The organism is Streptomyces sp. LUP47B (assembly GCF_001746295.1).
Lineage (GTDB): Bacteria > Actinomycetota > Actinomycetes > Streptomycetales > Streptomycetaceae > Streptomyces.
Genome location: NZ_MJAH01000007.1, coordinates 1 through 230,686, shown reverse-complemented (window position 1 = coordinate 230,686; position 230,686 = coordinate 1). Strand labels below are relative to the sequence as shown.

192 protein-coding genes, 1 tRNA gene and 18 pseudogenes (1 of these 211 cut by a window edge) are annotated in these 230,686 nt (G+C 69.7%); 140 read left to right on the top strand and 71 right to left on the bottom strand.

Annotated elements, in window-relative coordinates; genetic code table 11:
- The 4 genes from BFN33_RS23415 to BFN33_RS23400 form a co-directional block, all read right to left on the bottom strand.
- A protein-coding gene (locus tag BFN33_RS23415; protein ID WP_069762073.1) for a macrolide family glycosyltransferase crosses the window boundary here: on the bottom strand, positions 1 to 565 show its 5' portion. Its footprint begins 662 nt before the window's first position; 565 of the gene's 1,227 nt are visible here — the first part of the coding sequence; it begins with the start codon at positions 563 to 565; the stop codon falls past the left edge of the window.
- Positions 562 to 1,488 (bottom strand): patatin-like phospholipase family protein, encoded by a 927-nt coding sequence (locus BFN33_RS23410; RefSeq protein WP_069762072.1) that lies wholly within the window; start codon positions 1,486 to 1,488, stop codon positions 562 to 564. The genes BFN33_RS23415 and BFN33_RS23410 overlap by 4 nt, the downstream gene beginning before the upstream one ends.
- 114 nt (positions 1,489 to 1,602) lie before the next feature.
- Complete coding sequence (locus tag BFN33_RS23405) at positions 1,603 to 2,163, bottom strand: DUF5134 domain-containing protein (RefSeq protein WP_069762071.1); 561 nt, start codon at positions 2,161 to 2,163, stop codon at positions 1,603 to 1,605.
- A gap of 72 nt (positions 2,164 to 2,235) precedes the next feature.
- A complete protein-coding gene (locus tag BFN33_RS23400) occupies positions 2,236 to 2,679 on the bottom strand; it encodes a cupin domain-containing protein (RefSeq protein ID WP_069762070.1) in 444 nt (147 codons plus the stop codon).
- Between the two features lie 222 nt (positions 2,680 to 2,901).
- Here BFN33_RS23400 and BFN33_RS23395 point away from each other — a divergent pair, with 222 nt between their 5' ends.
- The 8 genes from BFN33_RS23395 to BFN33_RS53240 all read left to right on the top strand — a co-directional run bounded on the left by BFN33_RS23395 (position 2,902) and on the right by BFN33_RS53240 (position 11,692).
- Positions 2,902 to 3,642, top strand: coding sequence for an SDR family oxidoreductase (locus BFN33_RS23395; RefSeq protein ID WP_069762069.1), 741 nt, complete (start codon positions 2,902 to 2,904; stop codon positions 3,640 to 3,642).
- A 51-nt stretch (positions 3,643 to 3,693) separates the two neighbouring features.
- On the top strand, positions 3,694 to 6,345 hold the full coding sequence (gene aceE / locus BFN33_RS23390) for a pyruvate dehydrogenase (acetyl-transferring), homodimeric type (RefSeq protein ID WP_069762068.1): 2,652 nt from the start codon (positions 3,694 to 3,696) through the stop codon (positions 6,343 to 6,345).
- Positions 6,342 to 7,109 (top strand): methyltransferase, encoded by a 768-nt coding sequence (locus BFN33_RS23385; RefSeq protein WP_256122845.1) that lies wholly within the window; start codon positions 6,342 to 6,344, stop codon positions 7,107 to 7,109. The genes aceE and BFN33_RS23385 overlap by 4 nt, the downstream gene beginning before the upstream one ends.
- Before the next feature lie 86 nt (positions 7,110 to 7,195).
- Complete coding sequence (locus tag BFN33_RS23380; RefSeq protein ID WP_256122844.1) at positions 7,196 to 8,146, top strand: RNA polymerase sigma-70 factor; 951 nt, start codon at positions 7,196 to 7,198, stop codon at positions 8,144 to 8,146.
- Positions 8,147 to 8,297: 151 nt separating this feature from the next.
- Positions 8,298 to 8,795: an Ohr family peroxiredoxin gene (locus BFN33_RS23375; RefSeq protein WP_069762066.1), complete on the top strand. Its 498-nt coding sequence runs from the start codon at positions 8,298 to 8,300 to the stop codon at positions 8,793 to 8,795.
- Positions 8,796 to 8,901: 106 nt separating this feature from the next.
- Positions 8,902 to 10,602, top strand: a complete 1,701-nt coding sequence (locus BFN33_RS23370; protein WP_069762268.1) for an L-aspartate oxidase — start codon at positions 8,902 to 8,904, stop codon at positions 10,600 to 10,602.
- A gap of 73 nt (positions 10,603 to 10,675) precedes the next feature.
- A complete protein-coding gene (locus BFN33_RS23365; RefSeq protein ID WP_069762065.1) occupies positions 10,676 to 11,422 on the top strand; it encodes an SDR family oxidoreductase in 747 nt (248 codons plus the stop codon).
- Between the two features lie 96 nt (positions 11,423 to 11,518).
- Complete coding sequence (locus BFN33_RS53240; RefSeq protein WP_176742454.1) at positions 11,519 to 11,692, top strand: hypothetical protein; 174 nt, start codon at positions 11,519 to 11,521, stop codon at positions 11,690 to 11,692.
- Between the two features lie 135 nt (positions 11,693 to 11,827).
- Here BFN33_RS53240 and BFN33_RS23360 read toward each other — a convergent pair whose 3' ends face one another.
- Positions 11,828 to 12,496, bottom strand: a complete 669-nt coding sequence (locus BFN33_RS23360; protein ID WP_069762064.1) for a sigma-70 family RNA polymerase sigma factor — start codon at positions 12,494 to 12,496, stop codon at positions 11,828 to 11,830.
- Positions 12,497 to 12,807: 311 nt separating this feature from the next.
- Between BFN33_RS23360 and BFN33_RS23355 the strand changes: the two genes are divergently transcribed.
- The gene (locus tag BFN33_RS23355) at positions 12,808 to 15,579 is read left to right on the top strand and encodes a LuxR family transcriptional regulator (protein ID WP_069762063.1); all 2,772 of its coding nucleotides are present in this window, start codon (positions 12,808 to 12,810) and stop codon (positions 15,577 to 15,579) included.
- Here the strand turns inward: BFN33_RS23355 and BFN33_RS23350 are convergent.
- Positions 15,576 to 17,174 carry a cytochrome bc complex cytochrome b subunit gene (locus BFN33_RS23350; RefSeq protein WP_069762062.1) on the bottom strand — a complete coding sequence of 533 codons (1,599 nt, stop codon included), beginning with the start codon at positions 17,172 to 17,174 and terminating at the stop codon, positions 15,576 to 15,578. The genes BFN33_RS23355 and BFN33_RS23350 overlap by 4 nt on opposite strands.
- Positions 17,171 to 17,416 carry a WhiB family transcriptional regulator gene (locus tag BFN33_RS50105; RefSeq protein ID WP_079140972.1) on the bottom strand — a complete coding sequence of 82 codons (246 nt, stop codon included), beginning with the start codon at positions 17,414 to 17,416 and terminating at the stop codon, positions 17,171 to 17,173. The genes BFN33_RS23350 and BFN33_RS50105 overlap by 4 nt, the downstream gene beginning before the upstream one ends.
- Before the next feature lie 191 nt (positions 17,417 to 17,607).
- On the opposite strand from BFN33_RS50105, the gene BFN33_RS23345 reads away from it, so the two are divergent.
- Complete coding sequence (locus BFN33_RS23345; RefSeq protein WP_069762061.1) at positions 17,608 to 18,489, top strand: sigma factor; 882 nt, start codon at positions 17,608 to 17,610, stop codon at positions 18,487 to 18,489.
- A 28-nt stretch (positions 18,490 to 18,517) separates the two neighbouring features.
- Here BFN33_RS23345 and BFN33_RS23340 read toward each other — a convergent pair whose 3' ends face one another.
- Positions 18,518 to 19,453 (bottom strand): sigma-70 family RNA polymerase sigma factor, encoded by a 936-nt coding sequence (locus tag BFN33_RS23340; RefSeq protein WP_069762060.1) that lies wholly within the window; start codon positions 19,451 to 19,453, stop codon positions 18,518 to 18,520.
- Positions 19,454 to 19,637: 184 nt separating this feature from the next.
- Here BFN33_RS23340 and BFN33_RS23335 point away from each other — a divergent pair, with 184 nt between their 5' ends.
- On the top strand, positions 19,638 to 20,099 hold the full coding sequence (locus BFN33_RS23335; RefSeq protein ID WP_069762059.1) for a hypothetical protein: 462 nt from the start codon (positions 19,638 to 19,640) through the stop codon (positions 20,097 to 20,099).
- A 10-nt stretch (positions 20,100 to 20,109) separates the two neighbouring features.
- Here the strand turns inward: BFN33_RS23335 and BFN33_RS23330 are convergent, their stop codons facing one another.
- The 3 genes from BFN33_RS23330 to BFN33_RS23320 all read right to left on the bottom strand — a co-directional run bounded on the left by BFN33_RS23330 (position 20,110) and on the right by BFN33_RS23320 (position 22,528).
- The gene (locus BFN33_RS23330; protein ID WP_176742453.1) at positions 20,110 to 20,451 is read right to left on the bottom strand and encodes a hypothetical protein; all 342 of its coding nucleotides are present in this window, start codon (positions 20,449 to 20,451) and stop codon (positions 20,110 to 20,112) included.
- A 35-nt stretch (positions 20,452 to 20,486) separates the two neighbouring features.
- Entirely contained in the window at positions 20,487 to 21,842 is a 1,356-nt protein-coding gene (locus BFN33_RS23325) for an NAD(P)/FAD-dependent oxidoreductase (protein ID WP_069762057.1), read from the bottom strand.
- 287 nt (positions 21,843 to 22,129) lie between these two features.
- The gene (locus BFN33_RS23320) at positions 22,130 to 22,528 is read right to left on the bottom strand and encodes an SsgA family sporulation/cell division regulator (protein WP_256122843.1); all 399 of its coding nucleotides are present in this window, start codon (positions 22,526 to 22,528) and stop codon (positions 22,130 to 22,132) included.
- 295 nt (positions 22,529 to 22,823) lie between these two features.
- Between BFN33_RS23320 and BFN33_RS23315 the strand changes: the two genes are divergently transcribed.
- A complete protein-coding gene (locus BFN33_RS23315; RefSeq protein ID WP_069762056.1) occupies positions 22,824 to 25,580 on the top strand; it encodes an AAA family ATPase in 2,757 nt (918 codons plus the stop codon).
- On the opposite strand, the gene BFN33_RS23310 is transcribed toward BFN33_RS23315, so the two are convergent.
- Both BFN33_RS23310 and BFN33_RS23305 read right to left on the bottom strand, forming a co-directional pair.
- Positions 25,577 to 28,408 carry a LuxR family transcriptional regulator gene (locus BFN33_RS23310; RefSeq protein ID WP_069762055.1) on the bottom strand — a complete coding sequence of 944 codons (2,832 nt, stop codon included), beginning with the start codon at positions 28,406 to 28,408 and terminating at the stop codon, positions 25,577 to 25,579. The two genes, BFN33_RS23315 and BFN33_RS23310, sit on opposite strands and share 4 nt — an antisense overlap.
- A 52-nt stretch (positions 28,409 to 28,460) precedes the next feature.
- Positions 28,461 to 28,883, bottom strand: a complete 423-nt coding sequence (locus BFN33_RS23305) for a cupin domain-containing protein (protein WP_069762054.1) — start codon at positions 28,881 to 28,883, stop codon at positions 28,461 to 28,463.
- A gap of 371 nt (positions 28,884 to 29,254) precedes the next feature.
- Here BFN33_RS23305 and BFN33_RS23300 point away from each other — a divergent pair, with 371 nt between their 5' ends.
- From BFN33_RS23300 to BFN33_RS23275, 6 genes are all read left to right on the top strand, one after another.
- Positions 29,255 to 30,241, top strand: coding sequence for an ROK family glucokinase (locus tag BFN33_RS23300; protein WP_069762053.1), 987 nt, complete (start codon positions 29,255 to 29,257; stop codon positions 30,239 to 30,241).
- 79 nt (positions 30,242 to 30,320) lie between these two features.
- The gene (locus BFN33_RS23295) at positions 30,321 to 31,754 is read left to right on the top strand and encodes a sugar porter family MFS transporter (protein ID WP_079140971.1); all 1,434 of its coding nucleotides are present in this window, start codon (positions 30,321 to 30,323) and stop codon (positions 31,752 to 31,754) included.
- Between the two features lie 20 nt (positions 31,755 to 31,774).
- Positions 31,775 to 32,059, top strand: coding sequence for a WhiB family transcriptional regulator (locus BFN33_RS23290; RefSeq protein ID WP_079140997.1), 285 nt, complete (start codon positions 31,775 to 31,777; stop codon positions 32,057 to 32,059).
- Positions 32,060 to 32,171: 112 nt separating this feature from the next.
- A complete protein-coding gene (locus BFN33_RS55275; protein ID WP_305144231.1) occupies positions 32,172 to 34,991 on the top strand; it encodes an AAA family ATPase in 2,820 nt (939 codons plus the stop codon).
- 176 nt (positions 34,992 to 35,167) lie between these two features.
- The gene (locus BFN33_RS23280) at positions 35,168 to 37,942 is read left to right on the top strand and encodes a LuxR family transcriptional regulator (RefSeq protein ID WP_069762049.1); all 2,775 of its coding nucleotides are present in this window, start codon (positions 35,168 to 35,170) and stop codon (positions 37,940 to 37,942) included.
- A gap of 90 nt (positions 37,943 to 38,032) precedes the next feature.
- On the top strand, positions 38,033 to 38,230 hold the full coding sequence (locus tag BFN33_RS23275; protein WP_069762048.1) for a hypothetical protein: 198 nt from the start codon (positions 38,033 to 38,035) through the stop codon (positions 38,228 to 38,230).
- 136 nt (positions 38,231 to 38,366) lie between these two features.
- Here the strand turns inward: BFN33_RS23275 and BFN33_RS54485 are convergent.
- Positions 38,367 to 38,558 (bottom strand): annotated as a pseudogene (locus BFN33_RS54485) (3-hydroxyacyl-CoA dehydrogenase NAD-binding domain-containing protein); the annotation flags it as partial.
- A gap of 563 nt (positions 38,559 to 39,121) precedes the next feature.
- Here BFN33_RS54485 and BFN33_RS23265 point away from each other — a divergent pair.
- The 3 genes and pseudogenes from BFN33_RS23265 to BFN33_RS23255 form a co-directional block, all read left to right on the top strand.
- Positions 39,122 to 40,495 carry a chloride channel protein gene (locus BFN33_RS23265; RefSeq protein WP_069762046.1) on the top strand — a complete coding sequence of 458 codons (1,374 nt, stop codon included), beginning with the start codon at positions 39,122 to 39,124 and terminating at the stop codon, positions 40,493 to 40,495.
- Between the two features lie 196 nt (positions 40,496 to 40,691).
- A complete protein-coding gene (locus tag BFN33_RS23260; RefSeq protein WP_141757990.1) occupies positions 40,692 to 41,084 on the top strand; it encodes a hypothetical protein in 393 nt (130 codons plus the stop codon).
- Between the two features lie 120 nt (positions 41,085 to 41,204).
- A pseudogene (locus BFN33_RS23255) lies at positions 41,205 to 41,426 on the top strand (glycoside hydrolase family 15 protein); the annotation flags it as partial.
- A 16-nt stretch (positions 41,427 to 41,442) separates the two neighbouring features.
- Here the strand turns inward: BFN33_RS23255 and BFN33_RS23250 are convergent.
- The gene (locus BFN33_RS23250; protein WP_256122842.1) at positions 41,443 to 41,805 is read right to left on the bottom strand and encodes a hypothetical protein; all 363 of its coding nucleotides are present in this window, start codon (positions 41,803 to 41,805) and stop codon (positions 41,443 to 41,445) included.
- Between the two features lie 289 nt (positions 41,806 to 42,094).
- Here BFN33_RS23250 and BFN33_RS23245 point away from each other — a divergent pair, with 289 nt between their 5' ends.
- Entirely contained in the window at positions 42,095 to 42,937 is an 843-nt protein-coding gene (locus BFN33_RS23245) for a hypothetical protein (RefSeq protein ID WP_069762042.1), read from the top strand.
- Positions 42,938 to 42,986: 49 nt separating this feature from the next.
- On the opposite strand, the gene BFN33_RS23240 is transcribed toward BFN33_RS23245, so the two are convergent.
- Positions 42,987 to 43,184: a hypothetical protein gene (locus tag BFN33_RS23240; RefSeq protein ID WP_069762041.1), complete on the bottom strand. Its 198-nt coding sequence runs from the start codon at positions 43,182 to 43,184 to the stop codon at positions 42,987 to 42,989.
- An 89-nt stretch (positions 43,185 to 43,273) separates the two neighbouring features.
- Here BFN33_RS23240 and BFN33_RS53235 point away from each other — a divergent pair, with 89 nt between their 5' ends.
- The 19 genes from BFN33_RS53235 to BFN33_RS23150 all read left to right on the top strand — a co-directional run bounded on the left by BFN33_RS53235 (position 43,274) and on the right by BFN33_RS23150 (position 60,640).
- Positions 43,274 to 43,426 carry a hypothetical protein gene (locus tag BFN33_RS53235; RefSeq protein WP_176742452.1) on the top strand — a complete coding sequence of 51 codons (153 nt, stop codon included), beginning with the start codon at positions 43,274 to 43,276 and terminating at the stop codon, positions 43,424 to 43,426.
- A 274-nt stretch (positions 43,427 to 43,700) separates the two neighbouring features.
- Positions 43,701 to 44,756 (top strand): alcohol dehydrogenase catalytic domain-containing protein, encoded by a 1,056-nt coding sequence (locus tag BFN33_RS23235; protein WP_069762040.1) that lies wholly within the window; start codon positions 43,701 to 43,703, stop codon positions 44,754 to 44,756.
- 109 nt (positions 44,757 to 44,865) lie between these two features.
- Positions 44,866 to 45,654, top strand: coding sequence for an enoyl-CoA hydratase/isomerase family protein (locus BFN33_RS23230; RefSeq protein WP_069762039.1), 789 nt, complete (start codon positions 44,866 to 44,868; stop codon positions 45,652 to 45,654).
- A gap of 5 nt (positions 45,655 to 45,659) precedes the next feature.
- A complete protein-coding gene (locus BFN33_RS23225) occupies positions 45,660 to 46,040 on the top strand; it encodes a Zn-ribbon domain-containing OB-fold protein (protein WP_069762266.1) in 381 nt (126 codons plus the stop codon).
- Entirely contained in the window at positions 46,037 to 47,182 is a 1,146-nt protein-coding gene (locus tag BFN33_RS23220; RefSeq protein ID WP_069762038.1) for a thiolase family protein, read from the top strand. The genes BFN33_RS23225 and BFN33_RS23220 overlap by 4 nt, the downstream gene beginning before the upstream one ends.
- A gap of 55 nt (positions 47,183 to 47,237) precedes the next feature.
- Entirely contained in the window at positions 47,238 to 48,440 is a 1,203-nt protein-coding gene (locus BFN33_RS23215) for an acyl-CoA dehydrogenase family protein (protein ID WP_069762037.1), read from the top strand.
- Positions 48,437 to 49,411, top strand: a complete 975-nt coding sequence (locus tag BFN33_RS23210; protein ID WP_069762036.1) for a phosphotransferase family protein — start codon at positions 48,437 to 48,439, stop codon at positions 49,409 to 49,411. Before BFN33_RS23215 ends, BFN33_RS23210 begins: the two co-directional genes overlap by 4 nt.
- A 51-nt stretch (positions 49,412 to 49,462) precedes the next feature.
- Positions 49,463 to 50,719, top strand: coding sequence for an acyl-CoA dehydrogenase family protein (locus BFN33_RS23205; RefSeq protein WP_069762035.1), 1,257 nt, complete (start codon positions 49,463 to 49,465; stop codon positions 50,717 to 50,719).
- On the top strand, positions 50,716 to 51,492 hold the full coding sequence (locus BFN33_RS23200) for an SDR family oxidoreductase (protein WP_069762034.1): 777 nt from the start codon (positions 50,716 to 50,718) through the stop codon (positions 51,490 to 51,492). Before BFN33_RS23205 ends, BFN33_RS23200 begins: the two co-directional genes overlap by 4 nt.
- A complete protein-coding gene (locus BFN33_RS23195; protein ID WP_069762033.1) occupies positions 51,489 to 52,268 on the top strand; it encodes an SDR family NAD(P)-dependent oxidoreductase in 780 nt (259 codons plus the stop codon). Before BFN33_RS23200 ends, BFN33_RS23195 begins: the two co-directional genes overlap by 4 nt.
- The gene (locus BFN33_RS23190) at positions 52,265 to 53,347 is read left to right on the top strand and encodes an enoyl-CoA hydratase-related protein (protein ID WP_256122841.1); all 1,083 of its coding nucleotides are present in this window, start codon (positions 52,265 to 52,267) and stop codon (positions 53,345 to 53,347) included. Before BFN33_RS23195 ends, BFN33_RS23190 begins: the two co-directional genes overlap by 4 nt.
- Positions 53,348 to 53,397: 50 nt before the next feature.
- On the top strand, positions 53,398 to 54,546 hold the full coding sequence (locus BFN33_RS23185; RefSeq protein WP_069762032.1) for an acetyl-CoA C-acetyltransferase: 1,149 nt from the start codon (positions 53,398 to 53,400) through the stop codon (positions 54,544 to 54,546).
- Between the two features lie 105 nt (positions 54,547 to 54,651).
- Positions 54,652 to 55,272 (top strand): TetR/AcrR family transcriptional regulator, encoded by a 621-nt coding sequence (locus BFN33_RS23180; protein ID WP_057614572.1) that lies wholly within the window; start codon positions 54,652 to 54,654, stop codon positions 55,270 to 55,272.
- A 158-nt stretch (positions 55,273 to 55,430) separates the two neighbouring features.
- A complete protein-coding gene (locus BFN33_RS23175) occupies positions 55,431 to 56,618 on the top strand; it encodes an ABC transporter substrate-binding protein (protein WP_069762031.1) in 1,188 nt (395 codons plus the stop codon).
- Positions 56,619 to 56,684: 66 nt separating this feature from the next.
- Complete coding sequence (locus BFN33_RS23170; protein WP_218109030.1) at positions 56,685 to 57,044, top strand: nuclear transport factor 2 family protein; 360 nt, start codon at positions 56,685 to 56,687, stop codon at positions 57,042 to 57,044.
- Positions 57,045 to 57,089: 45 nt separating this feature from the next.
- The gene (locus tag BFN33_RS23165; protein WP_069762030.1) at positions 57,090 to 57,470 is read left to right on the top strand and encodes a hypothetical protein; all 381 of its coding nucleotides are present in this window, start codon (positions 57,090 to 57,092) and stop codon (positions 57,468 to 57,470) included.
- Between the two features lie 67 nt (positions 57,471 to 57,537).
- On the top strand, positions 57,538 to 57,858 hold the full coding sequence (locus BFN33_RS23160; RefSeq protein ID WP_069762029.1) for an EthD domain-containing protein: 321 nt from the start codon (positions 57,538 to 57,540) through the stop codon (positions 57,856 to 57,858).
- Between the two features lie 135 nt (positions 57,859 to 57,993).
- Positions 57,994 to 59,493, top strand: coding sequence for a class I adenylate-forming enzyme family protein (locus tag BFN33_RS23155; protein WP_069762028.1), 1,500 nt, complete (start codon positions 57,994 to 57,996; stop codon positions 59,491 to 59,493).
- 106 nt (positions 59,494 to 59,599) lie between these two features.
- Positions 59,600 to 60,640, top strand: a complete 1,041-nt coding sequence (locus BFN33_RS23150) for an MBL fold metallo-hydrolase (RefSeq protein ID WP_069762027.1) — start codon at positions 59,600 to 59,602, stop codon at positions 60,638 to 60,640.
- 65 nt (positions 60,641 to 60,705) lie between these two features.
- On the opposite strand, the gene BFN33_RS23145 is transcribed toward BFN33_RS23150, so the two are convergent.
- From BFN33_RS23145 to BFN33_RS23135, 3 genes are read right to left on the bottom strand one after another with little or no spacing between them, the layout of a single operon-like run.
- A complete protein-coding gene (locus BFN33_RS23145; RefSeq protein ID WP_069762026.1) occupies positions 60,706 to 61,464 on the bottom strand; it encodes an SDR family NAD(P)-dependent oxidoreductase in 759 nt (252 codons plus the stop codon).
- Positions 61,465 to 61,499: 35 nt separating this feature from the next.
- The gene (locus tag BFN33_RS23140; RefSeq protein ID WP_069762025.1) at positions 61,500 to 62,528 is read right to left on the bottom strand and encodes a phosphotransferase family protein; all 1,029 of its coding nucleotides are present in this window, start codon (positions 62,526 to 62,528) and stop codon (positions 61,500 to 61,502) included.
- Positions 62,525 to 63,727 (bottom strand): acyl-CoA dehydrogenase family protein, encoded by a 1,203-nt coding sequence (locus BFN33_RS23135; protein WP_069762024.1) that lies wholly within the window; start codon positions 63,725 to 63,727, stop codon positions 62,525 to 62,527. The genes BFN33_RS23140 and BFN33_RS23135 overlap by 4 nt, the downstream gene beginning before the upstream one ends.
- Positions 63,728 to 63,859: 132 nt before the next feature.
- Between BFN33_RS23135 and BFN33_RS23130 the strand changes: the two genes are divergently transcribed.
- Both BFN33_RS23130 and BFN33_RS23125 read left to right on the top strand, forming a co-directional pair.
- Positions 63,860 to 64,552: a TetR/AcrR family transcriptional regulator gene (locus BFN33_RS23130; protein ID WP_256122840.1), complete on the top strand. Its 693-nt coding sequence runs from the start codon at positions 63,860 to 63,862 to the stop codon at positions 64,550 to 64,552.
- A gap of 145 nt (positions 64,553 to 64,697) precedes the next feature.
- Positions 64,698 to 65,138, top strand: coding sequence for a VOC family protein (locus tag BFN33_RS23125; protein WP_069762023.1), 441 nt, complete (start codon positions 64,698 to 64,700; stop codon positions 65,136 to 65,138).
- A 90-nt stretch (positions 65,139 to 65,228) separates the two neighbouring features.
- Here the strand turns inward: BFN33_RS23125 and BFN33_RS23120 are convergent, their stop codons facing one another.
- A complete protein-coding gene (locus BFN33_RS23120; protein WP_079140969.1) occupies positions 65,229 to 67,904 on the bottom strand; it encodes a family 78 glycoside hydrolase catalytic domain in 2,676 nt (891 codons plus the stop codon).
- A 138-nt stretch (positions 67,905 to 68,042) separates the two neighbouring features.
- A complete protein-coding gene (locus BFN33_RS23115) occupies positions 68,043 to 69,116 on the bottom strand; it encodes a LacI family DNA-binding transcriptional regulator (RefSeq protein ID WP_069762022.1) in 1,074 nt (357 codons plus the stop codon).
- Positions 69,117 to 69,525: 409 nt separating this feature from the next.
- On the opposite strand from BFN33_RS23115, the gene BFN33_RS23110 reads away from it, so the two are divergent.
- From BFN33_RS23110 to BFN33_RS23095, 4 genes are all read left to right on the top strand, one after another.
- Positions 69,526 to 70,857: an ABC transporter substrate-binding protein gene (locus tag BFN33_RS23110; protein WP_069762021.1), complete on the top strand. Its 1,332-nt coding sequence runs from the start codon at positions 69,526 to 69,528 to the stop codon at positions 70,855 to 70,857.
- Entirely contained in the window at positions 70,857 to 71,762 is a 906-nt protein-coding gene (locus BFN33_RS23105; RefSeq protein WP_079140968.1) for a carbohydrate ABC transporter permease, read from the top strand. Before BFN33_RS23110 ends, BFN33_RS23105 begins: the two co-directional genes overlap by 1 nt.
- 2 nt (positions 71,763 to 71,764) lie before the next feature.
- On the top strand, positions 71,765 to 72,661 hold the full coding sequence (locus BFN33_RS23100; RefSeq protein WP_141757989.1) for a carbohydrate ABC transporter permease: 897 nt from the start codon (positions 71,765 to 71,767) through the stop codon (positions 72,659 to 72,661).
- 332 nt (positions 72,662 to 72,993) lie between these two features.
- Positions 72,994 to 75,144, top strand: a complete 2,151-nt coding sequence (locus tag BFN33_RS23095; RefSeq protein WP_069762020.1) for a beta-galactosidase — start codon at positions 72,994 to 72,996, stop codon at positions 75,142 to 75,144.
- Between the two features lie 256 nt (positions 75,145 to 75,400).
- Here the strand turns inward: BFN33_RS23095 and BFN33_RS23090 are convergent, their stop codons facing one another.
- A complete protein-coding gene (locus tag BFN33_RS23090) occupies positions 75,401 to 76,003 on the bottom strand; it encodes a hypothetical protein (protein WP_069762019.1) in 603 nt (200 codons plus the stop codon).
- 285 nt (positions 76,004 to 76,288) lie between these two features.
- A pseudogene (locus BFN33_RS52035) lies at positions 76,289 to 76,375 on the bottom strand (universal stress protein); the annotation flags it as partial.
- Positions 76,376 to 76,586: 211 nt separating this feature from the next.
- Here BFN33_RS52035 and BFN33_RS23085 point away from each other — a divergent pair.
- Positions 76,587 to 77,450, top strand: a complete 864-nt coding sequence (locus BFN33_RS23085) for a universal stress protein (protein WP_069762018.1) — start codon at positions 76,587 to 76,589, stop codon at positions 77,448 to 77,450.
- Positions 77,451 to 77,551: 101 nt separating this feature from the next.
- Here the strand turns inward: BFN33_RS23085 and BFN33_RS23080 are convergent, their stop codons facing one another.
- The gene (locus BFN33_RS23080) at positions 77,552 to 79,261 is read right to left on the bottom strand and encodes a CdaR family transcriptional regulator (protein ID WP_176742451.1); all 1,710 of its coding nucleotides are present in this window, start codon (positions 79,259 to 79,261) and stop codon (positions 77,552 to 77,554) included.
- A 300-nt stretch (positions 79,262 to 79,561) separates the two neighbouring features.
- On the opposite strand from BFN33_RS23080, the gene BFN33_RS23075 reads away from it, so the two are divergent.
- The 11 genes from BFN33_RS23075 (at position 79,562) to BFN33_RS23025 (ending at position 90,409) form a co-directional block, all read left to right on the top strand.
- The gene (locus BFN33_RS23075; RefSeq protein ID WP_069762017.1) at positions 79,562 to 80,092 is read left to right on the top strand and encodes a general stress protein; all 531 of its coding nucleotides are present in this window, start codon (positions 79,562 to 79,564) and stop codon (positions 80,090 to 80,092) included.
- Positions 80,093 to 80,158: 66 nt separating this feature from the next.
- Positions 80,159 to 82,078, top strand: coding sequence for a molecular chaperone DnaK (dnaK, locus tag BFN33_RS23070; protein ID WP_069762016.1), 1,920 nt, complete (start codon positions 80,159 to 80,161; stop codon positions 82,076 to 82,078).
- A 10-nt stretch (positions 82,079 to 82,088) separates the two neighbouring features.
- The gene (locus BFN33_RS23065; protein WP_069762015.1) at positions 82,089 to 82,673 is read left to right on the top strand and encodes a nucleotide exchange factor GrpE; all 585 of its coding nucleotides are present in this window, start codon (positions 82,089 to 82,091) and stop codon (positions 82,671 to 82,673) included.
- Between the two features lie 6 nt (positions 82,674 to 82,679).
- Positions 82,680 to 83,618 (top strand): DnaJ C-terminal domain-containing protein, encoded by a 939-nt coding sequence (locus BFN33_RS23060; RefSeq protein WP_069762014.1) that lies wholly within the window; start codon positions 82,680 to 82,682, stop codon positions 83,616 to 83,618.
- Entirely contained in the window at positions 83,618 to 83,986 is a 369-nt protein-coding gene (locus BFN33_RS23055; RefSeq protein ID WP_176742450.1) for a chaperone modulator CbpM, read from the top strand. The genes BFN33_RS23060 and BFN33_RS23055 overlap by 1 nt, the downstream gene beginning before the upstream one ends.
- Positions 83,977 to 86,616, top strand: a complete 2,640-nt coding sequence (gene clpB / locus BFN33_RS23050) for an ATP-dependent chaperone ClpB (RefSeq protein WP_069762013.1) — start codon at positions 83,977 to 83,979, stop codon at positions 86,614 to 86,616. The genes BFN33_RS23055 and clpB overlap by 10 nt, the downstream gene beginning before the upstream one ends.
- Entirely contained in the window at positions 86,613 to 87,059 is a 447-nt protein-coding gene (gene trxA / locus BFN33_RS23045) for a thioredoxin (protein WP_069762012.1), read from the top strand. Before clpB ends, trxA begins: the two co-directional genes overlap by 4 nt.
- A 5-nt stretch (positions 87,060 to 87,064) precedes the next feature.
- Entirely contained in the window at positions 87,065 to 87,328 is a 264-nt protein-coding gene (locus BFN33_RS23040) for a UBP-type zinc finger domain-containing protein (RefSeq protein WP_069762257.1), read from the top strand.
- On the top strand, positions 87,328 to 89,109 hold the full coding sequence (locus BFN33_RS23035) for an FAD-dependent oxidoreductase (protein ID WP_069762011.1): 1,782 nt from the start codon (positions 87,328 to 87,330) through the stop codon (positions 89,107 to 89,109). The genes BFN33_RS23040 and BFN33_RS23035 overlap by 1 nt, the downstream gene beginning before the upstream one ends.
- Before the next feature lie 83 nt (positions 89,110 to 89,192).
- On the top strand, positions 89,193 to 89,654 hold the full coding sequence (locus BFN33_RS23030; protein WP_256122839.1) for an Hsp20/alpha crystallin family protein: 462 nt from the start codon (positions 89,193 to 89,195) through the stop codon (positions 89,652 to 89,654).
- A gap of 362 nt (positions 89,655 to 90,016) precedes the next feature.
- On the top strand, positions 90,017 to 90,409 hold the full coding sequence (locus BFN33_RS23025; RefSeq protein WP_069762010.1) for a DUF2267 domain-containing protein: 393 nt from the start codon (positions 90,017 to 90,019) through the stop codon (positions 90,407 to 90,409).
- On the opposite strand, the gene BFN33_RS23020 is transcribed toward BFN33_RS23025, so the two are convergent.
- Positions 90,351 to 91,619 (bottom strand): PP2C family protein-serine/threonine phosphatase, encoded by a 1,269-nt coding sequence (locus BFN33_RS23020; protein ID WP_088245386.1) that lies wholly within the window; start codon positions 91,617 to 91,619, stop codon positions 90,351 to 90,353. The two genes, BFN33_RS23025 and BFN33_RS23020, sit on opposite strands and share 59 nt — an antisense overlap.
- A gap of 102 nt (positions 91,620 to 91,721) precedes the next feature.
- Entirely contained in the window at positions 91,722 to 92,171 is a 450-nt protein-coding gene (locus BFN33_RS23015) for a DUF1931 family protein (RefSeq protein WP_069762009.1), read from the bottom strand.
- A gap of 454 nt (positions 92,172 to 92,625) precedes the next feature.
- On the opposite strand from BFN33_RS23015, the gene BFN33_RS23010 reads away from it, so the two are divergent.
- The 3 genes from BFN33_RS23010 (at position 92,626) to BFN33_RS23000 (ending at position 97,548) form a co-directional block, all read left to right on the top strand.
- Positions 92,626 to 93,756: a hypothetical protein gene (locus BFN33_RS23010; RefSeq protein WP_176742449.1), complete on the top strand. Its 1,131-nt coding sequence runs from the start codon at positions 92,626 to 92,628 to the stop codon at positions 93,754 to 93,756.
- Between the two features lie 285 nt (positions 93,757 to 94,041).
- Complete coding sequence (locus BFN33_RS23005) at positions 94,042 to 96,213, top strand: FUSC family protein (RefSeq protein WP_069762008.1); 2,172 nt, start codon at positions 94,042 to 94,044, stop codon at positions 96,211 to 96,213.
- Positions 96,214 to 96,405: 192 nt separating this feature from the next.
- A complete protein-coding gene (locus BFN33_RS23000; protein WP_069762007.1) occupies positions 96,406 to 97,548 on the top strand; it encodes an acetate/propionate family kinase in 1,143 nt (380 codons plus the stop codon).
- Between the two features lie 580 nt (positions 97,549 to 98,128).
- Here the strand turns inward: BFN33_RS23000 and BFN33_RS22995 are convergent.
- Complete coding sequence (locus BFN33_RS22995) at positions 98,129 to 99,424, bottom strand: MFS transporter (protein WP_079140964.1); 1,296 nt, start codon at positions 99,422 to 99,424, stop codon at positions 98,129 to 98,131.
- Positions 99,421 to 99,960: a transcriptional regulator gene (locus BFN33_RS22990; RefSeq protein WP_069762006.1), complete on the bottom strand. Its 540-nt coding sequence runs from the start codon at positions 99,958 to 99,960 to the stop codon at positions 99,421 to 99,423. Before BFN33_RS22990 ends, BFN33_RS22995 begins: the two co-directional genes overlap by 4 nt.
- 422 nt (positions 99,961 to 100,382) lie before the next feature.
- Here BFN33_RS22990 and BFN33_RS22985 point away from each other — a divergent pair, with 422 nt between their 5' ends.
- Positions 100,383 to 101,678 carry a HEAT repeat domain-containing protein gene (locus BFN33_RS22985; RefSeq protein ID WP_069762005.1) on the top strand — a complete coding sequence of 432 codons (1,296 nt, stop codon included), beginning with the start codon at positions 100,383 to 100,385 and terminating at the stop codon, positions 101,676 to 101,678.
- A gap of 331 nt (positions 101,679 to 102,009) precedes the next feature.
- On the opposite strand, the gene BFN33_RS22980 is transcribed toward BFN33_RS22985, so the two are convergent.
- Positions 102,010 to 102,369: a DUF4190 domain-containing protein gene (locus tag BFN33_RS22980; RefSeq protein WP_079140963.1), complete on the bottom strand. Its 360-nt coding sequence runs from the start codon at positions 102,367 to 102,369 to the stop codon at positions 102,010 to 102,012.
- Positions 102,370 to 102,587: 218 nt separating this feature from the next.
- Between BFN33_RS22980 and BFN33_RS22975 the strand changes: the two genes are divergently transcribed.
- The 7 genes from BFN33_RS22975 to BFN33_RS22945 all read left to right on the top strand — a co-directional run bounded on the left by BFN33_RS22975 (position 102,588) and on the right by BFN33_RS22945 (position 108,894).
- Positions 102,588 to 103,112 carry a PadR family transcriptional regulator gene (locus tag BFN33_RS22975; protein WP_069762004.1) on the top strand — a complete coding sequence of 175 codons (525 nt, stop codon included), beginning with the start codon at positions 102,588 to 102,590 and terminating at the stop codon, positions 103,110 to 103,112.
- Positions 103,109 to 103,807 (top strand): ABC transporter ATP-binding protein, encoded by a 699-nt coding sequence (locus tag BFN33_RS22970; protein WP_069762003.1) that lies wholly within the window; start codon positions 103,109 to 103,111, stop codon positions 103,805 to 103,807. Before BFN33_RS22975 ends, BFN33_RS22970 begins: the two co-directional genes overlap by 4 nt.
- Entirely contained in the window at positions 103,804 to 106,092 is a 2,289-nt protein-coding gene (locus tag BFN33_RS22965) for an FtsX-like permease family protein (RefSeq protein ID WP_069762002.1), read from the top strand. Before BFN33_RS22970 ends, BFN33_RS22965 begins: the two co-directional genes overlap by 4 nt.
- Positions 106,093 to 106,683: 591 nt before the next feature.
- A complete protein-coding gene (locus BFN33_RS22960) occupies positions 106,684 to 107,301 on the top strand; it encodes an RNA polymerase sigma factor (RefSeq protein WP_069762001.1) in 618 nt (205 codons plus the stop codon).
- Positions 107,298 to 107,969: a hypothetical protein gene (locus BFN33_RS22955; protein WP_069762000.1), complete on the top strand. Its 672-nt coding sequence runs from the start codon at positions 107,298 to 107,300 to the stop codon at positions 107,967 to 107,969. Before BFN33_RS22960 ends, BFN33_RS22955 begins: the two co-directional genes overlap by 4 nt.
- A 113-nt stretch (positions 107,970 to 108,082) precedes the next feature.
- The gene (locus tag BFN33_RS22950; RefSeq protein ID WP_069761999.1) at positions 108,083 to 108,265 is read left to right on the top strand and encodes a hypothetical protein; all 183 of its coding nucleotides are present in this window, start codon (positions 108,083 to 108,085) and stop codon (positions 108,263 to 108,265) included.
- Positions 108,266 to 108,330: 65 nt separating this feature from the next.
- Positions 108,331 to 108,894: a DinB family protein gene (locus BFN33_RS22945; RefSeq protein WP_069761998.1), complete on the top strand. Its 564-nt coding sequence runs from the start codon at positions 108,331 to 108,333 to the stop codon at positions 108,892 to 108,894.
- A gap of 69 nt (positions 108,895 to 108,963) precedes the next feature.
- On the opposite strand, the gene BFN33_RS22940 is transcribed toward BFN33_RS22945, so the two are convergent.
- Positions 108,964 to 109,929, bottom strand: coding sequence for a DUF1152 domain-containing protein (locus BFN33_RS22940; RefSeq protein WP_069761997.1), 966 nt, complete (start codon positions 109,927 to 109,929; stop codon positions 108,964 to 108,966).
- A 136-nt stretch (positions 109,930 to 110,065) separates the two neighbouring features.
- Between BFN33_RS22940 and BFN33_RS22935 the strand changes: the two are divergent.
- The 3 genes and pseudogenes from BFN33_RS22935 to BFN33_RS22930 form a co-directional block, all read left to right on the top strand.
- A pseudogene (locus tag BFN33_RS22935) lies at positions 110,066 to 110,398 on the top strand (alpha/beta fold hydrolase); the annotation flags it as partial.
- A 635-nt stretch (positions 110,399 to 111,033) separates the two neighbouring features.
- A complete protein-coding gene (locus BFN33_RS55575; RefSeq protein WP_370743315.1) occupies positions 111,034 to 111,114 on the top strand; it encodes a hypothetical protein in 81 nt (26 codons plus the stop codon).
- A 256-nt stretch (positions 111,115 to 111,370) separates the two neighbouring features.
- Positions 111,371 to 112,552, top strand: a complete 1,182-nt coding sequence (locus BFN33_RS22930; protein ID WP_069762252.1) for a SpoIIE family protein phosphatase — start codon at positions 111,371 to 111,373, stop codon at positions 112,550 to 112,552.
- Between the two features lie 55 nt (positions 112,553 to 112,607).
- On the opposite strand, the gene BFN33_RS53230 is transcribed toward BFN33_RS22930, so the two are convergent.
- Positions 112,608 to 112,775, bottom strand: coding sequence for a hypothetical protein (locus BFN33_RS53230; RefSeq protein ID WP_218109028.1), 168 nt, complete (start codon positions 112,773 to 112,775; stop codon positions 112,608 to 112,610).
- Between the two features lie 433 nt (positions 112,776 to 113,208).
- Between BFN33_RS53230 and BFN33_RS22920 the strand changes: the two genes are divergently transcribed.
- Positions 113,209 to 114,798: an alkaline phosphatase family protein gene (locus tag BFN33_RS22920; protein WP_218109026.1), complete on the top strand. Its 1,590-nt coding sequence runs from the start codon at positions 113,209 to 113,211 to the stop codon at positions 114,796 to 114,798.
- A 756-nt stretch (positions 114,799 to 115,554) separates the two neighbouring features.
- Entirely contained in the window at positions 115,555 to 116,346 is a 792-nt protein-coding gene (locus BFN33_RS22915; protein WP_069761994.1) for a hypothetical protein, read from the top strand.
- 253 nt (positions 116,347 to 116,599) lie between these two features.
- Here the strand turns inward: BFN33_RS22915 and BFN33_RS52020 are convergent.
- The 3 genes and pseudogenes from BFN33_RS52020 to BFN33_RS22905 all read right to left on the bottom strand — a co-directional run.
- A pseudogene (locus BFN33_RS52020) lies at positions 116,600 to 116,753 on the bottom strand (iron transporter); the annotation flags it as partial.
- A gap of 62 nt (positions 116,754 to 116,815) precedes the next feature.
- Positions 116,816 to 117,751, bottom strand: coding sequence for a M48 family metalloprotease (locus BFN33_RS22910; protein WP_069761993.1), 936 nt, complete (start codon positions 117,749 to 117,751; stop codon positions 116,816 to 116,818).
- Positions 117,748 to 118,119, bottom strand: coding sequence for a BlaI/MecI/CopY family transcriptional regulator (locus BFN33_RS22905; protein ID WP_069761992.1), 372 nt, complete (start codon positions 118,117 to 118,119; stop codon positions 117,748 to 117,750). Before BFN33_RS22905 ends, BFN33_RS22910 begins: the two co-directional genes overlap by 4 nt.
- A 639-nt stretch (positions 118,120 to 118,758) precedes the next feature.
- Between BFN33_RS22905 and BFN33_RS22900 the strand changes: the two genes are divergently transcribed.
- A complete protein-coding gene (locus BFN33_RS22900) occupies positions 118,759 to 119,589 on the top strand; it encodes a hypothetical protein (protein ID WP_069761991.1) in 831 nt (276 codons plus the stop codon).
- Between the two features lie 140 nt (positions 119,590 to 119,729).
- Here the strand turns inward: BFN33_RS22900 and BFN33_RS22895 are convergent, their stop codons facing one another.
- Genes BFN33_RS22895 through BFN33_RS22875 form a run of 5 tightly spaced genes read right to left on the bottom strand, consistent with a single transcriptional unit; the run spans position 119,730 to position 123,699 of the window.
- On the bottom strand, positions 119,730 to 121,091 hold the full coding sequence (locus tag BFN33_RS22895; RefSeq protein ID WP_069761990.1) for an ATP-binding protein: 1,362 nt from the start codon (positions 121,089 to 121,091) through the stop codon (positions 119,730 to 119,732).
- Positions 121,088 to 121,750 (bottom strand): response regulator transcription factor, encoded by a 663-nt coding sequence (locus BFN33_RS22890; RefSeq protein ID WP_069761989.1) that lies wholly within the window; start codon positions 121,748 to 121,750, stop codon positions 121,088 to 121,090. The genes BFN33_RS22895 and BFN33_RS22890 overlap by 4 nt, the downstream gene beginning before the upstream one ends.
- Positions 121,704 to 122,432, bottom strand: a complete 729-nt coding sequence (locus BFN33_RS22885) for a phosphatase PAP2 family protein (protein ID WP_069761988.1) — start codon at positions 122,430 to 122,432, stop codon at positions 121,704 to 121,706. Before BFN33_RS22885 ends, BFN33_RS22890 begins: the two co-directional genes overlap by 47 nt.
- Positions 122,429 to 123,034 carry a phosphatase PAP2 family protein gene (locus BFN33_RS22880; protein WP_069761987.1) on the bottom strand — a complete coding sequence of 202 codons (606 nt, stop codon included), beginning with the start codon at positions 123,032 to 123,034 and terminating at the stop codon, positions 122,429 to 122,431. The genes BFN33_RS22885 and BFN33_RS22880 overlap by 4 nt, the downstream gene beginning before the upstream one ends.
- On the bottom strand, positions 123,031 to 123,699 hold the full coding sequence (locus BFN33_RS22875) for a DedA family protein (protein ID WP_069761986.1): 669 nt from the start codon (positions 123,697 to 123,699) through the stop codon (positions 123,031 to 123,033). Before BFN33_RS22875 ends, BFN33_RS22880 begins: the two co-directional genes overlap by 4 nt.
- Before the next feature lie 116 nt (positions 123,700 to 123,815).
- Between BFN33_RS22875 and BFN33_RS22870 the strand changes: the two genes are divergently transcribed.
- The 7 genes from BFN33_RS22870 (at position 123,816) to BFN33_RS22840 (ending at position 129,957) form a co-directional block, all read left to right on the top strand.
- Positions 123,816 to 124,193 carry a BlaI/MecI/CopY family transcriptional regulator gene (locus BFN33_RS22870; protein ID WP_069761985.1) on the top strand — a complete coding sequence of 126 codons (378 nt, stop codon included), beginning with the start codon at positions 123,816 to 123,818 and terminating at the stop codon, positions 124,191 to 124,193.
- Positions 124,190 to 125,122, top strand: coding sequence for a M56 family metallopeptidase (locus tag BFN33_RS22865; RefSeq protein WP_069761984.1), 933 nt, complete (start codon positions 124,190 to 124,192; stop codon positions 125,120 to 125,122). The genes BFN33_RS22870 and BFN33_RS22865 overlap by 4 nt, the downstream gene beginning before the upstream one ends.
- 266 nt (positions 125,123 to 125,388) lie before the next feature.
- Complete coding sequence (locus BFN33_RS22860) at positions 125,389 to 125,886, top strand: SRPBCC family protein (RefSeq protein ID WP_069761983.1); 498 nt, start codon at positions 125,389 to 125,391, stop codon at positions 125,884 to 125,886.
- The gene (locus BFN33_RS22855) at positions 125,879 to 127,498 is read left to right on the top strand and encodes an NAD(P)/FAD-dependent oxidoreductase (RefSeq protein WP_069761982.1); all 1,620 of its coding nucleotides are present in this window, start codon (positions 125,879 to 125,881) and stop codon (positions 127,496 to 127,498) included. The genes BFN33_RS22860 and BFN33_RS22855 overlap by 8 nt, the downstream gene beginning before the upstream one ends.
- Before the next feature lie 165 nt (positions 127,499 to 127,663).
- Positions 127,664 to 128,548, top strand: a complete 885-nt coding sequence (locus BFN33_RS22850) for an SDR family oxidoreductase (protein WP_069761981.1) — start codon at positions 127,664 to 127,666, stop codon at positions 128,546 to 128,548.
- An 11-nt stretch (positions 128,549 to 128,559) separates the two neighbouring features.
- Complete coding sequence (locus tag BFN33_RS22845; RefSeq protein ID WP_069761980.1) at positions 128,560 to 129,048, top strand: MSMEG_6728 family protein; 489 nt, start codon at positions 128,560 to 128,562, stop codon at positions 129,046 to 129,048.
- 54 nt (positions 129,049 to 129,102) lie between these two features.
- Positions 129,103 to 129,957, top strand: coding sequence for an oxygenase MpaB family protein (locus BFN33_RS22840; protein WP_069761979.1), 855 nt, complete (start codon positions 129,103 to 129,105; stop codon positions 129,955 to 129,957).
- 132 nt (positions 129,958 to 130,089) lie between these two features.
- Here BFN33_RS22840 and BFN33_RS22835 read toward each other — a convergent pair whose 3' ends face one another.
- The 5 genes and pseudogenes from BFN33_RS22835 to BFN33_RS22820 all read right to left on the bottom strand — a co-directional run bounded on the left by BFN33_RS22835 (position 130,090) and on the right by BFN33_RS22820 (position 134,283).
- Positions 130,090 to 130,992, bottom strand: coding sequence for an aminoglycoside phosphotransferase family protein (locus BFN33_RS22835; protein WP_069761978.1), 903 nt, complete (start codon positions 130,990 to 130,992; stop codon positions 130,090 to 130,092).
- 376 nt (positions 130,993 to 131,368) lie between these two features.
- Positions 131,369 to 132,031, bottom strand: coding sequence for a histidine phosphatase family protein (locus BFN33_RS22830; protein ID WP_069761977.1), 663 nt, complete (start codon positions 132,029 to 132,031; stop codon positions 131,369 to 131,371).
- A gap of 117 nt (positions 132,032 to 132,148) precedes the next feature.
- Positions 132,149 to 132,316, bottom strand: a pseudogene (locus tag BFN33_RS55570) (hypothetical protein); the annotation flags it as partial.
- Between the two features lie 130 nt (positions 132,317 to 132,446).
- Positions 132,447 to 132,842, bottom strand: a complete 396-nt coding sequence (locus BFN33_RS22825) for a luciferase family protein (RefSeq protein WP_069761976.1) — start codon at positions 132,840 to 132,842, stop codon at positions 132,447 to 132,449.
- Positions 132,843 to 133,317: 475 nt separating this feature from the next.
- Positions 133,318 to 134,283 (bottom strand): YafY family protein, encoded by a 966-nt coding sequence (locus tag BFN33_RS22820; protein WP_069761975.1) that lies wholly within the window; start codon positions 134,281 to 134,283, stop codon positions 133,318 to 133,320.
- Positions 134,284 to 134,376: 93 nt separating this feature from the next.
- On the opposite strand from BFN33_RS22820, the gene BFN33_RS22815 reads away from it, so the two are divergent.
- From BFN33_RS22815 to BFN33_RS22780, 9 genes are all read left to right on the top strand, one after another.
- Positions 134,377 to 134,745 carry a VOC family protein gene (locus tag BFN33_RS22815; protein ID WP_069761974.1) on the top strand — a complete coding sequence of 123 codons (369 nt, stop codon included), beginning with the start codon at positions 134,377 to 134,379 and terminating at the stop codon, positions 134,743 to 134,745.
- A gap of 116 nt (positions 134,746 to 134,861) precedes the next feature.
- Positions 134,862 to 135,188 carry a leucine zipper domain-containing protein gene (locus BFN33_RS55565; RefSeq protein WP_176742447.1) on the top strand — a complete coding sequence of 109 codons (327 nt, stop codon included), beginning with the start codon at positions 134,862 to 134,864 and terminating at the stop codon, positions 135,186 to 135,188.
- Between the two features lie 297 nt (positions 135,189 to 135,485).
- Positions 135,486 to 135,650 carry a 50S ribosomal protein L33 gene (gene rpmG / locus BFN33_RS22810; protein ID WP_069761973.1) on the top strand — a complete coding sequence of 55 codons (165 nt, stop codon included), beginning with the start codon at positions 135,486 to 135,488 and terminating at the stop codon, positions 135,648 to 135,650.
- Positions 135,651 to 135,696: 46 nt separating this feature from the next.
- Entirely contained in the window at positions 135,697 to 135,957 is a 261-nt protein-coding gene (locus tag BFN33_RS22805; RefSeq protein WP_069761972.1) for a type B 50S ribosomal protein L31, read from the top strand.
- A gap of 46 nt (positions 135,958 to 136,003) precedes the next feature.
- Positions 136,004 to 136,126, top strand: a complete 123-nt coding sequence (gene ykgO / locus BFN33_RS22800; RefSeq protein WP_006130958.1) for a type B 50S ribosomal protein L36 — start codon at positions 136,004 to 136,006, stop codon at positions 136,124 to 136,126.
- A gap of 121 nt (positions 136,127 to 136,247) precedes the next feature.
- Positions 136,248 to 136,595: a hypothetical protein gene (locus tag BFN33_RS22795; RefSeq protein ID WP_176742446.1), complete on the top strand. Its 348-nt coding sequence runs from the start codon at positions 136,248 to 136,250 to the stop codon at positions 136,593 to 136,595.
- Between the two features lie 73 nt (positions 136,596 to 136,668).
- Positions 136,669 to 137,427 (top strand): phosphotransferase enzyme family protein, encoded by a 759-nt coding sequence (locus BFN33_RS22790; protein WP_069761971.1) that lies wholly within the window; start codon positions 136,669 to 136,671, stop codon positions 137,425 to 137,427.
- Between the two features lie 337 nt (positions 137,428 to 137,764).
- Positions 137,765 to 138,571, top strand: a complete 807-nt coding sequence (locus BFN33_RS22785; RefSeq protein ID WP_256122838.1) for a S1 RNA-binding domain-containing protein — start codon at positions 137,765 to 137,767, stop codon at positions 138,569 to 138,571.
- 282 nt (positions 138,572 to 138,853) lie between these two features.
- Positions 138,854 to 139,768, top strand: coding sequence for an NADP-dependent oxidoreductase (locus BFN33_RS22780; RefSeq protein ID WP_069761970.1), 915 nt, complete (start codon positions 138,854 to 138,856; stop codon positions 139,766 to 139,768).
- 493 nt (positions 139,769 to 140,261) lie between these two features.
- Here BFN33_RS22780 and BFN33_RS22775 read toward each other — a convergent pair whose 3' ends face one another.
- Entirely contained in the window at positions 140,262 to 141,392 is a 1,131-nt protein-coding gene (locus BFN33_RS22775; RefSeq protein WP_069761969.1) for a ferritin-like protein, read from the bottom strand.
- 609 nt (positions 141,393 to 142,001) lie between these two features.
- Between BFN33_RS22775 and BFN33_RS55560 the strand changes: the two are divergent.
- The 5 genes and pseudogenes from BFN33_RS55560 to BFN33_RS22760 all read left to right on the top strand — a co-directional run.
- Positions 142,002 to 143,300, top strand: a pseudogene (locus BFN33_RS55560) (BTAD domain-containing putative transcriptional regulator); the annotation flags it as partial.
- A 110-nt stretch (positions 143,301 to 143,410) separates the two neighbouring features.
- Complete coding sequence (locus tag BFN33_RS55555; RefSeq protein WP_370743314.1) at positions 143,411 to 144,241, top strand: tetratricopeptide repeat protein; 831 nt, start codon at positions 143,411 to 143,413, stop codon at positions 144,239 to 144,241.
- Positions 144,168 to 144,362 (top strand): hypothetical protein, encoded by a 195-nt coding sequence (locus BFN33_RS55550; RefSeq protein ID WP_370743308.1) that lies wholly within the window; start codon positions 144,168 to 144,170, stop codon positions 144,360 to 144,362. Before BFN33_RS55555 ends, BFN33_RS55550 begins: the two co-directional genes overlap by 74 nt.
- A 14-nt stretch (positions 144,363 to 144,376) precedes the next feature.
- On the top strand, positions 144,377 to 144,745 hold the full coding sequence (locus tag BFN33_RS54470) for a winged helix-turn-helix domain-containing protein (protein ID WP_069761968.1): 369 nt from the start codon (positions 144,377 to 144,379) through the stop codon (positions 144,743 to 144,745).
- Positions 144,639 to 145,907 carry a BTAD domain-containing putative transcriptional regulator gene (locus BFN33_RS22760; RefSeq protein ID WP_370743313.1) on the top strand — a complete coding sequence of 423 codons (1,269 nt, stop codon included), beginning with the start codon at positions 144,639 to 144,641 and terminating at the stop codon, positions 145,905 to 145,907. The genes BFN33_RS54470 and BFN33_RS22760 overlap by 107 nt, the downstream gene beginning before the upstream one ends.
- A gap of 240 nt (positions 145,908 to 146,147) precedes the next feature.
- Here the strand turns inward: BFN33_RS22760 and BFN33_RS22755 are convergent, their stop codons facing one another.
- Complete coding sequence (locus BFN33_RS22755; protein WP_057613752.1) at positions 146,148 to 146,318, bottom strand: hypothetical protein; 171 nt, start codon at positions 146,316 to 146,318, stop codon at positions 146,148 to 146,150.
- Between the two features lie 440 nt (positions 146,319 to 146,758).
- Between BFN33_RS22755 and BFN33_RS22750 the strand changes: the two genes are divergently transcribed.
- On the top strand, positions 146,759 to 147,292 hold the full coding sequence (locus BFN33_RS22750) for a phosphoribosyltransferase family protein (RefSeq protein WP_069762250.1): 534 nt from the start codon (positions 146,759 to 146,761) through the stop codon (positions 147,290 to 147,292).
- Between the two features lie 882 nt (positions 147,293 to 148,174).
- On the opposite strand, the gene BFN33_RS22745 is transcribed toward BFN33_RS22750, so the two are convergent.
- Positions 148,175 to 149,494, bottom strand: a complete 1,320-nt coding sequence (locus tag BFN33_RS22745) for an MFS transporter (RefSeq protein ID WP_069761966.1) — start codon at positions 149,492 to 149,494, stop codon at positions 148,175 to 148,177.
- Positions 149,495 to 149,569: 75 nt separating this feature from the next.
- Between BFN33_RS22745 and BFN33_RS22740 the strand changes: the two genes are divergently transcribed.
- Entirely contained in the window at positions 149,570 to 150,067 is a 498-nt protein-coding gene (locus BFN33_RS22740) for a transcriptional regulator (protein ID WP_069761965.1), read from the top strand.
- Between the two features lie 473 nt (positions 150,068 to 150,540).
- Entirely contained in the window at positions 150,541 to 152,163 is a 1,623-nt protein-coding gene (locus BFN33_RS22735; protein ID WP_069761964.1) for an alpha/beta fold hydrolase, read from the top strand.
- Between the two features lie 159 nt (positions 152,164 to 152,322).
- Here BFN33_RS22735 and BFN33_RS54465 read toward each other — a convergent pair whose 3' ends face one another.
- On the bottom strand, positions 152,323 to 152,595 hold the full coding sequence (locus BFN33_RS54465) for a DUF6083 domain-containing protein (RefSeq protein WP_079140993.1): 273 nt from the start codon (positions 152,593 to 152,595) through the stop codon (positions 152,323 to 152,325).
- Between the two features lie 377 nt (positions 152,596 to 152,972).
- Here BFN33_RS54465 and BFN33_RS53225 point away from each other — a divergent pair.
- Both BFN33_RS53225 and BFN33_RS22730 read left to right on the top strand, forming a co-directional pair.
- A tRNA-OTHER gene (locus BFN33_RS53225) sits at positions 152,973 to 153,055 on the top strand.
- A gap of 223 nt (positions 153,056 to 153,278) precedes the next feature.
- Complete coding sequence (locus tag BFN33_RS22730; RefSeq protein ID WP_069761963.1) at positions 153,279 to 153,689, top strand: VOC family protein; 411 nt, start codon at positions 153,279 to 153,281, stop codon at positions 153,687 to 153,689.
- 292 nt (positions 153,690 to 153,981) lie between these two features.
- On the opposite strand, the gene BFN33_RS22725 is transcribed toward BFN33_RS22730, so the two are convergent.
- Entirely contained in the window at positions 153,982 to 155,133 is a 1,152-nt protein-coding gene (locus tag BFN33_RS22725; protein ID WP_256122837.1) for an ATP-binding protein, read from the bottom strand.
- A 247-nt stretch (positions 155,134 to 155,380) separates the two neighbouring features.
- Entirely contained in the window at positions 155,381 to 155,806 is a 426-nt protein-coding gene (locus tag BFN33_RS22720; protein WP_069761961.1) for a hypothetical protein, read from the bottom strand.
- Between the two features lie 243 nt (positions 155,807 to 156,049).
- Here BFN33_RS22720 and BFN33_RS22715 point away from each other — a divergent pair, with 243 nt between their 5' ends.
- Both BFN33_RS22715 and BFN33_RS22710 read left to right on the top strand, forming a co-directional pair.
- Positions 156,050 to 157,396 carry a hypothetical protein gene (locus tag BFN33_RS22715; RefSeq protein ID WP_069761960.1) on the top strand — a complete coding sequence of 449 codons (1,347 nt, stop codon included), beginning with the start codon at positions 156,050 to 156,052 and terminating at the stop codon, positions 157,394 to 157,396.
- A gap of 256 nt (positions 157,397 to 157,652) precedes the next feature.
- Complete coding sequence (locus BFN33_RS22710; protein WP_069761959.1) at positions 157,653 to 158,021, top strand: hypothetical protein; 369 nt, start codon at positions 157,653 to 157,655, stop codon at positions 158,019 to 158,021.
- A 316-nt stretch (positions 158,022 to 158,337) separates the two neighbouring features.
- Here BFN33_RS22710 and BFN33_RS54460 read toward each other — a convergent pair whose 3' ends face one another.
- Positions 158,338 to 158,667 (bottom strand): deoxyxylulose-5-phosphate synthase, encoded by a 330-nt coding sequence (locus BFN33_RS54460; protein ID WP_079140959.1) that lies wholly within the window; start codon positions 158,665 to 158,667, stop codon positions 158,338 to 158,340.
- A 378-nt stretch (positions 158,668 to 159,045) separates the two neighbouring features.
- On the opposite strand from BFN33_RS54460, the pseudogene BFN33_RS22705 reads away from it, so the two are divergent.
- The 4 genes and pseudogenes from BFN33_RS22705 to BFN33_RS22695 all read left to right on the top strand — a co-directional run.
- A pseudogene (locus BFN33_RS22705) lies at positions 159,046 to 159,450 on the top strand (SDR family NAD(P)-dependent oxidoreductase); the annotation flags it as partial.
- 2 nt (positions 159,451 to 159,452) lie between these two features.
- Positions 159,453 to 159,725 (top strand): annotated as a pseudogene (locus BFN33_RS50060) (MerR family transcriptional regulator); the annotation flags it as partial.
- Between the two features lie 64 nt (positions 159,726 to 159,789).
- Positions 159,790 to 161,466 carry a murein biosynthesis integral membrane protein MurJ gene (murJ, locus tag BFN33_RS22700; protein ID WP_069762249.1) on the top strand — a complete coding sequence of 559 codons (1,677 nt, stop codon included), beginning with the start codon at positions 159,790 to 159,792 and terminating at the stop codon, positions 161,464 to 161,466.
- Positions 161,467 to 161,582: 116 nt separating this feature from the next.
- Positions 161,583 to 161,951, top strand: a complete 369-nt coding sequence (locus BFN33_RS22695; RefSeq protein ID WP_069761958.1) for a hypothetical protein — start codon at positions 161,583 to 161,585, stop codon at positions 161,949 to 161,951.
- A 605-nt stretch (positions 161,952 to 162,556) separates the two neighbouring features.
- Here BFN33_RS22695 and BFN33_RS22690 read toward each other — a convergent pair.
- A complete protein-coding gene (locus BFN33_RS22690) occupies positions 162,557 to 163,279 on the bottom strand; it encodes a DUF4232 domain-containing protein (RefSeq protein ID WP_069761957.1) in 723 nt (240 codons plus the stop codon).
- 621 nt (positions 163,280 to 163,900) lie between these two features.
- On the opposite strand from BFN33_RS22690, the gene BFN33_RS22680 reads away from it, so the two are divergent.
- Together BFN33_RS22680 and BFN33_RS22675 are read left to right on the top strand one after the other, a co-directional pair.
- Positions 163,901 to 166,861 carry a GH59 galactosidase gene (locus BFN33_RS22680; protein ID WP_256122836.1) on the top strand — a complete coding sequence of 987 codons (2,961 nt, stop codon included), beginning with the start codon at positions 163,901 to 163,903 and terminating at the stop codon, positions 166,859 to 166,861.
- Positions 166,862 to 167,083: 222 nt separating this feature from the next.
- A complete protein-coding gene (locus tag BFN33_RS22675) occupies positions 167,084 to 168,847 on the top strand; it encodes an APC family permease (RefSeq protein ID WP_176742445.1) in 1,764 nt (587 codons plus the stop codon).
- Here BFN33_RS22675 and BFN33_RS22670 read toward each other — a convergent pair.
- The 5 genes from BFN33_RS22670 to BFN33_RS22650 form a co-directional block, all read right to left on the bottom strand.
- Positions 168,831 to 170,498, bottom strand: a complete 1,668-nt coding sequence (locus BFN33_RS22670) for a hypothetical protein (RefSeq protein WP_069761954.1) — start codon at positions 170,496 to 170,498, stop codon at positions 168,831 to 168,833. The genes BFN33_RS22675 and BFN33_RS22670 overlap by 17 nt on opposite strands.
- Entirely contained in the window at positions 170,495 to 171,523 is a 1,029-nt protein-coding gene (locus BFN33_RS22665; RefSeq protein ID WP_069761953.1) for a hypothetical protein, read from the bottom strand. The genes BFN33_RS22670 and BFN33_RS22665 overlap by 4 nt, the downstream gene beginning before the upstream one ends.
- Before the next feature lie 5 nt (positions 171,524 to 171,528).
- The gene (locus BFN33_RS51365) at positions 171,529 to 171,885 is read right to left on the bottom strand and encodes a hypothetical protein (RefSeq protein WP_069761952.1); all 357 of its coding nucleotides are present in this window, start codon (positions 171,883 to 171,885) and stop codon (positions 171,529 to 171,531) included.
- A gap of 433 nt (positions 171,886 to 172,318) precedes the next feature.
- Positions 172,319 to 172,657 (bottom strand): co-chaperone YbbN, encoded by a 339-nt coding sequence (locus tag BFN33_RS22655; RefSeq protein WP_069761951.1) that lies wholly within the window; start codon positions 172,655 to 172,657, stop codon positions 172,319 to 172,321.
- Between the two features lie 515 nt (positions 172,658 to 173,172).
- Positions 173,173 to 174,312, bottom strand: a complete 1,140-nt coding sequence (locus BFN33_RS22650; RefSeq protein ID WP_069761950.1) for a CdaR family transcriptional regulator — start codon at positions 174,310 to 174,312, stop codon at positions 173,173 to 173,175.
- A gap of 87 nt (positions 174,313 to 174,399) precedes the next feature.
- Between BFN33_RS22650 and BFN33_RS22645 the strand changes: the two genes are divergently transcribed.
- The 3 genes and pseudogenes from BFN33_RS22645 to BFN33_RS22635 all read left to right on the top strand — a co-directional run.
- Positions 174,400 to 175,455, top strand: a complete 1,056-nt coding sequence (locus BFN33_RS22645) for a ferredoxin reductase (RefSeq protein WP_069761949.1) — start codon at positions 174,400 to 174,402, stop codon at positions 175,453 to 175,455.
- A gap of 7 nt (positions 175,456 to 175,462) precedes the next feature.
- Complete coding sequence (locus tag BFN33_RS22640) at positions 175,463 to 176,581, top strand: acyl-CoA desaturase (protein WP_069761948.1); 1,119 nt, start codon at positions 175,463 to 175,465, stop codon at positions 176,579 to 176,581.
- A gap of 412 nt (positions 176,582 to 176,993) precedes the next feature.
- Positions 176,994 to 177,325 (top strand): annotated as a pseudogene (locus tag BFN33_RS22635) (transposase); the annotation flags it as partial.
- A 49-nt stretch (positions 177,326 to 177,374) separates the two neighbouring features.
- Here the strand turns inward: BFN33_RS22635 and BFN33_RS22630 are convergent.
- From BFN33_RS22630 to BFN33_RS22610, 3 genes and pseudogenes are all read right to left on the bottom strand, one after another.
- A complete protein-coding gene (locus tag BFN33_RS22630) occupies positions 177,375 to 178,136 on the bottom strand; it encodes a hypothetical protein (protein WP_079140957.1) in 762 nt (253 codons plus the stop codon).
- 714 nt (positions 178,137 to 178,850) lie between these two features.
- A pseudogene (locus tag BFN33_RS22615) lies at positions 178,851 to 179,267 on the bottom strand (transposase); the annotation flags it as partial.
- Positions 179,268 to 179,446: 179 nt separating this feature from the next.
- Entirely contained in the window at positions 179,447 to 181,516 is a 2,070-nt protein-coding gene (locus tag BFN33_RS22610; protein ID WP_069761944.1) for a PQQ-binding-like beta-propeller repeat protein, read from the bottom strand.
- A 368-nt stretch (positions 181,517 to 181,884) separates the two neighbouring features.
- Between BFN33_RS22610 and BFN33_RS22605 the strand changes: the two genes are divergently transcribed.
- A complete protein-coding gene (locus BFN33_RS22605; RefSeq protein ID WP_141757986.1) occupies positions 181,885 to 182,436 on the top strand; it encodes a hypothetical protein in 552 nt (183 codons plus the stop codon).
- An 84-nt stretch (positions 182,437 to 182,520) separates the two neighbouring features.
- Here BFN33_RS22605 and BFN33_RS50045 read toward each other — a convergent pair whose 3' ends face one another.
- Positions 182,521 to 182,769: a LuxR C-terminal-related transcriptional regulator gene (locus BFN33_RS50045; RefSeq protein WP_079140954.1), complete on the bottom strand. Its 249-nt coding sequence runs from the start codon at positions 182,767 to 182,769 to the stop codon at positions 182,521 to 182,523.
- A 302-nt stretch (positions 182,770 to 183,071) separates the two neighbouring features.
- On the opposite strand from BFN33_RS50045, the gene BFN33_RS22600 reads away from it, so the two are divergent.
- The 6 genes from BFN33_RS22600 to BFN33_RS22575 all read left to right on the top strand — a co-directional run bounded on the left by BFN33_RS22600 (position 183,072) and on the right by BFN33_RS22575 (position 189,813).
- On the top strand, positions 183,072 to 184,166 hold the full coding sequence (locus BFN33_RS22600) for a barstar family protein (RefSeq protein ID WP_069761942.1): 1,095 nt from the start codon (positions 183,072 to 183,074) through the stop codon (positions 184,164 to 184,166).
- 410 nt (positions 184,167 to 184,576) lie between these two features.
- Positions 184,577 to 184,939, top strand: a complete 363-nt coding sequence (locus BFN33_RS22595) for a MarR family transcriptional regulator (protein WP_069761941.1) — start codon at positions 184,577 to 184,579, stop codon at positions 184,937 to 184,939.
- Positions 184,936 to 186,369, top strand: coding sequence for an MFS transporter (locus tag BFN33_RS22590; protein WP_069761940.1), 1,434 nt, complete (start codon positions 184,936 to 184,938; stop codon positions 186,367 to 186,369). The genes BFN33_RS22595 and BFN33_RS22590 overlap by 4 nt, the downstream gene beginning before the upstream one ends.
- A 33-nt stretch (positions 186,370 to 186,402) precedes the next feature.
- Positions 186,403 to 186,696: a DUF1330 domain-containing protein gene (locus BFN33_RS22585; protein WP_069761939.1), complete on the top strand. Its 294-nt coding sequence runs from the start codon at positions 186,403 to 186,405 to the stop codon at positions 186,694 to 186,696.
- 628 nt (positions 186,697 to 187,324) lie between these two features.
- The gene (locus tag BFN33_RS22580; RefSeq protein ID WP_069761938.1) at positions 187,325 to 188,734 is read left to right on the top strand and encodes a cytochrome ubiquinol oxidase subunit I; all 1,410 of its coding nucleotides are present in this window, start codon (positions 187,325 to 187,327) and stop codon (positions 188,732 to 188,734) included.
- A gap of 68 nt (positions 188,735 to 188,802) precedes the next feature.
- Positions 188,803 to 189,813, top strand: a complete 1,011-nt coding sequence (locus BFN33_RS22575; protein WP_069762246.1) for a cytochrome d ubiquinol oxidase subunit II — start codon at positions 188,803 to 188,805, stop codon at positions 189,811 to 189,813.
- Positions 189,814 to 191,057: 1,244 nt separating this feature from the next.
- Here the strand turns inward: BFN33_RS22575 and BFN33_RS22565 are convergent.
- Entirely contained in the window at positions 191,058 to 191,573 is a 516-nt protein-coding gene (locus tag BFN33_RS22565) for a DUF2231 domain-containing protein (protein WP_069761936.1), read from the bottom strand.
- A 517-nt stretch (positions 191,574 to 192,090) separates the two neighbouring features.
- Entirely contained in the window at positions 192,091 to 193,008 is a 918-nt protein-coding gene (locus BFN33_RS22560; RefSeq protein ID WP_256122833.1) for a LysR family transcriptional regulator, read from the bottom strand.
- Between the two features lie 99 nt (positions 193,009 to 193,107).
- Here BFN33_RS22560 and BFN33_RS22555 point away from each other — a divergent pair, with 99 nt between their 5' ends.
- Positions 193,108 to 194,130 carry an NADP-dependent oxidoreductase gene (locus tag BFN33_RS22555; RefSeq protein ID WP_069761934.1) on the top strand — a complete coding sequence of 341 codons (1,023 nt, stop codon included), beginning with the start codon at positions 193,108 to 193,110 and terminating at the stop codon, positions 194,128 to 194,130.
- Between the two features lie 312 nt (positions 194,131 to 194,442).
- On the opposite strand, the gene BFN33_RS22550 is transcribed toward BFN33_RS22555, so the two are convergent.
- Positions 194,443 to 195,336 (bottom strand): Ig-like domain-containing protein, encoded by an 894-nt coding sequence (locus BFN33_RS22550; RefSeq protein WP_256122832.1) that lies wholly within the window; start codon positions 195,334 to 195,336, stop codon positions 194,443 to 194,445.
- On the opposite strand from BFN33_RS22550, the gene BFN33_RS54455 reads away from it, so the two are divergent.
- The 5 genes and pseudogenes from BFN33_RS54455 (at position 195,218) to BFN33_RS55270 (ending at position 198,954) form a co-directional block, all read left to right on the top strand.
- Positions 195,218 to 195,463: a hypothetical protein gene (locus BFN33_RS54455; protein WP_256122831.1), complete on the top strand. Its 246-nt coding sequence runs from the start codon at positions 195,218 to 195,220 to the stop codon at positions 195,461 to 195,463. The two genes, BFN33_RS22550 and BFN33_RS54455, sit on opposite strands and share 119 nt — an antisense overlap.
- A 173-nt stretch (positions 195,464 to 195,636) precedes the next feature.
- Positions 195,637 to 196,176 (top strand): annotated as a pseudogene (locus BFN33_RS22545) (IS607 family transposase); the annotation flags it as partial.
- Complete coding sequence (tnpB, locus tag BFN33_RS22540; RefSeq protein WP_069761931.1) at positions 196,173 to 197,627, top strand: IS607 family element RNA-guided endonuclease TnpB; 1,455 nt, start codon at positions 196,173 to 196,175, stop codon at positions 197,625 to 197,627. The pseudogene BFN33_RS22545 and the gene tnpB, both read left to right, overlap by 4 nt.
- Positions 197,628 to 197,779: 152 nt before the next feature.
- Positions 197,780 to 198,385 carry a TIGR03086 family metal-binding protein gene (locus BFN33_RS22535; protein ID WP_069761930.1) on the top strand — a complete coding sequence of 202 codons (606 nt, stop codon included), beginning with the start codon at positions 197,780 to 197,782 and terminating at the stop codon, positions 198,383 to 198,385.
- A gap of 272 nt (positions 198,386 to 198,657) precedes the next feature.
- A complete protein-coding gene (locus tag BFN33_RS55270; protein WP_079140951.1) occupies positions 198,658 to 198,954 on the top strand; it encodes an IclR family transcriptional regulator C-terminal domain-containing protein in 297 nt (98 codons plus the stop codon).
- 231 nt (positions 198,955 to 199,185) lie between these two features.
- On the opposite strand, the pseudogene BFN33_RS22530 reads toward BFN33_RS55270, so the two are convergent.
- Positions 199,186 to 199,727: pseudogene (locus BFN33_RS22530) on the bottom strand (YbhB/YbcL family Raf kinase inhibitor-like protein).
- 268 nt (positions 199,728 to 199,995) lie between these two features.
- Between BFN33_RS22530 and BFN33_RS22525 the strand changes: the two are divergent.
- Positions 199,996 to 200,196 (top strand): hypothetical protein, encoded by a 201-nt coding sequence (locus tag BFN33_RS22525; RefSeq protein WP_141757984.1) that lies wholly within the window; start codon positions 199,996 to 199,998, stop codon positions 200,194 to 200,196.
- Positions 200,197 to 200,298: 102 nt separating this feature from the next.
- Here BFN33_RS22525 and BFN33_RS22520 read toward each other — a convergent pair whose 3' ends face one another.
- The gene (locus tag BFN33_RS22520; RefSeq protein WP_141757983.1) at positions 200,299 to 204,210 is read right to left on the bottom strand and encodes a LamG domain-containing protein; all 3,912 of its coding nucleotides are present in this window, start codon (positions 204,208 to 204,210) and stop codon (positions 200,299 to 200,301) included.
- A gap of 329 nt (positions 204,211 to 204,539) precedes the next feature.
- On the opposite strand from BFN33_RS22520, the gene BFN33_RS55265 reads away from it, so the two are divergent.
- The 4 genes and pseudogenes from BFN33_RS55265 to BFN33_RS22500 all read left to right on the top strand — a co-directional run bounded on the left by BFN33_RS55265 (position 204,540) and on the right by BFN33_RS22500 (position 215,749).
- The gene (locus BFN33_RS55265; protein WP_141757982.1) at positions 204,540 to 213,299 is read left to right on the top strand and encodes a ricin-type beta-trefoil lectin domain protein; all 8,760 of its coding nucleotides are present in this window, start codon (positions 204,540 to 204,542) and stop codon (positions 213,297 to 213,299) included.
- 88 nt (positions 213,300 to 213,387) lie between these two features.
- Positions 213,388 to 214,230 (top strand): tetratricopeptide repeat protein, encoded by an 843-nt coding sequence (locus BFN33_RS52005; protein ID WP_176742444.1) that lies wholly within the window; start codon positions 213,388 to 213,390, stop codon positions 214,228 to 214,230.
- Positions 214,231 to 214,468: 238 nt separating this feature from the next.
- Positions 214,469 to 214,846: pseudogene (locus BFN33_RS22505) on the top strand (XRE family transcriptional regulator); the annotation flags it as partial.
- A gap of 216 nt (positions 214,847 to 215,062) precedes the next feature.
- On the top strand, positions 215,063 to 215,749 hold the full coding sequence (locus tag BFN33_RS22500; RefSeq protein WP_069761925.1) for a hypothetical protein: 687 nt from the start codon (positions 215,063 to 215,065) through the stop codon (positions 215,747 to 215,749).
- Between the two features lie 334 nt (positions 215,750 to 216,083).
- Here BFN33_RS22500 and BFN33_RS22495 read toward each other — a convergent pair whose 3' ends face one another.
- The 3 genes and pseudogenes from BFN33_RS22495 to BFN33_RS54430 all read right to left on the bottom strand — a co-directional run.
- Complete coding sequence (locus BFN33_RS22495) at positions 216,084 to 216,722, bottom strand: ATP-binding protein (protein ID WP_370743307.1); 639 nt, start codon at positions 216,720 to 216,722, stop codon at positions 216,084 to 216,086.
- A gap of 327 nt (positions 216,723 to 217,049) precedes the next feature.
- Entirely contained in the window at positions 217,050 to 218,054 is a 1,005-nt protein-coding gene (locus BFN33_RS53220; RefSeq protein ID WP_176742443.1) for a hypothetical protein, read from the bottom strand.
- A gap of 27 nt (positions 218,055 to 218,081) precedes the next feature.
- Positions 218,082 to 218,743, bottom strand: a pseudogene (locus BFN33_RS54430) (helicase associated domain-containing protein); the annotation flags it as partial.
- Positions 218,744 to 219,230: 487 nt separating this feature from the next.
- On the opposite strand from BFN33_RS54430, the gene BFN33_RS22480 reads away from it, so the two are divergent.
- The 4 genes from BFN33_RS22480 to BFN33_RS55545 all read left to right on the top strand — a co-directional run bounded on the left by BFN33_RS22480 (position 219,231) and on the right by BFN33_RS55545 (position 223,469).
- The gene (locus tag BFN33_RS22480; RefSeq protein WP_069761922.1) at positions 219,231 to 220,817 is read left to right on the top strand and encodes an ISL3 family transposase; all 1,587 of its coding nucleotides are present in this window, start codon (positions 219,231 to 219,233) and stop codon (positions 220,815 to 220,817) included.
- Between the two features lie 784 nt (positions 220,818 to 221,601).
- The gene (locus BFN33_RS22475) at positions 221,602 to 222,084 is read left to right on the top strand and encodes an ATP-binding protein (RefSeq protein WP_069761921.1); all 483 of its coding nucleotides are present in this window, start codon (positions 221,602 to 221,604) and stop codon (positions 222,082 to 222,084) included.
- A gap of 208 nt (positions 222,085 to 222,292) precedes the next feature.
- Positions 222,293 to 223,099 (top strand): alpha/beta fold hydrolase, encoded by an 807-nt coding sequence (locus BFN33_RS22470; RefSeq protein WP_069761920.1) that lies wholly within the window; start codon positions 222,293 to 222,295, stop codon positions 223,097 to 223,099.
- A gap of 181 nt (positions 223,100 to 223,280) precedes the next feature.
- Positions 223,281 to 223,469: a DUF5131 family protein gene (locus BFN33_RS55545; RefSeq protein WP_218109022.1), complete on the top strand. Its 189-nt coding sequence runs from the start codon at positions 223,281 to 223,283 to the stop codon at positions 223,467 to 223,469.
- On the opposite strand, the pseudogene BFN33_RS22465 reads toward BFN33_RS55545, so the two are convergent.
- Positions 223,451 to 224,375, bottom strand: a pseudogene (locus tag BFN33_RS22465) (alpha/beta hydrolase). The gene BFN33_RS55545 and the pseudogene BFN33_RS22465 sit on opposite strands and share 19 nt — an antisense overlap.
- A gap of 193 nt (positions 224,376 to 224,568) precedes the next feature.
- On the opposite strand from BFN33_RS22465, the gene BFN33_RS22460 reads away from it, so the two are divergent.
- Entirely contained in the window at positions 224,569 to 225,447 is an 879-nt protein-coding gene (locus tag BFN33_RS22460; RefSeq protein WP_069761919.1) for a helix-turn-helix domain-containing protein, read from the top strand.
- A 570-nt stretch (positions 225,448 to 226,017) separates the two neighbouring features.
- On the opposite strand, the gene BFN33_RS22455 is transcribed toward BFN33_RS22460, so the two are convergent.
- Complete coding sequence (locus BFN33_RS22455; RefSeq protein ID WP_069761918.1) at positions 226,018 to 227,136, bottom strand: NAD(P)/FAD-dependent oxidoreductase; 1,119 nt, start codon at positions 227,134 to 227,136, stop codon at positions 226,018 to 226,020.
- A 52-nt stretch (positions 227,137 to 227,188) separates the two neighbouring features.
- Here BFN33_RS22455 and BFN33_RS22450 point away from each other — a divergent pair, with 52 nt between their 5' ends.
- The 4 genes and pseudogenes from BFN33_RS22450 to BFN33_RS22440 form a co-directional block, all read left to right on the top strand.
- Complete coding sequence (locus BFN33_RS22450; RefSeq protein ID WP_069761917.1) at positions 227,189 to 227,869, top strand: TetR/AcrR family transcriptional regulator; 681 nt, start codon at positions 227,189 to 227,191, stop codon at positions 227,867 to 227,869.
- A gap of 35 nt (positions 227,870 to 227,904) precedes the next feature.
- Positions 227,905 to 228,407: pseudogene (locus BFN33_RS55540) on the top strand (hypothetical protein).
- 51 nt (positions 228,408 to 228,458) lie between these two features.
- Positions 228,459 to 228,863, top strand: a complete 405-nt coding sequence (locus BFN33_RS22445) for a hypothetical protein (RefSeq protein ID WP_069761916.1) — start codon at positions 228,459 to 228,461, stop codon at positions 228,861 to 228,863.
- 604 nt (positions 228,864 to 229,467) lie between these two features.
- Positions 229,468 to 230,686: pseudogene (locus BFN33_RS22440) on the top strand (ABC transporter permease); the annotation flags it as partial.

Below are 230,686 nucleotides of genomic sequence, written 5' to 3'. Positions count from 1 at the left end.
GTGAGGTGTAGACCAGGTTGAGCGGCTGGCGGACGTTCGCCACGTCGAGCAGGGGCAGCCCACGCGCGTCGAAGCGGCGGTGCAGTGCCCAGCGGGATCGCAGGTAGCCCCGGACACTGCGGGGTTGAGCCGTCGCCGCGGTCAGCAGGTCGAGGGAGCCGCGGGTGGGGCTGGGGACATGCCGGTTGAGGGCGAAGGTGGTGAACGAGGAGGCTGCCGGTACCCCGAGCTCACGGGCGGCCACAGCTCCCCACAGACAGGCGCTGTCGTGGACGATCAGATCGGGTCGCTCGCGGCGCAGGTCGGTGAGCACGGCGGGCAGCAAGTCGACGGCCGTGCTCGCGAGTGACTCCATCCACGAGACCGGTGTCGGCGGATCGGGGAGCGGCTGGTCGCCCCCGGGGTACAGGTACACGCTCGCGCCGGTCGCCTCGATCTCCTCACGGAACGCGGGCGAGGTGTGATACGTGACGGTGTGGCCGCGCCGGACCAGCTCGGCCACGATCGGCAGCGTCGGGTTGACGTGGCCGTGCATGCCGATACCGAGGAACGCGATGGTGCTCACAGGCCGACCTCCGCTGTCGAAGAAATTGTTGTTTCGTCCGGGCCGCGCGGTGCCGCCGAGGAGTCGTCGGCCCGATACAGCCCCGGCCCGCTGATGCGCAGCCCGTCCAAAAATTGCTCGGCTGTGCGGCACGCGGTGCTGATCAGCCGTTGGGACTGGCCGAAGTCCCACGGTGCGGGCCAGGCTTCGATGCCGGTCGGCAGCACGACGGTCGGGATGTACCGGGACACCTCGCGCAGGTCTCGCTCGATCTGATGGTGCAACAGCAGCAGCCCGGCCCTGGCGGCGATCGCACTGGCACGTCGGCGCGGAATGGTGGGGCGCAACGGCGAGCTCTCCGGCCCGGTCGCCACCACGACCACGCTGGCCGCCCCGGCCTGTAGGGCCGCCAGTACCGGGACATAGGCGATCAGCCCGCCGTCGACGAGGGTTCGCCCGGCACGATCCACCGGAGGCAGCATCCCGGGAATGGCTGCGCTGGCCAGCAGCGCGGACTCCAGGTCCCCCCGGTCGAGCAGCACCGGATCACCGCTGATCAGATCCGTGGCCACCGCGGCGAAGGGGACCTCCAGTTCCTCGATCCGCGAGGGCAGCCCGGCCCGGGCGATCAGCCGGCGCAGGCCGCGATCGGTGAAGACGCTGCTCCGTGAGGACAGGTAGCCGAGTGGATACACGTCGCGGCGTCGCAATTGGGTCCACACATGGTCCAGCCACGGTGCGGCCCGTTGGGGGTGGGCGGCCGCGATGGCCCCGTTGAGGGCACCCACCGAGGTCCCGATGATCATGTCCGGGGCGAATCCGTGGCGCTCCAGCGCGTAGCCGACACCGATGTGCGCCGCTCCGAGCACGCCACCGGCGCCCACCACCACGGCCACGGGACGGGGAAGGGTGTGCAGACCCACTGCGGTGGGGTTTCCCCTCATGGTTCACCTTTCTCGCCACGGACACCGAATCGGACTTCTCCCATCAGGACCGGGCTGCCACAAGATGTATGACACCGTTGGTCACCGACATCGCGCACATCCCGGAGCCCGGTGTCAGTGGTGGCTGAGCAGCATGACGGCCGTGCCCAGGGCCGTCGATCCCTGCCAGAAGCGGTCGCAGGGACCACCGAGGTCGGTGGACATGCCCGCGCTGCCCGGAGTTCCGAGCAGCGCCGGCATGTCCCGGGTCAGCGACCGCAGAGCGTAGGCCAGCAGACAGAGCGTCAGTACGCCGGTGACCATCTCGCCGGTGTGAGCGTCCGTGACGCCGCCGTGCCGCACCGGCATCCATGCCATGGCGAGCATGCCGACCGCGTGGGGCGACCTGTGTACGAGGCCGGACAATCTGGGGCCACGGAGGCCGAGGACCGCGGTCAACGGGAACCACAATGCCGCGGCGGCGAAGAAGAAGGCCGTCCGTCCCGGTGGCGGCCCATCGTCGATCAGGTGCCACGGCATCACAGCCATGGCCGACGCCATGACGGTGTGCAGGAGACTGTCGCCTCGGCCGCGCCATCCGGAGCCCCGTGTCAGCACGGCCTGCCGCAACGTGTAAACGGCCGCGGCCGCGAACAGCGCTGTCAGCATGCCGCGCACGGCATCAGCGGCGCCCATGCCTCACCAGGCCCTCCCACGGAGCGGACGGGTCCCTGCGTAACCGCCTTGTACGGGGCGGGCAGAGCACGGTCAGTCGGTGGGCCGTGGGGCGCGGAGGTGGGCCCGCTGGGCCAGTTCCTCCTTCTCGACCAGTTGCACCATGGGCTTGCCCGGCGCGCACAGCATGGTCACGACGAACCGGGTGCGCGCGTCGGACAGCGCGTTGCCGTCCTGGTAGTGGATCGCGTCGCCACCCGGTTCCCAGAACGTCCCGCCCGCCTCGATCACACGCTCCGGCTCACCCTCGAGTTCGAAGCGGACGGCGCCCTCGAGGACGTAGCCGAACGCCGGTCCCGGGTGGCGGTGCGGCGGGGTTCCCGGGTCCCCGGGCTCCCACTCGACGAAGATGGTCATCCCTGACGCGCCTTCCGCGACCGTGAGCGGATCGGTGTCCTGCAGCATCGTCGCCGCCGTCTTCCATCCTTCCGACTCGGTCCGCGCTCCGGTCTCCTGCGCTGAGTCCTTGTCCGACATGTGTCAGCCTCCCTTGGATCCGCCTGGGTTCACCGGGCCATGGCTGCCATGGCCTTCTCCAGTGATGACCGGGCTCCGGACGGATCTGTGACACTCACGGCCACACCGGTGTCACAACATTGGTTTGAGTCCTGTCCTAGATGTTGTGAGGGACCGACATCACCGCCGCCTCACGAAGGCATCAGCGGGGTCACCGACCCCTCGACGGAAAGGGGCCCGGGAATGCGAGTCGTTGTAGCAGGAGCCACCGGTCTGATCGGTTCCAGGACGGTCGCCAGGCTTCGGGACCACGGCGTGGAGGTCGTGCGCCTGTCTCGCGGTGAGGGCGTCGACGTCACGACCGGCAAGGGCCTCGACGAGGCCATGCGCGGCGCCGATGTGGTGGTGGACGTCACCGACACGCCCTCCCGCGGGGAGCTGGAGAGCCTGGAGTTCTTCGGCACGGCGACCCACAACCTGCTGGAGGCCGCGGCGAAGGCGGGCGCCGGACATCACGTGATCCTTTCCATCGTGGGGGCCGAACAGCTGCGGGCGGGTTACTTCCGAGCCAAGGCGCTGCAGGAGGAGCAGGTGCGGCGCTCGCCGATGCCCTACTCCATCGTGCGAGCCACGCCGTTCTTCGAGTCGGTGGAGTACATGTCGCGCGCGGCGACGTACGGAGACGTCGTCCATGTCGCGCCCGTCCTGATCCGTCCCGTGTCGACGGACGACGTCGCCGCCGCGGTCGCTGATGTCGCGGTGGGCGCACCGCTGTTCGGCGTCCTGGAGGTCGCCGGTCCGGAGGAGCACCGCCTCGACGACCTCACCGCGAAGCTGCTGGCCGCGCGCGGCTACCTGCGGAACGTGGTCTCCGACGCCCACACCCCGTTCTTCGGGGCGGTGCTCGGACAGCGGGCGCTGCTGCCCGGGACCGACGCCCACTTGGGGCACGAAACCTTCTCCGAGTGGATCGCGCGGCGATGACGTCGTCGGCACCCACCGTCTCCCCACACCACGCGCTGACAGGAAACTGCAATGAGTGAGCTCGACCAACTACCCGACCAGGACACCGAGGAGACCGCCGAATGGCAGGCCTCTCTCGACGCGGTCGTGCGGAACGCGGGGCCGGAGCGGGCCGAGTATCTGCTGCGACGGGTGCACGAGTTCGCGGACCGGTCCGGTGTGTCCCTGCCCGCCCTCCTGACCTCCGACTACATCAACACGATCCCGGCGTCGGCGCAGCCGGCCTTTCCCGGTGACCTCGCCATGGAGTCCAGGATCACCGCCCTGAACCGGTGGAACGCGGCGGCGATGGTGACCCGCGGCTCCCGCTTCGGGCTCGGCGGCCACATCTCCACCTACGCTTCGGCGGCCTGGCTGTACGAGGTCGGGTTCCACCACTTCTTCCAGGGCAAGGACGGGGCCGGGTCGGGCGATCAGCTGTACTTCCAGGGGCATGCCTCGCCCGGCATCTACGCCCGCGTGTTTCTCGAAGGGCGCCTGAGCGAGGCGCAGTTGGACGGTTTCCGGCGGGAGGTCGACGGCCATGGACTGCCGTCCTATCCGCACCCACGACGGCTGCCGTGGCTGTGGGAGTTCCCGACCGTGTCCATGGGCCTCGGTCCGCTCGCCGCCGTGTACCAGGCCCGGTTCAACCGCTACCTGCACGCCCGGGGCATCAAGGACACCTCCGCGTCGCGCGTGTGGGCCTTCATCGGGGACGGCGAGACGGACGAGCCGGAATCGACGGCTGCGCTGGCGCTCGCCGCCCGTGAACGTCTCGACAACCTCACCTTCGTCGTGAACTGCAACCTGCAGCGTCTGGACGGGCCCGTGCGGCCGAATTCCAAGATCGTGCAGGAGCTCGAGGCCAGGTTCCGCGGTGCGGGCTGGAACGTGGTCAAGTCCCTCTGGGGTGAGGCCTGGGACCCCGTCCTGAGACAGGACACCACAGGCGCTCTGGTCCACCGCCTCGGCGAGGTGCCCGACGCCCAGCTGCAGACGTACGCCGCCCGGGATGCCACGTACATCCGCGAACACTTCTTCACGGGCGAGGCGCTCTCCGGTCTCGCCGCCGGGCTGAGCGACAGCCGGCTGACCGAGCTGTTCGAGAACTCCCGTGGCGGGCACGAACCGCTCAAGGTCTACGCCGCCTACCGGGCCGCCGTCGAGCACCGGGGCGCGCCGACGGTCGTTCTGGCCCAGACGGTGAAGGGGCACACGCTCGGCTCGGCCTTCGAGTCGCGCAACGCCAACCACCAGATGAAGAAGCTGACCATGGCGCAGTTCCGCGAGATGCGTGACCTGCTCGAACTCCCCATTCCCGACAGCGCGTTGAGCGGCGATCTGGTGCCGTACTGGCACCCGGGGGAGAACTCGGAAGAGGTGCGGTACCTGCGTGAGCGGCGGGCGGCGCTGGGCGGCCCGGCCCCGGTGCGCAGGGTGGTGGCCAAGCCGCTGAAGCAGCCGCCGGCCCGCCCCTTCGAAGCCCTGGAGAAGGGTTTCGGCCATCAGGAGGTGGCCACCACCATGGCCCTGGTCCGTCTGGTCAAGGACCTGATGCGCGACCAGGAGACGGGACCGCGCTGGGTGCCGATCATCCCGGACGAGGCCCGCACGTTCGGCATGGAGTCCCTGTTCCCGACGGCCGGGATCTACTCGGCGGACGGCCAGACCTATGAACCGGTGGACGCGGACCAGCTGCTCTACTACCGGGAGGCCAGGAACGGCCAGTTGATCGACGAAGGCATCACCGAAGCCGGTTCCATGGCCGAGTTCACCGCCGCGGCGACCTCGTACGCCACCCACGGCGAGCCCATGATCCCGTTCTACATCTTCTACGCCATGTTCGGTTTCCAGCGCACCGGCGACCAGTTCTGGGCGCTCGCCGACCAGATGGGGCGCGGGTTCGTCATCGGCGCGACGGCGGGCCGTACGACCATGACGGGGGAGGGGCTCCAACACGCCGACGGGCACTCTCACTTGCTGGCCTCCACGAACCCCGCCGCCGTGTCCTACGACCCGGCGTTCGCGTACGAGATCGCGGTGATCGTGCGGGAGGGGCTGCGCCGTATGTACGGTGACCGGCCCGAGGACGTCTTCTACTACCTGACGGTCTACAACGAACCCAAGGAACAGCCGGCGATGCCCGCCGGGCCCGGCGTCGAAGAGGGCATCGTGCGGGGCATCTACCTGTTCCGGCAGGCCGAGCCCGCCGGAACAGCGCCACGGATCCAGTTGCTGGCCTCCGGTACGGCCATCCACTGGGCGCTGAACGCCCAGGAGTTGCTGCTGTCCCAGTGGGGCGTCCACGCCGACGTCTGGTCGGTGACCTCCTGGACGGAACTGCGCCGCGACGCGCTGGACGCCGACCGCGCGCTGCTGCGGGGCGAGGAGCGCGTCCCCTATGTGACGTCGGCGCTGGCGGACGCGCCCGGACCGGTGCTGGCGGTCAGCGACTGGATGCGGCAGGTGCCCGACCAGATCAGCCAGTGGGTCGGTCACGACTACTCGTCGCTGGGCACGGACGGGTTCGGGCTGTCGGACACCCGGGACGCCGTGCGGCGCTACTTCCGCGTGGACGCCGAGTCGATCGTCGTCGCCGCCCTGGACCGGCTGGCGCGCGCGGGCGCGGTCGGCTCGGAGGCGGTCGGGCAGGCACGCGAGCGGTACGGATGGCGCGGGTGACCGTCGTGAAGCCGTCGTCGGCCGGTGCTCCCGGACGGGAGCGGTGGGACGCCTATGCGGTCAGTGCGGAGTTCTACGACGTTCTGCAGGCGGAGCGGGACGAGGTCCGGGTGCGCTCGCTCTACCGGGACGACATCCGCAGGGCCCGGGTGGGTGTGCTGGACGTCGGCGCGGGCACCGGGCGTGTCACGCTGATGAGCCTCCTGGAGTCGCAGGTCCCCGTGCACGCGGTGGAGCCCGCCCGGTCCATGCGCACCCCGCTGATGACGCGTCTTGCGTCCCTGGGCGCGGAGCTCACGGCGCGGGTGACCGTGCACCCGCACGCGCTCGACGAGGCGGGGCTGCACGGGGTCGCGGACGTGGCCGTGTGCCACAACACCGTGGCCTGTCTGCACCCGGCGTCGCGCCGGGCACTGTGGCCGGCCGTCGCCGAGGCGCTCGTGCCCACCGGGGTGCTGCTCGTCCAGCTCCCACCGGCTCGCCTGCCCTCTCACCGGACCACCCATCTGCTGCCGGCCCGGACGGTCGGCCGGCATGAGTACGGGGGCCGCATGGTGACCTCGGCCGACGAGGACCGGATCCGGGCACGCTTCGACTACTGGGTGCGCGGGGACGGACGGGTGCTGCGCCGGCACGACGAGACGTTCTGGATGTGGCCGGCCTCCCGTGCGGAGATGATCGCGGAACTGAAGGAGGAAGGTTTCACCGCGCTACCCGAACGACCGGACCCGTCCGTACTGGCCGTACGACTGGCACGACCATGACCTGCTCCCGCCCGTCCTGACCCACCCGCCCCGCCGTACCATGGGCAAGCGCTTGCGCGAACGGGTCGGAACTGAAGGCGGGACGCATGGGTACGAGGGACGGCGCGGACTCCCTGGACGGCACATACCCCCTCGGCGGTATGGACTCCCTCGACGAGGCGACGAGGGTGTTCATGGCGGTGCGGCCCCAGCTCTTCGGCATCGCCTACCGGGTGCTCGGCAGCAGCGCGGAGGCCGAGGACATACTTCAGGAGGCGTGGCTGCGCTGGCAGCACACCGACCGTGGCGCGGTCCGCGAGCCGAAGGCGTTCCTCACCACCGTCACCGCCCGGCTGGCGATCAACCTCGCCCAGTCCGCCAGGGTGCGGCGTGAGTCGTACACCGGTCCCTGGCTGCCCGAGCCGATCGACACGCGCGCCGATCCGCAGTTGGGTGCCGAGCGGGCCGAGGCGCTCGACCTGGCGGTCCTCTTCCTCCTGGAGAAACTGAACCCCGTGGAACGGGCCGCCTATGTGCTGCGGGAAGCCTTCGACTACCCCTACCAGCAGATCGCGGACATGCTGGAGACCAGCGAGACCAACACGCGCCAACTGGTGAGCCGCGCGCGCAAGCGCATCTCCTCGGAGCGTCGCAAGCCGGTCGACGCCACCGAGCACCGACGGCTGATGGAGGTGTTCCTCACCGCGGCACAGACCGGCGACCTGGCCGTGCTGGAGGACATCCTCACCGAGGACGTGGTCAGCTACACCGACGGGAACGGGCTGCGCGGGGCAACCCGGATTCCGGTCGTCGGCGTGGAACACGTCTCCAGGTACCTCGCCGCCTTCGCCCCGCGCTTCTGGCCGGACAAGGAGATCGACTGGGTCGAGGCCAACGGCGGGCCGGCCGCCCTCGTCTCGACCGGCGGGACGCCCGTGGCACTGCTGACCCTCGACATCTCCGAGCGCGGCATCGAGCAGGCCATGTGGGTCATGAATCCGGAGAAACTGGCACGTTACGTGGCCTCTCAGGACGGCGACACCACGTTCTCCTCCTGAACGAGGCCGCGCGCGTCACAAGGGCGGGTGCTCGCCGGTCTTCCAGTCATCCGGCCGTCCGGTATCCGGGGACGCCACGACGCAAAGGTGCGTTGACGATGACTTGCAGCCCAGTTGGTTCGGCACGTCGCAGTACCGCGGGAGTGACGCGGTGACCGAGCCGATCCAGCCACCCGACCTGTCCACCGAGAAGGACTTCGACGGGGACTCCTTCGCTCCCCTCTACACCACGACGGTGACCGTGACCGGCGGGACGGCGGCCCACGGGAGAGCCTCGGGCAAGGCACGCTCGGACGACGGAATCCTCGACCTCGACCTGCGCCTGCCCGCCGAATTGGGCGGAGACGGCCGGGGAACCAATCCCGAGCAGTTGTTCGCCGCCGGTTTCGCGGCCTGCTTCCACGGCGCGCTGAGCCTGGTCGCACGACAGGCCGCGCTCGACCCCGCCCCGATATCCGTCGAGGCGACCGTGGCGTTCGGCCGCAGTCCGCAGGACGGCGGATACGTCCTGCACATCGACCTGGTCGTCAGCTGGCCGGGCGTCACCCCCGAGGTCGCCACCCCGCTCCTGCAGCGGGCCGACGCATTGTGCCCCTACGCGAGGATGGCCTGGCACGGCACGCCGACCACCATCACGCTGGCCTCCTGAAGCCGCAGCCGTGGTGTCACAGATCGCGGGACTGCCCGGTCGTACTGGGTGAAGACCCCAGCGAACGGAGTGGACCGTGGCTGTCACCGAACAACGTCTTGCCACCATGGTGCTGGTGATCGGCACCGGAGGTGCCGGCCTGCGCGCGGCGATCGAACTGGCCGAGGCCGGCATCGACGTCGTCGCCGTCGGCAAGCGCCCCAAGGACGACGCCCATACGGCACTCGCGGCCGGCGGCATCAACGCCGCGCTGGCCACCATGGACCCCGAGGACAGCTGGCAGCAGCACGCCGCCGACACCCTCAAGGAGAGCTACCTCCTCGCCGATCCCCGCACCGTGGAGATCGTCACCCAGGGCGCCGCCCGGGGCATCGAGGACCTGGAGCGCTACGGCATGGCCTTCGCCCGGGAGGAGGACGGCCGGATCTCGCAGCGCTTCTTCGGTGCGCACAAGTTCCGCAGGACCGCCTTCGCCGGCGACTACACCGGCCTGGAGATCCAGCGCACGCTGATCAGGCGCGCAGAGCAGCTCGACATCCCGGTGCTGGAAGGGGTGTACATCACCCGGTTGCTGGTGCACGAGGGGGCCGTGTTCGGGGCGTACGGCTTCGACCTCACCAGCGGCAGGCGCTACCTGATCCACGCCGACGCCGTGATCCTCGCGGCGGGCGGCCATACCCGTATCTGGCGGCGCACCTCCTCCCGGCGCGACGAGAACACGGGGGACTCGTTCCGCCTGGCCGTGGAGGCCGGGGCCAGGCTGCGCGACGCCGAGCTGGTGCAGTTCCACCCCTCTGGCATCATCGAACCGGAGAACGCCGCAGGCACCCTGGTCAGCGAGGCCGCACGCGGCGAGGGCGGCATCCTGCGCAATGCGCTCGGGGAACGCTTCATGGCCCGCTACGACCCCGAGCGCATGGAGCTGTCCACCCGCGACCGCGTGGCCCTGGCCGCGTACACGGAGATCAAGGAAGGCCGGGGCACGCCCAAGGGGGGTGTGTGGCTCGACGTCTCGCACCTGCCCCGGCAGACGATCATGACGCGGCTGCCCCGCGTGTACCAGACCCTGCTGGACCTGCAGATGCTCGACATCACCCGCGACCCCATCGAGATCGCGCCCACCGCGCACTACTCGATGGGCGGGGTGTGGGTACGCCCGGAGGACCACAGCACGGACGTACGAGGCCTGTACGCCATCGGCGAGGCGTCGAGCGGGCTGCACGGCGCCAACCGCCTGGGCGGCAACAGCCTCATCGAGCTGCTGGTGTTCGGCCGCCTCACCGGTCAGGCGGCCGCGGCGTACTCGAAGTCCCTGGCGGCGCAGCCGCGGTCGGCGTCGGCCGAGGCCGAGGCCCGCGCGGAGATCGACGAACTGCTCGCGGCGGACGGACCTGAGAACGTCCGCGCCCTGCAACGCGCCATCCGCGACACCATGACCGAGCACGCCGGAGTCGTACGCGACGAGGACGGCCTGCGCGCCGGGCTGGTGGACCTCGCGGTGATCGAGAAGAGGATGCAGGACGTCGGCATCCACCCGGACATCGCCGGCTACCAGGACCTCGCGCACGCCTTCGACCTCAAGTCCGCCGCACTGGCGGCCCGGGCCACCCTCGAATCGGCGCTGGAGCGCCGGGAGACGCGTGGCTGTCACAACCGCAGCGACTACCCCGGCCTGGATTCCGCCCTGCAGGTGAATCTCGTGTGGTCCCCGACGACGGGCGTCACCCGCGAGAGCATTCCTGCCCTCCCCGACGAGATTTCCGCCCTGATGGAGGACGTCTCGACCACGGGCAAACTCGTCGAATAGAAGGTGTCACAAACAGATCCGGTGCCCGGTCTCTACTGATAGAGGCATCAAAAAACTCGAAAGGAATTCCGTTATGAAGGTCGTAGTGATCGGTGGAACCGGGCTCATCGGCTCGAAGGTGGTCGCCGGGCTCAGCGAGCACGGGCACGAGGCGGTAGCGGCGTCGCCCAACACCGGCGTCAACACGCTGACAGGTGAGGGCCTTGCCGAGGTCCTGCAGGGTGCGTCGGTGGTGGTCGACGTGTCGAACTCACCCTCGTTCGAGGACGAGGCCGTCATGGAGTTCTTCCGCACGTCGACGACCAATCTGCTCAAGGCGGAGACCCAGGCCGGCGTGGCGCATCACGTGGCGCTGTCCGTGGTCGGCACCGACCGCCTCCAGGGCAGCGGGTACTTCCGGGCCAAGCTGGTCCAGGAAGACCTGATCAAGACGTCCGGCAACCCGTACTCCATCGTCCACGCCACCCAGTTCTTCGAGTTCGCCAAGGGACTCGCCGACGGGGTCACCGAGGGTGACACCGTGCACCTGCCCGACGCCAGGATCCAGCCCATCGTCTCCGACGACGTGGCCGCGGCCGTCGCCCGCACCGCGGTCGGCGCGCCGGTGGGCGGCGTGGTGGAGGTCGCCGGTCCCGAGGCGTTCCAGCTGGAGGAGTTCATCCGCATGGGACTGACCGCCCTGAACGACCCCCGCAAGATCGTCACGGATCCGCAGGCGACGTACTGGGGCGCCCCGCTGCTGGAGAACACGCTCCTGCCCGGCCCGGACGCGCACATCGCGGAGACCCGGTTCGCCGACTGGCTCGCACGGCAGAAGTGAATTCTCGCGGTGGCCCTCACCGAAAGGAGAGGGCCACCGTCTTCATTCCGCCAGGAAATGGCTCGCGCTGCGCAAACGCAAAGTCATGGAGACACGATGTCCCTGATCGATGAGGACCGCGTCGACCTCACTACCGCATTCGAGTCGCTGACCGCCGAAGCCGCCGCGCTTAGTAGCCGGGTCACGGAACTGCGCCAGGAACTCGCGGACCTCGGCGAGCGCATGAACGTCATTTCAACCGCACTGAACCGGCATGCACCCTGCAGCTGAGCCCCTCGGCCGGGCCGTGGCCGCCTTCTGAGTGCCGTTGCGGCAGGACGCTCCGACGCGCGGGGTACCGAGGACGACTCCGATGACCTCGGCGTGCGCCCGCCTGGCCAGACCCGCTGACAGCGGCCGCAGCGGTCACCGCCGACCGTCCGCATCGGTCGACAGCACCCTTTCCAGGTGCCCGAGGTCCCCGGTCTGGGCCGCCGCGAAGAACGCCTGAACAAGACGCCGGTGCGCCACGGAGTCGACCTGCTCCCTGCGGCGGTCCCCGTTGAGGCGCCGCTGGGCGCGTGCAACCTGCTGCCTCGTGTTGACGACGCTGAGATGCAGGATCTCGGCGATCCGGTCGTACGGGCAGCCGAAACCCTCCCGCAGCACGTATGCGGCGCGTTGCCTCGGAGTCAGGGTCTCCATCAGCAGGAGAACCGCTCGCTCGACGGCGTCCTGTCGCTCGGCCACCTCTTCGGGGCCCGCGTGGTGGTCCACCCGTTCCGGGAGCGAGGGGCTGTCACAGGACTCCCGGCGCTTCCAGGCGGACTGGACGACGTTGATGGCCAGCCGGACAGTGGTCGTCCTGAGCAGTGCCGGCGGATTGGAGACGGCTGTGCGGTCGGCGTCCTGCCACCGCAGCCAGGTCTCCTGGACGACGTCCTCGGCTTCGTGAGTGTTGCCGATGATGCGCCGGGCGAGGGTGAGCAGCCCCGGCCTGGCCTGCACGAACACCCAGGTCGCGTCGTCCAGTGCGATGACGGACGTACCCGTCGTCTTCCAGCTCTGTCCGGTCTCGGTCGGATGTGTGTCCATGTCCGGCTCCTGTGCTCCGTGGGTCAGCGGCTCGAAGAGCAACCGGCACCAATGTCGCGCCCGAGGGCAGCCCGGGGCGCCCATGGAAGGCCGTAGGGGAGTGCGTGGTCGTGCCGTGGGAGGTGCGTGGCCGGCCCCCCGGAACGTCGTTCCGTACGGCACTCGATGAACCACGTTCGCCCAAGCTCGGAAGTCTCCGCTTTCGCAGCCGTTTACGATGGATTCGGCTCGCCTCGGTCGCACCACGGCCGCAGTGATCCGGCTACCACCGGCCGATGCGCCGCGTGGGGGATCTGACGTGGGAGGCTGCCATGACGAGTCGCGGTTTCGGAGCCGGACTCCTCGGCAGGAGCAGCGAGCGTCAGGCCCTCGACGACCTGCTGGCGGGCGCCAGGGACGGACGCAGCGGCGTCCTGGTCCTTCGGGGTGAAGCGGGGATCGGGAAAACCGAGCTGCTGAAGTACCTACTGGGTCGCGCCACCGGATGTCGTACCGTCGGCGCTGCCGGCGTCCAGTCCGAGATGGAGCTCTCCTACGCCGGGCTGCACCAGCTCTGTGCACCGCTGCTCCCGGGCCTCGACAACCTCCCAGAGCCGCAGCGCGACGCACTGCGCACGGCGTTCGGGCTGCACGGCGGAGCCGCGCCCGACCGGTTCCTGGTGGGGCTGGCCACCCTGAGCCTCCTCTCCGACGCTGCCGGGGGCGAGCCGCTGATCTGCGTCATCGACGACGCGCAGTGGCTGGACCGCGTGTCGGCACAGACCCTGGAGTTCGTCTCCCGCAGGCTGCTCGCGGAATCGGTGGTACTCGCCGTCGCCGTGCGCGAGCCGACCACCGGTGAGATGTTCACCGGCCTCCCCGAGCTGCCCGTGACCGGGCTGTTCGAGGAGGACTCCCGAAAGCTTCTCGCCTCGGTTGTCACCGGCCCGCTGGATCGTAGGGTGCGTGATCGCATTGTCGCCGAGACCCGCGGCAACCCACTCGCCCTGCTCGAACTGCCGCACACGCTCACGGTGTTGGACCTGACCGAACCCTTCCGGCGCACCGGCACGGGGCCTGTGTCGAACCGGCTGGAGCAGGACTTCCTCCGCCGCGTCCAGGCGCTGCCGGCCGGGACGCAACGCCTGCTGTGCCTCGCCGCTGCCGAGCCGGTCGGCGACGTGACACTACTAAGGCGTGCGGCCGAGCGGCTGGGTATCGCCGTGGACGCGGCCGCGGCGGACGCCGAGGCGTCGGGACTGATCACCCTCGGTGCCTGGGCGCGCTTCCGTCACCCGCTGGTGCGTTCGGCGGCCTATCGCGCGGCAGGCCCGGACGACCTGCGGGAAGTGCACAGAGCCCTGGCGGACGTGACCGACGCCCAGGTGGATCCGGACCGTAGGGCGTGGCATCTGGCGCGTGCGACGGCGGGACCCGACGAGGCGGTGGCCGCCGAGCTGGAGCGATCGGCGGGCCGGGCGCAGGCGCGTGGCGGAGTCGCCGCGGCGGCCGCCTTCCTCGACCGGGCCGCCCAGCTGACGCCCGACCCCACGCGTCGTGGAGCCAGGGCGCTGGCGGCGGCACAGGCCAAGTACCAGGCCGGCGCCTTCGACGCCGCCCGGGAACTGGCGGGGGCGGCCGAGCTGGGTCCCCTCGACGACCTCGGAGCCGCACGGTCGACCCTGCTGCGCGGTCGGATCATGACCGCTTCCAACAGCGCCGGCGCCGGCCTGCCGCTGCTGCTGGAAGCGGCCCGGCGACTGGAGCCGCTCGACGCCGGGCTCGCCCGTGAGACGTACCGGGACGCGATCTACGCCGCCCTCACCGCCGGCCGGCTGCCGCGGGGCAAGGGGATCCTCGAAGTCGCCCAGGCCATTCTCGCGACGCCCACGCCGGCCGAACCGTCACGCGACGATCTCCTTCTGGACGGCCAGGCGCGGCTGACCACAGAGGGGTACGCCGCGGGCGCGCCGATGCTGCTCCAGGCGCTGGCCGCGTTCCGCGCCGATGGGATCTCACCGAGGGAAGGGCTGGGCTGGCTCCCCCTTGCATGCCGCCTGGCCCACAGCACATGGGACTTCGAGAGCTGGTCCGTGCTCTCGGCACGGCTGGTCGACCTCGCCCGCGAGACGGGAGCCCTGGCGGTGCTGCCGTCGGCACTGCTGCTCCGTCTGTCGAACCGGGTCTTCGCCGGCGATCTCACCGGTGCCGGCTCCCTGGTCGCGGAGGCGACGGCGATCGGTGAGGCGACCGGCAGCGGTATCTTCGCGCACTACAGCGCGCTGGTCGTCGAGCCCTGGAGGGGCAGGGAGGCCACGACCCAAAAGGCGATCGATGCGGTCACCCACGAACTCCTCCTGCGCGGGGAGGGCAAGGTGGAGACCGCCACGCAGTGGGCCGCGGCGGTGCTCTACAACGGCCTCGGCAGGTACGCGGAGGCGTATGCGGCCGCCCTGCGGGGCTGCGAGAATCCGCAGGAACTCGGTCTCTCCGTCCAGTCCACGGTGGAGCTGATCGAGGCTTCCGTACGGCTGGGCAGACCTGCGGACGCGGCCGCGGCGGTGCGCAGGATCAGCGACATGGCGCAGGCCGCCGGCACCGAGTGGGCTCTCGGCACCGCGTCCGGCGTCCGTGCTCTGGTGAGTGAAGGGCAACTCGCCGATGCCCTGTACCGTGAGGCGATCGAACGGCTCGGCGGCGCAGGGGTGCGGATGGACCTCGCCCGGACTCATCTGCTGTACGGGGAATGGCTGCGCCGCGAGAACCGCCGCGCCGACGCCCGTGCCCAACTGGGCATGGCGCACGACATGCTCAGCGACATCGGAGCCGGAGCTTTCGCCGAACGCGCGCGCCGCGAACTTCAGGCGACGGGAGCGAGGGTCCGCCCGCATTCCGCCGCGACGCAGGTGGTCCTTACCCCCCAGGAGGAGCAGATCGCCCGCCTGGTCCGGGACGGTCTCACGAATCCAGAGATCGGCGCCCAGTTGTTCATCAGTCCGCACACGGTGGAATGGCACCTGCGGAAGGTGTTCTCGAAGCTGGGCATCACCTCCCGCAAGGAGATCCGCACCATACGTCTCGCCGGCGAGGCGGCGTCGGCCTAGGCATGGTCCTCGGTGTGCTCCTTGTGCAGCGCCTGGTATTCCTGCGCGGTCGGCTTGGCGATCTGCGCACCTTCTCCGTAAAGGCTCTCGCTGAACCAGGAACGCAGTTGTCGGGCAAGGCGGAACGCGAACTTGACGTCATCGGTTCCACGCCCGACGCCTGGACCGATCGGCTTGTACTGCTCGTGCTGGGTGAGGATGTGGAGTTGTTCCTGGCCGAGCGGCTCGTGCACCTCGACGAATTCGCCGTTGAGCATGCGTTTGATGACGCCCGTCTCGCGTCCGTGCAGGACTTTGTCGCGGTCGCTGCGCTGCAGGCCGAGCGCCAGTCGTTTGGTCAGCGCATAGGTTGCGAAAGGAACGACGAAGACTCCGATGCGGACCGCCCAGGTCACCGACTCGACCGAGACGTGGAAACGGACGGCGATGATGTCGTTCGCGGCGCCGATCAAGGACACCAGGTAGAAACTGAGCCATGCGACGCCAAGTGCCGTTCGTACGGGACGGTTACGTGGTCGGTCCAGAAGGTTCTGTTCGCGTCTGTCACCGGTCGCCCAGGACTCGATGAACGGATACGCGCCCAGGGCGAGGAAGAGACCGACACCGACGGTCAGCGGAATCAGGTTGTCGAGCGCCAGGGTATGACCCCAGAAGTCGACTTCCCAGCCTGGCATCACCCGAAGCAGTCCGTCCGCCACACCCATGTACCAGTCGGGCTGCGACCCGGCCGAGACCTGGTCGGCGCGGTAAGGCCCGTACTGCCAGACGGGGTTGATCTGTGCCACCCCAGCCATGCCGAAGATGACACCGCTCACCAGCAGGAAATACCCGGAGGACTTGACGACGCGTACCTTGGCCGGCACTCCCACGACATTGCTGTTGGTACGTCCACGGCCCGGGTACTGGGCGTGCCTGTGGTAGAGCATCAGGGCCAGATGGGCGGTCAGCAGTCCCACCATGAGGCCGGGGAGGATCAGCACATGGATGGTGTTGAAGCGGGCTACCAGCTCGTCGCCGGGGAACTCGCCGCCGAAGAGGAACATCGACAGGTACGTTCCGACGATGGGAATGGACAGGATCGTTCCGTTCACCACGGCGAGGCCGGTCCCGGACAGCAAGTCGTCCGGGAGGTCGTATCCCGTCAGTCCGGCGAACATGGCCAGGATCAACAGCAGGAATCCGATCAGCCAGTTGATTTCGCGCGGCTTGCGGAAGGCGCCCGTGAAGAACACCCGCATCATGTGGGTGAGCAGGGCGGCGACGAAGACCAACGCCGCCCAGTGATGGGCCTGCCGGATCAGCAGACCGCCGCGGACGTCGAAGGATATGTGCAGGGTCGAGTCGAATGCCTCCGACACCGTCTGGCCGCGCAGCGGCGCGTAACTCCCGTTGTACTGCACCTCCTTCATCGACGGATGGAAGTAGAAGGTCAGATACACGCCGGTGACGACGAGAACGACGAAGCTGTAGAGGCAGATCTCTCCCAGCATGAAGGACCAGTGGTCCGGAAAGGCCCGTCGTGCCCTTTCCCTGAACTGTCGGCGAACGCCCAAGCGCCCGTCGGCCCAGTCGGCGACCCTTTCGCCCGTGTTCATCGCACTGCCACCTGGTTCCCGGCTCCACGCATCGCTCGGCGTTCGCTTTCCGTCGTTCCGCCCCAGATGCCGTCCACGTGTCCCGCCCGTACGGCCCAGTCGAGGCACTGCTCCGCGACGGGACAACGGCCGCAGACAGCCTTCGCCTCGTCGATCTGCCGAAGCGTGGGACCGATGGCGGATATGGGGAAGAAAAGCTCGGGATCTACGTGCAGGCAAGCTGCCCGTTCACGCCAATGCATGGCATGGTCACCTCGTTCAGTGTCAAGGGAAAGGAAGTGTGTCGCTGTCCTGTAGGACCGGACAGACCGCACATGTGTGACACACGCCCGCGACGAGCCCGTGTCACACGACCCGGGCGTTCCCGGTCTTACGGGTTGAGCCGACGCCCCTGCCGCGTGCGGGGCAGCGCGAGCGAGAGCGAGGATGGCCTATGGACCCGAGCGATGCGGTGCCGATCGACGAGCTGTGGGAGGAGCGTCGGTTCCTGCTCGATGTCGCCCACTGGATGCTGGGCGACCCGGGCGCGGCGGAAAGCGTCGTCGACGAGGCCTATCAGCGGTGGTACGGGCTGTCCGACGCGGCACGTCGGCAGGTCACCGCCCCCCGGTCCTGGCTGGCGAAGACCGTCGGCGGGATCTGCCTGGACCGCCTCGCACGGCCCGGCCGGGGTGTGGTCGGCCCGGAGGAGGGGCACGGGGCACGGCCGTCGGAGGTGGAGGAGGAGGCCGGGCGGGTCGTGCTGAACGCGCTGGAGTCGCTGTCGACTGCCGAGCGCGCCGCGTTCGTGTTCCGCGCCTTCGGGATGTCTCCGGGCACGGTCGCCGACATCGTGGGCCGCACCGAGCCGGAGCTCGCCGCACTCGCCGAACGGGCCAGGCAGTCGCTGCGGCTGCGGCGCACCCGGTCCACGACGCCGCGGCAGCAAGACGCCGTCGCCCGCGCCGTATGCAGGGCGTGCGTCACCGAGAACCGGGAGCTGCTCACATCGTTGCTGTGCTCGGACGCGACGGCGTTCTTCGATGGTGGCGGCAAGGTACGGGCGTTGACCGGACCGGTCCACGGCTGTCGGCCGGTCGCCGACAGCCTCTTGACGCTCCTGGCCCGAAGCGCGCACACCACCCTGACCACCCATTCCGTCAACGGCCGGACCGGCCTGGTCGCCAGCTATGGCCGCCGAGTCACCGCTGTCATCAGCCTCGACGTCTCGGACGACCGTGTCGCCCAGGTCTGGGTCATGCTCAACCCCGACAAACTGCGGTCCTGGAACCAGCCCCCTGCCGAGGGTGGCGCCGGCTCGGTCGAGAGCCCGTGACAGCGAAGAGCAGGTCACACCGTCGGCGTCACACACTGTCCGGCACGGCACCGGGGGACATCGTGAAACGGGAACGCGATGCGAGGAAGGCGGCGATCTTGCTCGGCGCGAACACCCACAGCACCTGGTGAATGCCGTGCTTCGAGGCGGCCGCGGTCATGAAGGCGACGGCCCGGCCGTCCCGGTGGAGCAGTACACCCGTAGCGCCGTTGGCATCGACCAGTTCGGGCACCGCCTCCCGCCACAACTGCCGATAGACCGCGAGCCTGGCCACCCGGGCACGGCCCCGCACAGGTACCCGGGCACAGCCCCGCATGCCGTTGCCGTCGGAGAGGCTGACGACATCGGGCGTGAGCAGGGCTTCCAGCGATGCCACGTCTCCCGTTCTGGCCGCTGAGACGAAGGCGCTGAGAAGGCGTCGGTGTTCGGCCGCGTCCACGGTCTCCCGCCGTTCCTCCAGCAGGTGCCGGCGAGCACGGCTGACTATCTTCCGCACATTGACGAGGCTGACTTCGAGCATGTCGGCGATCTCGGCGTAGGCGTAGTCGAACGCTTCGCGCAGTACGTAGGCGGCGCGCTCGACGGGAGTCAGTTTCTCCAGCATCAGCAGCAGCGCCATCTCCACTGCCTCCGCGCGCTCGGCACCGACCTCCGGGTCCGCGCCGGTGTCGACGGGTTCCGGCAGCCACGGTCCGATGTACGTCTCCCGACGCACGCGCGCCGACTGCGCGACGTTGATGGCCAGGCGGGTCGTGGCGCTCGACAGGAAGGCCGCAGGACTCAGGACCACCGAGCGGTCGGTCTTCTGCCAGCGCAGCCATACCTCCTGGACCACGTCCTCGGCCTCGACCGTACTGCCGAGTATGCGGTAGGCGATCCCGAAGAGCCGCTTGCGGTGGTGCACGAAGACGGCGACGGCGTCCTCAAGGTCGTCAGGTGTGGTCAGGGACGGTTCGACATACATCCACGGGCCTCCGTTGCGACGGTTCATCCGCTGTATGGACCGCGACCGACGGGCGCTTGTGACAGAAATGGACGATGCTTTTTCTCGGGCTCGCAAAATCCCACTGTTCGAGACACTGAGATGCCCTGTCTGACACTCGAGACCCTGCATATGATGTCGACAAGGGTTGAGGAGGGGAGAATCCATGGTCTCCGCGAGCCGTACGGCACACAGCATCGAGGTCACCGCCGAGGGGCTTCAGGAGGAACTGGACCGGCTGCAGTTCCAGAAGCAGGCTCTGGAAAGGGAGTTGGCGGCGGTCGTGGCACATCTCGGCTCCGTACAGCGGGCCCTCGGCGCTCTCGAGAGCGCGCTGGTCACTCCGCGCGCCGCTGCCCAGGTGGACGAGCACACCGTGCCCCGCGCCTCACAGACGGATGCCGACCCGGACGCGGACAAGCAGKACGGAAAACTCACCGAGCAGGTCATGGCCTACTTCGCCGAGGTCGGTGACACGGAGGTGCGAGCCCGCGAGGTCGCGGCGGCGCTCGGCCGTGACGCCGACAGCGGAAGCATCAACGCGGTCCGCAGCACACTCGATCGCCTCGTCGCCTCCTCCCGCATCCAGCGCGCCGGCAGAGGGCTGTATCGCACCGGGCGTTCCTAGCGCTCGGCGGTCACTGCGACGATCCGAGGATCACCACGACGCACGCGATCATCGCCAGGGTGATCAGCATCATCCCGGTGAGGGTTCCCCGCAGCCAGTGCCGGATCCTCACGTGGTGCTGCGCTTCCATGGCGTCCACCCGCTCGGCGATGTGGTCGGTCACCATGCCGGCCACGTACTTCTGCTCGTCGACGTACCACTCCTCGATGTCTCGCTTCTGCTCCGGCGTGAGCCCATCCAGCCGCGCGGTGAAGTCCGCCACGCGGCTGTGTGCCGCTCCCAGCTGGGCCTGCCGGTACAGATAGCCCTCGATGTCGGTCAGGCCGCGGGCGGCCTCTTCGCGTGCCACCACGGCGTACCCCCTATGGAAAGGAGAACTCCACATGGTCATGATGTGCTGCCTTCCTTCGCACGGACGGTGCTCGTGTTCCGCGCCTCGCCACTCGTGGTGAAGGCGTCCCGCGGGCGCTGGACGGAGGCGAGTGAGACGAGGTCCCGGCCGGTCAGGGCGGCGGTGAGCCAGACGGCCAGCACGCGGATCTTGCGCTCCCAGCTGGGCACAGCCAGGACGTGATAACCCCGGTGCATCAACCATGCCGGAAATCCCTTGATGACGATCCCCTTGTACTGGAAGATGCCCCGTCCCAGGCCCAGTGTCGCCACCACTCCCAGACTGCTGTGGCGGTAGTTCCGGACTCGTCGCCCGCGCAGGTCCGCCACCAGGTTCTTGGCCAGGCGCCTGCCCTGCCGCACGGCGTGCTGGGCGTTCGGTACCGTGCGCGCGCCCGGCACCGGCGAGGCCAGGTCCGGGATGGACGCGTCGTCGCCGGCGGCCCACACGTCGGGCACGGGTTCGTCGCCGGTGCCCACGCGCAGATCGGCGCGGGCCAGCAGCAGGCCGCGCTCGTCCAGGGGCAGGTCCGTGTGGTTGTGCACGACCGGGTTCGCGGCGTTGCCGGCAGCCCAGACGATCAGCTCGGAGTCGTACTCAACGCCGTCGGAGAGGACGACGTGGCCGTCCTCGGCGGACAGCAGCTGCGTGTCGAGATGGACATGTGCGCCGCGGCGTTCCAGATGGCGTACCACCCAGGCACCCGGCCTGTCGCTCACCTCGGGCAGGATGCGGCCCCGGGCCTCGACCAGGTGGAAGGACAGATCGTCGATGCTCAGCTCCGGATAGGACCTGAGCATCGCGGTCGCCAGGGACAGCAGTTCACCGAAGCCCTCGACGCCGGAGAACCCGCCTCCCACGAACGTGACGGTGAGCAGCTTTTGCCGCTCGGGGCCGGCCGGCAGGGATGCGGCCTGGTCGAACGCGGTCATCAGCCGGTCCCGGATCGCCACGGCCTCCTCCACGTGCTTGAGGCCGATGGCCTGCTGTGCGAGTCCGGGAATGGGGAAGGTGCGGGTCACCGCGCCGGCGGTGACCACGAGGATGTCGTAGCGCAGTTCGTAGGCTTCGCCGCGCACCGGGCGCACGGTCACCGTGCGGTCCGCGTGGCTGATCCCGGTCACGGTGCCGGAGACCAGCCGGGTGCCGCGCAGATGCCGCCTCAGGGACACGACGGCGTGACGGGCCTCCACCGAACCGGCCGCCACCTCGGGCAGGAAGGGCTGATAGGTCATGTACGGGCGCGGGTCGACGACCGTGACCCGTGCCTCGCCCGGACGCAGCTTCTTCTGGAGGCCCCAGGCGGTGTAGAAGCCCGCGTAGCCGCCGCCGACGATCAGAATCTCTCGCATGATTCCCTCTGCTTGTTGTCCGTCACCATGTAGACCGCACAGGCCGGGCCGGTGTGACACGCAACGGCGACTCAGGCCGTGGCGGTGGATACCTGCTCGGCGTTCTCGCCGGAGTCCGTTTCACCCGTGGCCGCGGCGTTCACCGCTTTGTGGATCTCGACGGTGAGCGTGTGGACGAGTTCCGTGAGGTGCGTGTTGTGACGCAGCTCGAGTTCCTGTGCCAGTCAAGTCCGCGACCTGGCACGGTGCCGGTCCGTCCGGTTCGAACGGCCCTCTGTCGAAGCGACTCACCGGGGGCCGCCCAGGAGTTGGCGGACGGCTCCGTCCGTGTCCAGGTGGCGCTCCTCGGTACCGGTGGGCACCACCGCGAGGGTTCGCCGCAGAAAGGCCCCGAGGGCTCGCGCCTGGGTGGTCACCACGACGGCCTCCTGCTTCGGACACGGGCACAGTGCGATGTGCACCCTGTCCGCCCCCGGGTCCCGGCAGGGCCAGACCTGGACGTCGCCGACGCCGGTGAGCTTCCCCAGCCCGTCCAGGAGGAGATCACGACCGATCACCCAGTGCACGGTCGTGTCCGTGCTCATGTGGAACGTCAGGGACACCGCGTAGGGATCGGCTCTGTCGTAGGACAGATCAAGCATCACCGGCCGGTCCACCCCTTCGGCGACGACAAGACGGACAAGCATCCGGCACACCACCGGTGTACAACTGTCGAGTTCTCTCATCTGCATCACCGCTCGGTAGATCTGTGGGATCAGGGAAAGTTCCGAGGGCACACGGTGTGATGCGTACTGCGACACTCGTGTGATTCAGGGACATCACGATTCTGTGCGGCCCCCGTGGGCTCGCACCATCAGTCAAATGACCCGCACATCGCCACACAGTCACGTGACTGATGTTTGTCCTCGCCGGCCGGTGCACCGTGAGGACAAGCCTTCCGGCCACGGAGCGGGGAGGACGGCGCAGACGGACGGAGTAGCCATGTCACTCGGCTCGCGCGTCGAACGGTTGCCCAAGCCCCCTGCCGGTCAGCACCCGGAGTTGGTGGGGCGTGCGCGGCAACTCCGGGAGATCACAGCGCTGCTCGGACAGGACCCGGCCGCGGGCCGTGCCCTGTTGCTGTCCGGGGAGCCGGGCGTGGGCAAGAGCGCACTCCTCGGAGAGGTCGCCAGGGTCATGTCCGGGGCTGGTGCCCGGGTGCTGTCGGCTGTCGGTGTCCGGTTCGAGTCCGAGCTCGCCTACGCCGGACTTCACCAGTTGCTGTTGCCGCTGAACGACCGGATCGAGCGCTTGGAGGACACCCATCGGAGGGTGCTGCGCAGTGCGCTGGGCTACGGGGGCGATACGGTGCCCGACGGTCGTCACGTCTCCGACTCGGTGCTCTTCCTGCTGCGCCAGGCGGCGACGGAGCGCCCTGTGTTCGTCGTCGTGGACGACCTCGGCTGCTTCGACCGGGCCAGTTCGGCGGTACTGGGCTTCGTCGCCCGTCGGTCGGCGGGGAGCCGTATCGGATTCCTCGCCGCCTGCAGATCGGGAGCCGAGACCTTCTTCGACCGAACCGGGCTCACCGAGTACGAGCTGCCGCCGCTGGATCGCGACGCGGCCGTGGAACTGCTCGGAGTCCGCTTTCCGGGGCTGGCCGGACCGGCGCGGGACCGCGTCCTGACGCAGGCGCAGGGCAACCCGCTGGCGCTCGTGGAGCTGCCCGCAGCGCTGAGTGGCCCGCAACGCGACGCGCCGGCCGATCTGCACGACGTGATGCCCCTCTCCCCACGTCTTCGCAACCGCCACGCTTCACGCGTGGCCCGTCTTCCGGCCGAATCGCGCCGGCTCCTGCTGCTGCTCGCCCTCGACGACACCGGAGATCAGGGAGTCCTCCGTGCCGGACTCCGTGCCGTATCGGACGACCCGAAGGCTCTTACGGCGTTGTCAGCGGTGGAATCGGACCGTCTGATCACCTTCGACGACACGAACCGACGGTTCGTCTTCCGGCATCCGCTGATGAGGGCCGCGGTCGTCGAGACCAGCACCCTGACCGAGCGCTGCCAGGCCCATCACACGCTGGCCGAGATCCGCGCTCAGGCGCCCGAGCGGCGGGCCTGGCACCTGGGCCTGGCAACGCTCGTTCCCGACGAGCGTGTCGCCGCCCTGCTGGAGGAGGCCGGGCATCGCGCGGCCCGGAGAGATGAGGCCACAACAGGGGTTGCCGCATTCACCAGGGCCGCCGAGCTGAGCCCTCGTCCCGGGGACCGAGGACGCCGACTGACCCGGGCCGCCCACCTCGCTGCCGACGCGACCGGTGAGCTGCGCGCGGCGTCGCAACTCCTCGACCGCGCCCGGCGCGCGGACCCGGACCTCACCGGTTCGCTGACCGCCGCCACGAGGGTTCTCCTCCTGCTCAACGGCGGTGACGGCGACATCGACATGGCCCACCGTCTCCTGGTGGAGGCCATCGAGACAGGCAGCCACGGATATGACGCCGGGGACGACGGTCTCGTCGAGACGCTGCACATGCTGCAGTTGGTGTGCTGGTCCGCCGGCCGCGACGCCCTGTGGAAACCCTTCCATGCGGCCCTCGACCGTCTCACGCCGGCTGCCCCGCCGCTGCTCTCCGGCTGCGGCAGGACATTGAGGGACCCGGCCGGCACCGGCTCCGTCGGCCGTCACGACATGGCCCCCGTCCGCCTCGACCGGCTCACGGAACCGCGGGACGTCTCTTGGGACGCGGTCCGTCGGGGACGTCGCGGCGGCCATGTGCGCCGACACATCGACGCGCTCATGCACCTGTGTCTGGAGGATTTCGCGGCCGGCCGGTGGGAGGAGGACGAAACGCTGGCCGCCGAGGGGCTGAGGATCTGCCGGGAGCGCCAATACCCGTTCTTCGCCTGGTATTTCGAGTACCACCAGGCTCTGCTCGCCGCCGTCCGCGGGCGCTTCGCAGAGAGCCGGAGTACGGCCGACCGCATCACGCAGTGGGCCGTGCCTCGTGGAGTTCTGACGGCGGCGGCCTTCGCCGACCATGCGCGGGTCCTCGCCGAACTCGGTGCCGGCGACGACGAATGCGCGTACCGCCACGCCGTGGCGATCAGCCCCGCGGGCCGACTCGAGCCCCACGCTCCGTACGCGCTGTCGGTCTGCATGGATCTGGTGGAAGCGGCGGTGCACACCCGGCGCATCGCTGAGGCGGAGGCACATGTGCGGGCGATGCGGGAGGCCGGTGTCGCGGCACTCTCCCCGCGGCTGGCACTGCTGGTGGCGGGCTCGGTCGCGCTGGTGGCACCCGATGAGAGCGCGGTCGGGAGCTTCGAGCAGGCGCTGGCCGTCCCAGGGGCGCGGGACTGGCCCTTCGATCTGGCGCGGATCCGGCTGGCCTACGGGGAGCGTCTGAGGCGCATGCGCTTCGTCACGGAGGCCCGAGTCCAACTGGCCGCGGCGGCCGAGGCGTTCGAGCACCTGGGGGCCCGGCCGTGGGCGGACCGGGCCACGGGCGAACTGCGCGCCACCCACCGGTCCCGCACCGGGGCGAAGCACGGTTCCGTGACCCTCACCGCACAGGAGCAGGAGATCGCCGCACTAGCCGCTTCCGGGTTGACCAACAAGCAGATCGGCGAACGCCTCCACCTCTCGCCCCGAACCGTTGGTTCGCACCTCTACCAGTTGTTCCCGAAACTCGGAATCGCCTCACGTGCGGCCCTGAGAGGCGCGCTCGCGTCCCGTACCGGAAGCAACGTCTTCTAGGTCTGCGAAGCGCTGGGAGACCGTTCTGCCCGGGACTGCTGAGGCGGCAGTGCGGCGAGGGCCTCGCCGAGGGTGACACGCGAGGTGACGCCCAGCTTCCGGAAGATCCGGTGCAGGTGGGCCCCCACGGTACGGTGGGAGAAGAACAGACGTTCGCCGATCTGCTTGTTGCTCAGCCCGGTCGCGGCGAGTGCGGCGATCTGGTGTTCCTGCTCCGTGAGCGGGCCGGCCCCCGGGGCCTGGTAGGCCCCCCAGGTGGCGTTACGGACGGTGGCCCGCAGCTCTTCCGCTGCCCGCGCGGCCCAGGGGACGGCCCCGAGACGGCGGAAGGTCTTGAGGGCGGCGGCGAGGTGCGTCCGGGCGTCGTCGGCGGCCCGTGCGCGACGCAGATGCTGTCCGTATGCGAGGCGGATCCGGGCGAGGTCGAAGGGCCAGCGCTCGGCACCGGGAACGGCGAGCGCTTCCTCGAAGGCCTCGGGGGCCCGGTCCTCGGGCGCGGCGATCGCGGCCGAACCGGCGGTGACCAGTGCCAGACGGCCGGAGACGCCGGGCAGGCCCGTCTGCCGCATCGCGGCGACATGGGCGAGTGCGTCGGCTCGGCGTCCGCTGCGCACTGCGGCTTCCACCAGGTCCATGGGAACCCACAGAGCCAGCGGGGCATGGGGGGCCAGCATGCCTGACGGGCTGATCGCCGAGGCGGCGAGGTAGGCGTCATCGTGGTCACCGCGTCCCAGGGCGGCCAGTGCCGTCATGTGCCGTGCGAAGTGCTCGACGGTACGAGCGCCGCGGGGCACCGCCCACTCCGTGATCCTCTGCGCGAGCTCCCGCACCGTGCCGTCGTCGCCCCGCGCCGCGGCCAGCAGGCCCTGGGCCCGGTGGAACTGCTGGGCCAGCATCTGATAGCCGTGAGCCTCGCACAGGGCCAGCCCCTCCTTCGCCAGGGAGCCGCACTCGTCCCATCGACCCGTCACGAAGTCGTCCAGACACAGCACCACCAGCGCCATGAGCGCCGACGTGACCGCGCCGCCTTCACGCCCGTCCTCGACGACGGGCCAGAGCGCCGCACGGCACCCGGCCGCCCGGTCCACGAACAGCGCCGCCATCGCGACCCGTTCGATCCGGCTCGGGTCGGTCTCCCGGTGCAGGTCGTGGATGACCGTGTCGAGCAGGCCGAGGGCTGCCGGGGAGGAACGTGCCGGGTCGGAGTAGACGTCACCCAGCAGTTCCTGGAGGGGAGGCATCGGCACGGTCAACTGCGACATGGCGGCCCGGTACGCGTCCCAGAACTCGGGTCGGCCCGCGCACAGACACACCCTTCGCAGGGTGCACAGCGCCTCGAAGAGCGCCTCGTCGTCGCCGTCGGACCTGCCGTCGCGGGTCGTGATCGCACCGACCAGCAACCTGTGCGCTGTATTGACATCACCGTCGCGGTTGAGCAGCACCTGGGAGGCCGCGGCCGCCGCCCGCAGTGATCCCCGCAGTTCCGGGTCGGCACGCCGGGCCTCCACGAGCAGTTCGGCCGCGGTGCGCAGCTCTCCGGCGACGTCCGCGCCCACGAAGGCGGCTTCGGCGAGCCGTCTGCCGCGGTCCGCGGGGCCCGGAGTGAGGTCGGCGGACCGTACCAGCGCGTTGAAGGCGCCGACGGCGTCGCCGCGTCGGCGGGCCCGGTGTGCGGTGTCCTCCAGGAGCGCAGCGACCTGCTCGTCAGGATCGGGTGTGGCCTCAGCCAGGTGCCAGGCCAGGCGATCGGGATCACTGGTCAGCGCTTTGGCCAGGGCCTGGTGGGCGTCCAGGCGCTGACCGCTGGTCGAGCCCGACACGACGGTCGCGCGGATCAGAGGATGGTGGAAGGACAGCCGCCCCAGTCCCCGGTGTTCGATCCGCAGCAGCTGCGCCCGCTCCGCGGGAGCGAGAAGGGCCAGTACGTCCTCGTCGGGGGCGGCGGCCCGCAGGACCGACAGGTCGCCGCCGCCCTCCAGCGCGGCCAGGAGCAGCAGCCGACGGGTGGGTGCAGGCATCGCCGCGACCCGGGAGCCGTACAGGTCTCGCAGTCGACGGCTGAGCGGGAGCACCTCGGACAGCAGCACTCCCGCGCTGCCTCGCGAGTCGTCGAGCGCGGCCGGGAGTTCCAGCAGTGCCAGCGGATTGCCCCGCGCCTGCGCGAGGACCCGACGCAGCTCCTGACCGGCGAGCAGCGGGAAGTGGGTGCCGACCAGGGCGGCTGCCGCCCTGTCGTCCAGCGGAGACACGGTGAGCTCGGGAAGCCCCGCGCGTTCGAAGAAGCTCTCGAACCCCGGCCGTGAGGCGGCGAGGAGGCCCACTCGGGTCCCGGCCAGCCGCCGGGCGACGAACGCGAGCGCCGCGGCGCTCGCCCGGTCGACCCATTGCAGATCGTCGATGACCAGCAGAACGGGACGGCTGCTCGACGCCCGGCGGAGCAGGGCCAGTACGGCTCCGTAGAGGACCAGCCGATCCACCGGCGCACCGTCACCCGCGCCCAGCGCCACGGTCAGGGCGTCGCGGTGCACCGGGTCGAGTCCGTCGGACTCGTGCAGCAGGGGTTCGAGTACGTGGTTCAGTCCGGCGAAGCTCAGATCCGCGAGGAACTCGACCCCGTCGGAGCGCAGGACCAGCGCGCCGGCCGCCGTCGCCGCGGTCGCCGCGGCCTCCAGAAGCGCGGACTTGCCGACGCCCGGCTCCCCGGACAGCACCAGCACTCCACCGTGCCCGAGCACCTGGTCGACGTACGACCGAAGCAGCTCCAGTTCGCTGTCGCGTCCTACCAGCCCCTCGATCGTGCTGGGCGGTGCCGACCCATGACCGGCCACAGCGGCCCCCTTCGAGATCTGACGTGGCGGACACTCGTTCCCGGGCCGTGGTTCAGCCGGCGGAAGGCCGCGGGGCTCGCAGGTGGGCCCGTTTCGACAGCTCTTCCTCTTCGACCAGCGTGAGCATCGGCCCGCCGGGCGCGCACAGCATGATGACGACGTACTTGGCCGGCGTATCCGACAGGGCGTTGCCGTTCTGGTAGTGGATCACGTCACCGCCCGGCTCCCAGAACGTCTCACCGGCCTTGATGACCCGCTCGGGCTCGCCCTCGAGTTCCCACCGGACGGCGCCTTCGGTGACGTAGCCGAAACAGGGGCCCGAGTGTCGGTGCGGGGGCGTCCCGGGGTGTCCCGGAGGCCACTCGACCACCACGGTCATCGCCGAAGCACCCTCCGGCACGAAGGGCGGCTTGACGTCCGCCAGCATCCTGGGCCCGGTCCCGTCCTGGCTCCCGTGCTCGTCCACGCCGCTCATTGATTCGTTGTCCAACACCGTGTCACACCTCCGGTCGATCCGACTTGGTTCGCTTAGAAGACAACGCACGGCCCGGATGTGTGACACAACGAGCGACTTACGCCGGACACAGTCGAATGACTCATGCAACTCGCCACCGGATTACGGAAGCTGAGCCGGTAGGCGGACCGGCGACGAACGCCGCCTCCGGGGTGCCGAAGCCGCCATGCCGGTTGTTCCGGCTCATGACGAGCAGGCTTCCCCCCCTTCTTCGCACGAAATGACAACGTCTGGAGCCACACCATGTCTCACTGTCCCGTCAGCCTGCACCGACCAGGCGGACACAGACGTCGGCACGCGCACCGTCGATTCAACGGCGTGGGCGGTGCCGCATGAACGAGCAGAACGGTGGTCTGACCGTCGGCGTCGATCTCGGCGGCACGAAGATCGCAGCCGGGACGGTCGACCCCGGAGGGGAGGTCGTCTCCCGGGTGCGCGTCCCCACCCCGCACGACCCGGACCGGATCGCCGGGGCGATCGCCGAGGCGGTCCAGCGGGTCCGCGAGGGCTGGGACGACGTCCGGGCGGTCGGCGTCGGAGCAGCCGGATACGTGGACGCGGACCGCTCGACGGTGCGCTTCGCACCCAACCTGGGCTGGCACGACAAGGAGATCCGGGAGATCGTCCAGGAGGCCACCGGGCTTCCGGTCGTCGTCGAGAACGACGCGAACGCCGCCGCCTGGGGCGAGTTCATCCATGGAGCCGGTGCCGGGCACGACGACATGGTGATGATCATGGCGGGCACCGGCCTGGGCGGCGGCATCATCAGCAGGGGCCGGCTCTTCCGCGGCCGCTTCGGCATGGCAGGCGAGATCGGCCACTACCGGGCGGTCCCCGACGGGCTGCCCTGCCCGTGCGGCCAGGACGGCTGCATGGAGCAGTACGCCAGCGGAGCGGCCCACACCCGCCGCGCCCGCGAGATGGCGGCGGCCGATCCGGCACGGGCCGCGATGGTGCTCGCGCTGGGCGACGGCACCCCCGACGGCCTTGACGGGCAGCATGTGACCAAGGCCGCCCTCAGCGGCGACCCCTTCTCCCTCGAGGTGTTCGCGCAGTCGGGCCGCTGGCTGGGCCAGGCTCTCGCCGACCTCGCCTCCATCCTCGACCCGTCCGTCCTCGTCATCGGCGGTGGCCTCGGCGACACCGGCGAGCTGATCAGGCGCCCGGCCGAGATCTCCTACCGTCGGGCCCTCGGCGGCGGCGAGCACCGTGTCCATGCCGAGGTCCGCACCGCCACCGTGGGCTCGGACGCCGGCCTCATCGGCGCGGCGAACCTCGCCCGCTTGCATGAACTGCTCTCCGCCCCGGCGGCCGTCTGAGCGGCGGCACGCTCGCCGACGGGCACGAAAACCGGTGCCCGGTCATCAGCGCAGTCCCTCTGTGAAGGAGTCCTTGTCCATGACCGCGAACGCCTCTTCCGCAGGGCGGGCCCACTCGAGGGCCGCGCTCCGCCCGACCAATCTACGGCGCGTCACCTACATCTCGGCGGCCGCGTCGACCGGCGGCTTCCTGTTCGGCTACGACAGTGCCGTCATCAACGGCGCCGTCACCGGAATCCAGCACCGATTCGACGTCACCTCCAGCGAGACGGGCACCATCGTCGCCTCCGCTCTGCTCGGTTCAGCGTTCGGAGCCGCCGTCGCCGGACGTCTGGCCGACCGCATCGGCCGTCGGCGCGTGATGCACCTCGCCGCGGTTCTCTTCGCGATCAGCGCGCTCGGCTCGTCCATGCCCTTCTCCGTCTGGGACCTGGGCGCCTGGCGCATCGTCGGAGGTATGGCGATCGGCCTCGCCTCGCTGATCGGGCCCACCTATATCGCCGAGGTCGCGCCGCCCGACCACCGCGGGCGGCTGGCCTCGTTCCAGCAGGCGGCCATCGTGCTCGGCATCACCGCGTCCCAACTCGTCAACTGGGGCATCGCCCGAGGCGCCGACGGCAGGAGCGAGAACATGCTGGGTGCCCTGCATGCCTGGCAGTGGATGCTCATGGCCGCGGTCGTACCCGCGCTCGCCTACCTGCTCCTCACCCTGCGCATCCCGGAGTCGCCGCACTTCCTCGTCGCGAGGGGCCGTGAGGTCCAGGCCCTCGCGGTGCTGCGCGACCTGCAGGGCACGTACGCGGGCTCGGAGGAGCGGATCGCCGAGATCCAGCATGCGCTCAAGACCGATCACAAGCCGCGGGTACGCGATCTGCTCGACGGCCGCTTCGGGCTGCTGCCGATCGTGTGGGTCGGCATCGGGCTGGCCGTCTTCCAGCAACTCGTCGGCATCAACGTCATCTTCTACTACTCGTCGCTGCTGTGGCAGTCGGTGGGTATCGACCAGGCCAACTCCCTTCTGATCAGCCTGTCCACATCGATCGTCAACATCGTCGGAACCGTCGTGGCGATGCTGCTGATCGACAGGGTCGGCCGCAAACCGCTCGCGCTGACCGGATCGGCCGGCATGGCCGTGTCGCTGGCCTTCGCGTCCTGGGCCTTTTCCTACAAGACGGGCAGCGGCGGCCATCTGTCCATCCCGGACGCCCAGGGCACCGTGGCGCTGGTCGCCGCCCACGCCTTCGTGTTCTTCTTCGCGGTCTCCTGGGGTGTGGTGCTCTGGGTGATGGTCGGCGAGATGTTCCCGCTGCGGATCCGCGCCGCCGCGATGTCGGTGGCGACCGCCGCGAACTGGATCGCCAACTGGGCCGTCACCGAGAGCTTCCCCCGCATGTCGGACTGGAACCTGTCGTCCACCTACGCCGTCTACGCGGGCTTCGCCGTGCTCTCCTTCCTCTTCGTCGCCGTCAGGGTGCGCGAGACCAATGGCAAGAAGCTGGAGGAGATGGGATGACCGCGCCTGGTACCCACCTGATGAACGACCGTGTCCTGCCCGTCCGCCCAGCAGCCGGAGGGTGGCAGTCCGCAGCGTGCCGAGGTGTCGACATGACGACCTTCTTCCCCGCTCCGGGCGACCTGGCGACCGTCCGACGGGCACTGATGATCTGCGATGAGTGCCCGGTGCGGATTCCGTGCCGCCGGTACGCGCTCGACAACCGGGAGCGGTACGGGATCTGGGGAGGCCTGACCGAGGAGACACGGGAGACGCTCATTCGCATCGGGCCGCCGCCGGGCGTGAGTTCGGGTTCCGTCGGGTGACCGCCTTCGGATCCGGGCCTCGGGGCCGTGGTGCAGTCGAGACATGAGTCGTCCTACCGATGGTGCGATCGCGCCGAGGGTGTAAGGGGCCACGGCTAGGATGTGGTGCGACGTGACTCCCCGCACGGAGGAAGCCGCACATGCACAGCACAGCAGCCGGGGCCCTCCTGAGGCCGGACCGAACCCCCGCGCGATGATCGGCCGGGACGCGGAGCTGCGCATCCTGCGGGGGCTTCTGGCGGACGCGGCGGACGGCCGCGGCGGTGCGCTGTTGATCCACGGCACCGCCGGCCTCGGCAAGTCGGCACTACTGCGCACAGTCGGCGCCGAGGGCACCGAGAGCGGTTTCAGGGTGCTGAGCGCAGCCGGTGTGGAGACCGAGCTGTGGCTGCCGTTCGCGGCTCTGCAACTGCTGCTGCAACCGACCGCCGACGGCATCGCAAAGCTGCCGTTTCCGCACCGCACCGCGCTTGTCGACGCCTTCAGCGCCACCCAGACCGAGCCAAATATTTTTCAGGTCGCGCTCGCTGTTCTCGAACTGCTCGCCGACGAGGCCGACCGGCAACCGCTCCTGCTGCTCGTCGACGATCTGCAGTGGATCGATTCGTCGAGCCGAGACGTCCTCAGATTCGTCGCTCGGCGCACCCGCGATCTTCCCGTACTGATCGTGGCGGCGTCCCGGGCTCTCGACTCCCACGTTCCGAGCGGCCAGCCGGACCTGCACCTGCAACCGCTCGGCCAGTCCGCCGCCGCCGAACTGCTCGACGCGGGCGCCCCCGACCTGTCGGCGCCGCTCCGGGCTCTCATCCTGGAGCGCGCCGCGGGCAACCCGCTGGCCCTGGTCGAGCTGCCCAAGACGGTGCAGGTCAGCGCGCCGCAGCTGGACGATCTGCCGCTGACCCAGCGACTGGAGGACGCGTTCGCCGCGCGTACGGACTCGGCGAGCCCGGAGTGCCGAACGCTCCTGCTGGCCCTTGCCACCGAGCCCAGCGCGCCACTGAACCGGCTGCTGGAGGTGTCGAGCCGTCTGGCAGGCTCGACGGTTTCCGTGGACGCGGTGCAGGAGGCGGTCGACGCGGGCCTCGTCGGTTTGGTCGGCCGTACCCTCGAGTTCCGGCATCCGCTGATGCGCTCGGCGATCTACACCCGCGCCACGGTCGCCGACCGGCTGGCCACCCACCGCGCCATCGCCGCGGCCATGGCCGACACCCCCGAGCGCCGGCTCCTCCATCTGGCGGCCGCGACGCTCGGCCCCGACGAGGAACTCGCCACCCGGCTGGAACGTTTCGCCGACACCGCGCTCGCCCGGGGCAAGGTGGCCTCCGCCGTGCCGGCCCTGCGCCAGGCGGCCGAGCTCGTCCAGGACCCGCGCCGCAGGACCGAAATCCTGGTCCGGGCGGTCGAGTGGGCCAGCGAGATCAACGACCGGGTTCACACCCAGCTATTGCTGGACCGGGCCGACATGAGCGAACTCGGCCCGCTGGAGCGGTCCCGCCTCATGGTCGTATCCGACAAGGAGGCGTTCGAACCCGACGAACCGCACCGCCGGATCGAGGACATGGTGACCACAGCGGCCGGCGCGTTCGACGCAGGGGGCGTGCAGGTCGCCGAGAACCTGCTGTGGCGGGCGGCCGCCCGGTGCTTCTTCCAGGACGGCGACGCACGGGTGCGCACGCTGGCCGCTGCCGAGCTGGACCGGTGGAACCCCGATCCGGACGCTCCCGTCGTGCTGACCGTACGGGCGTACACCGAACCGTTTCGGTACGGTGCCGAGGTGATCGCGCGGCTCGGCGACCTTCGGCCGGACCGCCTGGACGGCCGGATCATGCATTTCCTCGGCAGCGGCGCGATGGTCCTGGGCGACGCCACCCTCGCCGCCCGGTACCTGTCACTGGCGGCCACGGCGTGGCGGTCGCAGGGCAGGCTCGGGCTGCTCGCCCGGTCACTTGCGGGCAGTTGGCCGCGGGTGTACCTCGGTCAGCTCGATCGGGCCCGCGAGGAGTCCGGCGAGGGACTCGCGCTCGCCGAGGAGACGGGGGAGTGGATCGTCTGGCTGGGAGTGAAGGCGACAGGCAGCCTGGTGGCGGCGCTGCGCGGGGAGACCGAGGACGCGGCACGGATGCTCGGCGAACTGCGCGCCCACCGGCTGTTCCCCGGCATGCCTTTCGCCGCCGTCATGGCGCAGCAGATTGAGGGCCTGCTCGCGCTCTTCGACGGCCGCCCGGCCGAGGCGTACGCCGCACTCGCGCGCGCGTTCGATCCGACGGACCCGCATTACCACTCGGTCAGCCGCTGGCTGCTCGCACCGGACCTGGCGGACGCCGCAGTAGCCGCGGGCACCGTGCAGCAGGCCCGGGAACTACTGGACGGACTGCCCGAGTTGGCTGCCCGACTGCCCTCGGAAATGATGGTGGTGGCCCACGTCTACACCGAGGCGGTGCTGGCGCCGGACGACACGGCGGAGGAGCACTACACCGCGGCACTGACCGCGTTGCCCGCCGACTGGGCGCTGGCGCGGGCCCGGCTGCATCTGCACCACGGCCGCCGACTGCGTCGGCAACGGCACAACGTCGACGCCCGGAATCCGCTGCGCAGCGCCCGCGACGAGTTCGACCGGGTCGGCGCGCGGCCCTGGGCCGAGATGGCCCGCGAGCAGTTGCGTGCCGCCGGCGAGGCGAGCGGGCGACGGCACGCGAACACCAGCGACCGGCTGTCGGCCCAGGAAATGCAGATCGCGGTGCTCGCGTCGCGGGGACTGAGCAACCGGGAGATCGGCCAGCGCCTGTTCATCTCCCACCGCACCGTCGGAGCTCACCTGTACCGCATCTATCCCCGCCTCGGGATCACCAGCCGGGGCAAGCTCGCTGCCGCGCTCGCCGCACTCCAGGACGGACATCCGGCGAGCGACGCGTCGGGCGCCGACTCCGGTTGACCACCCGTAGTCACCCGCCTGCTCGACTCCCGCCGGACCAGCACCGACACAGGGCAGCAGGCCTGCTCACTCGTTTGCGGGCCCGCAGGCGAGCCGATTCGTTTCCGGTCGACCGTGGGTGCGGCGATCAGCAGACGGATAACATACCCAGCGAACGTCCTGACAAGGGAGCTGCCATGGCGAGGCGCGTTTCACGGGCCCGGCTCCTCGGCAGGGAGAACGAACGCAAGGCTCTCGACGATCTCGTGGCAGGCGCCAGAGCCGGGCGCAGCGGCGTCCTGGTCCTGCGCGGTGAGCCCGGGATCGGCAAGACCGAGCTGCTGAGACATCTCCTCGGTCGTGCCACCGGATGTCGCGTCATCGAAGCGGCCGGCGTCCAGTCCGAGATGGAACTCTCCTACGCCGGCCTCCACCAGCTCTGCGCTCCTCTGCTCACCGGGCTCGACCAGCTGCCCGAGCCCCAGCGCGATGCGCTCGGCACGGCCTTCGGTCTGCGCGCCGGCGCCGCGCCCGACCGGTTCCTCGTGGGTCTGGCCACACTCAGTCTCATCGCGGACGCCGGAGGTGACCAGCCGCTGGTCTGCGTCGTCGACGACGCGCAGTGGCTGGACGAGGCATCCGCGCTGACCTTGGCGTTCGTGGCCCGCCGACTGCTCGCAGAATCGATTGTGCTCGTCTTCGCCGTCCGTGAACCCAGCGCCGGCCACACTCTCGGCAGCCTTCCCGAGCTGTCCCTCACGGGATTGACCGAGCGCGACTCCCGGACATTGCTCGACGCAGTTGTCACGGGTCCGCTGGATGAACGGGTGCGCGAACGCATTGTCGCCGAGTCACGCGGCAACCCGCTGGCCCTGCTCGAGCTGCCGCGCGGGCTGACCGCGGCAGAGACGTCCGGAGGGTTCGAGCGCCCGGACGCATGGCCGTTGTCGAGCAAGATCGAGCAGGGTTTCCTCCGCCGCGTTCAGGCGCTTCCGTCCGAGACCCGCCGCCTGCTGTACATTGCCGCCGCGGAACCGCTGGGCGATGTGACGTTGCTGAGGCGTGCGGCCGGGCGCCTCGGGATCGACGCCGACACGGCCGTCTCGCGCGAAGGCGCGGCGGACCTGATATCCCTCGGCACCCGGGTGCGGTTCCGGCACCCGCTGGTGCGCTCGGCGGCCTACCGAGCGGCGGACCCGGGCGAACGTCGAGAAGTGCACCAGGCGCTGGCCGACGCCACCGACGCCCGGCTCGACCCCGACCGCCGGGCCTGGCACCTCGCAGAGGCCGCCTCGGGCCCCGACGAGACGGTGGCAGCCGAACTGGAGCGCTCCGCGGGCCGGGCCCACGCCCGCGGCGGTATCGCTGAGGCCGCCGCGTTCCTCCAGCGCGCGACCGCACTGACACAGAATCCCGCGCGACGCGCACAGCGCGCGGTGGACGCGGCACAGGCCAAACTCCACGCAGGGGCGTTCGAGCCGGCCGCCACCCTCCTCGCCACGGCGGCGGCCGGACCCCTCGACGAACTGGGCCGCGCGCGGATCGAGGTGCTGCGCGCCGGGATCGCGTTCGCCCAGAACCGCGGCGGCGAGGCCCCGCAGCTGCTGCTCGCCGCCGCTGACCGGTTCGGCCGGCTCGGCGATGTCGCACTCGCTCGTGGGACCTACCTGGACGCCATCGCGGCGGCGATATTCGCCGGCCGCCTGGCGCGCGGCCCAGGGCTGCTGGAGGTGGGCGAAGCCGCCCGTGAGGTACCGCCGGCACGGCAGCCACAGGTGTCCGACATGGTGCTGGACGCCCTCGCCGTGCGACTCGTCGACGGTTACCCGGCCTCGGCACGGATGATGGAGCAAGCACTCGAAGCACTCTGCGACGAGCGTCTCCCCGCGCAGGAGCAGCTGCGCCGGCTCTGGCTCGCATCCGTCATCGCCTCGGACCTGTGGGACGACGAGCACTGGCAGGCGGCCGCGACGCGTCATGTGACGATCACCCGCGAGGCCGGAGCGCTCAGCGCTCTCCCCGACGCACTCGACTCCCGCGCGTTCGTGCACCTCATCGCCGGGGAACTGGCGGCGGCCGAGTCGCTGATCGAGGAGACCGCGGCGGTGTGCGCGGCAACCGGCAACAGCACCCCAGGGCGTGTGGGCCCCCTCGGCCTGGCCGTCTGGCGCGGCCGCGAAGGCGAAGCGCGTACGTTGATCGACGCGGCCCTGGTCGCGGCGGTGCCGCGGGGCCAGGGGGCCACAGTCACCGTCACACGCTGGTACGAGGCGGTGCTCTGCAACGGGCTCGGTCAGTACACGCAGGCGCTGGCCGCGGCCCGGGAGGCAGCAGCCGAGCAGCGGGAGTTCTCCTCGCCGCGGTGGGCCCTGGCCGAGCTGATCGAGGCGGCCGTACGGAGCGGCTCACCCGCGGCGGCCACCGATGCGCTGGAGCAGCTCTCGGAGGCGACGCGAGCCAGCGGCACCGAATGGGCGCTGGGCGTGGAAGCGCGCTCGCGGGCGCTGCTCAGCGAGGGCGACTCCGCGGAGCGGCTCTACCGTGAGGCGATCGAGCGGCTCGCCCGGACACGGGTCCGCATGGAACTGGCCCGTGTGCATCTGCTCTACGGGGAGTGGTTGCGCCGCGAGAACCGCCGCGCCGACGCTCGTGCCCAACTGGACGTCGCACACGAGATGTTCAGCCGGTTCGGGGCGGAAGCGTTCGCCGAACGCGCGCGAGGCGAGTTGCAGGCCACGGGGGCGAAGGTTCGCAACCACACGGTCGCGACGCCCACGTCTCTCACCGCACAGGAGGCGCAGATCGCCCGACTCGCCGGGAAAGGGCTCACGAACCCCGAGATCGGCGCCCAACTGTTCCTCAGCCGCCACACGGTCGAGTGGCACCTGCGCAAGGTGTTCTCGAAGCTCAACATCTCTTCCCGTCGGGAGATCCGTGCCATCCAGTTCGAGGACGAGGCGACATCGGCCTGACCAGTCCTGTCACAGAAGCTCGGGGTGCGTGGTCATCCCTTCAAACGGTTGTGTGAGCCGCGCTCCCCACGAACTGGCATGGAGGCAACAATGTTCGAGCACCGGACAGAGGCTGAGATGAGGCTGTACTCCGAGAGGATGGCGAGGGAACTCGCCCTGAAGAGGAGGCAGAAGGAGAGCGACGTCGAGAAGGACACCACCGAGGACGATGACGTCGTCGATACGCCCTCCTGGGCCGGCGAGACGCCCGAGACCACGGGAACGACGGTCACCACGGACCCGGAGTGAGCGGACTGACCTCCGGTGCGGGCAGTGCGGGCGACCGCCTTGTCGCGTAAGAGCGGTGGGCCGAACGCGTCGGGCCAATGGTCCGGGTGGCTGCTGGGTGACGGCGCTCGTTCGCTGGTCAGGGTGAGCGTGCGCCGTAGGAGCGGGCGCGGGTCACGGTGTCGGTGGCGGTGGTGAGCGCGGGGACCACCTCGACCAGCTTCTGCACCGGTACCGGGTTGAAGAAGTGCAGGCCCACGACCTGGGCGGGGCGGCTGGTGGCGACGGCGAGGTCGACGACGGGGAGCCAGGAGGGGTTGGTGGGCAGGACGGCCTCCGGGTCGGTGACCAACAGGTGCGAGGAGACCGTCGAACCGGTCACGAAGGGCCACTGACCTGCGGTTCTGCGCGCGGGCACGATGTGCGGTGGGGGCTTGGGGGCGGCATCTTGACGCTGACGGCTTTGCCGTGATGCCGAATCGGACACTGGCCCGCATGATCGGTCTTGAGGGTGAGCGCGTGGGCGGTAGCCGAGTCCGCGCCGTGTGCCCTGATGCTTCCCTGTACCAGTCACCATCACAGGGCGATCACGATCAACGTTACGTCCGGGAGGGCCGTGAGATCGCAGGAGACAGCCGCTGCTCCAAACCGGCCTCGGCACGCCGCTCTGAAGGCTCGGGCGACATGGTGGCAGGGGTACTCAGGGCTGTGTTTTTCGGCCCCACCATGCACCAAACGAACCGTAGGAGGAGCGGCCCGCCCACCGGCTGATGGGACTCGCGCCGATCCCTTTCGGCCCAGTGAGACACCATTTCGTTCCTGCCAGGACACCACGGCGGTCACGGCCGGCTGCCCCAGCTGCGGAGTCTCGATGCGATCCCGCTGTGGCGCGTGCATGTCGGGAGCCTCGCCGTGACCTCTGAAAGCCGTCCCGTCGCGCCCGACGGCAAGCCCCCTGCGGCCGCCACGGATCCCCTCTCGCTCGTCAGGAGCCGTGGTTACCTGGTGCTCCTCCTGATCGCGGCGGTTCTCGGCGTCCCGATCTCGGCGGCGGCCTTCGGTTTTCTCGCGCTTGTCAACAAGCTCCAGTCGCTCACCTACACGGACCTGCCCCAGGCTCTGGGTTTTCATGGCACGCCCAGCTGGTGGCCGGTGCCGCTGCTGGCCGTGGCCGGGCTCCTTGTCGGCCCGATCGTCCGGTACCTCCCGGGCAACGGTGGTCACGAGCCGGCGCGCGGGTTCGTGGCCTCGGGCCCGACCCCGACAGTCAATTTGCCCGGCGTGGCGCTCGCCGCGCTGGCGTCACTCGGCCTCGGGGCGGTCATCGGGCCGGAGGCCCCACTCATCGCCCTGGGCAGCGGTCTCGCCGTGGCGGCGCTGCGCCTGACGCGGAAGTCGTTCCCGAAGCAGGCGACCGCCGTCGTGGGAGCCTCCGGGAGTTTCGCCGCGATCAGCACCCTGCTCGGTTCGCCGCTGCTCGGAGCGTTCCTGCTCATGGAAATGTCCGGCTTTGGTGGAGCCATGCTCGGCGTCGTCCTGGTGCCCGGGTTGCTCGCCTCCGGCATTGGCGCGCTCATCTTCACCGGCCTGGGCTCGTGGACCGGCCTGGGCACCTACTCGCTGACGCTGCCGAACGTCCCCCATGCCGCCACACCGGATGCCGCCGGGTTCGGCTGGGCGCTCCTGATCGGAGTAGCGGCGGCTCTGCTCGGCGTCGGGATCCGGTGGCTCGCCCTCCATTTGCTGAAACTGGTCGAACCGCGACGGCTGACCGCCACCGTGCTTGCGGGTGTCATCGTCGGTGTGATCGCCCTGGTCTACGCGGAGTGGACCGGCCACCCGGCTTCGGGAATCCTGTACTCCGGACAGAGCGGCCTCGGTCCCCTTCTCACCGCCAACGCGCAGTATTCGGCAGGCGCGCTCACGGTGCTCGTCGCCTGCAAGGCAGTGGCCTACTGCGTGTCCATGGCAGCTTTCCGTGGTGGCCCGGTGTTCCCCGCCATGTTCGTCGGCGCAGCCGGAGGCATCGCACTTTCCCACCTGCCCGGACTGGGGGTGACCGCTGGACTCGCGATGGGCGTGGGCGCGATGTCGGCGGCGATGCTCAAGTTGCCCATGACCTCCCTGTTGCTTGCCACCCTTCTTCTGGGCCGAGAGGGGCTTACCGTCATGCCGTTGGTGATTGTGGCGGTCGTGGTCTCCTACGTCCTCACCCTCAGGTCGACCCCACCGCCGACCGCCGCACCCGCCACCGAGCAGGACACAGCCGGGCCGCCGAGCAGCTGAGCCAGGTGGTACGGCGCTCCGCAGCTCGACCTTCGGGCCCACCACAGCGCGGCCCACTCGCTCATGCGCCCGATGCGGAGGTGACCGTCGCTTGCACCCCCCCACGGGCCCCTACCGTTTGCGGCTCGCGATGTTGGTGCGTCTCATGGATCCCATGCAGCAACAGACTTCCTCACCAGATGGTGCCGTGCCACCGATGGAGCGATCGCACTGGGTGGCCTTCGCCGGAATCCTGCTCCTGGTCAGTGCCCTCTTCAACCTGCTCAACGGATTTGTGGCGATCTTCAATCACGGCTACTACTCGACCGTCTACTCCCAGGGCAATCGGTTGCTCATCCTCAACTACACGGCCTGGGGCTGGATCTGGGTCGCCATCGGCATCGTGATGGCCCTGGCCGGTCTCGGCGTTCTCGTGGGTTCCAGAGCGGCGCGACTGACGGGCGTCTGTCTGGCAGTGTTCTGTCTAGTCGGTCAGATGATCTTCCTTCCGGTCTACCCGTTCTGGTCTCTGAGCACGATGGTCGTGTCCGTTCTGGTCATCTTCGGTCTGCTGGCCGAGCCGCGGCACGTGCACGGCGTGCGCGTGTAGGGCAGAGCAGGACCGGAGGACTGCCGCCACAGGGGGGCATGGGTCGAGGCGGTTCCGCTTGTGGTGGCACCCGTACCGGCGCGATGCCCGCTCGTATCGGCGGCGCGCCCCGAGATCGCGTACGTCGACGCCCTGGCACGGGCCGGTCGGATCGATCAAGCCAGGCTGGTACTGGAGAAGATGCTCACGTACGCCAACCATCTGGGCCTGTACTCCGAAGAGATCGACCTGACAGGCCGGCAGCTGGGGAATTTCCCGCAGGCTTTCACACACCTTGCGCTGATCGATGCGGCCATCACACTGGACACGGCTCTTCAACAGGCACGTGAGGGCGGGAGATAGCCCGAGGGCGGCCGGCTCACTGCGAAGGTGGGGTGGAGCCGAGCAGTACGAGGCTGCCGCCTTCCTGCGGAGTGACCGGCTCGTCGCCGGTGACCGGTTCGAGTCGCCGGTCGGCCCGCACGACGAAGAGCGTGTCGTGGTCGGCGGGCACAGGGGCGGAGGCGGATTGGACGAGGAAGCGGGCTCCCGCCTCGTAACGCGCTGCCAGGGCGCGCCGGACAAGCGAACTGCCGAAGAGGATGGCGCCGCCAGTGTAGGGAGCGACCACGCCGTGGCTTTGATGGGGCGGGCCGACCCGGTAGACGGGGCCCTCGACATTGTCCTGCATCACGACCGAGGCGAGTGCGTTGAAGTCATCGTCGTCCGTGGCCAGGAACACGGCCGTCACCCCTTCCAGCCGTGCCCCGGGGTTGGTGGCCGTGGCCAGCAGATCGCCCCTGGCCAGTTACGCACCTGGCGTTCGACGGGCGACCGCTCATCAACGGGTCGACACACAGGTGAGCCGTACGTATCGGTCCGGCCGGCGGACTCCCCACATGCCGCCCTCGAACCGTCGCGGCCGGACGGGCCCGGGACGGCCAGGCTCCATGCCGCACCCTCGCGGGCTGTCGCTCGACACGACGGCGTTTCGCCCGTCTTCCGGTCCCGCCGATTCCTAAGCTCGGCCCGTGGGACAACCTGAGCAGCGCGCCGAGGGCGCAGGACCGTTCACCACCCGGTTCACCTGGCATCCTCCCGGCGGCGGCACTGCTGTGTGGGAGTCCCGGCTCGCGCGCCGACGTGGAGTACTCGCCGTCCGTCCCCGCGGTGCGGCGGCAACTCGGCACATCCGTGCGGACGACGTTGCCATCGCCCGCCTGCACAGACTCAACGCCATTGCGGCGATCGCCTTCGTCATCGGTGGGGGGCTCTTCGCCGCCGGCGCGGCCGTCGCCCAGTTCGGCTCCGGCGACGCCACCGAGTGCGCCTCGGTCTACTTCGCAGGCGGCCTGTTCTTCAGCACCGGCGGATACGTCTCACTGCTCCAGGTGATCAACGCGCCCCGCCGCGAAGGCGCCGGCGAAGGCCGGCTGGTAACCGGCCGCTGGCGGTGGTGGAGTTACGAGCCGATGCGGGTGGACTGGCTGAGCACGTTCGTCCTGTTCGCGGGCACACTCGTCTTCGCCGTCGACTTGCTTGATTCCTTCTTGCAGGGCTTGAACGTCCAACAGGTCAACAGGCTGATCTGGGTGCCCGATGTGATCGGCTGCGCCCTCTTCCTGATCTCCGGCCACCTGGGCTTCGTCGAGATCTGCCACGGCCGGCCCTGTCTCCGCCCGCACGACCTCGGGTGGCGGATCGTGGCCGTGAACCAGCTCGGCTCCGTCCTCTTCATGGTCTCCGCGCTGGCTGCCTATACCCGACCCGCCACCGACAGTCTCGTCAATACCGACATCGCCAACTGGGGCACCCTCACCGGCGCCTTGTGCTTCTCCCTCGCCGGCCTCCTCCAACTCGGCGAACACCCATAAGAGTCGCAGGCAAGGTGACGGAGTCGGGGCCGCTCGGTACCGGTGGCCCTCAGCTCGTCCCGGGCGACCTTCCGGCGACGCGGATCCGGTGTGCCGGGCCACCGTCCAGTCCGTGCCCCAGCTCTTCCAGGCAGGCATGCACGGTGGTCCGGACGAGGGCACGTGCCGTGCTGATGACACCGGCAGGCAGCAGCCGGTCCGCGCCCTGGTCCGCGTCGGGGGTACCGTCCCTGGTCCCTTCCGCCACCAGCGCATAGTGACGGTGCTCGTCCGGGCGGTGGTGTCGTCCAGGGCGCGGTCGCGCAGGACGCTCAGCAGGGCACTCAGCACGGTTCCGTGCGCTTCACCGAATACGGCGAGGTGATCGACGGGCTGCTCCGCCGCTCGCGACGCGCCCACGATGCCGGGCGTCGGCTCGCTTCGCATGTTCTCGGCGACGGTCTCAATGACGATCTGTCGGTCGGCCAAGACGCCCAGATCATGGGGTGAACGACGGCCGGGCGAGGGCCTGGTCGCGGTCTGCCTCGCCGAACTTACCGTTTCCGCAGACCGCGGTCCGGAAACGCCGCGACGCGTTCGCGGTCGGCCGCGGCCAGCTCGGGTGTCGGCTGGGCGAGGGTGCCGTCGAGGCCGCGCAGGGCGGCCGAATGAGCCTTTTCATGCTGAACCGAAGTAGGTGAGGGCTGGAAGCATTCTATTGAAGTCAGTTCAGTTCAGTGGCAACCTCAACGGTGTCGTACGGGACCGACACCGAGGAGGAAGCATGCTCGCCGCCAGGCTGTACGGAGCCAAGGATCTGCGGATCGAGGAGATGCCCGAGCCCGAGCCCGGACCGGGCGAGGTGAAGATCCGCGTGGCGTACGCGGGGATCTGCGGCACCGATGTGCACGAGTACTTCGAGGCGCCGCGGGCCACGCACGTCCCCAACCCGCTCACCGGCGCCACCCTCCCGCAGACCCTGGGGCACGAGTTCGCCGGGACCGTGGTGACCTGCGGGGGAGGGGTGGACCGGGTCACGCCGGGCGCCCGCGTCTGCGTACGGCCGATCCGCACCTGCGGAGTGTGTCCGCGCTGCACGTCGGGGCTGTCCCACCTGTGCACGGACCTGGCGGCGATCGGTGTGACCGCCCCGGGCGGCGGCCTCGCCCAGTACGTGGTCGTGCCGGCCGACTCTGTGCATCAACTCCCGGACGGGGTCCCGCTGGAGCAGGGCGCCCTGGTCGAGCCGATGGCGGTGGCCCTGAACGCGGTGGAGCGGGCCCGCGTGCCTCGTGGCGGCAGCGCACTGGTGACGGGCGCCGGCGCGGTCGGGATGGGCGCGTTGTTTGCGTTCAAGGCGCACGGCGTCGAGGACGTGCTGATGGTGGAGCCCTCGCCGTCACGCCGTGCGGCAGCCGAACGGCACGGGGCCCGGGTGCTCGACCCCGGCGCGGTCGACGTGGCCGCGGAGGCGATGGCCTTCACCGGGGGCCGTGGCGTGGACGCCGCCGTCGAATGCTCGGGCCGGGCCGACGCGCTGAACGCCGCGATCCGCTCGCTTGCCGCCCAGGCGCCGGTGGTGATGGTCGCCCTGTACTCCGGCCCCGTGACCATCGACGCGTCCGTCGTGCGCCTGGCCGAACTCGCCCTGCTCGGCTGTGAGGCCTACCCGGAGGGCGTCTTCGAGAGGGTCGTCGCACACATGGCGAGCGGTCACTACCCGACGGACGGCTGGCTCGACCACATCCCCCTGCACGACACCCTCGCCGGGCTGCACGACGTCCGGGACGCGCGACGGCTCAAGGTCCTCGTGGACATTCCGGACGGCAGCGGGAGCTGAGCCGGGCGGACGGCGGATGTCCGCCGGGGCAATCTCGACCAGGGGGTTGACAGTCGATCAACCCCTCCGCAGACTCGTAGTGAATTCAGTTCAGTTTGGAGGATCTGAGATGGCAGTGGAAGACGAAATCCAGTTCGAGCGTGACGGCCATGTCGCCCGCGTCTGGCTGAACCGACCGTGGAAGAAGAACTGCGTCACGGTGCCGATCCTGGACCGGCTCGACGAGATCATCACCGAGGTCGACGAGGACCCCGAGCTGCGGGTCCTGGTGTTCCGCGGCCGTGGGGGCACGTTCTGCTCGGGGTTCGACCTCGACAGCCTCAAGGCCGACTTCGTCGGCAAGTCGAACGCCATCGACGTCGCGGTGAAGTCCGCGAAGGTCTGCGACCGGCTCTACTCGATGAAGACCCCCTCGGTCGCGGTCCTGGAGGGCTACGTCACCGCGGGCGGCTTCGAGATCATGATCTCCTGCGACTTCGCCATCTCCGCGGACGACGCCAAGATCGGCGACTTCCACATCCGCCGCTCGCTGTTCGGCGGAGCCGGTCCGATCTACCGCGTGCCGCGCATGATCGGCATCCGCAAGACGAAGGAGCTGATGCTCACCGGCAAGCTCCTGTCCGGCATCGAGGCCGCCGACTTCGGCCTCATCAACAAGTCCGCGCCGGCCGACAAGCTGGACGAGACGGTCGAGGACTTCATCGGTGACCTCATCGACAAGAGCCCGTTCACGATGTGGCTCACCAAGATGACCATCGACCGCAGCCTGGACGCCGACACCCAGTCGCTGATGGTCATGGAGCACCTCGCCGTGGGCGTGGCGCTCAACTCCGAGGACGCCGCCGAGGGTGTCTCGGCGTTCCTGGAGAAGCGCGAGCCCAAGTGGCAGGGGCGCTGATCCGCATGACCACCCATCCGCGCAGTCCGGCGACCGCACTCCAGGGCTCACGCTGCTCCGGCTGCTCGGTGTCGGTCTACCCCGCGGACGACGCGTGTCCGCGCTGCGGAGGGCCGGCCGAAGCGGCGGCCCTGTCCGGCGCGGGCACCCTGTGGACCTGGACGGTGCAGCGCTACGCACCCAAGTCACCCCCCTACCAGGCCCCACCCGGCGGCTTCGTGCCCTTCGCGCTCGGCTACGTCGAACTGCCGGACGGCGTACGTGTGGCCGCCGTCCTCGACGTCGACGACTTCGAGGAGGTCCGCATCGGCATGCCCCTCACGGTGACCGCGGGTGACGGGGTACCGCGGGCCCGCCCCACCACCGGCCACAAGGGGAGCTCATGAGCGCCGACGTCCTGATCTGCGGTGCCGGTCGCACTCCGTTCGGCCGCACGGAGGCCAGCGGTCGCCAACTGGCCGTCGGCGCGGTGAACGCCGCTCTCGCGGATGCCGGAATCGAGTGGTCGCGGGTGGGCGCGGCGTTCGGCGGCAGCGACAGCGCCGGGCTCGCCGACACCCTGGTGGCCCAACTCGGCCTCACCGGGCTGCCGTTCGTCAACGTCAAGAACGGCTGCGCGACCGGCGGCAGCGCCCTGGTCTCCGCCGTGAACGCGATCCGCTCCGGCATGGCGGACGTCGTCCTCGCCGTCGGTTTCGACAAACACCCGCGCGGCGCCTTCGACCCCCGCCCCGAGGACTGGGGACTGGGCGAGGAGTACGGCAGCGACGGACTGATGGTCACCACCCAGTTCTTCGGCATGAAGATCCAGCGCTACATGCACGACCACGGAATCACGCCGCAGACGCTCGCGCTGGTCGCCGAGAAGGCTTACCGCAACGGAGGACTGACCCCCGAGGCATGGCGGCGCAAACCGGTGTCCGCCGAGGAGATCCTCGACTCCGGCATGGTCAGCGATCCCCTGACCCGCTTCATGTTCTGCTCGCCGGGTGCGGGCGCCGCCGCGCTCGTCCTGTGCTCGCCCGAGGTCGCCCGCACCCTGGACGGGCCCTCGGTCACCCTGCGCTCGGCGGCCGTACGCACCCGCCGCTTCGGCTCGTTCGAGGTGTTCAGCCCCTGGATCCCCGGGGGCGAGCTCACCAGCGTCAGCCGCGACGCCTCCTCCGCCGCCTTCGAGAAGGCGGGTCTCGGTCCCGGGGACGTGGACGTGTGCCAGCTCCAGGACACCGAGAGCGGCGCCGAGGTCATGCACATGGCCGAGTGCGGGTTCTGCGAGGACGGCGAACAGGAGCGGCTGATCGCCTCGGGCGCCACCGAGATCGGCGGCACCCTGCCCGTCAACACCGACGGCGGCTGCATCGCCAACGGCGAGCCCATCGGCGCGTCGGGACTCCGCCAGGTCTACGAGGTCGTCCAGCAACTGCGCGGCCGGGCCGGCGAACGCCAGGTCCAGGGCGAGCCGAGGATCGGCTTCACCCATGTGTACGGCGCCCCGGGCGTGAGCGCCTGCACGGTGCTGTCCCGCTGATCCGGCTGATCCGGCTGATCCGGCTGGTCCGCGACGGAGGAAGGAGAGGAAGGTCATGAGCGGTATCCCGGACCCCGACGAGTTCCGTGCACAGGCCCGGCAGTGGCTCGCCACGGTCGCCCGCCCGCGCACCGCCGACGGGGCGTGGGGCAGCGGCTCCGACTCCGTCGCCGTGTTCGAGAACTGGACGGAACAGCAGGAACGCGAGCACACCGCCCGCACTCAGGCATGGGAACGCACCCGGTACGACCAGGGGTGGGGCGCCCTCAACTGGCAGGCGGCGTACGGAGGTCGTGAGCTGCCCGCGTACTACGAGCAGCTCTACCGCACCGAGGAAGCGGCCTTCGACGTGCCGCACCGCACCGAGATCTTCCCCGTCACTCAGCAGCTCGTCGCCCCCGCGATCGGCATCTGGGGCACCGACGAGCAGAAGGGGCGCTGGCTGCGGCCCATGCTGCGCACGGACGAGCTGGCCTGCCAGCTGTTCTCCGAGACCGAGGCGGGATCCGACCTCGCCGCGGTACGCACGAAGGCGGTGCGTGAAGGCGACCACTGGGTGCTGCGGGGCCACAAGGTGTGGACCTCCGGGGCCGGGGTCGCGACCTGGGGGGTCGCGGTGTGCCGCACCGACCCGGACGTTCGCAAGCACGCCGGCATCACCGTCTTCCTGGTGCGCATGGACGCGCCGGGCGTGACCGTACGGCCCATCCAGCAGATGACCGGCGGTGCCAGCTTCAACGAGGTCTACCTTGACGACGTCATCGTGCCCGACACCGACCGGTTGGGACCGGTCGGCGAGGGCTGGCGGGTCACGCTGAGTGTGCTGGCCGCCGAACGGCTCGACTCCGGAAACCTGGGCCTCGACAACGCCGACCGAGCCCTGGAGCTGGCCAGGAACCTGCCCCGCCCGCTCACCGGCGGCGAACAGCGTCAAGCCGCCGACCTCTACCTGCGCGCCCTCGTGCAGCGGCTCATCGGGCTGCGGGTGACCGGCGCCCTCGTCGCCGGACGCGAACCCGGAGCCGAGGCCTCGGTCGGCAAGCTGTACGCCACCGAGACCATGCGGCGCACCAGCGACCTGGTGTCCGAGCTGCTCGGGCCGCGTCTTGTCGCCGACACGGGGGAGTGGGGCACGTACGCCTGGACGGAGCATCTGCTCGGTGCGCCCGGTTACAGCATCGCGGGCGGTACCGACGAGATCCAGCACAACATCCTCGCCGAGCGCGTGCTCGGCCTGCCCAAGGAGCCGGTCCGATGAGCACGGCCACGCAGGTGTCGGAGCTGGCCGCGCGGGTCCGTGACGCTCTCGCACGCCGACATCCGGGGGTGCCCGTGGGCGAGTTGAGGACCCTGCCCGGTGGCCACTCCGGGCTGACGTACTCGGTGACCGCGGGCGAGGCGGCGTACGTCATCAAGGCCGTGCCTCCCGGACAACGTCCCGTCGGGCGAAACGACGTGCTACGCCAGGCGCGGGTGCTGGGCGCCCTCGCCGCAACCGCGGTGCCGGTGCCCGGCGTCGCCGCCGTCGACGAGAGCCAACCGGCTTGGTTCGCCATGGACTTCGCCGCCGGTGAGGCCGTCGAACCCGTCCTCGACGAGCCCGAGGTACCCGCCGCCACGGCCCGGGCACGCATGCTGCAGATCGCCTCAGTACTGCGGCGGCTGCACGAGACAGACATCGACACACCCGGTCTCGACGCGCCCGAACCACTCGACGCCGCTGGCGAACTGGAACGCTGGAGCCGCACCCTGCACGCCGTCCCGCCCGAACTGCGGCCGGGAGGCGAGGAGTTGCTCCAGCGCCTCGCCGACGACGTGCCCGACGGCCTGCCGCCGGTACTGCTGCACGGCGACTTCCGGCTCGGGAACGTGCTCTGCGTCGGCGAGCGCGCGACGGCGGTCGTCGACTGGGAGATCTGGAGCGTCGGCGACCCACGCATCGACCTGGGCTGGTTCCTGCTCTTCGCCGACCATCGCAACTTCCCGCAGCTGGGCAGCGCCGTACCCGGCCTGCCCACCGAGGCCGAACTCCTCGACGCCTACGGCGGTGGCGGCCCCGCGCTGCCCTCGATGGACTGGTTCCGTGCCCTGGGCCGCATGAAGATGGCCGCGATCATGGGCCACAACCTGCGCCGGCACCGCGAGGGCAAGCACCACGACCCCGACCAGGAGCGACTGCCGCCCACCATCGCCGCGATGATCCGCACCGCGCGCGACATCCTCGGCTGACCCGCACCCGCCAGGCAGACCCCAGGCATACCCCAGCATGAGGAGCACCTCGTGGATTTCGGATTCTCGCCCCGGGCGAGTGAACTCCAGGACCGTATGCGGTCGTTCATGGAACAGCACGTCTTCCCCGCGGAGGCCGTCTACGACCGGCAGCTGGCCGACGCGGACGACCCGCACGCGCTGCCGCCGGTGATGACCGAGCTGAAGGAGAAGGCACGCGCCGAGGGCCTGTGGAACCTCTTCATGGCGCACGGCGACTGGGGCGCGGGGCTCACCAACCTCGAATACGCGCCCCTCATGGAACTGGCGGGCCGCTCCATCATCGGCCCCGAGGTGTTCAACTGCTCGGCGCCCGACACCGGCAACATGGAACTGCTCGCGCTGTACGGCACCCCCGCGCAGCAGGAACGCTGGCTGCGCCCCCTGCTGGAGGCCGAGATCCGGTCCTGCTTCGCGATGACCGAGCCCGAGGTCGCCAGCTCCGACGCCCGCAACATCCGCACCCGCATCACCCGCGACGGCGACAGCTACATCGTCAACGGCCGCAAGTGGTACACCTCCGGGATCCTCGACCCCGACTGCAAGCTGATCATCCTGATGGGCAAGACCGACCCGGACGCGCCCACCTACCGCCAGCAGAGCATGCTGCTCATTCCCCGCGACACACCGGGCGTCACCATCCTGCGCGACCTGCCGATGTTCGGCTACACCGACCGGTGCGGCCACGGCGAGGTGCTCTTCGAGAACGTCCGCGTACCCGTGGACAACATCCTCGGCGGTGAGGGGGAGGGCTTCGCGCTCGCCCAGGGGCGGCTCGGCCCCGGACGCATGCACTACGCGATGCGCGCCGTGGGTTTCGCGGAGCGCGCCCTGCAGCTGATGTGCGAACGCGCCACCGAGCGCGTCGCCTTCGGCGGGCCCCTGGCCGATCGCGGTGTGGTGCGCGAGTGGATCGCCCGCAGCCGTATCGAGATCGAGCAACTACGGCTGCTGGTACTGAAGTCGGCCTGGCTGATGGACACCGTCGGCAACGCCGCCGCCCGGATGGAGGTCGCCGCGATCAAGGTGGCTGCACTGGAGGTCGCCCACAAGGTGGTCGACCGCGCGGTCCAGGCACACGGCGCGGCGGGCGTCAGCGACGACACCGTACTGGCCCGGCTGTTCTCCATCACCCGGGCACTGAAGATCGCCGACGGACCCGACGAGGTGCACCTGCGCACCGTGGCCCGCCAGGAACTCGCCCGGTACAAGAAAACCGATCCCACGGCCGGACGGCAGACGGCCGACACGAAGGCAGGGGCAGCGTGAGCGCCAACACCCTCGACGGCAAGGTGGCCGTCATCACCGGCGGATCCCGCGGCATCGGCCTCGGCATCGCCACGGCCTTCCGGGCGGCCGGCGCGCACGTGGTCATAGCGGCGCGCAAGGCGGCCGGACTGGCCGAGGCGCGCGAGGAGTTGCTGCGCGTCAAGGGCGACGGCGACATCCACACCGTGGTCGCCAACGCCGGCGAACCCGACCATGCCGAGGCCTGCGTCGACGAGACCATGGCCCGCTTCGGCCGCGTCGACATCCTCGTCAACAATGCGGCGACCAACCCGTACCACGGCGATCTGCTCGACCTGGACCTGCCGCGAGCGGAGAAGACCGTACGGGTCAACCAGTACGGGATGATCGCCTGGACCCGCTGTGCATGGCGCGCCTGGATGGCCGAGCACGGGGGAGCGGTCGTCAACATCGCCTCAGTCGGCGGACTGATCGTCGACCCGCACATCGGCTACTACAACGCCACCAAGGCGGCCATGCTCCACATGACCCGGCAGCTCGCCTACGAACTCGGGCCGCGGGCACGGGTGAACGCCATCGCCCCAGGCCTGATCAAGACCGAACTGGCGCGTGCGGTGTGGGAGGTCCGTGAGCCCATCCTCACGGCCAAGCTGCCGATGCGGCGCCTGGGCACGGTGGAGGACGTGGCGAGCGCGGCACTGTTCCTGGCCTCCGACGCGTCTTCCTGGATGACCGGCCAGACCCTGGTGCTCGACGGGGGCGCGACCGCCCTGCCGATCGGGGTGGACGAGTGAGCGCGCCTCGATCCGCCGGTGATCTCTTCTCACTGGAGGGCAGGACGGCAATCGTCACCGGCGCGTCCTCCGGCCTCGGTGCCCGGTTCGCGACTGTCCTCGCGCAGGCCGGCGCCACCGTGTTCGCCGCCGCCCGTCGCATCGACCGGCTGAAGGAACTTGCCGACTCCGACGCGCGCATCCACCCGGTCGCCTGCGATGTCGCGCTGGAGGCCGACCGTACGAGGCTCACCGAGACGGCACTGAGCACCACCGGCCGCATCGACATCCTCGTCAACAACGCCGCGAGCTCGGGCGAGACCCGTGCCGAGGACGAGTCCCCGGACGCCTTCACCGACGTCCTCGGCGTCAACCTCACCGCGCCTTTCCACTTGGCCCGGCTGGCAGCGGAGGCTCCGTCGTCGGTCTCGCCGGGCGGCAGGAGCATCATCAACGTCTCCTCCATCCTCGGACTGGTCTCGGCCGCACCACTCGGCGGCGCGAGCTACTCCGCGTCCAAGGCCGGCCTCATCGGCCTGACCCGTGAGCTGGCCGGACAGTGGGGCCGTAGCGGGACACGCGTCAACGCGCTCGCCCCGGGCTGGTTCCGCACCGAGATGACCGCGGACCTCTTCGGCGACGAGCGCTCGAGCCGCTGGGTCGAACGCAACACCCTGCTGCACCGCGGCGGCGACTCCCACGAACTCGACGGCGCGCTGCTATTCCTGGCCTCGGACGCGTCCTCGTACTGCACCGGACAGGTCCTGACCGTCGACGGCGGATGGACCGCGCGGTGAGGGGCGTCGGACCGGGTGCCGCGGATCGTGCGGCGGCGGATGTCGGCTCGGGTGCCGCGGATCGCGGTACGACGGGCGGCAGTCGACGTGCCGCGGATCGTGCGGCGGCGGATGTCGGTTCGGGTGCCGCGGATCGTGCGGGGGCGGATGTCGGTTCGGGTGCGGCGGATCGCGGTACGACGGGCGGCAGTCGGCGTGCTGCGGATCGTGCGGGGGCGGATGTCGGTTCGGGTGCCGCGAATCGCCCTGCGACCGGCCTCAGCTCGCGTGCAGCCGATCCCGCGGCGAGTGTCGGCGTAGAGATCCAGGCCGACGGCCTCGCCCGCGTCACCCTGCGCCGGGCCCAGGCGGGCAACGCCATCGACCTGGCCACGGCGCGTGGCCTCCTCGACGCGGCACGGGCCTGCGAACATTCGGCCGTACGGGCCGTGCTGCTCACCGGTGAGGGGAAGTCCTTCTGCGTCGGCGGCGACCTCAGGGAGTTCTCCCGGCTCACCGGTGAGGCCCTGGAGAAACACCTCGTCGCGGTGACCGACGCGCTCCACGACGCCCTGCGCACGTTCGCCTCGATCGACGCGCCCATGGTGGCCGCCGTCCAGGGAGCCGTCGCCGGCGCGGGCATCGGCCTTGCCGCGGCCGCCGACGTGACACTCGCGGCCGACGACGTCACCTTCACCGCCGCGTACACCGGTATCGGCTACTCGCCGGACGCCGGTGTGAGCTGGCAGCTGCCCCGCCTCGTCGGGCCCAAGCGGGCCATGGAGCTGCTGCTGACGAACCGCCGTGTGCCGGCGGCGGAAGCGGCCGTGATCGGTCTGGTGAACCGTGTCGTCCCGTCCGGCGAACTGGCCGTCGAGGCCGAGCGGACCGTCGAGGCGCTGCGCCGAGGCCCCACCGCCGCTTTCGGCGTCACCCGCCGCCTCGTCGCGTCCGGTCAGACCGCGGGTCTCACCCGGCATCTCGACGACGAGGCCGGCGCGCTCGCCGCCGCGGCCGCCTCGGACGAGGGCCGTGAGGGCGTCGCCGCGTTCCTCGACAAGAGGGCGCCCGATTTCACGCGCATCCCGTCCAGGCCCTGATCACTCAAACGATCACTCAACTCGTCCCCCGCAACCAAGGGAGCCCCACCGTGTCGGAAGCATTCATCGTCGGGGCCGTCCGTACCCCGGTCGGCCGCCGCAAGGGCACGCTCAGCGGCGTGCACCCGGCCGATCTCGGCGCCCATGTGCTGCGGGCCCTGCTGGAACGTACGGGAGCCGACCCGGACGCGGTCGACGACGTGTATTTCGGCTGTGTCAGTCAGATCGGGGCCCAGACCGGCAACATCGCCCGTACGGCCTGGCTGTCGGCGGGGCTGCCGCAGCACGTGCCCGGCACGACCATCGACCGTCAGTGCGGCTCCTCCCAGCAGGCCGTGCACTTCGCCGCGCAGGCCGTCGGCTCAGGCGCCGCCGACCTGGTGGTCGCGGGCGGGGTGGAGGTGATGAGCCTGGTGCCGATAGCCAGCCCCATGTTCGTCGGCGAACAGGCGGGGATGGGCAGTCCCTTCGCGGGGGACGGCTGGCGCGAACACTTCGGGGACCAGGAGGTGTCGCAGTTCCGGGGCGCCGAGCTGATCGCCGAGAAGTGGGGCGTCTCCCGCGAGGACATGGAACGGTTCGCGCTCACCAGCCACCGGCGAGCGCTCGCCGCGCAGGCCGGCGGAGCCTTCGACGAGGAGATCATCCCGGCCTTCGGACTGGCCGCCGACGAGGGCCCGCGCGCCGACACCACGCTCGAGAAGATGGCGGGACTGAAGACCCTCACCGAGGACGGGCGGCTGACGGCCGCCGTCGCCAGCCAGATCTCCGACGGTGCCGCCGCCCTGCTCATCGCCTCCGAGGACGCAGTCCGCCGCCACGGTCTGACCCCGCTGGCCAGCGTGCACACCATGGCGGTGGTCGGCTCCGATCCGATCCACATGCTGACCGGCCCGATCCCGGCCACGGAGAAGGTCCTGGACAGGGCGGGTCTGTCCATCGACGACATCGACCTGGTCGAGATCAACGAGGCCTTCGCCTCAGTCGTCCTCGCCTGGCAGAAGGAGATCGGCGCCGACCCGGAGCGGGTCAACGCCTTCGGCGGGGCGATCGCGCTCGGCCATCCGCTCGGCGCCACGGGCGCCCGTCTGATGACCACGCTCGTCCACCAGCTGCGCAGGACCGGCGGGCGCTACGGTCTGCAGACGATGTGCGAGGGCGGCGGGATGGCCAACGCGACCGTGCTCGAACGTCTCTGACCGGCCATGCTCGAACGTCTCTGACCGGATCCGATTGGCAACTGAGTTCAACTTGGGTCTACTCTCGGGTACGGACACGGTGGGTGACGGCCATGGAGAGGGAGCATGACGAGGATCGTTGAACCGGAGGCGGGACCGCGGTCCAAGCGCGCGGCCATTCTCACGGCCGCGGTGGACTGCTTCGGTGAGACCGGCTTCGAGGCCACCAAGTGGTCGACCGTGGCGGAGCGCGTCGGCATCGGGCAGACGGCTCTCTACCACTACTTCGAGTCGAAGACCCACTGCCTGCTGACCATCATGCGGGTTGAACTGCAGCGCTCCCACGACCGGTTCGTGGAGGCCACGAAGGACGCCGCGGACCCCGTCGAGGCGCTGCGGGCCGCGGTCCGTGCGGCCTACGACGTGTCCCCGCAGGAGGTCCTGCAGATGCGTATTCTGCAGAACCACATGGATCTGTTGTCCGGTTCGCGCAGGTCCAAGCGCGAGGAGGACGAACGGGTCGCGGCCCGTCAGCTGGTCCAGGTCGTCGAACGGGACTGGACGAACCTGCTCGTCAAAGGCATGTCCCAAGGCTCCTTCCCGCTGCGCGACGCGCAGCTGCTCGGTGCGAGTGTGCTCGGGCTGATCGTCAGTGTGTGGCGGTGGTACCGGCCGTCAGGACCGACCCCGCTCTCCGAGGTCAGCGAGCTGATCGAGGGCGCCTGCGTCCGGATGGTCGCCTCCTGACGCGCTGAGCGGTCACCGCACCTCGCGGCCCGGCCCTCCGACGGACACCCCGTCGGAGGGCCGGGCTGTTTCACGTAACGAGCCATTGCCAGGGCTGTTTCCCCGGGATTAAAATCAAACTGAACTGAACTGAACTCAGGTTGATCTGAGGAGGGGTCTTGCGACGACGCACGACACGCTCGCTCATCGCCGCAGCCACCGCCCTGCTCGCCCTGGCGGCGAGTGCCTGCGGCACCCAGGGCCCCGCGGCACGGGACGACGTCATCAGGATCGGCGCGTGGTACCCGCTCACGGGAGCCGTCGCCTCGTTCGGCATCCCCGAGAGAGCCGGCGCCGACGCGTACTTCAAGTCGGTCAACGCCCGTGGCGGGATCAACGGACGCAAGATCGACTGGGTCGTCAAGGACAACGCCTTCGATCCGCAGCAGACCGTGCAGATCGCCCGCCGGCTCGTCGACCAGGACGGAGTGGTGGCGATCGTCGCCACCAACGGCACCGCCCAGTCCCAGGCCACCTTCCCCTTCGTACTCGAGCAGTCGAAGGTCCCCGTCCTCAACACCCTGGGCGGAGACGCGTCCTGGTACCGGCCGGCCCGCGACGGCCTGTTCGGCATGCAGACCCTCTACGAGGACCAGGCATCGGCGCTCGGGCAGTGGGCGGCGCAGGACGGGGCGAAGAAGGTGCTCGTCGTGCACAGCGACCCCGCGGCGTTCGTGAACGTCGCCAAGGAGATCGGCCCGGCCGCCCGCAAGACCGATCCGTCGGTCCGGGTCAAACGCCTGTCGGTCAAGTTCCAGACCACCGACTACAGCCCGGTGATCAGCAAGGTCAAGCGTGAGAAACCCGACGCCGTCGTGGTGATCCTCGCCGCCGCCGAGGCCGCGTCCTACCTGAAGGAAGCCAAGCTGCAGGGGGTCGCGACACCCGTGTACGGCTACGCTCCGGTCGCGGCTCAGTCCACCCTCACCCTCGCGGGCAAGGCGGCCGAAGGTGTCAAGGCGGTGCAACTGGTGAAGTCACCCAACGACGACGACCCGGCCATCAAGGAGTTCCGCTCGGCGATGGCGAAGTACGAGCGCGGGCAGCCGGCCGACTTCATCACCCTGTGGGGCTGGGCGGCGGCCAAGGCGTTCGTCGAGATCGCCCGGAGCATCGACGGTCCGATCACGTCCGAGGCGCTGACCGCCGCGTACAAGAAGGCCCGCTCTGTCGACACCGGCGTCGCGCCGGTCCTGAACTTCTCCACTGAGCACCACCTCGGCACCCGCGACGTACAGAAGGTCGTCGTCAGGGACGGCCGCTGGGAGTCACAGGGTGACTTTTTCACCCCGCCCGCCCGTGACTGACATTCCCGATCACGACCGATCCCGCCGCGACTCAAACCAGCCATTCCCCGCATGGAGAGGACTCCCATGGCCGCCGTAATCCCCGACTACATGGCCCGTATGGACAGTGACGATCCCCGTCAGGCCCTCGAACTGCTCGTACCGGACTTCCGATTCCTGATCGCCCTGCCCGGCCGCGAGGCCACGGGAACCTCCAGGGACGACTTCGCCGCCTACATCGCCGGCCGCAACGCCGTCGACAGGGGACACAAAATCCTCCGGCACAGTTCCGACGGCGATCTGGAGACCGTGTACGGAGTGGTCACCGAGTCCGGGAAGACCGTCGGCTCCTTCCTCTCGGCCGCCGTCGTCACACCCGACGGGCGCATGGCCCGCTACCAGTCGTACTTCAGCACCACCTACGACCTCATCGACCGGCCGGACTAGCCGCGCCGCACCCCGTCAGCCACCCACCCCTTCCCGGGAGCCGACATGACCGATACCTCCACCGCCGCCGCCCCCTTCCTCACGGCCTGGTTCGACATCCTCGACAGTGACGAACCGACCCGGATCCTCGACCTGATCAGCGACGACTTCACCCTCTCCATCCTGTTCTCCACCGGTGACGGCAACGCGACCGACTTCGCCGGGGACCGTGCCGCCCTCGTCGGCTACCTCGAACAGCGCGAGAAGGGCACCCGCACCCACCACCTCCTGTCCGCGACCACCCTCGGCCAGGACGAGCTCTTCCTCGGCGAGGTGCGGCGCGCGGGAGTGCCCGAGGCGAGCTTCGTCGCCGCCGGCCGGGTGGACGACCACGGACGTCTGCAGCGCCTGCTGATCGGCCGGTCGTCCGAGATCCGCTTCACCTGAACCCACCAGACCGGATGCGGCAGGGCCTGCAAGCTCCGCTTCGACCGGACACCCACGGAGGACCGTCATGTACAACCTCGTCCTGCTGGCCGCCAGGCCCCCGGAGTGGACGCACGAGCAGTTCATCGACTGGTGGCGCGGCGACCACGCGGAACTGACCTACCGCCTGCCCGGTCTTCGTACCTGGCGGCACACCGAGATCGACCAGGCGCTGGAGACCCGCTCCGAGGGCTGGGACGGGATCTCCGTGCTCAGTTTCGACTCCCCGCAGGACCTGAAGAAGGCCCTCGCGAGCCAGGAGTGGGCGGACGCGATCGCACAGGTCGGGGACATGAAGGGCCGCCGCATCGCGGTGATGGGGCACGAGGCGCAGTTGTTCGGCGGATGAGACCGGACCGGGCGTCCTCCGGTCCCATCGGCGCGGTGCGCGTCAAGCATGCACCACAGCGCTCATCACAGAGTTCACGACCGCGTTCATCACACAGTTCTTCACGGAGTTCGGCCGGCGTAGCGAGGAAGCGGGATGCGACAGGTAGTTCGGGAGTTCCAACGAAGGGCCGAGCAGGCGGACTTCGTCGCCGTCGTCGACGACGAGGGCAGTCATACGGCGCGCGAGCTGCTCGCCGAGGCCGGCCGGCTCGCCGAAGCGATGTTCCCCGGCGGCCCGGGCGGCACCGTCATGCTCCAGGCCGACAACTCATGGCGTACCGTCGCCGGCTCGCTGGCCGTGGGACTGCGCGGCGGGGTCCTCGCGGTCGTCAACCGGCACACCACCCATGCAGAGTTCGCCGCCGCCTACGAGGACATCCGCCCCGACGCGGTCGTCGCCGAGACTTCGGCGAGCGACGAATGGGGCCTGCCCGAGCTGCTGCCGGGACCGGTGGACACGGTGCTCGACGGCTGGACCTGCCGTGCCACGCCCGGTCCGCGTGAGGTGTCACGGTGGTCGGGAGGCGTCCTCATCGGACTGACCTCCGGCTCCACCGGACGGCCCAAGGGCGTGGTGCAGTCCGAGGAGGCCCTGCGCTACGCCTGCGCCAGCACGATCGACATCAACGGCCTGGCCCCCGGTGACGCGGTGGCCGCGATCGTGCCGCTGTCGTCGACGGCCGCCTACTGCTTCGGCGTGTACCTCTCCCTTCTGCTGGGCGGCCCGCTCGTCCTGACGTCGAAGTGGGACCGGGCCCTCGCGCTGCGGCGGATGGCCGAGACCGAGGTCCGCTGGACCATGTGCGTACCGACGATGGCGCTGCAGATGGGGGCCGAGGCGGCCGGCTCCGGTGTGCTCTCGGGAGTCCGCGGCATCACCGTGGGCGGCGGCCCCATGGACCGTGGCGCCCTGGCGCGTGCCGAACGGTCACTGGGCACGAAGATCCTGCGCGTGTTCGGCATGTCGGAGTGCCTGGGCCACACCTCGCCCCGCCCCGACGACCCCGAGGAGATCAGGCTGGGCAGGGACGGCCGCCCCTTCGCGGGTACGGACCTGCGCGCGCTGACCCCCGACGGTGTCGTGGCCGGACCGGGTGTCACCGGCCGGGCGCAGGTCCGCGGCCCTTCACTGTTCGTCGGCTACGCCCGTGACGGCCGGGTCGAGCGGCCGGCGCTGACCCAGGACGGCTTCTTCCCGACCGGCGACCTGCTGCTCACGCACGAGGACGGCACCGTCAGCATCATGGGCCGCGAGAAGGACATCATCATCCGCGGCGGCCGGAACATCGACATCACCGAGATCGAACGGGCGGTCGCCGGGTACCCGCGGGTGGCCAGGGCCTGTGTCGCCGCGGTCCCGGACGAGGTGCTCGGCGAGCGCGTCGCGCTGCTGGTCGTCACCGAGGACGGACACGGCATCGACCTGGCCGAGGTGACCGGACACCTGGAGAGCGTCGGACTGTCCAAGGCCAAGTGGCCCGAGTTCGTTTACGGCGTCGAGGAGTTGCCCCAGACCAAGGTCGGCAAACTCGACCGGAGCGGAGCCCGCGAACTCGCCCACCGGCTACGGACGGGCACACCCGACTTGGCCTGATCAAAGGCGATCCGGCCTGATCAGAGGACAGACCCGGCGGAGTCGCACCCCCCACACCCCCCGCCGGGTCCGATCCCCGGCGAAACAGAAGCAGCATTGGAGAATCATGACAGCGCGGTTCGACCAGGGCCCATGGGCCGCAGCCGGAGTCCAGACCGTCCAGCCCGGAGTGCACCGCGTTCCCCTGCCGCTGCCCAACGACGGCCTGCACGCCGTAAACGTCTATCTGCTGGAGAACCTCGCGGAGGACAACGGCATCGTCATGATCGACGGAGGCTGGGCGATCCCCGAGGCGCGCAAGGCACTCGAGGAGGCCCTGGCCGCCATCGGGCGCGACCTCGGCGACATCAGCCACATCCTGGTCACCCACATCCACCGTGACCACTACACCAACGCCGTGGAGCTGCGCCGGCTGCTGGGCTCGCGCGTCTACCTGGGCGCGGGGGAGCGGCCGGGCCTGGAGATGCTCGACCGGCTGCGCAGCGACGAACCGGCCGGCTCGCTGGAGACGCTGCGCAGGGGAGGAGCGGCCGAACTCGCCGAGCAGATCCGGGCAATGGACCACGGCGGCTACGACCCCAGCGTGTGGGAGGCCCCCGACCAGTGGCTCGGCGCGGAAACGCTCCGCTTCGGCGACCACGAGCTGCGCGTCGTACCGACTCCCGGGCACACCAAGGGACATGTGGTCTTCCTGGACGAACAGCGCGGACTGCTGTTCGCCGGCGACCACGTCCTTCCGCACATCACCCCGTCCATCGGCTTCGAGCTGACCGAGGCCGACGGGCGCCCCCTCGCCGACTACCTGGACTCGCTACGACTGATGACGCGGTACGCCGACACCCGTCTGCTGCCCGCGCACGGGCCCGTCACCGACAGCGCCCACACCCGCGTCGCCGAACTGCTCACCCACCACGACGACCGGCTGGCCAAGAGCCTGACAGCGCTGGGCGAGGACACTCTCGACGCGCACGCCGTGGCGCGCAAACTGGGCTGGACGCGCCGCGAGGTGCCGTTCGGAGACCTCAACGCCTTCAACCAGATGCTCGCCGTGAACGAGACGGCCGCGCACCTGGACGTCCTGGTGCTGCGCGGCCGCGCCACGGTGGCGTTCACGGGCGGGGTGAACCAGTACACACGTGTGAGCTGACACGACACGTGTGGGGGAGGGGCTCGGTCGTCGCCGGGCCCCTCCTTCCTTGTCGGCGAAGTTCGTCAACGGGCCGTCCAACCACCGTCCACGTACAGCTCGGACCCCGTGATGAAGGTGGCGTCCTGGGAGGCCAGGAACGCCACCGCGCCCGCGACCTCGTCGGGTCGGCCCAGCCGCCCCATCGGGGTGCCCTCGACCATGGCGGTGTGCCGGGGCGTACCCCGCCACAGTTCCCGGGAGAGGGGCGTCTCGATGAAACCGGGGTGGATCGAGTTGACGCGGACGCCGCGCGTGGCCCAGTGCAGTGCCGCGTTCTTCGTCATCAGGCGGACCGCGCCTTTCGCCGCGTGGTACGAGAACTGGCTGCCGAAGCCGCCGACCGTACCGAAGATGGACGCGATGTTGACGATGGAGCCGCCGCCGGAGCGTTCGATCGCGGGACCGCCGTACTTCATACCGAGCCACACACCGCCCTGGGTGACCGCGATGACCTTGTCCCAGGACTCCTGGGTCTCCGTCTCGACCGTCCGCATCTCGGCGATGCCCGCGTTGTTGACCAGAACCGACAGCCCACCCAGCTCGTCGACCACCCGGTCAACCGCCCCGCGCCACGCCTCCTCGTCGCTGACGTCCAGCGCGAGGCCGAGTGCCCGCGCCCCGTCACCGGTCAGCTCCTTCGCCAGGTCCTCGCAGCGACCGGCGTCCACGTCCGTCACCACCACCGTCGCGCCCTCCGCGGCGAGCCGGTGCGAGACGGCGTGGCCGATGCCGCCGGTCGCGCCGGTGACCAGGGCGATCTGTCCGGACAGTCGGTCTCCCACGGGCTCTCCTCGGTTCGGTGTGTGCAGGGTCGCTGTCACGACAGCAGGTCCAGCCCCGAGCGCAGCAGCGCGGGGACCGCGGACCCGACCCGCTCGAATCCGGTGCCCACGGTCCGTCCCGCGAGGTATCGGGCGTGGATGCCCTCCGCGATGACGGCGAGCTTGAAACAGCCCAGGGCCTCGTAGTAGGGCAGGGCGTCGGTATCGCGGCCGGACTTCTCGGCGTACCGCGCGGCCAGTTCGGGGCCGGTGGGAAAGCCGGGGTTGGCCGTCGGGACATGGCGTGCGCCGAGGACCGGTTCGCAGGTCGGGTCCCAGTACATGAGGAGCATCCCGAGATCGGCGAGGGGATCACCGAGCGTGGCCATCTCCCAGTCGATGATCGCGGCGATCCGGCCGAAGCCGTCGGGCGCCAGGATGGTGTTGTCCAGGCGGTAGTCGCCGTGCACGATCGCGGGAGCGCCACTCACGGGTACGGCGCGGGCGAGCCTGCCGTGCAGTTCGTCGACGTCGGGCAGCGAACGCGTGGCGACCTTCTCCCACTGCCCGCGCCAGCGCCGCACCTGACGCTCCAGATAGCCGTCCGGCCGGCCGAAATCGTCGAGCCCGACGTCGGAGGCGTCGACGGAGTGGAGTGCCACGAGCGCGTCCACGAGCGCGTCGGCCGCCTGTCGTGCCTCGTCAGGCGGGAGTACGGCAGCGTCGTCGCCGTCACGCAGCACCGTCCCCTCCACGAAGTCGACGACGCAGAACGGCGCCCCGATCACTTCCGGGTCCCGGCACGACAGCACGGCGCGCGCGACGGGCACCCCGGTACCGCCGAGGGCGGCGACGACGCGGTATTCACGGTCCATGTCGTGTGCCGTGGGGGTCAGCACCCCCAGCGGGGGCCGGCGCAGCACCCACCGGTGCGTCCCGTCGGTCACCTCGTACGTCAGATTGGAGCGCCCGCCCTGGAGCAGCCCGATCCTCAACGGGCCGGCGCAGTCGGGGACATGGTGGTCGAAGTACCGCTGCAGCGCGGGCACGTCGACGCCGACCACGGTTGCCTCGGACGCGGTCACTGTGCGGCCACCCGCTCCCGTGCCGCCCGTACCGCACGCTTGGCGATGGCCCACCGGTGGGTCTCGGAAGGACCGTCGTAGATCCGGAACGGGCGCACCTCGCGGTACAGCCGGGACAGCGGGGCGTCCCCCGAGATGCCGAGCGCGCCGCACACCTGCACGGACCGGTCGACCACCCGGTTGACCGCCTCGGAGACGTACGTCTTGGCGATCGAGGTGTGCTGGGCGGCCGAGCGTCCTTGGTCCAGTTCCCAGCAGGCCCGCCACAGCACCGCGCGGCTGGTCTCGATGTCGATCTCGGAGTCGGCCAACAGCTGCTGCACCATGCCGAGTTCGGCCAGCGGCTTACCGAAGGCCGAACGGTCCGACGCGCGCTCAAGGGCGATGTCCTGCGCCCGCCGCGCCACGCCGAGCCAGCGCATGCAGTGCGTCATCCGGGCCGGTCCGAGACGCACCTGCGCGTACGCGAACCCCTGGTCCACCTCTCCCAGGACGGCGCTGTCGGCGACTTCGCAGCCCTCGAAGACGATCTCGCTGTGCCCGCCGAACAGCCCCTGGTCCAGCGTGTCGATATTGCGGACGATCTTCATTCCCGGGTTGTCGGCATCGACGAGGAACATCGTGGCGCCGCCCGCGTCGCCTGGTCCGCCACTGGTGCGGGCCATGCAGATGGCGAAGGCGGCCCCGTCGGCGCCGCTGATGAACCACTTGCGTCCGTCGATCCGCCAGCCGCCGTCGACCCTGGTCGCGGTGGTGGCGAGGGCGCGCGGATCGGAACCGGCGCCGGGCGCGGGCTCGGTCATCGCAAAACAGGACCGGACCGCACCCGCGGCCAGCGGCCGCAGGTAGCGCTCCTTCTGTTCCTCGGTGGCGACCACTTCGAGCAGATGCGTGTTGCCCTCGTCGGGTGCCGCGCAGTTCAGCGCCAGCGGCCCGAGCAACGAGTACCCGGCCGCCTCGAACACCACGGCCTGGCCGCACAGGTCGAGCCCGAGCCCGCCCCACTCCGTGCCGACGTGGGGGGCGAACACCCCCGCGTCGCGGGCTCCCTGCTGAAGCCGGCGGCGCAGTGGCTCCGGACCGGCGTGGACGTTCCCGTCGCATGCCCGCTCCTCGGGTATCACCACGTCCTGTACGAACGCGGTGGTGCGCCGAGCGACGGCGGCCACCCTCTCGTCGATCTCGAACCCGATCGGCATGTTCACTCCCGAGCTTGGCTACTGACCATTAGCCATCTCAGGCGTGACCAGGGCGGCCTGTCAAGGGTTCGGTCTATACTGGCTGCTCCAGTAGACGAAGTCGGCTAACAGTCGGTAGCTTCAGGAGTTCGCGTGAGCTCAGCCCAGAGTGAGGGGCACGGCAAGTCGCTCCACGGAGTGCACGGCGGATCGCGCAACGGGTCCTACGAGCGGCCGCACCGGCCGGCCCGTGCGGAGGGCACGCCCGTCACCGACCGCCGGTCGGCGATCCGGCAGGCCGCGCTGCGGCTCTTCGCCGCACAGGGCTACCGGTCCACCACCATGGCCGACATCGGAGCCGCCGTGGGCATCCGAGGCCCGAGCCTCTACAAGCACGTGGCCTCCAAGCACGAACTGCTGGCCGAGATCATGATCGGCACGATGGAACAGCTCATCGCCGACAACATCGTGGCCGTCTCCGGCACCGACGACGTCCGCGAACAGCTGCGCCGCTCCGTGGAGGCGCACATCCGATACCACGCCCGCCACCGCCTGGAGGCCTTCGTCGGCAACCGCGAGATCGGCAGCCTCGACCAGCCCGACCAGGACCGCGTGCTCGGCCGCCGCAGCGACTACGAGCGCCGCTTCCGCGAACTCATCGAACAGGGCGCCGCCGAGGGTGCCTTCCACGTGCAGTCGGCCCGCATCGCCTCGTACTCGATCCTCGACATGGGCATCGGCGTCGCCAGCTGGTTCCACGAGGGCGGCGAGTTCTCCGTCGACGAACTCGCCTACCAGTACGGCGACATCGCCCTGCGCGTCGCGGGGGCGCGCCGACAGCCATGACGGCCTCAAGCACGGTAGCGAGGCTGAGGAGGGATCCAGCTTTTCGGAGTTCTGCGGTGTGAGGATGTCGAGAACGTGCCACCGGTTCCGTCCCAGGGACATCAGTGGCCACCACCGGCTGCACGAGGACAAAGGAGAAACCAGCATGGCGATTCAGCGGATGGACAACGTCGGCATTGTCGTCGAGGACATGGATGCCGCCATCGCGTTCTTCGTGGAACTGGGGCTGGAGCTGGAGGGCAGGGGGGAGGTCGAGGGTGCCTTTGCCGACCAGTGCACCGGACTCGACGGCGTCCGCTGTGACATCGCCATGGTCCGGACCCCGGACGGTCACAGTCGGCTCGAGCTGGCGAAGTACCGCAGTCCCGCGGTGATCAGCGCCGGGCCGCGCAACCGGCCGCACAACATTCTGGGCACGCACCGCGTCATGTTCGCCGTCGACGACATCGAGGACACCGTTGCCCGCCTGCGCCCGCACGGCGCCGAACTACTCGGCGAGATCGCCCGGTTCGAGGACATCTATCTGCTCTGCTACCTCCGCGGCCCCGAGGACATCATCGTCGGACTGGCCGAGCAACTGCGCTGAGAAGAAGAAACAATCCTCGCGGTTGGCCGCCCGGATCGACGACGAACCTCACCCATCAGCCGTCCGGTGCTCACCCCGATCCGCCCGCTTTCACCGCGCTTCCACGCTGCGTTGCGCCGTGAACCGGCCCGGGCCCGCTGTCAGCTCCTCACCCCCGGGGAAGACGACGGTGGCGGTGGAGGCGGGAGGTACGTCGACGGTGATGTGCAGTTCGTCGCCCTCGGTAGCCCATTCGACCGCGATGGTCCCCCGCGGGCCCTCGAAGGTCCCGCGCGCCCAGCCGACCGACGCGTGGGGCACGGGCGCGACGACGAACGACGCCCAGGCGACGGAGCCCTCAGCCTGCCGTAGTCCGAGGGTGTGGGTGTGCAGGAAGTTGACGACGGCGCCCTTGCTGTAGTGGTTGAGCGAGTCGTGAGCGTCGCCGTTCTCGTCGATGCCCTCCCAGTCCTCCCACATGGTGGTGGCACCGCGGTCGAGCATGGCGAGCCAGGACGGCGCGGTGCGCTGGAGCAGTACCTCGTAGGCGAGGTCGGCGTGGCCGGTGTCGGCGAGGACGGGCAGCAGGTCGGCGGTGGAGAGGAATCCGGTGCCCAGGTGCGTTCCGGCCGCGCGGATGAGGGCCACCAGACGTTCGACGGCCGCGTCACGCAGTTTCTCAGGCACCAGTCCGAAGGTGAGGGCGCGGACATAGCCGGCCTGGCTGTCGGTCATGGTCCGGCCGGTGTCTTCGAGGAACTCGGTCCGCCAGGCGTCCTTGATCTGCTGCGCCAACTCCGTGTAGCGGGCGGCCTCGGCGTCGCGACCCAGGAGGGCGGCTACCTCGGCGAGGAGCGAGGTGGAGCGGTACAGGAAGGCGGTGCCCACCTCGCCCTTGTCGGTGCTCATCCAGCCGTCCGGGCCGTCCTCCACCGGCTCGATCAGCGAGCCGTCCTCGGCACGGGCTTTCGGCTCGGCCCACTCGCCCCAGTGGAAGGAGCCGTCCCAGACGAACTCCTCATGCGGCAGGGGCTGGGCCGAGCGGGCCACTCGGGAGGGGTGGCGGGCGGTGCGGGCGGTGGTCAGTGCCCATTCGACCCAGCGGACCATCGCGTCCCAGTTCTCGGCGAGCACCCGGCTGTCGCCGTATGTCTCGTACAGCACCCAGGGCACCAGCACGATCGCGTCGCCCCAGCCGGCGGAGCCCGTCATCATGTCGAGCCGCTGGTCGGTGCGGAGCTTGGCGCGCCGTCCGTCGGGGGAGAAGTTGGCGATGCGGCCGTCGTCGAGTTGGTCGTCGCGGACCGAGCGGAGCCACTTGCGGCTGAAGCCGGACACGTCGTAGAGGCGCGCCGCGCTGGGCGCGAAGACCTGGTAGTCGCCGGTCCAGCCGATGCACTCGCGGGTCGGGCAGTCGGTGGGCACGTCGACGGCGTTGCCGCGGAAGCTCCAGCGGACGACCTCGTGCAGACGGTTGAGGTCCTCGTTGCCGCAGGCGAAGGTGCCTGCGGGGCGCAGGTCGGTGTGGACCACCCGCATGGTGAGGCCGGCGGCGTCCAGCGGGACGTCGCCGCGCTCCAGCCGGGCGTACCGGAATCCGTGCACCGTGTGGCGGGGCTCGAAGACCTCGCCGGTGGCCCCGGAGGAGACGACCTCGTCGCGCTGGACGAAGACGGTCACCGGATCACCGGGGCGCTGGATGTCGAGGTGGGCGGTGGTCAGGTCCCCGGTGGCGGGGTCGAGATGCTCGCCGTGGTCGATCACGGTTCGGGTGCCGGCCGGGCCGAGGTCGGTGAGGAGGAGCCGGCCGGAGGCGTTCTGGCCGAAGTCCGCGATCCAGGCGCCGTCCGGCAGCCGGATGAGCGAGACGACGGGGCGGTCCTCGACGCGGCGCACGGGCGGGGCCGGGGACCAGTCGATCGCGGGCGCGGCGACGGCGTCGACGAGGACGGGACGCTCAGGGCCGCGGGGGGCGAGGAAGTCGGTGATCTGGCCGTCCCTGAGGTCGGCGCGGGTCACCGGGCCCCGGGCGGAGGTCCAGTGCTCGTCGGTGCGTATGACCCGGCGCGTCCCGTCGGCGTACTCCAGATGCAACTCCAGCCGGGCCGCGAGGAGTTCCCCCCAGCCTGCCGGTTTGCGGAAGGCGCCCACCTGGCCGCGGTACCAGCCGTCGGACAGCACGATCTCGACGGCGTTGACGCCGGGGCGAACGGACGGGGTGACGTCGGCGGCCTGGGCGTACAGCGTGCGGTCGTACGAGGTCGAGCCGGGCGCGAGCTCGACGGTGCCCGCGCGCTCGCCGTTGACGAACGCCTCGTACACGCCCAGGGCTGTGGAGTACAGGCGGGCGCGGACCACGTCGGTGGTGGTGAAGGCGGAGCGTAGGACGTGCGTGGGGCGGGTACCGGGCTCGCGGCGCGCGTCCTGCGGATCGTCCGCGGGCGTGATCCAGTGTGCTGTCCAGTCCTCGTCGAGGAGCCCGGCCTCGAAGCCGTGCCAGGCGCTCCACTGGGAGGTCTCCGCGTCCGCGTGCGTTCGGACGCGCCACCGCACGCGCTCACCACTGCTCAGCGGAGCGGCCGGCCATTCGACGAACAGGTGGTCGCCGATGTGCTCCGTCTGCGGCGAGCGCCCGTCGACGTGGATCTCCAGCTCGTGGCCGGCACGCGCGGGTATGCCCCCTGGAGGCTTCCACGACAGTCGAGGGCGGCTTCCGGAGACCGGGAACTGGTCGCCACCGAAGTCGATCGTGAGGTCGTACGGAGCGGGCATGGCCATCGACGCCATCGCCTCCCCTTCCATGTGGGTCAGTCGGTTGTTCACTGCCGGTGCAGGGCGAGCGTGCTCGGGGCTCGCGAGGGCGTGCGGGAGCCGGGAGGGACTGCCGCCGCGTCCCGGACGTTCAGGCGTGTGTGACGAGTGGGTTCAGGAGACGACACCGGTTCCGGTCTGCCCGGCGGAGTCGGGGGCGGTGTCGGCGAGGACCGGTCCGGTCGAGTCCCGGACCACCAGCCTCGTGGCCAACTCGACGTGGTGGGAATCGATCTCCGCGGCGGAGGCCAGACGAAGAGCGGTCCGCAGGGCAACGGCACCCATCTCGTTGATGGGTTGGTGGACGGTGCTCAGGGGCGGCGAGGTGACCCGGGCCAGCGGCGTGTCGTCGAAGCCGACGACGCTGAGGTCCTCCGGGACGCGCAGGCCCCGCCGCCGGGCGGCCTCGATGACACCGGCGGCCAGTTCGTCGCAGGCGGCGAACACCGCGGTGGGCGCGGGGTCCGCAGCCAGCAGCCGCTTGCCGTGCTCGATGCCCTCCGCGGTGTGGAAACTGCCGGCGTGCCGGACCAGTTCGCCCAGTACGGGTACGCCGGCGGCCTCCATGCCGCTGCGGAATCCGTGCAGTCGGGCCTGGTTGGAGCTGGCGTCCTCCTTGCCGCCGAGGTAGGCGATGCGGCGGTGGCCGAGGGAGAGCAGATGCGTGGTGGCGGCACGGCCACCGGAGAAGTAGGTCGAACCGACGCTGACGATCGAAGGGTCGGGCACCTCCGGGTCGAGCAGCACGAGAGGGAGGCGAACCCGGTTCAGGGCTTCGACCATCGGAGGGGACAAGGTGTTGGCGGTGACGGCGATGACCGCGCGCCGGCCGGCGGCGGCCAGGTTGTGTGCCCAACCGGCGGGGTCGGCGGCCGGATCACGATCGCTCCGTCTGCTGACCACCACGCCGACGCCCTCCCGGGCCCCCGCGTCCACCACGGCCTGGACCATGGCGGTGCAGTAGATGCTCAACTCCTCGAAGCCGAAGAACAGCTCGACGGTGGGGTGTGAGCGCAGGTCGTCCCGGTTCCCGCCGTAGTTGTGCTGGCGCATCAGCTCCAGCACCACGTCCCGCGTCTGTTGGGCGACATCAGGGCGCCCGTTGACGACCTTGGAGACGGTGGCGACCGAGACGCCGGCGTACTCGGCGATCTGCGCCAATGTCACGCGGTTGGAAACGGATGCCATGAGTCCCCTTTGGCGACAGTACCGGTCTGAGTGATCCTCGTCCTGAACACACTAGCACCGAAATATTTTTCGTAGATCTTTCGATGTCTTCAGGCAGGAAAATCCAGTCAGAACAAGGTCGACACAAGGGGTTGACGAAGGTCATCGACATGCTTAGCGTTCACGGTCAGCAGGATTTAGGGAAAGCAATTTCGAAGTACTGGGTCACAAACTTTCGTAGCACTACCGACTGGCGCGACCCATTCGAACCTGGGCGGCACGGTGAGCACCTGGCACCCGCCCCGGTCTTCCTCTGCAGCAGCAGCCCGCCTTCCGGCCAGGTCGCCCTGCTCAAGAACCCGCATCCCGCCGGCCTCGATCGTCCGGCGCCCCGACATCTTCGTCACCGACCCATGGAGGAGGACTCGCGATGAGGCGAGACCACACCGCGGAGGCTGTTTCGCCGACCGCCGCCACATTCCTGTCCCGGCGCGGTTTCCTCGGCGCCGTTGGCGGCGGACTGGCCGTCACCACGCTGGCCGCCTGCGGGTCGGGCGGGGGCAGTACGGGAAGCAGCTCCGAGATCGTGTTCATGAACCAGTCCCGCGGACAGGCGGCAGCGCTCGGACAGCTGGCGCAGAAGTACACGCAGCAGACCGGCGTGAAGATCAAGGTCGACAACGTCGGACCGGCCGACTTCCTGACCAAGCTCCAGTCCAGCTCCCAGTCCCGCGACATGCCGGACATCTACTCGGCGATGGACTCGTTCTCCATGGCGCCGTACTACAAGGCCGGTTGGGCCATGGACCTGAGCGACCGGATGAAGGGCAGCTGGGGGGAGACCTTCCGGCCCGCCACGATCAAGGCGTCGACGTTCGCGCCGGACAATTCGCAGGGCGTGAAGCCGGGCATCTACAGCGCCCACTGGGAGGCCCCGGCCCTGGGGATCTTCATCAACGCCGCGATGTTCAAGGCCGCCGGTCTCGACCCGGACAAGCCGGCCGCCACCATGAGCGAGTTCATCGACCAACTGGTGAAGGTCAAGAGGTCCGGGAAGGACCCCTTCTGGTTCGCGGCCAGCAATTCCAACCAGCTGGTCCAGTCCTACGCCTCCAACTACTTCACCGACGAGGAGCTGAACGCCACGTTCCTCGGCAAGTCCAGCTGGAAGAGCGAGGGCTGGCGCAAGAGCCTGCAGATCCTGGTCGACCTGCGGGACGCCGGGGTGATCTCCACGGGCTCGATCCCCTCGGGCAACAGCGACAACCCGAACGTGGAGAAGGCCTTCTTCAACACCCAGGGCGTCGCGGCCATCTTCGACGGCACCTCCGCCGTCGGTGTGGCCCGCGCGACCGCGCCGGACTTCACGGACTTCCGCTCCCTCGCGGTCCCCAAGGCCGACGACGGCACGCAGACGCCGCGCCTGGTGGGCGGTACGGCCAAGGGAGCCGCGATCAACCCCAGGAGCAAGAACGCGGCCAAGGCCCTCAAGTTCGTCCAGTGGCTGACCGAGCCGGGCCAGCAGCAGGTCTTCGCCGAGAAGGTTCCGCTCATCCCCTCCGCGCGCACGGTGGCCGAGAAGAACATTCCGCAGCAGCTGGTGGGCATCGCCGCGAAGATCTCCGACGTCCAACTCGTCCAGAACCAGATGAAGGTGCAGGTCATCACCGCCCTGCAGAAGGGCGCCCAGGCCATCGTGCTCAAGGAGCGCACGGTCGACCAGGTCCTCGGCGACCTCGACGCGGCACAGCGGAACGCGTAGTGAGGCAGCGCACCCGGATGCTGGCCGCCGGTGTCTTCCTGGCGCCGGCGCTGGCCATGATCGCCATGTTCACGGTCGTCCCTTTCGTTCAGGGCATCCTGTTGAGCTTCCAGTCCTGGGACGGGGTGAGTCTGGACGCGCCCTACGTGGGGCTCGCCAACTACCGCTTCGTCCTGCACGACACCGAGTTCTGGGGCTCGATGAAGAACGCCGTCGTCTTCGGCGTCGTCGGTCTGTTCGTCGCCAACGCGGTGTCGATGGTCATGGCCCTGGCCGTGCACCGCGCCCGCCGCGGGGCGGCGTTCTTCCGCACCGTCTACTACCTGCCCGGGGTGTTCTCCACGGTGGTGGTGGGCGTGATGTTCGCCTGGTTCCTCGACCCGAAGATCGGGGTCGTCAATCAGGCACTGAAGGCGGCCGGACTCGACGGTCTCCAGCACAACTGGCTGGGTGACCCCAAGACGGCCCTGATCGCGGTCGCCGTCGTGTTCGTCTGGTACCACTGGGGCTTCGGCTTCATCCTCTTCCTCGCCGGCCGGCAGGACGTGCCCCAGGAGCTGTACGAGGCCGCGTCGCTCGACGGTGCCGGCGGCTGGGCCCAGTTCCGCCATGTCACCTGGCCCGGGATGTCCCATGTCACCGGCATCGTCAGCGTGCTGACCCTGCTGAGCGGCCTGCAGATCTTCGGCACCGTCCAGGTGCTGACCAACGGGGGCCCCGCCGGCCATACCGAGGTCCCCACTCTCGACATCTACCAACAGGCCTTCCAGTACAGCGAGTACGGTCGCGCGGCCGCGATGTCGGTCATCTTCGGGGTGTGCCTGATCGTCCTCGCCTGCGTCCAGCTGTGGGTCTCCCGCAGGCTCGGTGGAAGCACGGGCTCGCGGGCGGAGAAGGGAAGTTGACGGTGAACACGCTTGTCGACACGGCACGGGGAGCGAAGACGCCGCCGGTGCCGACGCCCAGCACACGACGCCGTGGCGCCCGCCTGCGCGGACCACGCGTGGCCCTGTACGCCTTGTTGATCGCCGGAGCCCTGGAAGCCCTGGTGCCGGTGCTGTGGATACTGAGCGGATCCCTGCAGAGCGCCGAGCAGCTTTACAAGGGAACCGATCCCATCCCTCACCCCTTCGAATGGGGCAACTTCGCCACCGCGTGGAACGAGGGCGGCTTCAGCCAGTACCTGCCCAACAGCCTCCTCTACACCGCGGCCTCGGTCCTCGGGATCCTGGTCATCGCGAGCATGGCCGGGTACGCCCTGGCCCGCATCGAGTTCCCCGGACGAGGTGTCGTGGTGGGCGCCATCCTCGTCATCATGATCATTCCGCTGCCGGCGTCGTTCATCGCCCAGTACAAGCTGCTGATCACGCTCGGGCTCGCCAACACCCGCATCGGCTACATCCTCGTACTCATCGCCGGCGGGCTGCCGATCTCCATCCTGATCATGCGCGGGTTCTTCGCCAGCCAGCCCAAGGAACTGGAGGAAGCCGCCGCCATCGACGGTGCCTCCCTGCTCGGCACCTTCTGGCGGATCATCCTCCCGCTGGCGCGGCCCGGCCTGGTCGCGGTGGCCGTCATCCAGGCCATGGGGGTCTGGAACGAGTACCTCATGGGACTGGTGCTGTTCAACGACAGCTCGTTGATGCCCGTACAACGCGGGCTCACCAACTTCGTCTCGGCGGAGTCCCCGCAGCAACAGATCCTGCTCGCCGCCTCGCTCATCGCGGTGCTGCCGATCGTCGTCTTCTACGCGATCGCACAGCGCCACATCATCAGCGGTCTTTCGGCGGGAGCGCTCAAGTGACCAGGCAGCGACCACCGGTCGCCGCCCGGACGCCCACGGTCGCCGACACCCCGCAGGCGAACCGAGCGCGGGTCGATATCAAGGAACTGCCCGCGCCCCAGACCGCCCCACAGGACGGGGTCCGCACCCGTCCCGCCGACTGCGTCTCGGCCAACTGGGGCGGCCTGGGATCACCCGGCCCCACCAAAGGCGCGAAGTACATGTTCCCCGGCATCACCTACGCCCGGGCACCGGCCTCCCCCTCATGTTGGGGAACGACTCCCAGGCCGCCGACACGCTGACAAACTCCCGCCGCCCCGCACACCCAACTCTTTCTTCAGGAGGCCCACTTCATGGCGGACCTGCCCGCCCGCGTTCTCTTCGGCGCCGCGTACTACCACGAGTACCGGCCGCCCTACGGCACCGAACAGGCCGAGGAGCAGCTCAAGACCGATCTCGACCTGATGGCCGAGGCGCACTTCACCGTCATCCGGGTCGGCGAGTCGGTCTGGTCGACCTGGGAGCCGGAGAACGGAACGTTCGACCTCGACTGGCTTCAGCCCGTCCTCGACGGCGCCCGGGAACGCGGGATCTCCGTCATCCTGGGCACACCGACCTACGCGGTCCCGCCGTGGCTGGCCCGGCAGTACCCGGAGATCTGCGGCGAACGGGCCACCGGTCAGCGCATCGGCTGGGGAGCCCGTCAGGAGGTCGACTACACCCACCCCGCCTTCCTCTTCCATGCCGAACGCGTCATTCGCCGCATCCTCGACCGTTACGCCCGCCACCCCGCGGTCATCGGCTTCCAGGTGGACAACGAGCCCGGCCTGGAGCTCTTCCACAACCATGGTGTCTTCCAGCGCTTCACCGACCACCTGCGCCACAAGTACGGCGACGTCGAGACCCTCAACCGGGAGTGGGGTCTGGTCTACTGGTCGCACCGCCTGACCACCTGGGCCGACCTGTGGGCGCCGGACGGCAACACCCAGCCGCAGTACGACGTCGCCTGGCGGGAGTTCCAGGCCAGGCAGACCACCGAGTTCATCGCCTGGCAGGCGGGCATCACCCGCGAGTACGCCCTCCCCGAGCAGTTCGTCACCACCTGCGTCTCCTATCCCCGCCCGGGGGTGGAGGACCACGAACTCAACGCGGTCCTGGACATCGCCGCGGGCAACCCGTACTACGCCATGCAGGACGCCCTGCTGCTGCCCGACGAGCGCGAGACCGAGCACAACAAGACCACCGGCCCCTGGTCGATCTCCCAGATCGCGGACCGGATGTACTCCTCCCGCCAGGCCCCGTTCCTGGTCACCGAGACCAACGCGGCCACCATCAGCGGCCCCTGGGACAACCGCCCCGCCTACGACGGCCAGTGGCGGCAGGCCGCATGGATGCTGGTGGCACGCGGGGCCCGGATGATCGAGTACTGGCACTGGCACACCCTGCACTTCGGGACCGAGACCTACGTGGGCGGCATCCTCCCGCACAGCGGCAGGCCGGGCCGCGTCTACGACGAACTGGCCCGACTGGGAGGCGAGTTCGAAACCGCGGGCCCACTGGTCGCCGGCATCGAGCCGGATGCCGACATCACCATGGTGTACTCGACGCCGAGCAAGTGGCTCATGCAGAAGTACCCACCCCTGGCGAACCGGAACGGCGAACCGGATCCGGCCGCCTACCACGGCATCTTCGATCCCTTCTACCGCGGCGCCTTCGAGGCGGGCCGCCAGATCCGCGTCGCGCACGCCCGCCAGCTGCACGACCCGCGCGGCGAAGTCCCCGGTCCGAGCCCCGAGGAGGCCGTGCGCCACCATCCCGTCCTCGTCGTCCCGGCGCTGTACGTGACCGACGACGACACACTGGACTGGCTCGCGGCCTACGCCCACGCGGGCGGCCACCTGGTCCTCGGACCGCGGACCGGCTACGCCGACCACGAGGCACGGGCCCGCCAGGAGCCGGCACCGGGACGGCTCACCACGGCCGCCGGGGTCCAGTACGAGGAGTTCAGCAACCTGATGCGGGACGTCCCGCTGCGCGCGGTGCCCGGCAGCCCACTGGAGCTGCCGGAGCAGGCGACAGCCACGCGCTGGGTCGACGGACTCACCGTCCTGGACGCCGACGTGCTCGCAGCGTACGACCACCCGCACTTCGGCCGTTGGCCGGCCGTCACCACCCGCCGCCACGGCACGGGCCGGGTCACCTGCGTCGGCACGGTTCCCGGCCGCGACCTCGCCAGGGCGCTCGCCGCCTGGCTGGCGCCCGCCCCGAGCAGCGACTGGCAGAACCTGCCGCCGTCGGTCACGGCCACCACCGGGAACTCCCCCGACGGCCGCCGCGTGCACGTCGTCCACAACTGGAGCTGGGACCCCACACAGGTCACGGCACCGACAGCACTCTCCGACGTGCTCGACGGCACCTCAGTACGCGCCGGAACAGCACTGCGCCTGGGCGCCTGGGACGTAAGAATCTTCGTCACCGCCGACGACGGGACGCCCTCGCCCTGAGGTAGCTGCCTCTCGGGCGGGGCTCAGCCCTTCGGCGGGGCCGTGCTCTCGCGGACCACGAGATGGGTGGCGTGGAACGTCGGCAGCGCAAGGCCTTCGCAGCGATCGTCGTCTGATGGCTGAGTTGGTTGATTACATATGTCTCTGCCAACCGCGCCCGCCGAAGCGGTACGGACACCTCCAGCAGTGCCGACGCGAGCCCCGACGCCACCTGGACGCCCCGGTAGGACATGGCCATCGACTTCGTACAGACCCGTCAAGGACGGAAACGCGCAGACCACCGGGGTTCCACCAGACCCCATTCGGCGTCCCATTGCGCGTACCTTCTCCGGTCGAGGAGTAGGCGCACGCCCGCCCCGACCGCGTAGGATCCGGCGCCCACACCGAACGCCGCCATGCCGCCCACCAGCCAGCCACTGGTCTTCGCGTTGAACGTGGTCGCCGGCGGACGGGCGACCTTACCGTCGCGGGTCACCCACACACGTACGGTGGAGCCCTTGGGCGTTCCCGGCTTCACCAAGGCTGTTCCCGTCCGCACGACACCGTCGATGTCGGTCCAGCGAACCGGCGCCGGTCGCTTTGCCCAGTCGCCACCCCCGGCGGTCGACGTCAACCGGGCGGTGACCTGGTGCCGTTCCGCTGTCTGGGTCCGCACCGTGTGCATCGACGCTTCGTACGCTGTCAGTCCCGCGCTGACGGCGGCTGCCGGCAGCCCGAGGACGAGAATGACCATCAGGACACGGCGCATCCAGCACTCGAACGTGTCGGACGTACGCCTCAGGGAGTTCCCGCGCTTGGCCGCGTGATCGCCGCGCCTCGGCGGCGGACCGGGTGTGTACGGCGAACCTTGTGTGCTCATGACCCGCCTTCCGACAATTCGCCGGCCGTCGCCCGCCACCTGTTCCACCTCGAACGGCAGCGGGATCGGGGCACAGGGCCGAAGATCCCTGTCGGGCCGGCTTTCGGTCCCCGTCCACCGGTAGCCAAGGGGATCCAGCCCCGCAGGCTGCGGCCCCGCCGGTCCGGGTGCCCCTGTCTCCTGCGTGCGCCGACGACCAGCAGGTCAGCCGACGCCGCGTCCAGCAACGCTCGGCGCGCCGGGCACCTGGGGACTCGCCCGGGCATCGCGATACCTTCGCTTCTCGTGCCGGGCCGGCTCGACGGCGGCCAAGTCCACCGCCTCCAAGCTCGATTCGGATCCGTCGATGCCGACCACCAAGGGAATCGCCACCGCACCCGTCTCCTCTCGTGGCGGGTGCAACGTGCCTGCCCTCCCTCCCCTCTACGGCCCCACATGCGCCGGGGAGGATATTGGGGTACTCCTCGTAGTAGAGAAGCATCGCGCTCGGCATGTCGGCGACGTCCGGAGCATGTACGCCATCGGACTCGTTCACCGTCACCCACCGTCGTATCCAGTTTCGTACGAGACGGAGGCCGCCGCCATGCAGCCAGTCATCACCGTGGGCCTTGACGGCTCACCCGAGAGCCTCGCCGCCGCCCGCTGGGCCGCCGACGAGGCCGACAAACGCAAACTCGCGCTGCGCCTCCTGCACGCGTGGCCACTGCTGGCGCCGGAACCGGCCCGCGTCCCCGCGGAAGTCGATCAGAACTACTGGGCGAAGCGCTTCGTCCACACCGCGCGCGCGGAACTGGAATCCAGTCACCCGGGTCTGACCATCATCGGGAGCCTGGTGGCCGACGACGCACGGAAGGCTCTGCTCCAGGCGGGGTCGGAATCCGAGCTGATCGTGCTCGGCTCACGGGGGCTGGACTCCGTGGGAAGCTACTTCCTGGGTGACGTCAGCATGCCGGTCGTGGCCCGGACGGAGCGGCCGGTGGTTCTCGTCCGCACCGGATACGGGACCCTGGAGCCGACGCCGGCGAGCCGTGTGGTCGTGGCATTGAAACTCCACGGATCCAGCGACGAACTGCTCGACTTCGCCTTCCACACCGCCGCGGTCAGAGAGGTTCCGCTGCTGGCCGTGCACGGCCGGAGCGTGCCGCTGCACGCGCGCGTGCCCTGGGGCGTGGACCACGCCGTCACCGAAGAGATGACACGGGACGCACAGCAGGAGCTGAGCAAGGCCATCCACCGCTGGCGCGAGAAGTACCCGCAGGTGGACGCGGCCCACGCCATCCGGCTCGAGACTCCCGCGAAGGCCGTCGTACACGCTGCCGAGGGCGCCGCGCTGCTCGTCGTCGGCCGGCGCACACACCGGCATGACATGACACCCCATCTGGGCCACGTGACCCACGCTGCCATCCATCACGGGCGCTGCCCGGTCGCCGTCGTCCCTCATGGCTGAGCCCGGCCACAACAGGCCGCCGCACCGGCCCTGTTCAGGATCGCCCTGATGGTCCCTGTCTGCCGCCGCAGACGCTGGGCACCAACAGTGTGGGCACCAATTCAGCGCCGCCCACTCAGGATGATCTTCCAGACCCGCGTAGCCACTTGCAGATTGAGCCGGGTGTCCACATCCGCCAGGTCGCGGTCGCTGATCTCACGGATGCGCTGCAGCCGGTAGCGCAGGGTGCTGCGGTGCACCATCAGCGCGGCGGCCGCATCGTCGTAGTTGCCTCCGCAGTCGAAGTAGCGCGAGAGCGTCTCCACCAGCTCCGTGTCGTGCCGTGCGTCGTAGTCGATCAGGGGGCCGAGCCACTCTCGCACGAAGCCCTCAAGTTCCCGGAGATCGTTGCCGGGCCCCAGGATCCGGTACAGCCCGAGGTCTTCGAAGAAGGTGGTTCCGCTGCGCTGGCGGGAGTTCTGCCGCACCTTCAGGGCTCTCAGTGCCTCCTGGTAGCAGCGCGGAACGCTGTCCGGGGAGTCGCAGCGGGTGCTCACCCCGATCGCTCCCTCGGGCGTCCCCAGCTCATGGGCCAGCGCCGCGTGCACGGCGTCGTCGTCGGGCCTCGCTTCGGTCAGCAGGACCACCCGGTCGCCGCGACGGGTGATCAGCGGACGGGTCGCCGTGGTGGCTGTCGCCTGTTCGACGGCACGGGTGAAGGAGTCGTCGGCGCCGTTGCCCGGCCAGTGCACCACCACCACGTAATGGGTACGTTGCAGGTCGTGGCCGACGGCTTCGGCCCGGGCGTAGGCGCTTGTCTCGTCGGTGCCCTCCAGCAGGTCGTCGATCAACTGGCGGCGCAGCCGCAGCTCGACCTCGGTGAGCTCGCGCATGTGCATGAGCTCCTGGGCGAGCGAGCGCTGGGCGTGATCCAAGGCGAACATGGTGTGCTCGTCGGCCGTCGCCCCGGGGTCCTGGAGGGCTAGTACGCCAAGGAGGTCACCGCGCGGCCGGGCCAGGGCGATCAGCCGGTCCTTGAACCTGACCGGGCCCGCCTCGCGCGTGACCTGCCGCAGCATCTCCTCCTGATGGGTCGAGGACCGCACCGGATAGGGCTCGGGCCGGTTGGGACCGGCCCAGCACCTCAGATTGCCGAACCGGTCCTCGACGAGCGCCGACAACCCCGTGAGCTCGTACAGCGCTTGGGTGATGGCGTGCTCGCCCCCACCTCGGGAGGCGACACGGGCGAGAGTCTCGTGCACGGTCCTCTGCAAGCGCAGCTTGGAGCGCATGGTGTCCAGGCGCCGCAGTGCGGTGTCCCGTTCGGTGCGGAGCCGGCTCAGTTCGCCGGCGCTCTCGTGTTGCGAGGCGCCCGTGGCCGCCAGTGACAGGGCCGCCGATGTGAGTCCCACGAGGCTCGAGAGGAGGAAGTGTCCCTGCTCATCGGGCCCGCAGTGGGAGGAGACGACGATGTAGCCCAGCAGACCGCCGGCCCCGCGCAGGCCGAACGCCCAGGTCCAGGGCCGCTCCGGAAGGGATACGGAGCCGTCGGCCTCGCCCAGCTCCGTCATCTGTGCGTCGTCGATCGTTGACGCTTCCGCGTCGTGGCCTGCAACGCGGGACAAGCCGTCATCCGTTGCGAGGTATCCGACCTCGGCGCGGTAGGGGCCAAGGACACTGACCTGCCGCATGGCCAACCGCACGATCTCCCTCTGTTCCGCGCAGGTGAACAGGGCGTGGGACAGCACCAGCAGCCCGTGGGGGTCCAGCGCCGCGAGCGGACGGGCGTCGTGCCGTTCGGTGCCCGCGGTGTCGCCCGGGTGGCGGGTCACGTCCTGGTCGGGGACATGAGGAGACAGCCTCTGTGACGGACGGCAGGCCATAGATCACTCCGTTCTCTGGTCATCGGAGGCGATCAAGCGAATCGTGGGATCCATGCCTGGGCGAACCCTGAGTACCCGGCCTCGGCGATGCCATCCGGCTTGTCTGGATATTTGCCTTGTTCTCATGGACCGACCGAGTACGCCGATTTCTGACCTGCCGGGTGCAGGCGGAGCGCGCTGCTGTGTTGCCACGCTGGGCTCGTCAGGGATCGCCGACGCATCGGCGACCGTGGCGGAAAGGACTGGCTGATGAACGAGCAGGCTCGTAGGACCATCGCCTCGTACCCGACCTACCAGGAAGCGGAACGCGGCGTCGATCACCTGTCCGATCGGGGTTTTCCCGTCGAGAGGGTGGCCATCGTCGGGCAGGACGTGCGCCTGGTCGAGCAGGTGACCGGCCGCATGGGACTTGGCGGGGCCGCCCTGCACGGCGCGGCGAGCGGCGCCCTGCCCGGCGCACTGATCGGATGGATCTTCGGGCTGCTGAACTGGCTGGACCCGGTCGTGTCGGGGCTGCTCCTCGCCTTGTACGGGCTGGTTTTCGGAGCACTCGTCGGCGCGCTGCTCGGCCTGCTGGTGCACGCGGCCCAGCGTGGCCGCCGGGACTTCGCCTCGGTGAGCTTCATGCAGCCCGGCCGGTACGACGTCGTCGCCGACGACGCGGTCGCCGACGAGGCGGTGCGGCTGCTGGCCGAGCTGCCCAGCGGGACATCCGGTACCGGTACCAGCAGCGGGGCATGGAAGGCCAGCCGCCCGCGGAGCGGCCCCGCCGTCACTTGAGCGATTGCGGACGACGGGCGCGGCTCCGAGCGGAAACGGGGGCGCCCGTCGCGGAAGGAGTTCCTCATGGCCAAAGCAGTAGGCATCGACCTGGGCACCACGAACTCGGTGATCGCCGTCTGGGAGGGCGGCGAGCCGACGGTCATACCCAACAGCGAGGGCAACCGCACGACGCCGTCCGTGGTGGCCTTCACCGACACCGGCGAGCGCCTGGTGGGCCAGCTGGCCCGACGGCAGGCGATCCTCAACCCCAAGGGCACCATCTACTCGGCCAAGCGCTTCATCGGCCGGCACTTCGACGAGATCTCCGAAGAGGCCAGGGCCGTCGCGTACGACGTGGTCGAAGGAGACGGCGGGGCAGCCCGCTTCAAGGTGCGCGACAAGCTCTACGCGCCGGAGGAGATCAGCGCGCAGGTGCTGCGCAAGCTCGCCGACGACGCCTCCAAGCAGCTGGGAGAGCGGGTCACGGAGGCGGTCATCACCGTACCCGCCTACTTCAACGACGCCCAGCGCACCGCCACCAAGGACGCCGGACGCATCGCCGGCCTGGAGGTGCTGCGGATCATCAACGAGCCGACCGCGGCCGCCCTCGCCTACGGCATGGACAAGAAGGAGCACGAGACGGTGCTCGTGTTCGACCTGGGCGGCGGAACCTTCGACGTCAGCATCCTCGACGTCGGCGACGGCGTGGTGGAGGTACGGTCCACGGCGGGTGACAGCCATCTGGGCGGTGACGACTTCGACCGCCGGCTGGTCGACCAGCTGGCCGACGGCTTCCAGAAGGAGAACGGTATCGACCTGCGCCAGGACCCGCAGGCGCTGCAACGTCTGTTCGAGGCGGCCGAGAAGGCCAAGACTGAGCTCAGTTCGGTGACCCAGACGCAGGTCAGCCTGCCGTTCATCACCGCCGACGCCTCCGGGCCCAAGCATCTGACCACGACGATCATGCGATCCACGTTCGAGCAGATCACCAGCGACCTGGTGGAGCGCTGTCTGGGCCCGGTGCGGCAGGCCATGGGCGATGCCAAGGTCAGTGACAACGACATCGACGAGGTCATCCTCGTCGGCGGCTCCACCCGCATCCCCGCCGTCCAGGCCCTGGTGCGGAGGCTGACCGGCGGCAAGGAACCCAACATGAGCGTCAACCCCGACGAGGTCGTGGCGATGGGCGCCGCGATCCAGGCCGGGGTCCTCAAGGGCGAGGTCAAGGACGTCCTGCTCCTCGATGTCACCCCGCTGTCGCTGGGCGTGGAGACACGCGGCGGTGTGATGACGAAGATCATCGAGCGGAACACCACGATCCCGGTGCGCCGCTCCGAGACCTTCTCCACCGCCGAGGACAACCAGCCCGCCGTCGACGTCGTCGTCCTGCAGGGCGAGCGGGAGAGGGCCGCCGACAACCGGGTCCTGGGTCGCTTCCAGCTCACCGACATCCGCCCCGCGCCGCGCGGTGAGCCGCAGATCGAGGTCATCTTCGACATCGACGCCAACGGCATCCTGAATGTCACCGCGCGGGACAAGGACACCGGCAAGGAGCAGGGCATCACCATCAGCGAGAGCTCCAACCTCGACCGCACCGAGGTCGAGCGGATGGTCCAGGAGGCCGAGCGCAACCGCGGCGAGGACCAGGCCCTGCGCGAGGCGGTCGACGCCCGCAACGAACTGGACGCCATCGCCTACCAGGTCGAAAAGCGCCTCGGTGAGCTCGGCGACGCCGCGCCCGCGCACGAGAAGGCCCGCGCCGAGATGCTGGTGGCGGAGGCCCGGGACGCGGTCAAGAACGAGGTCGGGGCGGACAAGGCCCGACCGCTGACGTCCGAACTCCAGCAGGTCTTCGCGGCGCTCGCGGCCCACCAGGCGGGAGCTGCCGCGGGCGGTCCGGCGGGCGCCGGCTCACCGGACGGATCCGGTCCCGGCGGAGGAGCCGCGCCGGGCGGCGCCGGGGGCGACGACGATGTGATCGACGCCGAGTTCGACAAGGGCTGAGGTGCCCGCAATGTCCATTCCACCCCGGGGCCCAGAGCCCGACCCGCCGCCGGAAGGCGCCGTACAGCCGCCGCGCGGGGACCTTGCCCAGCCCGGACAGCCGACCGAACAGGCCGAGCCGGGGCCCGACGCCGCAACCGGCACCGCCGCAGCCGACGACGAGTCCTCGGCGGCGTTGCGCGAGGCCGAGGACCGCTGGCGCCGCGCCCTGGCCGACCTCGACAACCTGCGCAAACGCCATGCCAGGGAGCTGAACGGACAGGCCGCGGCCGAACGTGCCCGTACGGCCGCGGCCTTCCTGCCCGTCATCGACAACCTGGAACTCGCCCTGAACCACGCGGCCGCCGACCCCGGTGCGATCGTCGAAGGTGTCCGGGCCGTGCGTGACCAGGCCGTGAACGTCCTGGAGCGGCTCGGCTACCCGCGTCAGGCGGAGAGCGGCGTGCCGTTCGACCCGGCCCGGCACGAGGTCGTCGGCGTGGTCCAGGAACCCGGCGCCGATCCGAACACCGTGGTCCAGGTGCTGCGACCCGGTTACGGGGAGGCCGAGCGGCAGCTGCGGCCTGCCGCCGTGACCGTCGCCAAGCGGGAGTGAGCGGCCATGGCACGCGACTTCTACGAGGTGCTCGGCGTTCCGCGCACCGCCGACCGGGACGAGATCCAGAGGGCTTATCGCTCCCTGGCCCGCAAGTACCACCCCGACGTCAACAAGGACCCGCAGGCGGAGGAGCGGTTCAAGGAGATCAACGAGGCCTTCAGCGTCCTGTCGGATCCCGAGCAGCGGACCCGCTACGACCGCTTCGGCGAGGACTTCCGGAAAGTCCCGGAGGACTGGGAGGAACGGGTCGGCGCCGGCGCCGGCGCGGGAGCCGGCAGCGGCTTCCGGTGGTCCACCGGGGGCGGACCCCGGGCCCGGTACGCCACCAGCGGCTTCGGCGCCGAGGGCGTCGACGTCGAGGACCTGTTCGGCTCGTTCTTCGGGGGCGCCGGACGGATGCGCGTCCCCGGAGCCGACCAGGAGGCCGAACTGCCGCTCACCGTCGAGGAGGCCTACCGCGGAGGCCGCCGCACCGTCACCCTCGCCGGGCCCGACGGTCAGCGGCGCTACGAGGTGGACGTACCGCCCGGCGTCACCGACGGCCGACGCATCCGGCTGGCGGGCGAGGGCGGCCGCGGCAGCGGCGACGGTCCCGCGGGGGATCTGTATCTCCGGGTGCGGATCCAGCCGCACCCCCAGTTCCGCCTCGAGGGCCGGGACGTGTACGTGCAGCTTCCGGTCACCCCCTGGGAGGCCGCGCTGGGCGCGACCGTGCCGGTGCCCACGCCGAGCGGTGCCACGGCGAAGGTGACCGTGCCCGCCGGGTCCTCCAGCGGACGGCGTCTGCGGCTGCGCGGCGAGGGCATGCCGGGCCCGCGCGACGCGAACGGAGACCTGTACGCGGAGCTGCGGATCATGGTGCCGCCCCGGCTGAGCGACCGGGAGCGCGAGCTGATGGAGGAACTTGCCGCTGTCTCCTCGTTCGACCCCAGGAGGACGTGATGAGCGACCGACCGGCCGAGGCCCGCCCTTCCCACGCACGCACGCACGAGGTGGGCGCGCGGTACGCGATCGTGCCCGTGCCCTTGCTCTCGCTGGAGACCGTGGCCCGCCGCTCGGGCCTCCATCCCGATCTGATCCGTCGGTTCGTCGCCCTCGGACTGGTGGACGCCGGCCCTGACGCCTCCGGGCGGCTGGTGTTCGACCCCACGGCCCCGGCCGCCCTGGCCCGCGTCCAGCGGTTGCGCACCGGGCTGTGCCTGAACTACGCATCCCTCGGTCTGGTGCTCGACCTGCTCGACCGCATCAGTCTGCTCGAAGCCGCGCTGCGGCGTGCAGGCATGAGGAGTGATCTACCACCATGGACATGAACCGCCTGACCCAGAAGTCACAGGAAGCCCTGCAGGAGGCGCAGAGCGCCGCCGGCAGCCTGGGCCACACCGAGGTCGACGGCGAGCATCTGCTGCTCGCCCTCCTCGACCAGGACGAGGGCCTGATCCCTCGGCTGCTGCAGCAGGCGGGCACCGAGCCCGAGGAGTTGCGTACGGCCGTACGCGAGGAACTCTCCCGTCGGCCCAAGGTGACCGGCCCGGGCGCGGCGCCGGGCCAGGTCTTCGTCACCCAGCGCCTGGCCCGGCTGCTGGACGCGGCCGAGCGGGAGGCCAAACGCCTCAAGGACGAGTACGTGTCCGTGGAGCACCTGCTGCTGGCCCTGGCGGAGGAGGGCTCGGCGACCGCCGCCGGGCGCCTGCTGAAGGAGCACGGCGTGACCCGGGATTCGTTCCTGAGCGCGCTCACCAGGATCCGCGGCAATCAGAGGGTGACCTCCGCCAACCCCGAGGTGGCCTACGAGGCCCTGGAGAAGTACGGCCGCGACCTGGTCCTCGAGGCCCGGTCCGGGCGGCTGGACCCGGTCATCGGCCGGGACGCCGAGATCCGCCGTGTCACCCAGATCCTCAGCCGCAAGTCCAAGAACAACCCCGTCCTGATCGGCGATCCCGGCGTCGGCAAGACCGCCATCGTCGAGGGACTCGCCCAGCGCATCGTCCGCGGCGACGTGCCCGAGGGCCTGCGCGACAAGGTGGTGTTCGCCCTCGACATGGGCTCCCTGGTCGCCGGCGCCAAGTACCGCGGCGAGTTCGAAGAGCGCCTCAAGGCCGTGCTGTCCGAGGTCAAGGCCGCCCAGGGGGGCATCCTGCTCTTCGTCGACGAACTGCACACCGTCGTCGGTGCGGGCGCCGCCGAAGGGGCCATGGACGCGGGCAACATGCTCAAGCCGATGCTCGCCCGCGGCGAACTGCACATGATCGGCGCGACCACCCTCGACGAGTACCGCAAGCACATCGAGAAGGACGCCGCCCTCGAACGCCGCTTCCAGCAGGTCGTGGTCGACGAACCCAGCGTGGAGGACACCATCTCCATCCTGCGTGGCCTGCGCGAACGCCTCGAGGTCTTCCACGGCGTCAAGATCCAGGACACCTCGCTGGTCGCGGCGGCGACGCTCTCCCACCGCTACATCACCGACCGGTTCCTGCCCGACAAGGCCATCGACCTCGTCGACGAGGCCTGCGCCCGGCTGCGTACCGAGATCGACTCCATGCCCGCCGAACTCGACGAGATCACCCGCCGCGTCACCCGCCTGGAGATCGAGGAAGCGGCCCTGTCCAAGGAGAACGACCCGGCCAGCAAGTCCCGTCTGGAAGAGCTGCGCAAGGAACTTGCCGACCTGCGCGGCGAGGCCGACGCCAAACACGCCCAGTGGGAGGCCGAACGGCAGGCCATCCGCCGCGTGCAGGAACTGCGCCAGGAACTGGAGCAGGTCCGCCACGAGGCGGAGGAGGCCGAACGTGCCTACGACCTCAACCGCGCCGCCGAACTCCGCTACGGCCGCCTGCAGGACCTGGAGCGCCGGCTGAAGGCCGAGGAGGAGCAACTGGCCGCCAAACAAGGGCAGAACCGGCTGCTGCGCGAGGTCGTCACCGAGGAGGAGATCGCCGAGATCGTCGCCGCCTGGACCGGCATCCCCGTCGCCCGCCTCCAGGAGGGCGAACGCGAGAAGCTGCTGCGCCTCGACGAGATCCTGCGCGAGCGCGTCATCGGCCAGGACGAGGCCGTCAAGCTCGTCGCCGACGCCATCATCCGCGCCCGCTCCGGCATCCGCGACCCGCGCCGCCCCATCGGCTCGTTCATCTTCCTCGGCCCCACCGGCGTCGGGAAGACCGAGCTGGCCAAGACCCTCGCCCGGGCCCTGTTCGACTCCGAGGAGAACATGGTCCGCCTCGACATGAGTGAGTACCAGGAGCGGCACACCGTCAGCCGGCTCATGGGCGCACCGCCCGGATACGTCGGCTACGAGGAAGGTGGCCAACTCACCGAGGCCGTACGCCGCAAGCCGTACTCGGTCGTCCTGTTCGACGAGATCGAGAAGGCACACACCGATGTCTTCAACACCCTGCTGCAGGTCCTCGACGACGGCCGCATCACCGACTCCCAGGGCCGCACCGTCGACTTCCGCAACACCGTGATCATCATGACGTCCAACATCGGCTCCCAGTACCTGCTCGACGGCGCCACCGCCGACGGCGAGATCAAGCCGGACGCCCGCGCCCTGGTGATGGGCGAGCTGCGCGGGCACTTCCGCCCGGAGTTCCTCAACCGCGTCGACGACATCGTGCTGTTCAAGCCGCTCGGTGAGCGGCAGATCGAGCGGATCGTGGAGCTGCAGTTCGACGAACTGCGCCGCCGCCTCGCCGAACGCCGCATCGGCGTCGAACTCACCGACGCGGCCCGTGAGTTGATCGCCCACCAGGGCTACGACCCGGTGTACGGGGCCCGGCCGCTGCGGCGTTACATCTCCCACGAGGTCGAGACACTCGTCGGGCGTGCCCTGCTGCGCGGCGACGTCCAGGACGGCGCGAAGGTCCGCGTCGACGCCGAGCACGGAGAACTGGTGGTCACCTACGACCAGCCCGAGGACGCGAAGGGAGCAATGGCGGCATGAATACCGTGCAAGGCACCAACGTCACCTGCCCGCACTGCGGGCGCACCAACCGCGTCCCGGTGGCCGCCGAGGGCCGCCCCACGTGCGGCAACTGCAAGCAGCCGCTGCCGTGGATGGCCGACGCGGGCGACGACGACTTCACCGAGGTCGTCGAGCAGGCCACCGTGCCAGTCGTCGTCGACCTGTGGGCCACCTGGTGCGGCCCCTGCCGCATGGTCAGCCCCGCGCTGGAGCAGGTCGCCACCGATCTGGCAGGGACGATCAAGCTGGTCAAGGTGGACATCGACAAGAACCCGCGCCTGGCGCAGCGGTTCGAGGTCCAGGCGGTACCGACGCTGCTGGTCCTCGACAAAGGACAGACCATCGCCCGGCAGGCGGGTGCCGCACCCGCCCCTGCCTTGCGGCGGTGGGTGGAACAGTCGATCGCGGCCCGGGAAGGGTGATCCACATGACCCTGCACGCAGACCCCCACCTCGCGCTTGTCCGGCCGGTCCAGCCGCTGACCCCAGAAGGGTGTCAGGAGTGTCTGCGGCTCGGCTCCCCATGGGTCCACCTCAGGCTCTGCCTGACCTGCGGCCACGTCGGCTGCTGCGACTCCTCACCGAACAAGCACGCGCGTAAGCACGCAGCTGCCGACGCCCATCCGATCGTGCAGTCGTTCCAGCCCGGCGAGGACTGGCGGTGGTGCTACGTCCACGAGGCGTTCGTGTGATGCCCGGCGACGAGACGCAGCCCGGCGCGGCGCCGGAGCAGGACGAGACGCAGGAGAGCGTCCCCTTCGAGACTCCTGACCTCCACGGCGCCTATCCCCGCCTGACGGACGATCAGGTCGACCGCCTGGAGCAGCACGGTCGGCGGCGCGCGGTCGACGCCGGTGACGTGCTGATCCGGGAGGGTGAGCGGTGCGAGGTGTTCTACGTCGTCCTCAGCGGTTCGATCGCCATCGTCGAGGACTACGGCACGCCCGACGAACGCCTGCTGCGTGTGCACGGCCCTGGCCGCTTCATCGGCGAACTCGGCCTCCTGAACGGACAGGTGGCCTTCTACACCGCCGTGGTCAGGGACCCCGGCGAGATCCTCGCCCTGTCCATGGACCAGTTGCGTGACCTGGTGACCCGGGACTCCACCCTCGGTGATGTGGTGCTGCGCGCCTGCCTGGGCCGCCGTGCCCTGCTCGTCGGGCAGGGCGCAGGGTTCCGCATCATCGGCTCGCGCTACTCGCCCGACACCCGGCGGCTGCGCGAGTTCGCAGCCCGCAACCGGCTGCCGCACCGCTGGATCGATCTGGAGACGGACCAGGAGGCGGAGGCACTGCTGCGTCGCTTCGGTGTCGGTCCGGAGCAGACGCCGCTGGTGATCTGGCGGGACACGACCCTGCTGCGCAATCCGAGCAACGCCGAACTGGCCCGGCTCATCGGCCTGCCGGCCCTGGAGTCGGGCAACGGCCGCGGCGATCTCCTGATCGTCGGCTCCGGTCCGGCCGGTCTCGCCGCTGCGGTGAACGCTGCCTCGGAGGGCCTCGGTACGACCGTGGTCGAGTCGCTGGCCACCGGCGGCCAGGCCGGGACGTCCTCCCGCATTGACAACTGCTTCGGCTTCCCTTCCGGTATCTCCGGCGCCGAACTCACCGAGCGCGCCGTGCTCCAGGCGGAAAAGTTCGGCGCCCGGATCAGCGTCCCTGTGGAGGCGGCCCGGCTCGAACGGCGGGACGACCACTACGCGGTCGGGTTCGCCGACGGCAGTGAGGTCACCGCCCGTGCTGTCGTCCTGGCCACCGGCGCCCGCTACCGCCGCCTCCGTGTGCCCGGCATCGAGCCGTTGGAGGGCTCGAGCGTCCACTACTCGGCGACCGTCTACGAGGCCCAGCAGTGCCGTACCGACCCGGTGGCGGTGGTCGGCGGCGGCAACTCCGCGGGCCAGGCGGTGCTCTTCCTGGCCGGGTACGCACCGCAGGTGAATCTGCTCGTCCGCGGGCCGAGCCTCGAGGCGCACATGTCCCGCTACCTGATCGACCAGATCGAGCGCCACCCCCGAGTGCGCGTGCAGCTGCGCACCGAGGTGACCGAGGCACTCGGCGACAAAACGCTCGAGGCGGTCACCGTGGTCGACCACCGTACGGGGGAGCACCGCCACCTCGAGGTGCGGGCCCTGTTCGTCTTCACCGGCGCCGACCCGCACACCGACTGGCTGTCCGGCGTGCTCGCCCTCGACGCGCGTGGCTTCGTGCTCACCGGCGCGGAGGCACAGGCCTGTTCCGTTCCCGAACTGTGGCAGAGCCAGGGCCGCGACTGCCTCACGTTGGAGACCAGCCTGCCCGGCGTCTTCGCCGCAGGCGACCTCCGCAGCGGCTCGGTGAAGCGCGTGGCCTCCGCGGTCGGCGAAGGCGCGATGAGCGTCCACTTCGTGCACCGCTACCTGGGCCACACGGCCGTGCCCGGCAACACCGACACCTCCCCGCACGCACGTCCGAAACAGTCCGCTTGGCTCGCATGACGCCCAGCGGGCGACGAGATCACGAGAAGGAGAAGGAGGCGATGGCCATGGCCACGCCCGTACGGCGCCACCGAGGTGGCCCAATGCAGGACAGGCCCGTTGGCTGGGCCCGCAATCCGCTGACGGAGTTCGACCAACTGCTCGCCGAGATGAGCGGGCTGATGGAATCCACGGTGGGAGGCGCGGCGCCCGCAGTCGCGTGGACACCCCTGGCGGATGTCACGGAGTCCGACGACGCCTTCCACGTCGAGATCGAACTCCCCGGCGTCAAGAAAAAGGACATCAACGTCGAAGCGAACGGCCAGGAGCTGGTGGTCACCGGAGATATCAAGGAGAAGGAACGCAAGGGCGTCCTGCGCCGGAGCACCCGCCGCACCGGATCCTTCGAGTACCGGCTGCGACTGCCCGGAGAGGTCGACACCGAAAGGGTCAATGCGCGGATCTCGGACGGGGTGCTGAACATCACCGTCCCCAAGGCCGAGGTCGCAAAGCCCCGGCACATCGAGATCAGCGAGAAGAGCGAAAGCACCGACAGCGAGGGCTGAGCCCGGAACGCCGTGGTCCCGGACACACGTCCGGAACCGCGGCCGGGCCGGCTCCGTACCGGCTTCGACCGAACAACAGTCCCTGGAGGCACACCGCCCGGCCGGCTCACTGCTGAGGAGGCGGGCACCGCGGGCACGGCAAGCCGTACGTCCGCCATGGCCCGACAACGCCTCGAACAGGCTGCGGGCGGGCGATTCCTGGGGCCCCGGGCCCTTCCGCGGCCCTGCGTGAGTCCGTGCGGGGGTCCGGTCCAAGGGTCTGGTGAGCGGCAGCTACGCGGCGGCGAACAGAGCCGGCCGACCCGATGGCGCACTGGGCGAGCCTCATGACCAGCAGTGACCGGAGCAGAAGGAAGGCAGCGATGAAATACGACGGATTCCTCGCCCGTGTACGCGAGCTGGGTGAATACAACGACCAGGACGAGGCCGCGCACGTCACCAACGCCGTGCTGGAAGTGCTGGCCCAACGGATCAGCCCGGGAGAGGTCAAAGACCTCGCTTCCCAGATGCCCGGCCCGCTGGGACAAGTTCTGGAGCAGGCCACGCCGCAGCGGGCGCAGAGCTTCGGGATCGAAGAGTTCTACCGCCGGGTCGCCGAGCGCACCGACGCCCGGCCGCGTACGGCGCAGTGGGACGCCAGCGCGGTCCTGACCACCGTCGCCGACGCTGTCACCGGCGGAGAACTGAACCAGATCATCAGCCAACTCCCCTCCAGTTACGCGGTCCTGTTCGGCAAGGCCGACCTCGCGGACTGAGCCACGGATGGTGCGGTAACGGATCCGGGGGCTGCCACTCGAACATCAAAATCGTGGCGTCGTTGCTGAGTGTGTCGTGCCGATGCTCGCGGATGGCATGGATGAGCAGGCGCAGCACTTCCGGGGCGCTCTGCCCCGCTGCGGTCGACCGGATGATGTAGTCGGTGAAGCGCTCCAGTCCGAACTCTTCACCTGCCTCGTCGCGTGACTCCACGACACCGTCCGAGTAGAGCAGTATGCGGTCACCGGGTTCGAGGCTGACGTCGTGCACCTGACGGGCGGTCCCGGCGAGACTGGCGGGCAGCCCCAAAGGAGGCTCAGGTGGCCGCTCCAAGGCCTTGTGGAGCAGGCGGTGGCGACGGATGAGCAACGGAGGCGGGTGGCCGCAGTTGCACCAGCGCGGCACACCGGTGGGCATGCGCAACTGAGTGAGGACACCTGTGCAGAACTGCTCCGGAAGCCACTTGGCCAGCGCCTCGTCCACGGTGCCCGCGAGTTCGTTCAGGTCAGCCCCGCTGCGCCGGGCGTTGCGGCAGCCTGCCATGGCGACGGAGGTGGCAAGTCCGGACGCCAGATCGTGCCCCATGCCGTCAAGGATGGTGGCGTGCAGCACGTCCTCGGTGAGCACATGGTCGAAAGCATCGCCGCCCAGTTCGTACGCGGGCTGCAGAACCGCCGTCGAAACGACCCGCCCGGTGCCGATCGAGCGGGGAGGGAGGAAGGCCCTCACCATCTCCGTGGGCAGGTGCATCGGCCTGGTACGCATGCGCTGCGCGATGGTGTCGCTGTAGCTGCGCTTGGACGTGATGATCAGCGCGAGGAGCAGTGCGGTTGTTCGACAGCGCCGCAGCTTGAGCCCGTCCAGAGTGCTCATGTTCAGCTCCACGACGCCCAGCCGCTCCGCTCCGTCGGCCAGGGGCAGCCATACGTTCACTCCGCCGGAGCGGCCTCCTTCCACCCGGAGAGAGCCGGTGCGGTAAGCCCATCCGGCCGGCGAAGCGTCGAGCTCCAGTTCCGGCTCACCGTCGACAAACTGCACCAGCACTCTTTGCTGTATGTCGACCAGATAGATGGCGGCCCTACCCAGACCCATGGCCTCGGTGTACCGGTTCAGGACCACGGGCAGTTCCGCAGGCGACGCCAACTGGGCTGCTCCGACCAGTTCCTCCAGCGCCCGCTCCCCGGACTCGACGGACATGTTCCTGTCCATGTCTTCGATGATCCCCGCCAGGTCGACAGTCCGAGCCACCTGACACCGAGATGTGGGCTGATCAGCGTGGGTGCTATGGCCGCGTCCTGGTCCGGTCGCCACTCACAGCAGGAGGTCGAAGACGGCTCGGGCCTCATCCCAGTGCTGGGTCTGGGGGTTCTTCAGGTCGGGGTGGAGGATCTTGAAACTCTGGGCAAGGGCCAGGCTGAGCCCGCCGATGATGTCCGGATAGGTCGCCTCGGTCTCCTCGTCGGGTGTGCGGTCCAGAGCGGGGTGGGTGGCGAGCTGTTCCAGGATCGGCTTGAGTTCTACTTCCTGGTCGATCTTCCGGAAGCGGTGGATGCTCTCCTGCAGGCCCTTGGTGATCGGTAGATCAGAGGTTTGGATGACGTCGCGCCCATTGGCTTTGGCGGTGGCCTGGGCGACGGTCAGCAGATCGTAGAGCTTGGCGTCGACGAAGTCGTTGTAGCGCTTGAGATCGTTCTTGTGGACGTCCAGGCCCGCGGCCGCGCGGAAGAACCTTTCGAACCTGGCGATGGACATCACGGGCATGGCGGTAACCTCCGGCTGCGGGCGCCGGGTGGTCCCGGCCCCCTGGGCTTCCTCACCAGCCTGGGCGACGGGGGCGCGCGAACGCATGCGCATGCCGGGCCCAATTGGCTTCCCCGTATTGCTCTGCCAGGCCCAGTCGTCCGACTGCCCGGGGAGTCTGACGGGCGTGCGGAGGGACAGCGGGGTGAACACCGACTCCCGCTCCCGGGCCTCACACCGGAGCGGCGTGGCCGGTGGCGGCGTGCGGTGCGTGCCGAGGCGGAGCGGGTGTTCGCGGTGACTCACGCGATCGTGGCCCGGTGGTGGGAGCGGGCCTGTGCTGGGAAGCCGAGGAGACCTGCCGTACCGCCTGCACCTGCCGGCGGAGGCCAGCGTGTCACGCGGCGCCGACGTTACCTCGGGGGCATCCTGGGCACTTGCGATCGCGTGGGCAGGCGGCGAGGAGGGTCCAGTCATGCGGGAGTCGTCTCAGGGGGTTACGGTCGTGGCTCTCCTGGCGGATCCGGACACGCCGACGGAAATCGCGCAGCACATGGCCCGGACACTTCCTGATCGGCTCGCCGAAAAGGCCGGAGAGGGGCGACGGTTCGACGTCGAGGTGATCAGTGAGCCCTTCACCTCAGGGACGGAGGACCTGCCCACCTTGATGCGCCGGATGAGGGACCGCGCAAGTGCGGAGAACTGGGACATCATCGTGGCCCTCACCGACCTTCCGCTGCACTCACACGGGCGCAAGCTCGTGGTGGATCTCAGTCACGAACACGGCTTGGCGCTGCTGTCCCTTCCGTCGCTGGGAGGCTTGCGCCTGCGGACGAGGGCCCGGCGGGCCGTGGAAGAAACCGTGCTCAGCTTGGCAGGCCCGCGGGCCAGTGGGGCTGAGGGAGTTCCGGGAAGCCAGCCGCTGAGGCCCTTCGTCGGTCGTCTCGCGCCTATCCATCGGGGCCGGGTCGATGAGGAGGAGACCACCGATCTTCGGTACGTCGCCACCGGGCCGCGCGGTTACCTGAGGGTGCTCGTCGGGATGGTTCGCGCCAACCGGCCGTGGCGGTTGGTACCGGGCCTGTCGAAAGCCCTGGCGGCCGCGCTCGCCACGGGAGCAGTCGCCACTGTGAACTCCACGGTCTGGAGCCTGGCCGCGTCCCTGAGTACGCCACGTCTTGTGATCGCCATGGTCGGGTCTGTCGCGATCATGATCGGCTGGCTGATCGTGGACGCGGAGCTGTGGCATCGGTCAGCGGAGCGCTCGCCGGAGGCGAGGAAGAGGACGGCTCTCTACAACGCCTCGACGGTCATGACCGTGGGTATCGGGGTGCTCGTCTGCTACGTGGGCTTGTTGGTCATCAACTTGGTGTGGGCGCTGTTCATCCTCAACGACCGAGTGTTCGCTTCCATGACACGAACCCCGCTGCACGCCGACGAGTACTGGACGTTGGCCTGGTTCGTCGCTTCGGTCGCCACCGTCGGCGGCGCGCTGGGATCAGGTTTGGAAAGCGATGAGGCGATCCGGGCAGCCGCCTACTCCAAGCGCGAACAGGAACGTCGTCGCACGCTCCAGGACGACCACGGTGACCAGCTCTCGAAGTGAGCCCTATCAGCGCACATGGCCCCGGACGCGCGTGCGGCATCGCCGCTCACCACGGGCGGGCGATGTGCTCCGGCGGCCATCCCGGATCGGCCCCGAGGCCGACGTAGAGCCCCAGCAGCTGAGCTGACCGGGCGGCGCTGAGGTGCGGTCATCGATCGCCCTGCGCGACGGTGCCGGCTCGCGGGTGAAGGTCCGCCCGGGGCGCGTCCGCCGAGCGCGGCGCCGTCAGGAGGCGGCGTCGCGCTCGACGCGACCTGGCAGGGCGTTCCGGCTAGGCTCACATCCGTGAGGTGGCTGCGGGCCTTCGGGGAGGTCGTGCGATCAGGGCTCACGATCGAGGAGACGCGGCTGGAGCCCCTGCTCGCGCTGCGCACGGCTGCTGGGGTGGCGATCGTCGTCGGCTCGGCGCTGTGGCTGGCCTCCCCCGCGTACGCCGCTTCCGCCGCCCTCGGTGCCTACTCCGCGGGTGGGGCCACCTTCCAGCGCACCTGGCGTCCGCGCAAGGTGATCGCGCTCGCCGCGGGCGCGGGCCTCGCACTCAGCACCTTCGTGGGCTACCTGGCGGCGGGGCGACTCGTGACGTTCCTCCCACTGCTGGCCGTATGGGCCTTTGCCGCAGGGATGGCGTGGGCCCTCGGATCGACCGCAGGGATCGTCGCGACGACGACGGTCGGCAGCATGCTGGTGACCATCACCCTGCCCACCAGCGTCGGGCGAGCCCTGGAACACGCCGGGGTCATCGCGCTCGGAGGCGTGGCGCAGGCCGTGCTGATCCTGCTGTTCCCGGTCCGCCGGTGGGGGGCGCATCGTGACGCGCTCGCCGACGCCCTGGCCGCCGTCGCGGACTACGCCCGCCGGCTACGGCACGACCCCACCGCCCCGTTCGAACCGGAGCCGTTGATGACAGCCCGGGACGCGGCTGCCGTGACGCCCTCACAGGCCCGCACCCGTCCCCCCGTCCTTCACGGTCCCCGGGGCCTCGCCGAGCGCATCGCGCCGGTCGTCGCCGCGCTCGCCGACCCCGACGTCGGCGCCCCGGCGGAGGGACCCGGGAGGGACCGCGCACGGGAGTTGCTCGCCGCGCCCGCCGACGTCCTGGACGCGGCCGCCCGTACGGTCCGACGCGGTACCCCCACCGAGGTGTCGGCCAGGACCGCGGAAGTCCTGCACGTCGACGAGGAGCACGAGGTGCTGGAGGGGCCCGCGCGGCAGGCCGCCGAGCGGCTCGTGGAACTGCTCTGCGAGGCGTTGGAGATCGCCGGGTGCGGCGGGGCGCGCGACAAGGCGCCTACGCCGCCCGGACCCCCAAGCGCCCAGTTCCTGGTGCGCCCGACCATGTTCCGTCTGCTCCCGGTCGTCGTCCGGGCGGTCCGCCCTGAACTCCGCCAGGACTCGCCCGTGTTCCGGCATGCCGTCCGCCTGGCGGCGGTGGCCACGCTCGGCTATCTGATCGCTTCCCGGCTACCGGTGGACCACGGCTACTGGGCGCCCATCGCCTCGGTGATGGTGATGAGGCCGGACTTCCACCGCACCTACGCGCGTGCGGTGGCCCGTCTCGCCGGGACCCTGGCGGGGGTCGCCGTCGCCACCGGCATGGTGCGAGCCCTGGGCCCGGACGCCCATGTGTTCGGCGCGCTGGCCGTGGTCTCGGCGGGCCTGTCGTACACACTGATCCGTACCGGCTACGCCTACTCCCAGTGCTTCACCGCCGCGTACGTCGTCTTCCTGCTCGGCATGGGCGGCCAGGCATGGGACCAGACGGTCCCGGAGCGGGTGGTGCTCACCCTGCTCGGCGGGGCTCTGGCGATGCTGGCGTACGTGGTGTTCCCGGCATGGGAGACCCCCCGGCTGCCGAGCCGGCTGGCGGACTGGCTCGCCGCCAACGGCCGCTACGGGGCCGCAGTGCTCCGCAGCTACGCCGAACCGACCCGGGAACGTCGCGCCGACATGCGCAGGGCCCTGCTGGCGAGCAGGGAGGCACGTGCCGCCTGGCAGGAGGCCTATGACCAGGCAAGGCAGGAACCGGTCCGCCCCAGGGGCCTGACGTCGCGTGAGGCGGAGGAGGCGGAGGAGGCGCTCAAGGGGTTCGACCGGGCGGCGATGGTCATGGAGAGCCACGTCCCGCACGGCGACAGCCGTTTCGCCCCCGATGCGGAGCGGCTCGCGGAGGCCCTCGAGGCAGACACCGCGCAGGCGGCAGTCGACGTACGCGAGCACAGGAATCCGGATTGGGGGCGCGTGGAGGAGGCGCTCCACGCGTGGGAGGGCGCCGCCGAGGACCGGAGCCCGGTGCTACGGCGCGGGGCGGAACTGCAGAAGCGGGCCCTGGAGGACCTCGCGACGGCCGTGAGCCGCACACCCCTGGAACGGGATGTCGGATCCACTCGCGAGGAGCAACGGATGCGGGCGGCGGTTGCGGAAGGTGATGGATCAGGACCCGCGCACCGGGGCGCCTGACGGCTCCGGCGACGGGAAGCACCGTGCCTCCCGGGGGCGGGAAGCAGTCTGTGTGGCCGCGTCATGCGCCGCCAGACAAAGACAGCTGTCGCCATCACGGGGATCAGCCGCGATGGCGGGGAACCCGTACGGGGCCCGTTGCTGCGTGGCGGGCGCACCGTGCCGGAGGACCGAGTGCAATGGAGGTGTGTGATGAGCGCTGGCCGCTCCCACCAGAGCCGTGATGGTCACGTACTGGTCCTCGATGCCGGCTCTTCGAGCCTTCACATCGCTCTGTTCGCGGCGGACGGTGAACGGGTGGCGGAACGAGACGCCTCGGAGCCCCCGGGGCCCGCGGCGGCGGCGGAACTGCGGAACTTCCTCAGCGAGGTGCCCGCTCCTGCGGCGGTTGGCCACCGCATCGTCCACAGCGGTCCGCACCTGACCGGACATACCCTGATCGACGCACGCGTACGCGCTCTGCTGACGGACGTCGCCGACCTCGCGCCGCTGCACGTGGCCCCCGCCCTGCCTGTTGTCGACGCGGCACGAGAACTCCTGCCCGACGTTCCCCATGTCGCCTGCTTCGACACCGTCTTTCACAAGGATCTGCCGGCACCGGCGCGCACGTACGCCGTGCCCGAGCGATGGCGAACCGAGTACGGGCTGCGCCGGTACGGATTCCACGGGCTTTCCTACTCGTGGGCACTGCAGAGGACGGCGCTGGCCCTGGGCCGACCCGTCGACGACCTCCAGGTCGTGCTCGTGCACCTGGGCGGCGGCTGCTCGGCCTGCGCCGTGCGGAACGGACGCAGCGTGGACACCACCATGGGCCTCACTCCGCTGGAAGGCCTGGTGATGAGCCGGCGCAGCGGCAGCCTCGACCCCGGCGCACTGCTGTGGTTGCAGCGGCGGCACGCTCTGAGTACGGACGAGTTGGACGACGCACTCCACCGGCAGTCCGGTCTGCTCGGCCTCTCCGGTACCTCGGGAGACACCCGGGACCTGGTGCGCGCCCGCGCGGAGGGTGACGCCGCGGCCGAGCTGGCGCTGGCGACGTTCACCCTCAGCTGCCGCAGGGGCATCGCCTCGATGGCCGCCTCGCTGGACCGGCTGGACGCGCTGGTCTTCACCGGGGAGATCGGCGAGGACCAACCCGAGGTACGCGAGGAGATCTGCTCGGCCCTGACTGTTCTGGGTGTACGAGGCGGACTGCTCGTCCCCGAACTGGAGGATCTGATGCGGGAAGGCCTCCGACGCATCGATCAGGCGGAGAGTGGTGTCCCGGTCCTCGTGGTCGCAACCGGCGAGACACAGCAGATCGCCGTCGAGACCCGACGGGTGCTCGGCATGTGACTGGCCAGGGCAACGCCGGTGCGTCCACACCCGGCCGGCCCGCGCGAAGAACCGGCCTCCTGTACCAGGACAGCACGGGGGAGTGGCGACGACTGGTCCTGAACGCCTGTTGTCCCCGGTCCTGGCGGTACCGGATGGCCGCGTAGGGAAGCCTGTCGGCCGACAGGCAGGGCCGCGCAATGCGGCTGCCGAACTCCGGTGCCCGGTGGGCCAGGTGGTAACTCGAGGCGGGAAGGCCCGGTGAGTTGTACGGGGTGGTGATCCGCTGGGTGACCGCCTGCTGGTCTTCGCGCAGAGCTGCGGCGATGCCGATGATTGGCGCCGTCCTGGATGCGAGCTGGTCGAGCCAGTGGGGGTCGTCTGCCTGGATCTGCTTGATCCGGAAGCAAGAACACCGTCCATGCGATGAGGGACACGTCGAGCCGGGTGAGGGCCCGTGGGCGGCCGTCCGCGAATGCCGTAAGGAACTGGATGAGGCCGTGGCGTCGCCGATAACCGCCCCGGAAGCCGACGTGCAGCAGGCCCACCTCCACTGCAGCGGCCTGGCACACAACTTGGCGTCCTGCCTTGGCGGCAGGTGTCACGAAACCTCGGGTGCACTCTCCTGGGCCAGATCCTTGTATGCCGGATGATCGGGACCGCCTGCCGGGGCAGCGGCCCACAGCGCCGCTTCGACCCGACGATTGCTGGTCATGGATGCCGTGATGGCCGTCATCGTCAGGAGGAGGACGGCGGCGGCGTAGAGCGGGGTGCGGATGTCGTACGTGGTTGCCAGCCAGCCACCGAGGAAGGCCCCGATGGGGGCGGCGCACATGGCCAGCATGCGGGATGTGGACGCGACCCGACCCATGAGGTGGGCCGGGACGATCGCCTGCCGGAGGGAGGGCCCGAGCACCATCGTGGCGCCCATGCCGGCCCCGCAGACGGCGAGCGCCAGCCCGGCCACGTACGGGTTCGGGGCAGCGGCCAGGCCCAGGATGGCAAGTCCCTCTACGGCGGCCGTGCAGGTCAGTGCGGTGCCGGTGCCGAGCCGTCGGCCAAGGTAGGAGGCGATGCCCGCACCGAGCAGTCCGCCGGTGGCCTCCGCCGTCAGGAGCAGGCCGAAGCCGTAGGTGTCGATGCCGAGGCGGTCGTGCGCGAAGAGGGCGAGGACGGTCTCCACAGCGAGGAAGGCGACGTTCCCGACCGCCGGGCGGAGCGCGAGCCCGAGCAGCAGCCGGTTCCGGAAGACGTACGAGGCCCCGGCCCGCGCCTGCAGAAGCAGCGACTCGCGCACCTCGGGCACGGGCCGGGGCGTGGCGGGCAGCGTACGTACGAGAAGTGCGGAGAGCATGAACGACACCGCGTCGGCGAGCAACGGAACCGCCCGCCCGAGCGCGAGCAGCGCACTGCCCGCAGGTGGCCCCGCGAAGCCGGACATGGCGGTCTGGGCGCCGCGCAAGCGGGAGTTGGCTCGCTCCAGGAGTGCGGGGTCGCGGCCGAGCAGATCCGGCAGATAGGCCGTGGCGGCCGTATCGAAGAAGAGTCCGCCGAGGCCGAGCAGGAAGGCGACGGCGGCGAGCAGCGGAATGCTCAGCAGGTCGAGCGCAGCCGCTGCCGCCGGTATCGCGAGGAGCACCGCACGCGCCGCGTCCGTGACCCACATCGTGCGCCGGCGGTCCCAGCGGTCCACCAGCGCACCGCCGAGCACCCCGAAGAGCAGCCATGGCAGCGTACCGGCAGCCGTGACGACGGCGAGCGCCATCGGATCCCGCGTCAACGTCAACGCGATCAGCGGCAGCGCGGCATGCGACACCCCGTCACCGAACGAGGACACCGTCTGCGCGGTCCACAGGCGCCCGAACCCGGTCGGCAACTTCCGTACCTCTGAGGTCACTTGGCGTTCCCCCCGGCCTGCGCGCGCGGTGCCGGGTGGAACAGAGCGAAGACGAGTGACGCGTCCGGCAGGGACGGATCGGACAGCTCCCGGTACTCGTCCGCCAGAGCCTGCAACCGTGCCCCCAAATCCGCGAACTGCTCCTCCGTGAGCCGCAGATGCGCCATCCGGACGTGCCGCTCGCCGTCCACCGGCGACGCCTCCAGGTCCGCCACCGCATGCCGCATCAGCACATCCGGGCCTCCCTCGCCCGGGTCCGGCAGCTCGATCGACCGTGCGGCCATCGCGTAGTACCGCTCGGTGACACCCCGCACCTTCCGCGTCCGCACCACCTTCACCAGGCCGGCCCGCTCCAACAGCCGCACGTGATAGCTGGAACTCCCCTTCGCAAGGCCGACCCGCTCGGCGATCTGCGTAATCGTCGCCGGCTCGAAGCGGAGCACGGCCATGATCCGGTGGCGCGTGAGATTGGAGACGGCGCGCAGTTGCTCGTCCGTGGTGACGTGAAACGTCTCGGGGAGATCGTCGGTAGGCATGCGAGCAATGGTCAATGACTCTTGACCATTGGGCAAGGGGATATCGCGCGGAACTTCAGAAACTGCCGCCCGGCGCGCGAGACCTTCCGTCAAAGACCGTCGTGGGGAGGGCTGTTGGGCGGGGCGCAGGCGCTTCGCATCCGCAGAAGCCGGTCCGGCCGCTGTCCGCCCAACGGCGAACGGAACATCAGCAGCAGTCGGCCCAGGTCGTGCAGAGTGGCGCGAGCCAGTCTCGGCATCGACGAGACCGCTCATGCGTACCACGGGTTCTGGGAGACGTTCTACGACGACGTGGCGTCAGGGACCATGCGGACGGGGATGCGTGATTCCTGGGACCGGTCCCCGACTTCGGCGAGGCTTCCGGGCAGCGATGCAGCCAGTTCAAGGCCCCCTTTGTCAGTGGGGCGTGCGAGGCTCTGGTCGTGATCAAGGAACAGAACGAAGACCTGCTGGCCGGGCTGGATGACCTCGACTGGGCCGGCCTTCACCACGCCTACGGGAGTGCCGAAGACGTACCCGGCCAGCTGCGCCAGGTGTGCGGGGCCGACGAGGAAGCCCGAAAGGATGCCTGGCGCCGACTCTTTTCGAACATCTTCCACCAGGGCACCCGCGACACCGCTTCTCCCCATGCCGTGCCCTTCCTCGCCCGCATCGCGATAGCCGGGCCCCTGCCTGCACGCTCCACCGCACTGCTCATGCTGACCCGGCTGGCGATCGACTGGCACGACGAGTACGACCTGCCCGACGGTATCGACACCGTCGCCTGGCGCGCGGTGGCTGCGGACTTCACACCGGAGAAGATGGTGGCCTGGTACGACGGCGAGCTCGCCGCCGCCGAAGACCCCGAAAGACGCCGATCCCTCCAGGAGGCACGAGCCTACTGCGCGGCGGGAGGGGCCCCCGACAGCCGGGCAAGCGCTCTGGTCTCATACGACGCCGTCCGGGCCGAACTGCCCGCGCTGCGCTGCCTCCTGGAGGATCCGGACCCCGAGGTCCGTACCCGGACCGCCTACCTACTGGCCTGGTTCCCCGAGGAAGGAGCTCGCACCGTCCTCGCGCTCCTGGCGTGTCTGGAGCGCGAGGCCGACTCCCGTGCCGCGGCCACTGTCCTGGTCGCGGCCGGGCTCGTGGGCGACCAGGCCTTGGTGGGCCGCCTCCGGCCGTGGCTCACCGCCCCGGATCCGCTCGTGTGCTGGGGTGCCGCCACCGCGCTGGCCCGCCTGGTCACCACCGGCCCGGACACCGGCCCCGTCGACGAAGACCTCGTTTCCCAGATCCTCCGGCAACTGACGCGGACCGCCGCGGCTCCGATGTCCGTCCCGGGGGTCGACTTCAACGGCGGCAACCTCCAGGGGTACGCCGCTCGCTCACTCGCCCCGCTCGCCGTTCACGCGCCGGGTGACGTCCTGCCTGCGATCGTCAACGCCCTCGGCCCCACCGGCGCCCTCGTCGCAGAGGCCCTCACAGCCGCGCTCACGGGCGCGTTCCCCAGTCCAGAAGGGCATACGGGCGTCCCCTTCATCAGCCTCAGTAAATGCCGCCAGGACATCCTGCGGTTCGTCGTGGAGCACGGGCCGTGGGGCCAGTACGGCGCACCGATCGAACAGTGCCTCCGCGAGCTGAACCTGCCGGACAGCCGGCCGGCGCTGTCCGCGTACACCCAGTCCACGACCGACGATCCTTCGTCGTGCAGCCCGCGAACCGACCGCCGGTCGTGATGTTCACTGGCACAGAGCCGGGGGCACCTGGAGCCGATACTCCGCCGGACCCGCGGAGAACTGACGACACGAGATCGGCGGCACGGGTGTCCGTGCCGCCGCCCTCCCGCGGTATGTCCGGCGTCAGTTGGTGAAGTAGAAGTACTGTCAGGCGCCGTAGATCGTGGTGTTCACGCGCGCCCGAGGCGGGATTCACGTATGCGCGTCACCTTCGGACCGAGATTGCGATATGTCGGTCGGATTCGACGTCACCCGCAGGCGGTCCAACACCTCGGCCAAGGTGAGCAGGAGGGGCGGTTCCGCGGGCAAGCGCGGCAGCCCCGGCCCCTGCTCATGAAGTGAAGTCGGCGAGGTACGCCAGCCCTGCCAGTAGTCCCGCGTAGGCCAGGACCAGCAGCAGACTGAAGACGATCAGGACCCAACCGGTCACGATGCCGAGCAGCGCGACGCCGCGGTCGCGTCCGCCCAGGCGCTTTGCCCGCCGGCGGCCGAGGTGTCCGGCGGGGATCGCGACAACGCCGAACACGAACACCAGGAACGTGTACCACCCGCCGTACAGCAGCCACAACATCGGCGTCACGAAGACGCCCACGATCAGACCGGCACCCAGAAAGGCGGCCCAGATGCTGACCCGAGCAGGTGTGTTGCGCGTCGCGCCCGCCGCATCCGTGTCCTTGACGGCTTCGGTCACGTCGATTCCCCCTGGCTGGTACTTGCGAGCCACCCTACGAGAGCGGCCTGCCTGAGCGGCATGGGGCATATGCATGCGCGCCGCTCCACTCGGTGGTCCTGTGTTGCCAAGGGCCCGCACCTGCCGGCCGACCGTCGCTGACGTCAGTGAACCAAGCCTGGCCTCAGGGTCGTTCCTTCCGTTGACGCCGACTAGATACTGAGTGTAGATACTGAGGTATGACTGTCCCTCTGGCACTCCTCGGACTCCTTGAACGGGAGTCGAGCCACGGCTACGACCTCAAGCGCGACTACGACACCTATTTCGGCCGGGGCAAACCGCTGCCCGCCGGGCAGGTCTACTCGACCCTGGGACGCCTCGCCCGCGACGGGAAGGTCGAGATCGGCGAGACCGGGCCGGGTTCGGGGCCTGACCGCAAGCGTTACGTGATCACCGAACTGGGGGTCACGCAGGTCGAGAGCTGGCTGACCGAGCCGGTCGCGGGTGAACCACACCTGCAGACGGTGCTGTTCACCAAGGTCGTACTGGCGGTGCTGCTTGAGCGCGACCCCCGCGTGTACCTCGACATCCAGCGCGCCGCCCACATGGAGCGAATGAGGGAGCTGACCGAACTGCGCCGGACCGGCAGCACGATCGACTCGCTGCTGGCCGATCACGGCGTATTCCACCTGGAGGCCGATCTGCGGTGGATGGACCAGACCGTGGCACGGCTCGCCGCTCTGACAGCGGAGGTGCGCTCATGAGTTCGGACGACGGTTTCCTCGTGGAAGCGCGGGATGCTGTCCTGTCGTTCGGGAAGACGCCCGCGCTGCAGGGTGCGAACCTTTGCGCCCGTGCCGGGGAGATCCTCGCCGTCACCGGCCCGAGCGGCTCCGGCAAGTCCACGCTGCTGCACTGCCTGGCCGGGATCCTCGTACCCGACTCCGGCGAGATCTGGTTCGACGGCCGCCGCATCGACACCCTGGACGAGCCCGAACGCAGCACACTGCGCCGGGACCGGTTCGGCTTCGTCTTCCAGTTCGGTCAGCTCGTCCCCGAGCTGACCGCCGAGGAGAACGTCGCCCTGCCGCTGCTGCTCGCCAAGTCCCGCAGGGCGAGCGCGCTGGCCGAGGCTCGATCGTGGTTCGGGCGGCTCGGCCTGGACGGCCTCGAGGGGCGCCGGTCCGGCGAACTCTCCGGCGGACAGGCGCAGCGTGTCGCGCTGGCCCGCGCCCTGGTCTCCCGGCCCGAGGTGCTGTTCGCCGACGAGCCGACCGGATCGCTCGACTCGCTCACCGGCGAGCACGTGATGGACCTGCTGGTCGCCTCTGTAAAGGAGGAGGGCACCACCGTCGTCCTTGTCACCCACGAGCCGCGGGTGGCCGCCTACGCGAAGCGCGAAGTCATCGTCCGCGACGGCAAGGTGACGCCGCTGTTCGTCGAACGGCTCACCTCGTGATCCGCCTCGGCCTGCGCCTCACCGTGAGCGGCGGCAGGGAGGCCGCCGCCCGACTGGCCGTCATCGTGGCCGCCGTCGCCCTCGGCGTCGGATTGCTGCTGAGCATCCTCGCGGCCATCAACGCCACGGCCACCCAAAACAGCCGCAACGCCTGGCTCAACACCGGCTCCGGCACGAGCACCTCGAGCCGGTCGGCGGCGAAGGCGAACGCCGACCCGCTGTGGTGGTTGCTCAGGGCGGACCACTTCGACGGTAAAACCATCGGCCGCGTCGATGTCGCCGCCACCGGCCCGAACTCCCCGGTCCCACCGGGCCTTTCACGCCTCCCCGGACCGGGCGAGTTCTACGCCTCACCGGCCCTCAGCAGGCTCCTGCACTCCACCCCGGCCGCCGAACTCGCCGACCGCTATCTCGGCCGCCAGATCGGCACGGTCGGCAACGCGGCGCTCCCCGGCCCCGACTCCCTGCTCGTCGTCGTCGGCCACCGCCCCGAACAGCTCGCGAAGCAGCACGACGCCACCCGGGTCACGTCGATCACCACCGTCGCCCCCAGCAGCTGCAACGGCACGAACTGCACGGTCAGAGCGGGCATCGACGACAGAGGCATCAAGCTCATCCTCTCCGTCGCGGGCACCGCCCTGATCTTCCCCGTCCTCATCCTCATCGGCACGGCCACCCGGCTGGCAGCCGCCCGCCGCGAGCAGCGCTTCGCCGCCATGCGCCTGGTGGGCGCCACTCCGCGGCAGATCTCCATGATTTCGGCCGTCGAATCCACGGTCGCCGCGGTCATCGGCACGGCCGTCGGCTACGGCCTCTTCTACTTATTGCGTACGCAGTTGGCGGCGGTCGACCTCACGAGTACGCCGTACTTCGCCGACGACCTCACGCTGCGGACCGGCGACATCCTGCTCGTCGCCGTCGCCGTCCCGGTGGGAGCCGCCATCGCCGCCCGGATCGCCCTGCGCCGCGTGCAGGTCTCCCCGCTCGGCGTAACCCGGCGCATCACGCCACGCCCGCCGCGGGCCTATCGGCTGATTCCCCTGGCCGCCGGCATCGCCGAACTCTCGTACACCATCGGCCGGGTGCCCAGGAACACCAACGGCCAGATCTTGGTTTTCGTCCCGGGAATCCTGCTGGTCCTGACCGGACTCGTCATCGCCGGCCCCTGGCTGACCATGGCCGGCGCCCGCTTCCTGGCCCGGCAGACCAGCCGCCCCGCGCTGCTCGTCGCGGGCCGACGGCTCGCGGACGACCCGAAGGCCGGCTTCCGCGCGGTCAGCGGACTGGTCCTCGCCCTGTGCGTCACCAGCGCCGCCGTCGGCATCATCGGCTCGTTGAACGCCGAGCGCAGCATCCCGCAGGCCGACCGGACGGTCGCCGGCGCCTTGGACGCCAACTACGCCCAAGGCTTCGACTCCGCCACCGGGCGTCGGATCGGCAGCGTGGCCCCGCTCTCGAAGGCCGCGCTCGGCGACCTGAACTCCGTACCGGGCGTCACAGGTGTACTGATGATCCACACGAACCCGCTCGGCACCACGGACCCGGCCTATCAAGGCCCCGTGACCCCGCCGGTGGCCGGCCTGGCCTCGTGCACCGAGCTCGCGAAGATGCCCGCCCACGCCGCATGCGCCGCCGGGGCCCGGGCGGCGTCGGTCACCCAGAACTACGGCAGCTTCGGCACGTACTCCTGGCAGCACTGGCCCGCGGCATGGCCCGCCGCAAACATCTCCGGGGAGCGCCTCGCGCGCCTCCCGGTCCAGGAGATCGTCGTGGCCACCAACGGCTCGACCTCGGCGATCGAACGCGCGCGCACCATCCTCACGAACACCTATCCCGACCGCGACATCCCTTTGACCGTCCGCGAGGACCATGCCCAAAGCGGCGCACAGCTCGCCGGATACCAGCAACTGGCCAACGTCGTCATCCTGGTCAGCTTCCCCATCGCCGGCTGCAGCCTGGCGGTGAGCGTGGCCGGTGGGCTGCGCGACCGCAAGCGCCCTTTCAGCCTGCTGCGGCTGACGGGCACACAGCTAGGCGTGCTGCGCCGGGTGGTGCTTCTGGAAAGCGCGGTCCCGCTCCTTGTGGTCGCCGTGGTGGCCATCGGAATGGGCTTCCTGGCTGCTCAACTGTTCGTACAGGCACAGTTCAGCTACTCGATCCGAGCACCGGGAATCCAGTACTACGCCACCGTGCTCACCGGGCTCGTCGCCTCACTCGGCGTCATCGCATCCACGATGCCGCTGCTCAGGCGGATCACGGGACCGGAAACGGCACGCAACGAATAGCAGGGACGACGACGGCTCGGACCGGCCGACCGCAGCCGGCTCGAGCCGTTCGTCGTTCAGGGCTGGCTGGATCGTGGTGCGGGCGGCCCGTCTCGGACGCCGTCCGCCTGTCGACGTGGCCGACCACGGCTTCTCGAGCCCGCCCGGGCTCCTGCGGTGCGGGCAGGAACACTACTGCGCTCCGTGGGAGTTGACCGCTCCACTCCGGTGCGGCGTCGGTCTCCATTGACCTTGAAGTGCTCTCCCAGCGTCCGATGGCTGCGTACGCGAGAACGGGGCTCTGGTGGCGCAGTGGGATGTGATGCAGAACACCGTATGTGTGCGCAAGCGTGTTCGGTGCGTACTTCGGGTGGGTTACGCCTGGTCAGATGGCTGCGGAGGGTGACTAGCGGCGCTTGTTGAGCGTTGCACAGTGCCTGTACGTGGGCACGCCGGGCGTCTTTTTCAAACGGGCGTGAGTGTTCCGCCGGGCAAATCACTTAGCTAGGTCACAGGCCAACGGCCTTTCGGCGCGTGTGAGTTGGCGCCGGGTCCCTGATTGCCTCCATGGAGAGGAACTTTGCTCATGTCCCCTGCCGACAGGAGCCGGTCGTGAGGTACGACGACGCCCAGGAGGGCGCCTCGCCGGCGGAGCACGGCGCCGCGCTCTCGCAGTCCATGTTCGTCCCTCTGGACCTGGAAGTGGACTTCGAGGCCTTCTACCTCGGCCACCACGAGGTCTTCCACGCGTACGCGGAAGTCCACTTCGGTAACCGGGAGACCGCGGAAGAGGTCATCCACGAGGTCTTCCTGGAGATCCACGCCGGCTGGTCGCAGCTGCTGAGCGCGGGCAACCTCGAACAGGGCGCGTGGGCGATCGTGCGGCGGATCGTCCACAACCGCCTCGACGCCGAGGGGCGGGGGCCGGCGTTCGTCATCAACGGCCCCATCGCCCAGGCCCTCGACACGGCGCTCGTCACGGCCCGCGAGAAGCTCCGGAAGATGGAGTCCTCCAGCGGCCTGTACGAGGCGATCGCCGAACTCCCGGACCGCCAGTTCGAGGTGATCGTGCTGCGCTACGTGCTCGGCTACCCGACGGCCAAGGTCGCCTGGTACATCGGCATCGACGACCGCACCGTGGGCCACCACCTGCGCCGCGCCAAGGAACGCCTGCGCCTCAAGCTCGGTCTGCCCGAGACCCCGAAGAAGCACAAGGGAGTGGGAGCGTGAGCACCACCATCAACGACCTCCTGGAAGGCGCCCGCCTTCCCGTCGCCCCGCGAAGCGGCGCCGACGTCGCCGCGGGGCTGCGCCGGCTGGCCGCCGAGGCCTCCCGCCGCACCCCCACCACCGAGGTCACCCGCGCCGCCCAGGCCGGACAGCGCCTGGCCGTGGTGTGCCGGTGGGTCCTCAATGAACCCGACGCGGCCGCCCACGTCGCGAAGATCGCCGAAGGCCCCGACCGCGGCCCGCTGACCGAAGACGAACTCGACGTCGACGGCGCCCTCGTCTACGCCTGCCTGCTGTCCCTGACCGGGCACCCCGAGTCCGCCCAGTTCTGGTGGCAACTCGCCGCCGGCGCCGGCAGCCGCGCCGCCGCGTACTGTCTGCACCTGCACCACCTGTGCCTGGGCGAATCGCGGCGGGCCCGGCACTGGTTCCACCAACTCACCCACTCCATGGCCGACACCGCCCCGCCGGACGCGGCCTTCCTCGACGGCCTGGAGATCTTCGCCCGGTACGTGCGCGCCAACGGATCCGGCGCCCACGCGCCCACCGGCCGCCTGGAGAGCGAGGTCGACCGGCTCGCCGCCCGCACCCCGCACTCCTCCGTGATCGTGGCCCGGCCCGACCGCCAGCTCGTGGCCCGGCTCCAGGAGTTCGCCGAAGGCCGCTGATCCGCAAGCGGGCTACGACACAGCGAAGGGGAGTCCTGGCCCCGGCCACCGGTTCCGAGGCCACCGGCCGGGCGGACTCCCCATCAGGACGCCATCCAGAAGGGACGCCTGCCATGACCCATTGTCCCCGCACGCCCTGCAAGCCCCGGACGGGCCGGGAGCGGCTGATCGCCGCCGGAAAGTGGATCGCGCGACGGCGGCGTACCGCCCTCTCGCACCTGCTGCGCGGCGCCTGCTACGGCGCCGGAACCGGAGCCGTCGGCCTGATCTTCGTGTGGGTGGAACACCAGATGTGAGCGGTGTGGATCAGACCGCGCATTTGGGGCCGCAGCCAGGTCTGCGTTGTATGTAGTGTGCGGAAATGACAAGAAGTGAGCGGCTCGCGGACCAGCTGGACTGGTACTGGCACAAGAACCTGCGGCCGCGGCTGGACGGTCTTGCCGATGAGGAGTACTTCTGGGAGCCGGTGCGAGGCTGCTGGAGCATCCGCCCACATGGCATGTCGGCCGCACCGATGTCGGTTGGTTCGGGGGAGTGGACGATGGATTCCGCGTCCCCTGACCCGGTGCCGGCGCCGGTGACCACGATTGCCTGGCGGCTGGCTCACGTCATCGTCTCCTGCCTGGGGTATCGGGTCGGATGGTATTTCGGCGGCCAGGACGTGGACTCCCAGACATTCGCCTACGCGGGGACCGCTGACGAGGCGCTGAAACAGCTCGATGAGATGTACGGGAAATGGAACGCGGGGGTCCGCGAGCTCTCGGACGCCGACCTGGAGAATCCGCCCACGGTGGGTCCCGAGCGCTTCCCCCTGGAGAACAGGGTCCTGCACGTCAACAGGGAGCTGATCCATCACGGCGCCGAGATCTCCCTGCTGCGCGACCTCTACCGCCGACAGGACGGAGCCGTACCGCGCCGAACATGACTTTCCGGCAACCGGCAACCGGCAATCGAGCTTCGAAAACCTGAGGCGGTGCTGCCGGACGTGGTGTGCTCAGTGCGGGAAAGCCCGCGGTGGGCGCTGGCGGGGGAGTGTGGTGCGGAACTCCTCGATCACTGAACTCACCTGCCGCATCAGCGAAGTCCGTTCCAGCAGACCGAGGTAGAGGTTGCGGCGAGCCAGTCCGGGCAGGTCCACACAGAAGTACAGGGCCATCAGCGGGTTGACGAACAACTCGCCGCCTTTGGTTCTTTCCGTGAACCGGACATCGCCGAAGTCACCGCGCACGGCGGCGGCGACGGATCCGTTCACGATGCTCGGGTGGCTCGCGGTGTGGCGCTGGGCGTGGGCCACCGCGTCGAGATAGAGCGCGCCCTCCCGCGCAGCCCCGAGCAGCGAGAACGCTCCGAGGTAGGCGCCGTCCCGGTCCAGGGCGGCCAGATTCTCCAGTACCAGGGAGTGGTTGACGCCGTGATACGCGTCCACTCCGAAGCCGAGGCACGCCACCAGCCGGTGCGGGATCTCGTCGAGCCTGCTCACGGCGGCCAGGCTTGCCATGTCCTCCTCGGGGGTGCCGAGGCCGTGTTCGTCGCCGCGCATCAGGATGTCGGTCCCGCCGTCCACCAGCACGACCGCGTCGACACCGCCTAGATGCGCGATCAGCGTCCGGTAGGCCGCTCGCAGCGGACCGACTCCGATGCTCGGGAACGCGTACACGGTCGACGGCAGATCCTGCGTCGCGAGCCACTGGGCGAGCGTCCGTTCGGGGAAGTAGTCGCCGCGTAGAGGGGTTTCGGGTCCGACGGCCGCGACGTCCTGATCCACCCACACATCGAGGTCCAGGCCGTAGAGATCGGCGAAGGACAGGTTGGCTAGGTGCACCTCCTTGCCCGCGGACCGCAGCGCGAGTGCGAGCGGCAGCCCGGCATACACGTCGAAGCCGCCGCCCGCGCCGGCGATGAGTACCCGTCGGGCGTCGCGCAGGCGGGTGAAGAACGCAGGTTCCCCCAGAGAGATCACCGCAGGAAGCTACTGCACTTGATCGTGTGATGCCGGGTGATCGCCTGAAAGGCGGGGGTTGGTTCCGGTAGATCTGCGCGCGTGCATGACTCCACGCCCGAGGATGACGCGCCCACCTCCTTCGTCGAGAACTCGAAGAAAGCGGCTGGCGGCCTGGCTGGAACAGCCGGTCCTCGTCATGCCGGGACTGCGCACGATGATCAGAACGGCCGCTCGCGCCTACCGCATACGCCGCCCGGCCCCGCTTCCCCTGTCCGAGGAGGAGCTGTCCACCATCCGGACTCCGCTCTACCTGGTGCTCGGGAAGCGAAGCGTCCTCGTGCACCCGCAGCGACAGGTGGAGCGGGTGCCGCGCCTGGTCCCCGGTGCCCGAGCCGAGATCATCGCTGACACGGGCCACGGGCCGCAGATCGACCACGCGGAGGAGATCAACCGCCGGATGCTGAACTTCGTGGCCTCCGTCGACTGACAACCGCCCGCGCCGACGGGCCGGGACGGCGCTCTGGGACGGCTCGGACGGGTGGCCAGTTCCGCAGCGCCGCGTCGGCCACCTGCTGGAGTTCCGCCCGCGAGCTGTCCGGCGTTGCGCCGGACCGGGTGGTGGCCGGACCTCTCATCAGCGTCTCCGACGGCACCTACCGGGTCCGGTGACACCACACCACCGCCCAGGTCATCCGTTCGACAGGGGGCAACAGTCATGCCGGGCCTGGAGGCCAGCGGCCCTCTTGCAGGGCTGCGAAGAACATAACGGGGCAGATCACCCTCGTCGACGGCGCGCTGGAACCGGTGCCGGAGGCGAGCGCGGCCGTCGTCTCGCCAGGCGATCAGGGCGTCCTGGGCCGGCCGTCCGGAGTGGCCTGAAGCCAGCGAGCCCTGCACACCCAGCATCCAGCGGGGTGGCCGGGGTGGGTGGTCGTGCTGACCGAGCCGGCGAGGAACGCCGTGGCCACCTCCCGGGCGCTCGGCTTGTCCAGCGCGCGGGCCGTATAGGAGGCGGGGCCGTCGGTGTAGCGCTCCAGGACCTTGCGGAACAGCTCTCAAGGCCGAACTCGCGGCGGGCGTGCCGATCGGCCGCGGGGGCGCCCGGAGGAGGTCGCCGCCGCCGTGGCCCTCCTCGCCTCCGCGGACAGCAGCTTCATGCTCGGTACCACCCTGCACGTCAACGGCGGCGAGAATCAGCTCTGACCCACCGCGCGGGGTCCCGACCGCCCAGTACTGCGCCACCCGCGCGGATACCTGACCGCGCGTGTACGCCTTCTTCGCCCACTGGCGACATACGGGCCGGACGGTCGACCTGCGCCCAGGTGCCGAGGGCGCCCACGAACGGTAGAACGTAAGTGTGAAGGACGAGACCAGCCCTGCTGAGGGTGCCCGGCCACAACGTGTGGCGAGGCCGGGGATCGACTACCAGGCGCTGTTCTCGGTCACCCCCAGCCCCTGCATGGTGCTGGGCCCGGACCTGGTGCTCGTCGACGTCAATGAGGCGGCCTGCCGGGGGACCGGCCGCACTCGGGAGGATCTGATCGGGCGGTACCTCTTCGACGCCTTCCCTGACAATCCGGCGGACCCGGATGCCGACGGGGTGCGGAATCTGCACGCTTCCCTGCACTGGGTCCTGCGCTCGAAGAAGCGGGACACGATGGCGCCGATGAAGTACGACATTCCCGTGGCCGACCAGCCCGGCGTGTTCGAGGAGCGGTGGTGGTCCGCCATCAACACACCGGTGCTCGGGCCGGACGGGCAGGTGCAGTGGATCCTGCACCGGGGGGAGGACGTGACCTCGTTCATCCTCTCCCACCCTCGTCGGCGAGGAGGCGGGGCGCTGAGCGACGTGGAGGCGATGGAGGTCGAGCTGTACGCCCGGGCGCGCGAGCTCCATCGAGTGAACGAGGAACTGCGCCAAGCCCACGCCCGGGAACGCCAGGTCGCCGTCACCTTGCAGGAAGCCATGCTCCACTCGCCCCATCTGGCCAGGCACCGGGACACCGCGGTGCGCTACTTGCCCGCCGCCGGGTCGCTGAACGTGTGCGGCGACTGGTACGAGGTGGTCGACCTGCCCGAGAACCGATTCGCCGTCGCGGTCGGCGACGTCGTCGGCCATGGCCTGGAGGCCGCCGCCGTCATGGGCATGCTGCGCAGCGCGCTGTCCGCCGTCGTCCGGGCCGTCGAAGGACCCGCGAGAGCTCTGGACATCCTGGGCCGGTACGCACGCTACGTGGAGGGCGCGCTGGCCACCACCGTCATCCAAGCCGTCATCGACACCCGCGCTCACCGCATTCTGTACAGCAGCGCCGGCCACCCACCCCCCGTCCTGCTCCACCCGGACGGCACCTGCGATCTCCTGGACCAGGCCACCGACCCTCCGCTGGGAGCCCGCCCCGAACCCGTCCCCCGCCCCCAGGCCGACCTGGCCTACACCCCCGGCGACACCTTCGTGCTCTACACCGACGGTCTGATCGAACGCCGCGGCGAGGACATCGATGCCGGGCTGGAACGCCTCACCGACGCGCTCGCCCGCCATGCCCGCCACAGCCCCGAACGTCTCGCCGACGCTCTGCTCGCGCACCTCGGCGTCAGCAGCGGCGCCAGCGACGACATCGCCCTGATCGTCCTGCGCCTTTGATCCGCGCCGCTACCTGTACGCCGACGATGTCGACGCGGCCAGCCCGCGCCAAGGCTCACGCGTACCAGCGAAGTGCCTTGTGGGCGCCGTAAGTCTCGATGAAGCCCTGGGTCGCCTCCAGGTTGTTCGCCAAGCCGGCGGACCGCCACTTCTTCTTGCTGTCGGATGGGTAGCGCAGGTCGACCCACGTGGAGACGGCCACCGACGAATCGGAACTGGCCACTCGCAGCTTCATGCCCGCCAGATCATGGAAGACAACGAGATGGATGCAGCCGTCACCACCCCTTCCGTTCGGTTGGCAGTCCGCTCGGTTGGTCGTCGACAGGCGACGTCCTCGTCCAGATGGAGCTCATCGAGCAGAGCAGCGAGCTCTTCCGAAGTGGTCCGCGCTCGGCGTCCACCCGGGTGGTGAACGTATCGGGCTGACCGCCGGTGCGGCGGACGTCGCCCCTCCTTGGCGAAAACCAGACGTGCTTGATGAAGAACCGACCGCTACTTCGGTGTGCGTTCACGCCTGCGCCGTCCCCGGTACGCAAGGCGCGACTCTGATTGGCCCGGCACTCGCAGCTCGCCCCAAACGCCCGGGAGAAACCCAGATGTCGAGAAGTTACGTCAGGCCCGCAACCGTCCTCGCCGCCGCGGGAGTACTTACCGGCTTGACTGCCACCCAGCCCTCCGCCTTTGCCGCCTCCCACCACGGAGCCCCCACCAGGCACGTTCTGCTGATCTCGGTCGACGGCCTGCACCAGTCGGACCTGGCCTGGTACGTCTCCCGGCACCCGAACTCCGCGCTGGCCCGGCTGGTCGGCGGCGGTGTGGAGTACACCCACGCCAAGACCACCACGCCGTCCGACTCCTTCCCGGGCATGGTCGCCCAGGCGACCGGTGGCGGTCCAGGCACCACCGGTGTCTACTACGACGACACCTACAACGCGTCGCTCCTGCCCGCCGGGACCACCAGCTGCAAGGACGTCAAGCCCGGTGTCGAGGTGGACCTCACGGAGGACCTGGACAAGAACCAGGCATCCATCGACGCCGGTCAGGGACTCGCCGGCCTGCCGGACAGCATCCTGTCGATGACGGGCAACCCGGCGAGCCTGATCAACGCCTCCAAGCTGCCGGTCGACCCCAAGACCTGCAAGCCGGTCTACCCGCACTCCTACCTCAAGGTGAACACCGTCTTCGAGGTGGCCCGCAGCGCGGGTCTGCGCACCGCGTGGTCGGACAAGCACGCAGCCTACGAAATCCTCAACGGGCCCTCGGGCACCGGCATCCAGGACCTGTTCACGCCGGAGATCAACAGCGACGCCCTCGGCTACCCGGCCGGCAACGACTGGACCAAGGACAACCAGGCCACGGAACAGTACGACGGCTACAAGGTAAAGGCCGTCCTCAACGAGATCGACGGCTACGACCACAGCCGTACCCACAAGGTCGGCACCCCGGCGATCTTCGGCCTCAACTTCCAGTCGGTCTCCACCGCGCAGAAGCTGCCCGCCTCCGACGGCCTCAAGGGCGGCTACACCGCCAAGAACGTGCCCGGACCGCTGCTGACGAAGAACCTGGACTTCGTCAACGCCCAGATCGACGCCCTGACTTCTGAGATCACCAGGCGACACCTGGCCGACAGCACCACGATCATCCTGTCCGCCAAGCACGGCCAGTCGCCCACCGACCCCACCGCGCTCACCCGGATCGACGACGGCCCGCTCCTGGACGGCCTCAACGCCGCCTGGAAGAAGCTCCATCCCGCCGCCGGCGACCTGGTCGCGCACTCCGTGGACGACGACGCGATGCTGCTCTGGCTGACCGACCGCTCGCAGGCCGCCACCGACTTCGCCAAGACGTACCTGCTCGCGCAGAGCGGCAGCGGCACCGACATCAACGCCGCACCCAAGGCCTTCACGCGCAGCGGGCTCAGCAAGGTCTACGCCGGGAACGCCGCGGCCCGCTACTTCCACGTCGAAGCCGGCGACGCGCGTGTCCCGGACATCTTCGGCCTCGCACAGTACGGCGTCGTCTACACCGGCGGCACCAAGAAGATCGCCGAGCACGGCGGCGCCCACTCCGACGACCTCGACGTCCCGTTGGTCGTCTCGGGCGCCTCAGTTCCGGACGGCGTACGCGACTCCGCGAGCGTGCAGACCAAGCAGATCGCACCGACGATCCTGAGCCTGCTCGGCCTGAACCCCCGCTCCCTGCAAGCCGTGCGCGAGGAACACACCACCGCGCTGCCGGTCCGCTGACCAGTGCCCGGTGCGCCAGAAGCGCTTCCCCCCGGGCGTGAACGCCCGGGGCTCCGCGCCAAATCATGCTGATAGGAACCGACGGACATGGCGATGCTCGGCCGCGATGCGGGAAGACGCGGCGTCATCCGTGGTCGCACAACCGGCCGACCTCGTAGCCGTGTTGCTCGCAGGTGCCGAGGATGAAGGGCGCCCAGAGCTGACCGCCACGCACCCGGGGCCGACGTGCAGTCGGAGTCGTGGAGCAGGATGGTGCCGCCTCCGTCCAGGTCGGTCGTCACCGTGCGGTGGACGGACGCCGGTGTGGCACGGGATGTCCAGTCCTCGCCCAGCAGGCCCACGGCACCGGGGTGAGAGAGACCGAGCCGGTGGGCGCTGGATGAGCGGCGGCCGACATCACGCCGTACGGGGGCCGGAGGAGTGTGGGCCGGGCTCCTGTGATGTCGGCACGGTGTCGCGGGCGCGAGCGAGGTCGTCGTAGGTCGCGCGCGGGCCGCGCAGGAGCGGTGGGCGATGCAGCCGGCCGTGGATGCCGATCCCGTGTCCGGCTGCGGCGATCTCGCCGACCAGGCCGGGTGAGACACGCCGTAACGCCCCCGATACCACTGCTCCCGCAGCGCTGACCAGCTCATAGGCATCGGCGTTCAGGTTGTGGTCAGGTCCGGACGGGCCTTGGGAAACTCACGCACCAGAAGCGCAAAAGCTCTGGCAAAGGGGTCTGGGGCAAAGGCCGGGCGCCATGTCATCGTGCCTGCCATGTCGACTGATCACCTCACTCACAACCGGCCCGCGGGCCACATGCGTCACGCGGCCAACAAGGTGCCGGAGGTGACCGTCTACTTCTGGATCATCAAAGTGCAGACCACCGGGATGGGCGAGACGGCCTCCGACTTCCTGGCCCACCTGCTAGGCCCGATCCCCGCCGTCGGCCTCGGCGGCATCGCCCTGGTGGCCGCCCTGGCGGTGCAGTTCACGGTCCGCAGGTACGTGGCCTGGATCTACTGGACGGCGATCGTCGTGGTCAGCGTCTTCGGCACCATGGCCGCCGACGTGCTGCATGTCGGCCTCGGCGTGCCGTACATGATCTCGACCCCGTTCTTCATGGCCGCGCTGGCCGCCGTCTTCGTCCTCTGGTACCGCAGCGAACGCACCCTGTCCATCCACAGCATCCACACCCGCCGCCGCGAGACCTTCTACTGGGCCGCCGTACTGGCCACGTTTGCGCTGGGCACCGCCGCCGGGGATCTCACGGCCACGATCGGACTCGGCTACCTGGGCTCCGCCGTCCTGTACGCCGCCGCGATCGCCGTCCCGGCCGTCGCCCACCGTTGGGGCAGCCTGAACGCGGTGACGGCCTTCTGGGCCGCGTACGTCATCACCCGTCCCCTCGGTGCCTCGATCGCCGACTGGATGGCCGTCGGCCACAGCCGGGGCGGACTGAACCTCGGCCTCGGACCGGTCACCCTGTCCTGGACCGTGGCCATCCTCGGGCTCGTCGGCTACCTGGCCGTCTCCCAAAGGGATGTCCAGGGCACTTCGGTGTCCTAGCTGTACTGCCCAGGGACGTTGGTCAACCTGGTGACGGGCGGTTTGCCGCCGGTTGCGGTGTGGGGGCGGCGCAGGCGGCCATGGTGATGTCGAGGGTCTTGGTGGAGCCGAACCCAGTTCTCGTCCCAGACCTCGCCCAGCCATCAGGGACTCCTGGGACTCGAGGACGACGTCGGCCCGGACGGGTTCCGTGGGCGGTGTGTCGACGATCCGGCGCCTCACGTGGGCGCGGAGACGGGCGAGCAGGTCACTAGGTGGCCCGGCCGACCGCGACGATCGACAGGGAGCCGCCGAGCGCCTCCTGCGCCTCCAACGTGAGCTCCTGGGAGCCGAATTCGAGGATGCAGACCCGGGAGGGGGCCGGCTTCCAGGCCCTCGCGCAGACCGATCAGGTAGTTGGAGAACAGCGCGCTGCCCCACGAGTCGTGACTCGGTGGGCTGAGGGCAACACGGCGGTGTCCCGCAGGAGTCAGGGGCGGGGGAGCTCGCCCTGGGCGATCTCCACACCTCGGTGCACCGAGGCGGCCCCGGCCAGGGCGGAGCCACCGGCCAGGCCGATCAGGACCACAAATGCCAGCAGCACAGGGGCCAGGCGCTGAGCCGGTGCGTGGGCGAGGAGGGCCTTCACGCGTGCCGGGACTGGTCCTGTGACGGCACTGGGAGCGATGGAGGGCAGAACAGTGCGCGTGCGGGTGGTGGCCAGCGCCGCGTGGCCGACGGCGGTCGCTGTCAGCGTCCGGTCGCCGGCAGCGAGCGCTGCGGCCTCGTCCGCGGCGCGCTCGGCGGCGAACGACACCTGCGGTGCGACGGCTGCGAGCGCCGGGTGGCACCAGCCGGCCAGTTGGGCGGCGGCCAGGAACAAGTGGTGTCGCGCGGCGAGGTGGGCGCGCTCGTGAGCGAGGAGGACCTCGCGCTCGTCGGCGGTCAGGGCGCGCAGCATGCCGGTCGTCACCACGACCCGGCTCGGGCTGTGGCGACCGCCGGGCAGCGCATAGGCGTCGGGACGGGCGTCGTCGACGACACAGAGCCCGCCGGCGTCCGGGAGGCCGGCGACGTCGACGTGGGCCGCGCGCAGCCGCCGCACTTCCGACTGCGTTCGGCGTACGGCAGTGATGCACGTGACTGCCAGGGCCCCACCGGCGAAGACGGAGACAGCCATGACCAGGGTTGTGGGTCCGGCCTCCAGGGGTTGGATGAGGTGGGCGAGGCCGGCGATCACCGGAACGGAGAGCGCGACGGGGAGCAGAAGGACGCCCAGGCACGCTACGACACCCACCGCCAGGGCCACCGAGGCCGAGGTGAGCACCCACAGCGCTGCGTCGGGCCGCCCCCGGTCGACCACTCGCCGGGCCAGCGGGGGCAGTGCGAAGGGCAGCACCAGCGGAACGAGCAGCAGTGCGATCACTGTCGGCCCCCCTCCAGCAGACGCCGAAGCTCCGCTTCGTCGTCCGGGCCGAGACCCTCGACGAACCGGGCCAGCACCGTGCTGCGGTCGTGGTCCTGGTCGAGCTCTTGGTGCATCCGCCGTGCGGTCAGGCCGTGAGAGTCCGCCACGGGAAAGTAGAGGAAACCGCGTGCGGCAGGGCTGCGATCCACCACGCCCTTCTCATGAAGGCGGATCAGCAGCGTCGCCACCGTTGTCCGGGCCAGCGGCTGCGGAATCGCCGCTCTCACCTGCGCCGCGGACATCGGTTTCCCCGCAGCCCACAGAGCCGCCAGCACACTGGCCTCCAGTTCGCCCGCCGGCCTGCGCTCGCCGTCGGAGTCCGTCATGGAACCTGCCTTTCCCCGAGATCGCCCACAGCGGCATGAGGCGACCGCTGGGATCGTAGACGCTCACCCCAGCACCCATTATCGAACAGAAGCGAGCCCCGCAGGTCTTCGACGACCTCCCCGAAAGGGCTCGCCGGTCAGGACACCCGGCACGGTGGTCGCCGAGGGCGAGTCATCCGTACCACCCTGTTGCCGCCGTCTTCTGCAACAGCCCGCACGCGAGAACCGGCAGCAGCAGGTGCGGCTTGTCGGGCAGAAGCGGCCGGGGCGTCCAGACGCAGGACGCGCGCCGCGAGCCGGCCCACGGCGAAGGACAGGGCGCAGACGGCCGCTGCCACCACCGGAGCCGCGATCAGCAGCAGAGCAGCAGCGCCGCAAGACAGGCGAGCGCCACGGCTCGTCCGAGGCGTCGCCGCAGCCGCTCGGTCACTCTGTCGGCACGGACTGAGGAATGGGGGCCGGGCGGGATGATCATGGCCGCGCGCTTCCGTTGTTGGGTCTGGGCCGGGACGGAGCGCCGGTATCACCGACTGGGCCATGGCGCATGGCAGTCATGTTCCACGCGCGGCCCGGCAGCGGCGGGTGGTGCCGCGCAGCAGTCAGGATGCGTTCAGGTTTCCGGTGGCACGGTCGGGCCTCATGACATCTGAGACTTCTGAGACGGCGGCGGCCGGCAATCCCGCCGCGACCGCCCGCGGTCATCGCCTTCGCTGGAACAAGGTGCCCGAAGTCACCGTGTACTTCTGGGTGATCAAGGTGCTGTGCACGACGGTCGGTGAGACCGCGGCCGACCTGCTGAACGAGAAGGCCGGACTGGGCCTGACCGGTGTGTCATTGCTGATGAGCGCGCTGCTCGCGGTGGTGCTCGTCGTCCAGTTCCGCACGACCGCCTACCGCGCCGGCGTGTACTGGCTCGCCGTCGCCCTGATCAGCGTGGTCGGCACCCTGATCAGCGACAACCTCACCGACAACATGGGCGTACCGCTCACGACGAGCACCACGGTGTTCGCCGTCGTCCTCGCGATCGTGTTCGCCGCCTGGTACCGCAGCGAGCGGACGCTCTCCGTCCACAGCATCGACACCCTGCGCCGCGAGTCGTTCTACTGGCTGGCGGTGCTGTTCACCTTCGCGCTGGGCACCGCGGCCGGTGACCTGGTCGCCGAGCGGATGGCGCTGGGCTACTGGGTCTCCGCGGTTCTGTTCGCCCTCGCCATCGCCGCGGTGGCGGTGGCGCGCTTCGCGCTCGGGGCGAACGCGGTGTGGAGCTTCTGGATCGCCTACGTCCTCACCCGCCCGCTCGGCGCATCGATGGGCGACTATCTCTCCCAGCCGACCGGTGACGGCGGCATGGGCCTGGGCACCGTGGTGACCAGCGTGCTGTTCCTCGCGGTCATCCTCGGTCTGGTGGTGTTCCTCGTGGTGACGCGCAAGGACGTCACCGAGCCTGAGCAGACCGCGCGTACGGCGTAGGTGGCCGGGCGGCCCCGAATTCGGTACGGCGGGTGCGTCGGCGGTACGGCCGACGCCCGTGGTGGGTCTGATGGCGGATGCCCAGGCGCAGGAGCGCCGGACCGCTGCCTCCCGGCAGGGGGCGATCGGGCGGAGGGTGGTCAGCCGGTGGGCAGTCTGACCGTGAACCGGGCCCCGGGCGTGTGCCCGGGGTCGTACGTCACCTCGCCCTCGGCGGAGCGGGCCAGGCGTCGCGCGAGCGGCAGCCCGAGGCCCGCTCCGCCGTGTCCGTCGCCGGGGTCGGCCCGCCGGCCGGGCTGGAAGAGCTGCGCCGCGAACGACTCGGGTACGCCGGGGCCGTCGTCGACGATGTCGATGCGGACGCCGTCCGACTCCCGGCGCACGGTGACGGTGACGCGTGAGGTGGCGTACCGGACGGCGTTGGTGAGCAGCGGGCTGACGATGCGTTCGAGGAGGGTGGCCTGGACTCCGGCCTCCGGCGGGGAGCCCTCGTCGTGTACGTCGAGCGTCACGTGGACCGGTGCGTCCAGGTGTGCGGCGAGTCGGTGCAGTACGGGCAGGATCTCGGCCGTGCCGGGAGTGGTGGGTGTGCCCTCGCGGGCGTTGTTCAGCAGGGTGTCGCAGATGGCACGCATGGACCGGGCGGCGTCGGCTATCACCTCGTGCGTGGCTTCGGTTTCGGCGGCCGAGCGTGGGCGGGCCTGCCACCAGTCGAGTTCGGCGACGATCCGGCTGAGCGGGGTGCGCAGCTCGTGCGACAACTCGCCGGTCAGCTGCTGCTCATGACGCAGGACGGCTCGGATGCGGTCCAGCAGCGCGTCCAACGACGCGCCCAGACGGGCGAGTTCGGCCGGACGCCGGGCCGCGCTGAAGCGTTCCTCGGAGACGACGGCGCTCCACTGGGTGGCCTGGTCGGTCATGGTCCCCACGGGACGCAACGCGCGTCCGACCGCGAGGCGCGTCAGGAGGTAGGTGCAGGCGAGCATCACCGCGTCGAGCACCAGCGACGCCAGGAGCAGGGTGTCGGCCGAACTCCGGTAGGGAGTGAGGTCCAGCGCGGTGACGACGGTCGCCGTGCTCCGGCCGCCGGACACGGACTGGCTGCACAGCCGGGCGGGGTCCGGTCCGCCGGCGGTGAGGCAGTGACTCCCGCCCTCTCGCACGAGCCTGTCGGCGGCGCGGGCGAGGGCGCTGTGGGTTGTGGTGGTCGGTGGCTGTTCGAGCAGCCGTGTGCCCGTGTAGATCCACACGTTCGTGTCGAGGAGCCGGTCGTTGGAGGTCTCCAGGACACGCACCGTACGGCCGTTCGTGTCGATGGTGGTGGCGACGGCGGCGGCCCGGGTGTGCAACTCGTCGTCGGCCTGGTGCTGCAGGCGGTGGCGGATGACGGTGTTGAAGGCGACGGTGAGGATCACCATCAGAAGTGTGGCGGTGGTCAGGGCCACCAGGGAGAGGCGGCCGCGCAGGGTGCGCGGCATCAGCCGGAAGAACGCAGAGCTCATGACAGGCGGTGGCCGATCCCGCGGGCCGTGGTGATGGTCAGATCGCTGTCCGCCTCCCGCAGCTTGCGGCGCAGCCGGGTCAGGTACTGGTCGAGGGTGTTGTCGCTGACCTGGGCACCTTCGGGCCACCCTGCTCTGAGCAGCTCTCGCCGGCGTACGACACCCCCGGCGCCGGTCATGAGCGCCGCCAGCAGGCGGAACTCCGTCGGCGTGAGGTCGACCTGGGTGCCGCGCACGTTGACGCTGTGCCGGACGGCGTCCAGGAGCAGATCGCCGGCCGTGGCCGCGGGGAGCGTTGCGGCGCGTTTGACCGCCGCCCGTAGTCTGGCGGCGAGTTCGGCCAGGTGGAACGGCTTGGGCAGATAGTCGTCGCCCCCGGCGGAGAACCCGGACAGCCGGTCGGTGAGCCGGTGGTGGGCGGTCAGGAAGATGACGGGGGAGCGGAATCCGTTCGCCCGCAGCGCCTGGCACACGTCTCGGCCGTCCGCGTCGGGCAGTCCGACGTCCAGCACGGCCGCGGCGATGTCGTCACCGGCCAGCCGCAGGGCGGATGCTCCGTCCGGGGCGGGCACGGTGTCGAAGTCCTCGTCGCGCAGGCCGCGCAGCAGGACGTCACGCAGGGCGTGATCGTCCTCGACGACCAGGATCTTGTGGCGCATGGCCCTCCGTAGGCTTTTGGTCGGTGTCCGGCGTACCTGTGATGAACCTCTCGGGCAGCCGCCAGACGGCGGCGCACAGGCACAGTCCCAGCCAGCCGATGGCGAACAGCCAGCCGCCGAGGACGTCGGTGAACCAGTGCACCCCGAGGTAGACGCGGCTCAGGCCGACCAGGGCGCCCCAGCAGCCGATGACCAGGGCGAGCAGGGTCCTGCCGCGTGGGGCGCGTACGCACACGGCGATGACGAGCAGTCCGGCGGTGAGGGCTGCGGTCGTGGTGTGGCCGGACGGGAAGGCCCAACCCGAGGCGTGTGTCGCCCAGTCCGTCCGGTCGGGGCGGGGCCGGGCGACGAGGGTCATCACGCCGTACCGTGCCGCCTGTCCCGCTCCGAGGCAGATGAGGCAGAGCGCGGCGGCGACGGCGCGTCGGCGCAGGGTGCGCCCCGCGATGATTCCCGCCAGTGCGGCGAGGGCGTACGGTATGACGCCGGTTCCGGTGGCGGTCAGACCGCGGGCCAGCGCCTCGGCCACGGCCGGGCGGTGAGCGACGGACCAGGACGACAGGTCCTCGTCGCCGTACAGCGGCTTCCCGTCGCCGATCACCATCATGGTCAGTACGCCGAATGCCGTCCACGCGCCGAGGCCGACGCTGCCTGCGGTGTCGCAGACGTCAGCGCGCTTCATGACGCCGCCAGCAGCGGGCGCAGTCGCGTGCCGGTGATCCACCCGGCCGGCGAGTCGGGGTGACGGCGCAGCACCGCCATCGGGCCCACAGCGACGAGGGCTCCCACGACCACTCCTGCCGCGACATCGTGCGGATAGTGCGCACCGACCCAGACCCGGGAGACCGCCATCGCGCAGGCGGCCACGACCGCGACGGCACCGAGCCGACGGGAGACGAACCAGAGGGCGACCGCGGCCGCTGCGGCGATGGCCGCGTGGTTGCTGGGGAAGGACCAGTCGCCCGGCGCCGGACATGCCTCCAGGGTGGCCACCTGCAGGCTCTGACAGGGCCGGGCCTCGCGCACGACCAGTTTCAGGGCGGCATCCACCCCGTACCCCGCGACCACGACCAGCGGAACGGCCACTGCGATCACCGCCGCTGTGGCGCTCACTCGTCGCGCCTGCCACCAGGCGACGGCCATCAGCACGGCGAACACCGCCAGTCCGTACGTCGACCAGGCCGACACCATGTCGTCCAGCCAGCCGGGCGAGCGGTCAGCAAGATCCACCACGTCCGTGTAGGCGGATCCGTCGACCGACGAGCCGTTGAACGCGAGGATCATCCGCGCACCTCCTTCGCCTTCGCGGCCCGGCGGGAGCGGTACCACTCAGCAGCGAGCGGAAGCAGCGACACGGCCACGATCACGCCGACCATGGGCAGCAGGTAGCGGTCCACATTGGGGATGGAGGAGCCCAGGGCGTATCCGCCCAGGGTCAGTCCCAGGCTCCACACGAGCCCGCCGGCCATCTGCCAGACGGTGAACGTCCGCGCCGGAACACCGAGCGCGCCCGCCATCGGATTCAGGACCGTCCGCACCACTGGCACGAACCGGGCCAGCACGATTGCCTTCGCGTACCCGTACCGCTCCAACAACTCCTCGGCCCGGTGCGCCCCTTCCCGCAGGCGGACCGAGCCGCTGCGCGCCAGGACGGCGCCGCCCGCCTTGCGGCCGAGCAGATAGCCGCACTGCGCCCCGGCGAGCGCGCCTATGGCCGCGGCGAGCAGCAGCGGGGCGAGGGACAGCTTCACACCGTGCTGGCCGCTCCCCGTGCACAGCAGGCCTGCGGTGAACAGCAGGGAGTCGCCCGGCAGGAAGAAGCCGATCAGCAGACCCGTCTCGGCGAACATCACCACGCCGACACCCAGCACGCCGAAAGCGGCCAGCAGGGACTGGGCGCTCAGGACATTCACAGCGAGCTGTGAGGCCGTGAACAAAGGTGGGGTCATGGATGCGGGCCCTCTCGTCAGGCAACGGGCGGGCACGCGAAGGCGACAACCCGATGGACTACAATTCTGTAGACGGTCTACTCGACTGTAGTCGACGACGGGGTGAGGTTCGTTCCATGAGCAACGCGAAGGACGAAAGACGGCCTGCGGGTGAGCTCGAAGCGGCCGTCATGGCTGCTCTCTGGGCCGCTGACGTCCCGCTCACACCGGGCCGGGTCCAGACGGAAATCGCCTCCGGACTGGCCCGTACGACCGTGTCGACGATCCTGTCCCGTCTGTACGACAAGGGCATCGTCAGCCGTCGTCCGCAGGGACGCGGATACGCCTATTACCCCGTTCAGGACGCAGCAGGGCTCACCGCCCGACGCATGCACACCGAACTCGACCGCGACCGCAACAGTGACCGCGAGACCGTCCTCTCCCGCTTCGTCGCCCAGCTCAAGCGGGACGACGAACAGCTTCTGCGCCACCTGCTGGAGGCCGACGGGCGATGACCACCGTGCTGCTGATTCCGCTCCTGCTGCCCTTCGTGGTGCCGCTGCTCGCCCCCCGGGCCCTCGCCCGGCTGACCCCCGTCACCGCACTGTGGGCGCTCACCGTTGCTGCCCTGGTGCTGGCCGGTGCCGTCGTGGCGGCCCTCGGTTGCCTCGTGCTGACCGGGCTGCTCAGGGTTCCCGCCTTCGCGGCCCTCGGCGAACTCGTCCATCCCCTGCGCACGCCGTCGGACTATGCGGTCCTCCCGGCGGCCGTGATCGCCACCGGCCTGCTCACCATCGGCGCCTGGACCCTCGGCCGCTCGGCCCTGCGCCAGACGCGGGCCTTCCGCACGGCCCGAGCCGAGGCCGACCTGCGACCCACCGCGGGCGACCTGTGCGTCATCGACGCGCCGCACCCGGACGCGTATGCCCTGCCCGGGCGCCCCAACCGCATCGTCGTCACCACCGCCATGCTGCGCAGCCTCGGCCCGGACGAGCGCGACGCCCTGTTCGCCCACGAACGCGCCCACAACAGGGGCGGCCACCACTACTTCCTGGCCGCCGCCGAACTCGCCGCCCACTGCCACCCCGCACTGCGCTCCGCCCGCGCCGTGATCCGACTGGCCGCCGAACGAGCCGCCGACGAATCCGCGGCCGCAGTGGTGGGAGATCGCCGCCTGCTGGCCCGTGCCATCGCCCGCGCCGCGCTCGCCGGGCACGCCACGTCCTCCACCCGTCCGGACCTCGCTCCTGCAGCGACCGCCGGTCCCGTCCCCCAGCGCGTCGCGGCCCTCCTCGCCACTCCCGCGCCGCGCACTCGCCGGTCGATGTGCTGGGCAGCCCTCCTCCTTGCCGCCTCGCCGGCCCTGTCCGCCACCGCCGTGGCCACCGGCGCCATCACCTTCCACCATCAGGTCGAGATCGCACAGGGCGAGGTGCCCCGCTGACGGCTTGCAGTCCCGTACGCCCCGAGGTGTGCTGAAGCACCGCCCAGGAGCCCTGGCACGGTGCACTGCGCCACGGCCGTCGCCTGTCGGCTCAGCGAGCGGGTATTTGGGGTAATCCACCCAGGAAGCCACGGGCGGGCTACTTGTCACTCGGTTCACCGCTCGTCGGAAGCATGGTCCCGGGGGCGCCGGTTGGACCGGTCAGGCTCGGGCACTCGGGGCACGGCCGACGGGCAACCCGGTCCAGGCAGCCCCTTGGAGGTATCGTGGCCGTTCGCCACCGTCTGATCAATGCCAGCCCCAGCGCCGTGTGGGACGTCCTCGCCGACGGCCACCGGTACGCGGAGTGGGTGGTGGGAACCTCCCATTCCGAGCCGGTTCGCGGGCAGTGGCCGCACAAGGACGCGGCGATCCGCTTCCAGGTCCCGCTCGGCCCGTTCAAACTGGCCAACGAGACGGTCGTACGCCGCTGCGACGAAGGCGTGGACCTGGAGCTGGAAGCCCATGCCGGACCGCTGGGCACCGCACGCATCGCGATCGAACTGCGGCCGTGGGGCGAGCACTGCCTGGTGATCGTGGACGAGCACCCCCTCCAGGGCGCGGGCGGCCGACTGCACAACGTCGGCTTCGAAGCGGTGATCCAGATGCGCCACCGCACCATGCTGTCCCGCCTGGCCCGGCTGTGCGAGAACGGGGTGCGAGAGGCCGGCGAGGCTCCGCGGCAGGCGTCGGTGCAGGGGGTGGCGGGAGCCGGGCATGCCTGACGCCGTGGTGATCGGAGCGGGCCCCAACGGGCTGGTCGCCGCCAACCTGCTCGCGGACGCCGGGTGGAGCGTCGAGGTGCTGGAGGAGCAGCCGGAGCCGGGCGGCGCCGTCCGCCACGACCACGGCGTCGACCCCGCCTACGTCAGCGACGTCTTCAGCGCCTTCTACCCGCTCGCGGCCGCCTCCCCGGTCCTGACCGCGCTGGGCCTGGACCGCTACGGGCTGCGCTGGAGCCACGCGCCCAGCGTGCTCGCCCACCCGCTCACCGACGGCAGCTGCGCCCTCCTGGACCGTGACATCGACACCACCGCCGCGTCCCTCGACGTCTTCGCACCGGGCGACGGGGCCGCCTGGCGGCGACTGCACGACGTATGGGAGTCCCTGCACCCCGACATCCTGGACGCACTGTTCACCCCCTTCCCGCCCGTGCGTGCGACGGCACGGCTGGCACGCCGGCTGCGGGCCGCGGGCGGACTGCGCGTGGCACGCACCCTGGTCCTGCCGGTACGCCGCATGGGCGAGGAGGAGTTCCGCGGCCAGGGCGGCCGGCTGCTGCTGGCCGGCAACGCCCTGCACGCCGATCTCGCCCCCGAGTCGGCGGGCAGCGGCGGCTTCGGCTGGCTGATGGCCATGCTGGGACAGACGTACGGCTTCCCCGTCCCCGTCGGCGGCTCCGGCGCCCTGACCGAGGCCCTGGCCCGACGCCTGGAGGCTCAGGGCGGGCGGATCCGCTGCGGGCAGCGCGTCGAGCGGATCGTCGTGCGCGGCGGGCGGGCCGTCGGTGTGCGGACGGCGGCCGGTGACGCGGTGGTGGCGCGCCGCGCGGTGCTGGCGGACGTGTCGGTGCCCGCCCTGTACGGCGATCTCCTCGACCCCGAGCACCTGCCCGCGCAGCTTCAGGAGGACCTGCGCCGGTTCCAGTGGGACTTCGCCACCTTCAAGGTGGACTGGGCGCTGGACGGCCCGGTGCCCTGGCAGGCCGAGCAGGCGTCCCGGGCGGGCACCGTGCACCTCGCCGACGGCCTGGACGAGCTCACTCGGTTCGCCGCGCAGATCGCCATGCGGGAGGTACCGGACCGGCCCTTCCTGCTGTTCGGCCAGATGACCACCGCCGACGCCACCCGCTCCCCGCAGGGCACCGAATCGGCCTGGGCCTACACCCACATCCCCCACGAGATCGGTGCCGACGCCGGCGACGAGGGCATCACCGGCCGCTGGGACACCAAGGACCAGGAACTCATGGCCGACCGGGTCGAACGCCAGGTGGAACGCTTCGCGCCCGGCTTCCGCTCCCTGATCCGCGCCCGCCGAATCCTGGCGCCCCCGACTCTCCAGTCCCTCGACGCCAATCTGCACGGCGGCGCCATCAACGGAGGCACGACCGCGATCCACCAGCAGCTCGTCTTCCGCCCGGCCCCCGGCACCGGGCGCCCCGAGACCGCCGTCCCCGGCCTCTTCCTGGCCTCCTCCGGGGCCCACCCGGGCGGCGGCGTCCACGGCGCACCGGGCGCCAACGCCGCCCGGGCCGCGCTGCACCGCCACCGGCCACCCGGTCTGGCCCGCGCCCAACGGCTGCTGACCCGCCGCGACCGCACCGGAACAAGGCGCTGACGCCAAGGAGAACCCGTGAACCACGTCCAGCAAGCCCCAGCCCCGGAAGGCCCCGGCTACGCCGCGCGCCCACCGGGCCCGGGGACCTGAGGCGCATCCGGGCACCCCGTCGGCACGGAAGTCTCCGACAGGGACGCACAGTCCGACGGAAAGGAAGGTCAGCCCGTGCGCAGCAGCCCGCTCGCCGGCCGGACGGTCGTCGTCACCGGAGCAGCCCGCGGCCTGGGCGCCGCCATGGCCCGCGAGATCGCCCGCCGCGGCGCGCGGGTCGCGCTGCTCGGCCACGAGAAGGCCGCCCTTGACACCGTGGCCGCGTCCCTGCCGGGCCCGGCGCTGGCCATCGAGGTCGACGTCACGGACCCGGCCGCGCTCGCGGCGGCGGCCGCCGCCGTGCGGGCCGCTCTCGGCCCGCCCTCGGCCGTCGTGGCGAACGCGGGCATCGCGGAAGGAGGCCCGTTCCTCGCCTCGGATCCGGCTGACTGGAGTCGCGTCATCGACGTCAACCTCACCGACAGCGCCCACACCGCCCGGGCGTTCCTGCCGGACCTCCTCGACACGGCAGGCTACTTCCTCCAGATCGCCTCGACGGCAGCGCTCGGCGCCGCTCCGCTGATGAGCGCCTACTGCGCATCCAAGGCCGGCGTAGAAGCCTTCGCGCATGCCCTACGGGCGGAGGTGGCGCACCGGGGCGTCGCCGTGGGCATCGGCTATCCCAACTGGACCGACACCGACATGACCCGTGACGCCGACCGGTATGCCGTGCTGCGCGAACTGCGCGCCCACATGCCCCCGCCGGCCGGCCGCGTACACCCGGTGGAAACCGTCGCCGCACGCCTGGTGACGGGTCTGGAGCGGCGCCGTACGACCGTGTACGCGCCGGCCTGGCTGCGGCTGGTCCAACCGGTGCGCGCGGCCCTGCCGCCCGTGGTGCTGCGGGTGTCACGCCGCGCGCTGCCCCGTCTGGAAGCCGAGGAGCCCGTCGCAGACACCGGTCCCCTCGGCGCAGGAGGCCTCGCCGACCGCGCGGCCCGCGCGCCGCACAAAATGTGAGCAGGTGAGCCATGCAGACCTTCCTGCCCCACCCCGACTTCCGGGAGACGGCCCTGCTGCTGGACCGGCGACGGCTGGGCAAACAGCGGGTCGAGGCCCTGCAGGTGCTCCGCGGCCTGACCGTCCCCGGATACGGCTGGCGCAGACACCCGGCCGTACGGATGTGGACGGGGTACGAGGAGGCACTCGTACGGTACGGCCTGGAGATCTGCCGGGTCTGGCGCGCTCAGGGACACCAGGACAGCTGTGCCGCCTCGCTCGTCGCCGGCCTGGCCGCGCGCCGGCCCGGCACCGCGGTGCGCGAGCAGTCGCAACTGGCCGCCGCCGGCGAACTGCCGCCCTGGCTCGGCGACGAGGCGTTCCACGAGAGCCACCGCTCGGCACTCGTCCGCAAGGACCCAGAGGTGTACGCCGCTCTCTTCCCCGACGCACCAGCTGATCTGCCCTATGCGTGGCCGGCGTCGGACCGTGAGCCGCAGCAGGCGCCCGCCGGCCGGTGACCCCGTTCACGGGCAGGTGGACACTGGAAAGCAGCAGGAGAGGGGAGGCCGATCATGCTGACGGCAGTCCGTGAACAACTGGGCCAAGCCCTGTTCCGCCGCGTCGCGGGCCCCGACGGCCCGGCGAACCGCGCCCGCATCCACGACACCCCGGGCCCACGCTGGTTCGCACCCGACAGCCCGATCCGCACGGTCCACGGCGATGCCTCGATGTTCATCGGCGGGCTCGGCGCACTTCTCCTGCAGTCCCTGCACCCGCTCGCCATGGCTGCGGTGGCCGGGCACTCCGGTTACCGCGGCGACCCATGGGGCCGCCTCCAGCGCACCAGCACCTTCCTGGCCGTGACGACCTACGGCACCGCACAGGACGCCCAGCGGGCCGTCGACCACGTCCGCGCCATCCACGACCGCATCCGCGGGACGACCACCGACGGAACGCCGTACCACGCGGCCGACCCGCACCTGCTCGCCTGGGTCCACGCCGCCGAGACGTTCAGCTTCCTGCACGCCCACGAACGCTACGGAGCCCGCCCGCTGGACCCTTCCGACTACGACGCCTACGTCGCCGACACCGCACGCGTCGCCGAAGCGCTGGGCGTCATCGCACCACCCCGCGACCGCCGCGAACTGTCGGAGCGCCTGACCGCCTACCGCCCCGAACTGCACGCCACCCCGGAAGCCCGATCCGCCGCCCGCTTCCTCCTCCTCCGGCCCCCACTGCCCCTCGCGGTGCGCCCCTTCTACGGCGGCCTCGCCGCGAACGCCGTAGCTCTCCTCCCTGACTGGGCCCGCGACATGCTGTGGCTGCCGCGCCTGCCACTGGTGGACGACCTCGCCGTACGGCCCACCGGCCAGGCCCTGACCCGCACCATCCGCTGGGCCATGACCCAGCCACGGATCCGCGGCTAGACGGGGTGCTTGGCTGCCGTGGCCGTCAGGGGCCGGGGGGACACCAAAGCGGTTCGGTGAGCCGGCGGCTTTTCGCTCTGGCTGTCATCACCTTCGGTCGTCGGGCTGGATCGACTGTGCGGCGTTCCGTGCCTACATGACACCGGCTGTCAGCACGCGATCCAGCGCTGCCCGGCCGATGGGCCCCCACGTCGGCTTACCGCCAGGAAGGCCCTGATCTCCGTTCTGGCCCATGAGCATCAGGAACAGGCATTTCATAGCAGCCAGCCCGCGGGCACGCCGGATCGTCGCCTCGTTCGCATCCGCGTACACCTCGAAGAACCGTGAGACGGCGTCCGAGGGAAGGAGCACCCATGCAGCCGCGAGGTCCCACGCCGGATCGCCAGCGAACATGGCGTCGAAATCGATCACACCCGAAAGGTTTCCGTCCGAGACGACGACATTCGCGGGATGGAGGTCGCCGTGCAGCCATACCGGTGGGCCCTCCCACTCGGAGGCCGCTACGGCATCGTCCCAGACGGCCCGGACGTCGGCGGCGATGTCACCGAGATCGACGGCTCGCAAGAACCTCTCGAAGCCGTCCGTGCACTCCTTGGGGTGACCGCCGCGGTCCGAACTGGCTGGTGCCTCGGCGGGCGCCTCCACATGAAGCGCCCTGAGGAAGCCCGCCAGAGTGTCGGCCGCGTGCTCACCGCGGCTGATCGAGGCGCAGTCCAGCGGCTCGCCGGGAACCCACGTCATCACGGTCCAGTGCTTGGGGAATCGCGCGGACGGTTCACCGATCCGCACCGGGGTCGGCACGGGAAGCGGCAGGCGCGGGGCCAGGACGGGCAGCCATCGGCGCTCGTTGAACTGGAGCTCCGGCGTGGGGGCCATACGCTGCATACGCACGGCCAACTCGTCCCCGAGCCGCCACATTTGATTGCCCCAACCACCCGCCACCTCACGGATGGCCAGCCCAGCAAGGTCCGGATGCTGCTCCTGCAACAACTCGCGGACCAGGTCTGCGGTGATCTCGATCGCGGAGTCGGTCATGAGGAGCCACAGTACTGGGGCAGGCGAAGCGGCTCTCCCTCTCCGGAAGATCCAGCCATGACTGGCCCGGGGGCACCGGATGGTGCCGTACTGGACGCCACGTCCCTGTCGTTGCGCCATGACGGACGAACGGCTGCCCCCTCAGGTCTTCCCCAACCACTTTCCCGAGGCGGTGGACGGCCGGCCGGGCATGCCGTGCCGCACGACTGCTGCCACTGCTCCACCCAGGTGCGGGCACGTCCGCCGGGCGTGGCGACGTCCTCGAACATCGGCGACCGCCAGGCAGACGTCCGGCACCGCCACGAACTCCACCCCAACGGTCGGCTCCCGACCACACACCGGACACCGGAGATCGAGGAGAAGAGGAGGCGACCCTTCAGCGAGTAGGAGCGGCCGCGCCGGCCGGGCCACTGTCCTCGGGGAAGCTCCCTTCGGGGCCGAGCGGGTGTTCCTCCCACAGGAGCGCCTGCCAGCCCCGGTCGGGCGAGCCGGAGAGGACGACGACGCCGGTGTTGCCCAGCGGGTGGCTGGACGCGTACGCCACATCGACGTTCGCCGCTCGGGCGGCCACCCACGTCCGGATCATCGCGCCGTGACTGACCATGCCCACCGTCTCCGCACCTGTTCCCGCCGCCTCGGCGACGACAGCGTCGAAACGGCCCAGGGCCTCCACGCCGTTCTCGCCGCCGGACATCCTGCGGCCGGTGTCCCCTTCGGCCCAGGCGAAGGCGGTGGTGAGGTAGATGGCGGCAGCCTCGTGGTCGCCACGCATCTCCAGGTCTCCTGCGGCCAGTTCCTTAATCCCGTCCCGGACCTGGACCTCCAGCCCCTTCGCGGCAGCCAGTGGAGCTGCCGTCAGCTGGGCGCGCACCAGTGTCGAGGCGTACAGGGCATCGATCTGTTCAGCCGCCAGGGCCTGCGGCAGCGCGGCAGCCTGCTCCTGCCCGAGCGGCGTCAGCGTCGGCCCCGGCGCCGCGGTGTCCAACAGGTGCTTGAGGTTGGACGGAGTCTGGCCGTGACGTATGAGCAGCAGACGCATACGGGATTACCTCCACACGGTGGAACAGGTTGCTCCACTGTGCCACCAAAGTCTTTTGCCCCAGCGCGCGGGGACCAGCACCGCTCATCTCATGCCGCCTTGGACGACCTGCAAGGGCTACACGGTGCCGGCACTGCTGTCGGAGTCGCGTGGTCCCGCTCCGGTCGGCCGGCCGCGGCTCGCCGACTCCGATGATTCGATCAGCAGGGGGCGCGCCTGGCGCTCGATGAATACGGATATGAATTCGCGCACCGGCCAGTCTGCAAAGGATGGATGAGCCTTGGCTACGGCAGCTGCGCCCCGGCCGGGCTGCGTGCCGCACTGAACGCGTCCGTCAGGCGCTCTACGATCCCGCGGACGGCCTCGTCTTCACGTGCCTTGTCAGCCACGGCTCACTCTCCCCGAAGGGTGTCTTTCAGCCTCCGCTGAGATGCTCGCCCGAAGGCGCCGCCGCGTCATGATCATTGCACTCCGCACCCGGCGCGTCGTCCGGAACCGGCCATGTCTGATGCGCCCGGAGGGCGAGGCTGACGAGCGTCATGAGCAAGTGGACGTCTCCAGAGACGTCGAGACGCAGCGTCACCCACTGCGAGCCGGGCACCAGCCGGACGGCAGTCGATGCCATGAGGTGCTCCTGGAACTTCCTGATGGCTCTGGCCGTGAGGTACACGTCGACGTCGTTGCCGGAGTGGAAGTGGACGATCTCGCCGTGGGGCGAACGAAGGGCCCGGCCCATGCCGCAGCTCGGCTCTGCCTCGGTGAGATCGGGCCAGGTCGCCAATTGTGTGAGGGCATCTGCGGCCAAGGTCATGCTCCCATCATGCCCAGCTCACCCCCACGCCACCGGAAGATGAGAGATCCGTAACCAAGCCGCAGCGGGCGAATGGCTCGTTTTACACCCGGGGCTCACGACAGGCCGATGTCGAGTGCTGTCCAACGACAGCGAAGCTCCGGCTTCCCCCTGTGGCCCACTGCGCCCAACGCCTCCGCAGTCTTGCGAGACCGGAGGCCTGCGCAACGAACTCGACGCCCTCGCCCGGGCCCCGGCGGAGACGGGCACCTCACCCCAGGTGACGTTGCCGTCCTGCTCGCGACGGACACCGCGAACGGACTGACCGCCGTCGACGAACAGGGCAGACGGTGGCGCGCTCAGCGATAAAACGCTCGTCGGCGACGACTCCCGGGCTGGTGGCACCCCCGGTAACGACCACCGTGCGACGACCTGAACCCTTCGAACCGCTGCATCCCGGCAACAAAAGCTGTCCACAGGATGCCGTTGACGTGGGTCAGGACGTTGCTGGCGGCGCATAGTGGTGGGCAAGACTGGTGGCGAGGTCGCGGAGGTGAGCTCTGGCTTCGGTGGGGCCGTGCACAGTGATGGCGCTCCCGAACGGCAGTAGTGCTCGCACGTCCTCCAGATGCAGGAAGCGGATTGTTACCTTGTGGCCGGTGGCGGATTCTTCATGGTCGTCCCGGACGAGTCGTAGGCCAAAGATCCGTTGCGCTCGCTCGATCTGGGTCTGGTCGATGGTGGCGCTGACCTCTATCGCGTGGTTGTGTTCCCACTGAATAATGAGCGCTGCAGCGACGGTGGCCAGGGTCTGGCTCTCGCGGATCCGTCGTAGCTGGTCGACTTCTGCCCACGTCGTGATGCGTTCGAGTCGGTACATGCGTGGCACTCGGGCACAGTTGGCGACGAGGTACCAGATGCCGGCCTTGGCGAACAGCCCGTAGGGATCCACGACCAGGTCGCGTGGGCATGACTCGCGTGGGCTGTCGTACTGGATCCGTAGCCGGCGGCCTCGCCGCACTGCGTCGATCAGCGAAGCCGGAGTCGTGCCGAAAGCTCGTGCCTGACGCCAGGGACGGCTGTCCACGTGTACTACGTCGGTGAGCGGCAGGAGCTCACGAACTCGACGCGGCTGTGCAGCGGCGATCTTGGAGAGCGCGCGCCGACCTTCGACCGATGCGTTGAGCTCCGCACGTTGCTTCTCATCCAGCCCGGTGAGCGACAGATGATCACGCTCGCCCGGTGTGAGTCGCGTGAGGTCGAGTCCGGATCCGGGCAGCATGGTCACGCCTCCGAGGCGGCCCCGGTGTGCGGTCACCGGCAGACCGGCGTCGCGGAGCCAGTTCAGATCTCGGGTGATGGTTCGAAGGGACACCCCGAGCGCTGAGGCGAGTTCCTGTGTGGTGACGGCTTCCCTCGATTCGAGGAGCAGCATCAGGGCGAAGAAGCGGTCTGGGGTCACACTCCAATGTTTTCAGGAATTTGCGACACGATGCGGCGCATATCCCGGTCAGGCTGGTGGAGGCGTACCGACCACCTGTGAGAAGGAACAACCATGACCACCTCCGTCGTGTCCATCGTCTACGTGAACGACGCTCCCACCGCAGCGCGTTTCTACGGCGACCTCCTCGGCATGAGCCCCTCGTTCGAGACTCCGGGATACATCACCTTCGACCTCGGGCCAGGCGCTGACCTCGGTCTGTGGTCTGGCCAGTTCGAGGATCTGTCACCGGACGTCCCGCGCACCAGTGAGGTGTGCCTGGCCATTGAAGGTGGACGACCCGACGAGCTCAACGCGATCTTTGAGCAGTGGAAGTCCCAGGGGGTCACGATCCTGCGCGAGCCTCATGATGCGGGGTTCGGGCTGACCTTCCTCGCAGCCGATCCTGACGGGAACCGTATCCGCGTCGCACCGAAGGGCTGAAAGGCCGCAGTGCGGCAGGCGCGCACGATAGGTGTCGCGCCTGCCGTCGTCTGACTTCGAGAGGACGACGAGCGCCCACGCGGTGCGCGCTGAGCGTCGAGGGTGGTAGGCGGCTGGTGAAGCGGTGCCAGCCACGTCCTATCGCCCACGTCGTCGCTGAGATGCGTATCTCTCGCGCATGCGCCGGCACGTGGGTGCAACGCTGGCGGCTACCCGGTGATGCAGGACTGCAAGACCGGCCGTCGAGTCCGCGCCGGAGTCCGAACGCGACTCCAGCATGGGTCATCGAGCAGATCGAGTCGTGGCGCCGCGAGCACAAGTGGTCCGCGCAACGGAATCACCGACGAACTTGTCAGTATCGGGTTTGTGATCGACCGGCAACCGTCAGCCGGCACCTGACCCGGCTCGGCGATCAGGCCAAGGTCGCTAGCCGGGCGAAGTAGGCCGGGGCAAAAATCGTGGCTACGTCTACCTGCACTCCGTCATCGATGGATTCTCAGGGCTCGCCTATGCGAAACCGCTGATCGACCACATCTCCTCGACGACCGCCGCGCGGCTGACCTGCGGCGGATGCGGGACGCGAGCTTCGGATCGGTGGTGGGGGGACTATCGGGCCGATCGCCCTGGCGTGGTGGTCGATCGCCTGGAGTGATCGGGAATGACGAGCCGGACGGCTTTGTTGCAACGACTGCATGACATGACCGAGTCAAAGCACTCGGTGGTGGTGGAAGGAGTACCTCATGGCACGCAGCACCACGCGGCCCGTCGTCACCCTCAGGTCGACGGCCGGCACCGGAGTCACCTACGTGACGCGCAAGAACCGTCTGACCCACCCCGACCGGCTGGTCGTGCGCAAGTACGACCCGGTGGCCGACAAGCACGTTCCGTTCCGCGAAGAACGATGACACCCGCCTCGGTCGTCTACCGAGGTTTCTCAAGGAGGCACAACCCATGAGGTCCGGCATTCACCCCGTCTCCCGCCCCGTTGTCTTCCGCGACCGCGCGGCAGGCTTCCAGCTGCTCACCCGGTCCATCGTCGACACACAGCGCACGGTGGAGTGGGAGGACGGCACAACGTACCCGGTCGTCGACGTGGACATCTCGTCCGCGAGTCACCCGTTCTACACCGGCACCTCGCGGGTCGTGGACACTGCGGGCCGAGTGGAGCGCTTCGAGCGACGCTACGGCCGTACCGCTCCCGTCCGTCCCTGACGGCCTGGGCCGTCTCACCCCTGCAAGGCCCTGCAAGGAGGCCGCTATGAAGGTTCGAAAGTCCCTGCGCTCGCTGAAGGCCAAACCCGGCGCTCAGGTGGTGCGCCGGCGGGGCGTGACCTTTGTGATCAACAAGAAGGACCCCCGCTTCAAGGCCCGCCAAGGCTGACGCCACTGCGCAGCAACGCAGCACTCAGCGGCCCGGCATCGCACCCGCGGTGCCGGGCCGCCGCCCGTGACGGCGGCGGATCGGAGTACGCGCTGACCATGGGCTGATCGAGGTGGCCTACTTGGAAGCGATCGCCGCCTTCGCGCAGGAATCGGGCATTAACCGGCTGGAGATCCGTGAACCCGAGGTCACGGGCTTCGTTGACTTCGGTCTGGAGGCGCCGGTTGACGCACACAGTCTCGCTGGGCTGATCCCGCCCGACCTCACCGGCCACTACGGCGGTGCCGAGGTCTCAGTGCCGGTCGCGCTGCAGCTGGTCCGAGCCATGCTCCGCAACCAGGGCGCCTGGAGCCGGTTGGAGCAGCAGGGCACGTTCACCGTGCACGTCGGGTGGCATCCGCGATGTCGCCGACAGGACCGGGCTTGCGGGCCTGGGTGGTTCCCGTCGCCCAGCGGCGCCCTGCGGTGATCCCTATAAATGGGGTGAACGCGGCGGGCTGATCGCACATGCTGGCTCGGTGCAGCATGATGAGGAACAGCCGTTGTCCGGCGGGAACGTCAGCACTGGTGTCGTCCGGGTCGGAGATACCGTCCGCCGCCCGAGCGGACCGTGGACCCCCACTGTGCACGCTTTGCTGACCCACCTGTACGAAGTGGGGTACCGGGCGGCGCCCCGCCCGCTGGGCATCGACGATCAGGGGCGCGAAGTCCTGACCTTCGTGCCGGGAAACGTGGTCTGGCCCGACCGGTTCTCCCTGCTGGACGACGAGCGGCACCTGGCCGACGTGGCGCGACTGATCCGGGACTTCCACGAGGCCGTGCAGGGCTTCACGCCACCGCCCGACGCGCACTGGCAGGTGCTGATCCCCGCCGAGGGCAGCGACATCATCGCCCATCAGGACCTGGCACCGTGGAACCTCGTGGCCGGCGACGAGGGGCAGTGGGCTTTCATCGACTGGGACACCGCCGGCCCCGGCTCCCGCCTGTGGGACGTCGCCTACGCCATGCACGGGTTCATTCCGCTGTCCGCGCATCCCGACTGGCAACGCCCCGACGCCGCAGCCCGGCTGCGGGTCTTCGCCGACGCCTACGGCCTCGACGAGGCCGAACGCCGCCACACGGTCCCTCTGCTGGGGCGCCGAACGCGATCCATGCACGACTTCCTGCGCGACCAGGCCGCCCGGGGCGTCCAGCCCTGGGCGACACTGTGGGCCGAAGGCCACGGAAACGCCTGGCGCAGCGACGCCGAGTACATCGAGCAGCGCGAGGACCAGTGGATGCATGCCCTGCTCGCCGACTGATTACGGTCTCGGCTTACGGCCCGTCTAGTGATCTCTCGCCTGGTGCCGCTGGGCGACCGGATCTGACCCAGCTCGCAGGCGGTTCTCGGTTGACGACATCACGCGCGGAAGCGCAGTAACTGCGCGCCGCCAACCTGCCCCCGGCATGGTTCTCTCGTGCGATCGCCCCCAGACAACGATGCTCTGTCACAGCTGTTGTGACGGAGCACGACAGATCGCGAGTGGGGTACGCCCCAACCTGCGAGTAGTACGGCCATCACATTCTGTGGTGCCGGGCCGCGGGATGGCCGCCGGAAAACCCGTCATGGGAGGTCCACGCGGACGTTAGGCTCCGCCCATGTCCGAGTCCCTCCCCGATCCTCGTATGCAGTCTCTGATCAACAAGCTCCGGCCGGGTCCCGTGAGGAGCGTGACGGTTGCAGGGTTCGACGGAGCGGACGTCCTTGTTCTCCTCGGGGAGTCGGGCAAGGAGGACAGCGAGGTCGGCCTCATTCCCCGACACGAGGCGTCGGCCCGCCGCACCGACCACCCGTCCGAGGTCTTCAATGTGGGTCAGCAGATCGAAGCCGAGGAGATCGGACGCTGGCGAGGGCAGCTGAACCTCTCGGCCCGTGCCTGCGAGAACCCGGAACTGCGCGCCTTTCTCGTGGCCATTCAGCCTGGGCAGATCGTCTCCGGGACCGTGTCTGCCGTTCACAACTTCGGGGTCTTCGTCCATCTTGACGGCGAGCCTCGAGGGCTCTGCACGGGGTTCATTCGCGTGCCCGACCTGACGTGGTCCTGGATCGATCACCCCTCGGACGCAGTCGATGCAGGCCAGCGGGTCACCGGTGAGGTGATCATGTCTGAGACGCGTAGTGGCCAGGTCACGATCTCCTTGAAGGCTCTCCTGGAAGATCCTCTCGTGCGGTTCGCTGATCAGACGGGTCATGTCATCGACGGGGCTGTCACGAAGATCGTCCCCTTCGGCGTGTTCGTGCGCCTCGCTCCCGGCATCGAGGGACTTCTGCATGTTTCCGAGATGACCGACTCGTCCGTCGTAAGCCCAGGCCGACTCGTGAGTGAGGGCGACCAGATCACGGTGCGGGTTGCCGAAGTCGACCTTCAGCGACACCGCGTCACGCTCTCCGCCCACGACTCCTGAGTCCGGGGCGCCGAGTGGCTCTGGTCGGTATCCGGGGCTAGGTTCGGGCCAGAATCGGTCGGAGTAGGCGTAATCGACCGGTCGGGTTCGCATTGATTGGCCCAGCCAGACACGCTTCAAATGGCCCACATGTCCGGGCCACAAGCGGCATAGCCTCGACACCAATGCGGCCGAACCCACGAGCGACCTGTGCAGGGATCCCAAGGTCGAGACTGCTGCTTGCTTGGGGTTCGGTCCGTGCCTCCCGGTGGGCCGGACTGAGTGAGAGGACACAGATCTGCTGTGAAGGCGTGCGGAGTATCCGGGGCCGAGAAGGAAGTCGCCCTGCTGGAGTTGCCCGAACCGTCATCTCCCGGACCCGGTCAGATCCTGGTCGCGGTCGAGGCGGCCGGGGTCGGCCCGTGGGACGAACTGCTCAACGGCGGTAGCTGGGACGTGGGGCTGCGCCCGCCGGCGGCGCTGGGAGTGGAGGGCGCGGGCAAGGTGCTGGCCATCGGCGCGGGTGTCACCCGGTTTGTCGTGGGCGACCGGATGCTCGCGCATGAGGCCCCGCTGCCCGGGGGAAGCGGCTTCTGGGCCGAACGCGTCCTGCTCAACGCGGATCACGCGGCAGCCTGCCCACCCGGCCTGGACGCCGTGCACGCGGCGGCGCTGCCGGTAAACGGACTCACCGCGTGGCAGGCCCTGGAGAAGCTGGACCTCAGCCGAGGCCAGCGGCTCCTGATCACCAATGGGGGCGGGGCCACCGGAGCCCTGGCCATCCAGCTCGCCGCGGCCAAGGGCATCGAGGTGACCGCGACCGCGTCTGCTGCCGCCGAAGAGCGCCTGCTCGGTCTGGGAGCGATGGAAGTCGTCGACTACCACGACCCGAACTGGTCCGCCACGGTACGCGGCGGGTTCGACGCCGCCCTGATCATCGCCACCGGCACGGCGGCCGCCGCCCTGCCTTTGGTGCGGGACGGTGGCCGGCTGTGCTCCCTGACTTCGGACGCGCCTGCGGAGGAACGGGGCATCACGAGTCGGGACCTCTACGTCGAGCCCAACGCCACGCAACTCGGCCAGATGGCGGGACAGGTCGCCGACGGAACTTTGAAACTTGCGCCGGAACCCCTGTCGCTGAGCGAGGGACCGGCGGCGTTCGCCCAGGTGGTCAGCGGACGGGCCGGCGGGAAGAAAATCGTGCTCACCCCAGCATGACCCGACCGGCCATGGTCTTCATCCAGGGTGGCCTGACAGGGGCCGGTTGCTCGCCACTCTGTCGCGAGCCGAGCACGCGACACTGCGCCTCGCGGCCGCCGGGTGGGTGTCAGCTGCGGTCCCGCGGCGAAGGCGCACCGAACTCGGCGAACACCTCGTCACGGAACAGGCGGCACGTGTGCTCCAGATCGAAGTGGCGGAGGAACGACCGCCACGAGCCGTTCACTCCATTCGCTGTGGCGGCGGTCCCGACCAGCACAGCCAGACCGGCTTGCTCACCCGCCACTGGGCAGCTTCTCCGCGGTCAGGCGGATGACGGTGCCCTCGATGATGGGCAGCTGTCCTCGTCGTCGACCCCGGCCACCCGCCTCGTCAGCCTCGGGTGCAGCCGGGGCCCACGCCTGCGCGTTCGCCGTGCTCTCGACAAGGCAGGCGTGAACCTAAGGCACAGCGAGGTTCTCGACGTCTCACCGCTTACTGGGCACGAGCTTCGCTAGGGGAGTGCGTGGAACTGGGGGCCGTATGTGCTGCGCGTGCCGGGGATCTCGGTCTCCATCAGCTGTACGGCGGGCTCCTCCAGGGCGCGCATGGCGTGAATGGCCGCATTCAGGGAGCGGGGACCGCCGTCGCCCCAGGCGGCGTCGAGGGAGTCGAGCAAGGTGGTGTAGATCGTGTCGAACCTGTCCAGGACCTGTTGTACGGGCGTCGGCGGGCTGGGCCAGCCGCCTGCCGGGACCTGGGCCATGGGGCGTGCATCGGGGAAGGGGACGGGTGCCCCGGTGAACGTCCAGCCCGTGTCGGTCTGTTGCAGTTGCCGGCCGTGGTAGATCTCGCCGAAGGCGTAGTAGTGGGCAGGGTGGTCGTCGGCGAAGGAGTCGGCCGGGGAGCTGCTCGTGCCCTCGCCCTGTTCCCTGATGATGTCGATGGAGCGCTCTGCGTCCAGGAGGGTCTCGACCGGCCGCAGTTCGTCGGATCCGATGTGGGCGCTCAGCTGTCCGCGAGCCGACAACTGGGGGGCCTCGGTCCTGAAGCTCTGCAGCATGGCACCGTAGAAGGCGCCGATGGTGGGCGCGGCGCTGTCGTTGAGGGCGAGTGGTTCCTCGGGGGCTTCGATGGCCATCATCACGTCGTGCACGAACGTCCTGGTCAAACCCGACAGGTACACGGTCACGCCGGGTCGTACGCCGCCGGGCAGCGGGCCGGGGTAGGTGGGGGCGGCCGCCCTGATCCGGGGCCTGTCACCCACGGCTACGAGAAGGTTGCACACCACGCCCAGGTGGTACATCTCGTCGTCGATGATGCGCCGGATCAGTCGCGCGGCTTCCGCGCCGCGGTCCCTGATGGACCACCAGCCGCACAGGTACGGCGGGATGGTGGACAGTTCCAGCTCCACGGCGACCTGTAGGGCCGACCTGAGCCAGTCGATACCGCGGCCGGCCTCGGGCATGGCCAGCAGGCGCACCACGGAGTCGAGAGGTGGGTCGACTGGTCCGTGGTGGGGACCCGCGGCCGACGCCGATGCGGCTGTCGCGGTGGCTGACGCGCCGGCCGTCACGGCGGCCGTGGCCAGGAAGGTCCTGCGCTTGAGTGGAGCCAGCGCCGGACTCTTAGCGTCTTCCCTCATACCGGTCTTCCTCGCCTCGCAGTCGTGGCCCTGCCTCCGCTTCAGGCGTACGGGACCATAGATCAGCTGGCGAAGCTAGCAGGCATCACCGCAGATGAGAGGCTTGACGTGTAGATGTGGTGCTACGGCCACTCTGTCAGGCCAATCCGGTGGAATGCTGGGGAGGCAGCCCCCTCCCGAGCCGGTCGCCCGGTCTGCCGGGCTGCCCGAGGGCTCGCGCAGGAAGCGAAGGGCGCCCAGCTATGCCTGCCGCCCGTTCATGGTCTCCCTCACCGTCGTCGGACACCGGAGCAGCGGAGGGACCGCAGCAGCGCGGTGTCGCTATTTGTGGAGCACGGGGCCCGACCGGTACAGGTGGGCGCCCCGTGCCGTGACTACCGGCGTCAGCTCAGCCGCGAATGCCCGCACCTGCCATGCGTTGGTCCAGGCGCCGACGTTCCGCCCAGGGAGGACCTCCGGCGCGCGGAGGGCGACGCCCGGCTGCGGGAGGAGGCGAAGGTGATGCTGCGCGGGTACCTCGTGCCTGTCGCCGCCCACTGTCGGCCCCAGAGGTTTGTGCGGCCCTCTCCGCGCTACCCGGGGTAACAAAAAACGCCACGCAAAGTGAGGATGGGGTGGAAGATCAGCAAGGGGGGAGGACCGGTGGAGCCGGTGGAGTTCTCGGTTCTGGGGCCGGTCCGGGTGCAGCGGCCCGGGGAGGAGGTTGCTCTCGGCAGTCCGCAGGAACGGGCCCTGCTGGCACTGCTGTTGGTGCGTGCCGGGCAACCGGTGGCCGTGAGCGAGATCGTGACCGTGATGTGGGGTGCACGTCCGCCGCACAGTGCTGTGAACGTGGTCCGGCGTCATGTCGGCTCCCTGCGCCGCCTGATGGAGCCAGGCCTGCCCGTCCGGGCCGTAGGACGATGGCTGGCCCGGGACGCGGGCGGTTACCCGTGGACGGCCGACGCCGACTCGCTGGATCTGCTGCGGTTCCGCCGACTGCGGGACGAGGCCCGGCGGGCGGAGCCCGGACAGGCGGTCGGCCTTCTCGTCGACGCCCTTTCGTCTTGGCGGGGACCGGTCGCCGGGGACATCGCCGCCGAGGTGCGTGAGCGCGCCGGTTTCGGTGCCGTCGACCGAGAACGTCAGGCGGCGGTGCGGGAGGCCGCCGACGCCGCGCTGCGCGCCGGTGTGCCGGTCGTGGTGCTGCCCCTGCTGCGGCAGGCCGCAGCCGACGACCCGCTGGACGAACCGGTGCTGGCCCGGCTGATCCTCGTGCTGGCGGCGATGGGGCACCATTGCGAGGCCGTCGACACCTACCGCACGGCCGCCACCCGCCTCGCCCACGAGCTGGGCATCGACCCCGGGGCCGAACTGCGCGAAGCACACCGCGCGTCGCTGCCGGACGCCACGCCGCCGGCCTCCTTGCCGAGGCCCGCCCAACTCCCGCACGACCTGCCGACTTTCACCGGCCGCGAGAGCGAACTGGACGACGTACTGGCCGGGTCGGACCCGACCGGGGGAGTGGTCATTACGGCGATCGGCGGGATGGCCGGCATCGGGAAGACCACTCTGGCCGTGCACCTGGCGCATCGGGTCGCCGAGCGGTTCCCCGACGGGCAGCTCTACGTCAATCTGCGCGGCTTCGACCCGTCCGGTGCCGTGATGAGCGCGGGCGAGGCGGTCCGGCTCTTCCTGGACGCGCTCGGGGTGCCGCCCGAGCGGGTGCCGCACGAGGTGGAGGCCCAGGCGGCCCTCTATCGCGGCCTGTTGGCCGGGCGGCGGTTCCTGGTCCCGCTGGACAACGCGCGCGACACCGATCAGGTACGCCCGCTGCTGCCGGGCACCCCCGGCTGTCTGACGATTTTCACGAGCCGCAGCAGGCTGTCCGGGCTGGTCGCCGCGCACGGAGCGCACGCGCTGACCCTGCGCCCGCTCCACGCCGGGCAGGCCAGGGCGTTCCTGGAGCGCCGGCTCGGCGCGGCTCGGCTGGCCGGCGAGTCCCGGGCGGTCAGTGAGATCACCGCCCTCGCGCTGGCCTGTGTGGCGGCGCGCGCGGCGACCCATCCGCACTTCCCGCTGTCGCCGGTGGCAGCCGAACTGCGGGCGGCGCACGGCAGCCTCGACGCCTTCAACAGGACCGACCCGGCTGTGAACGTCGGCGCGGTGTTCTCCTGGTCGCTGGGCGCCGTCTCACCCGGCGCGGCCCGCCTCTTCCGGCTGCTCGCCTGGTATCTGAGCCGTTCTTCGACCGCCGGGGCCACTGGCACGAGGGGGCGGCCGCCCAGCGCACGGAGCTCGCATGCGCGCTCAGGCTGTCGGATCCCGCCTGGGAGGCGCGCGGGCTGCGCGGGCTGGCCCGGGCGGAGGGGCGGCTGGGCCAGCACGACAGCTCCCTCGTGCGGTTGCGGCGCGCCCTGGAACTCTTCACCGAACTGGGCGACACGACCGGGCAGGCCCACACCCACCGCAGCCTCGGGTGGGTGTGCGAACAGCAAGGCGACCTCCCCGGCGCCCTCCGGCACAACGAGCGGGCCCTGGAACTGTTCCGGCAGAGCGGACCGCGGGTCGCGCAGGCCAGCGTGCTCAACTCGGTCGGCTGGTATCAGGCGTTGATGGGCCGGTACCGGCAGGCCCTGAGTCACTGCTTCGAGGCCCTCGCCATGCTCCAGGACCTGGGCGACCGCTACGGCCAGGCGGGTCACCTGGGACAGCATCGCCTACGCCCAGCACGGACTGGGCCGCCACCCACAGGCCCTGCTCGGTTACCACAACGCGCTGACGCTGTAACGGGAGTTGGGCGTCCCGTACATGGAGGCCTGCACCCTTGCCCACATCGGCGACACCCACCTCGCCATGGGTGCCCCTGAGGAGGCGGAGACCTCCTGGCGCCAGGCTCTCGCCCTCTTCGCCTCACTGGGCCACCCGGACGCGGAACAGGTCCGTGAGCAGCTGCTCGCCGCCCGGGGCGGCAGACGCGATCTCGCCTGAGGGGGCGACCGAGCTTGGAACACGAGGAGTCGCTGCGTTTCGAGATACTGGGCCCGTTGCGGGCGACGCTCGGCCCGAGCGAACTCGACCTCGGCTTTCCCCAGCAACGCGCCCTGCTGGCATTGCTGTTGGTGCGGGCGGGGCGGCCCGTACCCGCGGGCGAGATCGTCGCCGTTCTGTCGTCGGAGGGTGCCGCCCCCAGCGCCATGAACGTGGTCCGCCGCTACGTCGGTTCCCTGCGTCGCCTGCTGGAGCCGGGCCTGCCGCCGCGCGCTCCTGGCCGCCGACTGTCGCGGGGCGCCGACGGATACCGGCTGGAGGCGGCCGAGGACGAGGTCGATTCTGCTCAGATTCAGGGGTCTGACCAGGCGGGCCAAGCGTGAGGCGGCCACCGGACGGCCCGAACCGGCGCTGCGGCATTTCGTCGAGGCGCTGCACGAGTGGCGGGCCACAGTGGCGGCCGGCATCCCCTCGCCCGTGCGGGATCACGTCGTGTTCGCCGAGATCGAACGCGAACTCGTCCGTACGACGGTGATGGCCGCCGACGCGGCTCTGCTGTGCGGCATGCCCGAACCCGTCCTGCCCCACCTCGGGCGCGCGGCCCGGCTCGACCGCCTCAACCAGTCCCTGCACGCGAGGAACGTCCTGGCACTCGCCGCCTGCGGTCGGCAGGCCGAGGCGCTGGCAGCCTACGAGTCCGTACGGCGGCTGCTGGCCCGGGAGCCGGGTGTCGCGCCGGGCGCGGAGCTGACCGCGGCCCATACGCGTGTACTCCGCCAGGATGTGCGATCCGCACCGCGGAAGCGGGACCTCGCGCGACCTGTCCAACTGCCGCCCGAACCACAGCAGTTCACCGGCCGACATGCCGAACTCGACAGCCTGCGAACGGCAGTCGACTGCTCGACCGTCCTGTTCACCGGCATGCCGGGCATCGGGAAGACCACTCTGGCGGTGCGCTGGGCGCACGAGGTCGCCGATCGGTACCCGGACGGTCAACTCCACGTGAACCTCAGGGGTTTCGACCCGCTCGACGACCCGCTGACGCCCGCGGCGGCGCTGCGCTTCCTGCTTCCCGTTCTCGGCGTGCCCGGGCACCGCCTGCCGAGCGGTCCGGACGCGCTCACCGGTCTGTACCGGACCGTGCTGTCCGGCCGCCGGATGCTCCTCCTGCTCGACGACGCCTTCGACACCGAGCAGGTACGTGCCCTGCTGCCCGCGTCGCCCGACTGCCTGACCCTGATCACCAGCCGGCGCGGCCTGTCCGGCCTGGTCGCCGCCGGAGGCCGCCATCAACCAGGCCGTCGCCACCCTGCGCGCGACCCTGCACACCAACTGACCCGGGAGACACAGAAGATGACCACCACACCCACATGGGCCCTGGTGGCCGAAGCGGACCAGGCGATCAACCCGGAGGTGGAGCGCTTCGGCGCGAAGCGGGCCGGCGCGACGATCGTCGAACTGGCGGGCGCCTCCCACGCGGTCGCCGTCTCCCAGCCCAAGGAGGTCGCCGCCCTGATCCGCGACGCGGTACGGGCGACGAGCTGACCGCTCAGTCGACTACCAGCAGGCGGTGCCCGTGCTCGTCACGGAGCTGGAGCGCATCACCGCCGAGCCGGCCGGGGCCACTGGAAGGGTGTGGCGCAGGCTGGGGCGCCTTTGAGTGGCCGACGCTGACCGAGGCGCTGGACAACCCCGACGGCGACGTGCGCTCAGGATGCTCTGAACCGGGACGTGCCTGTGGCTCCGGATACATCCGGAGCCACAGGCACGTTGCTGCTTGGCGGGTTACCAGCGATACCAGCGGCCCTTGCGGCCGCCCGTTCCGGCGGAGCGCATGACGAAGCCGAGCAGCCACACGACCAGCACGATGACCGCGAGCCACCACAGTGCCTTCAGCGCGAAACCCGCGCCGAAGAGGATCAGAGCCAGCAGAAGAACGACAAGCAGGGGAACCATAGTTATCAACCTCCGTCGCTCCTGGTGCCCGGCGAATGCCAGAACACACGGTCGATTTACCTGGTTTCTCCACCGCTCATGCGGGCACTGGACTCAGTTTCTCCACGGCGTCCACCTCGCCGCCGGACCGAGTTGAACGCAGAGTGGTCGCCGGCACCGGCGGTACGCGACACGTTCGACGCCTTCCGCCGGGGCACGATCGACGAGCCCGCGGGTCTGCTGCGGTCCACCCGATTGGCGCGGCCGGAGGACGGGGCACTGGAACGGTATGCCCCGGGGCGTGTTCTTCCTGCCGCGCCGCCGGGCTGGACGGGACAGTGCCGCAGCTTCCGGTCACAGATCAGGAGCGCGGCGAAGGCGAGGTGTCGGTCACCAGTCTGCATTCCCCGAACGGAGAATCCGGTTGCCCGGACCGCCAGTCCGTCCGCAGACTCGCGATCATGATGTCTCACGCTCGTGGCCTGGCCCTCGAACGCTTCCGGTGGGTTGGCGGCCATGCCGACGTCTGGCAGATCTTCCGCGACCCCGGGGCGCTCACCGCGGTGGTCGGCGGCCTGGCCGGGCCGTTCCGGGACGACGGCGTGACGGCCGTCTGCGGTATCGAGTCGCGGGGGTTCCTGCTCGGCGCGGCGGTGGCTGTCGAGCTCGGTGTCGGCTTCGTCGCAGTACGCAAGGGCGAGGGAATCTTTCCGGGGGAGAAGCTCACCCGGCGCAGCGCCCCCGACTACCGGGGCATCCGCCAGGAGCTGCGTCTGCAGCGGGCGGCGGTGGGCCCCGGGGACCGGGTGCTGCTGGTCGACGACTGGATCGAGACGGGCAGTCAAGCGTCGGCTGTGCGGTCGATGGTCGAGCAGTGTGGCGGCCACTGGGCCGGCTGCACTGTCATAGTCGACCAGACCACCCCGGCCTGCCGCGCCGACCTGGGCGTTCGCAGCGTTGTTACCGCCGCCGAACTCCCGGCATGCGAGGCGTAGTTCTCACAAGGCTCCGCCTGGCAGGCCGATCAGCTGAACTCCCGCCCCTTGGAGAGCAGTGGACCTGACCGCCACCGGCGAACCCGTCATCGTGCATCGCGGCGTGCCACGCCTTGGTGCAGTTCGCAGCTGTCCACGCGAAGCCGTGGGTAGCGCAGGAGGTCAAGTTCTCGGCCAAGGGCCGGACGGCAAGCCGGTGGGACTGACCGTGGGTCTCTTCAACGACACCTGCCATGACGCCCGATTGGGGATCCCGCCGCGATCTGGAAGGTCGTGGCCCTCGCCGCGACCTCCGCCGCAAACGTCGGCATCTCCGACGTGCCGCCTGGCCGCCCCTGATGTTGGGATGTCGTCAGCATGCTCGCTGAACGCCCTCCCCACACGAGGAGATCCCCGAGAACATGCCTGGCGCGATGCCGCCCATCCCCACTCGCAGCCACCCTCTACCGAATCCAGCGAGACAGCGCACCGGCACGTCGGAGAAGCAGCAAACGCCTCGACTCGCGACGAACCGCTTGCCGCCCTCGCAGCCGCCGAAGACATCACCGGAGCGGCACGCGGAAGGTGGGTCAACGCTGGCCTGGTGCAGGACGAGTATCACGATTGCGTGGTGGCTGGACGACCGGCAAACAGCTCACCAGATGGAAACCCCCGGCCGTGCCTCCGCCCGGACTTTGACGATCAAGCGGCGGGATCACGGAACTGCGGACAGTGGCGTTTTCAAAGAACCCCATCAGCAGGGCAGGCACCGCGTGACGCGTACCGTCCGGGCGCGCTTCCTCGGCAACCGTGCTGACCAGATGCTCAGCGACGCCGAGCGGACGGCCCGCAAGGAGTGATGCTCTGGGCCGCTGATCGTGCCGAGATGCACTCGCCTCGTTCTCAAAGTTCGCTCGGCGACAACGGGCCGGCAGCGGGACTTCCATCGCCCGCCGACCCAGCGTGGGAAGGCAGTTCGCGCATCCGGCGCAGCGGCGACAGGAAAACGGACAGGAAAGTGAGTGACTGGCCGACCGCCCCGGCCAGTAGCGTGGCGCGGACGCCAATTGTGGAGCCGAGCAGGCCGCCCGTCAGCGCACCGAAGGGCATCGTGCCCCAGACCAGGAACCGCATCGTCGCGTTCATCCGGCCGAGCAGCCCGGGCGGGCACAGCGCCTGCCGGAAGCTGACCTGGTTGATGTTGTAGATCACGATGCCCATCCACATGGCGATCTGCGCGACCGCGAGCAGCCCCAGCGTCCAGTCGCGCTGTACGAACGGTGTGACCAGCGCGCACGGTCCGGCGATGGCGATCGCAATCCAGATGGCCGGGCCCTGGCCGACCTTCGCCGCGAACCGTCCGGCCACCAGCGCACCGATCAGGCCACCCACCGCCGCGGTCGAGGTGAGCAGGCCGATGATGCCCGGAGAGAGCCGCAACTCGCGGGCGAGCAGTACGTAGAAGACCGCGGAGATCACCGAACCGAACAGGTTGGTCGTGCTGGTGCACATGGCGATGGCGCGGAGTATCCGGTTACCGAGTACGAACCGCAGACCGTCGCGGATCTCCCGCAGCAGGTTGGGGTCGGGGCTGCGCTCGGGGCGCGGCGGCCGAACCTCGATGCGCGTCACGCACGCGGCCGACCACAGGAAGCTCACCGCGTCGACGAGTACCGCGTAGGGCGCGGTGAGTGCCTGGATCAGCACGCCGCCGAGGCCAGGGCCCGCGATCTGGCTGAGCGACTCGCTGGCCTGGAGCTTCGCGTTGCCCTCTACCAGCAGCTCCCGGTCGATCAGCTGGGGGAGGTAGGACTGGTAGGCGACGTCGAAGAAGACGGTGCTGACTCCGGTGGCGAGCGCGATCACGTACAACTGCTCGATCGTCAGCACCCCTAGGAGCTGTGCCACCGGTACCCAGGCCAGCAGAGCAGCCCGAACCAGGTCGTTGATGATCAGCACCCGGCGAAAGCGCATCCGCTCCACCCACGCGCCGGTCGGCAGGCCCACCGCCACGAACGCCGCGGTCTCGCATGCCGCCAGTACCCCGACCTGCCAGGTACTGGCGTGCAGCGCCAGGATGGCGACGAGAGGTAGCGCCAACTGGCTGACTGTTGTGCCGAACTGACTGACCGTCTCACCGAGCCACAGTCGACGGAAGTCGGCATGCCGCCACAGTCCGCCACGATGGTCAGGGCGGCCGGGCGAGGACTCGGTGGCAGTCATGGGCAACTACCGTGGAAGAGTGATTGGGTTTTGTCAATCACTTGTCCTGCCCGGCCCGTCAGTAGGCTACTGACCATGAACGAACGTCGGCCGGCGACCGACGCGGAGGCGAAGGCACTCGCCTCCGCGCTCCGCCTGCGTATCCTGCGCATTTGCCTCGGCGAGGCGCACACCAACAAGGAGATCGCGACGATCCTCGGCTGTGCTCCCGCCAGCGTGCTGCACCACATCAGGACACTCGTACGCACCGGTTTTCTGGAGGCCCAGGAGGAGCGACGCGGTGCGCGCGGCGCACGGGAGATTCCCTATCTGGCGACGCGGAAGTCCTGGCAACTCGATGCGCCCGCGCAGGACCGGTCAATGCTCGACGCGTTCCTGGAGGAGCTGGCGCTGGCCCCCGCGGCCGAGGTAGACAGCACCCGGCTCGGGCTACGCCTGCCGTCGGCGGAGATGGAGGAGTTCCAGACTCGGCTCCGCGCCCTGATCGAGGAGTTCGCCGCCCGCCCGGACGATCCGACCGCGCCCGCCTGGTCGCTCTTCATGGTGGTGCACCCCGACCCGAACCGGCCCTGACGATCGGACCCTACGGCCAGCGCGTCGCCAAGATCACCAGCCTCGCCCCCAGCCAGGTTCTCACCACCGAAGAAGGCGTCCGACTCGCCCTCGGCCCTCGTCCCATCGACGTCCTCCCACCACTGGACCAGCTCCTGATCTCCCTCGCTGGCGACCGCGACCGCGCCTTCGCGCTCGGGCAGGGCACCGACCAGCCCTGGCGTCTGCCCGGCACCCACACGGGCCGCCCCGCAACCCCTCCAACTGCCCACGCGCCCTGTCTCCTACGGGCTGCCATCCCGGCGCGGACGCGACAGCGCGCTGATGGACCTCGCAGCACAGATGCCCCCGCCGTCCTCAGCGAGGTCGCCCCGATGGAGGAACCGAGGTACGCCCGCCGAACTCAGCCGCCGCGCCAAGAGCGGAGATCAGCGTCGGATGCCGGCAGTGCCGCTCTCAAAAGACGGAGACAACGGCGTGAGTGAATAGGGGACATGCTCTTCGACTTCACGTACGACCACGACGGTGAACGGCTCAGCGGTGTGTACGGCGGTGATCCGTCCGGGGCCAGCGTTGTGGTGCTGCATGGCGCGGGCGCCGGCAGCATGGAGCGACTGCGTCCGCTGGTGCGGGAGTTCGTGGCCCACGGCTGTCGCGGAGTCGCCTTCGACTTCTCCGGGCACGGCGAAAGCACCGGAAAACTCAGTGAGTTGAGTCTGCGGCGACGGTTCGAGCAGGCCGTCTCGGTGATCGACGCGTACGCGGACGCGGACGGGCCGTTGGTCCTGGTGGGGTTCAGTATGAGCGGGCAGACGGTGGCCGATCTCGTTCGGCACTACGGGAGTCGAGTCGCGGCGCTTGGGCTGTGCGCGCCCGCCGTGTATGCCGCCGAGGCGTGGGACGTGCCCTTCGAGCAAGGGGACGGCCGGTTCAGCGGGATCATCCGGCGGCCGGACAGCTGGTGGGAGGCGCCCGCGCTTCAGGTGCTGCGGGCCTACGAGGGCCGGGCGGTGCTCGCCGTGCCGGGCACGGACACGGTGATCCCGCCCGCGGTGACCGAGGCCGTACAGGACGCGCTGGCCGCGCGCGCCCAGTACACGCGGTTCGACCTCCCGGACGCGCAGCACCAGCTCGGACTGTGGTTCCGTGATCACGGTGAGGACCGGCGGGAGTTCGTGGAGGCGGTGCTGACCGGCCTCGACGATCGTGGCTGGACGGCCACGCGGGCGTGGGTGGCCAAGCAGCTCGGCCACGGCCGCTCGGTCGCGGACTCCCGTCAGCTGGCCGGTGGTTGGAGCTCCCAGATGCGCCGGCTCACGCTCGACGACGGCACGGCTCTGGTGCAACGGACCTTCGTGAAGCCGTTCTTCCGCCACCACGGGCCCGGGCTGCTGGCCCGCGAGGCGTCCGTCCTGGCGCTGCTCGCCGGGCATGAAGGCATCCCGGCTCCCAGGTTCGTCGCCGTGGACGCCACGGCCGAACACTGCGACCACCCGACCCTGCTGATGTCCGCGCTGCCCGGCCGCGTCTGCGTGGACGAGGACGACCTCGACCGGCGCCTGGACCTGCTCGCGGCCCAGCTCGTCCGCGTCCACGGCGTCGTACCAACCGAAAGACCGCGCACGTACCAGGCGTGGACGTCCCCGGAGCGCGCCCGCACCCCGGACGGTCCCCTGTGGGAGCGGGCCGTCGAGGTGATCCGCCGCGACCCGCCACCGTACGAAGGCTGCTTCCTGCACCGCGACTTCCACCCCGGGAACGTGCTCTTCACCGGAGCCGGGCCCGGGCTGCGGATCACCGGTGTCGTGGACTGGGTCGAAACCTCGTGGGGACCTGCCGACCTCGACGTGGCGCACTGCTCGACCGCGCTCGCGCTGTTGCACGGGCCGGCGTACGGGCTGGAGTTCCGCGAACGGTACGAGGCACATGGCGGCCGCGACCTCGCCGACAACTCCGACCACTTGTACTGGCGGCTGATCGACGCCCTGCACTACTGCCCCGACGCGGCGAAGCTCGCCGGACCGTGGCGTGAACTGGGGCGAGACGATCTGACGTCCGAGGTGCTGGGAGAGCGACTGGAGGCGTACGTGGACGGACTGCTGCAGCGATACGGCTGACCGGCACTCGTCCGACACCGACCCGAGGAGGCGTGCGCATTGGCCGACGTGGTGCTCGTCCGGGTCCCTTTCGGTGTTCCCCGCCGCTCCTCGCCGGTCGCTGCTCGATCGGGCATGCAGCGGGCACGAGGTCGGGCCTCCGGCTTGCTGCCGTGTGATCTACGGCTCGCCGCACTCGGGGATACACATCATGCGGTGAGCCGGCACGACGGGTTCGCTTGGTAGCGGGTCGATTCCACGGACCCGTACGGCCACGATATCCGTAGGGATGGGGGATTGCCCCGGAAGCCTCGTCAAACGCCACCTGAAGGCCTCTGGGACGTCTTTGGCGGGCAACTCCACCAAGGCGAGACTCACCCACCGGTCGTAGTTGGTGGGATACACGCGTACCAATGAGCCACATTCAGGGCAAAGTGGCGGCTCGATCCACATCACGTCGTCGGGGCCGGGATCCGGTCTGGGGGCGGCTGTGGCCCCATCGGCTTCGGCCATCTCGTTGGCCAGGGTGTTCCAGCACGCCTCGCAGTAGCTCGCCATGAGGCCGAACCGTCCGCGCTCACGTACCGCGTGGCTGGTATCCCCGCAGCGATGGCATGCCAACTGGTCACGATCCCGAGTCGCCCCCATGCGTTCGAGTGTGAGCGAATCTGACCGGATCCCAGTAGGTCGCGATTTGGCCGTATTCGACGATCCGGGGTGCAGATGGCCATTTATGCCCGGTGATGAGCTCGACCTGAGCTGGTGCCCTGAGGCATCACCCTTCGAAAAGAGATGGGCTCGCCAGTCCCTGAGTCAGTACGATCCGGCTGGCCATGAGTCGTTTAGCGGCCCAAGACGTCGCACTCGGGTTCGCCCCGACGCGGAAACCCTGGTTCGAATCCGGGCCGTGGCTACTTTCGACATGCCCCGCTTGTCCCGTGCGGGCTGTCATCTCGATGCGAACTACGGGCGGGGGCGGTCGCTGAGGCCTCCCGGGCTGGTCATCGGGGTGTCAGCGGACTATGACGGTCACCTGTGGTCGTCCTGGTTGCAGTACTCCTCTGCTGTACAGCACGCAGCGGAGCCGCTTAAGGGCTGTCTCGAAGTCGGGTGTGAGCTTGTGCCAAGATCGCAGGATGCTGCGACTCACCGATTTCATTATCGACTGCCCGGACACGATGAAGCTGGCGGCTTTCTACGCCGAGGTGACGGGCCGTCCGATCAAGGAAGGCAGCTCCGAGGACTGGGCCGGCATCCAGTTCGGCGAGATCGAGCTGGCATTCATCCGGGTGGACGACTACCGCGCTCCGCAGTGGCCCGACAGGGAGCACCCCAAGCAGTTCCACCTCGACTTCGAAGTGGATGAGATCGAGCCCGAGCAGCGCCGCGTCCTCGACCTCGGCGCGACGCTGAGGCAGGACTTCATCGGCCCCAACGGCTACGGCTGGCAGGTCTACACCGATCCGATCGGCCACCCCTTCTGCCTGTGCCGCAACAAAGGCGTCATCTGGACCGACGAGGGCCCGATCTGGCCCAAGCGCGACTAATTGGCCGCCCATGCTCACCCACCACTCTCCCCAGCTCCCATCCGGTCCGTCGTCGACCCACAGCTCAACCGTCGGCACGGACTGGCTGCAATGGCGCGAGTGAGCGTAGGCCCCGCCTCATCGTCGAGGCAGCACCCTGGGTCACGTCCGCTGGAGCCGGGGCAATCTTTGGCGATTCCGTCGCTTGAATCGCCTTGGCAGCTTTCGTCCTCTTCCAAGTGGGCAAACAGCCGGGTGGTACGAGATTTTCGCCGGCTTTTCTGGGCGGAAGGCCGGGGCTGTCCGCTGCCGTTCAGTCCTCGTGGAGGCCGCGGACGAACCGGGCGACGATCTCCGCTGCCCGCTCGGGCCGCTCCTCGAACCAGATGCCGAGGTACTCCCGGACGGCCTCCCCGACACAGGCCCGCACAGCGGTGTTGCCCAGCAACCCCACTGTGGCGCCGAGGAATTCGGGACGGTCGAGCTTCACCGACACGACGGCCGTGAGTCCCTCGCCGATCCGGGTCACGGCGGTATCGGGCTCGGCCGTCGTCAGAAACCCCCGCCTCCGCGCGTACGCTGTGACCGCGGCCGTCACTCCGTCACGGAAGCCGTCGACGTGCGTGCCGCCCTGGCGGGTGGCCAGGCTGTTGGCGAAGCTGTGGATCCGCTCCTCGCGGGACCCGTTCCACAGGAAGGCCACCTCCATCGCCCCCGCCATCCGCGGATCCTCCCGCTCGAATCCGATGACGTCCTGGTGGATGAGCGCCCCCGCCTCCGCGTCGAGAGCGGCGACGAAGTCCCGCACTCCGCCCGGGTACCGGAACATGACCGCCCGAGCCTCGCCCGCCGGGCGTTCGTCGGTGAGGGTGATGCTGAGGCCCGCGTTGAGGAAGGCCACTTGCCGGAAGCGTTCGGCCAGCACGGCGAACGAGCAGCTCGTCGTCTCGAAGATCTCGGTGTCGGGCCAGAAGGTGATGGTCGTCCCGCTTCCGGCCGCCGGCCCCACGGTCGCGGGCGGCGCGACCGCGACACCGCGCGCGTATTCCCGGGCCCGGAGGATCCCCTCGCGCCGCACCTCGGCCCTCAGTCGGCTCGACAGGGCGTTGACGATGCAGAGCCCTACGCGGGGGTGACCCACGGCCGCGGTATGCCGGCCACCGGGATCGGGGCCGGCGTGGAGGCTGGTCAGCAGCATTTCGAGGCCCGGGCCGCCGGTGTTCCCGGTGGCTTCGAACACGTCCCCCGGGCCGTTGTCGGCGACCCGCACACCGCCGTCACACGTCAGCGTGACGTCGACGCTGCCACCGCGGCCGGACAGCGACTGGTTCACCGCCCGGCCGACGGCCTCCCACACCATCTGCAGCACCCCGCGTTCACCGACCGAGCCGATCCACATCCCGGGCCGCTTCCGAACGGCTTCCCGCCCCTCCAGCACCTCGATCGCGGCAACGTCGTACTCCACGCCTTCTCCACTCAAGATGACCCCTCCCACGGCTTCCGGCGGACCTGCCCAGCCTAGGCGGGATTCAAGAAAGCACCAGGTCAGAGCCATTTCGCTGAAGCTGTGGGCGGGCGGGTGACAGCATGCCGGGGAGCGGTCGGTCCGGGGGCCGCGTACCGCCCCCAAAGGGTGTCCGGGGCCCCACCGGTGCCGTGCACGACCCTATTTTGGGAGCCGCTGAGGGCCCTGATTCGGAAGGTCGCGCAGCTCAGGTGAAAGACAGCAGCATGTTCGTCTCGCCGATGGCAAGTGTGGTGCCGATGACGCAGAACAGGCCTTGAACGACGGTGGTGGTCGGCATGCGGAGCCGCGCGTGGACGTAGCACGACACGGCGAGCGCACACGGGATGAACCAGACCACGGCCAGCTGAAGAAGCGACACGTCCTCGCTCTTGGCGGGCGTACGCCCCGGCGGCCCCGAGTGCGACATCCCGACGATGAACATCAACAGAGCGACTCCCGCCAGGGCCGCGGCATCGGCCACGGCCAGCAACAGTGCGACCGCGGCATCGGTCAGCCGAGAGGGCCGCTGCCTCTCCGCCCCGATGCCCTCGTCCTCATCCGTGACGGACCGCCCGCCGAAGCGTCGGCGCAGTCCGCCGATACCGTTCCGGATTCTCTCCCACCAGGCCACTGCTCGACTGCACCACGGAGGCGCCGATTCCGCCCGGCCCGGTCCATAACGACTCGGCTTCCGCCGACGGAGGCCGACGGAGGCCGACGGGGACCGACGCGGGGCCTTCGGGGTGTCGTACGGGTGTCATGGGCGGAACGTGATGCCTGCGGGCCTGCGCGCAGGGACCGAACGGTATGACGAAACGCTTACGTCCAGGCTCACCGGAGGCTCATACGGCCTTCCCCGATCTAACGTGCCGGTGTGAACCGTGATCTTCTCCGCGACCTGTCCGCCACCCTGGCCGCAGCGCTGCTCGTCACGACCGCGGCTGTGATCGGCACGGTCCTGGAACACCGTTACGGAAACCTTCACGTGAGCTGGCCCCCGCTGTACGGCCATTGGGAGCCGCACGTCGGGCCCGGCACCCCCGCCACCATCTTGGTGGCCCTCGCAGTCGTCGCGTACGGGCCGCTCCTCGCCGCTCGGCTCCCCTGGCGTGCGTTGCTGTGCACGGCCTGGGGCACCGCCATGGCATGGACGTTCTCGCTCGCCCTGGTCGACGGATGGCAGCGCGGAATCGCCCGGCGCCTGACGACCAAGTACGAATACCTCCAGGTCATCGACCCCGTAAACCGCTTCCACGACATCCCCGCCACGCTGCGGGACTTCACCCATCACATCCTGATCGACTCACCCGACGCCTGGCCCGCGCACGTCGCCGGACATCCTCCCGCGGCAACGCTCACCTTCGTCCTCCTCGACCGGATGGGGCTGGGCGGCGGCGCCTGGGCGGGGGTGTGGTGCATCACCGTCGGGGCGACAGCGGCGGTGGCGGTCCTCGTCACCCTACGAGCGCTGTCCGGGGAGACGCTCGCCCGCCGCGCCGCGCCCTTCCTGGTCCTGGCCCCGGCGGCCGTGTGGATGGGAACCTCCGCGGACGGGTACTTCGCGGCGGTCGCCGCCTGGGCGATCGCGTTCCTGGCCCTCGCGGTCACGGGACACCGTCCACGGTCGGCAGGTCTTGCCTCCGGGCTGCTCTTCGGCCTCACCGTGTATCTCTCGTACGGGCTGACACTGTTGGCGGTCATCGCCGGTGGCGTCCTGCTGCTCGGCTCCCGACGGCTGCGCCCCCTCCCGTACGTCCTCGCCGGACTCGTCGTCGTCCCGGCCGTGTTCACGTTCGTGGGCTTCAACTGGTGGGAGGCGTATCACCTGCTGACCACTCGCTACTACCAAGGGGCCGGCGGCATCCGCCCCTACGGCTACTGGGTGTGGGCGAACCTCGCATGCACTGCACTCGTTGTGGGACCGGCGACCGTGGCCGGGCTGAGACGAGCTGGTGCGGCTCCCATCCGCCAGGGTCTTCGCACGTGCCTGCGCCGCGCCGACGGCGAACCCCGCCTTGCCCTCCTCGCCTCCGCCGCCCTGCTTGCTCTCCTCGCTGCCGACCTCTCCGGCATGAGCAAAGCGGAAACTGAGCGCATCTGGCTGCCGTTCGCGATGTGGCTGCTCCCGGCATGCGCGTTCCTGCGCCGGCCCCGCGCCTGGCTCACCGCACAGGCGGCGCTCGCCCTGCTCCTCAACCACCTGCTGCTGACGGGATGGTGACGCGGCAACCTGCCGCCATCGGCCATCGGCCATCGGCCGTCGGCCATCGGCCGTCAGGCGGAAGCGTGTCGGCGGTAGGTGTCCGGCCCGAGTCCTCTGCGGAAATTGGCTCTGCGGTGACTCCTGCTCGCTGAGCCGCATTGCGAAGCCTCTGGTGGAGATGGTTCTCTTGGCCGAAAACTCATCTACCAGGGGCTCCAGCTGGCACGTGCGGGGTGAGCGAATACCGACTGGAACGTAGGGGAGAGAGATCATCGTGGGTATCTTCGTCCGGATCAGAGGCTGGCTGGAGTGCGATGACCAGCAGCTCGCCCAGGTCAGAGAGATCGTCGAAGCCGACGATGCAGACCGAACGTACAGCGGTGGCTGGGCCTTTCCACCGAGGCAGTACAACTTCACCAACTGGGTCTTCTTCGGGGCAGAGCTGCGCGCTCAGTCCGTCGACTGGCTCCTTGAACGACTGAGGCGCGTGGCCCGAATTCCTGCCTCCGACGACGACAATGACCTGATCACCGGCCTGTTCTTTGTCAGCCACGAAGTCGACGGCATGAGCGAGTGGCAGGTCCGCGACGGCACGGTGATGATCCAGGCCGCGGGCCAGGAATATCAATTCCTCGACAAATAGGGCACGAATGCCCGTGTGGAACCGTTGAGCGGTCAGGCGGCCAGCATTTGTTGTGCCTTCACAACGCAGCGGGCGGCGTCTGCGCGGATATGGCCCTTTGAAGAATGAGCTGGCTCGCTGACGGTCGGGTCCGCCTCATCCGTCCCCGCTCAGATAGCCAGGGCGGGATCGGGAATCACCGCCATAGTCGGCATGCCTACCCGACACCCGTTCAAGCGGATTGCCTCAAGAGCCTGACTGGCCAGCTGAAGCGCACATCACGTTGCGACTGAACGCTTCAGTTGGCCAGTCCGACGTTCTGCCCCCAGCCCGTGCCTCACCCCACGTCCCGCCGGACCAGCGCGTGCGCGATCGGCTCGCCACTGCGCTGCGCGTACGTCATCCGTTCGCGTACCTCACGCAGGGTCCGGGGGCGATATCCAGACCCGCCGCAGCAGCTCTTGTGGAACCCGACGCCGGCGTTCAGCAGCACTGTGAGTGTCCGCCACGCCGCGGCATCCCGCCGTCGGGGCGCGGCGAACGCCGAACCTGCGTGGATCAGCGGTTGCGCACAACGGGGACAGGTCCTCTGTCGCGTTCTGTCGTAGGGCTGCTTGTAGGAGGCTCGGCAAGAGAGGCAGACGTATGAAGTCTTGGCATGAGCCATGGGCTCAACCTTAGAGATCCTCCTGGGGACCGACCAACGAATTTAACAGACCGAGAGGCCAGGCAGGAGGGTCGGCGCACCTTCCGGACTCAACTGGCCAACTCAACGGCTCAGTCACAGCAATGAGCCGAAGCTCGGTGCTTGTCACCGGCAGAGCCGGTTGAGCTGGTGAATGAGACCGGTCGAAGCAGCCTGGTTGTCACAAGTGAGGCGCGCGGCTTGGCACGAACGCTCATTCGGCCTGCCTTCTCCCACCGTGAGTCGAGTCTCGCCGCCGGGCTGGAAGAACTTGGCATCGCTACGTTCGCGGCGACCACCGGCGGCGGCTACCGCTCGCCAGGCGCTGCTTGACCTTGCCGCTGGCGGCAGGGTTGAACGATGACCGGCGTGAACAGCACCGCACCGCAGACCAGCAGGATCGTCGCCGTCACGGGAGCCGGCACCGGGATCGGCCGGGCGACCGCCCGCGCCTTCGCCGCCGAGGGCGCCCACGTGATCGCGATCGGGCGGCGAGCCGAGCGGCTCATGGAGACCGCTGCCGAGAACGACCGGATCACGGGCCTGACCGCCGACATCACCGCCGAGGGCGAGCCCTCGCGGATTGTTCAGGCCGTGCTGGAGAGGCACGGTCGGCTGGACGTGCTGGTCAACAACGTCGGCATCGTGCGCGGTGGCGCCCTCGGCACGCTGACGCCGGAGATGATCGAGACTCAGCTTGCCACCAACCTCGTCGCCCCCATTCTGCTGGCTCAGGCCGCGCTGCCGTTCCTGGAGGCGTCGGGCCGATCGGTGAGCTGGCCACGGCAACCGGAACCACGGCTCGTGCGCTGCGGCACTATGAGCAGGCCGGACTCATCTCTTCCGACCGGGCCTCCAACGGCTACCGCCACTACGACGAGCGGACCGTGATGCGAGTCCGCAACATCCGCCACCTGCTGGCCGCCGGGCTCACACTGGACGATGTGCGGGTGTTCCTGCCCTGTCTTGATGGCGATGTGGCTGCTGCACCGCCATCGGACCAGGGCCTGCGGATCTGCCGCAGCGGCGCCTGTGTGATTGGTCCTGGGGCTTTGATCTCGGGGCTTCTTCGGGCGGGCGAGGCGTGGATCGTAGATTGTGCACATGATCGAGGAGACGTCGCCAGAGCGGTTAGAACAGTCCACAAGACGGAGGCATGCGGCCCCGAGGAAGCCGAAAGGCGGTGGCGGACTGCTGCGTTCGTCTGCGCTGATGGCGGCGGGAACACTGGTCTCGCGTGCCACCGGACTGATACGGCAGGTGCTGCAGGCCGCCGCGCTGGGCACGGGTCTGCTGGCCACCACCTACAACCAGGCCAACACGGTGCCGACCAGCCTGTACTTCCTGCTCATCGGCGGCGCGCTCAACTCAGTCCTGGTTCCCCAACTGGTTCGGGCCCGCGTGGAAGATCCCGACGGGGGCGCCGCCTTTGAGCAGCGCCTGGTCACCCTGGTGTTGTGCGTCCTCGGCGCGGGGACCGCGCTGGCCACGTGGGCTGCTCCTGAGATCATCAGCGTCTATCAGCGCGACACACCCGCCACGCACGACGCGTTCGAACTGACCGTGGTCTTCGCCCGCTTCCTGCTCCCGCAGATCTTCTTCTACGGCGTGTTCAGCATCTTCGGCCAAGTCCTCAATGCCCGGAACCGGTTCGGCGCGATGATGTGGACCCCGGTCATCAACAACCTCGTCCTGATCTCCATGTTCGTCCTCTACCTCGGCCTGATGGCCGCTCCGGAGCAGGTATCGGACGTAACTGACTCCCAGGTCAGACTGCTCGGGATCGGGACCACACTCGCTCTGGCCCTGCAGGCACTCGCCCTGATCCCCTACGCCCGCGCGGCCGGTTTCCGGTTCCGGCCCCGCTTCGACTGGCGAGGAACTGGATTGCGCAAGAGCGTGAACGCCGCCCGCTGGACTCTGCTGTTCGTGCTGACCAACCTCGTGGCCAGCACGGTGGTCACGAGGTTGGCCTCCGCTGCCGACACCGCTCTGCCGCAGGCCGGCGTCGGCTACACCGCCTACAGCTACGCCCAGCAGATCTGGATGCTGCCCCAGTCGATCGTCACCGTTTCTCTCGTGACCGCCCTGCTCCCTCGCATGAGCCGGGCAGTGAGCGAGCACCGTCTCGACGACCTGCGCGCCGATCTGTCCCGCGCGCTGCGGATCAGCGGAGTCATCATCGTCCCGGCTGCTTTCTTCTTCCTCGCCTTCGGTCCTGAGATCGCTCGGCTGCTGTTCGCCCACGGCGCCGCCGACGCCACCGGCACCGTCCCCCTGGGCCACATGCTGCAAGCCTTCGGCCTGGGACTGATCCCGTTCTCCGCCCAGTACCTCTTGCTGCGCGGCTTCTACGCCTTCGAGGACACCCGCACGCCGTTCCGGATGGCCCTGTGGGTCAGCAGCATCAACATCGCTCTCGCTATCGGCTGCCACCTCCTGTTTCCTCCGCGCTGGGCGGTCACGGGGATGGCCGCCGCCTACGCCCTGTCCTACGCGATCGGCCTCCTGCTGACCGCCTTGCGTCTACGGCGTCGCACGGAGGGGCTGCTGGACGGTCGGCGGATCTGTCGCACGTACGCAAAGCTGACCGCGGCCGCAACAGCGGCCGCGGGTGCCGGCTGGTTCATTGCCCGCTCCTGCAGCCAGGGCCTGGTGTCAGCCTCTTTGACGCCGGCGCTTTCGCTGACTGCGGGGGGCATTGCCTTGGTCCTCGTGTTCCTGCTCTTTGCTCGGATCCTGCGGATCGGGGAACTGCGCAGCTTGCCGGGGCTGAGCTGAGACCCGTCACCGGTGGCAAAGCCGCTGCAGCCCAGGCAACGCAGCGGTAAGGGTGCGCAGATGACCACGCAACAGCTGCCGTTCCCGGTCCCGGACGAACGCACCTCTTCGTCGACATGCGCGACCTTGTTGACGACCTGGTCGTGCCCCCCGGCGCACCCGCGGCCGCCGGCACAGCCGCCCTGCACACGGTCCGCGAACTGCTGCGCCAGTTGTACGACTGCTGTGAGTTCTCCACCGTGGTAGTCATGCACTCCCTGATCGCGGCGGAGATCGTGCTGCGTGACCGCATCCCGGGCGCGGGCAAGAAGTCGCTGCAGAAGCTCATCGAGCAGGGCGCCGATGCGGGGATCCTGACGGTAGCCCGGCAGGAGGAGTACCTCGACTACGGCCGAAAGATCCGCAATGGCATGGCACCCATGTCACCGCCTCGTTCGACACACCCGCAGAAATCTTTAGCGGCGCCGGTTACGTCGGGACAGTGACGGCTGTCGTGGGCGGCGCTATGCCGGGGGAGTGAAGTACCCCGTTGGCGGTGGGCTGACGGCCCAGAAACGGGCTCGGCGTGAGCAGGTCCGGCTGGCAGCCGCTGATCTGATCGAAGCCGGGGCCAGTGGCAGGGAGGTGGCCTGCCGGTTCCGGGTGACCCGGATCTCGTGCGAACCGCTGTCGGCGGGCGCTGGTTTCGGGCGTTGGCAGGACCTGGCCCCCAGGGACCCCGGCAGCGGCCCCTGCAAGCTCGACCCAAATCGACTGCGCGTTTCGGAGACGGTGTTGGATTCCGGTTCCGGCCGCCTCAGGCTGGACCAGTGCTGGACGCTGGCGAGGCTCTGGTCGAGTTTGCCGACGGGCCCGCCACATAGGTAGCGGCGGGCCCATCCTGGAGCAGGTCGACAGGAGTACGGCGAGGACGAGGACGATGTGCCGGAAGCCGGACGGCGCCAGATCCGGGCGGCCGTATGCAGGGCCCTGATGCGGGCGTCGACCCCGGCCGTGCTGGAGCCGTCCAGGACGATCAGTACCCGGGGGAAGACCGGGTGCCGTCGCCATTCCTCGTGCGGCGCGCGTTGCTGCTGCCGCTGGAATCGGGTTAAGAGGGCATGACCGCGGATACGGCGGTGACGGTCACGGTGTCGTCGCACTCGGCGAACTGCCCGTCGTCCAGGGCCACCTGGTGCGCCCCGGACCCCGGCAGCCGGACGACCATCGTGGGATACAGCACGGGCGCCGAACCGGACACGCAGTACCCGTCGGCCTCTCCCTGTACCTGTACGAACGTCAGCTTCACCCACGCCTTGCCGCCGGGGGCCACCTTCACCGGCGCCGCGGCTCCGGTCGGCTTGACGGTGAGCGGCACGTTCATCTCGGGAGAGCCGTTCCCGGCGCCGGCCACCGTGGGGTGCCCGTCGAGGACGCACGTGCGTCCGGACACATTGGTGAACTCGACGACGGCTGCGCCGGTCCCCGTACCGGCCGGCCGCACGGCGGCCTGACGGGCGGTCGCCTTCAAACTGCCCGCAGAACAGGTCGCCGCCGAACCGCCCGAAGCGGGTGCGGACGACGGGGGTGCGGAGGCGGCTGGCGAGGACGAGCCGGGCGCGGAGGGCGTGGTGGAACCGGAGGCGGAGCTGCCGGGCTTCGGGGTGCCGGGCGCGGAGGAGGAGGCCGTTGAGCTGACGGCCCCGGACGGGGTGACGCCGCCGGCTCCGGTACCCGCACCGCCCGCACCGGGCTGACATCCCGCCACTGCCAGCGCCGCCGAAGCCACGACGACCGCCATCGCCGAACCGCGCATTCCGTTGACGTACCGCATGCTGTCCCCCGAGTTTCATTTGTCCGGAGCACGGCTCCTCGCCGCCCTCGTCGAACCAGACAGAACCGTGGAGGCGGCAGTTCTCCCGCGCTCCGACCTGTGACCCTCCGGTGACGAAATCCGGCCACAACCACCGTGGAACGCCCCTGACGGGCAGTTCGCCGGGCGGACCGAGCTCCTGACCCGCGGCCTCCAGGCCGAGGGCGTCGTTCTTGTGCACCGGATGCATCGATTCGATCTCCAGCGCCCTGTCGCCCAGGACGAACTGCGCGCGGACGACCCGCGCGATCAGCTCTTTCGCCTGAGTGACGAGCTGTTCGTAACGCTGCCCGTTGGCGTTCCCGACCCGGTCGGGCACGTGGGTCATGAAGGCCACCGCCCTCGCCGGGTCCAGCCCGGCCCGGCCGCCATCACGTGACCGGTCAAAGGAGCGCCGACCCCCGTCACCGTCCACCGCGACGCGGCCGCGACACGCCGAGCCAGATCCTGAGCCAGGACCGCTCAAGCACACCCTCGGGGTCCACGCCTTTCCCGGGCAGGTCACGCCCGTCAACGACGGTCAAATCTCGAGTGACGCAAGGGGATTGACGTAGAAAGCGCTTGCCCCCTACGGTCCCCCGAATGGGTATGCAGCGAAGATTCGGCTGGGCGTCGCTCGCCGCGGCGACCACCATGGCACTGGCGGCAGGAGTGACCGCGGCGCCCGCCGCCCACTCCGCGGACGATCCCGTGCAGATCGTGGTCGACGGGAACGACGTACGCGCGGACAACGTGAACGGCCTGACCTACAAGGGCCTCGGCCTGCTCAGCTGCAACAGCACGAGCAACCTGCTGATGGACTACAAGGCGGAGCACCCCGAACGGTACTGGCAGCTCATCAGGGTCCTGTTCGGCGGGAAGAGCCCCCTGATCAACCACGTCAAGATCGAGATGGGTTCGGACACCAACACCTCCACCGGCGCCGATCCCGCGACGATGCGCACCCGCGACGAACTCGCCGACGCGTCGCGCTCTCCCGGCTTCCAGCTCGCCGCCGACGCCAAGACGGTCAACCCGAAGCTCAAGGTGTCGATCCTGCGCTGGGTCATGCCCCAGTGGGTGCAGACCGAGTGGAACAAGGGCACCGGCACCGACGAGATGTACCGCTGGTACAAGGAGACGATCCTCGACGCGTACCAGAAGTACGGGTACATGGTCGACTACGTGAATCCGGACACCAACGAGACCACGAAACCGGACATCTCCTTCATCAAGTGGTACAAGAACACGCTGGCGAACGACACCGAATTCAGCGACGCGCGCTACGGACTGACGGCCCGTCAGCAGAAGTCGGCCGCGAAGGCCTACCACGACATCAAGATCGTGGCATCGGACGAGAACACCACGAAGAACATCGGCCCGGCGATGCTCACGGACACCGAGCTCTTCGGCATGGTCGACGCGGTGGGCTACCACTACACCACCGACGACCGGCTCGACGGTACGTCCGACAGTGCCACGTACCGGCCGTACACGAAGCTGGCGACCGGCGACAACACCTACGGTCAGGACAAGGAGGTCTGGTACAGCGAGGGCGTCGGCTCCTTCGGCTGGACGGACTACCGGGTCTCCAACACCGAGGGGCCGGGCGGCGCGAGCACGGGCATCGGCGGTGTGCAGAGCGCCCTGGACATCGCCAACCGTTCCGTGAAGAGCTACGCCAACTCCAAGCGGACGCACTACATCTTCCAGCCGGCGATCGGGGCCTTCTACGAGGGCGCGCAGTACAGCCACAAGGAGCTGGTCAGCGCCCGTGACCCGTGGTCGGGGAGCATCCACTACGACGCCGCCGTGTATGTGATGCAGCACTTCACTCAGTTCGCGAAGACCGGCTGGGAGAACGACACCAACACGGCCGGCATCTGGCGCACCGTGCCCGAGGCGAGCTACAGCGGCGTCAGCGGCACCGAGAACGTCGACGGCTCGAACGGCGCCCCCAGTTACATGACGCTCGCCGACCCGGCGAAGAGGGACTTCTCGACGATCGCCGTCAACGACAGTGACCGGACCAAGAGTTACCGCATCAAGGCCGAGAACATGGCACTGGGCGACGATCCCACCATGGAGGTCTGGGAGACCCGCGCGGCGGACCCCGGCCAGGCCTACGACGCCAACTTCAAGCATCTCGCTGCCCAGATCCGGCCCGACAGCGACGGCTACTACACCTACACGGTCAAGCCGCGCGCGATCGTCACGTTCACGACCCTGGACCGCAGCTCCGACAAGGCGACGAGGCAGCGCCTCCCCGAGACCGGCGCCCGCACGGTCCTCGACACCGACGCGACCGGCAAGAGGCACGACACCCACGACACCGTCCTGTACGCCGACGACTTCGGGTACAGGGAGGAGGGCCGGGTCCGGGTCGGCACGGACAACGGCGCCCGCACGGTCTCGCAGCCGTACCTCACCTCCCGTGGCAACCAGCCGCGTTACCTGGTCGACCAGACCGGCGCCTGGGAGGTCGGCAAGGGTCCGGGCGGCGACAACGTGCTGTACCAGTACCTGGACCAGTCCATGAAGGACACCGGCGCCTGGAACCGGAACACCCCCAACACCACGGTCGGCGACTTCCGTTGGGAGAACTACCGGGCCTCGGTCGACGTCTCCTTCCCGGACCCGGCCGGCGGCCTCGCCACCCTGGGCGTACGCCAGCAGAAGGGCATGGCCGCGACCGATGCCGCATACAGCGTGGGGATCGGCCCGAGCGGGAGCTGGACCTTCTCCCGGTACGGCACGGCGCTGAGGACCGGGACGGTCGCCGCGGCCGACGGCTACCGCCTCGCCGTCGAGGCCAAGGGCGCGACCGTCACCGCGTACGTCGACGGCCAGGCCGTCGCCACTTACCAGGACCCGACGCCGGTGACCGAGGGCCGCGTCAAGCTCGGCACCGACTTCCACACGACCGCCTTCGACAACCTGAAGGTCGAGAAGGTCGCCGGGTACACCCCGTACGCCGCCACGCTGACCGACAACATGGACAGCTCGGTCGCCTACGAGGGCACCTGGAGCCGGAACGCCTCCCTCGGCGACGCGATGAACTGGTACCGCTCGACGTCGACCAGTGCCACCGCGGGAGCGACCGTCACCGTCCCGTTCCGCGGCACGGGCATCGACGTCATCGGCGGCAATGACGGGAGTGCCGTACTCGACGTCGTCGTGGACGGCCGGCCCGTCGCCCGGAACGCGAAGACCACTGCCACCGACAGGCGTCAGGCGACGTACTCACTCCGCGGCCTGCCCGACGGCAGACATAGGGCGACGTTCACCCTCAAGTCCGGGAAGATCGTGCTCGACGCCTTCACCGCTCTGTCCGGCGACGTGGACGGGCCGGTCGACACGACACCGCTCGCGACTGCCCTGGACGCGGTGGGCTCCCCGGCCCCGACCGACTACACGGCGGACTCGTGGGCCGACTTCGCCGCCGCGCGCACGGCCGCCAGGGCAGCGGTGCGCGGGCAGAAGGGCCTCGACGTCCTCGGCGTCGGCCAGCTCGCGAGCCGGCTCGTGGACGCCTACGACAGGCTGGTCCGCATGGAGCCCTGACCAACACCGCCGGCGGGGCCGCCCCTTCAGGCGGGCCCGCCGGCCAAGGGCAGTCGGGCTATCCGCGAAGGCGTCGTCCTGGCATCGATTCGGTACCGGTTCCTCACCTGCCGTCCACAGCCTCCCGCGTCGCTCCCGAAGATAACCTGGTCTGCGGTAACTCCGGGGGAGGGGGACGAGTTGGGGTGGATGGGGGACCGGGGCTCGGCACGGTCGGGCTCGTTGGAGGACGCCGACGAACGCCGTCGGCTGTCCACGCTGGATCTGGTGGGGCTCGCCGCCGGCGGTGTCGTGGGTTCCGGGTGGCTGCTGGCGGCCGGTAAAGCCCACTGGGCGGCCGGTGACAACGCCGTGTGGGCCTGGGCAGCCGGCGGAGCGCTGATGCTGCTGATAGCCGCCGTGATGGTCGAACTGGGCATCGCCGTCCCCAAGACGGGCGGCCTGATCTTCCTCCCGCTGCAGGCGGCGGGCCCGCTGGTGGCCACGGTCGTGGCCGCCGGGCTGTGGATCGTGTACGCGGTGAACCCGGCGAGCGAGGCGGTCGCCATGGTCCACGGACTGGCGTACTGGTTCCCGTCGTTGCTGCGGAACGGCGAGGTGCTGAAGAACGTCGCCGCGCCCACCCCGCAGAGCATGGAACACGCCTACGACTTCTCCATGACCGGCGTCCTGTGGGCCGTGGTGTTCATGGCGCTGATCGTCGGGCTCAACCTGCTGCCGCCACGCCGGCTGATCAGGCTGAACCTCTTCATCACCATGGTGAAGGTCCTGGTCCCGGTGCTGATCATCGTCTGTCTGGGGTTCGCCGCGTTCGACGCCGCCAAGAGCTGCGAGCCGGATCAGGTCTGGTACCTCAGCGGGCGCTCGGGATCCGCCGAGCACCTGCAGAGCCAGGCCGGGCACCTGTCGCCGCTGTACGTGGTGCTGGGCGGCGCCGTCATCTACGCGTACATCGGCTTTCAGGCGCCGCTCGACTTCGCCGGCAACGTCAAACGGCGGGGCATGGGCGAGGCGGCGCGGCTGCGCTGGGCGGTGTACGGCACCCTCGTCGGCGCGTTCGCGCTGTACACGGCGCTGCAGTACGTGTTCGGCAGACACTGCCAGGGGCTCACCGGGAACATGCTCGAATCGCCGTACTCCCAGTTCGCCGCAGCGGCGTCGATGACCTGGCTGGCCTGGCTGATCAGAGTGAACGCGGTGCTGTCCCCGATGGGATCCGGCATCGTCTTCACCCACGCCCTGACCCGCGAGGTCGCCGCCCTCAGCCGCGCCCACCTCACCCACCGCGGGCTCCAGACGGCGCGCCGGGCGTCGTTCCGGTTCCGAGGCGGCGAGATCGACGCGTACTGGATGATCCTGCTGGTCAACTTCGCGATAGGGCTGGCGATGCTCGTCGTGGTGCGGGGCAACTGGGAGGAACTCGTCACCCTCAACAGCGTGCCGACGCTGGTCGTGTACGCCACGCCGGGTGTCGTCCTGGTGGCGTTGAAACTGCCGGGGTTCGGGCGGACGCGCCGGACGGTGCACCTGGTGCTCTCCGCCACCGCGTTCGTCGCGATCGCCGTCGTGATGCTCGAGGCGGGGTGGCCCAACGTGTGGCGGGGCATGGCCGGCGTGGGAATCGGCTCGGCGCTGCTGCTCGGGCTGCCCTGGCTGGCCAGACGCGATCTGCCCTTCATAGGGGGCCTGTTCAGGCGCTACGACGCACGGGACCACGTCTCTCGCTTCGCCACCCGCGGGGATCCGGCGGTACGACCGGTGCTGCTGTTTCTCGCGCACTGGGCGGTGATCGTGTCGTGCACGCTGCTGCGGGACGTCCTGAGCGACGAACTGGCCCTGATGCCGCAGCTGATCGTGGCCCTGTCGGCGGCCGTCGTCTTCCCGCTGCTGGTCCGGGCCTGCCGCCGCTACATGGACCGTGTGCCGCCCACCCTGCCCGTGCCCCGCCGTGAACCTCAGGAAGTGCCCGTCAGCGTAGGGACTTGATGACCCACTCCGCCGCCTCGTGCTGCTCGGCCGCCCGCAGTTCGGCCACCGCGTCGTCGCGGTGGCCCACGTCCGACCAGCGGCCCACCGTGGCCCGCAGCAGCAGCTCGGCGTCCGGCAGCGGCAGCGCCAGCACCCCGCTCACGACCTCGACGACGGCGGCCGGAGTCACCAACTGCTCGTTCTCCAGGAACCGTTCGAGCAAGGTCCAGGCCTCGTCGCGAAGGTCGGCGCGGTGCAGACGGGCCGCGACATCGGCGACCAGGGCGGCGTCGACCGTCAAACGGGCGGAGGGGTCCGAGAGTTCGCGGCAGGCCGCGTCCACGGCGACCGAGTGCCGGGTGCGCAGTGCGCTCAGGCACTCCACGAACCAGTCCCGGTCCGCGTGCGGCTCCATGACGGCCAGGGCCAGCCGGCGTCCCGCCTCGTCCGCGGCCCGGGTCCGGTCCCGGCTGCGCTCGACGTTGTCCAGCAGGGCCACCAGCTCGGTGCCGGAGCGCCCCTCGACACTCACCGCGGCGACATAGCGCAGCAGCCGGGAGCACTCGGGAGCCGCGTCCTTCTCCGGCAGCCATTCGTCCAGGTGTTTCAGCTCGTCGAGGGGGCGGGGTGCGGAGCCCGGGGTGGCGGAGCCCGCCACGATGTCGGCCAGCAGCTCCCGGGTGGTACGGGTCAGGGCCGGCTCCTTGTGCCAGTACGACACGAGCGCGGCGAGTTCCTGGACGTTCGTGTGCCCGGCCGCGTAGTGCCGTACCAGGGCGCACTTGGCGGGCGAGTCCTCCTCCCTCGCCAGCAGCGCGCAGAGCTTCACCACGTGCCGGGGCCGCGTGGTGCGGCCGATGTGCTCGGCGAGGGCGTCGTGACCGGCCCCGCGCCGGGCGATCAGCTTCGCCACCAGCCGCCGCGTCATCTCCACCTGGGTCGCGTCCGAGGCTTTCAGTCTCTCCTCGATCCAGCGCTCCAGGACCCGCCCGACCGGGCTGAGGTGCTGGAACGCGCCCGACAGGTCGGCGATCTCCTCGCCCTCATCGCCCGGCCCGGCGTCCGGCTTGCTGTCGGCGATCGCCCGCAGGGTCAGTTCCAGCAGCCGGTCGGCCTCGCGGTCGCAGCCCTCGTCGCGGAGCGCGGTGTACAGCAGCGCCTTGTCGAGGTTGGTACGGCCGGAACCGGGGCCCGCGAACACCTGCACGGTGCGCTCCGCGAGGTCGGACCCCCGCTCCTGGACGACCCGCACGAACACCGCCACGTCGAAGGCGGTGCGCTGGCAGGCCACGTCGTGCACGATGCTCGCGGTGATCGGGGCGCGCTCGCTGCCGGACTCCGCCTCCTGCTGCATCACGGCCAGCTCGGCGGCCTCCCCGACGGGCCGTGACAGGGCGGCCGTCGCCATCAGCATGACGCCGTCCCGCGGGTCGAAGCGGTGGGCGAGCTTGACCAGTTCGTCCACCGGGCGGCGCAGCGCGAAGGCGTACAGGGCGCGCATGGCCATCGCCTCGCGATGCTCCTTGCGCATCCTGTCCAGGATGCCCATGAAGTGCCGGACCTCGGCCCGGGCGACCCAGGCGTACGCCTCGTTGAGCGACTCGGCCAGGTCCGGCTGGAAGAGGTGATCCGTGCGGCGGTCGCCCGCGGCGCTGTCGGCGCCGGTCATCCGCCGCCCAGCATCGCGGGTTCGACCTCACCCCAGTAGCTGACGAAGTCGGCGGGTTCGGCCAGCAGTTCGCCGGCCTTCCGGTCGACGCGGAGGGCCAGGTCGCGGCTCTGCTCGTCCCCGTCCCTCAGTCGTACGACCACGCGGCCCGCGAGGGCGGGTCGGCGCATCAGATCGGGCAGGTTGCGCTCGCCGTTGAGGAGCAGCTCGCGCACCCATTCGTCCACCGTGCCCAGCGCGCGGGTCCGGGGCCGGCGGCCCTTGGCGTGGTTGGTGAACAGCGGGGCCGCCTCCGAGGCGTCGTTCAGCAGCATCCGCGGCGCGTGATGGACGCCGCACTCCTGCATCCCCTCGTCGATACCGGCGCGGAGTGCGCCGAGGGTTAGGTCCTCGGGGTGTTCGGGCATGCCCTGCCCGAGCACGTTCAGCAGATGGCCGCTGAACGGCGTGCAGGTGTCGAGGGGGTGAGGCAGGTTCTGGCAGGCGCCGGCCCACGCGTTGTGTACGCTGCCGCCGACCGCCGTGAGGACGCAGGTGCCGCTGAAGCGGGTGCCGAGAGCGCCCGGCAGGGCGGACTCGGGTCCCAGGTGGGGCAGCATGCTGGAGTAACAGCAGTCCGCTATCAGCACCTTGAGGCCGGCCTTGCTCTTCCTGATCGCCCGGTACACGTACCAGGCGGACAGCCATGTCCAGGGTTCGCTGACGCGCGAGGAGCCGACCGCGAAGTGGACCTGGCCGCCGGGCACGTCCTGCCAGTAGGCGCCGTGCCCGACGTACACCACGAGCAGGGTGTCCTCGGGGCCCTCGCCGGCCGCGGCCGCCTCCTGGAGTGCGCACATCACGTCGTCGGCCGTCTGCACTTCGTCCGGCCCCAGCACAGGGGAGCGTTCGGCAGCGCCCCACCGGGGGTCCCGGGCCAGCGCGGCCCCGTAGGCACGGGCGCTCGCCTCGATCGTCGGATAGCCCTGTATACCGGATTCCTCACCGTATGTACCGACGCCGATCACCAACGCCCGGGATGCCATGCCGGTCAGCTCCCCTCGGGAGTGGTGAGGCCGTCCGTGCGCGGCGCGGGCTGCGGGTCCTGAGCCGGCGATGGGGCCTGCGGGGGCTGGACGACGATGATGGTGACGGGCGGTGGATCGAGCCTGCGACCCCGCCAGTTCTCGATCGCCCGCTGCACGGCGACCTGCACCGCGGCGCCGACAGTGCCGCCGAGCACCGCCTCCACCATGATGGCGGCGAGGCTGCCGTCGAGGGCGCCGTCCTGCCCGGCCGTCTCCAGCCGCCAGGTCAGCCCCGTCTCCCGTCCCAGCTCCTCCAGGAGCTGCTCCGGCTCGTCCAGCCCGACCGGTCCCTCGACCTTCACGGAGATCGTCGCCGTCATGTCTCCCGTGCCTCCCCAGCCGCCGCTCGGCGTACCCACCCCACTCTGCCAGGCCGAACACCTGCTGTGCGAGGGCGCGTTGACGCTCGTTACAGGGTCAGTACGTGCTCGCCCGCGACGGCGCGGGGGACGCGGGCCGTTGTGCGCCGGTTTCTCCCAGCAGCCGTAAGCGGAAGGGGCCCCCGCGGGTTGTCACCCTCGAAGGCCTTCCGTGCCGTCGGGACGAGAGGCTTTGCACCTGGGCCCAATTGCCCCAGAGTTGAGTGCGCTACCGGGCTGCGGCACGCCCCGGGCGCGCCTCCCACGGAGCTCGTCGAGCATGAATCGCTGGCCGGACGAGCGGAGCCCGACATCGGTTGTGAGAACCGTTCGTGAGGCCTGCGGGGGGCCGGCGCAGCTCCGGGCGTCGCGCCCCACGTGCCGCAGCGGCCGCTCAGAGCTGGCCGTCCAGGAACTTCCGTACCTCGGCGATGGTCATAGGCCCCGTACCGTGCGCCACCGCCTCTCCCTCCTTCAACAGGACGCAGGACGGGGCTCCGGTGATCCCGTATCGCTCAGTTGCGGCCGGACAACGCGTGATGTCCGTGCGCACGGCCGTCAGGCGGCCCGCGTACTCGTCGGCGATACCACCCACGACGAGGTCCATCACCCGGCAGGGCTCGATTGCCTTGGGCCATGTCCCGGTGAAGTATGCGAGGACCGGAACTTTGCTCATCCCGAGGATGAAATCGAACTCCGCGTCCTCACGGGGCCGGTGAACCCGGTTCGCCATGGAAGCTCCTGACCTCACGTTCCGTCATTCCTTCCTCATCATCCCTCGCACGGTGTGCCAGGCCGGCCCGGTCGGTGGCTCGGCTGACCTGTCGGAAGGGAGACACGGGGCTGTCGCAGACCCACGGTGGTCCCCGGCGCGAACGGTCCGGCCCCCTGCGCCTGGTGACCCGGCCTGGCCGCCCGGCCGGTCACCCAGCTGCAGCCGCCGCGCGCCCGTGGATCAGCTCGTGCCAGGGCACAGCGGCCCAGATCGCCAACCAGATGCTCGGTGAGCGCGTCGACGAGCGGGCCGGTGCGCATGGTCCGCCGGGCCCGGTCGAGCCGTATGCGCCACCGCGCTTCTCAGAGCCGGCGCCCCCGACGGGCTTCCCGAGGCCTTGTCCGGTCTTCACCCCCGGTCTCAGCTGGTTCATACGGCTCTTCCCGGGGCGCATGGGCCAGCTGCGGGCACCGAGAGCGAGGCACGGTTCCTGGACCGCTCGCGGACCAGGTCGTGGACGGTCGAAGTGCGCGTCAGCTGTCCCGCAGACCGACAGCCATCGTCAGTTCCAGGACCCGTTGTGGCGATGCGAGGTCCGGAAACAGCTCCCGCAGCTGCGACATCCGGTATCGGACTGTCTGGGGGTGGACGAACAGCGCCGCGGCCACCTCGTCCCGCCTGCCCTGGTGCAGTAGCCACGCCCGCAGCGTCTCCTCCAGCCGCCGTGCGGTCGCGACGGGCAAGGTCCGCAATGGCGCGAGGGCTCGGGCGCGCAGGTCTGCGTACGCGTCTGCGTCGGCGCTCAGCACCAGCTCGGGCAGGTGGTCCTCGGTGTCGCGAATATCGGAGGAGAGCAAGCGCGCGCGTACGGCTCGTGCGTACGAGGCGGACGCACGAGTCCACGGCCGGGCGGGGCCGACCACGGCGGTGCGGTCGGTCAGCTGCCGCAGGAGATGTGATCGGTCGGCGTCGGGGACGAGCAGTACACCGGTGGCGTCCGGCAGATCGTCGAGGACGAGGGTGCTCGGGTCGAGTGCGCGGTAGGCAGGCCGGGCCTGGGCGGCGGGCAGCAGGACCGCGGTCAGCGAAACCGGAGGCTGCCACCCGGCTCGTTGAACAGAGGCCAGCAGCATGTCCGGGCTCGCACCGGCGAGGAGGTCGCGGGCCAGGTGCTCCAGGTGGCGTTCCTGGTCCCTGCCCCGGGCGGCCAGTTCGTCGGCGTGGCCGGCGGCGCTCGCGGCGGAGAGTTCGTCGATGTAGGCGAAGGTCAGCTCGGCGAACTTGGCGACCTCGGCGGCGGGCAGACCTGCGGGTACGGCGCCCGCGGCCAGGCAGCGCCAGGCCACGCGGGCGCCGACGCGGTAGGCGCTGAGCAGGGCGTCCATCGAGCGGCCGTCGCGCACCTCGCCGCGGCCCAGCTCGTAGGCTGCGTCACCGGCGTCGCCGCCTGTGGCGTTCCCGCTCGCGAGGTCCAGGTAGTGCCCCAGGGCGGTGCGGACGGCTCGGCGGATGGTGGCGCCCATGTGGCCCGAAAGGGCGTTGGCGTAGGGAGGGACCTCGTCGATGATCGCTTGGACGACCTCGTCGGCGGTGGTCTTCAGCTCGGCCCGAAGTGCGGTGACCGTCGTCTCGTCCAGGGCCAGTTCGCTGGCCCTCTGGATTGCATGGCTCACGTTTCTATTCCCTGCGAACAATTCTGCCAGCCAGATTTACGTCCTGCGGTCAGGACTTTACGCCTTGAGGCACAGCAAGCTGGGGTCATGACGAGTACAGCCCTTCGCAGCAGGGCGTGGAAACTGCTGGAGATGGTCACGACGCCGCTGCTGCCGTCGGACTACCTCGACCTGGTCAGCCCGCTGCGTGCGGGCGCCGACCTGCGTGGGCGCATCGAGGCCGTGCACCCCGAGACGGGTGACGCCGCGACCATCGTGATCAGGCCGGGACGGGGCTGGCGCGGCCACACAGCCGGTCAGTACGTGCGGATCGGGGTCGACGTCGACGGGGTGCGCCTGTGGCGTGCCTACTCCCTCACCTCGCCGACGAACCGCCGGGACGGGCGCGTCACGATCACCGTGAAGGCGATCCCGGACGGCAAGGTCAGCAACCACCTGGTCCGCAGGGCGAAACCGGGCACGCTGATCCAGCTCGACCAGCCGACCGGTGACTTCGTGCTGCCGCAGGCCAAGCCCGCCAAGGTGCTCTACCTGACGGCCGGCAGCGGCATCACGCCCGTGATGGGCATGCTGCGCGACACCGAGTTCGACGACGTCGTCATGGTCCACTGCGCGCCACAGCCGCAGGACGTGATCTTCCGCAGCGAACTGCACGACCTGGTCGCGGACAAGAAACTGCGGCTCACCGAGGTGCACACCGACACCGACGGCATGCTCGACATCGCCCGTCTCGACGACCTCGTGCCCGACTGGGCCGAGCGCGAGACCTGGGCCTGCGGGCCCGCAGGCCTGCTCGACGCCGCCGAAAAGCACTGGAGCGAGCACGGCGTCCCAGAGCGCCTGCACACCGAACGCTTCCGCCCCAGCATCGTCGTCGCCGGCGATGGCGGCGAGGTCACGTTCAGCGCCACCGGCAAGACCGCCGATGCGGACGGCGCGACGCCGTTGCTGGACATCGGCGAGGAAGCCGGCGTGCTCATGCCCTCCGGGTGCCGCATGGGCATCTGCTTCGGCTGCGTCTCGCCGCTCAAGGCGGGCGCCGTCCGCGACCTGCGCACCGGCGAGATCACCGAGGCCGAGCCGGGCGTCCTCATCCAGACCTGCGTGTCCGCCGCGGCGGGCCCCTGCGACATCGAACGGTAGGAGCACCTTGACCGCCATCGACCCCACCGCCCACCTGACCGCGGAGCAGATCGAGGAGCTCGGCCGCGAGCTGGACGCGATCCGCGACGAGGTGATCGCCGACCGCGGCGAGAAAGACGCCGCCTACATCCGTAAGGTCATCTCGGCGCAGCGCAAGCTCGAGCTGGTCAGCAGGGGCGTGCTGCTGTTCTCGCTCTTCCCGCCGGCGTGGCTGCTCGGCACCGCCGGGCTGTCCGTGGCGAAGATCATGGACAACATGGAGATCGGCCACAACGTCCTGCACGGCCAGTGGGACTGGATGCGGGACCCGAAGATTCACTCCACCACCTGGGAGTGGGACCACGTCTCGCCGTCCGAGCAGTGGAAGCACTCGCACAACGAGCTGCACCACACCTACACCAACGTGATCGGCAAGGACAACGACCTCGGCTACGGCATCATGCGCGTCGACGAGGACCAGAGGTGGCATCCGATCCACCTCGGCCAGCCGCTGTGGAACTTCATCAACGCCTGCTTCTTCGAGTACGGCATCGCCGCCTACGACCTGGAGCTCGGCAAGAACCTCCAAAAGCGCCGCCGCAAGAACCCGGAGTTCCGCGCGCGGGCCAAGGCCGTGGGCCGCAAGATCCGCAAGCAGGTGCTCAAGGACTACGTGATCCACCCGCTGCTCTCGGGCCCGTCGTTCCTTCCCACGCTCGCCGCCACGTTCACCGCGAACCTGGTCCGCAACATCTGGTCGCACTCCGTGATCATGTGCGGGCACTTCCCCGAGGGCGTACAGGTCTTCGAGCGCCGGTCGATCAAGGGCGAGACGCGCGGCCAGTGGTACCTGCGCCAGATGATGGGCTCGGCGAACATCAGCGGCAGCAAGGCCATGCACTTCATGACCGGCAACCTGTCGCACCAGATCGAGCACCACCTGTTCCCGGACCTGCCGAGCAACCGGTACGCCGAGGTCGCGGTGAAGGTGCGCGCGCTGTTCGAGAAGTACGAGCTGGAGTACGTCACCGGCCCGCTGCCCAAGCAGGTGTTCTCCGCGTGGCACAAGGTCTTCCGACTCTCGCTGCCGAACAAGAAGCCCGACGTCGAAACGCCGGTCCGCGAGCAGGAGCTCGTCGCCGCCTGATTCCCGGTATGGGCTCAGATCGCTCGGCCGGCCCCGGCGGCACCGCCGGGTCCGGTGAGATCCGTTGCGGACGGTGGGCGACCGCGGTACGGGATCGGGGGCAGCCAGCATCCGGTTGCGCTGCTGCTCGGACGTCCGCCAGGAGCTCGGCACGCAGCCTGGGCGAGGTGTTGTAGTGCGCTGACCTGCTCGGTAAGGCCTGAAGGTCGGGCACCTTCGACCGTCTCGCGACCTGCTTCGGTGTCGGCTCGGGCAGCAACGGCTCACTGAGCGACCATTATCTGCACAAGCGTGCGGAGAGCGTTCGGCAGACGCGGCATGAGGCGCGCTTCGCTTCGTCGGGGTTCCCGCGCCGCGGCTGAACTGGTGGGACTGACCCGTTGGGCCCGCATCGTCAGCGGGGCCCGAGGACGCGCCGCTGATCGACGGCGCCCACCAGCTCGTCAAGGCATCGTGCTGGTCTGGGACCGTCTGAACACCCATGTCTCCCATGCCATGCGCGAGCTGACCGCCGAACGAGAATGGCTGACGGTGTTCCTGCTGCCCGCCTATCCGCCCGACCTCAACCCCGTCGAGTGGGTATGGGCACACGTCAAGCACAGTCTGGCCAACCCCGCCGTGGTCGCGCTCGACCGGCTAGAGACGCTCGTGCGCAACCGGCTCAAACGCCTGCAGTACCGGCCCGACACCCTCGACGGCTTCATAGCCGGCACCGGCCTGACTCTCGACGAACCAGCAACACCTTGCCGAGCCGAAGTACTGAACGTTCGTTGTTCGCCATGTCATGGCCGATCTACCGGCCGACCCGTCTGAGTCGCAGGTCTCGGTGGAGGAACCACGCCGTACCTGCGACGACTACCCCGCAGACCGTGGGCACGAGCAACCACGGGATGCCCGTCCACACGGCGGACAGACCCACGACGGCGCAGGTTGCCCCCATGACGATGAGCAGCCATTTGCCGTACGGGCGCCAGGTGAAGAGTCCGGGGTCGCGCGGTCTGGCCAGATGCATCGCACCGAACATCAGCGCCCACCCTGCCAGCAGCCCCGCGAACGTGCCGACGGCGACTATCATCTGCGGCTCGTCGCGAGGCGCGTCGCTGGAATTCTGCCGGACGTCCCTCTCGGCAACCGCAACGACGACGCCGCGCCACACGGTGCCAGTGACCCGGTCCCCCCGCTGAAGTCCGCTCAGCATCGGCTCCGTGGCGCCGAACGGCACGACCATCCTCGGGAAGGGCTCAGGGCCGAGCAAGGTCGCCGTTGTCCTCTTGGCGCCAAGCGAGGTGTCTTCAACGGTGAAGGTGATCTTCCGCAGGCAGTCCTCCGCCCTCGGTGTCACGCTGCGGGCGGGGCACGCCTGGGCCCCCTTGTACTCCCGGTACTGGGTGCGATCGCTGGGCAGCCAGCTGGTGAAGACGGAATGGCAGGTCAGTACGGCGGCCACGGACACAACGATCAGTGCCGCACCGACCAGTAGGTTCCGGCCGACCCTCGGCTGAGGCGGCGGCTGTCCGTCCGCCTCCCATGCGGTGCCACTTCTCATCGTGGTCATCGCTCGTCTCCCGCCGTTGCCCACCGAAAGGCCATCAGTTTTCTCCAGCCGCGATCAAGCAGGCAAGGAGATCGACCGGCAGTCGGAGGTCACTGGTCCTTGCCGTATCCGGGCAACGTGATCCTTGGACTCTCTTGGGCTGGGCACACGTCAGACGCAGCCTGGCCAACCTCGTCGTCGTCGCCCGGGACCGGCTCGAGGCCCTCGTGCGCAACCGACTCAAGCGGCTTCAGTACCGGCTCGACACCCTTGACGGCTTCATAGCCGACACCGGCCTGACCCTCGATAGCCCGCCTCACCCTGACAATCCGAAGCCAGGAGCGTCGACTCGGAGCGGATGTGCTGGACTGGCCGGGGTGACATGCTTCGCGACATGGAGTCGCACACGAGTCACGCGAAGAGCTTGCCGCGTCTGGGGGATGTCTTTCCCGATCTCGTGAAGGACGTCGTTACTCTGCTGCGGGAGGTGTCTCCGGGAGATCCGATCGCAGACTCGATCGCGGACTTGCCCTTCCACGGTGTACGCCGTGGCTATGTGCTGACTGCTCCCGAGGGAGTGCCTACTCCGTCAGTCATGGAGCTGGAGCGGGGAGATGAGGCGGTCTTCCTGGTGGGCATTGATCCTTCCCACTCAGTCGTCACCTGGGTGGACGTCCTCGGCGGACGCGAATTGCCACTCACCTGGCTTGGGTAGTGGTGCTGCGTCTGGGTTTAGTGCCCACGTCGTGGTGGATGGCCATACGATTTTCCGTAGAGGCGGGTGTTGTTGTTGACCGCGACGGCCTGTGCGGCGCCCCAAGCGGTGGGGTCACCGAAGACGAACTCGCCGCCGGGCCTGGGCGGTCGGCTGCCCCTGGGGTCGTAGGCCCGCGGCGGTGTCGGGTGACGCATCACCCCGTCGGAGCGGAGCCGGCCAAGGATCTCGACGGGCAGGTCGCCCAGCAAGTGGGCGATGCGCGGGCCGTCGTATCCCGCGTCGAGGACGACCAGGACCTCCGGGTCGCCCGGCTTCCACTGGCCCGCGGCAACGAGTTGTTCGACGACCTCCCGGAGCTGGACCGTGGGCACTGCGGCAACGTCCGCTCCAGTCTGAAGACGGACTGCGTCCAGCACCGCCGTCAACAACGTTCGCAGAATGGCCCTGGCCTCGTCCTTCATCGCTGCCGGTGTGGGTGATCATGAGGTCATCGCGAGCGCGGGTCACGCCGACGCAGAGCAAACGACTTCATGGTCGGCGGCTTCCCCCGGGAGGCCGAGCAGATCAGCGACCGGCGGCTTTGCGCAGTGCACGCGTGCAGGGACACACGGCATCAGGTGTGGATCGCGTACAGGAAGTTGTCCTCGCTGCCGACGTACACGGTCCTGTTTGCCACCACGGGCGTCGAGTGCCCCTTCCCCCGGGTGCCCAGACGCCAGCGCAGGGCGCCCGTCTGCGCGTCCACCGCCCAGAGCGACCTGTCCTCGCTGCCGATGTACACGGTCCCTCCCGCCACCGTCGGCGAGGACTGGCCGGAGGCTCCGGTTTCGACCATCCAGCGTTCCTCGCCTGTGGCTGCGTCCACGGCCCACAGACACCGGTCGTTGCTGCCCATGTAGACGGTCCCGTCGGCGATCGCGGGGGTGGAGCCGGTCAGCCTGCCGAAGCGCCGCCGCCACCTTGCCCGGCCGCTCGCGGCGTCCAACGCGATCAACTGGCGGTCGCCGCCGATGTACACGGTGCCGTTGGCCACTACGGGTGATGCGCGGTAGTTCGAGTAGGTTTCCCTCTTCCAGAGACTGTTTCCCGTCGAGGCCTCAACAGCCCACAAGGAGTCGCCGGGGGCACTGACGAAGACGACGCCGTCGGCCACGGTCGGCGAGGTGAACCGCAGGATCGAGCGTGGGCGGCGCGGCTTCAGCCTCTGCTTCCACAGCGTGCGGCCGGTGGCCGCGTCCACGGCCCAGAGGAGTCCGTTGAGGCCGGTTGTGTACACCGTGCCGTCGGCGACCGCCGTTCGCGTACCTCCCACGTAGTCGGTCGTGCGCTTCCATCGGAGATGGCCCGTGGCGGTGTCCACCGACAGCAGGTGTTTGCCGTCGCCGATGTACAGGGCCCCGTCGGCGACCACGGGCGACGAGTCGAAGATCACGCGTGACGATCTGAACGACTGAACGGACATAAGGCGCCACCGTTCCTGGCCCGTGTCGGCGTCCAGAGCCAACAGGCTGCGGTTGGTGCTCTGGTAGACCATGCCGTCGGCAACGGCCGGTGTGCGGACCGCCGCACCTGGGGCCCGTACCCGCCAGTGGACGGTGCCGCCGAGCGGGGTACGGCCTGTCGGTGCGGACGCTGGGCGGGTGCTCGTCTGTGTCGGACGGGAAGAGACGGCGCGGTGGTCGGCGGTGGGTGAGTCGCCCGGACGGTGGGCCCGCACGGCGTAGAGGTGTTCGTCGAGACTGTCGAAGTACACCCTTCCAGCGCTCACCAAGGGTGTGCAGTGCACCTGCCCCGTGGCCTTGACCTTCCACCGTGTCTCGCCCGTGGCGGCCTCCACCGCCCAGAGGTGCCCGTCGTGGCTGCCCGCATATACCGTGCCGTCGGCCGCTGTTGGCGTCGAGTGGATCTCACCGCCGGTCTTCAGCCGCCACCTCTCCCGGCCTGTTCCGGCGTCCACCGCGATCAGGTTCCAGCCGCGGATGCCGGCGATCACGAGGCCCTCGGACACCGCGGGCCTCGCCCACACCGTCGCCTGGGTGGCCAGCCGCCAGCGTTCCTCGGCCGTGGCCGCATCCATCGCGACCAGGCCCCCGCGGCTGCCCAGGTACAGGCTTCCGTCGGCCGCCGTCGGTGCCTGCTCAACACCCCAGTGAGGAAGGACGTCCCATCGCCTGTCTCCGGTGGCGGTGTCCAGTGCCAGCAGACGCCCGCCCTCCGCCGCATACAGGACACCATGCGCCGCCGTCGGTGGTGGATTCAGCAGTGTGCCGTGGTCGGCCACCTCGACCTTCCACACCGGCCGGCCGGTGGCCGCCTCAAGTGCCCACATCCTGCCGTCGTGCGCGACGTACACGATGTGGTCCGCCACCGCCGGCATCGACATCTGCGACTTGCGCGATCTCCACTTCCACCGCACCTCGCCGGTTTCGGCGTCCACCGCTGTCAGGAAGCCGACCATGTCGGCGAAGTACACCATGCCGGCGTCGGCCACCGGTGATGACTCGATCGGGGCGTCGTTGCGGAGGGTCCAGCGTCGCTGTCCGGTGTCCGCGTCGATCGCCACCAGGTCAAAGAGGCCCCCGAGGACGTACACGACGCCGTGGGCCATCGCGGGCGTCCGGTAGAGACGGCCCCCGCCGGACACCCGCCACAGCGTCCTGTCGCTGACGTCGACACCCTCCACAGCATCCCCCTCGTCACACGGCACTCACGCAGGCCGACGACACACTGAACCCTGGCAGGTCGCGGTCGCGGAAAGCATCCGTGAAACCACGTAGTCCCACGTCCTCGCTCAGGCGTTTCTGTGGGGGGCGGTGCGGGAGCCGGGGGAGTGGTGTCGCAGCAGGAGGTGGGCCAGGGGCTCGGCTCCGGTGGCATGCGGGCCGACTGGTAAGGGGTCGGTTGTCGAGCACCGGCACGCCCGGGGACGCGGATCCGGGACGATTGGAAGGCGGGCAGCCGCAGTTTGCGTGGTTTCACGGATGGTTCGTCGCGGTGCAGCTGGGACGCTGAGGGGAGGGGCATGTCGGGCGAAGCAGATCGGGGGGAGCCATGCGGGAACGCGACCATGCGAGGGAAAGCGCGGCCGCACGAGGCTTCGGCGGGTATGAGGGATTCGCGTGCCCGCAAAAGTCACCCAACGGAGCCTCCTGGGTGTTCTTCTTCCCTTTGGCCGTCATGTTCGGGTGGATCGCCTTCCATTTGCTGGGCGGTCTGGACGAGGGGTACCGGTGGCTCCGGCTCACGGTTGCGGTCCTTGCCCTGGCCATGGCCGCAGGGGGCGTTGTGGTCGTGGTCCTGCCTCTGTACTTGCGGCGGGCGGGCGGCCCCGCGCCTCGTCTGTACTGCTTCGAGGACGGTGTGGTAGTGGCCACGGGCCGCTTGCTGCGGCCCTACGACTGGCAGGAGATCTCGATCGAGAGTGTGGATTGGCGGAGCCCGGATGACTACGGGACGCGGCGCACGGTGAAGGGACCTGACGGCGGTGTGATCGTCTGGTTCACCGGGAGCGAAGGGGAGAGCTGCGGGGCCTGGCTGATGGAAAGGCTGTATGAGGCGGCTGTCGAGCGTGGTGCCGGCGGCGTTGTGGAGTGCCACGAGTAGAGCGCGGAGTAAGGGCTGATTGAACGTGCCGGCACGTCGCGCAGCAGGTCAGCGTCTGCTTCCATTCCAGCGCAAGACCCGCTACTACGAAGCGGGTACGGCCGTCGAGATCGGTGGACGTCGTCTTGCGGCCGTCCAACCTGCCCGCGGATCGTCATCACCCGTGCAACCCACAGAGCGTCGATCTGGTTGATTAGGCCAAGAACGGTCGGTAGAGCTCCGGCTCTCGACCGTGCGGCGGCTGACATACAGCTTTACGGCGATGGTCTGGTTGCTGAGTCCTTCGGCGACGAGGTCGGGGATCTCCCCTTCGCGTGCGGTCAGTTGAGCCATGGGGGCCCGGACGGAGCCCTCGCTCTGGGACCGGATCAGCTCAGCCAGGTCGGTAGGCGTGCGCCGCCGTCGACTGCGTGGCTATCCAGGGGGCTGCGGGAGCCGTTTTCGATGTGACTTCGGGAGTCACCTTCGACCGAGTGAAGCATCCATCCGGCTGGCCGAAGCGATGAAGGATGCGTACCCGAGCGTCCGCCCCGGTCTCTGTGTGGCTTGTCTACGGGAGGTCAATGACCAGCTGCCGCAACGCACCGCGACCAACTTCGCGAGAAATACCTTCGCCATGCCAGCCCGGCCCCGGCATGATGCCCACCGTGCATGAAGACGAGGGGCATCGCGGGCGAGCGCGGTACACGCTGGCTGGGGAGGAGCACGGCCATGCCTGGGGCGTCTGCGCCGAGGTGGAGGGGCTGTTCGGGGAGCCCCAGCGGGGGACCTACGAGCTGTTCGGCTGGGTTCCCCAGGCAGAAGTGCTCGGTTGGGTCGGCGACCGAGTGTGGCTGGTGCCAGACGAGGAGGCGCTCGATCCCTGGCTGCTGGAGGACGCGGAGAGCGTAGGCCGGCCCCTGGGGACAGACAGTCTCGTACTCACCGGCCTGGACGACTATGAAGGCCCACCCGAGGGACACAGGGGCCGAGTTCGCGTGCACGACGGGCACCGCCGGCTGGGATCCTGCCGAGAATTCGCCCGCGTCCTGCCGCCGGAACAGTCGGCACCCCCGCTCGTCCTGCGGGGGCTCGCCCAGGGTGATCAGCTACGGGCGGCACTGATGAAGGGCACCCGGCGAGCGCTGGACCTGGAACAGGCCGCCCTCGAGATACAGGACGACCAGGGCGAGCCCCTCACCGATCGCCTGCTCTGGGCCAGGGTCAGTGCCTGGCGCTCAACCTCCCACGGGACGGATCGGATCGACCTGGAGCTCGACGGAGAGCTCTTCACGCCCGTGCCCGAATACGCACGGCCCATCTGGGAGCGATGGTTCGCCGGACCGCCGGACACCCAGGGTGCCTGGGCCGGCCTGGACACCCGGCGCCGCGGAGCCTGGCTCGACCTCGTCCGGGAGCGGGCCTGCCGGCGCACCCACCATGACCGGCCGGCCGGTCACGTTTACGAACTCAACGGCCGACACGTGACCGACGAACCGGGCCTCTACCTGGCGCTCGGCGAGGCGGTGAACGGGCCGGGCGGCTACTTCGGCGGCTGTCTGGCCGCCCTCGACGACTGCCTGCGCGGCACCTTCGGCTACACCGCCCCCGCAACCCTGCTCTGGCGTGAAGCCGCGACAGCACGCGAGCACCTGTCCCAGGCCCTGACACCGGACGGCCGGCCCTACGACCTGTTCGGTGAGGTCCTCGACGTCCTGGCCCAAGGTCGCATGCACGTCACCCTGGTGTGAGCTGCGGTCCGCCCGCCAGGCATCGGTATGTCGTCATGTTGGATTGCAGCCTGAAGATCTTTCAGTGGGGCTATGACCCGCAGTGCTGCAATAAGTGAGAATGCGCCAGACGTCGTCTGCCTGCCCTCGCCGTGACAACCGCGCTGAGGACACTCGATGTCGAATGCCCCAAGAAGGTTCATCGGCTCCTCCGCCGCCGACCTGGGCCACCTTGCGATCCAACTCCGGTAGATGTTCGGGCAGTCAAGAACCAGCGCGCCGGCGAAGTAGGTCATTTACATAGACTGTGAATATAAAAATGTTATGCTTCGACCATGAATCGTCAAGACACCGCTCCTGGCGCGTCCGCCGCCATCGGGGCAGCCCTCTACGGCCTGGCCACCAGGGCCGCGAGACGACTGCCCCGGGACATGAGCCTGACGTCCGCCGCCACCCTGGCCACCCTGGACCGGACCGGCCCGCGGCGCATCACAGATCTGGCCGCCGTCGAGGGCGTCACCCAGCCCGCGATGACCACCCTGGTCCGGGTCATGGAGGAGTCCGGCCTGGTCGAGCGGCGGGGCGACGCGTCCGACAAGCGGGTCACGCTGGTGTGCCTGACCGAGGCCGGCGCCTCCTACGTCCGGACGCGGCGCCAGGCCGGCGTCCACGCGTTCGAGCGGTTGATCGGCGAGCTCACCGGCGACGAGGTCGAGGCGCTGGTGGCGGCCCTTCCGGCGCTGAAGCATCTGGCAGAGCTGGAAAGCCAGGACCGAGAAGGGCCGAAGCCGTGACCGGGCAGCCGGTCGGCGGGGAGGCGGTGAAGGCGTTCCCGGTGGCGCGATCCGAGGCGCGGCTGCTGGTCCCCGCCCTGATGTTCATCGCTCTGGTCGTGGCGGCGGTCGCCAGCCTCGGGACGCCGCTCATCACCAGCGTGGCAACCTCGTTCCACGTCTCGCTCGGCAGCGCGCAGTGGACGCTGACCATCGCGCTGCTCAGCGGCGCCGTCGCCACGCCGGTCCTGGGCCGGCTCGGAGCCGGCCCGCACCGGCGGGCCACGATCCTCGCCACGCTGGCGGTCGTCGTCGCCGGCAGCGCGCTCACTGTACTGCCGCTGCCGTTCGCGTGGCTGCTGGCCGGCAGGGCGGCCCAGGGCGTCGGGCTGGGGCTGACGGCGCTAATGATGGGCGTGGCCCGGGACCACCTCCCCGAGGAGCGCAGCGCGGCCGTGATCGCCCTGATCTCGGTGGTCTCGATCATCGGGGCCGGCGTCGGCTACCCGCTGGCAGCACTGCTCGCCGAGTTCGGCGGGGTACGGGCCGCCTACGGTCTCGGCCTGGTCGTCACCGCCGCCGCCCTCCTGACCGCCTGGCGCTCCATGCCCGAAGCCCCCGAAGGCCGCTCCGCCCACGTCGACGTGGCAGGCGCGGTCGTCCTGGCCGCTGCGCTGCTCCTGGTGCTGTTCCTCGCCGGCGAACGGAATCTGTGGAGCCGGCACCTCGCCGTGGCGGCGGCCCTCGTCGTCGTCGCGGTGGTGCTGCTCTGCGTCTGGGCCGTCATCGAGCTGCGCAGCACGACGCCCCTGGTCGATGTGCGGGCGGTGCGGCACCCGGCGGTCGCCGGCGCGAACCTCGCCATGTTCGTCGGCGGGATCGGCATGTACCTCCTGCTCACGCTCGTCACCCGGTACGCGCAGACACCGCACGGCGCCGGCTACGGCTTCGGGCTGACGACCTTCGTGGCCGGACTGGTCCTCATCCCGTTCTCGGTGCTGGGGTTCGTCGCCGGCAAGCTGACGCCGCGGGTCCGGACGCGGATCGCCGACCCCCTGCTCCTGGCCGGTAGCGCTGTCGTGGTCGGAGGCGGGTTCGCCCTGTTCGCGGCGGCCCGGTCGGACCTGGCCGAACTGTTCGCGGCGATGGGCGTGCTCGGCTTCGGCGTCGGCGGCTTCTCGGCCGCGATGCCCGGCGTCATCCTCGCCGTCACCCCCAAGAGCGAGACGTCGAGCGCCATGAGCTTCAACTACGTCGTCCGCAGCGTCGGGTACTCCCTGGGCAGCGCCATCGGCGGCCTGATACTCGCCGCGGGCACCGGCCCCGGCCACCTCTTCCCCGACGACAGCGCCTACACCACCGCAGCGCTGGTCGGCATCGGCGCCATGGCGATCACAACGCTGACAAGCCTCGCTGTCGCCCGCCGACGCTCGTCCGAGACCAACCCGTAAGCCAGATGCACTCATCCCAACACTGGAGGTTCCATGCCCAAGGGCTACTGGGTCAGCGTCTACCGCACCATTTCAGACCCTGAGAAACTGGCTGCCTACAACAAGCTGGCCGCTGCGGCCGTCCAGGCCGGGGGCGGTCGGACCTTCGTGCGTGGCGGTCGGGTTGTGGCGTATGACGCCGGAATCGCCGAGCGCACCGTCCTGGTCGAGTTCGACAGCTTCGAGCAGGCCGTCGCGGCACGCGAGAGCGTGGCCTACCAGGAGGCGCTCGTCGCGCTCTCCGACGGCGTCGAGCGCGACTTCCGCATCGTCGAAGGCATCGACTGACCGAGGTCCAGACGCATCTTCACTGAAGGACTCTGCCGAGAGTCTTGAAGCACGACGCAGACCGGGCGTCCAGGAATGAGACGGGCACGAGCCGACTCCGACCCCGCACGTCACACCGAGCTTTTGCGTTGTCGGGCTGCTGACATCCCCGTTGCGGCCGCTTTTGCCCATGTCCCTGGCTGGAGTTGAGGATGCGGGAGGGGCGGGATGGACGGCGCGGACGCCCCTGGGATCGGGGCGCGCTCAGCCGGGTTACGCGCCGGCCGGGCCTCCGCGTCGGGCCGCCGTCAGGGCGGTGGTGACGCCAGGCGGGGGACATCGGCGGGGGAGAGGCCGGGGCGCGCCCGGTGCCGGCGTGCGGGATGCCGCCATCGGCCGGGGGCGTCGCGGGCGACGTCTCACGCATCGCCGGATACCCGGCGACGCGTCCCTTCGCGCGCGCACCCGGCCGCAAACCCAGCGTCGTCGACCGGACGGCAAGACGTCAGCGGGAGCCTCCAGGGAATCCTCCCCGCAGGCTCCCGCTCCGCGACACTGCCCGGCGTGTGTCCCGGCGCCCGTGATGCCTTCGGGTTGCTCTTGCGGTGATACCGGTTCGTATCCGCCGATCCGGGTACCACCGGGTGTCATGAGGCACACTTTGCTCACCGGCCCGTGGGTGCTCGCCGGATATGCGGCCGACCGCGTGTCGGAGGGCGATCTCGCTGCGGCGCGTGCGCAGATGGGTTTCTCCCTGGCCTGGCACATCATCGTGGCGTGTCTGGGAGTCGGGCTCCCGGCGCTGACGTTGCTGGCCGAGTGGTACGGCATCCGCACCGGCAACCCGGCGATCCGTCTGCTGGCCCGCCGGTGGGCGCGCGCCATGGGGGTGCTGTTCGCCGTGGGTGCCGTGTCCGGCACGATCCTCAGCTTCGAGATGGGGCTGCTGTGGCCCGGCCTGATGGGAAGGTTCGGTCAGGTGATCGGCCTGCCGTTCGCGCTGGAGGGCATCGCCTTCTTCCTCGAGGCGATCTTCCTCGGCATCTATCTGTACGCGTGGGACCGGATGCCACCCCGCCGCCATCTGCTGACCGGCCTGCCCATCGTGATCGCAGGCACCGCGTCGGCGTTCTTCGTCGTCTGCGCGAACGCCTGGATGAACCAGCCGCGCGGCTTCACCCTGCGCGACGGCAAGGTCGTCGACGTCGATCCATGGGCGGCGATGCTGAATCCGGCCAGCCCGCCGCAGACGCTGCACATGATCCTCGCCGCCTTCATGGTCGCGTCGTTCCTGACGGCCGCGGTGTATGCCGTGGCCATGCTGCGCGGGCGCCGCGACACCTACCACCGGGCGGGGTTCTTCATCCCGTTCACGCTGGGCGCGATCGTGACGCCGTTCCAGATCGTCGCGGGCGACTGGGCAGCGCGTTTCCTGGCCGACTACCAGCCGACGAAGCTCGCGGCCATCGAGGGCGTCTACCGCACCGGCTCGCACGTTCCACTGACCCTCGGCGGCGTCTCGGACGGCAATGGGCTCAAGTACGGCCTGGAAATCCCCAACGGGCTCTCACTGCTGGTCGGTTACCGCCCGGGCACGGTCGTCGAGGGCCTGGACCGGGTACCGCTCGCCCAGCGGCCGCCGGTCACCGGAGTGCACTGGGCCTTCGACCTCATGGTCGCCGTCGGCTTCTTCCTGCTCGCCCTGGGCGTGTGGCTGCTGTGGGCGTGGTGGCGCAGCCGCCGCACCGGGGGCGAGCTGTCCACTCCCCGCCTCTTCCTGGCGTTCAGCGCGGTCGCCGGCCCGGCCGCGGTGGTGGCCCTCGAGTGCGGCTGGACCGTCACGGAGCTCGGCCGGCAGCCCTGGATCGTCTGGGGCGTGATGAGCGTGCGCGAGGCGGTCAATCCCGCTCCCGGTCTCATGACCGGACTGTGGCTGGTCCTGGTCGTGTACGCCGCGATGACGGTCGCCACCGTCTACGTCCTGCGACGCCTCGCCCGCGGCACCCCGGTGCCGCAGGCACCACAGGAGGAGGACGTCACCGCCTATCCCGTCGTATGACGATCCCCGTGACCCGTTGAACGCCCGTTGTACGACCCTTGCCCGTTGTACGACCCTTGGAGGTGACCGTGCTCGCTGACGCGGCGCTCGCCGTGATGTGGCTGGGTCTGACCTGCTACGCCTTGTTCGGAGGAGCCGACTTCGGTGCCGGGGTCTGGGACCTGCTGGCCGGCGGCACCGCCCGCGGCAGGGCCCGGCGCACCCTTATCGAGCACAGCATCGGACCGGTCTGGGAGGCCAACCACGTGTGGCTGATCTTCGTGATCGTGATGCTGTGGTCGGCCTTCTCACCCGTCTTCGCGGCCGTGATGTCCACCCTGTACATCCCGCTGACCCTGGCCGCGTTGGGCATCATCGCTCGGGGCGCCGCCTTCGCCTTCCGCAAAGCGAGTACCGAACTGTGGCAGCAGCGGCTGTTCGGCGCCTGTTTCGCGCTGTCCTCGCTGCTCACACCGTTCTTTCTGGGAACGGTGGCGGGTGGTGTCGCCTCCGGCCGCGTGCCGCCCGGGCTCGCCGAAGGAGACGTGCTCACCAGCTGGCTCAACCCGACCTCGCTGCTGGGCGGCGTACTGGCCGTGGTGACCTGCGCACATCTGGCAGCGGTGTACCTGTGCGCCGACGCGAACCGCGAAGGGCGGCCCGAACTGGCCGCCGCGTTCACACGCGACGCGGTGGCCAGCGGCCTGGTGGCGGGCGTCGTTGCCCTTGCTGGCATTGCGGTACTGCACGCGGACGCCCCCGAACTGTTCCACGGACTGACCCACCGCGCACTGCCACTGGTGATCACCAGCGCGGTGGCCGGTCTCGCCGGCCTGGGCCTGCTGGCCCGACGGCGCTTTGTCTCCGCCCGCGCCGCCGCAGCACTGGCGATCGCCGCGATCCTGTGGGCGTGGGGCACGGCCCAGTACCCGGCCCTCTTGGTCGGCAGCACCACGGTCACCGCGTCCGCGGCGAACTCCTCCGTGCTGTCGGCGATCCTCATCGTGCTCGGGGCGGGAGCGCTGGTGCTCGTGCCCTCGCTGTGGATGCTGTACGCCACCTTCCAACGAGAAACGGCCGACCAGCAGTCCTCCCAGTAAACTCATGGGCCCGTGTCAAAGGGACTGCGGAGCAGAGAAAACGCACCCGCGGCGTCTGGAGCCGAGCTCCCCGCCCAGGGTCTTTGCGTGTAGTCGATTCGTCCGGTTGGCCAGGGGATTCCGAAGGCTGTCGGGGGGGGGTTGATGGGGCGCGGGCGGCGCAGCGGCCGGCTGCGAGCCGGACTCTCTGCTCGGCTCACAGACTCGTTCAAGGCTGAGCGCGATCGCGATCGTGGCGGCTGCGGCGGCGGCGAGCGTGCCGGCCGGCGCGAGATCCCTGACCGCGGTCACCGAGTGGATCGCGGACGCACCCTGCTCGGTCCTCCTGGCCCTCGGCATCAGCATCGACCCGTTCAGCAGGACGGTCACGGTGCCGCATCCCACCACGGTCGCGCTGCTGCTCGGCCGTCTCGACGGCGACGCCTTGGACGCGCCCCATGTCGGAGAGGGACTCCCTCGCTCAACCAGCCATGTGCAGACATCTTGGCACGCCGCTCGCCACGAACGTCGGCCGTGCCGGAGGGCCCACTGATGCTCAGCGGGCGGTCCTGCTCGGTGGGTTCGCCGGCACCTGGCTCCCGGCGGGAGACGTGCGCATACCCCTCACCCGGCATGACCTGGCTCTCTCGGCGGCTACACCGGTCCGGGCATGCTCGTCGCACTCCCGTGCTCGTCCTGTGGGCTCAGCTAGATGGCCCGGATACTCGCCCATCTGGCGGCCTACGGTGCCCACCAGCGCGGTCGCCGACACTTCGGGTTGCGCGCCGTGGCCGAGGACTTCACCGCGCCGGCCGCCGGACGCGCCGACCGGAACCTGCTGTCCCGGCTGCACCGCTCTGCTGCCGGACCGCTGGGCGGCGGCGCAGGCGCCGCGGGTGAGGCGCTGGTCGATGTCGTCCGCGAAGTCACGCAGTGCAGAGGCAGTCGGGCGGGCAGCGCCGTCGGGATGACGGCCACCGGCAGCGCCGGACCCCTGTGCCGTCCCCCGAACCCCCGGAGAACCGGCGATGACCCCCGCCAAGCCCCTGCCCATCGACTGCATCGCCTGCACGGCCCGGGGGCTGTCCAGCGCACTGCTCCCAGGTCGGTCGGCCCCGACGAATGGGGTTGCCCCATCCTCAGGGACCGAACCGTCCCTGCCCATCTCCACCACCCACACCCGCCGGGCACCGCCGCCTGCCCCGCCTGGCCCTCCACGCCGACGACGGTCCTGTGTGACAGGCACTCGTGTTCGGTGATGCAGGTCAGTGCTCGTCCCCGTCGGCGCCTGAGGCCGCCTTGGAGTAGCCGTCGTGCCACGCGGCCTTCGCCCCCGAATCACCGATGCGGTAGACGTCCACGGCGGCTCCCACGGATACGACGAGCGACAGAACGGCAACCGCGATACGCACCGGCGCCGCGGACCGGCGTATGCCGCGAGCCGTCTCGGAGCCGGACGCGGTGCGGCGGGCCGCCCACCAGACGAAGACCGCCAGAACGAACAGACCCCCTGCCCAGGGCAGCAGGCCGTCGCCGAGGTCGGCGTGCCGACGCACCAGCGCGCTGCTGTCGACGTGTTCCTCCAGCCACTCCCCGGCCTGCGTGGCCAGCGGAACGCTCACGAGGGTGACCAGGGCCAGCAGCGGCAGCACCATGCCCATGCGCTGCGCCGCGCTCGACCAGACCGCGCAGACCACGAGTGCCAGCGCTGTCAGCGGTACGAGTACGACGACGAAATGCACGAGCAGGACGTGCGCGGGCAGGCCGTTGATCAGGCCCATGGGAGTTCCTCCAGCAGGTTGGTCACACACGATGTGTCGAAGGCGCGCCAGCCTCGCACAGGAAGTTCTCAACTTCCTCTGAGCTTCCAGGCCGACCAGCCCTTCCCACTGATGAGGGAGTTGCCAGCCATGGCAGTTGGGCTTGTGTACGCCCCGCGGGGCCGGCTGTCCGCGCAGTCGGGACCAGCTGCAGCCCGGTGCTCATGTGGATGTCGTTCGTGATCGCGGGCGTGGCGCTGGGGCGCCTCGACCTGTCTTCGGAAACCGTCCAACAGCGCCTGGGCGCGCTTGGCCCCCCCTCACCATGACCGCGTACGGCATGTCCTTGCTGCTGGCCGACAAGGACCCGCTGGTGCGCCTCGCGGAAGGCGAGCCGTCGTCCGGCGGGTCCGGGTCGATGCCCTCCGACGCCGGTCGTTCCCCGATACGCCGGCGTCGTTGCTCTTGACGAGGCCCACCGATTTTCACGCCGCCAGGCGTGACGGGAGCGGCTGGAGGACTCTTCAGGGGCCCGCGCTCAAGCCTCGCTGTCGAGAAGGTCCACACACTGCGGGACCGTCGCCCGCAATTCCCTCACCAACGCGCGCACGACCGCGGATCCGGCCAGTTCGGAGGTGGTGACATAGCCGACCTGGCGTGTCGGGCGCTCGAGGCCGAGATCAGTGAGCGCGACCGAGTTCGCTGCCCCGACCAAGGAGAGCGCCGGCATGATCGCCATTCCATGACCTCTGCTTACCAAGGAAAGTACGGCCCCGTCGTCCTCGGCCTCGATGGTCGCCTTCGGGATCCAATCCTGTGCTTTCCACCAGTCGCGGGTGTACGAGCCACAGTTTTCGGCCCAGTCGATCAGCGGCAGCGAGCGCGGGGCGGTGCGACCCGTCGGGTGCACCAGGACATACGGCTCTTCAAGGAACCCGCTCGCGACCAGCCCCGGTGGAAGAGGCACGGAGCCGCCGAGTGTCGCGATGGCGATGTCGGCTTTCCCGTCGGCCACTTCGCCCGCGGTGCCGCGTCCCACCTCGCGAACGATCCTCACCCGAGGCTCGATCCCGGGATGCCGGACGCGTAGCCGCTGAAGGACCGGCGGCAGCAGGTGGAGAGCCGCGCTGCGGAAGGCCGCGATCCGCAGCGGCCCCTCCGCCACGTCGGACCGGGCCGCACCGCGCGCCTCGGCGTTCAGGACGTCCAGCAGGCGCAGGATGCGGCGGGCGTGCGCCACGGCTTTTTCCCCGGCGCGGGTCGGACGGGCGCCGGTGCGGCCGCGATCGAAGAGCACGGCACCGATCTTGCGCTCGCTGCCGCGCACCGAGTGAGAGACCGCGGACTGAGTCAGACCACGTGTCTCGGCCGCGGCCGAGAACCCGCCGGCGTCCGCGACCGCAACCAATACGCGCAGTTCGTGCGGGGCGAGATCGGAGTTGGTCGTGCGGGCCACGAGGCGCCACCTCAAGACATGAGAACTGCTCATGGAACGGTCTGTCGCATGAGCCCAACCGGCTGCCCAGGTGGCGCATTCCCGCCTTACCGTCCGGTCATGAACAAGACCGCCCTCACCGTGCACCAGATCGCCCGTCCCCACGGCTTTCCCACCGCCGACCACTTCGCCTTCATCGAGTCCACGCTTCCCGAGCCCGCGGCCGGCAGCGCACTCGTGGAAAACCTCTACTGGTCCGTCGACCCATATCACCGCGAGATGATGGACGACGTGCCCGGCGGCTTCGCGCTCGACGCACCGCTGGAGGGCCGCACCATCGGCCGAGTCATCGCCTCGCGCACGCCTCGGCTGGCCGAGGGCGAGCTCGTGTTCCACAGACAGGGTTGGCGCACGCATGCAGCGGTCACGCCCGAGGAGATCCGACGGCTGCCCCGCTTCGAAGGGGTGCCCCTGACCGCGTACTTGAGCACCCTCGGCGGCACCGGCCTGACCGCCTATGTGGGCCTCACTCGCATCGCCCGGCTCCAGGAGGGCGAGGATCTGTTCGTGTCGGCAGCGGCGGGCGGGGTCGGCACGGCGACAGGCCGGTTCGCCAGACTGCTCGGCGCCGGACGGCTCGTGGGCAGCGCGGGCTCGGCAGCGAAGGTCGGCCACCTTACGCGGGAGGTGGGCTACGACGCCGTGTTCAACTACCACGACGGGCCCGCCGCCGACCTGCTCGCCAAGGCAGCGCCGGATGGCATTGACGTGTTCGTCGACAACGTCGGCGGCGAGCAGCTGGCCGCGGCGGTGGGAGTGCTCCGCGAGTTCGGGCGCATCGTGCGCGTCGGCACGATCAGCCAGTACAACACTCCCGGCACGGCGTCGGCGATCTTCAACTACGCCGACATTGTGGAGAAGAGTATCCGCATGGAGGGGTTCTTGGTCAGCAACTACCGTGACATGCAGGAGGAGTTGTACGAGTTCGCGGTGCCGCATCTGCAGAGCGGCCGGCTCCCGTTGGACGAGACGGTGCTTGACGGGTTCGAGCACATCGTGGACGCGTTCCTGGGAATGCTGCGCGGCGAGAACACCGGCAAGATCATCGTGCGAGACCGTACGGAAGCCTCGTCCGTACGTTGACACCCAACTCGGCACCGCGGAGCGGCCGCCGTCCGGGTCTGACGGGGCGAGCGCGAAGGCCTCGCCACCATGTCCCTTGTCGAGGGCGCCTGGATGCGTCGTGGCACCGCCGAGCACGGTCGGTTCTGCGATTCCTCTGGAGCAGGAGGCCGACCCTTGCACGTGGGAAGCGGGCGCATGCGGCCGTCGTTTCCCGAGCTCCGGCGCAGGATCCGTGATGGAGGTCCGTGCTGGCCGTAGCAGGCGAGCGGTCGGCGGGCCGTGTCCGGGACCTGGACCGTGTTCCGCTCGCACTGCAGGCACTGGCCGCGGTCAAAGGGTGGCGGTCGTCCCCTCGCCGGAGGCGCTGCCGGCGAGCCATTGGTCCCATCCCAGGTTGAAGTCGGCGTAGCCGTTGTCGGCCGGGGCCTTGCCTCGGGGTGAGCCGGTGATGGTGATGGGGTCGCCTTGCTTGACCTGACCGTAGAACCACTTGGCGTCCGACAGGGAAAGGTGGACGCAGCCGTGCGAGCCGCGGGCGCTGCCGCTGCCCGGGTTCGGGTCGCCGGTCGAGTAGTGGACATAGGTGCCGGACTGGGTGAGATGAATGTCCCAGGGCAGTGTCAGGTCGTAGTAATTCGCACTGCCCTTGTCGCAGCTGATTCCGACGCTGCAGGAGGTCATGTGGACCTTCTCCTGCTTGTCGATGACAGCCATCGTGCCGTCCCACGTCGGATACTCCGCGCTGCCCGCGTTGATCGACAGCGTGCGCACCGGCGCGCCGTTGCGGGTCACCTTCATGGTGTGGCCGGTCACCGAGACGTCCGCGCGCACGTCGTCACCGATCTTGAAGGTGTGCGAGTAGTTGTGCACGCCGTAGCGTCCGTTGCCGTTGCTGACGCCCGTCATGTCGGCGTCGATCTTCACCGTCGTACCGGAGGGCCAATATGTCTTCGGGCGCCAGTCGGCGCGCTTGTCGCCCATCCAGTGCCAGGCCCCGGTCACCGTCTGTGAAGCACTCACCTTCATGTGCTTTTCCACCGTGGCCCGCGCCTTGGCCGCCACAGGGTTCGTGAAGATCACCGAAATCGGCATGGCCACGCCGACCGTGGTTCCCGTCTGCGGAGTGATCGTCTCCAGCAGCATCGGCGGCCCTGCGGGTGCCGTCGGTGACGCAGAGACGCTCGCATTCGGCTTTGCCGACGCCTTGGCGTCGTCCCCACTCACCTTGTCGCTGCTGCCCCCACCGCAGGCGCTCGCGCCCACCAGCGTCACACCCGTAACGAATGCGATCCATATGCCGCTCTTGCGCCGTCCCACGAACTGCCCCGGTCTGCTCGCTCTTCGGCCCTGACGGGCCCATCTCCCTGTCAGACAGAGAGAGCGTGGGCCGCAGTTGCGTGCGTTGTGTAAAACGTGTCCCAAGGCTCACTGCCACTGGTCCGGACAGTCCTGCCGTGGTGGGGGCTAACAGCTGTTGCGTAATTCATCAGTGAGTCTCAGCTTCTCTATATCTTGGTCATGTGAAGCTTTCCGAGTGGGCGGCACGCAACGAAGGAGGGCCGTATGCCGGTCCCGGTGCGCCAGACACCTTCCGGCACGTGGCTCGTTGACGAGCCCGCCTTGGAGACGTCCGGCCGCGTCGTGGTGTACTGCCGGGTTTCGTCGACGGACCGGAAGCCGGACCTTGACCGGCAGGTGGCCCGTGTGGTCCAGGGGGCCACTGGTCTGGGCCTGCCGGTTGCGCAGGTCGTGACCGAAATCGGCTCGGGGCTGAATGGCCGGCGCAGCAAGCTGTACCGCCTGCTGTCCGATCCGAAGGCCACGGTGATCGTGGTCGAGCACCGCGACCGGCTGGCCCGGTACGGCGTCGAGCACCTGGAGGCCGTCCTGTCGGCGTCCGGGCGGCGTCTGGTCGTCCTCGACCCCGCCGAGACCGCCGATGACCTGGTGGGTGACATCACCGAGGTGCTCTCGTCGATGTGTGCGCGGCTGTACGGGCGTCGTGCGGCGAAGATCCGGGCGGCCCGCGCGGTGGCCGTGGCGACCGGCGAGGCCGCCGAGTGAAGAAGTTCCAGCCGCAGCCCGGGTTCGTGGTGCAGGCGTACCGCTTCGCACTGGACCCCAACGCCATCCAGGAGCATGCCCTGCGCTCGCACTGCGGCGCGGCGCGTGCCGCGTACAACTGGGCTGTGGGCTGGGTGAGCGCCTCCTGGTGGCAGCGCCGCGCGGAGGAGTCCTACGGCGTCCCGCAGGCCGGGCTGACCAAGTGGCGGCCGTGGTCGCTGCCCGCGTTGCGGAAGGCGTTCAACGCCGCCAAGCACACCGATCCGAGGTTCGCCGCCTGGTGGCAGGAGAACTCCAGAGAGGCGTACTCCACCGGGCTGGCAAACGCGTCGGCCGCGTTCGACAACTACGCGAAGTCGAAGAACGGCAAGCGTAAGGGTGCCCGGATGGGTGTGCCGCGGTTCAAGGTCAAGCGGAAGGCGCGCCTTGCCTGCCGGTTCACCACCGGCACGATCCGTGTGGACACCGACGGCCGGCATGTGACGCTGCCGAGACTGGGCACGATCCGCACGCACGAGCCCACCGTCAAGCTCCTTGCCTGCGTCCAGGCCGGGACGGCCCGGATCCTGTCCGCGACCGTGCGGCACGCGCGCGGACGCTGGTTCGCCTCCTTCCAGGCCGAGGTGAGGCAGGACCTTCTCCCGGTCGCCCGGCCGGACGCGGCGGTCGGGATCGACCTCGGCGTGAAGATGCTCGCGGTCATGGCCGACAGCACGGGCCAGATCCGCGCCGTCGCCAACCCCGGGCACTACGAACGGGCGCGCAGGCAACTGCGTCGCGCCTGCCGGATCGTGTCCCGCCGCCAAGGCCCTGACCGGCGAACCGGGCAGAAGCCGTCGAGGCGGTGGGAGAAGGCCAACGCCCAGCGGAACAAGGTCCATCATCGCGTCGCGAACCTCCGCGAAGATGCCCTGCACAAGTTCACCACGAGCGTTGCGGCCGAGTACGGCACCGTCGTGGTCGAGGATCTCAACGTCGCCGGGATGCTCCGCAACCGGCGCCTGGCCCGCCAGATCGCCGATGCCGGGTTCGGGGAGATCCGACGCCAGCTCACCTACAAGACCCGCCGGCGCCACGGCACCCGCATCGTGGTCGCGGACCGCTGGTACCCCTCCTCGAAGACCTGTTCCGGGTGCGGCGCGGTGAAAGCCAAACTGCCGCTGCACGTGAGGACCTACCAGTGCGACGCCTGCGGTCTGGTTATCGACCGGGACGACAACGCCGCACTCAACCTCGCCGCGCTCGCGGCAGCCGCAACAACTGGTACCGGAGTGGCCGGAGACCAGGACGCCCAATCGGTGTCGAAGCCTCGTGGAGCCGACCAGAAGACCCGCGCCACCCGCCCCCGCCGGACGGCGGAGGCGGGGCGGGCAGGTGGCGCAACCCTGCCGCACCAGCAGCAGACGGAAGCGAGAGACCGTCCTCAAGCCGAAGCCCTCACGCTTTGGTGATGTGACGGACCTTCCGGGCAGAAATGCCCGAAAGGCTGAGAGCCATTGAGGCTCTGAGCATCGGCATTGGCTGTCTTGCCGCCACGGGCCCACAGTGGACGCATGACCAAAACATTCATCACTGCGAGGGCACCACGGATGGAGGCTCTCCGATGAGCGATGGCATGATCGCCAGCGGTTGGGGCGTTCTGGACGCCTCCCACGAAGCACTACGCACGGCGGTTGGCGCGGTCCCCGCCGGCGGCTGGCACCTGCCGACGCCCTGCGAGCGCTGGACCGTCGCCCAGGTCTTCCAGCACGCCGTCGGCGACCAGATCGGCTACGCCGCCGCCCTGACCGGCGAAACCGGCCCCGACTTCAACCCTTTCGACCCGTCCGGCGAGATGGAGGGCGTGGACCCGGCGGCGTTCCTGGAGGATGCCCTGACACGCGCGGCGAAGGCGTGGGCGGGGGTCGACCGGGACGCTGCCGAGGTGCCCACCCCGGTGCCGCCGCACAGGATGTCCCCGTGGTCCGGCTCGGCGGCGTGCGGGCTGGACGCAGCGGTCCACGCCTGGGACATCGCCCTGGCGACGGGCCGGCCGTCGCCGCTCACGCCCGAGTTGGCCCGCCCCCTCCTGAAGGTTGCCAGGGAGATCGTCGAGCCGCTGCGCCCATACGGCGCGTACGCCGCCGCCCTGACCCCCGAGCGGGGCGACGACGACGTCGCGGTCCTTCTGCGTTACCTCGGCCGCGACCCTCGCTGGAGCTCCTCGTAGAGGTCCTCGCAGAAGTTGGCGATCTTGTGACTGTCGGTCGCGTTGCTTGTCGGTCTGGTCGCGGGGAAGGGAGAGCGGCGGTCGTGGATCGTCGCAGACGAACTGCGGGCGTTGATCGGGCCGTTACGTGCGACCGTCGCGCCGTAGGGCATCTGAGCACGGACGGGCTGAGTTTCGAGCTGCCACCCCGTAAAGCTGGCCGTGCGAGCGGCGGCCTGGGAGCACGGCGTGCGTGCGCGGCTGGCTGTCGGCCGGTGATTCACCCTCACGGAATGGACGTTGACCGATCCGCAGGCGCTGCGCGCGACTGGTTGCGGTGCGCCGGGCGCGGCTGGGACGCCGTCGACCAGGAACTGGAGCTCGGACGGCGGTCCTCGGCAGCCCCCGTCTTCGACAGCGAAGGCCGTGCCGTCGCCGCCCTGTCCCTGTCCTGCGGCACCCGCCCCTGCTCTATGGAACACCTTCCCCACCTGCGGACCACGGCACGTGCCGTCAGCGAACCGCGTGGAGCCGGCGCAGCGGCACGGCTGAACACCCGAGAGAACCCGCGACGAACGGACCGCCGATGATTCCTCGTGCCCTCGCCGAACGGCTCCCCTCCGAGCTGCCGGACTACGCGCCGCTGCGCGCGAGGACCCACGCGCCGCCCGGATCCAGCTGGGGACTCTTCGGTAGCGACCACCAGGTGGGCACTCTCAACTTCCGGGCCTGGCACGACCTGCGGAGCACGACGGATGCGCGTGCTGAGCGGTCTCGATGACGACCGAGGTCGAGATGAGACCGCTCAGCACGGCCGTTCTTCAGGCCGCTGGGATCTCAGCGCTGACCGTGAGGACCGCGCGGCCGTGGATATGGCTGGCGATGTTGAAGCCGAGGTAGGCCGGGGTGGCCTCTGCGGTGACGCCGATGGACTCGACGTCGAGGGCGTGGACCACTGTGAAGAAGCGGTGCACGCCATGTCCGGCGGGTGGGTCGGCTCCGATGAAGCGGGCGGCGCGGGCGTCGTTGGGCAGTTGGAAGGCGCCCCCGGGCAGACCCGAGCCGGTGTCGTCACCCGCACCCTCGGGCAGCTCGGTGACGCCGGCCGGGATCTCGGCCACGGCCCCGTGCCAGAAGCCGGAGCCGGTGGGGGCGTCGGGGTCGTACACCGTCACGGCGTAGCTCTGGGTGCCCTCGGGGCGCCGCTCCAGGACAGCTGCGGGGAGACGTCCTTGCCGCCTGTCACGCCGAAGGCGCCGGAGAACTGCTCGGTGGCCCGGGCGGCGCCATCGGCGACGGTGGTACTGGTGACGGTGAAGGTCGCTGCCTCCGGTAGGCGGGCGAAGGGGTCGTTGGCGCTCATCGCGGGTGAATGAGTGCCGGGGGGGGAGCCACCCTGGCCACGAAGGAACTGAGGGCCGGAGTGCCGGCGTTCTTGCAGCCGGGCACCCCGGGGGGATTCGTCGTGGTCGTGGGTCAGCCCTGGAGCCGGTTGACCGCCTGCTTGGCCTCCAGCAGACCCGCCCGCACGTTCCCGTGCGGCTACGGCTCGACGGGTCTGCCTCGAGGGACCAATACCGAGGCAGTCCCGAGCCGTTCCGCTGCAGCGGCGCCTACCTCGGCGCACCGGCTTGTACAAGATGCGCCCCCGCTACTACGACCCCCAGATCGGCCGCTTCATCCGGCGCGCCAGGGCGGCCCAGCTGCTCCCTTGGATGGGCTCTATCGGGGACTGCGTGGACAACGCGGTGATGGAGTACTTCTGGGCCCGGGGCCGGGTCGAACTGTTCAACCGCAGACTGAGTACGAAGTCCACACTCCGCCGCCAGTAGCCTGAAACCGAGCAACTCGGTTCCACCCAACCCCGGGATCCGGAGCGATTCCAGCCCCGCACCCGGAGACTCCAGGTGCGGGCACGTGGGGGAGGGCGGTCGTCAGTCGAGTTGAGCGACCTTGGGCAGATCACCGCCGACCGAGGCGTCGGCCGGGGGCAGGGCGGTGGGATAGACACGAACGTTGCTGATCGCGCCGTTGGTGAATTCGCCGTAGGTGCCCGAGGACAGCTTCCGGCCGAACTGCACGGGGCCGGTCGCGTTCCAGGGGCTGTAGGTCCAGTCCCTGGTGCCCACGAGCTTTCCATCGACGTACAGGCGGATCTCCTTGGCCGAGGCGTCGTAGATGCCGACGAGGTGAGTCCAGCGGCCGACCACCGGCTTGCCGCCGTAGGTCGCCCGCCAGACGGCTCCGTCGGCGTCGGTGCTGTGCCGGCCGAACGCCCAGGCCTGGCCGCCGGAGGAGTAGTACAGCTGGAAGCCGTTGTTGGCGGTGCCGTTCTGGGAGAGGAAGGTGCTGTTGGCGGCCAGGGAGTTGAGCTTGACCCAGGCGGAGACGGTGAAGCTCTTGGAGGTGTCCACCGCCGGGCCCGTCGTACTGCCGTAGCCGGTGGTGCCGTTGAAGGTCACCGCGTTGCCGCGACCGGTGTCGCTGGTCCAGGAGTAGCCGCCGGACAGGGTGGCGTTGAGTGTGCCGGTGCCGTCGGCGGTGGTGGTACCGCTGCCTTCGGCGAGCTTCCACCAGTGGGTGGCGGTATCCGTGACCGAACCCAGTGAGACCGGTGAGGCGAAGCCGTAGGTGGGTGGCGAGGTCAGGACCGGGTTCTGGCGGTAGTTGTACTCGACGAGCTGGCCGAAGGGGCCTACGGCGTAGAGGTCGGGGTTGCCGTCCGGGGCGCCGGGGTTGGTGTCGCCGGTCTGGACGGGGCTGTTGACGTCGCCGGGGGAGGCGACCACGGGGTAGAGGGACGGCGACAGGGTGAGCCCGAGGCTGGTGTGCACGCCTGGGTGCAGCAGAGCTGGAACCAGGGTGGTCGGGTCGACGGTGACCGGGTAGCTGTACAGCTGGCCGGTGGCGTTGTCACGGGACCACAGGACAGGCTTGTCCTTGAACGTGCCCGCCGCGATGAGGGTCTGGGTGGTCCAGTCGCCGTCGCCGAGCAGGATCGGGTTCTTCAGGTGGTATCCGCCGTCGGACTGGTAGATCCAGAGTTCCTTGTTCTCGACGGTGACGACGGCAGGGTAGTCGTCGGTGTTGCCGAAGACATTGCCCGGGGTGATGAGTTGGCTGATGTTCCAGCTCGAGCTGTTGTAGTCGGTGGTGCGGCAGCGGGTGTCGTCCGTGACGACGTCGGACAGTGCGCAGGCGTCCTTGACGACGCGGTCGAACCGTTTGCCGACGAAGCCGCCGAGGGCGGACCAGGACGTTCTGGGGAACGTCCCGTCGTCGACGGGGTCCAAGTCGTTCTTGACGATGTAGAGGTTCTTGCTGGTCCTGTTGTAGGCCCAGAGGTCGTCGCCGTTCGCGCCGTGCAGGTTGCCGCGGTGGGCGATCAGGTAGTTGTTCCAGCCGGTGCCGTCGGGGGAATCGGCCGGGGCGGAGACGGTGACAGGGCCGGTGACGTCCGGCGCGGTGCCGGTCACCGGGTCGCTGGTGACCGGGGCCACGGCCTGGGCGGGATCCCGGTCGCCGGGGACGAGGTCGAGGTCGCCGGTCTTGGTGGTGGCGAGCAGGTCGGGTACCCCGTCGCCACTGATGTCACCCGGCTTGATCGTGGTCGCGGGGTCCCACGGCACGGTGAAGGTGTAGCCGGCGGGGCTGGTGGAGATGTTGCCGGCCCTGTCCACGCCGGCTACGTACAGGGTGTGCACGCCCCAGTCGCGGATCGGGACGGGGATGGTGGCGGTGGAGCGGCCCTGGCTGTCGGTGCCGGTGACCGCGGTGGTCTGGCCGTCAGCATCGGTGGGCGGAGAGTCGAGCTGCCACAGGAATGACTTCATGCCGCTTGACCTGCACGCGCCGGGGTCGCAAGTGGTGTCGCCGGCGGGGGCGTCGGCGCCGACCACGGTGAAGTCGGTGGTCCTGCCGGGGCCTGCGTAGACGGCGGCGCCCTGACGTGCGGCTCCCACCGGCGGGAATGCGGCGTTGTCCGTGATGTCCGGGGTGAGCGGCGCGGTGAAGTCGGTGGAGAACCAGCAGTGGTCGGACTTGCCCGAGGTTAGGTTCTGGTCCGGCGAGTCGTCCTCGGCGTAGACGTCCCAGCCGTACTGATGCCCGTCCTTCAGCGTGGCGCCGATCTTCATGGCCGCGTCGGTGCCGGAGGCCAGCCAGCCGCTGTCCGGGGTCGAGACGGAGGCGCCGTTGCCGTCGCCGTCGGGGTCGACCGTGCGGTCCCAGACGTAGTAGTGCGCCCTGACCTTCTCGCCGGATATCTGGCTCGTGACGGTGGAGTGCAGGGTGATGTCGCTGCCGGCGTCCGAGTAGGTGGTGGCGCCGATCCAGCCCACGCCGCTGGTGGTGCAGGCAGCCGAAGCGCCCGTGGCGGCCGGCGTGGTGTGCAGACTGGTCGGCACTCCCGGCGGGATGTCGAACTTGGTGGTGAGGGTCAGCGTGGTCGACATGCGCAGGTAGTCGTCGTTGGAGGAGGACTCCGACTCGTTGCCGTACAGGCCAATGGTCCAGGTGTTGGCGCCGTCGCCGAAGGTGCCGTCCGCGTCGTAGCCGTCGCCGTCCTGATCGGCGATCTTCTGAGCCTGGGCCTTCACGTGGAAGGTGGCGGTGCTGTTGCTGCAGGAGCTGCCCGAGTTGGCGCCGCTGGGCACGGTGTCGGTCACCGGCGGAAAGGCGGAGTCGTGGACGCCGGGCCGGGACAGCCAGTCGGTGCTTGAGCTGATCGCGTTCGTGGTGTGCAGCGTGAGCGGCTGGTTGTGACTGCAGTCGTAGCTTGCCGCGAACGTGGTGGAGATCTTCACGTAGGCGTCGTAGACCACGAACGACGGGTGCAGACCGCCGGTGTTGATCCCCCAGTAGGAGCGCTCCACACCGACTCCGCAGGCGCCGCCCCAGCGCTGGTAACCCGCCCCCTGGCCGTTGGTCTGCGCCTTGTCGTACTGCGGCGAGTTGTCGCAGGCGGAGCTGGAGTAGACCTCGGTGTAGTGGCCGGCCGTGGAGGAGACCGGGTTGGTGTAGGGGTCGATGTACACCGGATAGGTGGTGTCCGGGTCGGCGAGCATGCCCGCGTCAGGGGTCAGTGTCATGGCGTTGCTGGTGGCGGTCATGGCGACCGGCTCCGTGTCGGCCTCAGGACCGGGACCGTCCACCGAGGATGTCACGCCGGCCGCCGGTCCGCCGAGTTTGACGGGGGTGGAGGAGGAGTCCCACATCAGCGGCTGCGGGCTGGTGTAGGCGAGGTCGCCCTCGGTGGACGTCGCCTTCATGCTGTCGGAGTCGGTGGTGGCCAGCGTGAGATCGTGGGTGTCGACGGCCAGCTTGAGCTGCTGCAGCTGGGGGTTGGCGGCGGCGTCCGCGTCATGGACGACCAGGACATCGCTGAAACCGCCCTGGTCGGTGACGGACACCGACAGGTCGACGCCGGGCAGTACCGAGGGGTACAGGGCGGTGTCGTCGCTGACCCTCGGCGTGGGCAGGCGGAAAGGCAGGGTCAAGGCCATGCTGGGCCCGTCGGCGTGGGTCAGCGTGACGAGCGGACCGGTGCCACCGCCCGAGAGGGTGACGAGGTTCGGTGTGGCCCTGGGTGTGTATCCGCCGTGGCCGTCGGCGACCAGGGTGGCGTCCACCGGGGTCCAGATGCCGTCCTTGAATACCCGGGTGGGCAGTGCGCTGGTGGTGTTGGTGAAGGTGCCGTCCGGCAGGGCTTCGATGGTGGAGACCTCAGTGGTCACCGCGTCGACCGGGACGGTCTTTCCGGTGGAAAGGGCCTCGGCCCGGGCCGCCAGCAGCGGGTCGGACGGAGCGGTCGCAGAGTCGTCGGCGACGGCCGGGAGGGCCGCCATCAAACTGAGAACGGCGGCGAACAGGGCCAGTCTGCCGGCTGGAACGGCGCGTCTGTGGCCGGTGCGTATCGGTGGTCTCAACACCTGGCGGGCGTCCTTCGGTTCGCGGGCAGCAGGGTGGGAGGCCTGGTTGCCACAGAGAGCAGGGAAGTGATCAATTCCGGCACAGAAACTACACAGCATCCGCCATGTACATGCATGGTCTTGGCCTGGAAAGGGCAAAGCGCCTTGAGTCGTGATCATGGCGGTACCTAACCTCCGGGTCGGTCACTCACCTGTGATCCGACTGTGTGGCGGCCCTCAAAAGGGCGTGTCTGGGGGGTTTACAAGTGAGTGGCAGACGGCGCTGGTTCATGGGCACATGGCACCGGAGATTCTTTGGTGGACCGGGGCTGTGGACCATTCCGGTCGCACTGTTCGCGCTGCTGGTGCCGGTGGCGATCGCCGGCGGTTTCGGCATGCCGGGCTTCCTGGCCGGCCATTCGGACGCTGACTTCGGCCACCACGGTGGCTTCTCGTTCGACGGCACGGTGTGGCGTCCCAAGAAACTGCCGGCTACCAAGGCCGTAGGGGCGCACCTCCTGCAGCCGAAGACTTCCCAGCACCCCAAGGGCTACGAGGCACAGCGCACGTACCGGGCACGGGTGGCCCACTGGCCCGAGGCCGGCACCGCCTTCGTCGACCTCACCCCGCAGACGAAGTCCTCGCAGACGAAGTCCCCGCAGTCCAAGTCCGCACAGTCCAAGTCGAAGTCCAAGCCTGTGAAGGCGGGTTCACTCCCCGTCTGGGTGGCGCCCGTCGACACCGAGCACGGCGTCAACTCCGTGCGCGTGCAGACCGCGTCCCACAGTCAGACTCTGCGCACGGGTGCCAACGGCATGCTCGTGGGAATCACCCCCTCCGGCACGACGTCCGCACATGGCAGGGTTGAGGTGGTCATCGACTACTCGTCGATCGCCCGCGCGTACGGCGGCGGTTACGGCTCCCGGCTCCGGCTGGTGCAACTGCCCGGCTGCGCGCTGACCACCCCGCAGAAGGCGGAGTGTCAAAAGGCCACCCCACTGAAGTTCACCAACCGTGCCTCCGCCGAGCAGCTGACGGCGACCGTCATCCTGGGCTCCGGCTCCACCTCCGGCGACGACGGCTCGGACGATCCCGAGCCGACCGACGGCACGGCAGGTGCGACGCCGACGGCCGGCGCGGCCCCCTCACAGTCACCGGACACCACCAGCACCGCGCAGCCGACCACCGGCACCGAACCCCCGAAGCCCGACGACCAAGGCGCCACATCCTCCGGACCGTCCGAGATCGCGAACGGCCCGGAGACGATGTCGGAGCACACCGCACTGCTGAGCTCGACCGAGGCCACTGGCACCACCGCACTCGCCGTGACCTCCGGCACCTCTGGCTCCCAGGGCGACTACGGCGCCACGCAGTTGTCGGCCGCGGGCACCTGGCAGGCGTCCGCCACCGGCTCCTTCACGTACTCCTACCCGATCTCCGTGCCGGCCGCGATCGGAGGCAACGCGCCCTCGGTAGGCCTGAGTTACGACTCCCAGTCCGTCGACGGGGAGAACACCGCCCGCAACTCCCAGGCCTCCTGGGTCGGAGACGGCTGGAGCTACCAGGTCGGCTACGTCGAACGGCGCTACCGCGGCTGCAGTTCGCTGCTGGACTCCGACGGCAAGAAGCTCGTCAAGGGCTCGGCGGACGAGTGCTGGGGCGGGGACAACGCCACGCTCTCCTTCGGCTCCCACTCCGGCGTGCTGGTACCCGACGGCCTCGACTCCGCAGTGGCCGGCGAAATCCGCCAGTGGCGCATCCAGGGCGACGACGGCACGGTCGTGCAGGAGCTGTCCGGTGCGGCCAACGGGCTGCACGACGGCGTCTACTACCGGGTGCTGACGACGGACGGCACGGCCGCGTACTTCGGCGCCGATCACTCGCCGAAGGACCCCGGCAACGGCGCCACCATGCCCGCCGATCCCGCCGACGCCTCCACCCACGCCGCGTGGGGCGTTCCGGTCCTGCACCCGCGCTCCACGGACCCCTGCCACGACGACACCAAGGGCAAGGCGTCGCAGTGCGACAAGCCCGAAGGCTGGCGCTGGAACCTCGACTTCGTCGTGGCGCCGGACGGGTTTGTGCAGCGCTACGACTACACCACCGAGTCCAACTACTACGACCTCGGCGGTGGCCAGGTGGCCGCGACCGACGACCCGGACGACACCGGCACCCTCACCTCCTACACCCGCGGCGGCGCGCTGACGCTGATCTCGTACGGCTACACGCTGGACGACGAGCAGGCCGGCCGCACCCCCGCGGCCGAGGTCGACTTCGGGCTGGCCCAGCGCTGCCAGACCACCAGCACGTTCACCGACTGCTCGGCCGGCAACCTCAAGGACTCCACCGCCACCCACTGGCCGGACGTGCCGTGGGACCTGCACTGCGACTCCACCGACAAGACCAAGCTCCCCGACGGTGCCACCACCGTCCCCGCCGACGTGTGCGTCACGTCCGGACCCAGCTTTTGGACCACGTCCCGCTTGGACTCCATCACCACCAAGGTCCATGTGAAGGCCACCGACCAGCTGACGGCGGTCGACACCTACAAACTGGCCCAGGTCTACTCGGACGCGGGCGGTACCGTCGACCCCGTCACCGGCACCACGGTGGATCCCAAGGACGCCGGAATGCTGCAGGCCGTGATGTGGCTGCAGTCCCTGCGTCACACCGGCAAGGGCACCTACGACAACGGCAACAGCGACATCGCGCTGAACCAGGTGTCGTTCACCGGTACCGAGATCGACAACCGGGTCGACGACGATTCCCCGTCCGCGCCCCCGCTGTACCGGCCGCGCATTTCCAGCATCCAGACGGAGACCGGCGAGTCGATAGCCGTCGAGTACAACTCCGCGCCCTGCGCGGGCAAGACGCTGTCGATCGCTCACGCCGACAGCAACACCGAGTTCTGTTACCCCGTCTACTGGACGGTCCCTGGCGCCTCCAAACCGATCGCGGACTGGTTCAACAAGGTCACGGTCGACAGCGTCGTCACGTCCGACCTGACGATCGCCGGCCAGTACAAACCGGACGCCCAGAACAACCCGGCCGGCTCCGAAGCGCAGATCTCCCACTACAGCTACTCGGACCCGGCCTGGCACCGCGACGACGACGCACTGACCGACGACCAGTACCGCACATGGGACCAGTTCCGCGGTTTCCGCACCGTCACCGTGCAGACCGGGCAGGCCCCCGAACCCGTCACCCAGCAGACCACCACCTACCTGCAGGGCATGGACGGCGACTACAAGGCCGACGGCACCCGTCGCTCCGTCACCGTCGACGCCAAGGTCGACGGCAAGACGGTTCTGAGTGTCATCGACGCCGATCAACTGGCTGGCACCGACTTCCAGGACACCGGCTACACCCAGGCCGGCGGCAAGGCCGACGCGGTCAGCATCAACGGCCCGTTCACGTTCGCCAGCACGGCCTCCGCCGCCCAGACACCCTGGACGGCCTGGACCCAGGACGACAACCCCGGCGAAACGAAGCCCGACGCGTCCACCCTGCCCGACCTCACGGCGCACCGCATCAAGGCCAGCAGTTCCCTGCAGTACGAGCTCCTCGCCGACAACACGTGGCGGCACACCAAGACCGACACCACGTACGACAGCCAGGGGCGGCTGGCCACCGTCAACGCGCACGGGGACGGCGTCGACCCGAAGCAGGAGAAGTGCGCCACCACGGCGTACGCCGACCCGCCGCCGTCGAACACGATGATGCTGTCCTACCCCGACCGGGTCACCTCGGTCGCCGGTGACTGCGCCACCGCGGCGAGCGCGAGCAATCTGCTGACAGACAAGAAGATCTACTACATCGGCGACGGCACCCCCGCCCAGTTGGGCACCTTCGGGAAGGTCTCCGCCTCCGGCGAGTCCACCGCGACGCAGACCGCCACCGGCTACACCGGCACGACCGAGAACTGGCTGACCACCTCGGCCATGACCTACGACGGCGCCGGCCGCGTCACCGACTCCTACGACGCCACCGGACAAAGGACGCACACCGACTTCAGCCCTTCATGGAGCGCCGCGGGCGGTAACACCAACGCCACCGGTGAGACTTCCACCAACAGCAAGGGATGGAAGGTCGCCACCACGCTCGATGCCCTGCGCGGGGCCACGCTGGAGAGCGTCGACGCCAACGGCCGCAAGACCGACATGACCTACGACGCGCTCGGCCGGCGCACCGCGGTGTGGCTGCCCGGCCGGGACAAGGCCGCCGGCCAGAGCGCGGACCACACCTTTGCGTACTCCATCAACCCCGGCGCCGTCCCCGCACCGGGCGACACGGTCAGCCAGCCCGGCGCACCGACATCCGTCACGTCGAAGACGCTGCGCGACGACGGCACGTACGCGACCTCCGTCGCGATTTACGACGGCATGCTCCAGCCGCGCCAGACCCAGGCCACCGCCATGGGCGACTCCAACTCCGGCCGGGTCGTCACCGACACCTTCTACGACTCCCACGGCTGGCAGGTCGCCTCCTACGCGCCCTACTCGGAGCCGAACAACTTCCCCTCCACCACGCTGTACGCGGCGAACGAGAACCAGATCCCTTCGGAGACCACCACCACCTACGACGGTGAGGGCCGGCCCCTGAAGGAGACCCTCTGGCACCAGGCCGTCGAGCAGTGGCACACGTCCACCAGCTACCCGGGCGCCGACGAGGTCGACAGCACGGCACCGGCCGGCGGCCGTTCCACCGCCTCGTTCACCAACGCCGTCGGCCAGACCACCAGCACGGTCGTAAAGAACACCGGCTCCACCGTCACCCTGACGGGCGGCTCGGTCATCCCCTCGGGCACGTCGCTGACCTCCGACAGCGTGCGCCTGACGATGCAGTCCGACGGCAACCTCGTGCTGTCCGCCCTGGCGACCGGCGGGACCATCTGGTCTTCGGGCACCTCCGGCCACGCCGGCGCCTGGGCCAGGTTCGGCACCGACGGCAACCTGGTGATCTACAGCACGGCCGCGGCCCAGCTGTGGACCACCGGCCTGACCGCGAGCACCGGCGCCACCTTCCAGGTCCGCAACGACTCCACGGCCGTCGTCGCCGCCGCCAACGGCACCACCATGCTGTGGAAGCAGGGAACCGCAGGAGCCGTCGCCGCCGCGAACACGACCACCAGGTACACCTACACCCCGGCCGGCCAGGTCGACACGATCAAGGACAACGCGGGCAACACCTGGTCCTACACGTACAATCTGCTTGGTCAGAAACTGACCCAGACCGACCCCAACACCGGCAGGACCAGCTTCGACAAGTACGACGTCGCCGGAAACCTGCTCCAGGTCACCGACTCCCGCGGCCAGGCGCTGTCCTACACCTACGACTGGGACAACCGCCCCACCGCCGAGTATGACGCCCCCTGGTCCTCGACCCCCGACCAGTCCAAGCTGCTGGCCTCCCATGTGTACGACACGCTGGAGAAGGGCTACCCCACCTCCTCCACCCGCTACGTCGGCGGCGCCTCGGGAGCCGCGTACACCCAGACTGTCACCGACTACAACACGGCCTACCAGCCGCTGGGCACCACGCTGACCATCCCGGCGTCCGACGGCTTCGCCGCAGCGGGCCAGTCCAGCGCGCCCGCCTCCGGCAGCGTCACCTACACCACCACCAACCGCTACACCGACACCGTCGGCCTGCTGTCCACCACGCATTTCCAGGCCGACGGCAACCTGCCGGCCGAGGACATCGACTACGGCTACACCCAGCAGGGCAATCTCGACGGCATCGGCGGCTTCATCAACTCCGCCAACACCCCCGCCTACCTCGACACCACCGTCCACGACGCTTTCGGACGCGTGCTGCAGGCGAACTACGGCCGCACCGGCAAGGAACTGGCGACCTTCGCCCAGTACGACGCCACCACCGGGCGCGTCACCCAGAACAGCAGCATGCTGCAGACCGCGACGTCCGCCCTGGACGTCACCAACTTGCGCTACAACCAGGCCGGCGAACTCACAGCGATCGACGACCTGCAGGACAACACCACCCACGACACCCAGTGCTTCACCTACGACTCCTTCCAGCGGCTGACCGCCGCATGGACGGACACCGCGGGCGTCACCGACCCGAGCGCGGCCACGCCCGGCGCGGTCGGCGGCTGCAACACCGCACGGGTGCAGACCACCACCACGTCCCCCATAAAGGCCACCACCGTCGGCGGGCCGGCCCCGTACTGGCAGACGTACACCTACGACCAGCTCGGTGACCGCACCGGCACCGTCAACCACGACACCGGCGGGAACGCCCTAAACGACACCACGCAGGCCATTACCTACCCCGGGGCGAACGGCACGGCGTCGGCCACCCTGCCTGACCAGGCGGGCATGGCCACCCTCACCAACCCCTCCGGTACGGCGACCATCGCCTCCACCTACGCCGACCCCGCCTACGGCAATGTGAACGCCGGCGACACCATCAGCCGGAAGGTGACCACCACCGGCCCCCTGACCAGTGCCTTCACCATCTCCGGCGGCGGCAAGCGGTGCATCGAAGACGCAGGCGGCTCCACAACCGCCGGTACCAAGGTGCAGATCAACACCTGCGGCGGCGCCACCAGCCAGAAGTGGACCATCGGCACCGACGGCACGGTGAAGGTCCTCGGCATGTGCCTGGACACCACGGGCAACGCCACCACCAGCGGCACCCTCGTGGTGATCGACACCTGCAAGACCGACACCACGCAAAAGTGGAAGGCCACCACCTCCGGCACCCTGGTCAGCAACGCCAACCCCGCGTTGTGCCTGACCGACCCGGCCGCCTCCGCCACCACCGGCACCCAGCTCACCCTCGCCGCCTGCGGCGGCAGCGGCCAGACCTGGACCAACGCCGCCACGGGAGCCGTTCCGGCCGGCCAGAACCAGGCCTTCACCTACGACGCCGAAGGCCGCACCGCCACTGTCGCGACGACCTCCGGCACCCACACCAACACCAGCAAGTACCTCTACGACGCCCAGGGCGGTCTGCTCGAGCAGACCGCCGCCGTCGACGGCACCGCCAAGACACGCGTCCTCTACCTCTTCGGCGGCGCCGAGCAGATCACACTCAACGTCTCCGCCAAGACCTGGACCGGTCTGCGCAACATCACCGGCCCCGACGGCACCACCGTCACCCGCTCCAGCACCGGCACTGTCACCTACCAGGTCGCCAACGGCCAGGGCACCGCCGTCACTGCCGTCGACGCCTCCACCCTGGCCGTGACCCGCCGCTCCTTCGACCCCTACGGCAACCCCCGCGGCACCAAGCCCGGTGCCTGGGTGGCGGCGGACGAGAACCACGGCTTCCTGGGTCAACCCGCCGACCCTGTAACTGGCCTTGACCTGCTCGGCGCCCGCAACTACGACCCTGTCCTGGGCCGCTTCCTCAGCCCCGACCCCGTCTTCGAGACCGGCGACCCCAATCAGATGGGCGGCTACACCTACGCCGGGGACAACCCGGCCAGCGGATCGGACCCGAGCGGTCTCATGCTGGCGATGATGGACGGCGGCGGCGGTGGCTGCGACGCCAAGTGCGCCGCGGCCAACGACAAGGCGTACTACGCCTCCACCACCTCCTCCAGCGGAACGAAGAAGCACAGCAGCGGTGGCTGCTCGGGCTTCTGGGGCTGCGCCGGGCACTACTTCAAGAAGGCCCTCCCGGTCGCCGAGAAGGTCGCGACGGTGGTCGCGGTCGTCGCCGTGGTCGTGGTGGTGGTCGTGGCGGTCGCCGCCTGCACCGAGACCGTGGTCGCGGCCCCCGCATGCGTCATGGCTGCCGGAGAGGCGATCGGAGCGGTCGGCGGCCTGGCCGGCGGCGCCGACTGCATGGCAATGGGCTGCGGCGGCGGCGAACCGATGAGTGGCGAGGAAGCGGATTCACCACCCGCAGCAGGTGGTGCCGGTGAGGGCGGCGGGGCCCCGAAGGCCTCCGCCGACGCCGCACCGCACGAGGCCGGCAGCGGCTCGGGCGACGCGGCCGCCGCCTCGGGCGCGGGCAAGGAGTCCACCACCGACTCCGCCGGCACCAACGCGGCGGCGCCCAAGAAGGCCGACTCCCAGGGCGAGGCGGCCGCCTCGAGCAAGGCGGCGGCCGCACCGGACAGGCCCAGTACGGGCAACTCGGGTACCACGGCCCGCTCGCAGTGCAGCTTCTCGCCCGAGACCCCGGTCCTCATGGCAGGCGGCAAGACCAAGGTCATCGGCAAGATCAAGACCGGCGACAAGGTCGAGGCAGCCGACCCCGAGACGGGCAAGCACCATGGCGCTCGCACCGTCCAGCACATTTGGATCAACCACGACCAGGACCTGCTCGACGTCACCGTCCGCGGCAAGGACGACCACACAGCCACCCTCCACACGACGGCCAACCACCCCTTCTGGGATGACACCACCCACTCCTGGAAGCCGGCCGGTGAACTCCACCCCGGAGACGCCCTCAACACGGCCGATGACGGCCACGCCTCCGTGGTCAGGACCCGGATCACGCCCGGGACGGCGAATCGCTGGAACCTCACGGTCCACGAACTGCACACGTACTACGTGCTTGCCGGCGACGTCCCGGTCCTGGTTCACAACACGGGTTGCCCGACAGCTGCCGCCCTGCGCGCGGCGCCTCATCCCAGCAACGTGTCATTCGCTGCATCGGTGAACTTGGGGAGCAAGACGGCAGCGGAAGCCGGGGACATCCAGGCAGCCAGCGGTTTCGCCACGGATATCCCCGCCGGTTACGGGAGGGCGATGCCTGATCAGGTGCACGCAGCGATGCCGACCGATCGCACACCATTCTTCTTCGATAATTCCGGAGGAGCTGGGGCCTACTACCTGTCCCATGCAGAAAAGCAGGCTTCGACTCTGCGTCCGGGTATCGCGATTTCCGTCAGTCGAGATATGTGCGACAACTGTATCGGCTGGTTCCAGGACAGGGCCGCTCAGCTGGGCGCCCACCTCTACGTGTCCGACCCGACATCTATAAATGTATTTGCACCGGATGGGTCATGGATGGCGTACGACTATCCGCCTTGGATGGGTGAGCCTTAGTGGCGGTAGGTCTGTGGAGGTGGTCCATGCGGTAGGATCACCTCCACAGACCGGCGGCCACCGTGCTGCTGATCACGAGGAGATATTCGTGGGTGAAGCGGTGTCGAGTTGGCGTGTATTCCCTGAAGGAGTTTCCATCCAGGAACTCCTGGAACGCGGTGACCAGGCTGCGGATGCCGGAGATTTCGTCTCTGCCGGTAACTGGTATTTTCATGCCAAACGCAGGGGGTCGGCGGAGGGGCGGGACAGGGCTCGGGGACTTCAGCCTCGACTGGAGATCCTGGCCGATCAGGGAGACCTTGACGCGAAGGTCCTGGTGGCCGGCCTGCTGATGGAGCGTGGCGAACAGCTTCCGCGCGCGGTCTCGTTGCTGGAGGTGGCTGCCAGTGAGGCTGTCGTCGAAGGAATGCGGGAGCTGGGGTTTGTCCTTGCGGGGGGCATAGGCACAGCTCCGGATCCGGGCAGGGCCAACGATCTATACCGTGCTGCCGCTGAGGCGGGCGACGGCTATGCGGCCTTTAATCTCGCGGTTAATTATTACCGCGGGCATGGAGTCGGAAAGAACTTCCGAGAATTCGCAAAGTGGTTGCAGGCGGCCGGTGAGCTAGGAATTCCGGAGGCGTGTGCCGTACTGGGAGACCAGTGTGCGAAAAAGGGTCTCTACGGCGAGTCGTTGCAGTGGTACATCAGGGCAGCCAGATCATCGCATGTCCCCGCGATGCTCGTAGCGGCGCGGTGCTATCGGGACGGTATCGGAACTTCCGTCGACCTGGTTCAGGCAGTTCGCTGGCTATTGGCTCCGCTTGACCGCGGAAACGGGGATGGGGTTCACGACGCGATCGAACTGGCTGGTTCGATGACGGTCGAGCAGATCCGTGAGGCCGGCCGACTTTCTGGCCATGCGGATGAGGCTGAGCTGCTCATCCCCTAACAGATCATGCGGTGGCTCATCTGGCTCTGTCCTTCGTTGATACTCCGGCCTCTTGGCCGGGGAGGAAACGAAACTGCTGCGGAGCAGGGCAGGGGAAACCGGTTCGCCGCCAGGGCGGAACCGGCGTGAAACTGGACTCTGGTCAGGCTCTGTTGGGGCGGGTCCGTCGTCCTGGTGGAGCCGGAAGAAGGCTGTGGACCTCGACCCGGGGCTCCGGGCCGGCGCTGCTGGCGTTGGTCGAAAGCCCCGCCCGGACCTCGCCGTGCGCCTGGAGCACGAGGTGAAGATGCGCTGGCAGCCGCAGATCCGCGCCAAGGCCCGCCAGTGGGCGGCGACCACCGGCGGCATCGTCGTCGATACCCGCGTTCGCCTCGGCTACACCGCACCGATCGGGTCGACCGACCAGGACCGCATCCGCCACCCGACCGTCGCCCTGCCCCCGCAGCACGCCGCCCGCCTCTTCGATACCCAGGAGGCCGGCGCCACCGACCAGCAGCTGAAGGAGATCACCGCTGAAGCGCTCAAGGAGGTGTACTTCCAGGACGGCGGCCGCCGCGCCGGAACCCTGGAAGGGGTCCGCTTCACCGACATCGAGCACCTCGAGTTCGACCTGTAGATCTCGAACAACCCAGGCGACTTTGTCCTTGTGCCACTTCTGCCGGAGAGCCGCGGTTCACCAGGCCGGCCGCGTAGGCCATGCGTCTCAGTTCCGTCTTGGTGGGGGTGCGATGAGCCGGATCCTGCTGATGCCAGCCCGCCTCGCTGCCGACCCGGGAAGCGCATCCAGCTGGATTCGCGGTGTCCCGAGCAGCGCGCTGGATAGATTGCTGCGATGAAGCTGCCTGCGTACTGGATGACGCGTCCTGCCCCACCCCCGGACCGCACAACGTCGGCATCCTTCGACCGACTGCTGGACCAAGCGCTCGCGAACGGTCCCGATGAGCCCATCGAATACCGGATCCAGGCGCCGAAATGGCAGTTCCTCTGCCATGCCGCAGACCGCGGCAGACTGCTGTTGCACGGCTCGGGCGACCCGGCGATCAGCCGCTTCGAGCCCCGGCAGCCGCACGACAGCAGCGAGTTCGGCAACCGGCACGCGGTCTTCGCCGCCAGTGACGGGCTCTGGCCGATGTACTACGCGATCCTGGACCGGGACCACCACCCGATGTCGTTGATCAATGGCTGCGCCCGCCTCGACAACGGCAGCGAGCGCCTCGGCGAGCCGCACTACTACTTCTCCATCAGCGCGCAGGCGCTCAAGCAGCAGCCCTGGCGTCCCGGCACGGTCTACCTGTTGCCCGCCGGCACCTTCGAGCTGCAGCCGCGGATGCGGGTCGGCGATGTCCTGGTGCAGCCGGCCCAATGGGCAAGTCCCTTACCAGTGACCCCCGTCGCCAAACTGGCCGTGCAGCCGGAAGACTTCCCGTTCCTGGACCAGATCCGCGGCCATGACGATGAGCGGGTCTGGACCCGTGCCGCCGCGGACCCGGATGGCTTCCCCTGGCACGACGAGGCATGACGCATGCGCCGCGACGCCTGAAGAAAGGCGCGGCCCCGATATCGTGTCCCGGGGGGCCTGCGTGATCCGGCGCAACGGCCGGACGGTGTCGGCGCCACGCCCATTCCACGCCGTTTCTCGTAGTGCGTCGAGCTGTTCCTGGGTGAGCCTGTCCCGCCTCACGCGGGTGTTGGAGACCCAGAATCTGTTCGCAGTGTTCGTGGTATCGGCTGGTGGGGCGCCTTCCCGTTGTGTCACCGGTCATTGAGATGCCCAGGTGGGTGGCCGTTGGAGGCCCAGGCTGGTGGCCATCAGAAAGCCAGTCATGTGGCCAGTGGTGTTCCCGGGGTGGGGGTCAGTTCAAGGGGACCACCCCCTTCCCGGCGAGGGCCTCGGCGAGGCGATGCGAGTCACCGGTGGTGGTCACGAGATGAGCGTGATGCATGAGGCGGTCGGTGCTCGCGCCCGCGAGAGTCTTCGGCATGATCGTGTCGAAGCCCGAAGGGTGAATGTTGCTGGTCACAGCGATGGACCGGCGTTCGTAGGCTGCGTCGATGATCCGGTAGAACGCCTCGGCGGCGTCTTCCCCGACGGGCAGCAGGCCGATGTCGTCGATGACGATGAGGTCCGCGCGGCAGATCCGGGCGACGGTCCGTGCGGTGGACCCGTCGACCTTCGATTTGCCGATCGCGGCGCTCAGCGTCTCCAGGGTGAACCAGGACGCCCGCAGGTCCTTCTCGATCGCGGCCTGGGCCAGGCCCTCGGTGAAGTGGCTCTTGCCCGTCCCCGACGGGCCGGCGATCACCAGATTCTCGGCGCGGCCGATCCACTCCAGGGTGATCAGGGAGTTTTGGGCGGGTTCGGGGATAGTGGAGTCCTCGGCCCGCCAGGAGCCCAGGGTCTTGCCGGTCGGGAAGTTCGCCGAGTGGCGGCGAAGACGCCTCGTCGCAGCATCGCGGCCAGTGACCTCCTCGGATATCAGCAGCCGCAACACCTCGGCGGGGTCCCAGCGTTGAGCTCGGGCGGGCCAGCACGTCCGGGGCGGCTTTGCGCATATAGGGCACGCGCATGCGGCGCATGAGCTTGTCGAGCTCCTCGGGCAGGGCCGGGGCCTGGGGAAACGTCATGGTCGTTAATTCCTTCGTCGGTCAGGATTGGCGCCGATAGGCTCGACGGGTGATCGATATGCAGGTGCGCGGTGACAGCGGCGACGTCATAGCCCGGGCCGAGGGCGGGGTGGAGTGGACTTCCGCTTTCGGTGATCTGAATCCGGGGCTGTTCCCGATGCTCTGGGGCTTGATTCCCTATGGGGATGCGGTCTTCAACCATCGGCAGGTGTCGCTGCTGCTGGCGGAACTCGACCGGCTCCCGGCCGCTTGCGGCGGTGACTGGGTCGGGCAGGCTCGCGAGTTGTGCCAGGTAGTCGAGCAGGGGTCACACCGTTATCTGTGGTTTGTCGGCGACTGACCGCAGAGTCGTGCGTCAACTTCCTTGAATTCGTTGCCCACTGGCCCAGGGCTTGCCAGCCGATGGTTCCGTTCTGGACGGAGTGGGCCTCGTCCGCGCGGACGACCTCGCCGACGGGCTTGCTGTCCGCAATGTGTCCCAGGATCGAGAGCAGGTCGTCGTCGGCGAAGCGCCCGGCCGTGGCCGCAAGTCCCAGGGCTTGGTCGACTATGTCGTTGCCCAGGACGGTGGCCAGCTCGACCGCACGGGCCATCTTGGCGCGGATGCGGACCGCGCCAGCGGGGCCGGCCTCCTTGAGCCAGCGTCCCGCGCCGGGGCCGATGCCGACGAACGCGAGCTCGGCTTCCGAGCGGGGCCGCAACCTCGGCTGGTGGATGCTGCGGCCGTCGGGGTGGTCGGGGTAGTGCTCGTCGATGATCTGCGGAACACCCGGAGTGGAAAGTTGTTGGCGCCAAATCTCCGAGAAATCACGGGAGTTGGTGCGGGCGGTGATGGACAGTTCTTCGCCGACCACCCGGCACCACACCTTGGCACCGGTATAGCCCGGCGGGGTCGAGTAGCGCACCGCGTTGAAGCTGATGGTGCGGTCCGAGCCGACCAGTCTCTCCTCGCCCAGCGCAAGCGCGAGCGGCTCGATGGGCAGGACATGCAGCGTGGTGCGTTCGATGTCCAGACGGTCGGCGGGTATCTGCCCGGTCGCCCGGTGACGGCGCGAGTTCACCGCATCGCACCAGGTCAGGCAGGCGTCGGCGAGCTCGGCGAAGGTTTCGTAGGCGGCCAGCAGGTTCGCATACCACTGGTCAGATGGCCACCCACCTGGAATTCCGGTGGCCGTCAGCCTGGACTCAGCTGGCCGCACATCTGGCCTTTGCCACGGCCGCCGTCACCGTTGCACCCACTGCGTGAAGGCCGCCAGGCCGCGCTGGAAGGCCTTTGGTTCCTTGCTCGCCCTTCGTCGCAGGCTTGGCCACCGGAGCGGGGGACGGTGCCTCAAGTGGCTTGATGCCAGCTTGGTCAGCCGTTCCTGCTGCTCGCTGGACAGCAGCTTGCAGGTGCCCGGATTCTCCTGCCGTTGCAGCCGCTTGCCCGGGCCGTCGTCCTCGAACGGGACCCCGTGTGCAATGTCGGGCAGGATACCGCCGGGTTCGTCGACGTCGGCGAGGACGCGGTAGTGGCGCTGCCAGTCCAGCGGGCATGGGCTGTTCCACTCCGGGTCGACTGCAGCCAGCCTATGGTGCGCTGTGGCGCCCGCTCCAGGGCCTTGCCCGATCCGCCCTGCCTGCGCAGGTTGGCGATGTGCTGCCCGATCGGCACCATCGCCTCGTCCGCACCCCACATCTCTGGTCCTGGTGGGGTGCGAGGTGGCCCGCGGCGCGCCGGTAGGACCAGAGCGCGGCGCCCTTTGCCTCCAGGCCTGTTCGCCGGGTTCCCAGACCGTCCCGGGGTTTTGAGGCGTCCAGCAGGTTCTTGCGCCGCTCCCGAACTCCCGGCCCGTAGCGCCTTCCGCTGTTGGTCGACCCAGTGCCCGAGCGGGAAAGTCGAGAAGACCATACGGGAAGGCCGGTACGAGGCCATTGCCAACGGGTGCGTCTGCTGGCCGCTGCTTCCCTTCCCGCTGACCTGTGGCTGGGGGGCGCTACCTCCCGTACCGGCGTGGGGAAACTTTGTCGTACGCGGCTGTGCGCCGGGGGACCTGCTGACGGGCTCCGGCCGCGGCGCGACCGGCTCGGGCTCTTTGCCAGGCGCACCGCGTCCGCTGCGCACACGGCTGATGCCGCGGGCGATACCCCCTGGACACGCCCACCTGGCCTGCCGGACGGCCCGCCCCTGCCGGGTGTCGAAAGCAGAACGGCATGCGCTCTGGCAACGCTCGTCGGCGGGGCATTCAGACACGCCAATGCGTGCCTGCCGTCGTCCAGTGCAGGTGGTACCTCGAGTGCTGTCGACGATCAAGATTTTGGTTCTGGCCGCGATTCCGTGAATCCCCAGGTCGGCGTTCGACTGCGGGAACGTTTCTCGTGGGGATTGCCCTGGTATGGGGGCTGCCGCGGTCGAGGATGTGCTGTTTCCCGGGATCGATGTGCGTGTCACGGCGGTGCACGCCACAGCGGAGAGAGTCGCGGTGGAGGCGTCGTCGTGTGGGCAGCCGCCGGCCTGCCCGGACTGCGGCTGGCCGGGACGTCGCGTGCACTCCCGGTACGTGCGCCGCGTGGCCGAACGCCCCCTGGTGGGGCGGGCGTTGGTGATCCGGCTCAGTGTGCGCCGCTTCTTTTGTGAGCGGGCGTCTTGCTGTCGGCGGACGTTCGTCGAGCAGGTCCCGGATCTGAGCGAGCGGTATCGCCGTCACAGCGTTGGGCTGCGGCGATGGATGCAGGCCGTCGCTACGTTCCTGGGCGGTCGTCCCGGTGAACGCCTATGCCGGGTCCTGCAGTTACCCACCGGCCGTACTCATCTACTGGGCCTGCTCACGGCCCCGGCGGTGCCCGAGCGCGCTCCGCGGGTGCTGGGTGTCGACGAGTTCGCCTTCCGCAAGGGCTGGCGCTACGGAACCGTCCTGGTCGACATCGAAGCGGCCCGCGTGGTCGATGTCCTGCCCGACCGGGACGCGGCCTCCTTCGCTACCTGGCTGCGCGAACATCCCGGCGCGGAGATCATCTGTCGGGACTGGGCCAGTGCCTATTCCAGTGCCGTCCGTGAAGCGGTTCCAGAAGCCCAGGAGGTCGCCGATCGCTGGCATTTGCTCCACAACCTCTCCTCCGCGGTCGAGAAGACGTGCCATCAACACCGCTCCTGCCTGCGTAAACAGGCTGAAGCCGATCGCGATGCGGAGCCCCGGCGGATCATCAATCCCCTGCCACCGCCGACGTTGCCGCCCACGAAGATCGCTGTCCGCACGGTCGACCGGTACTCCGACGTCCATCGCCTGCTTGGGCACGGGCACTCCGTCTCCGAGATCGCACGGCGACTGCACCTGGACCGCAAGACCGTCCGGCGCTTCCGCGACACCGACCTCGACGAGCTGCTTGCGTCCGCACGGCTCGGGCGCCCCAAAGGGGTGCTGGAGCCGTTCACCGCCTATCTGACCGAGCGGTTCACCGACGGTGTGACCAGCCCGACCGACCTCTTCCACGAGATACGCGAGCGTGGCTACCAGGGCAGCGACCTGCCCGTGCGCCGCTACGTGGCCGGGCTCAGGACCGGCACTGTCGAACCTGCCCGCGGCGCCATCCCAAGCCCACGCAAGATCACCACCTGGATCATGCTGCCCCGTGGCACTCTGAAGCTCCGCGAGGAGGAACAGCTCCTCAATGTGCGGCTGACATGCCCCGACATCGCCCGGGCGTGCGATCTCGCCTGGACCTTCCACGACCTGCTCCAACAACGGCGCGGCCACCAGCTGTTGACGTGGATACGCGAAGCCGAGCGCGACGCGCCGGCGGCCATCCTGTCCTTCGCCCAGGGCCTGTGCCTCGACCTCGACGCCGTCACCGCCGGCCTCACCCTTCCATGGAGTTCGGACATCGTCGAAGGCCATGTCAATCGCATCAAGACGATCAAGCGGGCCATGTACGGCCGAGCCTCGTTCCGCCTCCTCCGCACCCGCATCCTGCTCCGATCATGAGCAGGGATTCACGGAATCGCGGCCAGAACCAATTTCGCGGTCGTCCACAAGTACGTCCGCCGAGGCCCGGCCACCGACGTAGTCCTGCTTCGCTTGCTCGTACACATCGAGGGCACGCGCCGGCTCTGCGCGCATCGTATCGGTGGCACCTGGCTGGCCGGGGGCTGAAGGAATGGGCTCACACGGCCTCACCGAACGCGGTGATCTCAGCGAGCGCCGACTCGTCACGCCACGCTCAGCCCGGATCTACGCCCTGCCGACCGAAAGCGGAAGCACACCCGAGCGTGTCCCGACCAAGGGGCACCAGGCCAACTGAAGGACGCACCACAGGCGCACCTCGGACAACTCTGCGTGACGGGCATGGGAAAGGTGAGCCGAAGCTCGATGGTTGTCACGAAGGCAGCGTTGTTATCACCACGATCGCAGGTCCGGGTGGGTGGTCCACCTCGCCCGATACCGCTACGACCGTCCCGTCGGCCACGGTGGTACTGCACACACGCAACGGTTCGCCGGGCTGCTTTCCAAGGTCACTGTCCACGCATCCGGTGGTCAGGCCGCGCGGCTTGAAGCCACCGGGCACGGGCATGAAGAGACCTGGCATCTGTCCACGTCGACCGCCTCACCTGAGGGTGGATCCCGGTCCCGATCCAGCTCGGCCACGGCACCACGCATACCCGGATGAACCGCACCCCGGATGGCGGCATCCGCAGGTGTGGGCGGCTGGTGGTCGGGCATACGCGGTAGGGAAAGCCGCCCTTGGGGCGAACGCAACGAAAGAGCCCGCATGGTCACTCCGCTCAGGAATCAGGCGGCAGATGAGCAGGGCACGGACGAGCAGGCCGCGCTGCGTTACAGCGCCGCCTGGACCGACGGCGCGGCCCGCGCCGCGGACGCGCGCTGTGCCCTACGCGCGTTTCTCGCCCACGCCCCGCGAAACGGCCGCACTCGCGTGCCAGCCCCTCTGGCGCTGGACGCCGAACTCACTGTCAGCGAGCTGGTCACCAACGCCATCCGGCACGCTCCCGGTCCCTGCGGGCTGCTCCTGCAGCTGTCCGGGGAAGAACTGACGATCACCGTGTGGGACACCTCTCCGGAGAAGCCGACGGTGCACAAGGGCGACCGGTACCGCATCGGCGGTCACGGACTGCACCTGGTGCACACGGTCAGCCACAGAGTCGTCGTCGCCTCCCAGGCCGCAGGCAAACGGATCACAGCTCACCTGCGCCTCCGTGCCGGCAACAGGGGTTCCCTTCCGGCCTCCCGGTGAAGCGGAGTAGGCATCGCAACCGTCGTAGAGGCGGAGGTTCCGACGAAATGCGGCTCGTCAGGTGGCGGAATGCCCATCGCGCCGGTTGGCGGGCGTTCGGCCAAACGGCTCACGCACCTGGGCGCTCTGCTGCATCGTCGCGTTGCGGGTCGTTCAATCGGCTGCGGAGACTGAGGTGAACGGCGGTATCCCAGAGAGGCTCGCGGCGATGGGCGAATATGTGGAGCTACCCGGCGTGAAGACGTGGTACGAGGCAGAGGGCGCCGGCGACCCGCTGCTCCTGCTGCACGGCGGTTTGTGCACGAACGAGACGTGGGGAGCCCAGCGGGCCGATCTCGCGGCGAGGTACCACTCGTTCCTGCCCGAGCGCCGCGGCCACGGGCACACACCGGACGTCGAGGGACCGCTGTCGTACCAGGACATGGCCGACGACACCATCGCCTTCATCGAGTCGGTCGTCGCAGGCCCGGCCCATCTCGTCGGATGGAGCGATGGCGGGATTGTCGCCCTGCTCGTCGCCATCGCCCGCCCTGACCTCGTCCGGAAGGTCGTGGCCATGGGGGCCAACTTCCTCCCCGGCCCGGAAAGCGTTGCGGCGCCGGCGTTGCTGGATCACATGTCGGCGGATGCCCCCGATATGGCGGCGTTCCGTGGGATGTACGAAGCCGTGTCCCCAGACGGCGCCGAACACTGGCCGGTCCTCGTGAACAAGGTGCTCGACATGATCCGCACGCAGCCAACGATCTCCACCGACGACCTGGCCTGTATCAGCGCGCCCACACTCGTCCTCGTCGGTGACGACGACCTCATCGCACTCGAACACACGATTGCCCTGTACCGCGCGATCCCCGACTCCCAACTGGCCGTCGTCCCGGGAACCTCTCACGCGCTGCCGATGGAGAAGCCCGAGCAGGTCAACCGGCTCATTCTCGGCTTCCTCACGAACGACCCGGTCCCCACGATGCTCCCTATCCGACGCGCCAGGGGGACGTCATCAGACGGCAGTCCGGCATAACGCCAGGGAGTCAACGTTTCCTGCACTGGGTGAGGGACTGGCATGTCGGACAGGGCTGGTGGCGGGCCGAGTAACATCACCACCCCCCCCACGTCGAGGCCACGACCGACGGTGATCCGCGGACCAGCGGCCCGGGGTTCGGGGTCACGGCGCACGAGGGCGCCTTGTTCGAGTCGCTGCGGTGTATCGCCCGCGCCAGGTGTTCGTGAAATCCCTCAGCGACATCGGCCATGCCCGTGTCCCCACGGAATTCGTGGCCGGGACCTTCGCGATGATGGCGTTGGCGCCGCGGCACCAGTTTCAGGTCCTCACCAGGCGGCCCCGGCGTTTGCGTCCGCGGAGGAGTGCTCCTCAGTCGGTGATGAGGTGAGTGGCGTAGAAGTCGGTGAGCTTGTCGATGGCGAGGTCGATGTACTCCTTCTTGTCGTAGAGGTCGACGTGACTGGCGTCCTTGATCCAGTGGATTTCCTTGGGGCCGGTGGCGCGCTGGTGGGCCTCGACGGCCATCCAGGCGGTGACGGCGCGTTCGCCGATGATCTGGAGGATGGGGCGGGGACCGATCAGCGGGACGGCGAAGAAGGCGTCGTGCGAGGCCATCCTGTCGATGCTCTCCCAGGCGAGGGTCTTCGCGGAGCGTTCGTGCCGCCCGCGCGGGGTGCAGTAATACTCGAAGCCTTCGACGCCGTGCTGGCCGCCGAGTGCGCGGGCCTGCTCGGCAGTCTCCGGGAACATGGTCATCGTGCCGGGGTCCTCGCCGCGTGCCGGCGGCGCTGCGTGCCGCTGCGGCGGCGTCCAGCAGGGCCTGGAAGACGGCCGGGTCCTGGGTGCCGTCGGCGCCGAGACGGAACTGGCGGGCGGGCTCGGCGGTGGACACGGTGGCCACGGACTTGACGCGGTGGTCACCGCCGGTGGCGGCCAGCGCGTAGCTGCCGGAGGCACAGATGCCCAGCAGACCGATGCGGTCGGCGTCGACATCGTCGCGGGTGGTGAGGTAGGAGACGGCAGCCTTGAAGTCCTCCACCCGCTGGGCGGGGTCCTCCAGGCCACGGGGCAGGCCGCCGGACTCGCCCTGGTAGGCGGCGTCGAAGGCGAGGGTGACGAACCCGCGCTCGGCCATCCGCTGCGCGTAGGTGCCGGAGGCCTGTTCCTTCACGCCGGTGCCGGGGTGACCGACCACGAGCGCCGGAAAGGGACCCGACGCCGGCGTGTCAGGGGTGTAGAGGTGGCCGGCGAGCGGGATGCCGGCGCTGTCGAAGCTGACGGTGGTGCGGGCCATGAGGACTCTCCCTGAGACGTGATGACGTGTTGTTACGGCCGGCCGTAGCGGACTCGGGGCCCGCACCCTGCCGGGCACACATCCACGTTCTGTCAGTCTCCCTACGAGCGGGAGAGCCAGGTTTCTGCCTGGGAAAGAACTTGCCCCCTCACAAATGTGCCGTGGCCGTCGGGGTGCGACGACACTTGTGAGCATGAGTGCAGACTCCGACTCCCGGGCGCTGGGCGCCTTCCTCAAGGCCCGCCGGGCTCAGCTGACACCGCAGGAGTGCGGCCTTCCCGATCCGGACTCCGCACGTAGAGTCGCGGGACTGCGCCGTGAGGAGGTCGCCCAGCTCGTCGCCATCAGCGTGGACTACTACATACGACTGGAACAGGGCCGCGTCCGGGCGTCGGTACCCGTGCTGACCACGCTGGCCCGCGCCCTGCGCCTCGACGGCGACCAGGAAACGTACCTCTACGAACTCGCCGGCCGGAGCGACGCCCGCCCGCGCCGCCGACGCCCCGCCCAGCGCCTGCGTCCCGCCATGCGACGTTTGCTCGACCAGCTCACCGAAACCCCCGCGCTCGTCCTCGGCACACGCCTTGACGTCCTGGCCTGGAACCCCGTCGCCGCAGCCCTCTACACCGACTTCGCCGCCCTCCCGGCGAACCGGCGCAACTACATGCGGCTGCTGTTCACGAACCCGGTGGTCCGACAACTGCACCAGGACTGGGCCCACGACGCCCGCGAAGCAGTCGCCGCGCTGCGCATGGAGGCAGCGGCCGACCCCGACGATCCCGACCTCGCCCAGCTCGTCGGCGAACTGTCCCTACAGGACCCCGACTTCCGCACCTGGTGGGCCGAACACCGCGTCAACAGTGCCAGCTACGGCACCAAGCACTACCGCCACCAGCTGGTGGGCGATCTCACCCTCGACTGCGACACCTGGACCAGCCCCGACGGCTCCGGACAGCGCCTGATGATCCTGACCGCCGAACCCGGCAGCCCCTCCCACGACGCCCTGCGCATCCTCACCTCATGGACCATCCGGCAACCGAGCACCGACCGGCCGGGGGACGTGTCGCGCTGACCACCTGGACACCCGAGGATCTCGCCCCTTTTCACCGGGTCCGAATCCCTCGTCCTATCCGCCGGGGACCACGGACACGGCGCCCATGGCGCCGACAGACGGCGGGCGGCGGACACGGACTCCAGCGCGGCCCGGCGCCGCCGGTACGGCCACCCGGTCGTGTCCGTCCCGGACAGCCGCAGCAGATCGAACGCGACGAAGTGGGGCCGGCCGCTCCTCCGCCGCCCGGGCCGCCCCGGAACCACGCCCGCCAAGCTGGTTCGCCGGCCGCTCGAAAGCCGAGGCGGCCCGTGGCATCCCATACGACCAGCGCGCCGTTCAGCGCGGTGGCCGTCCGGCAGCTGCGCGGCACGGCCGCGTCTCGGGGAACGCCGGGAGCAACTGGGTGCCGAGCCTGGAGCGCAGCACCACCCGGCCCGAGACCAAGGCCCGGAACCCGTCCTTCTCCAGACTTTGACGTGTTTCATGAGACGGTCCAGCGGTGGTCTTGCCGGTAGGGGTTGCGGCGGAGCCGCACTGTTCCGTGAAGCCATGGCGAGTTGTTGATACTGGTGCTCTCGCGCTGGGCAGTCAGGATGGCTGGACTTGGTCGAAGAGGGCGAGGGCTTCGGCGGGGTCCGGGCTTACGAGGCGTTCCAGACCGGCCGTGGTGATCTTCGCCCACCTGCTGGCCCGTGCCCACATCTGTTCCTCGAAGGCGCGGACGGTCTTGTCCAGGTCTTCAGGGCCGGTGGCGATGGACTCGGCGAGTTCGGCGCCTTCCAGCATCGCGAGGTTCGCGCCCGCCCCCAGTGGGGGCATCAGGTGGGAGGCGTCGCCCAGCAGCGTCACCCCGGGGACGTGGGTCCAGGTGTGGGACACGGGCAGGACGTAGAGGGGGCGGTGGGCGAAAGCGGTGCCGTGGTGGAGGAGGTTGAGGACGGGAGTGGCCCAGCCGTCGAACAGGGCCAGCAGACTCGATCGCACGGCTTCGACGTCGGCCAGGTCCAGGTTCGTGTGCCAGTCCAGCGGCGCGCGGAACTTGGCGTATACCTTGACGTGGCCGCCGCTGTTGCGCTGGGCGGTGAGCGAGCGGTTCACGCCGTACACAGCGACGGAACCGTCGCCGATCAGCCGGGCGAGGTCGGGGTGGCGGGTGTCGATGTCGTCGAGGAAGGTCTCGACATAGGTGACACCGGTGTAGTGCGGTGTCACCGACGAGACCGCCGGGCGGACCCGGGACCAGGCGCCGTCCGCGCCGACCACGAGGTCGAACGTCTCCTGACGCCCGTCCGCGAAGTGGACCAGTACGCCGTCCCGGGTCCCGGGCACCACCTGCGTCACGCCCCGTCCCCACTGGACGTCGAGAGGGCCGAGCAGCAGGTCACGGAGTTGCCCGCGGTCGATCTCGGGATTGGCCCGATCATCTGGACGGGGTCGCCAGTCGCGCAGGACGGTCCCGGCCGTGTCCAGGATGCGCATGGCCTGTCCCTCGGGACGGGACAGCGCCTGGAACTCCGCCAGCAGTCCCGCCTTGTCCAGTGCGAGTTGGCCCAGCCCTTCGTGCAGGTCCAGCGTGCCGCCCGGGGGGCGGGCGTCGGGGGCGGGATCGCGTTCGAGGACGGTGACGGCGTGACCATGACGGTGCAGGACGCGGGCGAAGGTGAGACCGGCGGGGCCGCCCCCGACTACGGCGATACGATGTCTCATACCGATACACTGTATTTCTGGAGTGCAGGCATCGCAACAGAACGGTGTGACCATGACTGTGTGGGACCGGCCGGAGCCGCCGGCTCGCCCCGTACCCCTCGACCGGGAGCGGATCGTCGCCGCCGCCATCGCACTGGCCGACGAGGGCGGCCTTGCGGCGGTGTCGTTGCGCAAGGTCGCCGCCCGACTGGAGGCCGGCCCGATGCGGCTGTACGGATACATCTCCACCAAGGAAGAGCTGTACGACCTCATGGTGGACGAGGTTCAGGGCGAGATCCTCCCCGAGGAGCAGCCCGGCGACTGGCGGGAGGCGCTGCGCGTCCTGGCCCACCGCACCAGGCAGGCCGCGCTCCGTCATGAATGGCTGGCCGACCTGCTCGGCGGCCGCCCGGCCCTGGGCCCGAACGGCCTCGCCGTGGCCGAGTCCACCCTGTCCGCCCTCGACGGCCTGGCCGACATCGACACCGTCATGCGCGCCGTGGAGACGGTCAGCGCCTACTTCACGGGTGCGATCAGGCGCGAGATCACGAATCTGCGTGCCGAGCGCGCCACGGGCCTGTCCAAGCACGACTGGCAGCGCGCCCACGGCCCGTACCTGACCAGAGCGCTGGCCACGGGCCGCTTCCCGGCGCTGAAAAGGGCCGTGTACGACGGCACCGACGTGGACGCCGAGGCCTCCTTCGCGACCGGCCTGGATTGGGTCCTCGACGCCGTGGCCGCCAAACTCACTTAGAACTGTCTTGATTGGCGTTGAGTCGTTGCTCCGGCATGGCGACAGCGGAACGACCCGTGCCTGATGGGTTGTGGGAGACCTTCCTGAACGTGGCGCCGAAGCCACCAACTCGTGTGCACGGTGGGGGCCGTCGTCGATGTGATGACCGCGCCGTGCTGGCCGCGATCATCTTGGTAGCCAGGTATGCACCTGGTGACAACTCCCGCTGGTTCTTCGGCGCTTTCTGGCGGACGGTCCATCGTGGCGGTCCACGCCGTCGGCGGCCCGCCAAACCGCACGCAGACAAGGGCTTCGACTTCGACCACTTGCGCAACTGGCTACGGCAACGGCGGATAGTGTTTCGGCGTGCCCGCCGCGGCGTTGAGCCGTCGGCTCGTTCGGGGCGGCATCGCTGGGGGGTGAGCGCATGTCATGGCTGAACGGCTGCCGCCGACTGCATCGTCGCTATGAACGGAAGGGCTGAACACTTCCTCGCTCCGTTGGATTGGCCAGTGCCCTCATCTGCTACCGCTGGTGTGCACGGGGCGGATATCCGTGAAAGCGGCAGGGGAGAGCGCCAGGTAGCGTGACGAGGACGGGAGGAGTAGGAGTGAACGTGGTGTGGGCGGCGACGGCACTGGAGACCGGCTGGTTCTCAGGGCTCGAACGGCACTCGAATGTCCAAGAACTTGAGGCTCACATCAAGGCCCTCGGAACCGGCCTCGGCCAGGGCTACCTTGAGATCCGGCGGCCGGACGGCGATCTCCCCTACTTGGCTCTGGGCTTCAAAGGAGACCACGCTGTCCTCCACCTCTTCGACACCTCTGGCGGAGTGTCTCTTCGTGTAGGCGATGATTCCGCGGCACCGAGTGCCGAGGTCGAAGTGGTGATCATGGAAGAACTACACGCGTTCACCGGAGACGTCGCACTGTCCATGGATCATGCCTGGGACGTCGTTCACGACTTCATCCAGACAGGGACGCCTGGTGAACTGAGTGATTGGTACGAGTTGTAGGCAGGGCTGCATCGCCAACTGAGAGATCTCCTTAGCTGCCGACGCGACGCCTTGCTCCTGCCCGAGCGTCAGTCGTGGGTATGGCGAAGGTCTGTCTTCGTGACTGACCGCAGATCGCGATGGCAACGAACAGCCGCTGTAGCCGGTGGGGGAGGGCGCAGCCGCGCCACGAAGTCCACGACCGCGGTGTCGAGCTGTGTTGGCAGCGCTTTCCGATGCGCCATGTCCTACACCCGTTCCTCCCCGCAGCACGTCCCCCGCGTGCCTCAGCCCGATCGCAACGGCTCACCCGTCCACGCTCCCCAGGGGACACCGCGTCGCGGCGACCCGTGCCGGAGTCTGCCCGGCGGGGGCAGCCGGGGGCCGGTACCCGAGGCAGCATCAGGAGACGATCAACGTTTCTTGTGTGGTTGAGGTGATGCCTGGTAGGAATGTGACGCACCGTCACCGTCACATGTTCGATTCTGCGGGGGTTCATGTGGTCGCCACGGCCTTACCGTCTTCGCCGCGGCGACGCCCGGGTGCTGCGCGCCCGGCCCGGCGGCGGCTTCCCGCCGTTGTCAGGCGGGCCACGCGGCACGGGCTGGTGCTGGGCGCTGTCGCGGTGACCGTGCTGCTGTGTGCGACGGCGCTGGCCGCGCTCGCGGCGCTGGCCGGGAGTTCGGTGCAGGCCGGGGCCGTACGGCGGCTGGCTGCCGACCTCGACGCGCAGGTGGACGTCAGCGCGTCCTTCCGGGCCGAGGGGATGGCCGCCGCCGATCGAGAGGTGCGGGCCGCCGCCGACCGAGTGTTCGCAGGGGTGCCACAGCGGACCTATGTGGGGCTGCTGGGCGTGTCGCCGGTCTCGGTGACAGGGATTGACGGGGTGGCCGGCCCGCCGCGCGGTCCCGGAGGCAGTGGGCTGCATCCGGTCGCGGTGCAGGAGGGGGGCAGGTTCGGGCAGTTGGTCGCTGGGCGGTGGCCCGCCGGCACGGCCGACGTCCCGGCCGACGCGTTCACCTCGCTCCCCGATGTCCGGGTCGCCACCGGATCCACCGCCCCGGTCGACGCGGCGGTGCCCGAGGTGTTGGCCAAGCGTCTGGGCATCAGAGCCGGTACCGCTCTTCAGGTGCAGGACGCCTTCGGGCGCGCCATGACCCTGCGGATCACCGGTGTCTTCCGGGCGAGTGGTGCCGTCGGGTTCTGGCCCGCCATGGCCGGTGACCTGACCCGGGGCCAAACCGCCGACCAGCACCTGCTGGTGGTGTCCGCGTCGGCCCTCAACGGCAGCGCCGCCCTGAACGGACATCTGACAGCCCACTGGAGTGTGCAGCCGGACTTCTCCCGTATCGACGCGGACAGCCTCCCCGGGCTGCACGACCGGCTGCGTGCCTTCTCCGGCAGCCAGAGCCGCGTGTCGGTGTTCCACGGGCGACAGCCGTCACTGGACGACCTGAGGGTGACCTCCGGTCTGCCGGACGCGATCGACGACCTGACGGTTCCGATGGTGGCGGCCCGCTCCTCGCTGTACCTGCCGAGTGTGATGCTGGCGGCGCTCGCCCTGGCCACCCTGGTGCTGGCCGCTCGTCAGTTGACGGTGCGTCGGCGCGATGAGCTGGCCCTCCAGCGGGCCAGAGGCGCCGGGACCCTGCGGTTGCTGCGCGGCGCGGCGGCCGAGTGGGCGCTCACCGGCGTCCCGGCCGCCGTCGCCGCGCCCTTCCTGGCCGGACTGCTGCACCCCGGCAGCCGCGGCACCGGCGTATGGGCGGCGGTGGGTCTGACCCTGCTGGTGCACGCCGCGGCGGTGCTGCTGCCCGTACTGCCGTCGCCGCGGACGGGTCCGG

Bases quoted from the DNA above. Each gene is read 5' to 3' on its own strand.
- BFN33_RS23410 (WP_069762072.1), bottom strand. From the start codon at position 1,488: ATGAGGGGAAACCCCACCGCAGTGGGTCTGCACACCCTTCCCCGTCCC.
- BFN33_RS23405 (WP_069762071.1), bottom strand. From the start codon at position 2,163: ATGGGCGCCGCTGATGCCGTGCGCGGCATGCTGACAGCGCTGTTCGCG.
- BFN33_RS23400 (WP_069762070.1), bottom strand. From the start codon at position 2,679: ATGTCGGACAAGGACTCAGCGCAGGAGACCGGAGCGCGGACCGAGTCG.
- BFN33_RS23395 (WP_069762069.1), top strand. From the start codon at position 2,902: ATGCGAGTCGTTGTAGCAGGAGCCACCGGTCTGATCGGTTCCAGGACG.
- aceE (WP_069762068.1), top strand. From the start codon at position 3,694: ATGAGTGAGCTCGACCAACTACCCGACCAGGACACCGAGGAGACCGCC.
- BFN33_RS23380 (WP_256122844.1), top strand. From the start codon at position 7,196: ATGGGTACGAGGGACGGCGCGGACTCCCTGGACGGCACATACCCCCTC.
- BFN33_RS23370 (WP_069762268.1), top strand. From the start codon at position 8,902: ATGGTGCTGGTGATCGGCACCGGAGGTGCCGGCCTGCGCGCGGCGATC.
- BFN33_RS23365 (WP_069762065.1), top strand. From the start codon at position 10,676: ATGAAGGTCGTAGTGATCGGTGGAACCGGGCTCATCGGCTCGAAGGTG.
- BFN33_RS53240 (WP_176742454.1), top strand. From the start codon at position 11,519: ATGTCCCTGATCGATGAGGACCGCGTCGACCTCACTACCGCATTCGAG.
- BFN33_RS23360 (WP_069762064.1), bottom strand. From the start codon at position 12,496: ATGGACACACATCCGACCGAGACCGGACAGAGCTGGAAGACGACGGGT.
- BFN33_RS23355 (WP_069762063.1), top strand. From the start codon at position 12,808: ATGACGAGTCGCGGTTTCGGAGCCGGACTCCTCGGCAGGAGCAGCGAG.
- BFN33_RS23350 (WP_069762062.1), bottom strand. From the start codon at position 17,174: ATGAACACGGGCGAAAGGGTCGCCGACTGGGCCGACGGGCGCTTGGGC.
- BFN33_RS50105 (WP_079140972.1), bottom strand. From the start codon at position 17,416: ATGCATTGGCGTGAACGGGCAGCTTGCCTGCACGTAGATCCCGAGCTT.
- BFN33_RS23345 (WP_069762061.1), top strand. From the start codon at position 17,608: ATGGACCCGAGCGATGCGGTGCCGATCGACGAGCTGTGGGAGGAGCGT.
- BFN33_RS23340 (WP_069762060.1), bottom strand. From the start codon at position 19,453: ATGTATGTCGAACCGTCCCTGACCACACCTGACGACCTTGAGGACGCC.
- BFN33_RS23325 (WP_069762057.1), bottom strand. From the start codon at position 21,842: ATGCGAGAGATTCTGATCGTCGGCGGCGGCTACGCGGGCTTCTACACC.
- BFN33_RS23320 (WP_256122843.1), bottom strand. From the start codon at position 22,528: ATGCTTGTCCGTCTTGTCGTCGCCGAAGGGGTGGACCGGCCGGTGATG.
- BFN33_RS23315 (WP_069762056.1), top strand. From the start codon at position 22,824: ATGTCACTCGGCTCGCGCGTCGAACGGTTGCCCAAGCCCCCTGCCGGT.
- BFN33_RS23305 (WP_069762054.1), bottom strand. From the start codon at position 28,883: ATGAGCGGCGTGGACGAGCACGGGAGCCAGGACGGGACCGGGCCCAGG.
- BFN33_RS23300 (WP_069762053.1), top strand. From the start codon at position 29,255: ATGAACGAGCAGAACGGTGGTCTGACCGTCGGCGTCGATCTCGGCGGC.
- BFN33_RS23295 (WP_079140971.1), top strand. From the start codon at position 30,321: ATGACCGCGAACGCCTCTTCCGCAGGGCGGGCCCACTCGAGGGCCGCG.
- BFN33_RS23290 (WP_079140997.1), top strand. From the start codon at position 31,775: ATGAACGACCGTGTCCTGCCCGTCCGCCCAGCAGCCGGAGGGTGGCAG.
- BFN33_RS23280 (WP_069762049.1), top strand. From the start codon at position 35,168: ATGGCGAGGCGCGTTTCACGGGCCCGGCTCCTCGGCAGGGAGAACGAA.
- BFN33_RS23275 (WP_069762048.1), top strand. From the start codon at position 38,033: ATGTTCGAGCACCGGACAGAGGCTGAGATGAGGCTGTACTCCGAGAGG.
- BFN33_RS23260 (WP_141757990.1), top strand. From the start codon at position 40,692: ATGGAGCGATCGCACTGGGTGGCCTTCGCCGGAATCCTGCTCCTGGTC.
- BFN33_RS23235 (WP_069762040.1), top strand. From the start codon at position 43,701: ATGCTCGCCGCCAGGCTGTACGGAGCCAAGGATCTGCGGATCGAGGAG.
- BFN33_RS23230 (WP_069762039.1), top strand. From the start codon at position 44,866: ATGGCAGTGGAAGACGAAATCCAGTTCGAGCGTGACGGCCATGTCGCC.
- BFN33_RS23225 (WP_069762266.1), top strand. From the start codon at position 45,660: ATGACCACCCATCCGCGCAGTCCGGCGACCGCACTCCAGGGCTCACGC.
- BFN33_RS23220 (WP_069762038.1), top strand. From the start codon at position 46,037: ATGAGCGCCGACGTCCTGATCTGCGGTGCCGGTCGCACTCCGTTCGGC.
- BFN33_RS23215 (WP_069762037.1), top strand. From the start codon at position 47,238: ATGAGCGGTATCCCGGACCCCGACGAGTTCCGTGCACAGGCCCGGCAG.
- BFN33_RS23210 (WP_069762036.1), top strand. From the start codon at position 48,437: ATGAGCACGGCCACGCAGGTGTCGGAGCTGGCCGCGCGGGTCCGTGAC.
- BFN33_RS23180 (WP_057614572.1), top strand. From the start codon at position 54,652: ATGACGAGGATCGTTGAACCGGAGGCGGGACCGCGGTCCAAGCGCGCG.
- BFN33_RS23170 (WP_218109030.1), top strand. From the start codon at position 56,685: ATGGCCGCCGTAATCCCCGACTACATGGCCCGTATGGACAGTGACGAT.
- BFN33_RS23165 (WP_069762030.1), top strand. From the start codon at position 57,090: ATGACCGATACCTCCACCGCCGCCGCCCCCTTCCTCACGGCCTGGTTC.
- BFN33_RS23160 (WP_069762029.1), top strand. From the start codon at position 57,538: ATGTACAACCTCGTCCTGCTGGCCGCCAGGCCCCCGGAGTGGACGCAC.
- BFN33_RS23155 (WP_069762028.1), top strand. From the start codon at position 57,994: ATGCGACAGGTAGTTCGGGAGTTCCAACGAAGGGCCGAGCAGGCGGAC.
- BFN33_RS23150 (WP_069762027.1), top strand. From the start codon at position 59,600: ATGACAGCGCGGTTCGACCAGGGCCCATGGGCCGCAGCCGGAGTCCAG.
- BFN33_RS23135 (WP_069762024.1), bottom strand. From the start codon at position 63,727: ATGCCGATCGGGTTCGAGATCGACGAGAGGGTGGCCGCCGTCGCTCGG.
- BFN33_RS23125 (WP_069762023.1), top strand. From the start codon at position 64,698: ATGGCGATTCAGCGGATGGACAACGTCGGCATTGTCGTCGAGGACATG.
- BFN33_RS23120 (WP_079140969.1), bottom strand. From the start codon at position 67,904: ATGGCGTCGATGGCCATGCCCGCTCCGTACGACCTCACGATCGACTTC.
- BFN33_RS23115 (WP_069762022.1), bottom strand. From the start codon at position 69,116: ATGGCATCCGTTTCCAACCGCGTGACATTGGCGCAGATCGCCGAGTAC.
- BFN33_RS23110 (WP_069762021.1), top strand. From the start codon at position 69,526: ATGAGGCGAGACCACACCGCGGAGGCTGTTTCGCCGACCGCCGCCACA.
- BFN33_RS23095 (WP_069762020.1), top strand. From the start codon at position 72,994: ATGGCGGACCTGCCCGCCCGCGTTCTCTTCGGCGCCGCGTACTACCAC.
- BFN33_RS23090 (WP_069762019.1), bottom strand. From the start codon at position 76,003: ATGAGCACACAAGGTTCGCCGTACACACCCGGTCCGCCGCCGAGGCGC.
- BFN33_RS23085 (WP_069762018.1), top strand. From the start codon at position 76,587: ATGCAGCCAGTCATCACCGTGGGCCTTGACGGCTCACCCGAGAGCCTC.
- BFN33_RS23075 (WP_069762017.1), top strand. From the start codon at position 79,562: ATGAACGAGCAGGCTCGTAGGACCATCGCCTCGTACCCGACCTACCAG.
- dnaK (WP_069762016.1), top strand. From the start codon at position 80,159: ATGGCCAAAGCAGTAGGCATCGACCTGGGCACCACGAACTCGGTGATC.
- BFN33_RS23065 (WP_069762015.1), top strand. From the start codon at position 82,089: ATGTCCATTCCACCCCGGGGCCCAGAGCCCGACCCGCCGCCGGAAGGC.
- BFN33_RS23060 (WP_069762014.1), top strand. From the start codon at position 82,680: ATGGCACGCGACTTCTACGAGGTGCTCGGCGTTCCGCGCACCGCCGAC.
- BFN33_RS23055 (WP_176742450.1), top strand. From the start codon at position 83,618: ATGAGCGACCGACCGGCCGAGGCCCGCCCTTCCCACGCACGCACGCAC.
- clpB (WP_069762013.1), top strand. From the start codon at position 83,977: ATGGACATGAACCGCCTGACCCAGAAGTCACAGGAAGCCCTGCAGGAG.
- trxA (WP_069762012.1), top strand. From the start codon at position 86,613: ATGAATACCGTGCAAGGCACCAACGTCACCTGCCCGCACTGCGGGCGC.
- BFN33_RS23040 (WP_069762257.1), top strand. From the start codon at position 87,065: ATGACCCTGCACGCAGACCCCCACCTCGCGCTTGTCCGGCCGGTCCAG.
- BFN33_RS23035 (WP_069762011.1), top strand. From the start codon at position 87,328: ATGCCCGGCGACGAGACGCAGCCCGGCGCGGCGCCGGAGCAGGACGAG.
- BFN33_RS23030 (WP_256122839.1), top strand. From the start codon at position 89,193: ATGCAGGACAGGCCCGTTGGCTGGGCCCGCAATCCGCTGACGGAGTTC.
- BFN33_RS23025 (WP_069762010.1), top strand. From the start codon at position 90,017: ATGAAATACGACGGATTCCTCGCCCGTGTACGCGAGCTGGGTGAATAC.
- BFN33_RS23020 (WP_088245386.1), bottom strand. From the start codon at position 91,619: ATGGACAGGAACATGTCCGTCGAGTCCGGGGAGCGGGCGCTGGAGGAA.
- BFN33_RS23015 (WP_069762009.1), bottom strand. From the start codon at position 92,171: ATGCCCGTGATGTCCATCGCCAGGTTCGAAAGGTTCTTCCGCGCGGCC.
- BFN33_RS23010 (WP_176742449.1), top strand. From the start codon at position 92,626: ATGCGGGAGTCGTCTCAGGGGGTTACGGTCGTGGCTCTCCTGGCGGAT.
- BFN33_RS23000 (WP_069762007.1), top strand. From the start codon at position 96,406: ATGAGCGCTGGCCGCTCCCACCAGAGCCGTGATGGTCACGTACTGGTC.
- BFN33_RS22990 (WP_069762006.1), bottom strand. From the start codon at position 99,960: ATGCCTACCGACGATCTCCCCGAGACGTTTCACGTCACCACGGACGAG.
- BFN33_RS22975 (WP_069762004.1), top strand. From the start codon at position 102,588: ATGACTGTCCCTCTGGCACTCCTCGGACTCCTTGAACGGGAGTCGAGC.
- BFN33_RS22970 (WP_069762003.1), top strand. From the start codon at position 103,109: ATGAGTTCGGACGACGGTTTCCTCGTGGAAGCGCGGGATGCTGTCCTG.
- BFN33_RS22950 (WP_069761999.1), top strand. From the start codon at position 108,083: ATGACCCATTGTCCCCGCACGCCCTGCAAGCCCCGGACGGGCCGGGAG.
- BFN33_RS22945 (WP_069761998.1), top strand. From the start codon at position 108,331: ATGACAAGAAGTGAGCGGCTCGCGGACCAGCTGGACTGGTACTGGCAC.
- BFN33_RS22930 (WP_069762252.1), top strand. From the start codon at position 111,371: ATGGTGCTGGGCCCGGACCTGGTGCTCGTCGACGTCAATGAGGCGGCC.
- BFN33_RS22915 (WP_069761994.1), top strand. From the start codon at position 115,555: ATGTCGACTGATCACCTCACTCACAACCGGCCCGCGGGCCACATGCGT.
- BFN33_RS22905 (WP_069761992.1), bottom strand. From the start codon at position 118,119: ATGACGGACTCCGACGGCGAGCGCAGGCCGGCGGGCGAACTGGAGGCC.
- BFN33_RS22900 (WP_069761991.1), top strand. From the start codon at position 118,759: ATGACATCTGAGACTTCTGAGACGGCGGCGGCCGGCAATCCCGCCGCG.
- BFN33_RS22895 (WP_069761990.1), bottom strand. From the start codon at position 121,091: ATGAGCTCTGCGTTCTTCCGGCTGATGCCGCGCACCCTGCGCGGCCGC.
- BFN33_RS22890 (WP_069761989.1), bottom strand. From the start codon at position 121,750: ATGCGCCACAAGATCCTGGTCGTCGAGGACGATCACGCCCTGCGTGAC.
- BFN33_RS22885 (WP_069761988.1), bottom strand. From the start codon at position 122,432: ATGAAGCGCGCTGACGTCTGCGACACCGCAGGCAGCGTCGGCCTCGGC.
- BFN33_RS22880 (WP_069761987.1), bottom strand. From the start codon at position 123,034: ATGATCCTCGCGTTCAACGGCTCGTCGGTCGACGGATCCGCCTACACG.
- BFN33_RS22875 (WP_069761986.1), bottom strand. From the start codon at position 123,699: ATGACCCCACCTTTGTTCACGGCCTCACAGCTCGCTGTGAATGTCCTG.
- BFN33_RS22870 (WP_069761985.1), top strand. From the start codon at position 123,816: ATGAGCAACGCGAAGGACGAAAGACGGCCTGCGGGTGAGCTCGAAGCG.
- BFN33_RS22865 (WP_069761984.1), top strand. From the start codon at position 124,190: ATGACCACCGTGCTGCTGATTCCGCTCCTGCTGCCCTTCGTGGTGCCG.
- BFN33_RS22855 (WP_069761982.1), top strand. From the start codon at position 125,879: ATGCCTGACGCCGTGGTGATCGGAGCGGGCCCCAACGGGCTGGTCGCC.
- BFN33_RS22845 (WP_069761980.1), top strand. From the start codon at position 128,560: ATGCAGACCTTCCTGCCCCACCCCGACTTCCGGGAGACGGCCCTGCTG.
- BFN33_RS22840 (WP_069761979.1), top strand. From the start codon at position 129,103: ATGCTGACGGCAGTCCGTGAACAACTGGGCCAAGCCCTGTTCCGCCGC.
- BFN33_RS22835 (WP_069761978.1), bottom strand. From the start codon at position 130,992: ATGACCGACTCCGCGATCGAGATCACCGCAGACCTGGTCCGCGAGTTG.
- BFN33_RS22830 (WP_069761977.1), bottom strand. From the start codon at position 132,031: ATGCGTCTGCTGCTCATACGTCACGGCCAGACTCCGTCCAACCTCAAG.
- BFN33_RS22825 (WP_069761976.1), bottom strand. From the start codon at position 132,842: ATGACCTTGGCCGCAGATGCCCTCACACAATTGGCGACCTGGCCCGAT.
- BFN33_RS22815 (WP_069761974.1), top strand. From the start codon at position 134,377: ATGACCACCTCCGTCGTGTCCATCGTCTACGTGAACGACGCTCCCACC.
- rpmG (WP_069761973.1), top strand. From the start codon at position 135,486: ATGGCACGCAGCACCACGCGGCCCGTCGTCACCCTCAGGTCGACGGCC.
- BFN33_RS22805 (WP_069761972.1), top strand. From the start codon at position 135,697: ATGAGGTCCGGCATTCACCCCGTCTCCCGCCCCGTTGTCTTCCGCGAC.
- ykgO (WP_006130958.1), top strand. From the start codon at position 136,004: ATGAAGGTTCGAAAGTCCCTGCGCTCGCTGAAGGCCAAACCCGGCGCT.
- BFN33_RS22785 (WP_256122838.1), top strand. From the start codon at position 137,765: ATGTCCGAGTCCCTCCCCGATCCTCGTATGCAGTCTCTGATCAACAAG.
- BFN33_RS22775 (WP_069761969.1), bottom strand. From the start codon at position 141,392: ATGAGGGAAGACGCTAAGAGTCCGGCGCTGGCTCCACTCAAGCGCAGG.
- BFN33_RS22755 (WP_057613752.1), bottom strand. From the start codon at position 146,318: ATGGTTCCCCTGCTTGTCGTTCTTCTGCTGGCTCTGATCCTCTTCGGC.
- BFN33_RS22750 (WP_069762250.1), top strand. From the start codon at position 146,759: ATGATGTCTCACGCTCGTGGCCTGGCCCTCGAACGCTTCCGGTGGGTT.
- BFN33_RS22745 (WP_069761966.1), bottom strand. From the start codon at position 149,494: ATGACTGCCACCGAGTCCTCGCCCGGCCGCCCTGACCATCGTGGCGGA.
- BFN33_RS22740 (WP_069761965.1), top strand. From the start codon at position 149,570: ATGAACGAACGTCGGCCGGCGACCGACGCGGAGGCGAAGGCACTCGCC.
- BFN33_RS22735 (WP_069761964.1), top strand. From the start codon at position 150,541: ATGCTCTTCGACTTCACGTACGACCACGACGGTGAACGGCTCAGCGGT.
- BFN33_RS54465 (WP_079140993.1), bottom strand. From the start codon at position 152,595: ATGTGGATCGAGCCGCCACTTTGCCCTGAATGTGGCTCATTGGTACGC.
- BFN33_RS22730 (WP_069761963.1), top strand. From the start codon at position 153,279: ATGCTGCGACTCACCGATTTCATTATCGACTGCCCGGACACGATGAAG.
- BFN33_RS54460 (WP_079140959.1), bottom strand. From the start codon at position 158,667: ATGGCTCATGCCAAGACTTCATACGTCTGCCTCTCTTGCCGAGCCTCC.
- murJ (WP_069762249.1), top strand. From the start codon at position 159,790: ATGATCGAGGAGACGTCGCCAGAGCGGTTAGAACAGTCCACAAGACGG.
- BFN33_RS22695 (WP_069761958.1), top strand. From the start codon at position 161,583: ATGCGCGACCTTGTTGACGACCTGGTCGTGCCCCCCGGCGCACCCGCG.
- BFN33_RS22690 (WP_069761957.1), bottom strand. From the start codon at position 163,279: ATGCGGTACGTCAACGGAATGCGCGGTTCGGCGATGGCGGTCGTCGTG.
- BFN33_RS22680 (WP_256122836.1), top strand. From the start codon at position 163,901: ATGGGTATGCAGCGAAGATTCGGCTGGGCGTCGCTCGCCGCGGCGACC.
- BFN33_RS22670 (WP_069761954.1), bottom strand. From the start codon at position 170,498: ATGACCGGCGCCGACAGCGCCGCGGGCGACCGCCGCACGGATCACCTC.
- BFN33_RS22665 (WP_069761953.1), bottom strand. From the start codon at position 171,523: ATGGCATCCCGGGCGTTGGTGATCGGCGTCGGTACATACGGTGAGGAA.
- BFN33_RS51365 (WP_069761952.1), bottom strand. From the start codon at position 171,885: ATGACGGCGACGATCTCCGTGAAGGTCGAGGGACCGGTCGGGCTGGAC.
- BFN33_RS22655 (WP_069761951.1), bottom strand. From the start codon at position 172,657: ATGGCGAACCGGGTTCACCGGCCCCGTGAGGACGCGGAGTTCGATTTC.
- BFN33_RS22645 (WP_069761949.1), top strand. From the start codon at position 174,400: ATGACGAGTACAGCCCTTCGCAGCAGGGCGTGGAAACTGCTGGAGATG.
- BFN33_RS22630 (WP_079140957.1), bottom strand. From the start codon at position 178,136: ATGACCACGATGAGAAGTGGCACCGCATGGGAGGCGGACGGACAGCCG.
- BFN33_RS22605 (WP_141757986.1), top strand. From the start codon at position 181,885: ATGCGGGAACGCGACCATGCGAGGGAAAGCGCGGCCGCACGAGGCTTC.
- BFN33_RS50045 (WP_079140954.1), bottom strand. From the start codon at position 182,769: ATGGCTCAACTGACCGCACGCGAAGGGGAGATCCCCGACCTCGTCGCC.
- BFN33_RS22600 (WP_069761942.1), top strand. From the start codon at position 183,072: ATGATGCCCACCGTGCATGAAGACGAGGGGCATCGCGGGCGAGCGCGG.
- BFN33_RS22595 (WP_069761941.1), top strand. From the start codon at position 184,577: ATGAGCCTGACGTCCGCCGCCACCCTGGCCACCCTGGACCGGACCGGC.
- BFN33_RS22585 (WP_069761939.1), top strand. From the start codon at position 186,403: ATGCCCAAGGGCTACTGGGTCAGCGTCTACCGCACCATTTCAGACCCT.
- BFN33_RS22580 (WP_069761938.1), top strand. From the start codon at position 187,325: ATGAGGCACACTTTGCTCACCGGCCCGTGGGTGCTCGCCGGATATGCG.
- BFN33_RS22565 (WP_069761936.1), bottom strand. From the start codon at position 191,573: ATGGGCCTGATCAACGGCCTGCCCGCGCACGTCCTGCTCGTGCATTTC.
- BFN33_RS22555 (WP_069761934.1), top strand. From the start codon at position 193,108: ATGAACAAGACCGCCCTCACCGTGCACCAGATCGCCCGTCCCCACGGC.
- BFN33_RS22535 (WP_069761930.1), top strand. From the start codon at position 197,780: ATGAGCGATGGCATGATCGCCAGCGGTTGGGGCGTTCTGGACGCCTCC.
- BFN33_RS55270 (WP_079140951.1), top strand. From the start codon at position 198,658: ATGGACGTTGACCGATCCGCAGGCGCTGCGCGCGACTGGTTGCGGTGC.
- BFN33_RS22520 (WP_141757983.1), bottom strand. From the start codon at position 204,210: ATGGCGGCCCTCCCGGCCGTCGCCGACGACTCTGCGACCGCTCCGTCC.
- BFN33_RS22500 (WP_069761925.1), top strand. From the start codon at position 215,063: ATGAAGCTGCCTGCGTACTGGATGACGCGTCCTGCCCCACCCCCGGAC.
- BFN33_RS22480 (WP_069761922.1), top strand. From the start codon at position 219,231: ATGGGGGCTGCCGCGGTCGAGGATGTGCTGTTTCCCGGGATCGATGTG.
- BFN33_RS22475 (WP_069761921.1), top strand. From the start codon at position 221,602: ATGGTCACTCCGCTCAGGAATCAGGCGGCAGATGAGCAGGGCACGGAC.
- BFN33_RS22470 (WP_069761920.1), top strand. From the start codon at position 222,293: ATGGGCGAATATGTGGAGCTACCCGGCGTGAAGACGTGGTACGAGGCA.
- BFN33_RS22460 (WP_069761919.1), top strand. From the start codon at position 224,569: ATGAGTGCAGACTCCGACTCCCGGGCGCTGGGCGCCTTCCTCAAGGCC.
- BFN33_RS22455 (WP_069761918.1), bottom strand. From the start codon at position 227,136: ATGAGACATCGTATCGCCGTAGTCGGGGGCGGCCCCGCCGGTCTCACC.
- BFN33_RS22450 (WP_069761917.1), top strand. From the start codon at position 227,189: ATGACTGTGTGGGACCGGCCGGAGCCGCCGGCTCGCCCCGTACCCCTC.